The following is a 229,606-nucleotide window of genomic DNA, read 5'->3' as shown; positions in this document are numbered from 1 at the left end:
CCATCAGCCCGGTCATACCTTTATGCGCACCTGGTTGAATCCAACGCGTTATGCCAACGGGTGAATCACCACCCACATTGGGCCTTGTCCTACCGCGTAACGCGCCAGCGGGTTGAGCAGGCCGCGTTCCTGAATCTTATACACTTCGATGTGGTGCGATTTCTGTCCCGCCGCCACCAGATATTGACCGCTGTGATCAATGTTGAAGCCGCGCGGCTGGGTTTCTGTCGGCTGGAAGCCTTCAATCGCCAGCACCGAACCATCTTCACTGATGCTGAACACCGTAATGGTGCTGCTGGTGCGGTCGCAAGCATAGAGGAAACGGCCATCCGGCGTGATGTGGATGTCCGCCGCCCAGCGCGTGTCGCTGAAATCTTTCGGCATCATGTCGAGGCTCTGCACGCGCTCAACCTGGCCGTGCACATTATTCAGCGCCCAGACATCGACGCTGCTATCCAGCTCGTTCACCACGTAGCCATACGCGCCGTTCGGATGGAAGGCCATGTGACGCGGACCGGCACCTTCAACGGTGGTGACCTGCGCTTGTTCGCGCGGAGCCAGGGTTCCGTCTGCGTTCAGCTGGTACAGGCAGATGCGATCCTGCTTCAGTGCCGGTACAAACAGCGTTTGGTTGTTCAGATCGATATTGGCTGAGTGACAGCCGTCTAACCCGCTGATCACCTGACTAGGCGCTTGCGGCAAACCATCGCTGCCAATCGGGCTGATGCTGACGCAGGCATCGTTGTACGAGCCGCAGAACAGATAGTTGCCCTGACGGTCGGTGGAGATGTGCGTTGGGCTGCCCGGCAGCGGCGCTTCACCGGCAAGGCTCAGCGTGCCATCGGCCGCAATGCGGAATGCCAGCACGCGAAAATTCGGACGAACACCTACATAGAGGAAATCTTTCTTCGGGCTCACCACCATCGGCTGCACCTGGCCGGCAACATCCGTTACCTGCAATAACGTCAGTGCGCCATCTTCCTGCAACTGCCAGGCATGAATCTGCTGGCTCTCGGGACTGGCGGTATACACGACTTGTTTCATGCGTTTTCCTTATTCGCTGCCTGATGAAAGGGATAACTGTAGCGCGTTTCATTTTGTCGCGCTGGATTCATTTGTGCCCTGTTTTTTGTCTCAGGGCCGCTGCCGGGTGTAGACTCAATGCTTTGCCAACTCCCGGACGGAAAGTGTAATGAGCTACCGCGTAATCGCCCTTGACCTCGACGGCACCCTGCTGACCCCGAACAAAACCATCTTGCCTGAATCCATCGAAGCGCTGGCCCGCGCGCAACAGGCGGGCGTGAAAGTGTTGATCGTCACCGGTCGCCACCACTGCGCTATCCACCCTTTTTATCAGGCACTTAAGCTGGATACACCCGCAATCTGCTGTAATGGCACCTATTTGTATGATTATCCCGCGAAACAGGTGCTGGCCGCCGATCCGCTGGATAAAAGCAAAGCCGCGCGTGTGATTGAGATGCTGGATGAAGAGAACATCCACGGTCTGCTGTATGTCGATGATGCGATGCTGTACCAAACGCCAACCGGCCATGTAACGCGTACGCTTAACTGGGCACAATCGCTGCCGGAAGCGCAGCGCCCGCTGTTCCTGCAGGTGCCAAGCCTGGCGCAGGCGGCGATTGAGGCTGATTCGATCTGGAAATTCGCCCTGTCGCATCCCGACACGCGCGCGCTGCAGCAATTTGCCGAACGCACCGAAGCCGAACTCGGTCTGGCGTGTGAATGGTCGTGGCACGATCAGGTGGATATCGCCAAAGGCGGCAACAGCAAAGGCAAGCGTCTGGCGCAGTGGGTTGAGAGTCAGGGCTTCAGCATGCAAGACGTGCTGGCGTTTGGCGACAACTACAACGATCTCAGCATGCTGGAACAGGTGGGATTAGGCGTGGCGATGGGCAATGCCGATGACGCCATCAAAGCGCGCGCCAAAAAGGTGATTGGCACCAATCTGGAGCCGGGCATCGCAGAAGTGATTTATCAAGAGGTTCTGTAACCGTAGGATGTAGCGGCGCAATTCATTGCGCGGATTTTTCTCAAACCGCGCAATGAATCAATTTATGCCGCTATCGACACGCTCTTAATCTGCGCATACAACCACTGATCCGGTCGAATGCCCAGCTCATCGCGCGCCCACGGTGAAATGCGCGCCCACAGTTCGCTTATCCCAATGCGCAGCTTCACTTCCACCTGATCGTCAATCTCCAGCAGCTCAACCACCTGCGCCGGCAGAATATTGCGGATCGAGGTGTTGTGCGACGGCTGCAAGGCCAGCGACACATCGGCCGAAGCGATGCGAATACGCAGCGGGGTTTTCAGCGGCTGATTTACCCGGCTCACCCAAATATGCTGATCGCCAAGCGACAGCGCGGTCATCGGGTAATCAGGATGCTGCTCCAGCACCTGCACGCGCAGCACGCTGGTGCGCTCAGCGATCGGCAGCCACGGACGCATCGCCGAACTGCTCCACACTTTCTCCAGCGGACCAAAGGCTTTCACGTGACCGGCATCCAGCACCAGCACGTTATCCGCCAGCTGCAGGATTTCATCGAGGCTGTGCGACACATAAAGAAGTGGAATATCGACCTGCTTCGCCAGCTTTTGCAAATAGGGCATCAGCTCACGTTTGCGCGGCAGATCGAGCGACGCCAGCGGTTCATCCATCAGCAGAATATCGGGCGCCGACAGCAACGCGCGGCCAATCGCCACGCGCTGTTTTTCACCGCCTGAAAGCGACGCAGGATAACGCGTCAGCAGCGATTCCAAACCCAGCAGCGCCACCAGCGTGTTGAACTGCGGCTTCATTGAGGCCGCCATGCCGTATTGCAGATTGCCGCGCACGCGATAGTGCGGGAACAGCCGTGCGTCCTGAAACACATAGCCGATGCGGCGCTTTTCCGGCGGCAAATTCACTCGCGTGGCCGAATCGAACAGCAGGCGATCGTTTAACTCAATGCGCCCGCTCTGTGGCTGGGTTAATCCGCCAATCGCGTTAATTAACGAGGTTTTGCCTGCGCCCGACACACCAAAAATGGCGGTAATGCCGCTGGCGGGAATATTGACGTTAACGTCGAGCAGGTGATCGCCCAACTGCTGAGAAAGTTGCAGATTGAGCATTATGCCGCTCCCAGCCGTTTACGGCCCCAGCGCGCCAGCAGCTCAGACGCCACCAGCGACATCAGCGCTAACGCTATCGCCACCGCACAGAGTCGCGCTGCGGTGCCTTCCGCACCCGGCGTTTCAATCAGGGTAAACATCGCCGACGGAATGGTGCGCGTCTCGCCGGGAATGTTGGAGACAAACGTGATGGTGGCACCAAATTCGCCCAGCGAACGAGCGAAGGCCAGCACCGTGCCAACAATAATGCCCGGCAAGGTGAGCGGAAGCGTGATGGTGAAAAATACGCGCCAGCGCCCGGCACCGAGCGTGCGTGCGGCCAGCTCCAGTTTGGTATCCACCGCTTCCAGCGCCAGACGAATCGCGCGCACCATCAGCGGAAACGCCATCACCGCCGAAGCGATCACCGCACCGCGCCAGCTAAAGGCAAAGGTGAAGCCGAACCAGTCATACAGCCATTCGCCGATAAAACCGCGCCGGCCTAAGGCGATCAGCAGCAGATAGCCGACCACCACCGGCGGCAGCACCAGCGGCAGGTGGACGATGCTGTCCAACAGGGTTTTGCCCGGAAAGCGGCAGCGCGCCAGAATCCAGGCCATCAGGATGCCAAACGGCAAGCTGCATATCACAGCTACACAGGACACTTTCAGGCTGAGAAAAACGGCCTGCCATTCGGGATCGCTCAATATCATTTCTTCGGCGTGAATCCATACTGTTTAAACACAGCAGCGGCATCCGGCCCCTGCAAATAGTTGTAGAAGGCTTCCACCGTTGCGTTCTGATGTTCTTTGACAATCGCCATCGGATATTCCACTGGCTTGTGGCTATCTTCCGGGAATCGTCCTACGACCTGCACTTTTTGGCTGGCCACCGCGTCCGACCCATACACGATGCCATACGGCGTTTCGTTACGCTCAACCAATGCCAGCGCGGCACGCACGTTGTTCGCTGGTGCCAGCTGCGGGGATAAAGCGTCCCACGCACCGAGTTTTTGTAATGCTTCTTTGGCATAAATTCCGGCAGGTACGTGATCCGGATCGCCCACCGCCAGACGCTCACCTTTCAGCAGGCTTTTCCAGTCGGTTTTGCTGTCAATGGTGACCGCTTTAGCCGCGTCGCTTTTCGGTGCAATCAGCACTAAGTCATTGCCGAGCAGCGTATAGCGCGTGCTGTTCACTACGCTGTTTTTGGCCACCACATCGTCCATCCATTGCTGATCGGCAGAGATGAACAGATCGGCCGGTGCGCCCTGATCAATCTGGCGCGCCAGCACCGAAGAGGAGGCAAAAGACGATACCACTTCTACGCCACTTTTCTTCTGATACTGCGTCGCAATCTCCTGCAGCGCATTGGTCAGCGATGCCGCCGCAAACACGGTGATTTTCTCTGCGGCCACGGCCTGACCGGCCAATGAAACGCTTAAAACGGTTGCAGCAGCCCAACGGTAATTGATTGTTCGCATTTGTTGCTCCTTGTTACGTTATATATTTGATAATACAACGTACGCACAAATGCGTCATGAGCTTTATATCGGCAGGATTCTACGGAAGTTCAGAAACAAAACGCCCGCAGGAAGCGGGCGTTGAGAAATTAGTGTTGTGAGCTGTTGGCAGGACGATCGTCGCGGCGGCCAAATTTTGAGATGACGTTGAAAACTTCACCCAGGCCGTAAATCAGACCGAGCATAATAGCCATCACAATCGGCACCATGATGATAGCCACAGCCAGGCTTTTTAACAGTTCCAGCATGGAAACCTCACGCAGAAAATAAAAAAGTGATTGTAACGGTTAGCGAAAAAAACGCACTGCCCTTTTCGTGCTTTTACTTTTAAGCAGTAAACTGGGCTGATTAACCTAAGGAGCTGACATGCAGGCAGAACTTTCTCTCCATATTCGTCTTCAGCAAAAGCTGTTTGCTGATCCGCGCCGCATCGAATTACTGAAACGCGTGCAGCAAACCGGCTCCATCAGCCAGGGCGCGAAACTGGCGGGCATCAGCTATAAAAGTGCCTGGGATGCGATTAATGAGATGAATCAGCTGGCCGACCAAACGCTGGTGGATCGCGCCACCGGCGGTAAAGGCGGCGGCGGCGCGCAGCTGACGCGTTATGGCGAGCGGCTGATTCAGCTGTTCCAGTTGATGGAGCAGATCCAACAAAAGGCCTTCGACGTGCTGCAAAACGACAGTTTACCGCTCGACAGTTTGCTGGCGGCGATTGCGCGTTTCTCGCTGCAAACCAGCGCGCGCAATCAGCTGTTTGGTACGGTGCTTGCCAGCGATCATCAGCAGGTGCAACAGCATATCGAAGTGCTGCTCGCCGATGGCGTAACGCGCTTGCAGGTGGCGATCACCGCCCGCAGTGCCGAGCGATTGCAGCTCGACAGCGGCAAAGAGGTGCTGGTGCTGATTAAAGCACCGTGGATTCACGTCAGTCACGCCGCCGACAGCAGCGACAATCAACTGGCTGCGCAGATCAGCGCGATTGAACCCGGCGATCAGGTTAGCGAAGTATTGATGGCGTTGCCGAGCGGCGAAACGCTGTGCGCGACCGTCACCAATGACGCGGTGAAACAGCAGAATCTGCAGGTTGGTGCCAGCGTTACCGCCAGTTTTAATGCCGAACACGCCATCATCGCCACACTGCTCTGAAATCCACGCCATGATTTGACTTCGCCTGCATCGCTGGCTAAAACTGAGCAACACGATGCATAAAACGGAATAGATCATGGCTTCATTGCAAATTTCGCAAGGCACGTTTCACCTTAGCGACACCCGAGCACTGTCCCTCAACGATTTAACTCTCAACAGCGGCGAAAGCTGGGCGTTCGTCGGCGCCAACGGCAGCGGCAAGTCATCGCTGGCGCGCGCCCTTTCCGGCGAGTTGCTGCCCGGCAAAGGCAGCGTGCAGCAGAATTTTCAGCGCCGCACGCGCCTGTCGCTGGAGCAGCTGCAAAAACTGGTCAGCGATGAGTGGGAACGCAATAACACCGATCTGCTGAGTGAAGGCGAAGACGATACCGGCCGCACCGCCGCGCAGATCATCCAGGATGAAGTGCAAGATGCGGCGCGCTGTCAGGCGCTGGCGCAGCAGTTTGGCATCACTTATCTGCTCGATCGTCGGTTCAAATATCTCTCCACCGGCGAGACGCGTAAGACGCTGTTGTGCCAGGCGCTGATGGCGCAGCCGGATCTGCTGATCCTCGATGAACCTTTCGATGGGCTGGATGTGGCGTCGCGCGCCAGCCTGGCGCAAACCCTCAACGATCTGCATCAAAGCGGTTTTAGCGTGGTGCTGGTGCTCAATCGCTTTGATGATATACCCGATTTTGTCGAGAAAGTCGGCGTGTTAGCCGAATGCACGTTAACCCACGTGGGCGAACGGCGCGCGATTCTGGCCGAAGCGCTGGTGGCGCAGCTGGCACATAGCGAGAAGCTGGACGGCATGGCGCTGCCGGAAGCGGATCAGCCGGATCAACTGCCGCAGCTGGCCGAAGATGCGCCGCGCGTGATACTGCGCAACGGCGTGGTATCGTACAACGACAAAGCGGTGATTGATGGCCTGAACTGGCAGGTTAATCCTGGTGAACACTGGCAGATTGTGGGGCCGAACGGCGCGGGTAAATCCACCCTGCTCAGTTTAGTGACCGGCGATCATCCGCAGGGTTACAGCAATGATTTGACGCTGTTCGGCATCCGACGCGGCAGCGGTGAAACCATCTGGGACATCAAGCAGCACATCGGTTATGTCAGTAGCAGCCTGCACCTCGATTATCGCGTCAGCTGCAATGTGCGCACCGTGGTGCTCTCCGGCTTCTTTGATTCGATTGGTTTGTATCAGGCGGTGTCCGATCGGCAAAAAGCGCTGGCGCGTCAGTGGCTGGCGCTGCTCGGTATGGATAATCAGCTGGCCGATGCGCCGTTCCACGGTTTGTCGTGGGGCCAGCAGCGACTGGTGCTGATTGCGCGCGCGCTGGTGAAGCATCCGACGCTGCTGATCCTCGATGAACCGCTGCAAGGGCTCGATCCGATTAACCGCCAGTTGGTGCGCCGCTTTGTCGATGTGCTGATTGGCGAAGGCCGCACGCAACTGCTGTTTGTTTCCCACCACGCCGAAGATGCCCCGCAGTGCATCACCCACCGCCTGAGTTTTGTCGCGCAGGAACAGGGTTACGGTTTCCTGCAAGAGTCGCTGCGGTAATTAGCGGTCGCCATTAATGGCGACCCTACGAATGTAAGCGTTACCATTTCATCGCCTGGTAAGTAAGCAAATAGCACTGATAACCCCACAAAATGAGAATCGTCACCTTGTGTAAACGATACCATTTATCCAGACTGGATCACGCTTTCACGCTGGTCTTTGTGCTACTTTGATCAAAATCATTTTTATCTGTTTGCCGTTTACCAGGACTCATCATGGAAAAATTTAACCCGGTCGATCATCCGCATCGCCGTTATAACCCATTGATCGATCAATGGGTGCTGGTCTCACCCCATCGCGCTAAGCGTCCGTGGCAAGGTGCGCAGGAAACCCCGGCGCTAGAACAACTGCCAGCGCACGATCCTGACTGCTTCCTCTGTGCCGGAAACACCCGCATTACTGGTGACAAAAACCCTAACTATAAAAGTACTTACGTGTTCACCAATGACTTTGCCGCGCTGATGACCAATACGCCAGACGCACCGCAAAGCGACGATCTGTTGATGCGCTGCGAAAGTGCACGCGGTACCAGCCGGGTGATCTGCTTCTCGCCGGATCACAGCAAAACGCTGCCGGAACTGCCGCTGAGCGGGCTGGAAGATATCGTGCGGACCTGGCAGGAACAAACCGCCGATCTTGGTCAGCACTATCCGTGGGTTCAGGTGTTTGAAAACAAAGGTGCGGCGATGGGCTGCTCCAACCCGCATCCGCACGGCCAGATTTGGGCCAACAGCTTCCTGCCGAACGAAGCGCAGAAAGAAGATGACAACCAGCGTCACTATTTTGCCGAGAAAGGCACGCCGCTGCTGGTCGATTACGCTGCGCGCGAGTTGAAGGATGGCAGCCGCACGGTGGTGGAAACCGAACACTGGCTGGCCGTGGTGCCATGGTGGGCGGCGTGGCCGTTTGAAACCTTGCTGCTGCCGAAAGCCCATGTGAAACGCATCACCGATCTCACCGAGCCGCAGCGCACCGATCTGGCGCTGGCACTCAAGCAGCTTACCAGCCGCTACGACAACCTGTTCCAGTGTTCATTCCCCTATTCGATGGGCTGGCACGGCGCGCCGTTCAACGGCGAAGCCAACGATCACTGGCAGCTGCATGCGCACTTCTATCCGCCGCTGCTGCGTTCAGCCACGGTACGCAAATTTATGGTTGGCTATGAAATGCTGGCCGAAACCCAACGTGATTTAACGGCGGAACAGGCAGCTGAACGTCTGCGTTCTGTCAGCGATGTCCATTTCCGCGAGGCGCAATAAATGTCATTAAAATCCCTTACTCAACAGGTTTTCGCTGACACTTTCGGCTATCAGGCGACACACAGCATTCAGGCGCCGGGCCGTGTCAATCTGATTGGCGAACACACCGACTACAACGATGGCTTCGTGCTGCCGTGCGCCATCGATTATCAAACCGTGATCGCCTGTGCCAAACGCGACGATCGTCAGGTGCGCGTGATTGCCGTCGATTACAACAATCAGCAGGATAGCTTCTCGCTGGATGCGCCCATTGAGCCGCTGAAAGAGCCAATGTGGGCCAACTACGTGCGCGGCGTGGTGAAACATCTGCAGAAACGCGATGCCAGCTTTGGCGGCGTGGATATGGTGATCAGCGGTAACGTGCCACAAGGCGCGGGCCTGAGTTCTTCGGCGTCACTGGAAGTGGCGGTCGGTACCGTATTCCAGCAGCTGTATGCTTTGAACCTCGACGGTGCAGCGATTGCGGTGAACGGTCAGGAAGCGGAAAACCAGTTCGTCGGCTGCAACTGCGGCATCATGGATCAGCTGATTTCCGCTCTCGGTCAGCCGGATCACGCCATGTTGCTGGATTGCCGTACGCTCGGCACGCGCGCGGTATCAATGCCGGAAGATGTCGCGGTGGTGATCATCAACTCCAACTTCCGTCGCAGCCTGGTGGGCAGCGAATACAATACGCGTCGTGAACAGTGTGAAACCGGCGCGCGCTTCTTTAATAAGCCGGCGCTGCGCGATGTCACGCTGGAAGAGTTCGAAGCCTCGGCCGGTCAACTGGATGCGTTAGTGGCAAAACGCGTACGTCACGTGATTAGCGAGAATGCGCGCACGCTGGAAGCAGCCGATGCGTTAAGCGCGGGCGATCTGAAACGTATGGGCGAACTGATGGCCGAATCGCACGCCTCAATGCGTGACGATTTCGAAATCACCGTGCCGCAAATCGATCAGCTGGTTGAGATTGTGAAAGCCGAAATCGGCCCGCGCGGCGGCGTGCGTATGACCGGCGGCGGTTTCGGTGGCTGCATCGTGGCGCTGATGCCGACCGATCTGGTCGATGCGGTGAAAGCGGTGGTCGCCGAGAAATATGAAGCGCAAACCGGCATCAAAGAGACTTTCTATGTGTGCAAAGCGTCCGCAGGAGCAGGCCAATGGTAAGTGATGTGAATTCACACGCGCCAGACGGGCAACCGTGGCGCATCACCGTACTGCGCAATCGCAACGGCATGGTCGCCACCTTTATGGATTGGGGCGCGACCTGGCTGTCAGCGCGCGTGCCGATGCGCGATCACAGCGTACGTGAAGCGCTGCTCGGCTGCGCCACGCCATCGGATTATCTGCATCAGGATGCCTATCTTGGCGCAACGATTGGCCGCTACGCTAACCGCATCGCCTCGTCCGAACTCAAGCCGCTCAACCTGCAACTGGCGGCGAATCAGGGCGCACATCAGCTGCACGGCGGGCCGGAAGGCTTCGATAAACGTCGCTGGCAGATCCTTAAGCAGAGCGAAAGCGAGGTGCACTATCGTCTCGATTCGCCGGATGGCGATCAGGGTTATCCCGGCAATTTGATCGCCGATGTCATCTATCAACTTGATGACGATAATTGCCTGTCGATTCGCTACGAAGCGCAAACCGATAAGCCTTGCCCGGTCAATCTGACCAACCATGCTTACTTTAATCTTGATGCGCATCATGGTGATGCGCGCCAGCATCGCTTACAACTGCACGCCGATCGTTACCTGCCGGTGGACAGCGAAGGCATTCCTAACGCACCGCTGAAAGAGGTGGCGGGAAACAGTTTTGATTTCCGCCAGCCGAAGCGCGTCGCCGATGAGTTCCTCGCCGATGACGATCAGAAAGCGGTGAAAGGCTATGACCACGCCTTTTTGCTCAACACCGCTGGCGACAGCAGCCAACCCGCCGCCCATTTGTGGTCAGCTGATGGCAAGCTGGAGCTGAGCGTGTTTACTGCCGCCCCGGCGCTACAGTTCTACAGCGGCAACTATCTGGCAGGAACACGCGCCCGTGAGCAGGACAGCTATACTGCTTTCCAGGGCATCGCTCTGGAGAGCGAATTTTTACCGGATTCGCCCAACCATGCAGAGTGGCCGCAGCCCGATTGCTGGCTGCAACCCGGCGACAGCTGGCAGTCCGTGACGCGTTATCGCTTCACGTCGCACTGAGCCACCGGATGAAAAACGCGCACTGCGCTGCCGACAGGCTTACGCAGTGCGTTGTTTTCCGCTATGGTATGGCGCTATTAGTGAGCCGCTTCTCAGTGGCCGCAGCCGGTTTCAATACTAATCGTAAATCGAGCATTAAGGAGTAAAGCTATGGCCGTAACTAAGCTGGTACTGGTGCGACACGGCGAAAGCCAGTGGAACCAGGAAAACCGCTTCACCGGATGGTACGACGTTGACCTGTCTGACAAAGGTCGCACTGAAGCCAAAGCAGCCGGTCAGCTGCTGAAGAAAGAAGGTTTCGTGTTTGATTTCGCTTACACCTCAGTGCTGAAGCGCGCTATCCACACCCTGTGGAACGTGCTGGATGAGCTGGATCAGGCATGGCTGCCGGTTGAGAAAACCTGGCGTCTGAACGAGCGTCACTACGGTGCGCTGCAAGGTCTGGATAAAGCAGAAACCGCCGCTAAATACGGTGACGAGCAAGTGAAACAGTGGCGTCGTGGCTTTGCCATCACGCCACCAGAACTGGATCGCGCTGATGAGCGTTTCCCAGGCCACGATCCGCGTTACGCTTCACTGACTGACGCGCAGCTGCCAACCACCGAAAGCCTGGCGCTGACTATCGAACGTGTGATCCCATACTGGAACGAAAGCATTCTGCCGCGCATTAAGAGCGGTGAGAAAGTGATCGTTGCTGCACACGGCAACTCACTGCGTGCGCTGGTTAAATACCTCGACAACCTGAGCGAAGACGAGATCCTCGAACTGAACATCCCAACTGGCGTGCCGTTGGTGTATGAGTTCGACGAGAACTTCAAGCCGCTCAAACGTTACTATCTGGGTGATGCTGACGAGATCGCTGCGAAAGCCGCAGCCGTAGCAAACCAGGGTAAAGCGAAGTAAGCGAACGCTGAAACGCAAAAAGGCCAGACGCGAGTCTGGCCTTTTTTATTGCCGCAATGGCTTAGCCGCGGCGCTGTTTGACCGCCTGAGCCAGTTGACGCAACGCTTTCTCAGTGTCTTCCCAGCCGATGCAGGCATCGGTCACGCTCTGGCCGTACACCAGCGGTTTGCCGCTTTCGAGGCTCTGATTACCTTCCACCAGATGACTCTCGATCATCACGCCAGTAATTGCCTGCTCACCACCGGCAATTTGCTGCGCCACGTCGTCGGCAACCACCATCTGACGCTGGAACTGCTTGCTGCTGTTAGCATGGCTGAAGTCGATCATCACCTGCGGACGCAAGCCTGCTTTCTCCAGACCGGTTTTCACGGCCGCCACGTGTTCGGCGCTGTAGTTCGGCTCTTTGCCGCCGCGCAGAATGATGTGGCAATCTTCGTTACCGCTGGTTTCAACAATCGCCGAGTGACCATATTTGGTGACCGACAGGAAGCAGTGTGGCGCGCTGGCCGCACCAATCGCGTCAATCGCCACTTTGATGGTGCCGTCGGTACCGTTTTTGAAGCCCACCGGGCAAGAGAGGCCGGAAGAGAGTTCGCGATGCACCTGCGATTCGGTGGTACGTGCGCCAATCGCGCCCCAGCTCATCAGATCGGCCATATATTGTGGCGTGATCATATCGAGGAACTCACCGGCGGCTGGCAAACCGATATCGTTGATATCCACCAGCAGCTTGCGCGCCAGGCGCAGGCCGTCGTTGATCTGGAAGCTGCCATCCATAAACGGATCGTTGATCAGCCCTTTCCAGCCCACCGTGGTGCGCGGTTTTTCAAAGTAAACGCGCATCACCACTTCGAGATCGTCTTTCAGCTCATCACGCAGTGCCAGCAAGCGCGTCGCATACTCTTGCGCAGCCTGGGTATCGTGAATCGAGCACGGACCGATCACCACCAGCAGACGATCGTCTGCGCCATGCAGAATGCGGTGTATCGCCTGACGTGACTGCGCAACGGTTGCAGCCGCTTTATCGGTGGCGGGGAATTTTTCAAGCAAGGCAACAGGAGGCAGTAACTCTTTGATCTCTCTGATGCGTAAATCGTCGTTCTGGTAATCCATACACAATTCCATTCAAATTTCTGGCCCAACGTCCGTCGGGCGCAACCCGCCCACTTTAGCCCTTCGCGCGGTAGGTGTAAATTACGCACCGTTCTTAAAATGTACATCTCAAATTTGCATTTATATATCCATGCACTAAGCTTTTTAAATGTAAGCACTAAGGAATGATGTGTTTGCAAAATTAAATATTTAAGCGAAGCGTATAAGGTGGAATTTTATTCCATCGCGGCACGCTATTTTCGTCACACAACACCAGCGAGTGTTAGACGGCAACTATCCATTAATTACTGGAGCATAATGATGAATAAGTTTGCAATTATCTTTCTGACGGCAGCGATGACTTTAGGTAGCGGTGCTGTAATGGCTGCGGATAACTCTTCCGATAATAATGGTTCGGCAAATGCCGCAGCGGAAGCGGGTGCAGCAGCGGGCGATGCGAAACAAAATCTGCCACCGAACAACGTTGATAACAGCAAAATCAACAGCGGCAGCACCAATACCAACAGCGCAGCCACGTCAGGCACTGATACAAGCAATATGTCAGCCAGCCAGGTGCACAAAAACAGTATGTGTAAAGACGGCAAATGCCCGGACATGAATAAAAAAGTCGACACTAAAGAAGGTGGCGGCCACGTGAAACATAAAACAGACGGTACCGCGCAATAAGGTTCCCGCTGTTTAATCAAGGGAGAGCTTCGGCTCTCCCTTTTATTTTGCCCCCCGCCCTTTTCCGCTATGCTGAAGCAATGAAATTCACAGGAACTGTTTCATGGCTTCATTGCTGCTTATTGATGATCACCCGTTAGTTGCCGTCGCACTGGAAGCGGCTTGCGTTAACGCTCCCATCACGCTGAACATTCACGCCGCTGGCGACGAAGCACAGGCGCGCCAACTGCTTCAGCAACATCCCATTGATTTAATCGTGCTGGATATTGGTTTACCCGATTGCGACGGACTGGAGCTGCTACGCCGGTTGCGCGTGCGTAATCAGCATTGCCCGGTGTTGATCTACTCCGCGCAGCAGAGCCGCCACACACTGCTCAGCGCCGTATCGCTTGGCGCTGCCGGTTACGTGGTGAAAAGCCAAAGCATGGCGCAACTGCTGAGTGCGATTCTGGCGGTGCTCGGCGGCCAGCAGGCTTTTCCGCCGCTGCCGGAACGGATCGAACTGCCGTTAACCGAGAAAGAGCAGCAGATTGTGGCGCTGCTGGTGCGCGGCCTCTCGAATCTGCAGATTGGCGAGCAGCTGCATATCAGCAATAAAACCGTTAGCACCCACAAGAAAAACATCCTGGAGAAAACCGGCGTACAGTCGGTGGTTGAGCTGGCTGAACTGTGGAAAGCGCAGCAGTGAGGATATGTTTGCTGCTGTGTTCGCTGCTGCTGAGTGTGATGGCGAAAGCCGATCTGCAACCCGCCAGCAGCGTGATGTTACCCGCGATGATGCCGGCCCCGCACGCCGAGCCGTGGCCTGGCGCCACTTTGCGTGTCGCGGTACCGGCACAAAACAGCGCGCCCTGGGCGATGCGTATTGGCGAGCACATCTGGGGCATCGACGCCGATTATCTCAGCGCCCTGAGTCAGTTGACCGGCACCCATTTCACGCTGCAAAGCTATGCCGATCGCGCGCAGCAACTGGCAGCCTTGCAGCGCGGCGAGGTGGATTTGGTGTTGAGTAATCAACATGCCCAGCTCCCGTCCGATATGCTGCTCAGCGACAGCTGGTACAGCAGCCCGATTCGCATCTACCGCAACCGGGATAATCAGCGCGCGGTGATGTTCAACAGCGACACCGCGCAGCTCACCATTGCCGAAGCGACATTAGCGCAGCTGCCTGCCGAATTTGTGCAGCAGCATCGCTGGCACACCTTGCCGGGCGATCTGCAGGCGCTGTATGCGCTGCTCAATCAGCAAAGCGATTATCTGGTCGCTGATGAAGCCAGCGCCGGTTTCCTGCTGGGCCAGCTGCAGCAAGGACAAATCTACCAAATCACCGCCGATCCCGGCGCGGGCGAACTGACGCTACGCGCACTGGCGCGCGATGCCGCACTGATCCACTGGCTTAACAGCCAGCTGCGCCTGCTGCCCGCCGAGTTCAGCAGCCGCGTCCAGCAGCGCTGGAGCCCGCCGCTGCTGCGTTATCAGGACACGCAAACCTTGATGCTCACGGCCAGCGAAAAACAGTGGCTGGCGCAGCATAGCGAGATTCCGTATGCGGTTGAGGCGGATAACGCGCCCTGGAGCTATCGCGACAGCAGCGGCAACGCGCGCGGCTTCGGCATCGATCTGCTGAACGCGCTGAGCCAAAGTACCGGCCTGCGTTTTACCCCGCGCTGGGTCAACAATCCGCAGCAGGCCGCCACGCTACTGCAGCAACAGCAGGTGATGCTCAACCTGTTGCAGCCGCTGTATGGCGACGATCCCGGCAGCAATACTTTGCCGGTATGGCGCGCCATTTGGGGCATTTACACGCTTGCCACGCATCAGCCCATGAACTGGCAATCGTTACAAGGCCAGCGTGTGGGCGTATTGCGCGACGATCTCGCCACGCGTTTGCTGCCGTCGGGTATTACGCCGCAGCCGTTCGACGATCGGGCGCAGCTGTGGCAAGCGCTGAATAACGGCCAGATCGATGCGTTGGTGGATAACGTGCTCTCCGCCCGCTGGCGCATGGCGAGTCACGAAGATAATCGTGTGCATCTGGCGTTTGCCGCCAGCGATATCGCCTGGCCGCTGGCGCCGCAAGTCAGCGCTGAACAGCCTGAGCTGCGCGCCCTGCTCGACCATGCATTGCAGCAAATCCCGCCCGATACGCTTAACCAGATGCGCGTGAGCTGGTCGCAGCCGCCGCAGCCCGGCACGACGATAGCGATGCGCAATATTCCGCTGATGATTTTGATTGCAGCTGGCGTGATTATTCTGTTGCTGCTGGGCTTGCTGGCGCGTCGTTACTGGCAGCAGCGTCGTGACCGATTGCAGCGTGAGCAGGCCGAACGCGCCAATGCCGCCAAGAGCCAGTTTCTCGCCACCGCCAGCCACGAACTGCGCACGCCAATGCAGGCGATTCTCGGTTTGCTGGAGCTGGAACAGCAGCAGCATCCAGGCGAACGGCTGGCGCTGATGCACAGCAGCGCGCGGTCGCTGATGGCGCTGCTGAACGACTTGCAGGATCACGCACGCATTGAGAGCCAAAGCTTCCGCCTGGCGCCGCGCCCGCTCAATCTGACGCTCTGGCTGCAGCAACAGCAGCAGTTTTATCATCCGTTAATGCGTGATGCCGGGCCGAACCTGATTGCCGAAGCGCTGACGCCGCTGCCTGCCAGTGTATTGCTGGATGGCGATCGCCTGCAGCAGGTAGTGAATAATCTAGTGGCCAACGCCCTGAAGTTTACCCGCGAAGGCGAAGTGCGCCTGTCGCTGGCGGTGAGTGAGCATATCCAGCTTACGGTCACCGACACCGGCAGCGGCATCCCGCTTGACGAGCAGGCGCAACTGTTTGAGCCGTGGTATCAGGCGCCGTCCGGCAAAAGTCATGCGGTGCAAGGCAGCGGCTTAGGTTTGTTTATCTGTCGCGAGATTGTGCAACGGATGGGCGGCACGCTAACGCTCACTTCCCAACCGGGCAGCGGCACCACGGTCAGCGTGCAGTTGCCATTAATACTGAGCGAAGAGCCGTTAACCGAGCGCACAGCCAGTTGGCCGGTTTACCCGCAGCTGCGCGTGGCGATTGTGGACGATCACCCGACCAATCTTTTGGTGATGCAGCAGCAGCTGGCGATCTTTGGCGTCGAGGCGCAGGTGTTTGAAGAGGGCAGACCGCTGCTGCGCGCCGATGCTCAGCACGCCTTCGATATTCTGTTTATCGATCAGATGATGCCGCGCCCGGATGGTTTAACGCTGCTGCGTATTCTGCGCCGTCGTCAGCGCCAGCGCGGCAGCACCTCGCTGCGCGTGCTCTGCTCTGCGGATGTTCAGTTGCTGAAAATCGCCTTGCAGGACGATGAGGCTTTACTGCTCAAACCCATTGAGCTCGATCATCTGGCACCGCTGCTGGCACGCGCCGTAAAAGATCCGCTGGATGTATTACCCAACAGCTTACTGATTCTGGCGCAGGATAATCAGGCGTTTATTCCGCGCATCTGCCAAACCTTGCAGCGCACGCTGCAACAGGATCGGGATTCGCTACTTAAAGCGCGCGATACACAGAATTGGTCGGCGCTGGAACAGGCGGCACACCGCATGAAAGGCAGCTGGTTGATGCTGGGGATTGATGAGGTTGCCGAGCGCTGTCAGCAGTTGATTGAGCAGGCTAAACAGCAGCAGTTGCCGCTTGATGATCTCAATTTACTGATATCATTAACAAACAGGTTACTTAAACAACTGGATAATTATGGCACACACGCATTCTCACGGGACCGCTAACGGCAACCGCACGCGATTGGCCGCGGCGTTTGGCGTCACGGCGCTGTTTATGGTGGCCGAAGTGATCGGCGGGCTGGTTTCTGGCTCGCTGGCGCTGCTGGCCGATGCCGGGCATATGTTGACCGATGCCGCCGCACTGCTGATGGCGTTACTTGCGGTGCAGTTTGCCCAGCGTAAACCCAACGCGCGTCATACCTTCGGCTTGCTGCGTCTCACCACCTTAGCGGCGTTCGTCAATGCCATTGCGCTGCTGGTGATTACGGTGCTGATTGTCTGGGAAGCGCTGCGTCGCTTCTATGAACCCCAGCCGATTGCCGGCGGATTGATGCTCGGCATCGCCATTGCCGGTTTGCTGGCCAATCTGCTGTCGTTCTGGCTGCTGCATCGCGGCAGCGAAGAGAAGAATCTCAACGTGCGTGCGGCGGCATTGCATGTGCTGGGCGATTTGCTGGGTTCGGTTGGTGCGATTGTCGCGGCGGTGATCATTATGCTGACCGGCTGGACGCCGATCGATCCGATTCTGTCGCTGCTGGTGTCATTGCTGGTGGTACGCAGCGCCTGGTCGCTGCTGCGCGAGAGCCTGCATGAGTTGCTGGAAGGGGCGCCGGGCCATATCAACGCGGATAAACTGTCGCGCGAGCTGACGCGCAATATCGATGAAGTGCGTAACGTGCATCACGTTCATCTGTGGCAAGTGGGTGAAAAGCCGGTGCTGACGCTGCATGTGCAGGTGATTCCGCCTTACGATCACGACGGCCTGCTTAAGCGCATTCACCACTATCTGCATGAGCACTATCAGATTGCCCACGCCACGGTGCAGATGGAGTATCAGCCGTGCAGCGGGCCGGACTGCGAGTTGTGTTTAGATAACAGCGCCGCGCAGCACGATCACCACGATCATGCTGCGCTGGAAGGTCACGCTCATCATCATCACTGATGGGACAGCGCGCGCGAGCCATGTTCGCGTGCGCTTTGCATCCACAGGCGCGAACCGTTGAGCGCAATCAGCGTCAAAATCGCGTACTCCAGTGACATGGCATAAACGCCCTGACGCGCAAAGATCATCACGCTGATAACGTTGATCACCACCCACAACAGCCAGTTCTCAACGTATTTACGCGTCATCAAAATCATCGCCACAATCGACAACACCATCATGCACGAATCCCAGAACGGGAACGCGTCCGGCTGCAGTTGCGGCATCGCCACGTTAAGCCCCAGACTCTGCATGATGCCGACCGCTGTTTTGGTCAGGAAGGCAAAGACCGGATCGATGTACACCGTCATCAACGCAATCGCCACCACGCACGCCGCGCCCCAGCCCAACGCTTTCGGCAGAGGCAGCCAGCGAATTCTCAGCTCAGTTTCGTTGTTAGAGGTTTGCCGACTCCACGCGTACCAGCCGTAAACGTTGGCGACGAAGAAGAACAGTTGCAGCAATAAGCTGGCGTAGAGCTGAATCTGGAAGAAGATCACCGCGAATAGCGTGACGTTAATCAGCCCGAAAAAGTAGTTAATGATTTTCTCAAGACTGGCGAGCCAGATGCACAGCAGGCCCGCAATGGTGCCAACGGCTTCAATCCACGACAGATCGTAGCCGCCAACGCCAAGTGGAATGTGAACCAGAATATTTTGCGTGCTAAAGAAGTCCATATTAGGTACCTATACCCTAAATAATTCGAGCCCCTCATGGAGCTCGAAGTATGACGGGTAGCGCGTCATGCGTTCCCCTTCACCTTAAGTTTGAGATCTGCTGCAAAGGATAGCATGCGGTTGAGCGGTAGCAACGCGGCCTCACGCAACGCGCTATCCACATGAATCTCATGCTCGCTGCCGCCATGCTCCAGCCCTTCGGCAATCGCTTTCAGGCCGTTCATCGCCATCCACGGACAGTGCGCACAGCTGCGGCAGGTTGCGCCCTCACCTGCCGTGGGCGCTTCCAGCAGCTCTTTGTTCGGCACCGCCTGCTGCATTTTGTAGAAGATGCCGCGATCGGTGGCGACGATCATCTGCGGATGCGGCAAGCTTTGCGCCGCCTGAATCAGCTGACTGGTGGATCCCACCGCATCGGCCAGATCGACAATCGCCTGCGGTGATTCAGGATGCACCAGCACCGCCGCATCCGGATAGAGCGCCTTCATGCGTTGCAAAGCCTGAGTTTTGAATTCGTCATGCACGATACAGGCGCCCTGCCAGCACAGCACATCCGCACCGGATTTTTGCGTGACGTAGCGGCCGAGATGGCGATCCGGTGCCCAGATAATTTTCTCGCCGAGGCTGTCGAGATGCTCAATCAGCTCAACCGCGATGCTTGAGGTAACGACCCAATCCGCACGCGCCTTCACCGCCGCCGAGGTGTTGGCATACACCACCACGGTGCGATCGGGATGCTGATCGCAGAAGCGGTTAAATTCTTCAATTGGGCATCCGAGATCGAGCGAGCATTCCGCCTGCAAGGTGGGCATCAGCACGGTTTTTTCCGGGCTAAGGATTTTTGCGGTTTCACCCATAAAACGCACGCCCGCCACCAGCAAGGTTTTGGCGGGATGGGTGCTGCCGAAACGCGCCATTTCCAGTGAGTCCGATACGCAGCCGCCGGTTTCTTCCGCCAGCGCCTGAATTTCGGGATCGGTGTAGTAATGCGCCACCATCACCGCATCACGTTCTTTCAGCAAGCGTTTGATTTTGTTTTTGTAGTGGGCTTTTTCATCGTCGCTGAGACGTGCCGGTTTCGGCGGGAAAGGATAGATCGCGCTTTCAGGATCGAACATCAGACTCATGACACGGCTCTCGTTTTATCAATTTAACAAAATTGCCCGTTACGGCAATGATGCGGCATCAAAACCGCCATCGTGTTTTATATGCTAAACACGATAGCGGAATTGCGCGAGAGTGTCGTCTCTTTTTTGCGCGCTCTACAGCAACAATGCGCTGCTCAACGTTTTCTGCGGACTTTCCAGCTCCAGCAGGAAGGCTTTAACGGTGAGTCCGCCTGCAAAGCCGGTGAGTTTGCCGTTGCTGCCAATCACGCGATGGCACGGCGCCATAATCGATAGCGGGTTTTTACCGTTCGCTGCGCCCACGGCGCGCACTGCTTTGGGATTGCCGATCTGCTCGGCGATTTGCAGGTAGCTGCGCGTTTCTCCAAACGGGATGGTGAGCAGCGCTTGCCACACTTTTTTCTGGAACTCGGTGCCGACAGTGTCGTACGGCATATCAAACTGCTGACGCTCACCAGCGAAATATTCGCGCAACTGACGTTCAGCCTCACACAGAATCGGATGCTGATCGTTACGGCTAATCGGCTTCAGAGGCACGCGCTGCGCGCCTTCGTTTTCCCACAGAATCGCCGACAATCCTTTATCGCTGGCAACAAGCGTGAGCTCGCCAACGGGCGTCGCGATGATTTTGGCATGATACATGGTGCACCTCCGGCATATTCTCTGCTGGCGATTATCGCATTTCCGCCGCAGGAAACTGGCTGTTTTCGGTCATCAGCATAAACTGGTTAGCTGTCCGAAAGCAGCGAGTTTTCCTGTTCAGCTTGCGCGACCATGCCGTTTATTTGCCGGAGACGATGATGTTTGATGCTGAAATTGCTTACCAGGCGCTGACGTCGCGCGATAGCCGCTTCGACGGGCTGTTTTTTGTTGGCGTGACATCCACCGGCATTTATTGCCGCCCCATTTGTCCGGTGAAAGCGCCGATGCAGAAGAACTGCCTGTTTTTTAGCAGCGCAGAGGCCGCCGAGAAAGCGCACTTCCGCCCCTGTTTACGCTGCCGCCCGGAACTGGCGCCCGGCTCCGCGCCGGTGGATAGCCATCACCGCATTGCCGATCGTTTGATTCGCCGCATCGAAGAGGGCTTATTGGAAGAGCAGGAGACGCTGGCAGAGATCGCTGGCGAGTTTGACCTCAGTGAACGTCAATTGCGTCGCGTGGTGCAGCAAGAGCTCGGCGTATCGCCTTTAGAGCTGCGTCAGACACGTCGTATGCTGCTGGCTAAGCAACTTCTGACAGAAACCTCACTACCGGTAACAGAAATTGCTTACGCCAGCGGCTTTCGCAGTCTGAGGCGTTTTAACGATGTCTTCCAGGCGCGCTATCGCATGACGCCCTCCCGCCTGCGCAAGCAGAATCAACCCGATGCCGTGAAGACCACGCAGGAGAGCGCCGAACTACGCCTGAGTTATCGGCCGCCTTACGATTGGGATGCGATGCTCGATTTCCTGCAACAGCGCGTGATGAAGGAGGTGGAATGGGTGAACGAGGGCATTTATCACCGCACCGTGGCGCTGGGCAACTGTCGCGGCTGGGTGCGCGTGAGCCATCTTGCGGAAAAACAGTCGCTGAAGGTGCAATTTACGACGTCTCTGACGCCAGTGCTGCCCGCTTTGCTGCGTCGTCTGCGCGATCTGTTTGACCTGGATGCGCAGCCACAGCGCATAGCAGAGCATCTAAGCCACGATCCGCTATTAGCCGAGAGCTTGTCGCGCTTTCCTGGTTTACGCGTTCCTGGTGCGTTTGACGGCTTTGAATTGGGTGTGCGCGCGATACTCGGCCAGCAGGTTACCGTGAAAGCCGCAACCACGCTAAGCAGCCGAATGGCACAGCGCTTTGGTGAGCCGCTGGTAACGCCGTGGTCAGAACTTTCGCGTTTGCCGCCGAATGCGGAGTCGCTGGCGGCGGCGAGCATCGATGATATCGCCAGCCTGGGAATTGTCAGTGCGCGTTCACATGCCATTCAGGCATTGGCGCAGGCATGTGCTTCTGGAGCATTACGCTTTAACGGTGCGGTGAATCCAGATGTGGTTCAGCAGCAGTTACTGGCGCTAAAAGGCATTGGGCCGTGGACGGCAAGTTATATCGCGATGCGCGCACTGCGTTGGCCTGATGCGTTTCCCAAAGAGGATATTGCGATTCGTAATAATCTCGGCGGCGTGAGTGCCAAAGTGGCGGAGCAGTTATCGCAGGTTTGGCGACCGTGGCGCAGCTATGCGGTGCTGCATATCTGGAAAAGTCTGACGCCGGTTAAGAAATCCAAATAGTGCGTTTCAGGCGGAAATAAGGGGCGGTTGCGTAAAGTCGCCGTGGATACATCCCTGTAGGCTCTGCCGGCGCATCCATGCGCCGGAAGCTTTACTCCACCGCCCCTTATCCCCGCCTTCATGCAAATATGTGCACTTTTTTTAAAAGCGATAATTTAGCGTATGGGCCAGAAAAGGCGGGAGCGGAAGTAGCGAAGCGTCCGAGCCATGGATGGCGAGGCCGATCCACAGGGATGTGATGTGTCTTCGCGATCCGTCCCGCCTTTTAGAGCCCGGCACCCATCCCAAAGCAACACTGCTAAAATTTTATTAAAATGTAGAAAAGCAAAAAGGCGCCTTTAGGGCGCCTTTCTACATAACTGGTGGGTCGTGCAGGATTCGAACCTGCGACCAATTGATTAAAAGTCAACTGCTCTACCAACTGAGCTAACGACCCGCTGTGGGGCTTACAACCTTTACTTGATGGTGGGTCGTGCAGGATTCGAACCTGCGACCAATTGATTAAAAGTCAACTGCTCTACCAACTGAGCTAACGACCCATCAAGGTTGTGAAGCTTACTGAAGAAATCATCTCACTTACAACGGGTTGAGATGGTGGGTCGTGCAGGATTCGAACCTGCGACCAATTGATTAAAAGTCAACTGCTCTACCAACTGAGCTAACGACCCATCTTCAGTGCTGCCGATACTTGTTAAGATATGTCCCGGCAACGGCGGCATATATTACTGATTTAGCGGGAGGGCGCAACCCTTATTTTCCACTAAATGTCTCAATTGCTTACCTTTCATGCTGTAAGACCAGAAATCACACGAAATCCGGTCTTTTAAGCACAAATTACAACCCGGCAAGACGTTTTTGCGCCTGCTTAGCAGAATCACTATTTGGGAATTGTTTGATCACTTGCTGGAAGACAGCCTTGGCTTTCGCCGTGTCGTTCTTCTCTTGCATGATCACGCCAACCTTAAACAGCGCTTCCGGGGCTTTTGGCGATTTCGCGTAATTTTTTACCACAGTGGCAAAATAATAAGCCGAATCGTCTTTTTTACCCTTGTTGTAATACAGCTGACCCAGCCAGTAATTGGCATTCGGCTGATAGGTAGAATCAGGATATTTCTTCACCCAAGCCTGCAGGGCAGTAATCGCCTGATCGTACTGCTTCTTCTCCAGAATCAGCGCAACGGCAGCATTGTAGTCCGTGTTGGCATCGCCGGTTTGCGCTGGCGCGGCCGCACTGGCGCTATCGCTGCTACCGCTATCTGCAGAGGCCGCAGCGCCCGCTGCAGCGGCGTCAGCACCACCGCTCGCCTGCGCACCGTTATTGCCGGCGCTGAGGCTGTCGATTTGCTGATAGATCTGCTTCTGGCGCTCAATCACCTGATTAAGCTGATAGCTGTTTTGCTGGATTTGCCCGCGCAGCGAATCGATATCGCTTTGGTTGTCGCTCATCTGCTGCTGCAATTGCTGCAGAAGCTGAGCCTGGGCATTAGAGATACGTTCAAGAGTGGTGACGCGGTCTTCGACCGAGCCTGAGCCAACGCTACTGATTGACGCCTGGGCATTAGCGGCCCCCAAAGGGGCCGCTAAACCAACCAGTAACGACAGACTCAACAGATGAAGTCTGAAGTTACTCATCATGATATTTTCTTAGTAAACCAGTACGGCACGACGGTTTTTAGCGTAAGCCGCTTCGTCATGACCGAGTACAGCTGGTTTTTCTTTACCGTAAGAAACGATAGACATCTGGTCAGCAGAAACGCCTTTGCCTTGCAGATACATCTTAACGGCGCTTGCACGACGTTCGCCCAGGGCGATGTTGTATTCTGGAGTACCGCGCTCATCCGCATGACCTTCGATGGTCACTTTGTAAGACGGGTTGCCACGCAGGAATGCAGCGTGCTGATCCAGCATCTGAGCGTAGTCAGACTGCACGTCATACTTGTCCAGACCGAAGTAAACGATGTTGTTCTGCTGCAGCTGCTGCATCTGCAGGCGCGCTTGCTCGTCAGAAGACATGTTACCGCCGTTCTGACCAGCACCGTAAGCACCGTCATTAGCGCCCATACCAGTCTGATCGTTGTTGTTGTTTTTGTGTGAGCTACATGCAGCTACTGCGATAACCGGCAGAGCCAGCATCAAACCCTTCAGCACTTTGTTCAGTTGCATTTCTTTATCCTATTATTTTGTTTGCCATACATTTTAATCCCCCGCCGTGCAGGGGACCTATGCATCACAGATACGGCGACCAGGCAGGGAATTTGACCTGTCCATCAGTTGCCGGAAGACGCGCTTTGAAACGCCCGTCGGTTGAAACCAACTGCAACACGGAACCCATCCCCTGAGTAGAGCTATAGATTACCATTGTGCCGTTAGGAGCCAGACTTGGCGTCTCATCCAGGAACGTGTCCGTTATTGTTTGAACGGCTCCCGTTACCAGATCCTGTTTGGCGACATGCTGAGCGCCACCGGCGCTGCTGATCATCACCATAGTTTTACCGTCGGTTGACACGTCCGCATCCTGGTTTTGCGCACCTTCCCAGGTAATACGTTGTGGCGCACCGCCGTTAACTCCAACTTTATAAATCTGAGGCGCACCGGCCTGATCCGAGGTATAGGCCAAGGTCTGGCTATCCGGGAACCATGTTGGTTCAGTGCTGTTGTAGCGACCATCGGTCACCTGACGCGTCTGACCAGAAGCCAGATCCATCACATACAAGTTCAGGCTGCCGGTTTTTGACAGCGCGAAGGCCAGTTTAGAACCGTCTGGTGAGAAGGCTGGCGCACCGTTGTGACGCGGATAAGAAGCAACCTGACGGATTGCACCGTTAGACAGCGTCTGAACCACCAGCGCAGATTTGCCGCTTTCGAAGGTCACGTAAGCCACTTTGCTGCCATCTGGCGACCAGGCCGGAGACATCAATGGCTGCGGTGACCGGTGAACCACAAACTGGTTGTAGCCATCGTAATCCGACACGCGCAACTCATACGGGAACTGACCGCCATTGGTCTGCACCACATAGGCAATGCGGGTACGGAATGCACCTTTGATGCCGGTCAGCTTCTCGAACACTTCGTCACTGGCGGTGTGCGCTGCATAACGCAGCCACTGCTTAGTCACTTTATAAGAGTTCTGCGCCAGCACGGTGCCTGGCGCGCCGCCGGTATCCACCAGCTGATAGGCAATTTGATAGCTGCCGTCAGCGTTTGGCGTTACCTGACCAACCACGACCGCATCAATACCCAATGCGCTCCATGCGGCAGGTTGAACTTCCTGCGCGCTGGCTGGCTGTTGTGGCAGACGAGAACGATCGAGCGGATTGAATTTACCGCTGTTGCGTAGGTCAGCAGAAACGATCCCGCCGATGTCTTCTGGTGCCGCGCCTGGGCCAGCCCATTGGAACGGAACCACACCAATAGGACGTGCGGTGTTAACGCCCTGCGTAATTTCAATACGGACTTCTGCATGAAGCATTGCTGCCCACAGCAGTACAAAAAAACCTAAGGTTACACGAAGTGCCTGCTTCATCTTTTCTCCCTTACCTGAACCAGAGGTTCATGATAATTCGCACAGTTCCTGAAAAACACGAGTACTCATAGAGTACGGCAAGCTAACCTTAGTTCAACCTGCCGTACGTTACTGCATTATTCTGGTTTGAAACGCATAGGTGCGTTTTTAAACACTTCATACACCGCCTCTGAAGGCGGCTTCGGAATCCGCGCCTGCTTCGCGGCAGCAATTGCCGCCTGACACAAGGCTGGGTCGCCACCTTCCGCAGTGACATCTTTCAGAAAACCATCCGGTGCCAATTTTATACGCAGGTTACACTCTTTACCTTTATACAAATCCGCATCGTAGAAACGGCTCTGAATCGCCCCGACAACCTGGCCCAGATAGGAGTTGATTTCTGCGCCTGACGCACCCGCTTTCTTCTGATTGCCCTGCCCTGCAGCGCCACCTGACGCGGTGCCGCTTTTCGGTGCGTTCTTACCCGAAGACAAACCCCCTAACAGATCGTCAACGGCGTTTTCGTTCTTCGCAGCTTCAGCAGCGGCTTTTTTGGCATCCGCAGCCGCTTTCGCTTTTGCATCCGCTTTTGCCTTAGCAGCCGCATCGGCCTTAGCTTTCGCCTCGGCTGCAGCCTTCTCTTTGGCTTCTGCAGCGGCTTTTTCTTTCGCTTCAGCCGCCGCTTGCTCTTTAGCCTCTTTGGCTTCCTGAGCCGCTTTCGCCTTGGCGTCAGCAGCAGCCTGCGCTTTAGCTTCAGCGTCCGCTTTGGCTTTCGATTCTGCGGCCGCTTTTGCCTGCTGCGCCGCTTTCTCTTTCGCTGCTTCAGCGGCAGCGGCTTTCGCCTGCTCTTCCGCTTTCTTCTTCGCGTCAGCCGCGGCTTGCTTGGCTTCCTCTACCGCTTTGGCTTTGGCGTCGGCGGCTGCTTTTGCCTGCGCATCAGCTTCCGCTTTGGCATCAGCCTTGGCTTTCGCTGCGGCGGCTTCGGCAGTTTTCTGCTGTTCCTGCGCTTGCTTAGCGGCGGATTCAGCGGCTTTCTGCTGCTCGGCCTGCTGCTTCGCCTGCTCTTTGGCTTCCTGCTGTGCCTGCAAGCGCTCTTTTTCCATCTCTTTCAGGCGCTGCTGCTCAGCAGCTTGTTTCTGCTGTAACTCTTCGGCCTGCTGCTGCGACTGTTTCTGACGCTGCTGCTCGGCGCGCTGACTGTCTCGTTGCTGATTCTGCTGGCGGTTATACTGCTCAACCACGGCGCCTGAATCGACCATCACTGCGTCAATATCACTGCCACCGCCACCGCCGCTGGATTCGATTTTTTCGTTAAACGAGCTCCAAATCAGTAAGGCGATCAGCACGATGTGCAGAATCACCGAAACGATTATCGCGCGCTTTAACTTGTCGTTCTGCTCGGTTGCCTTCGACACACTCGGTTCCCAAAAACGGTTCGCTTTAAATCGGCTGCGTCATCAAACCGACAGATTTCACGCCTGCCTGATGTAACAGGTTCAGCGCCTTGATGATTTCGTCGTAAGGGACGTCTTTCGCACCGCCGATCAGGAAGACCGTTTTCGGATTGGCTTCAATCCGGCGCTGCGCTTCGCTCACCACCTGCTCCGGCGGTAACTGCGTCATACGATCGTGATCCACCACCAGGCTGTACTGGCCAACACCAGACACTTCAACAATCACCGGTGGATTATCATCAGTTGAGACGGTTTTTGAATCTGTCGCATCCGGCAGATCCACTTCCACGCTCTGGGTAATAATCGGCGCGGTTGCCATAAAGATGAGCAGCAACACCAACAGCACGTCCAGCAGTGGAACAATGTTGATTTCCGACTTAAGGTCGCGTTTACCGCGACCACGGGTTCTGGCCATCGTAAACCTCGACTTACTTCGTGTTGTCGGTGGAGAAAGCCTGACGATGCAGGATAGCCGTGAACTCTTCCATGAAGTTGTCGTAGCCCTGTTCCAGCTTGTTAACGCGCTGGTTCAGACGGTTGTACGCCATAACGGCTGGAATGGCCGCAAACAGACCGATTGCAGTAGCGATCAACGCTTCGGCAATACCCGGTGCAACCATCTGCAGCGTGGCCTGTTTTACCGCACCGAGGGCGATAAAGGCGTGCATGATCCCCCACACTGTACCAAACAGACCGATATACGGACTGATAGAACCAACGGTGCCAAGGAAAGGAATGTGGTTTTCCAGCGTTTCCAGTTCACGATTGAAGGAGATACGCATCGCACGGCTCGCGCCCTCGACAACCGCTTCTGGCGCATGGTTGTTAGCACGATGCAAACGCGCAAACTCTTTGAAACCCGAATAGAAAATTTGCTCAGATCCGCTCAGTTCATCGCGGCGTCCCTGGCTTTCCTGATACAGGCGTGACAGCTCGATACCCGACCAGAACTTATCTTCAAACGCTTCGGCTTCGCGCCCCGCCGCATTCAAAATGCGCGTACGCTGAATAATGATCGCCCATGAGGCAATAGAAAAGCCGATCAAAATCAACATGATAAGTTTGACCAGAAGGCTCGCCTTCAGGAACAAATCAAGAACATTCATGTCAGTCACTGCTTGAACTCCGCGACAATAGACTTGGGAAGCGCAATTGGCTTCATTAGATGTGGGTTGATGCAGGCAATCAGGACTTCTGCTTCATTTAGCACTTTGCCTTCTGCATTCACGATACGCTGCGAGAACGTCATCGTTGCACGCGTCATTGAGGTCACTTCTGTTTGAATTTCCAAAAGATCGTCCAGACGTGCAGCCGCAACAAAATCGATCGTCATGCGTCGTACCACAAAAGCCACCTGCTCTTCCAACAGGACCTGCTGATTGAAATGGTGCTGGCGCAGCATTTCGGTACGTGCTCGTTCATAGAAAGCAAGATAACTGGCGTGGTAAACCACACCACCGGCATCGGTGTCTTCGTAATAGACACGAACCGGCCAGCGAAACAGCGTTGTACTCACTCTACATCCCGGTCTCATTTTAAACGTTGCTACTATACGCAAGAGAGATCGGCTTGGGAATGGTCCGCTTACGCCGCGAGAAAATAATTATCACAGGTTAACAACTGGAAGGAATTTTAGGATGTTTCTTGACCGGACGCTGACAAAACCTCACGTCAGCGCCTGAAATTGCAGCGTTTTTAAGTCCTGAGCCTGGACTTAATAGTAGAACCAGAAAATTCCTGCGACTAAAACCATCATCGCGGGCAATGGCGAGAACAGCGCTTGCCAGCGCAGGTGCTGCGGGCGGAATCCGGTGCCGTGAATCACGCCAGTGCAAACGGCCCAAATCAGCAGCATTCCGTGCCATATCGCTAAATCACTGGTTCGCGCGGCAAAGCGTGAAGGCTGCCAAATGACACAGCCCGCCAGCCACAACGCGAGGATAAGTGAAAGGGCCCGAAGCGGGCCCTTGTCCATCAGACGATACAGCGTCTGAATCAGTGTGCGCATCAGACTTGTTCGTCCTTCGCGCTGCTCTCTTCAACATGCTCCAGCGCCAGCGCCGTAATCACACCGAACGCACAGGCCAGCAAGGTGCCAAGAATCCAGGCAAAATACCACATGCTCAATCTCCTTAATCAGTACAGGGAGTGCGTATTGCTCTCAATGTGTTCTTTGGTGATACGGCCAAACATCTTGTAATAACACCAGGCGGTGTACGCCAGGATAATCGGTACAAAGATGATGGCGGCAATGGTCATCACTTTCAGCGTCAGCAGGCTAGACGTGGCATCCCACATCGTCAGGCTGATGCCTGGCACGGTGCTGGATGGCATGATGAAGGGGAACATCGCAATCCCGGCCGTCATGATCACGCAAGCTAAGGTCAGTGAAGACGAAATAAACGCCAGAGCGCCCTTCTCGATACGCGAAAAGAGAATGGTCAGCAGCGGCAACACCACGCCCAACAGCGGGAACAGCCACAGCACTGGCATCTGCTCGAAGTTCACCATCCACGCACCGGCTTCACGCACCACATCTTTACCCAACGGGTTGGATGCCGCGTGATGATCGATAACGCTTTTAAGCACATAACCGTCAATGCCGTATTTCACCCACACACCTGCAAGGATGAAGCACACCATCATCACCAGCGCCGAGATTTGCGCGGTGCTGCGGCTGCGGACGTGCAACTCACCAGCAGTACGCATCTGCAGATAGGTTGCGCCCTGCGTCAGGATCATCGCCACACTCACCACGCCCGCCAGCAAGCCAAACGGATTCAACAGCTGGAAGAAGTTGCCGGTATAGAAGAGGCGCAGATATTCGTCAGCATGGAACGGCACACCTTGCAGCAGGTTGCCGAACGCCACACCAATCACCAGCGGCGGCACAAAGCTGCCGATGAAAATGCCCCAATCCCACATGCCACGCCAGCGCATATCTTCAATCTTCGAACGGTAATCAAATCCGACCGGACGGAAGAACAGCGAAGCCAGCACCAGAATCATCGCCACGTAGAAGCCGGAGAACGCAGCGGCATACACCATTGGCCAGGCGGCAAACAGTGCGCCACCGGCGGTGATCAGCCAAACCTGGTTTCCGTCCCAGTGCGGCGCAATGCTGTTAATCATGATGCGACGTTCGGTATCGGTGCGTCCCAGAATGCGGGTTAGCATACCGACGCCCATATCAAAGCCATCGGTGACCGCGAAACCGATCAGCAATACGCCAATCAGCAGCCACCAGACAAAGCGCAATACTTCGTAATCAAACATGGTCGCTCTCCTTATCCACGCGCCGGCTGAGATGATGTCTTCAGCGTTTCATGATGATAGCGGCCGGTTTTCAGGCTGCTTGGACCGAGGCGCGCGAACTTGAACATCAGGTACATTTCCGCCACGAGGAACAAGGTGTAGAGACCGCAAATCAGCGTCATTGAGAACAGCAGATCGCCGACGGTCAATGAAGAGTTAGCGACCGCGGTTGGCAGCACCTCACCAATTGCCCACGGTTGGCGACCATACTCGGCAACAAACCAACCTGCTTCAATCGCAATCCACGGTAACGGAATGCCATACAACGCGGCTTTCAGTAACCAGCGAGACTTACCGATGCGGTTACGAATCACGCTCCAGAAGGAGAGCGCAATAATGCCCAGCATCAGCACACCGCCTAGCACCATGATGCGGAAGGCGAAGTAAAGCGGTGCAACGCGTGGAATGGAGTCTTTCGTCGCTTCCTGGATCTGCGCTTCGGTCGCGTTGGCCACATCCGGCGTATAGCGCTTCAACAGCAGGCCATAACCGAGATCCTGTTTGCTGGCTTCAAACTGGCTGCGCACCTCAGGATCTTTGCTGCCACCGCGCAATTCGTTCAGCAGCGCGTAGGCTTTCATGCCGTTACGAATACGCACTTCATGTTGTGCCAGCAGATCTTTCAAACCGGTGACTGGCGTATCGACTGAACGCGTGGCGATCAGGCCGAGCAGATACGGAATCTGAATCGCATATTTGTTCTCCTGCGTCTCCTGATCCGGAATACCAAACAGTGTAAACGCAGCCGGAGCCGGTTGGGTTTCCCATTCCGCTTCAATTGCCGCCAGTTTGGTTTTCTGCACGTCGCCGATTTCATAACCGGATTCGTCACCCAGCACGATCACCGACAGAATCGCCGCCATACCGAAGCTGGCTGCGATGGCGAAAGAGCGTTTAGCGAAAGCAATGTCGCGCCCTTTCAGCAGATACCATGCGCTGATACCCAGGATGAACATCGCACCCGTGGTGTAACCGGCGGCCACGGTATGCACAAACTTCACCTGCGCAACCGGGTTCAGCACCAGCTCGGAGAAACTCAACATCTCCATACGCATGGTTTCGAAATTGAATTCCGATGCGATCGGGTTTTGCATCCAGCCGTTCGCCACCAGAATCCACAGCGCGGACATGTTCGAACCGAGCGCCACCAGCCAGGTCACCGCAAGGTGTTGCACTTTGCCGAGACGATCCCAGCCAAAGAAGAACAGGCCAACAAAGGTGGATTCGAGGAAGAACGCCATTAAACCTTCAATGGCGAGCGGCGCACCGAAGATATCGCCGACGTAGTGTGAGTAATATGACCAGTTAGTACCGAACTGGAATTCCATGGTCAGGCCGGTAGCCACGCCGAGTGCAAAGTTGATACCAAACAACTTGCCCCAGAACTTGGTCATATCTTTATAAATTTGTTTCCCCGTCAGGACATATACGGTTTCCATGATCGCCAATAAAAACGCCATACCCAGCGTTAATGGCACGAACAGGAAATGGTACATCGCCGTCAGGGCAAACTGTAAACGCGACAGCTCGACAATATCTAACATGATGACTCCTTGCTCCTCGCATGAACTTCCCCTGCGGATGACAACGGCAAACAACAGACATTGACGCGCAGAATAAGATTCAGGAACGACTGATTATTGATTCCAGTTTTGTTACTGATAGAACAGAGAAAGCTGTTGCCCGAAGAGAGCGAGTAACAGTGATAAAAATTCCCCGAAAAACCGATCTTTTCAGTCAATTTAAAGCAGGAGTGAAACGAGGAGGCGGCAGAATTGATATAACAACGCCTGGCACAAACTCCTGATAAATTATGACGAAGACTGAATTGATGCAGCGCAATTTATACCGGTTAGTCGGCGTTTTGCTAGCGGTAAAGTTTCCTATAAGTCGCTATTTATTGATCTGGATTAAGACAATAAATTTCCAGATATGTAGTGTTATAGTGGTTGTTAATTAGATGTCACAACATCATCATATAATTAAGAATATAATTACCTTTTCCGCAATTTTTTAACCTCGTTTTGGAAAGTCGCGTGCTAATTGTTTGACAAAGATCCAGCGCCTTTTCCCTTCTTTACCCTGATGACAGAGTAAGCATAGCCGCAGTTTTTGAAACCGTTGCGCTTTTTGCCCCTCTTTTAGGCGGGTAATTACCAAAAAAAAAGCCACCCGAAGGTGGCTTTTCAATGTCAGTCAATACCGGCTTATTTGATTGGCAGAACTGCTTTAACCGCGTCGCCAATATCTGCCAGGCTGCGTACGGTTTTCACACCGGCCGCTTCCAGCGCAGCAAATTTCTCATCAGCGGTACCTTTACCACCGGCAATGATGGCGCCTGCGTGGCCCATACGCTTGCCTTTCGGTGCAGTAACACCGGCGATATAGCCTACAACCGGCTTGGTCACGTGTGCTTTAATGTACGCCGCTGCTTCTTCTTCCGCGCTACCACCGATCTCACCGATCATCACGATCACTTCAGTCTGTGGATCTTCCTGGAACAATTTCAGGATATCGATGAAGTTAGAGCCTGGGATCGGGTCACCACCGATACCTACGCAGGTTGACTGGCCGTAGCCGATGTCAGTGGTCTGCTTAACGGCTTCATAAGTCAGCGTACCTGAACGCGATACGATACCGACGCGGCCTGGCTGATGAATGTGGCCCGGCATGATACCGATCTTACATTCGCCTGGGGTGATCACGCCTGGGCAGTTCGGGCCGATCATACGCACGCCAGCTTCATCCAGCTTCACTTTCACGGTCAGCATATCCAGCGTTGGGATACCTTCGGTGATGGTGATAATCAGTTTGATGCCCGCATCGATCGCTTCCAGGATACCGTCTTTGCAGAACGGCGCTGGAACGTAGATTACGGTGGCAGTTGCGCCGGTCGCTTCTACGGCTTCACGCACGGTGTTGAACACCGGCAGGCCGAGATGCGTGGTGCCGCCTTTGCCTGGCGTTACACCGCCAACCAGCTGCGTACCGTAGGCCAGCGCCTGCTCAGAGTGAAACGTCCCTTGACCACCGGTGAAACCCTGGCAAATGACTTTGGTGTTTTTGTCGATCAAAATGGACATTATTTACCCTCCGCTGCAGCTACAACACGCTGTGCAGCGTCTGTCAGGCTGGTTGCTGCAATGATGTTCAGACCGCTGTCCGCCAGTTTCTTAGCGCCCAGCTCGGCGTTGTTACCTTCCAGACGAACCACAACTGGCACGTTGACACCCACTTCTGCTACGGCACCGATGATGCCGTCTGCGATCAGGTCGCAACGCACAATGCCGCCGAAGATGTTAACGAACACAGCTTTCACCGCATCGTCAGACAGGATGATTTTGAAGGCTTCGGTAACGCGCTCTTTGGTTGCGCCGCCACCAACGTCCAGGAAGTTGGCTGGCTCACCACCGTGGTGTTTCACGATGTCCATGGTGCCCATCGCCAGACCGGCGCCGTTCACCATACAGCCGATGTTGCCATCCAGCGCAACGTAGTTCAGTTCCCACTGCGTAGCGTGTGCTTCACGTGGATCTTCCTGGCTCGGATCGCGCATTTCACGCAGTTCCGGCTGACGGAACAGTGCGTTACCGTCCGCGCCCAGTTTGCCGTCGAGGCAGATCAGATCGCCCTGCTTGGTGATCACCAGCGGGTTGATCTCAACCATCGCCAGATCGCGCTCGAGGAACATGGTCGCCAGACCCATGAAGATTTTGGTGAACTGGCTAACTTGCTTACCGGTCAGGCCGAGTTTGAACGCCAACTCGCGGCCCTGATACGGCTGTGGACCCGCTAATGGATCCAGCGCCATTTTGTGGATCAAGTGTGGCGTTTCTTCTGCCACTTTCTCAATCTCAACACCGCCTTCTGTCGAAGCCATGAAGATCACGCGACGGGTAGCACGGTCAACAACCGCACCCAGATACAGCTCCTGATCGATATCAGTCGCGGCTTCCACCAGAATCTGGTTTACCGGCTGACCGTGCGCATCAGTTTGATAGGTCACCAGACGTTTGCCCAGCCAATGTTCAGCAAAAGCACGAATGTCTTCTTTGCTGTTAACCACTTTCACGCCGCCCGCTTTACCGCGGCCACCGGCATGAACCTGACATTTCACGACCCACGGACCTGCGCCAATTTTAGACGCGGCTTCTTCAGCTTCACGTGGCGTGGTGCAGGCGTAGCCTGTCGGTGCTGGCATGCCATAGCGTGCAAACAGCTGCTTCGCCTGGTATTCATGTAAATTCATGATGTTCTATCCATTCAGGTATGAGTTTGGGCGCGCCTTCACACCGCGCGCCCGGCGAAATTAGACGTCCAGCAGCAGGCGAGCTGGATCTTCCAGCATCTCTTTCACCGCGACCAGATAGCCAACGGATTCACGACCATCAATTAAACGGTGATCGTAAGAGAGCGCCAGATACATCATTGGCAGAATCACAACCTGACCATTGACCGCCATTGGGCGCTCTTTGATGGCGTGCATGCCGAGAATCGCGCTCTGCGGTGGGTTGATGATTGGCGTAGACATCAGCGAACCAAACACACCACCGTTGGTGATGGTGAAGTTACCGCCGGTCAGCTCTTCAACCGTCAACTTGCCGTCACGGCCTTTCACCGCCAGCTCTTTAATCTTCTTCTCAATGTCAGCCATGCTCAGTGCATCAACATCTTTCAGCACCGGCGTAACCAGACCACGCGGGGTAGAAACCGCAATGCTCACATCGAAATAGTTGTGGTAAACCACATCTTCGCCATCAATTGATGCGTTCACTTCCGGGAAGCGTTTCAGCGCTTCAACCACCGCTTTGATGTAGAAGGACATGAAGCCCAGACGCACGCCGTGACGCTTCTCAAACGCGTCGCCGTACTGCTTGCGCAGATCCATGATTGGCTTCATGTTGATTTCGTTGAACGTGGTCAACATCGCGGTGCTGTTTTTCGCTTCCAGCAGACGCTCGGCAACACGCTTACGCAGACGCGTCATCGGTACGCGTTTTTCGCTGCGGTTTGCCACAGCCGCTTGCGGTGCTGCGGCCGCCGCTGGGGCTGGTGCTGCTTTGCCGCCGTCGGCTTTCTTCGCCAGATGTTTTTCCACATCTTCACGCGTCAAACGACCGCCAACACCGGTGCCTTTGATCTGCGCGGCATCGAGGTTGTTTTCAGCAATCAGACGACGTACCGCTGGGCTGAGCGCATCGTTGCTCTCTTCTTCCAGTGAGGCAGTCTGACGCTGTGCCGGAGTAGACTCGTTGCTTTCCGCTTTCGCTGTGGTCTCTTTCCCGCCGCTGTTGCCTTCTTTCAAGCGGCCCAGAATCTGACGAGAAGTCACGGTAGCGCCTTCATCTTCCAGCACGGCTTCAAGAATGCCGTCCGCTGAAGCAGGCACTTCCAGCACCACTTTGTCAGTTTCAATTTCTACCAGAACTTCATCGCGGCTCACAGAGTCGCCAGGTTTTTTGTGCCAGGTTGCAACCGTTGCGTCCGCTACGGATTCAGGCAAATCGGGAACGAGAATTTCTACGCTACTCATTTTCTTTCCTTTTTATTAACCAAGGTTCAGCGCGTCATTAACCAGGTCTTGCTGCTGTTTTTGATGTACGGACATGTAGCCCACGGCCGGTGAAGCAGAAGCCGGACGGCCTGCATAACGCAGTGACGCACCAAATGGAACCACTTCGCGGAAATGATGCTGACTGCAATACCATGCGCCCTGATTCAGCGGCTCTTCCTGACACCACACGAAATCCTGCACATGAGCATAGTTTTTCAATACGTCCTGCACGACTTTGTGCGGGAACGGATAGAGTTGTTCGATACGCACGATGGCCACGTCGGTCTGCTCGTTTTTACGACGCTGATCCAGCAGATCGTAATAAACCTTGCCCGAACACAGCACAACGCGTTTTACCTGTTGCGGATCGAGATCGTCGATTTCACCAATCGCCGGCTGGAAACTGCCAGTGGCCAACTCTTCCAGGCTGGAAATCGCCAGCGGATGACGCAGCAGTGATTTCGGTGACATGACGATCAGTGGACGGCGCATACCGCGCAGTGCCTGACGACGCAGCATGTGGTAAACCTGCGCAGGCGTGGAAGGCACGCACACCTGCATGTTCTGTTCAGCACAGAGTTGCAGATAACGCTCCAGACGCGCTGAGGAGTGCTCAGGGCCCTGACCTTCATAACCGTGCGGCAGCAACATGACCAGGCCACACATACGGCCCCATTTCTGCTCGCCGGAGCTGATGAACTGGTCGATCACGACCTGCGCACCGTTGGCGAAGTCACCGAACTGCGCTTCCCAGATGGTCAGCACGCGCGGCTCTGCGGTGGCATAACCGTATTCGAAGGCCAGTACGGCCTCTTCAGACAGCACGGAATCCCACACTTTGAACTGACCCTGGCCGTTATGGACATGGTGCAGCGGCGTGTAGGTTGAGCCGTTGGTCTGGTTGTGGATCACCGCATGACGGTGGAAGAAGGTACCGCGACCGGTATCTTCACCGGACAGACGCACCGGAATCCCTTCGTCAACCAGCGTGGCATAGGCGAGGTTTTCTGCACCGCCCCAATCGAACGCTTTGTTGCCTTCGGCCATCTCTTTGCGATCGTTGTAAATCTTGGCAACGCGAGACTGCACTTCTACCGATTCCGGTACGCTGCTGATGCGGCGCGCCAGTTCCTGCAGGCGTTTCAGTTCCACGGTTGCCGGGTAGCTTTCATCCCACTCGTGGTTCAGATACGGCGACCAGGTGAATGAATGCAGGCTCATCGGACGCCACTCTGGTACCACGCATTCGCCTTCATCCAGCGCGTCGCGATACAGATTGACCATCTCGGTGGCATCTTCGCTGGTCGCTACGCCTTCGCTTTCCAGCTGATCGGCATAGAGTTTACGCGGCGTCGGATGCTTTTTGATTTTCTGGTACATCAACGGCTGCGTTGCACTTGGCTCGTCGGCTTCGTTGTGGCCGTGACGGCGATAGCACACCAGGTCGATGAAGACATCACGTTTAAAGGTGTTGCGATAATCCAGCGCCAGGCGAGTCACAAAGGCTACTGCTTCCGGATCGTCCGCGTTAACGTGGAAAATCGGTGCCAGCACCATCTTGCCGATATCGGTACAGTACGGCGTAGAACGCGCATCTTTCGGGTTGGAGGTAGTGAAACCAACCTGGTTGTTGATCACGATGCGAACGGTACCGCCCACTTCGTAGCCACGCGCCTGCGACATGTTCAGGGTTTCCTGCACCACGCCCTGACCGATTACTGCAGCATCACCGTGAATGGTGATTGGCAGAACTTTGTTGCTGCTTGGCTCAGCCAGACGATCCAGGCGCGCACGCACCGAACCCATCACCACCGGGCTAACAATTTCCAGATGCGACGGGTTGAACGCCAGCGCCAGATGCACCAGGCCGCCTTCGGTTTCCACGTCAGACGAGAAGCCCATGTGGTACTTCACGTCGCCGGTGCCAAGGTGTTCTTTGTGCTTACCGGAGAATTCGTCGAACAGATCCTGCGGCTTCTTACCTAATACGTTGATCAGTACGTTCAGACGACCACGGTGCGCCATACCCAGCACCACTTCGCGCGTACCGCTTTTGCCAGCGTGACGAATCATCTCGCGCAGCATCGGCACCAGCGCATCACCGCCTTCCAGCGAGAAGCGCTTCGCGCCAGGGAATTTCGCGCCCAGATATTTTTCCAGGCCTTCTGCCGCGGTCAGCTCTTTCAGGAAACCTTTTTTCTCGTCGCTGCTGAAAGACGCGTGGCCCACCACCGATTCCAGACGCTGCTGAATCCAGCGCTTCTCGTCGGTGTTGTTGATGTGCATGTATTCAGCACCAATCGAGCCACAGTAAGTCTGCTGCAGCGCCGCAAACAGATCGGCCAGCTTCATGGTCTCTTTGCCGATAGCAAAAGAGCCTACGTTAAAGCTTTCCTGAAAATCGGCGTCGGTCAGATCGTGATAAGCCGGATCGAGGTCGGCTACCGTGTCCTGTTTCCACAGGCCAAGCGGATCGAGGTTTGCATGCTGATGGCCGCGGAAGCGGAACGCATTAATCAGCTGCAGCACTTTAACCTGTTTGGAGTTGGTCGCCGGATCGGTCACGGTTGATGTATAACGCGTGGCGTCTTTAGCCAGGCGGCGGAAGTAGTCACGCGTGGTGGAGTGAAATTGCTCAGGTTTCACGCCAGTGCCCGGCAGCTGTTGGAACAGCTCGCGCCACATGTCATCAACTGAGTCAGGATCGGTCAGGAAATCCTCATAGAGTTGCTCTATGTAAGATTGGTTCGCGCCGGCCAGCCAGGAGGAGTCCAGCCAGGGTTTCATCGCGCTGTTCTGCATTGTGATCCCTTAAGCATTAATCTGCTTTTTATGAGGTTTCATTTTTTACCGCTTACGCGGCTTGCCGTAGTGAGTTCAGCGATACGAACCTGTGCGCTACCGGCGCCTGGCTCGTAAGGGAACCTTTATAAGCGTGGTCAGCACCGCGCTTATAGAGGCTTCCGTAAACATCCGGGAACCTCAGTTCCCGGAGAGTGACTTTCTGTTACGCCCCGCGTTGCAGCAGCATCGACTTAATATGGCCGATGGCGCGCGTAGGGTTTAGGCCTTTCGGGCACACGCTCACACAGTTCATGATGCTGTGACAGCGGAAAACACTGAAAGCATCGTTTAGATTGTCGAGACGCGCATTGGTTTCAGTGTCGCGGCTGTCGATCAGGAAACGGTAAGCGGCCAGCAGGCCAGCCGGACCGACAAACTTGTCCGGATTCCACCAGAACGACGGGCACGACGTTGAGCAGCAGGCGCAGAGAATACACTCATACAAACCGTCCAGATGCTCACGCTCGGCTGGGCTCTGTAAATGCTCGCGTGCCGGTGGATTTTCCCCATTATTCAACAGGAAAGGCTTAATCTTCTCATACTGTGCATAGAATTGTCCCATGTCTACCACGAGGTCGCGGATCACCGGCAAACCGGGCAGTGGACGGATAACAATTTTCTTCGAACCGTTGCCCAGCGCAGAGATCGGCGTGATACACGCCAGACCATTTTTACCGTTCATGTTCAGACCATCTGAACCGCACACGCCTTCACGGCAAGAGCGACGGAAAGCCAACGTAGGGTCTTTCTCTTTCAGACGGATCAGCGCATCCAACAGCATCATGTCGCGACCATCTTCCGACTCCAGGGTGTACTCCTGCATGCGCGGCTTGGCATCGACTTCCGGGTTGTAACGATAGATTGAAAATTCGAGTCTCATGATGATCTCCGCAATTAGTAGGTACGCGCTTTCGGCGGGAAGGCCGCACGCAGTTTCGGTTGCATGTTCACCTCACGGCGCGTCATGCTTTCCGTCTGCGGAACATAGAGACTGTGGCACAGCCAGTTTTCATCATCGCGATCCGGGAAGTCGAAGCGGCTATGCGCGCCACGGCTTTCGGTACGGAAGTTGGCGGCAACAGCGGTGGCGTAAGCGGTTTCCATCAGGTTATCCAGCTCAAGGCACTCGATACGCTGTGTGTTGAAGTCTGGCGAACGGTCATCAAGACGCGCCGATTTCAGACGCTCACGAATCACTTTCAGCTCTTCCAGACCTTCACGCATCGCATCGCCATCGCGGAATACCGAGAAGTTGTTCTGCATGCAGCGCTGCAGCGCTTTACGGATTTCGACAGGATCTTCACCGGTGGTGTTATTTTCCCAGCGGTTGAAGCGCGCCATCGCTTCATCAAGATTTTCCTGCGTGGCTTCACGCAGTTCGCCCTGCTCTTCAATACACTCCAGCAGATGCACACCGGCTGCGCGGCCGAACACCACCAGATCGAGCAGCGAGTTGCCGCCGAGGCGGTTAGCGCCGTGTACCGATACGCAGGCGATTTCGCCAACGGCAAACAGACCCGGAATCACCACATCTTCGCCCTGCTCGTTCACGCGCAGCGCCTGGCCAGTCACTTTGGTCGGCACGCCGCCCATCATGTAGTGGCAGGTTGGGATCACCGGAATCGGTTCTTTGATTGGGTCGACGTGGGCAAAGGTACGCGACAGCTCAAGGATACCCGGCAGACGCGACTCCAGCACTTCGGCACCGAGGTGGTCGAGTTTCAGTTTGATGTGCGGACCCCAAGGGCCATCGCAACCGCGACCTTCACGGATTTCCACCATCATCGAACGCGCAACTACATCACGACCCGCCAGATCTTTGGCGTTCGGCGCATAACGCTCCATGAAGCGTTCACCGTGCTTATTCAGCAGGTAACCACCTTCACCACGACAACCTTCGGTGACCAGCACGCCCGCACCGGCAATACCGGTTGGGTGGAACTGCCACATTTCCATATCCTGCACCGGCACGCCGGCGCGCAGCGCCATACCAACGCCGTCACCGGTGTTGATGTGGGCGTTAGTGGTGGATTGGTAAATACGGCCCGCGCCGCCGGTCGCCAGAATGGTGGCCTTGGCTTTGAAATAGACGGTTTCGCCGGTTTCCATGCAGATTGCCGTACAGCCGACAATCGCGCCGTCTTCGTTTTTCACCAGATCCAGCGCATACCATTCGGAGAAGATGGTGGTTTTGTTTTTCAGGTTCTGCTGATACAGCGTATGCAGCAAGGCGTGGCCGGTACGGTCGGCAGCTGCAGCAGTACGCGCCGCCTGCTCACCGCCGAAATTCTTCGACTGACCACCAAACGGACGCTGATAGACGCGGCCATCATCAAGACGGGAGAAAGGCAATCCCATATGTTCCAGTTCCAGAATCGCTTCTGGACCGACATGACACATATATTCGATCGCGTCCTGGTCGCCGATAAAGTCGGAACCTTTGACGGTGTCGTACATGTGCCATTCCCAGTTATCTTCATGGGTGTTACCCAGCGCAACGGTAATACCGCCCTGCGCCGATACGGTATGAGAACGGGTTGGGAAAACTTTGGATAACAGGGCGCACGTTTGGCCCGATTGGGAGATTTGCAAGGCGGCGCGCATACCTGCACCACCCGCGCCGATCACCACGGCATCAAATTCTCTGACTGGCAAACTCATTTACACACCCCACACCACAACGATTCCATAAATAGCGTACGACAACAGCGCAACCACAATCACAAACTGCAGCAGCAAACGGGTTGCTACCGGTTTCACGTAATCGGTTAATACCTGCCACATGCCAATCCAGCCGTGGATCAGAATCGAGAACAGCGTTAACACGGTGAACACTTTAGTGAAGGCGGACGAGAAGAAGCCGTGCCAGACGTCATACGTCAGCGTGCCTGTCATCACGACAAAACCGAGGATGTAGATGATGTAAAGCGTCATTAAGATTGCAGCAGCACGCAGTAACAGCCAGTCATGGATACCGTTGCGTCCTAATGCAGAAGCATTGCTTACCATACGAGGACTCCAGCCAAAATTGAGAGCACGACAGTGATACCAAAAGCCGCTTGCGCGGAACGGGTTCCCACCTGCAAGGTTTCTTCCATAAAGCCAAAATCAGCCAACATATGACGAATACCGCCCACGACGTGATACGCCAGCGCAGTTAAAATGCCCCACATGATGAATTTGGCGAAGAAGCTATCCATGATGGATGCCGCTTGCAGGAAGCCTTCAGGAGAAGAGAGGGAGAGACCCAGTAACCAGAGCAGAATTCCGAGAGCGACAAAGGTGATCACGCCGGAGACGCGGTGGAGAATGGACGATATTGCAGTAACGGGAAACCGGATCGTCGAGAGATCCAAGTTAACAGGTCTTTGTTTTTTCACGGTTTTGCCCACACAGCTCTTTTTTATTTTGCTTCCTCCGGTCCTGAGTTGCATCAGAGACACAGCGTGTGTTCAGACTGCAACCGCCACCAAAATAGCAACATCCAGTGTTAAATAAAGCGGGTAAAACGCTGGGTGGCTCCTGGTGTCAGGGTGTTCCGGAGACCTGGCCGCAGTATAGGAGGATCACATTCTGATTACAATTCCCCTACAATCTCTTTGGTCACATTTAGGCTGAACAGTGATCACCTTCACGAATTTCACAATTTATACATTTTTAATTATCTGATTTGACAAAGAATCAACATTTCAGTTACAAACAATCGCATTAAAGCCCTATGATGCACAAAAGTTATGGGGATACACTTTCCCCTAAGCTCAAGTTATGTAACATTGCCAATACAAGTTATATAAAGCATCAGGTTATTGGTTACCAAGAAGTTATGTCGTGACAGGAACTTTAACATCCTCGATGTGCAGCATGTCATGCCCCGACGCCACCGAATGGCCCAGCTCAGCGTTCACTCTGTAACCCTGCACGACACACGTTACCGCAGAGTGATGCTGTGAAGATTGTGGTTTTACGTAACAACATGGCTATTCTGGTGTCTAAGATCCTTACCTTAAGGCGCTATGGAGACGAAATAATGACAGATAAAAAAGTGACGCTAACCCTACAAGATAATACGTCTGTTGAACTGGACGTGATGCAAGGCACGCTGGGACAAGATGTTGTTGATGTCCGCGCCCTTGGCTCACAAGGCCTGTTCACCTTCGATCCCGGCTTCACCTCTACTGCGTCCTGCGAATCCAAAATCACCTTTATTGATGGTGATGAAGGCATTCTGTTACACCGTGGTTTCCCGATTGATCAGCTTGCGACTCACTCTAACTACCTCGAAGTGTGTTACATCTTGCTGAATGGCGAAGCCCCGACCCAAGCCCAGTTTGAAGAGTTCCGCACTACCGTTACCCGCCACACCATGATCCACGAGCAAATCACCCGACTGTTCCATGGCTTCCGCCGCGATTCGCATCCAATGGCGGTGATGTGTGGTGTGACCGGTGCGCTGGCGGCGTTTTATCACGACTCTTTAGACGTCAACATTGAACGTCACCGTGAAATCGCTGCGTTCCGCCTGCTGTCGAAAATGCCGACCATGGCCGCGATGTGCTACAAATACTCCATCGGCCAGCCGTTTGTTTATCCGCGTAACGATCTCTCTTATGCCGGTAACTTCCTGCATATGATGTTTGCCACGCCGTGCGAAGAGTACAAAGTAAACCCGGTGCTGGAACGCGCCATGGACCGTATTCTGATTCTGCACGCCGACCATGAGCAGAACGCCTCAACCTCTACCGTGCGTACCGCAGGCTCTTCAGGCGCGAACCCGTTTGCCTGTATCGCCGCCGGTATCGCTTCACTGTGGGGACCGGCGCATGGCGGTGCCAACGAAGCGACGCTGCGTATGCTGGAAGAGATCAGCACCGTTGAGCACATCCCTGAGTTTGTGAAACGTGCGAAAGATAAGAACGATTCGTTCCGTCTAATGGGATTCGGCCACCGCGTGTATAAAAACTACGATCCGCGCGCTACCGTAATGCGTGACACTTGCCATGAAGTGCTGAACGAACTGGGCATGAAAGATGATCTGCTGGAAGTGGCGATGGAGCTGGAACACATTGCGCTGAACGACCCGTACTTCATCGAGCGTAAACTCTATCCAAACGTCGATTTCTATTCAGGCATCATCCTGAAAGCGATGGGCATTCCGTCTTCCATGTTTACCGTTATCTTCGCGATGGCGCGTACCGTGGGCTGGATTGCACACTGGAAAGAGATGCACGACGAAGGCATGAAAATCGCCCGTCCGCGTCAGCTGTATACCGGTTACACCGAGCGCCCATTCACCTCGGCGCTGGATAAATAAGAAAAAAGGGCGGGATTATCCCGCCCTTCTCACATCTGGCATCCCGGACACCAGTAAAACGGCCGCGATGACAGCACGCCCTTCTCAATCACCGCGCCACATCGCCGACACTTTTTGCCCTGCCGATGAAACACCTCGAAGCGAAACGCTGCATCTTCATGATACTTCTTCATGCTGCCACGCATCTGATACGACAAACGCGGCACCGCCAGCATCGCCTCACTTAACGCCGTCAGCTGCTGCTCGCTGAGGTCCTGCGCCCGATGCGACGCCAGCAATCCGGCGTGCCACAAAATCTCCACGCGCAGATAATTGCCGAGGCCGGCTAAAAAGGCCTGATCGAGCAGCAAGCCGCTGAACTGGCGACGACGAAAACGCGGCGACAGCAAACGCTCGCGCACCTCTTCCACCGTTAAGCTGGCATCCAGCACATCCGGGCCCACGCGCTGCAAAAACGGATGCGCCGCTAAGGTATCGGCGTTGAGCAGCTCAATATCCGAGGCGCTATACAGCAAAATGGTTTTATCCGCAGTCGCGAGCCGCACGCGCAGCTGACGCGTGGTATTCGGCTGCGTGCCGGTTGGCACCACGCGCCACACGCCGTACAGCTGATTGTGGCTGTAGAGCGTCAAACCGTTAGAGAAGTGGGTGAGCAGCGCTTTACCGCGCGTTTCGAAGGCGTTGATGGTGGCATCTATCAGCGCCGGTTCGTAGGTTTTCAGCTGTGGAAAGGCAAACCACACATCGGTGAGTGGTTTGCCGACCATTGCCTCTGCCAGCTGATCCGCCGCGCGGCGGATCTCCGGTCCCTCAGGCATAACAACTCCTGTTAATGCGTGGCACCACCGACGACGCGGATGTCATTTTCGGTACTCAGGATCACCTGCAGCGAGGTTTCCAGCGCCTGAATCACGCTCGAAGTCGCCATGCTGGCCACGCCGGGATGGTGCGCCGCTTGTTCCGGCATATACGGGATGTGAATAAATCCGCCGCGCGCCTTGCTGTTGGTGGTGTGGATCCAGTGCAGCAGGCTGTACATCACGTGATTACAGGTGAAGGTGCCGGCGGTTTGCGATACCGAAGCCGGCACGCCCACTTCACGCAGCGCGGCAACCATCGCTTTGATCGGCAGCGTGGAGAAATAGGCCGCCGGGCCATCAGCCTCGATGGGTTGATCGATCGGTTGCTGCTGGTTGTTATCCGGAATGCGCGCGTCATCCACGTTGATCGCGACGCGTTCAACGGTAATATCGGCGCGGCCGCCCGCTTGCCCGACGCACAGCACGCGATCGGGTTGAATCTCCTCCAGCGCGCGCGTCAGCACTTCACCGCAGGTGGCAAACACCACCGGCAGCTGGCGAACCACAATGCGTGCACCGGCGATCTCTTTGCCGTCAAAAGTGCGCACCGCTTCCCACGAAGGGTTGATGTTTTCGCCACCAAAGGGCTCAAACGCCGTCATTAACACCGTTTTCATTGCAACCTCACAAGAACATCAGGAAGTAGAGCAGGAAAATATTCACTATCAAAAGTAGCACACCGGTTGGCACCTGAGCCTTGATCACCGCGTTGCGGTCCGGCAGTTCCAGCAGGCGCGCTGGCACGATGTTGAAGTTGGCCGCCATCGGCGTCATCAGCGTGCCGCAATAGCCGGAGAACATCCCAATCGCCGCCATGACCGCCGGATTGCCGCCGTGTTGCAGCACCAGAATCGGAATACCAATCCCGGCGGTGACAATCGGGAAGGCAGCAAACGCATTGCCCATCACCATGGTCAGCAACGCCATGCCACCCGCATACACCGCGACGGCAATCAGGCGATTATCCACCGCCAGATATTGTTCAGTGAGGTGTGAAATCGCCGTGCCGACACCGGCGCTGGTGAACAGCAGGCCAAGCGTGGCCAGAATCTGCGGCAGAATAAACGCCCAACCCACCGCATCCAGCAGGCGACGGGTTTCCTGCATCGACTGCAGCGGCTTTTCATGGGTGATTTTCAACGCAATCAGCCAGCCCAGCAGGCAGCCAATCATCATGGAGAACAGCGTCACCAGCGTGGAGTGATTGCCGGGACCAAACACCCTGTCCTGCAAACCGGGAATATGGTTAAACGCCAGCACGCCAATCACCGTCACCAGTGGAATCGCCAGCGCTGGCAGGAACAGTTTGTTATGCAGACGTTTAGCACTTTCCTGTTTCTGCTCATCGCTGCGCTGATGATAACGACCCAGACGCACGCCGCCGAAACCGGCAATCAGCGCCATCAATACCACGGCCACGCCCACGCCGATATGCAACCAGCGGCGGCCGAGTTCGGCATCGCCCGCCCATTGTCCCATCAGCTGATAAGCACCGTCGCCAATCAGGAAAATCAGGCCATACAGTGCCCAGAACAGACCGGTGGTAAAACGGCGCGGGTTAGCGCTGTCACGCCAGGAAAGTACGGCAACCACCAGCAGGATCACCCCCGCCAGCCACATCAAATATTGTTGCTGGAACATTACTTCGCTCCTTTGGCGTTCAGCGCCTGCTGGTTCAACGCGCCCAATTCACGCGACAACTGGCGATCAAGACGCACCAGACGAGCTGAATGAATGAGGAAAGCACAGAGAGCGGTAGGAATGCCCCACAGCGCGATATGCAGCGGTTCGGTGCTGATACCGGCAGATTCCTGCATAAAGTTATGCATGAAGATAATCGCGCCAAAGGCAACGAAGATATCCTCGCCAAAGAACAGACCGATGTTATCGGTCGCCGCAGACATGGCGCGCAGACGATGGCGCACTTCTGGTGGGACGTCACCGTAGCGGTTCTCCGTGGCACCTTCGGCCATCGGCGCCAGCAGCGGACGCACCATTTGCGGATGGCCGCCCAGGCTGGTTAAGCCCAGCGCGGCGGTGGCTTCACGCACAAACAGGTAGACGATCAGTAAGCGTCCGGCGGTGGCGGTTTTGATCTGCGCGATCCAGCTTTGCGCACGCTCTTTCAGGCCATGACGCTCCAGCAAACCGATAACAGCCAGCGGCAGCAGCAAAATCAGCGGCAGGTTACGCGTATTGAGGAAGCCAGAGCCGAGCTTTTCCAGAATGTCTGCCAGCGGCAGATGCGCCGCCAGCCCGGTGACGAAGCCCGCCACAATCACCACCAGCACCGGGTTAAAGCGCAGCACAAAACCCAGAATGATGGCGGCAATGCCCAGCAGCGGCCAGAGGTTTACCACGTTATCCATGTTGTTCCCTTATGTGAAAAGACAAAGCCCGGCGTGATGCCGGGCAATGAGTAAAACGTTATGCGCTGGTGACTGCAATCTGACTGGTCGCAAATGCCGCGCGCAGCGTGCGGGCGAACTGCAGCGCGTGTGCGCCATCACCGTGTAAACAGACGGTTTCGGCGTTAACCTTGACCCATTCTCCGCTGATGCTCTGCACCTGACGCTGCTGCACCATCGCCAGCGTTTGCGCCAGCGCCTGATCGGCATCTTCAATCATCGCTTGCGGCTGGCTGCGTGGCACTAACGCCCCGCTCGCCAGATAGCCACGATCGGCAAACACCTCTTCGCGGGTGCACAGACCATGATGCGCCGCGGCCGCAATCGACGCGCTGCCCGCTAATCCCACCAGAATCAATCCGCTATCCACGGCTTTTACCGCGCGCGCGATGGCATCCGCCAGTTGCGGATCGCCCGCCGCCTGGTTGTACAGCATGCCGTGCGGCTTGACGTGTACCAGCCGTTCGCCTTCGCTCTCGGCAATGCTTTTCAGCGCACCAATCTGGTAGATCATCTGCGCATACACCGTTTCCGGCGGCAGCTGCATGGCGGTACGGCCAAAGTTTTCCCGATCGGGGAAACTCGGATGCGCGCCAATCGCCACGCCAGACGCTTTCGCCCAGCGCACCGATTGCAGCATGGTTTGCGCATCACCGGCGTGGAAGCCGCAGGCGATATTGGCTGAACTCACCAGCGTCAGTAGTTCCTGATCGCTGGCGCTGCCTTCGCCGAGATCGGCGTTAAGATCAATCTTCATGGGCCAATCCCCAGGCTATTTGGTCGAAGGAACGTTGTTGATGCTGTTTGGCGTGAATCGCGTCTTCCAGCGTGCAGTGGATAAAGTGAATCGGTTCGCCGAGGCGAATTTGCGCCAGATGATAGAGATCGGCTTCGATGATGCAGGCAATGCGCGGATAGCCGCCGGTGGTTTGTGCGTCCGCCATCAACACAATCGGCTGACCATTGGGCGGCACCTGCACCACGCCGGGCACTAAACCGTGCGACAGCAAATCGCGCGTTGCATCGCGATGCAGTTGTCGGCCCTGCAGGCGATAACCCATGCGGTTACTTTGCGGACTGAGCTTCCACGGGCTGCGCCAGAAACCCTGCTGCGCCTCACGCGAGAACTCGTTATATTCCGGACCCGCTAAGGCGCGGATGCGGTTGCCCCACAGCAGTTGACGCACGCCGGCTTTATCTTTGAAGTCACGCGTCGCTTTGCCCAACGGCAGCTCGTCGCCATCCTGCAGTTTACGTCCCTGCCAGCCGCCAAATGCCGCCTTGAGATCGGTACTGACCGAACCGAGCATTTCCGGCACGGCAAAACCACCGTTAACCGCCAGATAACTGCGCATGCCGCGCGTTGGCGTTGCCAGCGTCAGCACCTGCCCTTTTTTCACCGGCAAGCGCCAGCCGGTCCACACCGATTTGCCATCCAGATCGGCATTGCAGCCTGCGCCCGTCAGTGCGAACCAGCCATCGCGCTTAAATTCCACTTTGAACTGGCCGAGCACGATTTCCAATACGGCACTGTGCTCGGGATTGCCCACCAACATGTTGGCGGTACGCATCGCCGGTTGATCGAGCGCGCCGCCCACGCTGATGCCATATTGGCGGAAGCCGGTGCGGCCGTGGTCTTGCAGCGAGGTCATCATGCCCGCGCGGAGAATTTTTAACATACGCCCTCCTGCTGCGGCACAAAACGCACGCTATCGCCGGGACGTAACAGTGTCGGTGGATGCTGAAGCGGGTCGAACAGGCTAAGCGGCGTGTGACCAATCAGTTGCCAGCCGCCGGGCGCGGCTAATGGATAGATGCCGGTTTGGCTGCCGCCGATGCCCACCGAGCCGCTCGGTACCAGCACGCGCGGTTCAGCGCGGCGCGGCGTGTGTAAACGCTCATCCAGGCCGCCGAGATAAGGGAAACCAGGCTGGAAGCCGATGAAATAGACCACGTAATCGATGCTGCTGTGCAGTTCTACCGCTTGCCTGACCGTCATGTTGGCGCGCTCCGCGACCTCCTGCAGATCCGGCCCGCCTGCGCCGCCGTACACGACAGGAATCTCGACGCGGCGCGATTCCGGCAGCTGCGCTTCGCTCTCTTCCCACCAGCGCTGCAAACGCTCAATGGCATCCAACGCATTCAACTGAGGATCGCGCAGCAGCAACGTCAGGTTGTTCATTCCAGGAATCACTTCCTCTACCTGCTCGTTCTGCTGCAGTCGCTGACACAATCCCCAGATACGCTGCTGGCTGGTCAACGAAACCGGCGGTTCCAGTTCCAGCACCACCGCGCGCTCACCTAGCAGATAACAACGTGCTCGTTGCAAAAACAACCTCCTGGTAAAAGTCAAAACATTACGTAGGGTCGTCATTCATGGCGACCGCGTGTCTCGTTTATGCGTAAAGGCAATACGTTATGCGAAAGTGACAGAGATGTGTCAACAGATTTGCGCCCTTAACGCAGGTTAAGGGCGTGAGAGTGGAGAAATCAGGCAGGATTGTCGATGTCGATAAAGGTCACATCAAGGCCATGATGGGCGGCTAACCACTCGCCCAGCGCCTTGATGCCGCCGCGTTCGGTCGCGTGGTGTCCGGCGGCAAAAAAGTGCAAACCTTGTTCGCGCGCGCTGTGGATGGTTTGCTCAGAAACTTCGCCGGTAATAAAGGCATCGACGCCAAAGGCTGCCGCGCTATCGATAAAGCCCTGACCGCCGCCGCTGCACCAGGCAACGCGCTTGATCAATGCCGGCGCGTTATCACCGCAGTGCAGCGGTGTGCGGCCTAAACGCTGGGCAATTTTTTCCGCCAGCGCCGCGCCACTTAGTGGTTCTGCTAACTCGCCCCACGGCACCAGCGGCTGAATCTCGCCTTTCACTTCAATATCAAACAGACGCGCCAGCTGCGCGTTATTACCCAACTCGGGATGCGCGTCCAGCGGCAAATGCCAGCCATACAGGTTGATATCATTGGCCAGCAGCGTGCGCAGACGCTGGCGCTTCATGCCTTTAATTACCGGCGCTTCGCTTTTCCAGAAGTATCCGTGATGCACCAGCACCGCATCGGCGTTGCGTTTCACCGCTTCATCCAGCAGCGCCTGACAAGCGGTTACGCCGGTAATGATGGTTTTCACCTCGGCGCGCCCTTCCACCTGCAAACCGTTCGGCGCATAATCGCTGAAGGCGCTGTTATTCAGCTGCTGGTTAACGATCTGTTCTAACTCGACATTATTCATTACGGCTCCCTGACCGCCTCAAGCCGCGCTGCGAGCGCGCTCAAAGGCGTCTAGTGTCTTTTTACGTGCGTCCTTATGTTCCACGATTGGCGCTGGATAATCGAGTTTCTTGTTATTTTTCTGTGCCCACACCTGCGGCTGATGGATATCGCTGTCAGGCACTTCGCTGAGTTCCGGCAGCCACTGGCGTATAAACTCGCCCTGTTTATCGAAGCGCTCGCCCTGCGTGGTGGGATTGAAGATACGAAAATAGGGCGCGGCATCGGTGCCGGTTGACGCGGCCCATTGCCAACCGCCGTTGTTGGCGGCCAGATCGCCATCGATCAGCTGTTGCATGAAATAACGCTCGCCTTCACGCCAGTCGATCAACAGATCCTTCACCAGGAAACTGGCGGTAATCATGCGCAAGCGATTATGCATCCAGCCGAGCGTGTTGAGCTGGCGCATCGCCGCATCAACAATCGGATAGCCGGTTTTGCCCTGTTGCCAGGCTTTGAGATGTACGTCGTTTTGCTGCCAATCGACGTTGCGCGTCCAGTCGACAAACGGCTGATGCTTACACAGCGCTGGAAACGCCACCATCAGATGACGATAGAACTCGCGCCAGATCAGTTCGTTCAGCCAGGTAAAAGCCTTGCCTTCATTGAGCGCATCAGGATGCTCTTTTAATACGCGATGCAAACACTGACGCGGCGACAGCACGCCAATCGCCAGATAGGCCGATAAACGGCTGGTACCATCGATGGCCGGTAAATCACGCTGATCCGGGTAATGTTGCACCGCCTGTTTGGCGAAGTGGCGCAGCTGTTTCAACGCCGCCTCTTCACCCGCCGGGAACCAGCTGTCATCAAAGGCTTCACAGGGATAATCAAAGGTGGGGATGTTGTTTTCGATGCTGATGGGCGCGCCATCACGCGCTTTCGGTGCGTGATAACACTCCGGCAAGCCCTGATGCAGACGTCGAACAAAGGCTCTGCTAAACGGAGTGAACACCTTGAACATGGTGTTGCTGCCGGTTTGCACACTGCCCGGCGGAAACAGCAGGCTGTCGTCGAATCCCTGACAAATTACGCCCTGCGCATCCAGACGTTTCTCCGCCTGCGCATCGCGTTCACGCTCGTTGATTTCGTACTGGTAGTTGTAGAACAGCGCATCCACCCGCTGCTGCTGGCAAAATTCCGCCAGGTAATCAATCGAAGCGGCAAAATCATCACACTGATGGAAATTCAGAGGAATGCCGCGTTCAGCCAGCGACTGTTGCAACAAGCTGAGATTTTGCTGGATGAACGCCGCCTGCTTTGGCGCCATCTGATGCTGCTGCCACTGCTGCGGTGTGGCGATAAACAGCGCAATCACTTTGGCCTGGCTATCGCGGCAGGCAGCGGCCAGCGCCATGTTGTCATTAATGCGCAGATCGTTACGCAACCAAACTAAATGGGTGGTCATAAAGCCCCGAAATTATTGTCCGTAGCGCAAACGCAGCGCTTCCGGATAAGGATCAAAGTAGCGCTGTTGTGCCAGCCACGGATGCGGATATTCCGCCATGTAGTGTTTCAGCATGGTGATCGGGGCTAACAGCGGCTGCACGCCAAGACGATAGCGATCAATCAGTTGCGCCAGCTCCTGACGCTGCGGCGAGCTCAGCTGTGGACGGAAGTAGCCTTGTACATGCATCAGCACGTTAGTGTGATTGCGTCGTGATGCCTGATGTGACATCAGGTGCATCAGACGATTGCGGTACTCAACGGCGTAATCCTCCAGCGAATCCCACTGATCCATCGCCGCGACAAAACGGCCCATATCGCGGTACTCATCCTGCGCATGAGAAAGCAGCAGCAATTTATAGCGGCTGTGGAAGGCCATCAGCTTGTGGCGCGATAATCCGCTGCGCCACATTTCGTTGAATTCGTGCAGCGCATAGACGCGGCCGATAAAGTTTTCTCGGATAGCGTCATCATGCAGACGACCATCCTCTTCCAGCGGCAGCCACGGCATCTCTTTCTGCAGAAAGGCGGTAAACATGCCGGTGCCCGCTTTGCGATTGTTATTAGTTTCAGGCTCGTAAACGCGGACGCGTTCCAGCCCACAGCTAGGCGATTTAGCACAGAGAATGTAGCCGCACAGATGATGTAGCGACTTCACCCGCTCGGCGGACCAGCGCTGCATCTCTTCCGTCACCTCTTCGCCGCCATCTTTGCTGAAACAGAGATGGATGTTTTCATCGCTCTCTTTTACCAGGCGCAAAGCCGGACGCGGCGTCGGTAAGCCAATCGCCATTTCGGGACAGACAGGTTCAAAGCGCACAAATGGCACGAGTTCGTCCGTGGCGAAAGCAAAACGTTTGTGGCCGCCATCAAATCGGACGTTATCCCCGAGCAGGCAAGCGCTGATACCAACAGGAATTTTCTCGCTCATACTTGTACAACCTCAGAAATCTTGTAGAGGTTTTAAGTGTAGCTGAAATGCGCGGGGATAACAGCGGGAACGCGCGGTGGGCGTGAAAATTATCGATAAAAAAACCCGGCGCTTCACGGGAAGTCGCCGGGTTAATACTGCGCTGAAACTGGTTACCAGTGAATGCCAGCAGCCGCTTCCGACTGCGCCAGCCAGACGGGTTTCGTGCTGGTTTTGCACCACATACGATGCAGGTAACTGTACAAACGCGCGCGATCTGAGCGGAATAACATCACTGGCAGCGCCAGCAAACCGATTGCTACCACCAGCACGCGGCGCAGTACGATTTTATACAGTGGATATGCGCGATCCATCTTTGGCCCCCTTGTGGTAAACATTGCGTTGAAATGTGATCTGGTTCAGATATTACCCGTTGTTGTGTAATTTTACTACTCATCCGACCACTATACTTGCGCTTTTTTTCAGCAATTTGTGTGGTGATGAAAGTTAGTTACAAGATTGTGAATTAAACGATTCCTTCAAGTTAAAAACTTCGTGACGGACGCCGGGCCGCTTTATTGCTAAAGTGATGCGTTAACTTTTTTGCCGCTGGAGGCAGCGTGACGACCATCTTGATAGTGGAAGATGAAAAAGAGATTCGCCGTTTCGTGCGCCTGGCGCTGGAGAGCGAAGGCCTGAAAATTGTGGAAGCGGAGCAACTGCAGCGCGGCCTGATTGAAGCAGCGACGCGTAAGCCCGATCTGGTGATCCTCGATCTTGGCTTGCCGGATGGTGATGGCAATGATTTTATCCGTGAAGTGCGTCAGTGGAGCAGCATGCCGGTGATTGTGCTGTCGGCACGCACCGATGAGCAGGATAAGATTGATGCGCTGGACGCCGGTGCGGATGATTATCTCACTAAGCCGTTTGGCATTGGTGAACTGCTGGCGCGCGTACGCGTGGCGCTGCGTCGCCATCAAAGCAGCCAGCCAGAACCGATAGTGAAATTTGGTGAAGTGAGCGTCGATTTGGCGGCGCGCCGCGTGCTGCGCAACCAACAGGAAGTGCATCTGACGCCAACCGAATTTCGTCTGCTGAGTTTGCTGCTGAATAATGCCGGCAAAGTGCTGACTCAGCGTCAGTTGCTGAATCAGGTTTGGGGGCCAAATGCGGTGGAACACAGCCACTATTTGCGCATCTATATGGGCCACTTGCGGCAAAAGCTGGAAGCGAATCCCACGCAGCCCAGCCATTTACTGACCGAAACCGGTATCGGTTATCGATTTATGCCATAAAAGAGGCGGCCAAAAGGCCGCCTCTGATGATGGGTACGATTACGCGTTTTTCAGTACTTCGCTAACAATCTCAACCGCTTCTTTCTCGATTTGCTGACGATGTTCAGCACCAAGGAAGCTTTCGCAGTAGATTTTGTAAGCGTCTTCGGTACCTGATGGACGCGCGGCAAACCAGCCGTTTTCCGTCATCACTTTCAGACCGCCGATTGACGCACCGTTACCCGGCGCGGCTGTCAGGCGTGCGGTGATCGGATCACCCGCCAGCGTATCAGCGCTTACCATTTCTGGTGACAGCTTAGACAGCGCCGCTTTCTGTGCAGAAGTCGCTTGAGCCTGCAGACGGTTATAGCTTGGCGCACCAAAGCGCTCTGCCAGCTCGTCATAATGCTGCTGCGGGTTCTTGCCGGTTACCGCCGTGATTTCAGCGGCCAGCAGGCACATAATGATGCCGTCTTTATCGGTTGACCAGGCTGAGCCATCGAAGCGCAGGAAGGATGCGCCCGCGCTCTCTTCACCGCCGAAACCGAAGCTGCCATCGAACAGACCATCAACGAACCATTTGAAACCAACCGGTACTTCCACCAGCTTGCGGCCAATGTCGTTGACGACGCGGTCGATCATCGCGCTGGAAACCAGGGTTTTACCCACAGCAACATCTTTGCCCCATTGTGGGCGATGCTGGAACAGGTAGTTGATCGCCACCGCCAGATAGTGGTTCGGATTCATCAGACCCGCAGGCGTGACGATGCCGTGACGGTCGTAATCAGGATCGTTACCAAAGGCCAGGTCGAATTTGTCTTTGTACGCCAGTAAACCGGCCATCGCGCACTCAGATGAGCAGTCCATACGCACCACGCCATCTTTATCCAGATGCATGAAGCGGAAAGTCTGATCGATCGCATCGTTCACGATGGTCAGATCCAGCTGGTAGTGCTCAGCAATGCGCTGCCAGTAAGCAATACCGGAACCGCCTAACGGATCGACGCCAATTTTCAGGCCAGCTTTCTGAATGGCGGCGAAGTCAATCACCTGTGCCAAACCTTCAACGTACGGCTGAATCAGATCCTGCTCAACGATGTGACCGCTCGCCCATGCCTGATCCAGCGGCAGACGTTTCACGTCTTTCAGTTCGCCCTTGATCAGCTGGTTAGCGCGATCTTCCACCACTTTGGTGACGTTGGTATCAGCCGGGCCACCGTTGGGCGGATTGTATTTGATACCGCCATCTTCCGGTGGGTTGTGCGAAGGCGTGATAACGATGCCGTCCGCCTGCGCGCCGCCGCGTTTGTTGTGCTCAAGAATCGCGTTAGAGATGGCAGGCGTTGGCGTATAGCCGTTGTCCTGCTGCACAATCACGTCCACGCCGTTAGCGGCCAGCACTTCCAGCACCGACAGAATCGCCGGCTCTGACAGCGCATGCGTGTCTTTACCGACGTAGCACGGACCGGTGATGCCATTCTTTTTACGTTCTTCAGCAATCGCCTGCGCGATCGCCAAAATGTGCTGTTCATTGAAGCTTTGGCGTCCCGCGCTGCCGCGGTGGCCTGAAGTGCCAAATTTCACCGCATGATCCGGATTCGCCACATCGGGCTTCAGGACGTAATACTGCGAGGTTAATTGTGCAACGTTAATCAAATCGCTCTGCTGGGCAGGCTGCCCGGCACGGGGGTGATTGGCCATTGGCGCTTCTCCCTGACGCTTCAGTTAAATGGTGCCGCGAACTTTCTCTGTCAGTTCCTGTGGGAACTGCATAGCCAGCATGATGTGTTCCACCATGCTGCATTTGCGACCTGTATTGGTGTTCGTGATCACCCAGTACGGCGTGCCGGGAACGTGCTTCGGCTTGGTATGGGTGCCATTTTGCAGCAGCGTGTGCTCGTCGCCCGCAAAGTAGACGCGGGTACGGCCCTGCAGCGAGGCAGTAGCTTCAGCAAACGCAGCCGGATCAAGACGATAGAGCGTTGACAGTACCAACATGAAGCGGTTAACCGCCTTATTCTGCTCGGCATATTCATCGGAAAGCAGCAGCTCACGTACCGCACGGACGCGATCCTGAGGACGCGCTTCACGGCTGGCAGGTTGCGCTTCTTTCACTGATGCACCAGCGGCGGGCGCAGCAGGTGCGCTCTGTCCGGCGGTGAACTTCAACATGCGGCGCAAAATATCTGAGGCGCTTTCACCAATGTGCTGCGTGTGGCTGGCAATATAACGGTAGAGTTCTTCGTCAACTTCAATCGTTTTCATCTTTTTCCGTACGATTCTGGCAAATGACAGAACCACGCATTATTGCAACGGCCTTAGCAAAATCCAGTCGTGCAAAACGTGAGCGGGTTCTAACATAAGGATTATAAAGTTAAATCCGTGGCAGCCGATAGCGTTGGCAACGTTTCGGGGCAAAAGTCGGAATATGCCCTAATGCCCATCGGCCTGACTGCTGGACAGGTGAATCCATGATAACCTAAGCCAAGGTCACAACCGTAAGAACTTTAGCCATGATTTTGAACGCCCGTCTGCAAACTGAACAATCTGCCCCCGATGCCACACCGATTCTGTTAATCCATGGTCTTTTTGGCAGCCTTGATAACCTTGCCGTGCTGGCGCGTGGGGTGCGTGATGCACGTCCGACGCTGCAGGTGGATGTGCGTAACCACGGCTTGTCGGCGCGTAGCGATGAGATGAATTATCACGTAATGGCGCAGGACATCGTCGAAACGCTGGATGCGCACCATATCGATCGCGCGGGTGTGATTGGCCACTCAATGGGCGGCAAAATCGCCATGGCGCTCAGTGCCATCGCGCCGGAACGTATCGAAAAAATGGTGATGATCGATATCGCGCCCGTTGATTACCAAACGCGCCGCCATGACGAAATTTTTGCCGCTATTCGCGCCGTGAGCGCCGCGGGCGTCACGCGCCGCAGCGAAGCCGCTGAAGTGATGCGTCAGCATATTGATCAAGAAGGCGTGATCCAGTTCATCCTCAAGTCTTTCGCAGAGGGCGAATGGCGCTTTAATGTGCCGGTGCTGTGGGATAATTACAGCACCATTTCCGGCTGGGAAGAGATTCCTGCGTGGCCGCATCCGGCACTGTTTATCCGCGGCGGCGATTCGCCTTATCTGGATAATCAGCATCGCGATGCGCTGCTGCGTCAGTTCCCACAGGCGCATGCACATGTGATCAGCGGCGCTGGACATTGGGTGCACGCCGAGAAACCCGATGCGGTGCTACGCGCCGTTCGGCGTTTTTTTAACCTGTAAAAGCAAAAGCTTGCCGCTTGCGCTTTAGGGTTGGCGTCAGGGAAGGCGCTGGAGTATGATGTCGCGCTAAAAATTTGCCACGGATATTTTTTCGCCGTGGTCGGGCCGATAATGTTTTAATCGCGCAGCGCCTTTCCGCCGTTCGCGCCCACTCAGTTTTACAAACCATGGCAAAAGAACAGACAGACCGCACTACGCTTGATCTCTTCGCAGACGAGCGGCGTCCTGGTCGCCCGAAAACCAGCCCGCTGACGCGTGATGAACAGTTACGCATCAACAAACGTAATCAGCTCAAGCGCGATAAAGTGCGTGGGCTGCGTCGTGTTGAGCTGAAGATGTCGAGCGAGGCGGTTGACGCGCTCAGCACGCTGGCCGATCAGCAGAACATCAGTCGCAGCGAATTGATTGAACAAATGCTGCTGGCACAGCTCAAACTGTCGTAACGCGCGAAGACCGCACGCTGGAACACAAAGTCACGGCTTTACAAGTTCCGCACTTTTTACCGGTCTGCTATTATTCGCATAACTGTGCAGTCAACTGACTTACTTTCACAATCAGGATTCAAGAGGTTACCTAACCCATGGCAATCGTAGGCATTTTCTTCGGCAGCGATACCGGCAACACTGAAAACATTGCAAAGATGATCCAGAAACAACTGGGTAAAGATGTCGCCGAAGTGCATGACATTGCTAAGAGCACCAAAGAAGATCTCGATGCGTTCGACATCCTGCTGCTGGGCATTCCAACCTGGTATTACGGCGAAGCGCAGTGTGACTGGGATGATTTCTTCCCGACGCTGGAAGAGATTGATTTCAATGGCAAGCTGGTAGCGCTGTTTGGTTGTGGCGATCAGGAAGATTACGCCGAGTACTTCTGTGACGCGATGGGCACCATCCGTGACATCATCGAACCGAACGGTGCGGTGATCGTTGGTCACTGGCCAACCGAAGGCTATCACTTCGAAGCCTCTAAAGGCCTGGCCGATGACAAAAACTTCCTTGGTCTGGCCATTGACGAAGATCGTCAGCCAGAATTGACCAACGAACGCGTTGAGAAGTGGGTGAAGCAGATCTTCGACGAGCTGCAGCTGAAAGAGATTATTGAAGCTTAATTCCCTGCTCTGCCCGATGTGCACACTGCCTCACATCGGGCAACGGAATTTCCTATAAAAATAATAGCTACGGTTTTTTAACTTTTCCCCGCAAATCTGTAGAATACCCGCAATGGTCATCCGCTTATTCCTCTGGCAGTAGAATGAGGCTGAGTGAAATGGAATCCAAAACCCAAGCGTCTTGAAGACGTTAGTGACGATATCCTTACAACCTTTGGTGATTAAGGACGTTGCCTTGGTTTTCATTTCACTGCTTGAGTTCTATAATGAGACGCAAATGAGAATGCGCGTTGACCTAAACATTCAAGGCCCCTGCGCCGCAAGTGACTAGCAAAGTAACAGGACAATATCCGCATGACTGACAACAACTCCGCATTGAAGAAGGCTGGCCTGAAAGTCACGCTACCCAGACTGAAAATTCTGGAAGTGCTTCAGGGACCCGGCCCCGAGTCCCATCACGTCAGTGCGGAAGATTTGTATAAGCGCCTGATTGATATGGGCGAAGAGATTGGTCTGGCAACGGTGTATCGCGTTCTTAACCAGTTTGACGACGCGGGCATTGTAACCCGTCACAACTTTGAAGGCGGTAAATCTGTCTTCGAACTGACTCAGCAGCATCACCACGATCACTTGATCTGCCTGGATTGTGGCAAAGTTATCGAATTCAGCGATGAATCAATCGAAACGCGTCAGCGTGAAATTGCCACTCGCCACGGTATCAAACTCAGCAACCACAGCCTGTACCTGTATGGTCACTGTGCTCTGGGAGACTGCCGCGAAGACGATACGCTCCACGATAAGTAATTAAGTGTGCTATGCAGTATAAAAAAACCGGCGCTTGAGCCGGTTTTTTTATGCCTGAAATCAGGCAACGAGCGTTTCTTGTAAGTAGCGCCAACGCGGAATGGCGGTGCTGCAATCCAGTACCGCCAGTGAAATACGGCTCTGATTGATGCCGTTCATCATCTGTAATTCACGATACTGAATCGTCACTTCCTCGCTTTGCTGCGAGATGATGGCGTGCTCACTGGTAGCAATGCGCATCCCTTCGCGCTGCCCCTGCAACTGGCGAAACAGCACTTCCATTTCATTGAGATCCAATCGTTTGCCTTGCGGCGTGACCATTTTGAACTCGGGATGAAAGTGCGACAAAAACAGATCAATACTGTCATCGCTGCCTTCTGCCTGATTGAAAATACGTTCGATAAGCTGATGTAAAACCACCACGCTATGCCTGGCTTCCTGGGCGAGACTTGTCATTTTTTTTCCTTAGATAAGCCGCGGAGCAACGTCTGAGAGCGCATAGCCTACCTGAAAAAAAGTTTTTCACACTGGCAAATGGGTTAATTTTTCTAAAGTCAGAATAGTCGCAAATAGGGAATTAAAGGCGGATTGAGGCGGGCAGCATAAAAGGTCGTATCTTGCCAAATAGAGATAATAAAAAAGGGCGATTGCTCGCCCTTTCATGATCTTATCGTGCTAGCGACTAAAACTATTAATCGCCGATTTTTGCCCAGGTATCACGCAAACCCACGGTGCGGTTAAACACCAGTTTGGCTGGCTGTGAATAGACGCTATCAGCACAGAAATAGCCTTCGCGTTCGAACTGGTACGGCGCCATCGGATCCGCTGCACGCAAACCTGGCTCAACGAAGCCCTGTTTGATTTCCAGTGAGTTCGGGTTGATGGTGGTGAGGAAATCCTCAGCCGCGCCCGGATTTGGCACGCTAAACAGACGATCGTAGAGACGAAATTCCGCCGGCAGTGCGTGAATAGCGGAAACCCAGTGGATCACGCCCTTCACTTTACGTCCATCAGCTGGATCTTTGCTCAGCGTATCGACGTCGCAGGTACAGTAAATGCAGGTAATATTACCTTCATCATCCTTTGCCACGCGCTCGGCACGGATCACATAGGCGTTACGCAGACGGACTTCTTTACCCAGCACCAGACGCTTGTATTGCTTATTGGCTTCTTCACGGAAATCTGCGCGATCGATCCACACTTCACGGCTGAATGGCACTTCACGCGTGCCCATCTCCGGATTGTTCGGATGATTTGGCATGGTGATGATCTCTTCATAACCGGCAGGCAGGTTTTCAATCACCACCTTCAACGGTTCCATCACCGCCATCGCACGTGGCGCGTTTTCATTGAGATCGTCACGAATACACGACTCCAGTGAAGCCATCTCTACGATATTGTCCTGCTTAGTCACGCCAATGCGGCGGCAGAATTCACGGATAGAAGCGGCGCTGTAACCACGGCGACGCAGACCCGAAACGGTCAGCATGCGCGGATCGTCCCAGCCTTCTACAACTTTCTCGCTTACCAGCTGAGTCAGTTTACGCTTCGACATCACCGCGTATTCCAGATTCAGGCGTGAGAACTCATACTGACGCGGATGGACCGGAATGGTGATGTTATCCAGCACCCAATCGTACAAACGACGGTTATCCTGGAACTCCAGCGTGCAGAGAGAGTGCGTAATGCCTTCAATCGCATCCGAAATGCAATGGGTGAAGTCGTACATCGGGTAAATGCACCACTTGCTGCCAGTCTGATGATGATCGGCAAACTTAATGCGGTACAGCACCGGATCGCGCATCACGATGAAGCTGGACGCCATGTCGATTTTGGCACGCAGACAGGCTTTGCCCTCTTCGAAACCGCCATCGCGCATCTTCTGGAACAGCGCCAGGTTTTCTTCCACGCTGCGATCGCGATATGGGCTGTGTTTGCCCGGCGCCGTCAGGGAACCGCGATACTCACGGATCTCATCCGCCGACAGCTCATCAACGTAAGCCAGACCTTTATTGATCAGCTCAACCGCATAGTTGAACAGTTGGTCGAAGTAGTCTGAGGAGTAACGAATGTTGCCGCTCCACTCAAAGCCCAGCCATTGCACGTCACGCTTAATGGATTCGACAAACTCCAGATCTTCTTTTACTGGGTTAGTGTCGTCGAAACGCAGATTGCACTGACCTTGGTAGTCTTGCGCGATACCAAAGTTCAGGCAGATAGATTTCGCATGGCCAATATGCAGATAACCATTGGGCTCAGGCGGGAAACGGGTATGCACACTGTTGTGCTTACCGCTCGCCAAATCTTCGTCGATGATCTGACGAATAAAGTTCGTTGGGCGGGCTTCAGCCTCACTCATCTCAAAATCCTCAAAAACTATAACGGGTGATTTGTACCACGAAGTAACGGAGTATGATCCACAAAGCGCAGGAGGGAAACAACCGTTTGTTGGTCGTTTTAAAACAAAAAAGGCAGGAATCGCTTCCTGCCTTCTGGCTCAATCACAAGGACTTAGCCTTTAACCTCGTACAGCGGGGTTTGGCCTGCAACCACTGAACCGGTTGCCAGTAAATTCAGACCAGCGAAATCATCGCTATTGCTGACCACAACTGGACTGATCATCGAGCGGGCGTTGGCATTGAGGAAGTCCAGATCCATTTCCAGGATTGGCTGACCTGCAGTGACCGTTGCGCCCTCTTCAACCAAACGCGTGAAGCCTTTACCTTCCAGCGCCACCGTATCCAGCCCCATGTGAACCACGATCTCGACACCGTTTTCCGCTTCAAGACAGAATGCATGGTTGGTATTAAAGATCTTCACTACGGTTCCGGCGGTTGGCGCAACCACGGTTTTGCCGGTTGGCTTGATGGCCAGACCATCGCCGACTGCTTTGCTGGCGAACGCTTCGTCAGGCACATTTTCCAGCGCAACAATGTCACCGGTTACTGGCGCCAGCAGCGTAGCAATCACGGCTTTTTCGCTGTTCAGCACCGCCTGCGGTTTTACTGCAGCAGCAGGCGCTGGCGCTGGCGTTGATGCCGCGGCAGATGCCGCAACCGGACCTTTGCTCAGCACGGTTTTCATTGCTGTTGCGATGCTTTCGGCCTGAGTACCGACGATAACCTGCACGCTCTGCTTGTTCAGGCGAATCACACCTGAAGCACCGAGACGTTTAGCGACACCTTCATTAACCTGCGCCGAGTCTTTAACGTTCAGACGCAGACGCGTGATACAGGCATCAATGTTGGTCAGGTTTTCTGAGCCACCTACCGCCGCAATGTAACGACGCGCCAGAGATTCAGTTTGGCTTTCACCGTTACCGCTGTTATCGACATTTACGTCATAACCATCGGTTTCATCGCCCGCAGAGAGTTCGCGGCCCGGCGTCATCAGGTTGAATTTCTGGATGGTGAAGCGGAACACCGCGTAGTAGATAACGAAGAACACCAGACCTTGTGGGATCAGCATCCACCAGTGCACTGCCAGCGGGTTACGCGTTGACAGCACCATATCCACCAGACCCGCACTGAAGCCGAAACCGGCAATCCACTGCATACTCGCGGCGATGAACACAGAAAGACCGGTCAGTGCCGCGTGAATCACATACAGCACCGGCGCCACGAACATGAAGGAGAACTCCAGCGGTTCGGTGATACCCGTAAAGAAGGCGGCAAAGGCCGCTGCCAGCATGATACCGCCGACTTTGGCGCGGTTTTCCGGGCGTGCGCAGTGGTAAATTGCCAGCGCTGCGCCTGGAAGACCGAACATCATGATTGGGAAGAAGCCCGCCTGATAACGACCGGTGATACCTGGAATACCTGTACCTTCAGCGATAGACTGCGCGCCGCCGAGGAATTTAGGAATATCGTTGATACCGGCAACGTCGAACCAGAATACTGAGTTCAACGCGTGATGCAGACCAACAGGAATCAGCAGGCGGTTAAAGAAGGCGTAGACGCCCGCACCGATTGAGCCCATTTTCTGGATGTGCTCACCAAAGCTCACCAGTCCACCGAAAATGATCGGCCAGACATACATCAGTACGAAGGCGACGACAATCATCAGGAAGGAGACAAGGATCGGCACCAGACGACGGCCGCTGAAGAACGACAGCGCTTTTGGCAACTCAACATGGCTGAAGCGGTTATAAACCTCAGCAGAGAGAATACCCACCAGGATACCAACAAACTGGTTATTGATTTTACCGAAGGCGGCAGGTACCTGCTCCACCGGTATTTTCTGAATCATCGCGACCGCAGCCGGTGAACAGAGTGTGGTCACCACCAGGAAACCGACGAAGCCGGTTAACGCTGCTGCACCGTCTTTATCTTTTGACATACCGTACGCCACACCAATGGCAAACAGCACGGACATGTTGTCGATGATCGCTGAACCGGATTTGATCAACAGTGCCGCCAGCGCATTGCCTGCGCCCCAGCTATCTGGATCGATCCAATATCCAACGCCCATCAAGATTGCCGCTGCCGGCAGAGTCGCTACCGGCACCATAAGCGCGCGGCCGACCTTTTGCAGATATCCTAGAATACTCACCTTATTCTCCCCCTATGAGACTGGCGTTTTGCCGTGGCGCAGGTTGATTTTATTATCCCGTCGCCCGGTACCTTGATGACACTTTTCACCACGAGGCGCAGTGTAAAGACAAATTAATTCGCCTCGCAAATTAAAACCACTACAACTGTGACTTTAATCACCAAAATGGTGGTTTGATAATGCGAAATGCTAGCCAGCACCACAAACTTATTTTATGATGAAAAATATCGAGTCGCACTTTTCCCGGATGGCTACGCTTAAACGCATTACGCTTAAAGGCAGAAAACTGTCAGAGAAACGGCAACTCCACATTTCCAATCTTAATTGAGGTGAAGACATGAGACTGATCCCTTTGGCCACACCGACCCAAGTGGGTAAATGGGCTGCACGCCACATTGTTAACCGCATTAATGCGTTTAAGCCTAGCGCAGAACGTCCCTTCGTGCTGGGTCTACCAACCGGTGGAACACCACTGGAAGCTTACAAGCACCTGATCGACATGCACAAAGCGGGCCAGGTTAGTTTCAAGCACGTTGTCACCTTCAACATGGATGAGTACGTTGGCCTGCCAAAAGAGCATCCGGAAAGTTACCACAGCTTCATGTACCGTAACTTTTTCGATCATGTTGATATTCAACAGCAAAATATCAATCTTCTGAATGGCAATGCCGAAGATATTGACGCAGAATGTCGTCAATACGAAGAGAAGATCCGCGCTTACGGTAAAATTAACCTGTTTATGGGCGGCGTGGGCAACGATGGTCACATCGCCTTCAACGAACCGGCTTCTTCCCTCTCCTCACGTACCCGCATCAAAACCCTGACGCACGATACGCGCATTGCAAACTCACGTTTCTTTAACGGTGATGTGGATCAGGTGCCGAAATACGCCCTGACGGTTGGTGTCGGTACGCTGCTGGATGCAGAAGAAGTGATGATTCTGGTTACCGGCCATCTGAAAGCGCAAGCGCTGCAGGCTGCGGTTGAAGGTAACGTCAACCACATGTGGACCATCAGCTGCCTGCAGCTGCATGCAAAATCTGTCGTGGTCTGTGACGAACCCGCCACCATGGAACTGAAAGTGAAAACCGTGAAATATTTCCGCGAAATGGAAGCGGAAAATATGAAAGGTGTGTGAAAACACGTTGTAACAAAACCTGCTGCTTTCAGGCAGCAGGCTTAGCCGGGAGAGAGAAACGATGTACGCATTAGTGAACGGCCGGATTTTTACCGGTCATGAAATTCTGGACAATCATGCAGTTGTGATTGCGGATGGCCTGATTGAGCGCGTGTGTCCGCGTGATGCCCTGGACGCGGCAATTGCACAGCAGGATGTGGCTGGTGCGTTTATCGCTCCTGGTTTTATTGATTTGCAGCTCAACGGCTGCGGCGGCGTGCAGTTCAATGATGACATCAATGCGTTAAGCGTTGAGACGCTGGAGATCATGCAGCGCGCCAACGAGAAATCAGGCTGCACCAGCTATTTGCCAACGCTCATTACCAGTACCGATGCGCTGATGAAACGCGCCGTCGAAACCATGCGCGCCTATCTGGCGAAGCATCAGAATCAGGCAATCGGCCTGCATCTGGAAGGTCCGTGGCTGAATAAAGCCAAGAAAGGCACGCACAATCCTGAGTTGATTCGCCTGCCGGATGCCGAGCTGGTGGACTTCCTCTGCGCCAATGCCGACGTCATTACTAAAGTCACGCTGGCACCTGAAAATGCAGGTAGCGAAGTGATTCGCAAGCTGCGTGATGCCGGCATTATCGTGTCAGCCGGTCACTCCAACGCGACCTATGAAGAAGCAAAAATTGGCTTCAGCGCGGGCATCAGTTTTGCTACGCATCTTTATAATGCCATGCCAACCTTCGCTGGACGTGAGCCAGGTCTGATCGGTGCGCTGTTTGATTCGCCTGATGTATACTGCGGCATCATTGCGGATGGTTTACATGTCCATTACGCTAATGTGCGCAATGCAAAACGCATTAAAGGCGACAAACTGGTGTTAGTGACGGATGCCACAGCACCGGCGGGCGCGTCGATTGATCAATTCATTTTTGCAGGCAAAACAATATACTATCGCGATGGCCTGTGCGTTGACGAGAACGGTACGCTCAGCGGTTCTGCCTTGACCATGATTGAAGCAGTGCAGAACAGCGTTGAACATTGCGGTATCGCTCTTGATGAAGCGCTGCGTATGGCGACGCTCTATCCGGCGCAGGCGATGGGTGTGGAGAAGCAGTTAGGCACGGTCGAAGCAGGAAAAGTCGCCAACCTGACTGTCTTTACCCGCGATTATCAAATCACTAAGACGTTCGTCAACGGAGACAACGTCCTCAGCGAGTAAGCATTGAATGACCACTGGCGGCCAGTCTCAAATAGGAAATGTTGATCTTGTTAAACAACTTAATAGTGCAGCCGTTTATCGGCTAATCGATCAACAAGGGCCGATTTCGCGCATTCAGATTGCCGAACACAGTCAGCTTGCGCCCGCCAGTGTCACTAAGATTACCCGCCAGCTCATCGAGCGCGGCCTCATCAAAGAGGTGGAGCAACAAGCCTCCACCGGTGGGCGCCGCGCGATCTCCATCATCACTGAAACCCGTCATTTTCATACTATCGGCGTGCGCTTAGGGCGTAATGACGCGACGTTGACGCTGTTTGATCTGAGCGGGAAATCGCTGGCGCAGGAAGATTATCCGCTGCCCGAGCGCACGCAGGAAACGCTGGAGAATGCGCTGTTCAATGCTATCAGCGCCTTTATCGCCGCGCATCAGCGTAAGATTCATGAGCTGATTGCTATCTCGGTGATTTTGCCCGGTTTGGTTGATCCCATTAACGGCATCATTCGCTACATGCCGCATATCGCGGTAAGTCACTGGCCGCTGGTTTCCAGCCTGAAAAAACGTTTTAACGTCACCAGCTTTGTTGGTCATGATATCCGCAGCCTGGCGCTGGCCGAGCACTACTTCGGTGCAAGTCGCGATTGCGCAGACTCCATTCTGGTGCGTTTGCATCGCGGTACCGGTGCCGGAATCATCGCTAACGGCCATATTTTCCTCGGCAGTAACGGCAACGTTGGCGAGATTGGCCATATTCAGGTTGATCCGTTGGGTGAACGTTGTCACTGCGGCAACTTTGGCTGCCTGGAAACCATTGCGGCTAATGGCGCGATTGAAAACCGCGTGCGTCACCTGCTGAATCAAGGCTATCCCAGCTCATTAACCTTGAATGATTGCCTGATGCCGCAGATTTGCCGCGCCGCTAATCATGGCGACGCGCTGGCGTGCGAAGTGATTGAGTATGTCGGCCGCTATTTAGGCAAGGCGATTGCTATCGCCATCAACTTGTTCAATCCACAAAAAGTGGTGTTGGCCGGTGAAATCACCGAAGCCGATAAAGTGCTGTTTCCTGCCATTGAAGGGTGTATCAATACGCAGACGCTGCCTGCCTTCCGTAAAAATCTGCCGGTGGTGCGTTCCGAGCTCGATCATCGCTCGGCGATTGGCGCCTTTGCGCTGGCAAAACGCGCTATGCTGAATGGCATTTTGCTGCAACATCTGCTGGAAGAGTAATCACCAGCCTGCTGTTAAGCAGGCCCGACCGGATGCAATCTATGACGATTAAAAGCGTAATCTGTGACATCGACGGTGTGTTGATGCACGACAATACCGCCGTTCCCGGCGCGAACGAATTTCTGCAGCGCATTCTGGCGAAGGATATGCCGTTGGTGGTGTTGACCAACTATCCTTCGCAAACCGCGCTGGATCTGGCGAACCGCTTTGCCAACGCTGGCATTGACGTACCGGATTCGGTGTTTTACACCTCGGCGATGGCTACTGCTGACTTCCTGCGCCGCCAGGAAGGCAAAAAAGCCTACGTGATTGGCGAAGGTGCGCTGATTCATGAGCTGTATAAAGCTGGCTTCACCATCACCGACGTCAATCCCGATTTCGTTATCGTCGGTGAAACGCGTTCCTTCAACTGGGAGATGATGCATAAAGCCGCCTTCTTTGTAGCCAATGGCGCCCGCTTTATCGCCACCAACCCTGATACGCACGCGCGCGGCTTTGTTCCGGCCTGCGGTGCGCTCTGCGCCGGCATCGAAACCATCTCCGGCCGTAAACCGTTTTATGTCGGCAAGCCGAGTCCGTACATCATGCGCGCGGCGTTAAACAAAATGCATGCGCATTCGGAAGAGACGGTCATTGTCGGCGATAACCTGCGCACAGACATTCTGGCAGGCTTCCAGGCGGGTCTGGAAACCATTCTGGTGCTGTCTGGCGTATCCACGCTGAGTGATATTGATGCGATGCCTTTCCGCCCGGATTGGATTTATCCATCGGTCGCCGATATCGACCTGTTCTGAATCCAGCCATCACCTCTTCTTATAGCCCTGCTCATGCGGGGCTTTTGTTTTTTCTGTGGTTAAGCCTCTCTTTGCCGCTCGCAATATGCTCACAAAACGAACGATAACACAGTTTCATTAGATGGCATCTAAAATAAACACACATTAATTGAATAATATTCAACATTACTCGCCCATTAACATTCTTTTTATCAAAGAATCGCAATTTTACTTGCACTAACACCACCATTTAGCGCATTTTCTTATACATCACGCAGTCAAGGCTGCCGGACAAACGTAGAAATAACTTCGCCACAAGGTGAGATCAGGAGTCAGTTATGTGTTCAATTTTTGGTGTGCTGGATCTGAAAAGCGATCCTATTGAGCTGCGCAAGAAAGCGCTGGAATCTTCTCGTCTGATGCGTCACCGCGGCCCGGATTGGTCAGGTGTTTATGCGGATGATAAAGCCATTCTGGTGCATGAGCGTCTGTCGATTGTTGACGTTAACAACGGCGCGCAGCCGCTGTATAACGCTGACCACACCCACGTACTGGCTGTTAACGGCGAAATTTACAACCATCAGGCGCTGCGTGCTGAGTTGAGCGATCGTTACGCTTTCCAGACCGGTTCTGACTGTGAAGTGATCCTCGCGCTGTATCAGGAAAAAGGCGTCGATTTCCTCGACGAACTGCAAGGCATGTTCGCCTTCATCCTGTGGGACAGCGTGAAGCAACAATATCTGATTGGTCGCGACCATATCGGCATTATCCCGCTGTATATGGGCAACGACGAGCACGGCAACCTGTATGTCGCTTCTGAGATGAAAGCGCTGGTGCCGGTGTGCCGCAGCATCAAAGAGTTCCCGCCGGGAAGCTACATGTCGAGCGCCGATGGTGAAATCCGTCGTTACTGGCAGCGTGACTGGATGGAATATTCCGCCGTTGAGCACAACACCACGGATGCCGCCGAGCTAAAACATGCGCTGGAAGAGTCAGTAAAAAGTCACCTGATGTCTGACGTGCCTTACGGCGTGCTGCTGTCTGGCGGCCTGGACTCATCCATCATCTCTGCCGTGACCAAACGCTTTGCAGCGAAACGCGTAGAAGATGCGGACAAGAGCGATGCATGGTGGCCGCAACTGCACTCCTTCGCGGTTGGCCTGGAAGGTTCTCCAGACCTGAAAGCAGCGAAATCAGTCGCAGAACACCTTGGCACCGTGCACCACGAAATCCATTTCACCGTGCAGGAAGGCCTGGATGCGATTCGTGACGTGATTTACCACATCGAAACCTATGATGTAACCACCATTCGCGCCTCTACGCCGATGTATTTAATGTCGCGTAAGATCAAAGCGATGGGCATCAAAATGGTGCTGTCCGGTGAAGGTGCGGATGAAGTCTTTGGCGGCTACCTCTATTTCCATAAGGCGCCAAACGCCAAAGAATTCCACGAAGAGAACGTGCGTAAACTGCTGGCTCTGCACATGTTTGACTGTGCTCGCGCCAACAAAGCGATGTCCGCATGGGGCGTGGAAGCGCGTGTGCCGTTCCTCGACAAGAAATTCCTCGACGTGGCGATGCGCATCAACCCGGCAGATAAACTGTGCGGCAGCAACGGCAAGATGGAAAAACACATCCTGCGCGAATGCTTCTCTTCTTACCTGCCGGAGAGCGTGGCGTGGCGTCAAAAAGAGCAGTTCTCTGACGGCGTTGGCTACAGCTGGATCGATACGCTGAAAGAAGTGGCGGCGAAGCAAATCACCGACCAACAGCTGTCGACTGCGCACTTCCGCTTCCCGTACAACACGCCGAACTCGAAAGAAGCGTATCTGTATCGCGAGATCTTTGAGGAATTGTTCCCGATCGCCAGCGCCGCAGAGTGTGTGCCAGGCGGTCCATCAGTGGCCTGTTCTTCGGCTAAAGCGATCGAGTGGGATGAAGCCTTTAAATCCATGGATGACCCTTCAGGTCGTGCCGTTGGTGTGCATCAGTCCGCGTATAAATAAGGTTTTTACTCAACAAGATATGGGGCTCATTTGAGCCCCTTTTTTATGCAATCTATCGTACAACCTTTGAAATTTGCCGAATAAATCACCAGCCTGGTTACAAGCCAGACAAACAGGCGTTTTAAGGCGAAAAACGGCAAAAAAATTGTTGACGCTACAAGACTCAATACGCATAATGCGCCCCGCAACGCCGATGAAGGTTACGCGAAAAAGATGGCTACGTAGCTCAGCTGGTTAGAGCACATCACTCATAATGATGGGGTCACAGGTTCAAATCCCGTCGTAGCCACCATCTTTTTGCGGGAGTGGCGAAATTGGTAGACGCACTAGATTTAGGTTCTAGCGCCGCAAGGTGTGCGAGTTCAAGTCTCGCCTCCCGCACCATTTCAGTCTTCGGCAGCCGGATGGGGTATCGCCAAGCGGTAAGGCACTGGTTTTTGATACCAGCATTCCCAGGTTCGAATCCTGGTACCCCAGCCAATCCGGATTATGTTGTGGATACAAAGTCGACGAATGGGATATCGCCAAGCGGTAAGGCACCGGTTTTTGATACCGGCATTCCCTGGTTCGAATCCAGGTATCCCAGCCATCGTCGGACGCAGTAAGCAGTACAAAGGCTACGTAGCTCAGCTGGTTAGAGCACATCACTCATAATGATGGGGTCACAGGTTCAAATCCCGTCGTAGCCACCAAATTATTGGGGTGTCGCCAAGCGGTAAGGCTCTGGTTTCTGATACCAGCATTCCGGGGTTCGAATCCCTGCACCCCAGCCATAAAAAGACAATTTGATAAAACACCTATTGGGGTGTCGCCAAGCGGTAAGGCACTGGTTTCTGATACCAGCATTCCGGGGTTCGAATCCCTGCACCCCAGCCAAATTGCACAATAAAGCCCGCTTATGCGGGCTTTATTGTTTTCTGCGTTTGGCAAAGTGGTGAGCACACTTTTAACCAGGAGCGCGTAAATGCGCTCCCTACAATCACAAACCTAATGCGTAACGCAGCACCTTGCGTTTCAACGCTCCGGCATTCTCCGCCGCATTCAGCGCCAGGTTTCGCGCAAAGCGCAGCGGCGGCAGTTTATTGCTGAAGGCGAAGTAGAACAAATCCATCCCGCCCTGCATCAGTAAATTATCTTTGTAACGCTGACGATGATAACGCTGCAGCACAGCGTCCGATGACCAGAGCTCAGCCTGGTTGCGCGCCTCGACCAGCGTAGTGATCAACGCATCCACATCCCGATAGCCCAAATTAACGCCCTGCCCGGCCAGCGGATTGATGGTGTGCGCCGCATCACCTACCAGCGCCAATCCCGGCATCACATACCGAGTGGCATGACGTCGCACCAGCGGGAAAGAGGCCGCGTTTTTGACCCGAATACGCCCAACGCGTGCCGGGAAGTGAGCATAAATCTCTTTCTCCAGTTGCTGGAGCGGCAAACTTTGCAGCTGACGGATACGCGCGGGTGCGTCGTACCACACCAGCGAAGCGCGACGATCAAACAGCGGCAGGAAAGCGCGCGGCCCTTGCGGCGTAAACTGCTGCCAGGTGGAATCGCCCACCTCCTGTTCGCACTCCACGCTGATTAGCATGCAGGATTGCGCATAGTTCCAGCCACGTACGCCAATGCCCGCTAACTGACGCACACGCGAATTAGCACCATCTGCGCCGACCACTAAACGCGCATCCAGCGTTTGGCCATTATCGAGTTGCACCTGCCAGCCGGCGTTGTGCGGCTGTAAACCCTGCAAGCTCGCCGGGCACATCAGCGTGATGCCCTCTTGCTGCATTTTTTCCCACAGCGCACGCTGCAACACGCTGTTTTCCACCATGAATCCCAGCTCGGGCAGCCCAAGCGACGCCGCATCAAACTTCACATGCGCGTTTTGCCACTCCCAGGTTTCCAGCTGGCGATAGGGCGCACAGCGCATCGCCTGCACACGCTGCCAGACATCCAGTTGCTGCAGCAGCGCCACCGACGACGCACCAATGGCGGAGATACGCACATCCGGCTCGCTGCTGGCATCAAAGCTTGCCGGTTCCGCCCGTTCAATCACCGCCACGCGAAACTGCTGCTGCGCCAGGCCACACGCCAGCGCCGCACCGACCATGCCACCGCCCACGATCACCACATCAAAATGTGAATCCTGCATCGACTTTAATCCTTCTTTTTGCCGTGAGGCCTTACAGCATCACGATGATAGCTAAAGTGTACCGGAAATTAGCCGCGCGATGCGATGCAGATGCGTGAAGCCTGGTAACAACAGCGTCGAAGCATTACAATACGCGCCCTGCACTTCGCTTGAATCAATGGCTAGTTCGATGACCAAAAAACTGCACATCAAAACCTGGGGCTGTCAGATGAATGAATACGATTCATCGAAGATGGCCGATCTGCTGAACAGTACGCACGGCTATACCCTTACCGAGGAAGCTGAAGAGGCGGACGTTCTGCTGCTCAACACCTGCTCTATCCGTGAAAAGGCGCAGGAGAAGGTTTTTGCTCTGCTAGGCCGTTGGAAAAAGCTGAAAGCGACCAATCCCGATCTGATCATCGGCGTGGGTGGCTGCGTTGCCTCACAAGAAGGTGAACGCCTGCGCCAGCGCGCCAGTTACGTCGATATCGTCTTTGGCCCGCAGACGCTGCATCGTCTGCCGGAGATGATCAACACCGTGCGCGGCAGTAAAAGCCCGGTTGTTGACATCAGCTTCCCAGAAATTGAGAAGTTTGATCGCCTGCCAGAACCGCGCGCCGATGGCCCAACCGCCTTTGTGTCGATTATGGAAGGCTGCAACAAATATTGTACTTTCTGCGTGGTGCCTTACACGCGCGGCGAGGAAGTTAGCCGTCCAAGCGACGATATTCTGCTGGAGATCGCCCAGCTTGCCGCTCAGGGCGTGCGTGAAGTCAACCTGCTGGGCCAGAACGTCAACGCCTATCGCGGCGCCACCTTTGATGGCGACATCTGCACTTTTGCTGAGTTGCTGCGCTTAGTGGCGGCGATCGACGGCATTGACCGTATTCGCTTCACCACCAGCCATCCAATTGAATTTACCGATGACATCATCGAGGTTTACCGCGATACGCCAGAGCTGGCGAGTTTCCTGCACCTGCCGGTTCAGAGCGGATCAGATCGCATCCTGACGCTGATGAAGCGCGCGCACACCGCCCTCGAGTACAAAGCGATTATCCGCAAGCTGAAAGCCGCGCGTCCCGACATTCAGCTGAGCTCGGATTTCATCATCGGTTTCCCCGGCGAAACGCAGCAGGATTTTGAGCAGACCATGAAGCTGGTTGGCGAAGTGAATTTCGATGTCAGCTTCAGCTTTATCTACTCGATGCGTCCAGGCACCCCGGCCGCCGATCTGCCCGACGATGTGACAGAAGAGGAGAAAAAGCAGCGTCTTTTCATCCTGCAGGACCGCATCAATCAGCAGGTGATGGCGTGGAGCCGTCGCATGCTGGGCACCACGCAACGCGTGCTGGTGGAAGGCATTTCGCGTAAGAATGTAATGGAACTGACCGGCCGCACCGATAATAACCGTGTGGTGAACTTTGAAGCGCCGGTTGAAATGATCGGTAAGTTTGTTGATGTCGAAATTGTTGATGTGTATGCCAGCTCCCTGCGCGGCGTGCTGGTGCGCACCGAAGATCAAATGGCGCTCCGTGTGGCCGAAAGCCCAGAGTCGGTGATTGCTCGTACCCGCAAAGAGAACGACATCGGCGTCGGACAGTTCCAGCCTTGAAACCTCGAACGTTGAGCGACAGCGCACAAAGCGCTGTCGCCTGTTTCATCCCAAAGCCCTTGCTTTCCACAAGTGCTGCCCAAATATCGACTCTGAAGCTTGCGCCACTGCGCAGCGCCATAAATAATTCCATAAAGATGTTGAGAGATTGCTCTTCAGCATCCGGCACACCTTTTCAACTGGCCCTGAGTGACCTTAAGGATTCATTTGAATATCGAAACGCGTGAAATCGCCCTTGAACCGGCAGATAACCAACGACTGATGAGCTTGTGCGGTCCGATGGATGACAATGTGAAACAGCTGGAGCGCCGTTTGGGCCTTGAAATCAAACGCCGCGACAACCAATTCACGCTCACTGGCCGCTCGCTGTGCGTGGACGCCGCCGTCAATATCCTGCGCACGCTGTATGTTGATACCGCCCCGATGCGCGGTCAGATTAAAGATATTGAACCGGACCAGATTCACCTGGCGATCAAAGAGAGCCGCGTGCTGGAACAGAGCGCTGAAAGCGTGCCGGAATTCGGCAAAGCGGTGAACATCAAGACCAAGCGCGGCGTGATCAAACCGCGTACGCCTAACCAGGCGCAGTACATCGCCAATATCTTCTCCCACGACATTACCTTTGGTATCGGCCCGGCCGGTACCGGTAAAACCTATCTGGCGGTCGCTGCCGCAGTGGATGCGCTGGAGCGTCAGGAGATTCGCCGTATTCTGCTGACGCGTCCGGCGGTTGAAGCGGGTGAGAAGCTCGGCTTCCTGCCCGGCGATCTCAGCCAGAAGGTCGATCCCTATCTGCGTCCGCTGTACGACGCGCTGTTCGAAATGCTCGGCTTTGAGCGTGTAGAGAAGCTGATTGAGCGCAACGTGATTGAAGTGGCTCCGCTGGCCTACATGCGCGGACGTACGCTGAACGACGCCTTTGTGATTCTCGATGAGAGCCAGAACACCACCATCGAACAGATGAAGATGTTCCTGACGCGTATCGGCTTCAATTCGAAAGCGGTCATTACCGGCGACATCACGCAGATTGACTTGCCGCGCAGCACCAAATCCGGCCTGCGCCATGCCATTGAAGTGCTGGCAGAAGTCGATGAGATTAGCTTTAACTTTTTCCACAGCGAAGACGTGGTGCGTCATCCGGTTGTCGCACGCATCGTGAATGCTTATGAAGCCTGGGAAACCGCCGACCAGAAACGCCGTGATCAACAGGCAGAAGAGCGCAAACGCGAAGCTATCGCGGCTCAGCTTGCCAGCCAAACCAGCCCGCAGGAGCGTTCATGAGCGCGGTGATTCTTGATTTACAACTGGCCTGCGCCGATGAAAACCATCTGCCGGCGGAGAGTGATTTTCAACGCTGGCTGGAGGCGGCGGTAACGCCGTTTCAACCAGAAAGCGAAGTCACAATACGTCTGGTGGATGAAGCCGAGAGTAATGAGCTTAATCTGACTTATCGTGGCAAAGATAAGCCGACCAACGTGCTGTCATTCCCGTTTGAAGCACCGCCGGGAATTGAACTGCCGTTGCTCGGCGATCTGATTATTTGCCGTCAGGTTGTTGAGCAAGAGGCTGCTGAACAAGGCAAAACCGTTGAAGCCCACTGGGCGCATATGGTGGTGCACGGTACTCTGCATCTGCTGGGTTACGACCATATCGAAGATGAAGAAGCCGAAGAGATGGAGGCGCTGGAGACCGAGATAATGCTTGCTCTTGGTTATCCTGATCCGTACATTTCGGAGAAAGAAGACGCCTGAGCCGCTGGTTCAGGTTATTGCGTTGCTGGCGCGGATGCCAGCAGCCCCAATCCCTCATTAGAGAGAACTAAATAAAAACGCCATGAGCGACGACCATTCTCAAAACAGCGACGCACCCAGTAGTAAAAAGGGATTTTTCTCCCTGTTAATCAACCAACTGTTTCACGGTGAACCGAAAAACCGTGATGAACTGCTGGGGTTAATCCGCGATTCTGAGCAAAAAGAGCTGATTGATCAGGACACCCGCGACATGCTCGAAGGGGTGCTGGACATTGCCGAACAGCGCGTACGCGACATCATGATCCCCCGCTCGCAGATGATCACCCTGAAACGCAACCAGACTCTGGAAGAGTGCCTTGCGGTGATTATTGAATCCGCACACTCACGCTTCCCGGTGATCAGCGAAGACAAAGACCACGTTGAAGGCATTTTGATGGCCAAAGACCTGCTGCCGTTTATGGCCAGCGCGTCCGAGCCGTTTAGCATGGAAAAAGTGCTGCGCACCGCCGTGGTGGTACCCGAAAGTAAGCGCGTCGATCGCATGCTGAAGGAGTTCCGCTCGCAGCGTTATCACATGGCGATTGTCATTGATGAATTTGGTGGCGTCTCTGGTCTGGTGACCATTGAAGATATTCTTGAGCTGATAGTTGGCGAAATTGAAGATGAGTATGACGATGAAGAAGATCGTGATATCCGCCAGCTCAATCGTTACACCTATACCATGCGCGCCTTAACGCAAATTGAAGATTTTAATGAGGTCTTTGGCACCGATTTCAGCGATGACGAAGTCGATACCATTGGCGGATTGGTCATGCAGGGATTCGGCCACCTTCCCGCTCGCGGCGAAAGTATTGTCATTGATGGCTATCAGTTCAAAGTCGCCATGGCTGACAGCCGCCGTATCATCCAGGTGCATGTAAAAATTCCGGAAGACTCACCACAACCGCAACTGGAAGACGAATAACTTTATGGCTTTAGCCTCTCTTTACTCGCAGCAGCGGGTTCGCCTGCTGCTGGCGTTAATTACGGGTGCCATTGGCACCCTTTCCTTTTCCCCCTACGATTTCTGGCCTGCGGCGTTAATTTCGCTGTGTGGTCTGCAACTGCTGCTGCTGGAACGTCGCACTGCGCAGGCAGCGGCGATCGGCTTCGTTTGGGGCTTTGGGCTGTTTGGCAGCGGCATCAATTGGGTTTACGTCAGCATCGCCACCTTTGGCGGCATGCCCGGCCCGGTGAACATCTTCCTGGTGATTCTGCTGGCGGCTTATCTGTCGCTCTATCCGATGCTGTTTGCCATCCTGCTCAACCGTTTCTGGCCGCGCCCCACAATCTGGCGTTTGGCTTTAGCGGCACCCGCGCTGTGGCAGATTAGCGAATTCCTGCGCGGCTGGGTGCTCACCGGTTTTCCGTGGCTGCAGTTTGGCTACAGCCAGATTGACGGTCCGCTAAAAGGCCTCGCGCCGCTGGCCGGTGTGGAAACCATTACCTTCCTGTTGATGGTGATCGCAGGCTTGCTGGTGCACGCGCTGCATCATCGTACGGTGAAAAGCTTGATTGCCGCCGCGCTCCTGCTGTTACTGCCGTGGCCACTGCGCATGCTGCAGTGGTATCAGCCGCTGCCGGAACGCAGCGTTGATGTTGCGATGGTGCAAGGCAATATTCCGCAATCGATGAAGTGGGATCCGCAGCAACTGCTGAACACGCTGCGCGTTTACACCTCCTACAGCCAGCCGTTTATCGGCAAAGCGCCGATCATCATCTGGCCCGAATCAGCGATTACCGATCTGGAAAGCAACCAGCAGCCGTTCCTGCGGGCGCTGGATGCTGACCTGCGCGCGCGCGGCAGCTCACTGATTACCGGTATCGTCGACTCACGCGTGGAAGGCGATAATCGCTATCACGACTACAACTCGGTGATTGTGCTGGGTGGCGAGCAGCCTTACAGCTATCAAAGCCAGAACCGCTATCAGAAGAATCACCTGGTGCCGTTTGGTGAGTTTGTACCGCTGGAAGCGCTGCTGCGTCCGCTGGCGCCGTTCTTCGATTTGCCGATGTCCTCTTTCAGCCGCGGTGCCTATGTGCAGCCGCAGCTGAAAGTGTCGGGATATAACCTGACCAGCGCCATCTGCTATGAAATCGTGCTGGGTGAGCAAGTGCGCGCCAACTTCCGTCCCGATACCAACTTCCTGCTGACCGTCTCCAACGATGCCTGGTTTGGTCACTCCATCGGACCGTGGCAGCATTTCCAGATGGCGCGCATGCGTGCGCTGGAGCTGGGACGTCCGTTACTGCGCTCCACCAATAACGGTGTTACCGCAGTAGTGAATGCCAACGGTGAGGTGGAGAACGAGCTGCCGCAGTTCACCCGTGATGTGCTGGAAGCCAAAGTAACGCCGACAACGGGCGAAACACCGTATGCCAAAGCGGGCATCTGGCCGGTGTGGCTGCTGACGCTGATTGGCATCGTTGTGGCTATTCTGCGCCGTCGCCACTAGTTCAGGCTGCTATGCAAACAGGCGAAGTGAATACTTCGCCTTTTTTATGCGCTGCTTTCTCTTCCTTCCGTTGTGCTTTCCCCGATTCTCTGCTGGCTTTTTACACTTATTCATCGTGCTGGCACGATCATTGCTATTTATTTCAGTGATTTTCGCAAACATCGGCTTTTGTCAGCGTAGTGCAACCTTTACGCACTAATTTATGGCAATGATGCGCACTCTATTAGCGCATCGGTGAATTTTTGCCTTTTATTGGTGCGGAGCGGCTCGCAAAAAAGAAACTTTTTTGTTTCATTGCGTTAACAATTCGCTATGTTAATCACTATCCTGCGTGCAGTTGCGCTATGGGATAACTAAAAAAGCAGCACGAAATACACACAACATCACAATCTGCGCAGTTTATGTTCTGCGCGACATCCATACGAAGGAGTTGGAACATGCAGATACGCAAAGTGGCATTATCTCTTTTGCTGTTGGGAGCAGCAGCGGGAGTGGCCCAGGCGGAAGATCTCACCGGTACCCTGAAAAAAATCAATGATAGCGGCGTGATCGTCGTTGGGCATCGTGAATCATCAGTTCCCTTTTCTTACTATGACAACCAGCAAAAAGTGGTTGGCTATTCACAGGATTATTCAAACGCCATCATCGCGGCTATCAAAGCCAAACTGAATAAGCCTGATTTGCAGATCAAAATGCTGCCAATTACCTCGCAGAACCGTATTCCGCTGTTGCAGAACGGGACTTACGATTTTGAGTGCGGCTCTACTACCAACAACCTGGAGCGCCAGAAGCAAGCGGCATTCTCTGACACCGTGTTTATCATCGGTACGCGTCTGTTGGTGAAAAAAGGCGGCGACATCAAAGATTTCCCTGATCTGAAGGGTAAAACCGTTGTCGTGACCTCCGGTACCACCTCAGAAGTTCTGCTGCACAAGCTGAACGACGAGCAGAAAATGGATATGCGCATCATCAGCGCGAAAGACCATGGCGATTCTTTCCGTACGCTGGAAACCGGTCGTGCTGTGGCCTTCATGATGGATGACGCGCTGCTGGCAGGTGAACGTGCGAAAGCCAAGAAGCCAGACAACTGGGACATCGTAGGTACGCCGCAATCGAAAGAAGCTTACGGCTGTATGCTGCGCAATCAGGATCCACAGTTCAAACAGCTGATGGATGAAACCATTGCCAAAGCGCAAACCTCCGGCGAAGCATCAAAATGGTTTGAAACCTGGTTCAAACAACCGATTCCACCGAAGAATCTGAACCTGAACTTCGAACTCTCAAGCGATATGCAAGCCCTGTTCAAAGCACCGAACGACAAAGCACTCTGAATTAACAACGACAACAAGGGCAGCCCCGCTGCCCTCTCGATTGCTGAACATGCGGTGCGGACAGACAGACTGTAACAGGCCGTTCCCCTGAAGCAGGATGCAAGACACCGCTCAACAATCTTATGGGTAGCCTCGCTACCCTTTTTTTACCGGAGCTCGTTATGGGTATCGATTGGAACTGGGGCATTTTTCTTGAACAGGCCCCGTTCGGCAATACGACTTACCTCGGCTGGCTGTGGTCCGGTTTTCAGGTCACCATTGCGGTGTCCTGCTGCGCCTGGATTATCGCCTTCCTGGTAGGTTCCTTATTTGGCATTCTGCGTACCGTGCCCAACCGCCTGCTGGCGGCGATTGGCACCTGCTACGTGGAGCTGTTCCGTAATATCCCGCTGATTGTGCAGTTCTTCTTCTGGTATCTGGTGGCGCCAGAACTGGTGGGCGAAAAGCTGGGCATGTGGTTTAAGTCGGAGCTGGATCCCAACATCCAGTTCTTCGTTTCCTCTACGATTTGCCTTGGCTTGTTCACCGCTGCGCGCGTCTGTGAACAGGTGCGCGCGGCGATTCAGTCGCTGCCACGCGGTCAGAAAAACGCCGGCTTAGCGATGGGCCTGACGCTGCCGCAAACCTATCGCTATGTGCTGCTGCCGAATGCCTATCGCGTGATTGTGCCGCCGATGACGTCGGAAATGCTTAACCTGGTGAAGAACTCGGCGATCGCCTCAACCATCGGCCTGGTGGACATGGCGGCGCAGGCCGGCAAGCTGCTGGATTACTCCGCGCATGCCTATGAATCCTTTACCGCCATCACTCTGGCGTACGTCGGCATTAACCTGGTGATCATGCTGATTATGAGTGTGGTAGAACGCAAAATTCGCCTGCCTGGCAATATGGGAGGCAAATAATGTACGAGTTTGACTGGAGTTCGATTGTTCCCAGCCTGCCTTACTTGTGGAATGGGTTGATCATTACCTTCAAGATCACCGCGATTGCCGTGGTGTTTGGCATTATCTGGGGCACGATTTTGGCGGTGATGCGCTTATCGCCGATTGCGCCGGTGCGCTGGTTTGCCAAGCTGTACGTCAACCTGTTCCGCTCCGTACCCTTGGTGATGGTGCTGCTGTGGTTCTATTTGGTGGTGCCCGCGTTCCTGCAACAGGTGCTGGGCTTATCGCCTAAATCGGATATCCGCCTGATTTCCGCCATGGTGGCATTCGCGCTATTTGAGGCTGCGTACTATTCAGAAATCATCCGTGCCGGTATTCAGAGCATCTCACGCGGGCAATCCAATGCTGCGCTGGCGCTCGGCATGACGCACTGGCAATCGATGAAACTGATCGTGCTGCCGCAGGCGTTCCGCGCCATGGTGCCGCTGCTGCTGACGCAGGGCATCGTGCTGTTCCAGGATACCTCGCTGGTGTACGTACTGAGCCTGGCCGATTTCTTCCGTACCGCCTCAACCATTGGTGAGCGTGACGGAACCCAGGTTGAAATGATTTTGTTTGCTGGTCTGGTCTACTTTGTGATCAGCCTGAGCGCTTCGCTGTTGGTTACCTATCTGAAAAGAAAGAGGACGGTTTAAATGATTAGCCTGAAAAATGTTTCAAAGTGGTATGGGCACTTTCAGGTGCTGACCGACTGCTCCACCGAAGTGAAAAAAGGTGAAGTGGTGGTGGTCTGCGGTCCGTCTGGCTCAGGTAAATCAACGCTGATTAAAACCGTGAACGGCCTGGAGCCGATTCAAAAGGGCAGCATTCAGGTGACCGGCACCGAAGTGAACAACAAAAAAACCAACCTTGCTCAACTGCGCAGCAAAGTCGGCATGGTGTTCCAGCACTTCGAGCTGTTCCCGCATCTCAGCATCATCGAGAACCTGACGCTGGCGCAGGTCAAAGTGCTGAAGCGTGATAAAGCGGCCTCGCGTGAAAAAGCGCAGAGCCTGCTGAAACGCGTTGGGCTAACGGCGCACGCGGATAAATTCCCTGGCCAGCTTTCCGGCGGTCAGCAGCAGCGCGTGGCAATCGCGCGTGCGTTGTGCATGGATCCGGTGGCGATGCTGTTTGATGAGCCGACGTCGGCGCTCGATCCTGAAATGATTAACGAAGTGTTGGACGTGATGGTTGAGCTGGCGAATGAAGGCATGACTATGATGGTGGTGACGCATGAAATGGGCTTTGCGCGCAAAGTCGCCAACCGCGTGATCTTTATGGATGAAGGGAAAATTATCGAAGACACCAACAAGGATGACTTCTTTAACAACCCGCAATCCGATCGTGCGAAAGACTTCCTGGCGAAGATCCTGCACTGATTAGCGCAATAAATTGCGCCGCTACGATATGTGCTCGCACCCGTAGCGGCGCGATTCATCGCGCGGGGTTATTCATTCATAAAATCAGGGTTCAAACGGCTGGCGCTGGAACTGATCGTGCCCACACTCCGGGCAGCGCGTTAGGCTCTCTGGCGTATAAATCGCCCGCGTGAAGCTGCACTTCTCACAGACTAAATTCCCCAGCCCCACCACTTCACCGCTCTGGTAGACGCCGTGATGGCGCAAATCCTGAAACACTTCACGCCACTCGAGCTGACTTTTATCGGTGATATCCGCCAGTTCCTTCCACAGGCTTTCACGAATCACGCGCAAAAACACCGAGTCGCCGACCACATCGGAAGACTCCTGATAGCTCAGCGCAAACTCGTGTAAATCGCGGCGCACGGCGCGCATCACTTCATTGACCTCGGCGGGCGACAGCGTTTTTTTCGCCAGCAAACCTTGCCGCGCCTCGGCCACCAGCGCATCCACATCGCGCTCGCCATGATCCAATCGTTGGGATAATACTTCAATCGTTGCACGGTATTCCTGCGCCACGTTATTCATTTTGTTCTCCTTTCCGCTGCGGATACTGCTGTTAAGTTTAGCGGTTTTGTCACAATTGCATGGGCAGCAAGCGGAGAAATCACAAAAGGGTGAAAGCGGCGGCGCATTCGGCAGAAATCCGGCCAGCGAGGGCGTGAAAAGTTGTTGATGCGCAGCCTTATGGGTATGCTATGCGGATCTAAAAGTATGCTTAGCGATTTTCACAAAGGACCACAGGCAGCCATGCAAGAGCAATACCGCCCGGAAGAGATAGAATCCCGCGTCCAACAACACTGGGACGAAAACGAAACCTTTAAAGTGACCGAGCAGGAAGGCAAAGAGAAATATTACTGCCTTTCGATGCTGCCCTATCCTTCTGGCCGCCTGCACATGGGTCACGTGCGTAACTACACCATTGGCGATGTGATTGCGCGCTACCAGCGTATGCTCGGCAAAAACGTCCTGCAGCCAATTGGCTGGGATGCGTTTGGTCTGCCAGCCGAGGGCGCTGCGGTGAAAAACAACACCGCGCCTGCGCCGTGGACGTACGACAACATAGCTTACATGAAGAACCAGCTGAAATTGCTGGGTTTTGGCTACGACTGGAGCCGCGAACTGGCGACCTGCCAGCCAGAATACTATCGCTGGGAACAGTGGTTCTTCACCAAGCTGTATGAAAAAGACATGGTCTATAAAAAGACCTCTGCGGTGAACTGGTGCCCGAACGATCAGACCGTGCTGGCCAACGAGCAGGTTATCGACGGCTGCTGCTGGCGCTGCGACACCAAAGTTGAGCGTAAAGAGATCCCACAGTGGTTCGTCAAAATCACCGCCTATGCGGAAGAGCTGCTCAACGATCTCGATAAGCTGGAAGATTGGCCGGAGCAGGTCAAAACCATGCAGCGCAACTGGATTGGCCGTTCTGAAGGCGTGGAAATCACCTTTGACGTTGCCAACAGCGCCGAGAAGCTGACCGTTTACACCACCCGTCCAGACACCTTTATGGGTGCGACCTATGTGGCGGTTGCTGCAGGTCATCCACTGGCGCAGCAAGCTGCTGCCACTAATCCTGCGCTGGCTGAATTCATCGACGAATGCCGTACCACCAAAGTCGCCGAAGCTGACATGGCGACGATGGAGAAGAAAGGCGTGGCCACCGGCCTGTTCGCTATTCATCCGCTGACCGGTGAAGAGATTCCGGTTTGGGTCGCGAACTTCGTGCTGATGGAATACGGCACCGGCGCGGTAATGGCTGTTCCAGGCCACGATCAGCGTGACTGGGAGTTCGCCACCAAGTACAACCTGAACATCAAGCCAGTGATCCTGAATCTCGACGGTTCAGAACCGGATCTGAGTGCTGCCGCGATGACCGAAAAAGGCGCGCTGTTCAACTCGGGTGAATACAACGGTCTGGATCATCAGGCGGGCTTCAACGCCATCGCCGACGCGCTGGCTGCCAAAGGCGTGGGCGTGCGTAAAGTGAATTACCGTCTGCGCGACTGGGGCGTTTCCCGTCAGCGTTACTGGGGCGCACCAATCCCAATGGTGACGCTGGAAGATGGCACCGTAATGCCAACGCCAGAAGATCAGTTGCCGGTCATCCTGCCAGAAGACGTGGTGATGGACGGTATCACCAGCCCAATCAAAGCCGATCCTGAGTGGGCCAAAACCACCGTTAACGGCCAACCGGCGCTGCGTGAAACCGACACCTTTGACACCTTCATGGAGTCATCCTGGTATTACGCGCGCTATACCTGCGCCAACTATCACGAAGGCATGCTGGATCCGGCGGCGGCGAACTACTGGCTGCCGGTCGATCAGTATGTTGGCGGTATCGAACACGCCATCATGCACCTGATGTATTTCCGCTTCTATCACAAGCTGCTGCGTGATGCTGGCCTGGTGAACTCTGATGAGCCAGCCAAACGCCTGCTGTGTCAGGGCATGGTGCTGGCTGATGCGTTCTACTACCTCGGCGTGAACGGCGAGCGTAATTGGGTTTCTCCGGTTGACGTGACCGTAGAGCGCGACGAGAAAGGCCGCATTACTAAAGCCATCGACAACGAAGGCCGTGAAGTGGTTTACGCCGGCATGAGCAAAATGTCGAAGTCGAAAAACAACGGCATCGATCCACAGCTGATGGTTGAGCGTTACGGTGCAGATACCGTTCGTCTGTTCATGATGTTTGCTTCGCCAGCAGAGATGACGCTGGAGTGGCAGGAATCGGGCGTTGAAGGTGCCAACCGCTTCCTGAAGCGCGTATGGAAACTGGCTTACGAACACATTGCGAAAGGCGCAACCGTGGCGCTGGACGTCAACAGCCTGAATGACGACCAGAAAGCGCTGCGTCGCGATCTGCACAAAACCATCGCCAAAGTGGCTGATGATGTTGGTCGTCGTCAGACGTTCAACACCGCCATCGCTGCCATCATGGAGCTGATGAACAAGCTGATCCGTGCCCCGCAGGAGAGCGAGCAAGATCGTGCGCTGCTGCAGGAAGCGCTGGTCGCGGTGACGCGTCTGCTCTATCCGTTCACCCCGCACGCCAGCTATGTATTGTGGCAAGCGCTGGGCGGCGAAGGCAGCATTGACGAAGCCAGCTGGCCGGTAGCCGATGAAGCAGCCATGGTGGAAGATTCGCTGCTGGTGGTGGTGCAGGTGAATGGCAAAGTGCGCGGCAAGATTACCGTTGCGCCGGATGCCACGCAGGAGCAGGTGCAGGCGCGTGCTGCGCAGGAGCATTTGGTGGCGAAATATCTGGATGGCGTCACCATTCGTAAAGTGATTTATGTCCCTGGCAAACTGCTTAACCTGGTCGTAGGTTAAGTTCAGGAGGAACTGTGCGACAACTGATTATCAGGCTGTTTGTTCTGCTTGCGGTAGTGATTACCGCAGGCTGTGGTTTCCACCCGCGCGGCACCACCTCGGTGCCGAGTGAGATGAAAACCCTTATCGTCCAGAGCGGCGATCCCTATGGCCCACTGTCGCGTGCCGTGCGCCAGCAGCTGCGCATCAACAATGTCACCATCATTGAAGACAGCAAAGCGGCCAGCGCCAAATACCCAACGCTGCGTCTGGGTGCTGAAGGCCAGGGACGTGATACCGCATCGGTGTTTATCAGCGGTACCACCGCGGAATACTCGCTGGTGATGACGGTCACCGCACAGGTTCTGCTGCCGGGTAAAGGTATCTACCCGATTAGCACTACCGTGTATCGCTCTTTCTTCGACAACCCGAACGCCGCACTGGCGAAGGATGCCGAGCAGGATATGATCGTGCAGGAGATGCGTCAGCGCGCGTCCGAGCAGTTAGTACGTAAACTGCTGACCGTGCATGCCGCACAGGAAAGCAACAAAGATACTTTGCCGCAGCCTGAGACGATTGAACCGGGACAGAACTCACCGGAAGTGTCCTCTTCGTCAGCCACCAGTCTGCAATGATCAGGATTTATCCTGAACAACTGAGCGCGCAGCTTCGAGAGGGGCTGCGCGCCTGTTATTTTCTCACCGGTAATGAACCTCTGCTGATTCAGGAAAGCGCGGATGCAATCCGTGCTACCGCCACCGCACAGGGATTTGAAGAGCACTTCAGCGTCACCATCGATGCGCAAACCGATTGGGATGCGATCTTCGTTAGCTGCCAATCGCTCAGCCTGTTTACCCAACGCCAAACCCTGACGCTGCAATTGCCAGAAAACGGCCCCAATGCCGCTATCGCCGAGCAGTTAGTGAAACTCTCCACGCTGCTGCACAGCGATATTTTGCTGGTGCTGCGCATGGCGAAACTGACCAAAGCGCAGGAGAACAGCGCCTGGTTTAAAGCGCTGAGTGCGCAGGCGGTGCTGGTCCCGTGCCAGACGCCTGAACAGGCACAGCTGCCGCGCTGGGTGGCGAGTCGCGCTAAAGCGATGAAACTCAGCGTGGATGATGCGGCGATTCAGCTGCTTTGCTACTGCTACGAAGGGAATCTGCTGGCGCTGTCGCAGGCGCTGGAACGCTTATCGCTGTTGTGGCCGGATGGCAAATTGACGCTGCCGCGCGTTGAAGCCGCCGTCAACGATGCCGCGCACTTTACCCCGTTCCATTGGGTGGATGCGCTGCTGGCGGGGAAAAGTAAACGCGCCCTGCACATCCTGCATCAGCTGGAGAAAGAGGACAGCGAAGCGGTGATTCTGCTGCGCACCCTGCAACGCGATTTGCTCACGCTACTGCACCTGCAACGGAATCAGGCGAAACAAGCGCTGCGCACGCTGATGGATCAGCAACGTATCTGGCAAAACCGCCGCGCGCTGTTTACCGAAGCCTTGCAGCGCCTTGATGCACAGCGTTTACAGCGCGCGGTGCATTTGCTGGCAGAGCTGGAACTCAGCATGAAGCAGGATTACGGACAAAACCTGTGGCCGCAGCTGGAAACGCTGTCGCTGCTGCTGTGTCACCGCGATTTCCCACTGAGCTTTACCGATGTCTAAACTCTACGCCCTGTTTGGCGGCACCTTCGATCCGATTCACTACGGCCATTTGCGCCCGGTTGAAGCGCTGGCACAGCAAGTGGGTTTGAAAAAGGTCACGCTGCTGCCGAACAACGTGCCGCCGCATCGCCCGCAGCCGGAAGCCAGTGCGCAACAGCGCGTGGAGATGCTGCGCTGTGCTATTGCCTATCGCCCGCTGTTTGATATCGATACGCGCGAACTGGATCGTGCAACGCCGTCCTGGACGGTCGCCACGCTGGAAGCACTGCGTGCGGAACGCGGCCCAGAACAGCCCCTCGGGTTTATCATTGGTCAGGATTCTCTGCTAACGTTAGCCAAATGGCATCGCTGGCAGGATCTATTGTCGCTGTGTCATTTGCTGGTGTGTAAGCGTCCAGGATACGCCACGCAGATGGAGACGCCAGAGATGCAGCAGTGGCTTGATGAGCATCTCGCCGATGAGGTGCAGCAGCTCCATCACGCGCCGGCGGGACACATCTGGCTGGCGGATACGCCGCTGCTCGACATTTCCGCCACCGAAATCCGCCAGCGCCGCCATGCAGGCATCTCCTGCGCGGATTTACTGCCAGAGGCAGTGATCGGCTACATCGATAGCGTTGGCTTATATCGCAGCTAAAGGCAGCATGCTATACTGCGCCGCTTCATTTTCGGCTACCTTTCTCGCATCGTTAGCCCGTCCGTAATCACCTGTTTTTAAGGGGAACCTTTTGCAAGGTAAAGCACTCCAAGAGTTCGTTATTGATAAGATTGATGATCTCAAAGGCCAGAACATTATTGCTATCGATGTTCAGGGCAAATCCAGCATCACCGATTGCATGATCATTTGCACCGGCACTTCATCACGTCACGTCGCTTCTATCGCCGATCATGTGGTGCAGGAATCGCGCACTGCGGGTCTTAAGCCGCTGGGTGTTGACAGTAAAACCGCCTCCGATTGGGTGGTCGTTGACCTGGGTGACGTGATTGTGCACGTGATGGAAGCAGAGAGCCGCCAGCTGTACGAGCTGGAAAAACTCTGGAGCTAAGACGTGAAACTGCAGCTTGTGGCCGTCGGCACCAAAATGCCCGACTGGGTTCAGACCGGTTTCATGGAATATCTGCGCCGCTTCCCGAAAGATATGCCGTTTGAACTGATCGAAGTGACTGCCGGCAAACGCGGCAAGAACGCTGACATCAAACGCATTCTGGAAAAAGAAGGTGAAGCGATGCTGGCCGCCGTGGGTAAAGGCAATCGTATTGTCACGCTGGATATCCCCGGACAGCCGTGGGAAACCCCACAGCTGGCGCAGCAGCTTGAACGCTGGAAACTGGATGGCCGCGATGTCAGCCTGTTTATCGGCGGTCCGGAAGGACTGGCGCCCGCGTGCAAGGCCGCTGCTGAACAAAGCTGGTCACTGTCAGCGCTCACGTTGCCACATCCGCTGGTGCGTGTGCTGGTAGCGGAAAGCCTGTATCGTGCGTGGAGCATCACCACGAATCATCCTTATCATCGTGAATAAACGCCTGACAACCCCAGACAATAAATGTAGCGGATGAAATTACAGAGCAACGCCTTTCGCGATTACACTGCCGAACAGAAACTTTTTGTCCGCCGAGCATTGGTGGCTTTTGTTGGCATTCTGCTGCTCTCCAGCATTCTGGTGGTCAATATGTACCACCTGCAAATTCTGCGCTTTGACGACTACAGCACCCGTTCGAACGAAAACCGCATCAAGCTGGTGCCGGTGGCACCGAGCCGCGGCATTATTTTCGATCGTACTGGCGTACCGCTGGCGGTAAACCGCACCATCTATCAGGCCGAACTGATGCCGGAAAAGGTCGAAAACCTTAAGCAGACCTTGCAGGATCTGCGTCCGGTACTGGATCTAACCGACGACGACCTCGATGCGTTTGACAAAGAGCGCAAACGCTCACGCCGCTTTACCTCGATTCCGGTCAAAATCGGTTTAAACGAAGTACAGGTGGCGCGCTTCGCCGTCAATCAATACCGTTTTCCCGGCGTGGAAGTGAAAGGCTATCAGCGCCGCTACTATCCTTACGGCCAGACGCTGACGCATGTAGTGGGCTACGTCTCCAAAATCAACGATCGCGACGTCACGCGCCTCGATCAGGAAGGCAAATGGCCGAACTATGCGGCTACGCATGATATCGGCAAGCTCGGCATCGAAAACTATTACGAAGATGTGCTGCACGGTAAAACCGGTTATGAAGAGGTTGAAGTTAACAACCGTGGCCGCGTTATCCGTCAGCTGCACGAGCAATCTCCGCAGGCTGGACGCGATATCTATCTGACGGTGGACCTCAAGCTGCAGCAGTATATCGAGACCTTGCTGACCGGCAGCCGCGCAGCGGTGGTGGTGACCGATCCGCGCACCGGCGAAATCCTGGCGTTGGTGTCTACGCCCAGCTACGACCCGAACCTGTTTGTCGATGGCATCTCGAGCAAAGATTACAAAGCGCTGTTAAGCGACGAAAACCGTCCGCTGTATAACCGTGCGTTGCAAGCCTCCTATCCACCGGCGTCTACGGTGAAACCTTTCGTGGCCGTGTCGGCGCTGAGCGCAGGCGTGATCAACCGCAATACCAGCCTGTTCGATCCCGGCTGGTGGCAACTGCCAGGCTCAGAAAAGCGCTATCGTGACTGGAAAAAATGGGGCCACGGTCGCCTGAACGTCACCAAATCGCTGGAAGAATCGGCGGATACCTTCTTCTATCAGGTCGCCTACGATATGGGCATCGATCGCCTGTCAGAGTGGATGACCAAGTTTGGCTACGGCCATCGCACCGGCATTGACCTGCCGCAGGAGAGCGCGGGTAACATGCCCACGCGCGAATGGAAGCTGAAGCGTTTTAAAAAGCCGTGGTATCAGGGTGACACCATTCCTGTTGGTATCGGCCAGGGTTACTGGACCGCGACGCCGATTCAGATGAACAAAGCGATGATGATTCTGATCAACGACGGTGTGATCAAAGTGCCGCACTTACTGCGCGCCACCCGTGAAGGCCAGGCCATGGTGCCGTATCGCCAGCCGCCGGATGCACCGATTGGTGATATCCATTCAGGCTACTGGGAAATCGCTAAAGACGGCATGTATGGCGTAGCCAACCGCGCCAACGGTACCGCACACAAAAGCTTTGCCGATGCGCCCTACAAAATCGCCGCCAAATCTGGTACCGCGCAGGTTTACGGACTGAAAGAAAATGAAGTCTATAACGCACACAAGATTGCCGAGCGTCTGCGTGACCATAAATTAATGACCGCCTACGCGCCTTACGATAAACCGCGCGTGGCCGTCACCATGATTCTGGAAAACGGCGGCGCAGGCCCGGCTGTCGGCACCGTGATGCGCCAGATTCTCGACCACATTATGTTAGGCGACAACAATACCGTGCTGCCCGAAGCCGCACCGACGCCACCCGGCTACGAAGGTGAATAACAATGTCCATGAACGATAGTCCGCAGAAAAGATCGATCTGGACGCGCATCCATATCGATCCCCTGTTTATGCTGATCATTCTCAGCTTGCTGACCTACAGCGCCATCGTCATCTGGAGCGCCAGCGGACAGGATCCGGGCATGACCGAGCGTAAGTTCGGGCAAATTGCCATGGGCATCATCGTTATGCTGGTGCTGGCGCAGGTGCCGCCGCGCGTCTATGAAAGCTGGGCGCCCTATCTCTACATTGTCTGCGTGATATTGCTGATAGCGGTAGATGCGTTTGGTCACATCAGTAAAGGCGCACAGCGCTGGCTCGATCTTGGCTTCGTGCGTTTTCAGCCCTCGGAGATCGCCAAGATTGCCGTGCCGCTGATGGTGGCGCGCTTTATTAACCGCGATGTCTGTCCGCCGACGCTGAAAAACACCGGTATCGCGCTGATTCTGATTTTCATGCCAACGCTGCTGGTGGCGGCACAGCCCGATCTCGGCACCTCGATTCTCATCGCCGCTTCCGGCCTGTTTGTGCTGTTCTTATCCGGTATGAGCTGGAAGTTGATTGGTATTGCGGTATTGCTGGTCGCCGCCTTTATCCCGATTTTGTGGTTCTTCCTGATGCATGATTACCAGCGCGCGCGCGTGATGATGCTACTGGACCCGGAAAGCGATCCGCTTGGCGCCGGTTATCACATCATTCAGTCGAAGATTGCTATCGGTTCCGGTGGCCTGCGCGGCAAAGGCTGGCTGCACGGCACCCAATCGCAGCTGGAGTTCCTGCCTGAACGCCATACCGACTTTATTTTTGCCGTGCTGGCGGAAGAACTCGGCCTGGTTGGCGTGTTGTTACTGCTGGTACTCTATTTGTTGCTGATTATGCGCGGACTGATTATCGCTGCGCGCGCGCAAACCACCTTTGGTCGCGTGATGGCAGGCGGTTTGATGCTGATTTTATTCGTTTATGTTTTCGTTAACATTGGCATGGTAAGTGGTATCTTACCGGTGGTTGGCGTACCGCTGCCGCTGGTGAGCTACGGCGGATCGGCATTGATTGTGTTAATGGCTGGATTTGGCATCGTGATGTCGATCCATACTCATCGAAAAATGTTATCTAAAAGCGTTTAAGAGGCTGCACATGCGTAAGGACTGGCTTGGGGTTGCACTGGCATCATTGGTACTGGCTGCCTGTTCCACACCGGAACCGCAGAATAATACTGCGCCACCGCAACCGGCCTATAACGGCCCGGTAGTGGAAATTCCTGGCGTGGAACCACGCTATGAACCGATCAATCCTTCCACCAGCCAGGATTACAGCGTCAACGGTAAAAACTACCGCGTGATCAAAGATCCCTCGAACTACAGCGAAGTGGGTTTAGCCACCTGGTACGGTGACGAAGCGCAGGGGAATCGCACCGCTATCGGTGAATCTTACGATCCGGAAGGCATGACCGCCGCGCATCCTACCTTGCCGCTGCCGAGCTATGTGCGCGTTACTAACCTCGCCAACGGCCGCCAAATCGTGGTGCGCGTCAACGATCGTGGCCCTTATACGCCAGGCCGCATTATCGACCTGTCACGAGCAGCGGGCGATCGCCTGAATATCTCAAACAACACCCGCGTGCGCGTTGATTACATCAAAGTGGCACCGGATGGTTCTGTTTCCGGTCCCGGCACCATCGGTACCACCGTCGCCAAACAGAGTTACGCCCTGCCTGCGCGTCCCGATCTTGGCGGCGGCATGGTGATGATGGGCGGCAGCGCCAATGCAGCGCCAGCGCCTGCATCGCAAGACGTCCGCGCTGTTGATAACAGCACCTTGCAAAGCAATGACAGCATGGGTGCGCCCGTCCAGAGCAGCGGTTTTCTCGGTGCGCCACAGCCGTTAGCCACGGGCGTGCTGGAAGGCAACGAGTCGGTTGCCGCGCCAGCACCAACAACGTCTTCTGCGCCAGCCGCCGCACCTGCTGCCAGCCAGAATGCCCATGCCGGCAGCGGTTATGTGGTTCAGGTTGGCGCGATTAACGATCCGGCGCGTGCGCGTCAGCTGGCCGAAAGCCTGGGTAAACGCTTTGGCGTGCCAGGCGCGGTTGAAGCTAATGGCAACGTCTATCGCATTCAGTTAGGTGGCTATAAAAGCCGTGCCGAAGCCGCCGCCTTGCAGCAGCGTCTGAACACTGAAGCGCAAATGAGCTCATTTATTACCACTGCCCGTCCATCGATGTAACGGACAGTGACATTTCCTGCTGAAACTGATTAGCAAAGCAAGATGTCGCCCGATCGGGCGTTTGCTATAGTTAGGCACTTTTTTCACTCTAAACCCACGGATGTTGTAGTCCTGAACATGAATACGCTGAAACCTTCTCGTTTTCTGAAACGCCTGACAGTGGGATCACTGGTCGCCCTTTCTCTCAGCCATGCCGCTTTTGCGGACGATGTTAATCTTAAGACTATGATTCCGGGCGTACCGGACATTGATGCTGAAGCTTATGTGCTGATCGACTATAACTCCGGCAAAGTGCTGGCCGAAAAGAACGCGGATGCACGCCGCGATCCGGCAAGCCTGACCAAAATGATGACCAGCTACGTGATTGGTCAGGCGGTCAAAGCGGGCAAAATCCATAACGATGACATCGTGACCGTGGGTAAAGATGCCTGGGCAACCGGTAATCCGGTATTCAAAGGTTCATCCTTGATGTTCCTGAAGCCTGGCGATCGTGTACCGGTTTCTCAGCTGACGCGCGGTATCGTGCTGCAATCAGGTAACGACGCGTGTGTGGCGATGGCGGATTACGTTGCCGGCAGCCAGGACGCGTTCGTAAATCTGATGAACAACTACGTTGGCGCGCTGGGTCTGAAAAACACCCACTTCCAGACCGTGCACGGTTTGGATGCCGAAGGCCAATACAGCTCGCCGCGCGATATGGCGTTGATCGGCCAGGCGCTGATCCGTGACGTACCCGATGAGTACGCGGTTTACCGTGAAAAAGATTTCACCTTTAATAACATCAAGCAGACCAACCGTAACGGTTTGCTGTGGGATACCAGCCTGAACGTGGATGGCATCAAAACCGGTCACACAGACGCAGCAGGCTACAACCTGGTCGCCTCGGCAACAGAAGGCCAGATGCGTTTGATCTCAGCGGTGATGGGCGGTCGTACCTACAAAGGCCGTGAAACCGAGAGTAAGAAATTGCTGACGTGGGGCTTCCGTTTCTTCGAAACCGTAGCACCGCTGAAAGCGGGCAAAGAGTTTGCTTCTGAGCCAGTGTGGTTCGGTGACAGCGATCGTGTTCAGCTGGGCGTGGAGAAAGATGCCTTTCTGACTATCCCGCGTGGCCGCATGAAAGACCTCAAAGCCAGCTATGTGCTGAACAATACTGAACTGCACGCACCGCTGCAGAAAAATCAGGTAGTGGGCAGCATCAACTTCCAGCTCGACGGCAAAACGGTTGAACAGCGTCCACTGGTGGTGCTGAACGAAGTGAAAGAAGGTGGTTTCTTCGGTCGCATCATCGATTACATCAAACTGATGTTCCACCACTGGTTCGGCTAAGGCGCGCTTGAAAAAACGCCAATTTGCCCCCAAATAAGTTACTATCTTTGCTCCCGCCTCGGCGGGAGCCTGTTTTTTAAGCACCGGAGTCAATGTATGAAAACCAAATTGAATGAACTGCTCGAATTCCCTACGCCTTTCACTTATAAAGTGATGGGTTTGGCGCAACCGGAGCTGGTTGATCAAGTGGTTGAAGTGGTGCAGCGCCACGCGCCAGGCGATTACAAACCGGACATCAAGCCAAGCAGCAAAGGCAACTATCACTCTGTTTCCATTACCATCATCGCCACCCACATTGAGCAGGTTGAAACCCTGTACGAAGAGCTGGGCAACATCGACATCGTGCGTATGGTGCTGTAATTCTGGCGCTGGCAAAGTCCGCTTTGCCAGCGTTATACTCTGCCTTCCACTCTTTACCGGATCTCTGCTTTGTCAGCTAATACGCTTCTTGTTCGTCAACTCGGCCAGCGCGATTGGCAACCCATCTCCGATGCGATGCATCACTTTACCGATCAACGCGACAGCAGCACTGCCGATGAAATCTGGCTGGTGGAACATCATCCAGTGTTTACCCAAGGCCAGGCAGGCAAAGCCGAACATCTGCTGATGCCGGGCGATATTCCGGTGGTACAAAGCGATCGCGGCGGCCAGGTAACCTATCACGGCCCCGGCCAACAGGTGATGTATGTGCTTATCGACGTGAAACGCCGCAAGATGGGCGTGCGCGAGTTGGTGACGGCGTTAGAAGAAACGGTGATCGCCACGCTGGCCGACTATGACATCAGCGCGCGTGCGCGACCGGATGCGCCAGGCGTGTACGTTGGCGATGACAAGATTTGTTCGCTGGGACTGCGCATTCGTAAAGGTTGCTCGTTTCACGGCCTGGCGCTGAATGTGGCGATGGATCTCGCGCCGTTCCTGCGCATCAATCCGTGCGGTTATGCCGGGATGCAAATGACACAGCTCAGCCAGCTGCAGCCGGGTGTCACGCCGGCAGATGTGCAGCCGCGCCTGGTGCAGCATTTCGCCCGTTTAAGCGGATTTACCCAACTGGAATGGCAAAATGATGCCGCGGTCTGACCTTGACTGTACGTGCCTATTTACAAAATTGTAACTTTTGCACCGGCGAATCGGCTGCTTATGGGCAGACGAGATGATATAATTTTTGCCATATTTTCAAAAAAAGTTGAAAGCCTGGTTCTCAGTTTGAGTGAGGAAGCTTTCAAATCGCAATCCCGACCGGAACCTGCAGATTTATGAGTAAACCAATTCAGATGGAACGTGGCGTCAAGTATCGCGATGCCGACAAAATGGCGCTGATCCCGGTGAAAACCGTGATGGTTGAGCGTGAAGAAATTCTGCGTAAGCCGGAATGGATGAAGATCAAACTGCCTGCGGACTCCAGCCGTATTCAGGGCATCAAAGCTGCGATGCGTAAAAACGGTCTGCACTCGGTGTGTGAAGAAGCTTCCTGCCCTAACCTCGCAGAGTGTTTTAACCACGGTACCGCGACCTTTATGATCCTCGGCGCGATCTGTACCCGTCGCTGCCCATTCTGCGACGTGGCGCACGGCCGTCCGAATATGCCTGACGCTAACGAACCGCTGAAACTGGCACAAACCATCGCCGATATGGCGCTGCGTTATGTGGTCATTACTTCTGTGGACCGCGATGACCTGCGCGACGGCGGTGCTCAGCACTTTGCCGACTGCATCAGCGCGATTCGCGAAAAAAGCCCAACCATCAAAATTGAAACGCTGGTGCCGGACTTCCGTGGTCGTATGGATCGCGCGCTGGAGATCCTTACCGCAACGCCACCGGATGTGTTTAACCACAATCTGGAAAACGTGCCGCGCGTTTACCGTCAGGTTCGTCCGGGCGCCAACTACGATTGGTCACTGAAGCTGCTGGAGCGTTTCAAAGAAGCGCATCCGGATATCCCAACCAAATCGGGTTTGATGGTCGGTCTGGGTGAAACCAACGCGGAAATCGTTGAAGTGATGCGCGATCTGCGTCGCCACGGCGTCACCATGCTGACGCTGGGACAGTATTTGCAGCCGAGTCGTCACCACTTGCCGGTTCAGCGCTACGTTAGCCCGGCCGAGTTTGACGAAATGAAAGAAGAAGCGATGGCGATGGGCTTCACCCATGCCGCCTGTGGCCCGTTTGTACGCTCTTCTTATCACGCCGATATGCAGGCTAAAGGTCTGGAAGTTAAGTAATATTCTTCGCGATTGCGCGCTTATCCGGGCGCAATCGCAAAAATCCCCCGCAGCAGCTTAATCTTTACCGCAAACCTGACGCTTTAACCGCTGAGGCCATAAGAGCCTATTTCGCTTTTTCTCAGTGTATTTTTTTGAAGGTCAGATCATGCAAACTTCCTTTCATAGAGAGGCGCTCGATGTATTACGAGCACCGGATGTGTCAGGTCCATCCTCCGGGGCGCGGCACTATAGCGCTTCAGAAGAGAGCCTGGAGGCGCTAAAAACGCGCACCACGCCGAAAGACATCACCAATCCCTATACGTCATCGCACGCGTCCTGTGCGAATGCGTTTATCGCTACCGCCATCAGCATTGAGCATCGTTACGACGAGATGCATCTGCAACTGCCGCTTTCTGAAAAGGCGTGGGTTAACGCGGAAGCGCCGCTGGCTCAGCCGCCAGCGGCGATCTCGCCAGCCAGCGAGCCGCTCCCACCCCTGCACATGACGCATTCATTGATTGCAGATGATGCAGAAAACCAATGGAACTTCGAGCTGCTGGAAGCGGATTTTGCGATGCCCGTTTCATCAAGCTGGGCAGCAGAATCCAACCCACAACCTGTTGATGTGGCGATACATGAGCTGTTGGCATTGCCTGAACAGCCTGCCAGCCAACCGTCATCGGTGGTCACGATCACGACGATTGCGGCAGCCGAGAGCGAGATAACCATGAATGGCGATACCCAGGATGAAAACGGCACTGCCGTATTCAATGGTGACGCGCCTGCCGGTTCAACGTTGCGTTTTTACATTGACGATGTGCTGGTTGGTAGCCAGGAGATAGCGGATAACGGCCAATGGCAATTTACACTGCCGGCGGATTTACCCGCCGCTCAGCATACCTTCAGTGCCATGCCCATCAGTGTGCAGGGTGTTGCTGGCAGCAAAGTCGATTGGGTATTTATCGTCGAACCCAAACCGAGCATCATTCTGCTGCCAATCGAAGACAGTGCACTGGATATGATTGATGTGGCGTTAATCGACTGGGTCGCTCCAGCGGATGAAACGCCAGTGTCGCTATTGCCGCTGGTCTTAACAGACCTGATGTTCGATGACTGGCAAACCCAGGATGGCATCAGCGTGTATCCCGCAGTGGGTCACACCAACTTGTTTGAATTACACGAACAGGATGTTGCCAGCATTGCCTGGCACTAAGATGCAAAAAAACAAAAACCAGACTGGCAACAGTCTGGTTTTTTATCAACGTAATAAATATTTACACTTATTGACGTTCGGCGCAGAGATTACTCTTTGTGGCTGACACGTTCAGCAGGCACTTCTTCAGCGCTGCTTTTGGATGCGCCGGATTCATCATCTTTCATGGCTTTTTTGAAGCCCTTGATTGCGGAACCCAGATCGCCACCCAGTGAACGTAACTTATTGGTGCCAAAAAGCAGTACGATGAGCGCACCGATGATCAGCAGTTTGGCAATACTGATACCTTCCATAATTTACCTTTCAACCAATGTGAAAAACGGACCTGACTATTAACGCGCAGTTTATAGACGGCCTCAACTGCAATCTGTAACAGAGTGAGACCGCCTGCTCAGATAAAGCGGCTGAGAAACGCCTGCGTGCGCGGATGTTGCGGGTTACCAATCACCTGCTCCGGACTGCCCTGCTCCACTACCACGCCGCCATCCATAAACACTACGCGATCGGCCGCCTCACGTGCGAAACCAATTTCATGGGTGACGACAATCATGGTGAGACCTTGATCGGCTAAGGTGCGCATGGTGGCCAGCACTTCGCCGACTAACTCCGGATCGAGTGCCGAAGTGGGTTCATCGAACAGCATCAGCGCCGGTTTAATCGCCAGCGCACGCGCAATCGCCACACGCTGCTGCTGACCACCAGACAGATGACGCGGCCAGGCATCGGCTTTGTCACTCAATCCCACGGTCGCCAGCAGTTCACGCGCATGCTTGAGCGCGTCATGCCGCGCAAACTTGTGCACACCGATCGGCGCTTCAATGATGTTTTGCAGCACCGTCATGTGCGGATAAAGATTGAACTGCTGAAACACCATGCCGATTTTCTGGCGCTGATGAGCAATTTTACGTGCCGACAGGCGATGCAGAATACCGCGTTTCAGTTCATAACCGATCTGATCGTCACCCACCATAATCGAACCGGCGTTCATGTCTTCCAGATGGTTGATGCAGCGTAAAAAGGTGGATTTACCCGAACCTGATGGCCCGAGAATCACCACTACTTCACCGGGAAACACATCGAGATCGATGCCTTTCAGCACTTCATTGTCGCCATAACTCTTCTGCACATTACGCGCACGCACCAGCGGCTGAACTTCACTCATACATCCTCCTTCAGACGGTGCGCGACGGCTGGCGCGGCTTCGTTAGCGGCAACGCGACGTTTGTTCACCACCGTGCGGGTGGTGCCGCGTGCGTAGTAACGCTCGATGGCGGACTGACCCACGTTGAGAATCGAGGTGATAAGCAGATACCAGATCACCGCGACCATCAGCATCGGGATAATTTCAAAGGTGCGGTTATAAACGGCCTGCACCGAGTACAACAGATCGCCCATAGCGATCACACTCACCAGCGAGGTCGCTTTGATCATGCTGATCAGCTGGTTGCCGGTAGGCGGAATGATCGAACGCATCGCCTGTGGAATGATCACGCGGCGCAGCGCACGACTGCGGCTCATGCCAAACGCCTGGGTGGTTTCGACCTGACCGTTATCCACTGACAGCAAGCCGGCGCGAATGATCTCGGCCATATAGGCGGCTTCATTGAGCGCCAGTCCGGCAATCGCTGCGGTCAGTGGCGTAATCAGATCGTTGGTATTCCAGCTGGCAAAAGTGATATCCGTCCACGGAATAGTGATCGCGATCGTGGGAAACAGCGTCGACAGGTTATACCAAAAGATCAGCTGCACCAGCAGCGGCGTACCACGGAAAAACCAGATGTAGAGCGACGATAAGCCACTGAGCAATTTGTTTTCCGAGAGACGCCACACGCCCAGCAACAGCCCAAGCAGCGTGCCGAGAATCATCGACACCACCGTCAAGCCGAGCGTGACCTGTAAGCCTTTCATCACCGAACCTTCGGTGAACCACTGCAGCACCACGTTCCACTCGAAATTGGGGTTGGTCGCCACCAGCCAGAGGAAGTTCGCGGCAATAACCAGCACCAAAATCCATGAGATCCAGCGCCCATAAGTGGGCGCACTGCGGGCAAAAGCCACATCGCGCTGCTGCACGTCGGCCTTATCCCTGGCTCGCGAATTGTTGGTGACCGGACTCATTTTGCTGCCCCTTGCGCCAGGTTACGTCCCGGTTGCTGCAGCACGTTGCCGTCTAACTTCCACTTCTTCATGATGGCCGCGTAAGTACCGTTACTGAACAGCTCTTTGTACGCATCCAGCACCACGTTGCCGAGTTCAGAACCCTTCGGTACCACGGTGCCCTGGAAAATGTCGCCAAAGCCGTTTTTCTTGCCTTTGCCCGACAGCTCCAATTGACCATTGGCCTGTTCGATGAAGTAAGTCAGCGGCGCCTGCGAGGAGAAGAAGGCATCGGAACGTTTTGAGCGCACGGCTAAGATCGACGATGGCTGATCGGTAAAGGATTGCACCACCACCGCCGGTTTACCCGCCGCGACACAGTCATCGGACTGCTTGCGAATCACCTGTTCCGCCGAACCTGCCGCCATCACCGCAATGCGTTTACCGCAGGTATCTTCCAGACCGTTAATCTTCGAGGGATTGCCTTTCTGCACGCCAAACACCACGAACTCCTGCACGAAGTCGATAAAATCGACCTTCTGCTGCCGGTCCGGATAATCCCCAATCGGCCCAATCGCCATCTGGTAGCGACCAGAATTAATGCCGGTGAGCACGCCCGATAAACCGCTGACGGTGGCATGTTCAATATTCACACCCAGCAACTGTGCCAGCGCTGCGGTGAGATCGGCGGAGGCGCCATCCATTGAGTGCGGACCGTTAACGATCTCATACGGAGGAAAAGAGCCGTTGTTTACCGAGATCATTTTGCCGCTGCTTTTGATTTCTGCTGGCAGACGATCGTGCAGTGCCTGATCCACTTTTTGCGTAGGAATAGCGTCAGCCGCCTGAGCGAAACAGGCCGTCAGGCCCAATGACAGCGCGATGGCGGTAGCAATAGTTTTCATCAGTCAGATTCCCCAGCGATCAAAGTGGTTTAAGTTCGGGACGAGCAAAACAGCGATTTTCCAGCACCGGCAGTACGCTGCGCGCATAGGCGATGCGCTGCGGATCGAGATCGGCAAACACCAGCGCGGCCGATTCCGGCGCTTTGGCAATCGCCACGCCCAGCGGATCGATCACCAGACTGTTGCCGATATTGCGCGGCCCGCATTCGCCCACCGCCACCATGTAGCATGTGTTTTCCAGCGCACGCGCGGTGGTCAGCAATTCCCAGTGCATCTCTTTCAACGGACCTTTCACCCACGCCGCCGGTAGCACCAGCACATCGGCGCCGTCGAGCACTAAGCGACGCGCCAGCTCCGGGAAGCGCACGTCGTAGCAGGTCATTAACCCGACTTTCATGCCCGCCACGTCAACCAGCGCTGGAATCTCGCGCCCCGGATTCACGCGCTGCGACTCCTGCATGGCGAAGGCATCGTAAAGGTGCAGCTTCACGTACTCAGCGATGATTTCGCCGTTGCGAATGGCGATCAGCACGTTGAGTGCCTTCTGCCCTTCTGTTGGCACGTGCACGCTCATCATGGTGGTCAGGTTGTTGCCTTTGCTCACCGCCAGCAGCTGCGTGACGAAAGGACCATCAAGCGGCTGCGCCGCTTTCAGCACCAGATCCGGATCGGCGATATCACGCGCCAGCACGCCTTCCGGCAGCACCAGCAGATCGGCGCCGCCCGCCAATGCCTGGTTCATCAGTCCGATGCAGATATCGGTGTTTTCCTGCCATTCGCGGCTAACGGCAAATTGTCCCATTGCTACTTTCATGGTTATTCTCCTTGCGCCACAGCCGGGAAAATCGCTTCCGGCGTCAGCAATGTTTGGGTTAGGCCTTGCTGGAAAAGCTCATTCGCAAAGTCGGCAATCATCTTTTTGTTAACGGAAAATCCGTTCTGATTCCAGTTGGCGGGTAATTCCTGCGCGGTACGCCGCAAATCGTCCAGCAACCACGGCGTGGTGTCGGCGTATTTCTCGCGCTTCTTCATCCACATCTGGTATGAACGATCGATGATGTCGCTCAGCGCCTGAGGCAGCCACGGATGCGCCTCGGCTAAGGCGGGCTTCATTGCCAGTAAGTGAATGCCCGGCACATAACCGACGCGATTAAAGTAGTCACGCTCGGCAGCGGCAAAATCCACCTGCAGCTGGCGCAGACCCGAATCGGCGAGGAAAAAACCTTCCGGCATAAAAGGGGTAAAGACAGCATCCAGCTCGCCCGCTTTCAGCAGCTCGATCAGTGGACGTTCACCGGGCGCCGGTTCAATACGCCCCGGACGACCAAAACCGGCCAGACGATCGACAATCGGGTGATCCTCGGTCAAACGACCGGCAAACCAGTACGCATCATCAATCTCCACGCCCGCTTCACGCAGCACGGTGCGCGTCCAGGTGTTGCCCGAATCCTGCCAGCCGGTAACGCCGATCTTTTTACCTTTCAGCTGAGCTGGCGTGGTAATCGGACTGTCGCTGCGCGTGATGATGCAGCGCTGGCGGAAACCACGCATCAGGAAGTGTGGCAGGCCCAGCAGCGAAGTGTCACCTTTTGCCCGAGCCTGAGCAAAGCGGCTAAACGACACTTCACCGGCATCGTATTTATCGCTGGTGGCGAGGTTATCCACCAGCGTGCCAACGCGATCGATCTCAAGCGTGAACCCTTCCGGCTTGATATCGCCAAGTGCCAGCGGTGTGAAGTAATCCCAGTCACGTACCGCCAGTCTGATGGTTACCATAGTTTTGCCTTCCCCGTCTGTTCTGCCAGCCCTGCGGCTGTGATTATTTATGCAGCAAATAGTGCTTGAATTTGAGTCTAAATCGCGAATACTAATCTGAACAATCTATTATTTGTTACTGAACAAAGGATTTTCTTATGACGCAAAGTGTGGATTTGGAGTGGCTTAGCCAGCAGATCACGGATGCTTCGGTGAAAGGCATTACGCATGCGGCATCCACGCTGATTCGCGATGGGCAGATTGCGGTGGGCATGCAAATGCCGGCGGTGCGCGAGTTGGCTGAGCGGTTGGGCGTGAGTCCGGCAACCGTTTCCGCAGCCTGGGCGCAACTGAAGAAGCAGAAAGTGCTGGCGGGGAAAGGTCGCAGCGGCGTGTGGGTGAGCGGCAACAGCGTTATGCCGCGTCCGATTCGTTTCGAGAAGATCGGCAATTACGGCGAGAATGTTCAGGCGTCACTGGCGATGGCCGCACCGGATCCAACCTTGTTGCCGGATCTGCGTCAGGCGATGCTGGCTGGCATTGCGTCGCCGCAACTGAATAGCTATCAGCGCGAGGCGATTTCACCGCAATTGCAGGATGCCGTGACGCCGCGCTGGCCCTATCCCGCTGAAGCCTGGCTCGCAACCGACGGCGGCTTCGATGCCATGAACCTGATCGTGCAGACGTTGCTGTCACCGGGTGATCGTGTGGTGATCGAAGATCCTACCGCCACGCGATTACTGGATATTTTAGACAACATAGGCGCTGAAATTCTGCCATTACCGTGCGATGAACAAGGTCCAATTCCCTCGGCGTTGACCACGCTAATGCAGAAATCTCCGGCGATGTTTATCTATCAGCCGCGTACCCATTCCGCCACCGGACATAGCGTGAGCCAGCGTCGCAGTGCAGAGCTGGCGCGCGTGCTGGCGAACAGCAGCACCATCATTGTGGAAGATGATGGCATTGGCGATCTGTCGCGCTGGCCGGTATTCAGCCTCGGCTGCCACTATCCCGAACGCGTGCTGCATGTGCACTCGTTTTCCAAAGCTTATGGGCCGGATTTGCGGCTGGCGGTGTTATCAGGCACCGCGGAAATGGTGAAGCGCCTGCAAGCGTGGCGTAACTTTGGCGTGAGCTGGACCAGCCGTATTTTGCAGGATGCCGTGGCGTGGATGCTCAACGATGAAGAGACTCAGCAGCGGATTCAGCAGGCCAAAGCCACCTATGCGCAGCGGCGTCAGCAGTTACTGGCCGCACTGGCGAAACGCGGTCTGGTGCTTGAAGAGCGCGATGGATTGAGCGTGTGGATTCCGGTCGAATCGGAGCAGTACGCGATGATCACGCTGGCCGCGCGCGGTATCGCCGTGCTGCCCGGTGAACGCTGTAGCATTAGCAGTCGGCAATTCATTCGCGTCAGCGCGGCGCTGCTGCCTGTTGCACAACTCGACAGCATCGCTGATGCCATCGTGATAGCCAGCGGACGCGAGCTCAATCTTAACTCAGAGCTTTAATGTGATAGCGCGGTGATTCCACATAGTCTTCGCGCGCATAGAACTGGTTGGCTTTGAGGCGCGATGAGTGGCAGTGCACTTCCATACGGTCGCAACCGCGTGACCGCGCCAGCTGTTCGGCGTGGTTCAATAACTGCTGCCCGCTGCCTTTGCTACGCTCGCCTTCGGCAATACAGAAGTAGCTGATGCGGGCAAAATCGCCGGCCAATGCCAGCTGCGGAATAAAGTGCAACGAGAGAAAACCCAGCACCTGATTACCATGTTCAGCGACCAACAAAACTTCATCGGGATGATGAATAAGCTGCGCCAAACGCGTGTCGATAAATCCTTCCGTCGCGCTATAACCTAATTCGGTTAGCAAAGCGCTCAACGCAAAACTGTCTTTTGCCTGTGCCTGACGTATGTTCATCCTGCCTCCTCATTTTCCCTGAGCAGTTATATAGCGTTGCCGGACAAAAATCTGCAAGTAAGCATTGTTGTGGCTATGTTACGGAAGTTATCTGTGAGATGTGCCGCAGAATCTGCCTTGTCACGAGAATGTCATAACGGCTTAAGGCTGGCTTAATCTGGCGTTGGCATGCTGAGGGAAATCTATTTCTGAGGCAGGCGAAATGAAGAACCTTATTCCACACACTTTCGATGAGTTAATGGCACTGAGCATCAGCATGCTTGCCGTAGCGAGCTGGATGATTATTTGGTGGCGAGCTTAAAATAGAATAAAAAAAACCCGCCAGAAGGCGGGTTTTCAGAATTCGAACTGTTAAATTACAGTGCGATAACGTTAGCAGCTGATGGGCCTTTAGCACCGTCAGTGATTTCGAACTCAACGCGTTGACCTTCAGCCAGAGTTTTGAAACCGTTGCTGTTGATTGCAGAGAAGTGTACGAATACATCTTTGCTGCCATCTTCTGGAGTAATGAAACCGAAGCCTTTCGACTCATTAAACCACTTTACGTTACCTTTGATCTTAGACATCTATATTACCTTTACATGAAAAAAGGACACTAAACTGTGTCGACGTCTAGTACAGCAATTGCGGTGACATTTGTCCAGTGCGATTTGATGAAAAAGTGATAAATATTGATTTTTTGCATGCCGATCACACTTTCTGCTCGACGCTAACGCTTAAAACTCAAATCTCAGCCAGGCAAAGTAAACGTTGCCGTTATTGTAAGTGCCGGGAATATAAGTCATTTGGAAAGTGGCTGGACCATATCCAATTGATGCTAAAGGCAATATCAGCGGAACCGGAATGTAGCGCCAGTTATCCCTTGCCGTTACGCCCGCCGTATAACCGGCGCCCAAATGAAAGTTCTGATCGCTAAGCGGTCGCCAGGTCGCTTCCCAACCGTAACCGCCAATCGGTTCCCATTTGTTAAAGGAGTCCTTAAACGCCATCAGGTACAAACCGTGCCAGTTACCTTTCTCATCCCAGCGCGAAACGCCCGCACCTGCGCCCCACGGACGCTCATTGTACTTATCGATGTGTTCATCGTCGTAAGTCCAACGGTTGTGCCAGGTAATCGCCGGCAGATAAAAATCATAACTCTGCGGTTGCGACCAGGTTTGCGACACGTTGTCGCTAAAGGTGTTCCAGCCTGATTTGAGGGCTTGTGAAGTTGTTACCGCTGATGCTGAAAACGAGACCGATGAGGTCAAAATGCAGCCTAACAAAGCTGCAGAAAAGTGCCGATTCACAACGTAATTTCCTGTTAAGTCATGCTGAAAAAATGCATTACCCGGAGGCAAATTTTTCAGATTCTTGTACGACGCGTTCCTAAAGTAATTGCCAAAAGGATATTAAAAAGCACGCTTAATATCTCCAGGCTAATTCTTGGTTGCTGGTGAATTTTACCTCATGCTGGAGGCGAAATTGAAACGCCGGATAAACGGAAAGGCATTACCGGGGGATGTACACAAAGTGCAATCATGCTGTGATGATAACGCTAAGCAACAAGATAGCTTTCAGTGACTTAGCGTCAACTATTCACGCATGGAATAAATTAACAAAATTTATCAATTGAACTCATCCGACGAATAAGATAAATCTCGATACTCCAGGACGGAGATGGGGAAAAAACTGACATGACTATTCGTTGTAGCCGCTGCGGTTGCGCTAAATTTTTTTACACCTTATCCGACTGCGAAAAGGTCGATTCGACAAATCATCATGGCGCCTGCTGCGCGCAATGTCAGAAACCGCTCACGCTGCGCGATATCATCCTGCCGATTGCATCTTTTAAAGACAGCGAAAAATCCTATGCTGAATAAAAAATTCAGGCACCCGCAGGTGCCTGTACTTGTCAGAAAATCAGTTTAAAGACGCCGGTAATTGTCAATAATCCAACGATGAAGATGATGGCGATGACCCACAGAATTATTTTCATTGTTCGCTCCTTCAAGTATGAAAAATAACGTGTCTGCTAACCAGTATAGATGATCATTCTGCTTTCGCTGGGCGCTGCGAGAGTGGTCACAACCCTTTGCTATCGTTTCGCTTGATGCAGATTTAATTCTGCGAGACGGGTCGCAGCCTTCGATTTTCCTTCTCCTTGATTCCGCACTCAGCGCCTGTCCGCAGTCTAAACTTACAGCGCCTGAAGAGGCCTCAATTGTTATCAATGCCTACGTAACAAGGAGATTCTTATGAGCACGATTAATACCAGCATGGGGCGTTACAGCCTTAAGGCAAAGGATTACGGCAACCACATCAGCGGCAGTATTGCGATTAACGATGAAGGTGGCACGCAACTCACCATGCAGGAGTTTGAAGAGCACTATCTTGACGATGTCGTCAACAATGTCATTTATCCGATCACCGGCGGAAACCGTGAAATTACCCGCGCGCTGCGCGATCAGATGGTCAAAGCGGGCTTTGAACAGCCGCACTGAGTTTTTGGGCCACACCTTGTGGCCCTTTACTTCCTATCACTGACTTGCGGTTATTACTGGTTTCATCGCAGGATGCATAATTGTTCATGATAAGGAGATTGACCGCGTGAGTACTCTGCATCTTATTGCCCCTTCCCGCCTTCATCAGTTTGTTCAATCCATCTGGTTACATGCTGGCAGCAGCGCCGAAGAAGCGCGCCTGGTCGCCGACCACTTGGTGGCCGCGAATCTGGCGGGCCATGATTCGCACGGCGTTGGCATGATTCCGAGTTACATGAATTCGCTGACGCAGGGTTTTCTACAACTCAACCAACATGCCAGCATTGCAAAAGACGCCGGCGCGGTGCTGACGCTGCACGGAAACAATGGTTTTGGTCAGGTCGCGGCCTTTGAGGCGATGCAGCTCGGCATTGAGCGCGCAGCGAAGTTAGGTATTGCGGCGGTCGGTTTACACCATTCACACCACATTGGTCGCATCGGCCATTGGGCGGAACAGTGCGCAGCCGCCGGTTTTGTCTCGTTCCACTTCGTTAACGTGATGGGCGATCCGATGGTCGCGCCGTTTAACGGTAGCGATCGTCGCTTCGGCACCAATCCTTTCTGCGCCATTTTCCCGCGTCGCAATGCCAAGCCGCTATTGCTTGATTTCGCCACCAGCGGCATCGCCTTTGGTAAAACGCGAGTGGCGTGGAACAAAGACCAGCAGGTCGCGCCAGGTTATCTGATTGATCATCAAGGCCAGCCAACCACCGAACCGGGCGTAATGCATCAGACGCCGTATGGTTCGCTGATGCCGTTTGGTCTCCACAAAGGTTACGCGCTGGCGACCATGTGCGAAATCCTCGGCGGCGCGCTGTCGGGCGGACGCACCACACATGATGAGACGCTGGTCACCAGCCACGATGCCATTTTCAACTGCATGACCACCATCATCGTTAATCCGGATGCGTTTGATGCGCCCGCGATGCAGGAAGAAGCGGAGTCATTTCTGGACTGGGTGAAACAGTCGCCGCAAAGTGGCGATGCACCGATTCAGGTGCCAGGCGAGTGGGAAGAGCAAAACCGCGTGGCACGCCAACGCGACGGCATTCCACTGGACAGCAACAGCTGGGAGCAAATCTGTGACGCGGCGTTGCAGGCGGGAATGCCGCAAGAGGAACTCGCGGCTTTCCGCGCCTTAACGCAGTAAATCGCAAGCGGCTGAGGCGCAGTGCCTCAGCCTTGATGCTTAGATAATGCTGGCGAGCAGTAAACAACCCAGCAAACCGCACACCGAAATGATGGTTTCCAGCGCCGACCATGAGCGGAAAGTTTCGCCGATGGTCAGGTTGAAATACTCCTTAAACAGCCAGAAGCCTGGATCGTTAACGTGAGAGAAAATCACGCTGCCGGAGCCAACTGCAATCACCATCAGTTCCGGACTGGCGCCGCTGGTGATGATCAACGGTGCGACAATCCCGCCTGCCGTAATCGCCGCCACGGTAGCGGAACCCAGCGCAATACGCAGCACCGCAGCAATCGACCACGCCATGAAGATCGGCGACAGATTGGTTTCATGCATCATGCTGGCGATATATTTATCGACGCCGCTGTCCACCAGCACCTGTTTGAACGCCCCGCCACCGCCAATTACTAGCAGCATCATCGCGATGATCTTGATCGAATCGGTGATGGTGCCCATCACTTCATCCATGCTGCGGCCACGGTTCAGACCGAAGGTGAAGATGGCAATCAGTACCGCAATCAAGGTTGCCATGATTGGGTCACCAAAGAACTCGGCATACGGCAACAACACGTGACCTTTCGGCAGCAACATTTCCGCCACTGCACGCAACGCCATCAGCACCACCGGCACCAACGCCGTCCAGACGCTGACGCCAAAGCCAGGCATCTCCGCTTCGGTAAAGGTTTTCGGGTTCCACAAGCCTTCCGGGATCGGCTTATCAATGCCTTTCAGGAAGCGGGCATAAACCGGACCGGCAAGGATAACGGTTGGAATCCCCAGCAGCGTACCGTACAGCAGCGTTTTACCCATATCGGCGTTGAACAGCGTGGCGATCGCAGTTGGGCCCGGATGCGGTGGCAGGAAACCGTGTGTGACGGAGAGCGCGGCCGCCATCGGCACACCCACGTACAGCAGCGGTACGCGCGCGGAGGCAGCGATGCTGAACACCAGCGGCAGCATCAGCACAAAGCCCACTTCATAGAACAACGCAAAGCCGACGGTGAAGCCGGTCAGCACCAGCGCCCACTGAATATGCTTCTCGCCAAATTTAGCAATTAACGTGGTAGCGATTCGCTGCGCCCCGCCGCAATCCGCCAGCAGTTTACCCAGCATCGCGCCGAAGCCCATGATCAGCGCGAGGCTGCCCAACGTGCCGCCGACACCGGTTTTAATCGAAACGATAACTTTGTTGACCGGCATGCCCTGCATCATGCCAACGGCCAGCGCCACCAGAATCAGCGCAATAAATCCGTTCAGTTTGAAGCGAATCATCAGCAACAGCAGTAACGCTACGCCAATCGCCACATAGAGTAATGGCATAATTTTTCTCCACTTTTGCGCACGGTAAGTGACCGGCAGCGGTTTATTTTGGTTATCCCAGAGGACATGAGAATCAACAGCGTGCGCTGCAGGAAACATCCTGCCGAGCAATGTTACGGGTATCATGTTAAGGGTAACATTGCGTACAAAGCACCTGGCGCAGCGGCGGAATTTCTGTTTTGCGAAGGTGATCAACTTTTTGCCTGCGGGTTATCAGAATGTTTGCAGCGGGAAGGTCACGGCTTTTGGTTACACTTAGGTCTTTGAGCCAAATAAGAAGGACATGCAGGTGAGTGAGAATCTGATCGAGTTGTACAGTAATCAACAAACCCTGTTTGGGCGCGGCAGCGTTGACCAGCTGATTCCGCTGCTGGCGGCTAATACCCAGCCGACGCTGCTGTTTTGCGGCCGCTCATTCCTCAATGGTCCGGCCTGGGCGCGTTTAGGTGCCGCGCTCAACGATCACATCATCGGTTACGAGATCGTCAGCCATGAAGCCTCGCCGGATGAGATTGATGGCTGGGTGCGACGCTGGCGCGGCCATGTTGATCGCGTGGTGGCGATTGGTGGCGGCAGCGTGCTGGATGCGGCCAAAGCCTTCAGCGCGATGATGCAGCACCCGCTGAATACCGCACGCTATCTGGAGAAAGTCGGTGATACGCCAGTGCAAGCGGTAACCTTGCCGCTGATTGCCATTCCCACCACGGCCGGCACCGGCAGCGAAGCCACGCAAAATGCGGTGGTGACCGATCAGCAGCACATTCAGGTCAAAGCCTCGTTGCGCCACCCGGTGTTTGTGCCGCAGGTCGCGATTCTCGATCCCGATCTGCTCAAAGGCGCGCCCGACAGCGTGCTGGCCACCTGCGCCATCGATGCCTTCACCCATCTTTTCGAAGCCTATTTGTCCCGCAAAGGCAATCTGTTTACCCAGCAAACCGCGCTTAATGGGCTGCGACTGTTCTTCAAAGCCTGGCCGGATTTAAACCGTGACGACGAACGCGGAGATGCCGCGCGAGAAGCGATGATGATGGCGTCATGGTTGGGTGGCGTGTGTCTGAGCAGCGCCGGATTGGGCGTGATCCATGGCATTGCCGGTGAGCTGGGGGCGATCAAGCCGTTCCATCACGGTGAAGTGTGCGGACGTTTACTGTTCCCGTTCCTCGATGTGCTGGCGGAAACCGAGCATGCTGAACAGCAACGTTTGATGGCGCAGCTCGGCCAACAGCTGCTGCCGGACGATCCCGCGCCGCCCGCGCTGGCGCTGAAAGCATGGATCCAGCAGCAGGCGATCGTGCCGTTCTGGTTAGATGGCCCATCGCTGTCAGCCACCGACGTTGACTGGATTGTGTCGCGCGCCAACAGCAAAAACGGTTGGGTCAGCTACGATGCACCGACGTTAACCGAGATGATCGCCGCCGCCTGGCGCATCGTCTAAATGATAACGGGCAGCCGACGCTGCCCGATTTTTTACTGCTCAGCCACTTTAAACATCGCCATCTCTTGCGCCAGCTGCGCCGCTTCATCACGCAGCGCCTGGGTATTTTCGGCGGTTTGCGTCACCAGCATCAGGTTTTGCTGAATACCGCGCTCCATCTGCGACACCGCCAGCGTCACCTCCGCGATACCTTTACTCTGCTCATCACCGGCCACGCGCATCTCGCTTACTACCTGCTTCACTTTATGCACGTCGGTGACCAGCTGCGAAAGCTGCTGCCCCGCGCCTTCCACCAGTTTACTGCCGGCCAGCACGTTGCTGTCGGAATCGGCAATCAGCGCTTTGATCTCCTGCGCCGCCGTGGCGCTGCGCTGGGCTAAGGCGCGCACTTCAGATGCCACTACCGCAAAACCGCGACCTTGCTCACCGGCGCGTGCCGCTTCCACCGCCGCATTCAGCGCAAGGATGTTGGTTTGAAACGCGATGCTGTCGATCACCGTCAGAATCTCCGCCACGCGGCGCGACGAGGATTGAATAGCGCCCATGGTGCTCACCACTTCGCCCATCACTTCGCTACTGCTGCGGGCAATTTGCGCGGTCTGTTCGGCGGCAGCATCGGCTAGTCGGGTATTTTCGGCATTTTGCTGCACAGTCGCGTTGAGCTGCTCCATCGCCGCCGCACTCTGCTCCAGCGCCGCAGCCTGCTCGGCGATTTTCTCCGACAGCGCCGTGTTGCTGTGCGCCAATCCCGCTGCGTTGGCCGCCACCGTTTCACCGCTTCCCTGCACGCGGGTAATCACGCCAGCGATCTTATCGACAAAGCTGTTGAACGCTCCGGCGATATCCGCCAGCTCATCGCGCCCACTTTTGGTCAGACGGCGGGTTAAATCGCCATCGCCATTGGCAATTTCATCCAGCGCCGCGTGCGTGGCCTTCAGACGTTGGCCAATGCGTTTGGTAAACGCCCAGGTTAACAGCAGCAGCACGATCATCGCCGGAATCAGGAAGGTGAAGATGTCGCGCATCATGGTACGCGCCAGGCCGCTGACGGCACTTTCTGGCGTTACGAGGCCAATCACCCAACCGGTGCCGGGCATGCGGAACAGCGTCACCTGCGCGCTGTTGTGCAAGTAGCCGTCTTCAAAATCCGACAGTTGTAATACATCGCCATCGCCTTTCAACTGGGCGATACGTGCGGCCAGCGGCGCCAGCCAGCTGGATTTTTCCGCCAGGCTGCTCAAGGTGGTGAGCGATTTCATATCCTGGCCTGGGTAATAGAGCAGATTGCCCGCGCTATCGAGGGCAAAGGCGTAACCGCCCGTCACCAGCCCTTTCTGCTGCATAAAGCCCGCGAGATTATCCAGTTGCACATCCAGCGTCGCTACACCGGCAAACCGATCGCCCGCCGCGTACGGCACGCTGCAGGTCACCATTTTCACGCCGGAGACCGGATCCTGATAAACCTCCGACCAGCCGCAACGATCGCGCGCTCCATTGCGCACCGCGCTGTACCAGCTTTCCTGTTGATAGCCGTTGCCCGCAGGCAGGTTGTAGTCATCGGAATAAGCCAGCGAGCCATCACTTTGCCGCGCCCAGAAGAAGCTGCGACGCTGCACACCGGCGCTAAAAGCATCGGGTTCCGGCCACACGCCGCCGCCGGCAATGGTTTTATTGCCGCTGCTATTGATGATTTGTGGGAAACTTTGCTGCCATAGCGTGGCATCGTGCGGCAACACTTCAGCAAGGCGCGCCATGCTGACGGCTTCGCCTTCAATGCGCACCAGCTGCTGATTTAATTGGCTGACCAGATTGCTACCGGCCTGCTCAATCAGCGTATGGCTGGCTTCGATGACGCGCGGCTGACCGCGCAACAACAGAACGGAGAACACCACTGCGGTTGTGACGCACAGTAATAGCAGGCCACCCAGCGTCATGCGGGTAGCCAAACGGGTTGGCAACATAATTTATCCTTTCTAACCGACTGCATTAACGATTGAGATAAGAAGTGCCGCTCAGCGGCGAATTGTGCGTTCCGTCACAATCGAATATCGGCAAAGCAAAGAATAAATTCAGCTATAAATGACGATCAGATGACAAACGGCGGTTTGCCGGCCAGCATCTGCTCAATCACCTGTAAAACGCCCTCGTCGTTATTACTCGGCGCTTCAAAGCGCGCCGCATCTTTGACCTTCTGCGGTGCGTTCGCCATGGCAAAGCTGAAGCCAGATTGCTGCAGCATTTCGAGATCGTTACCGCCGTCGCCAAACACCAGAATTTCACTGCGTTCGATGCCCCAGCGTTTGCCCAGCAGATCGAGGCCGTGACCTTTATGGTTGCCCGGCACAATCAAATCCACCGATCCGTGCCCGCTGGACGTGGCGGCCGCCGCCCCCTGATGCAGACGCTCAATGTCCGCCATCAGCGGTTCCACATAATCATCTGACAGATTCAGCGCGAACTTGAACAGCTTATCGCCCGCCACTTCATCGAGGCTGCGAATAGCCTTCAGGCGATGGCAATAGTGACGCATTTTCACCAGCCACTTTTCATCGAGGCCTTCAAAGTAGTAGGCGCTGTCGCGTCCGCACAGGATGTAGCGCAGTTCGGGATAGTTACCGTTGTGCAGCGTATCCAGCACCGCATCAATATCCTGACGGGAGAACTCGCCGCAGAATAACTCTTCATCACGATCGATGATCCACGCGCCGTTCTCCGCCACGAAGGCAATTTCGCTGGCGATCTCAGGGAAGAAGGATTTGAGTTGGTAATATTGGTTGCCGCTGGCCACCACAAACTTGATGCCGCGCTGCTTCATCTCCTGATAGCAGGCGTCAAAACGCGCGCGATTGTACTGTTTATTGTCGTCGAGAAAGGTGCCGTCTTTATCCACCGCCACTATTTTTACCACGGTCATCATCACTCCTTAACGTATCGAAAGGAAAAACGGGTCGTAGAGAGAATAACCTGGTGAGCGGATAAAGCGGAGAGAAACACGGATGGCCGAAGCCATCCGCGGGGGAGATTAGTTGAACGCGCCGTTTAGCAGAATCGCGGTAATGATGCCGGTTGCTGCGGCCACCAGCACGTAATTACCATCAATGTAAGCCCAATGCTCACCGCGCGGTGGCTCATACAGACCACGGTCGCGCCAGTCATCTACGCGATAGTGCGGACCACGAAACTCCGGCGGTGCCGGATAGCCGCGACGGAAGTCATGGCCGCCCCAGGCGAAGCGGTCGCCGCCACGATGCCCTTCCGGCATACGATGGTCAGCATAACGGTCATGACGATCCGGGCCAGGTCCGCGATCATGATCGTGGCCACGGTCGTGATTATTGCCGCGATCCGGTCCGCGGTCGCCACCATGATCCGGGCCACGTCCGTGGTCCTGATGCTGGTCGCCGCCGTGCGACTGCCAGCGCTGGTCACCTGGGCCGTCTGCCCACGAGACGTTAGAAAACAGTGTGCTGCATGCAATAAATGACGCAATAAGACTTAATGTTGTTTTTTTCATGGTGTTGCCTCCAATGATAACGGCGGTTGCTGTGCCGTTGAGCATTACTATTGATTAAATGGAGACAGAAAAGCATTTCCAAAACTCTTAAAAACCGCATACTTACAGGAAATTACGTCAACTTATCACTTTCTTAACGATTGTGTATTTTCTGACATTAACTGGATCGAAGAGACGCATCAGCGTTTATTACGGAGAGAGTGGTGAAATATAAAGAAAAACCCGATCGCAAGGATCGGGAGGATAATTCAATTTCCATAAATTGCATAAAGGGGTAAACCCTGAAAAAGTGAGGGTAAAACTGAAGCACACAACGCCACATCACTAGCATTGCCGGTAAACAATACCATTTAAAATTGAAAACTTCTTTTGAAAAGGGCTACTTTTCAGAAAAATACGTAAAAATTACTCGACCGAAAGAAATAATATTTTGCGAAACGTTGTTTCAGGATAAATAAGGTCTGTGCTCTGACCAGATTCACCATGACATAAATGCATCTGTCAAAAAGCAACATTTACGCTCTAATAAAAAAGTAAAATAACTTTTAAAATCAATTACCTTAACTCATCACTCGCTTTGCATGCTGCTTTTTACAATCAGACTTCAGTGTTATTCATCATTCGCCCGCCATTATTACGCTAAAATCCGTTTTCTGCCCCATTAATTCACACCAGTGATTAATACCGCGCTTAATATATTCTCTGTTGCGCAACGCGTTAATACTGTGATTTCGACAGCGTCGTTATTTAAGGAAAACGTTTACATGGAAAGAATATTAGTCAGTGCCTGTCTGATGGGATACGCCGTGCGCTATAACGGCAGCGATAAAGCGCTGATCTCAGACATGCTGGCGCGCTGGCGCAGCGAGCAACGTCTCATCATCCATTGTCCCGAACTGGCTGCGGGCTTAAACACGCCGCGTTTACCTGCAGAAATTCACGGTGGCAGCGCAGAACAGGTATTAACCGGCGCGGCGCGTATTCTGGAATCGGATGGCCGCGATGTAACGCAGCATTACGTGCTGGCAGCGTGGTTAGCCCTGCGCGCGGCGCAAGATGCGAACTGTCGCTTTGCCCTGCTCACCGACGGCAGCCCAACCTGCGGCAGCCAGCGCATTTATGATGGCAGCTTTCACGGTCAGCAGCAGCCCGGTCAGGGCGTCGCCGCAGCGTTACTGCGCCAGCACGGCATTGCGGTGTTTGCCGAATCGCAGCTACCTGAACTGATTCAGCGGGTCGCTGACGCCGATAAATGTCGTGTGGTCGATGCCGGATGACGCGCTAACGCCGCAGCTGGACGAATCGGTCGACGAACCAGTTCACCGCTGCAATTCGGGCAGCGCTGCGCCAGGATGCCTTCCGCGCACGCCACACAGTAAGTGCATTCAAATGAACAGATGCGCGCATCAAGTGACTCCGGCGGCAAATCTTTATCGCAGCATTCGCAGTTAGGACGTAGTTCCAGCATGATTTCCTCCGGTAAGTTTCAGCCACCATCATCACCGTAATAACGCCGCTGCACCAGCCAATGAACAGACATCAGGCGGACAAATCGGGACATCGTGTGTCTACTCTCCTTAGGGGCTTAAGCGAACCATCTGCCCTAAAAACATTACATTCCCCGTCAGGCGTTCTATAGTTCATTCGCCCTATCTACTGACGAGACTATGTAATGCGTATTAAAGGACTTAATTTAGGCTTCTTTATCGTTATTTTGGCGATCGTCACCTTCGCCTTTTTTGATGTGCTGACACCGTATTTTTCTGCCATTTTCTGGGCCGCGATTCTGGCGGTGATCTTCCATCCACTGAAGTCACTGCTGCGCCGTAAAATGGGCGATCGTAACGGTCTGGCTTCGTTTGCGACGTTGCTGATTATCTGCCTGATTGTGTTCACGCCGCTGGCGCTGATCACCTCTTCGATGGTGGTTGAAGTCAACACCGTGTACACCAAGCTGCAGAACAACTCCGCGCAGTTCCCAGCGGTGTTTGCCGATCTGCTGCAGCATCTGCCTTCCTGGGCACGCAACTATCTCGCCGATAACAACCTGAACAACGCGCAGGAGATTCAGCAGAAGCTCTCTGGCTTTGCGCTGAAAGGCGGCCAGTACATGGCGGGCAGCGTGTTCCTGATCGGTAAAGGCACGTTCACCTTTACCGTTGGCTTTGGCGTGATGCTCTATCTGCTGTTCTTCCTGTTGAAAGATGGCGCCTGGCTGGTGAATTTGATTCTGGAAGCGCTGCCGCTTTCAACCTACGTGAAACATCACCTGATGATGAAGTTCGCAGCGGTATCGCGCGCCACGGTCAAAGGCACGGTGGTGGTTGCGGTAGTACAAGGTGTGCTGGGCGGTATCGCCTTCTGGATCACCGGCATTGACGGCAGCTTGTTGTGGGGCACCTTGATGGCGTTCCTGTCGCTGATTCCGGCGGTTGGTTCCGCCATTGTTTGGGTACCGGCAACCATCTTCTTCTTCGCCACCAGCGCCATCTGGAAAGCGCTGTTCCTGATTGGCTTCTTCGTGGTGGTGGTTGGGCTGGTGGATAACATCCTGCGTCCGCTGCTGGTTGGTAAAGACACCAAAATGCCGGACTATCTGATCCTGATCTCCACGCTGGGCGGCATGGAAGTGTACGGCATCAACGGCTTTGTGATTGGTCCGCTGATCGCCGCGCTGTTTATTGCCTGCTGGAATCTGCTCTCCGGTCGCGACAATCGTGAGAACTCTGAAGAGATCGACGAAGAGTTTATTGAAGAGGGTAAAACCCGCGAGGAAGAGGGCAAAATCCGCGAGTAAGCGTTTCAAACGGCTACCTTTTATCGGTAGCCGCATTCACGCATGAGAATATCGGCCAGCCATTTGCTATCATCGTGGCATTGATTACGGCTTGCGACAAAAGAGAACAACATGTCCATGGAATCCTCCTTAGCGCGTGAAAATCAGGTTCTGTCAGTCTTCGATTTTGACGGCACGCTGACCATTCACGACAGCTTCATCCCCTTTCTGCGCTTCAGTTTTGGCAAACGCGCGTTCGCACGCAAAATGGCACGACTGGCATTGCCCACGCTGCGCTGCATGCGGAAAAAGCTCACGCGTGATGAGTTAAAAGAAGTGTTAATTCACACCTTTTTAACCGGCGTTGAGGAGAAATGGATTCGCCAGCAGGCGCAACTGTTCTGCGCGGCAAACTGGAACAAGCTAATGCGCCCTGCCGGGCTGTTAGCGGTTGCCGCCGAAGTGAACTCCAGCGCAGAAGTGACCATCTGCTCCGCCTCGCCGGCGATGGTATTAGAACCGTTCGCCGAGCGTCTGGGCATCAATCTGATCGGTACCCAATTAGAAGTGGTAGACGGTATTCTCACCGGAAAAATTACCGGTCATAACTGCCGCTGCGGGCAAAAGGTCAAACGACTGGAAAGCGTCTACGGCCCGCTGCATAACTATCACCTGCGCGCCTGGGGCGATACGCGCGGTGATTTTGAGTTACTGGCCGCCGCGCAGGATCCACACTGGCGTCATTTCCATCCAACGTGGAAAAAACGCCGCGTGCCAATGGAAAAACTGCGCATGCTGCGTCTGGATCCCTAGGCGCACAATTCGGGCTGATCAATAAATCCGGTCAGCCTTTGCCGCATCCAGCCACGGCTTAAACTCCTCCAGCAGCAGATCGTATAAACGGTCTTCCGCCAGGCTGGCAAAGTTGTCGATGGCGAAGAAATGGGTATTGTCGATACGGCGATCGTTGAAGTTATCCAAATCCTGCAAAATGCCATAATTACTGCCGCCAAGGCCGACAAACTTCCAGAAGATGGGATAATTAGCCGAGCGGCGAATCGCCTCCTTGATGGCGCGGGTTTTGCTGATGCCGCCATCGGTAATGAAAACCACATACACCGGCAGATCGCTGTGACGGAAGGTATCAATCAACTCTTCCATTACTGGCGGTTCATTATTAGTGCCGCCCAGCCCAGGTAAAATCTCCCACGCCGATTTCTTGCCGCCACGCTGGATAGTGGCGATGTAGCCATCGAGATTATCCAGGGTTACATCGGGATATTTCGCGTGCTGCTGGCCGAAGCCCCAGACATCCATCGAACCGTCATCATCAAACTGCGCCGCCAGCACCGCAATGCGATCTAATACTGACTGCACGTTGCCCTTACTAAATTGCCCTTTCATCGAACCCGAAGCATCCAGTACAAATGCCACCTTCGCTTTCACCGTTTGCAGTTGGTATTTGCTCAGGCTAACGGTGGCGTTTTTAGCCAGGCTCACTAATCTTGGCGCTTTCTGTTGCAGCTTTTTCTCCAGGCTCACCACCGTTGGTGCAGCTGGCTGAGCAGCAGGCTCGGCGATATCAACGCCATAATTACGAGCCAGTGGTTCGAGGCCGCCGTTGAATCCCTGCCCCAGCGCGCGCAGTTTCCAGCCGCCGTTATGGCGATAAACTTCGGCAATGATCAGCGCCTTCTCACTGCGCCCGAACGTTTCCGGGATGAACTGGGCAATATTTTCGGCGGTTAAGGTCAGGCTGTTGAGCGCACTAATCGCCTCATCGCCGTCAATCACTAAGGTGACGGCAACTTTACTGACGCTGGCGGCAATCTTCGTCAGATCCAGATTGATGGTGCAGCCTTGCGGCGTGCTCTGCATGACCACGCTGCGATTGGCGGTTGCGGGCTGATTGAAGAAGATGAAATCGGCATCGCCACTCACTTTGCCAGCGGCATCGAGCAGAAAAACGCTGGTATCCACATCGCCGCGCAACGTGGGTGAAGCAGCATAGTGCAGGCGCAACGTCAGTTCAGTGGTGTTCAGCGGCAGGTTCTGACCCGGTTGTAACATCATACTTTTAACCTCCTGTTAAAGAATAATATTGCTCAGCTAAGCACTGCATCCACTCTCCGTACATTTCGTAGCGGCACGATTTATCGCCCAGGTGCGCATGAATGCGCACCCTACAAATACGTAGGGTCGCCATTCATGGCGACCGATTAACGCTTCGCCGCTACGAAATATGCACTTTGTGGTTTTGATTTTACCTGCCCTTTAGATACTAAAAAGCCCCGGACCAGCCGGGGCTTTGTAAGCAATGCTTTAAATCAGACGCTCACGCCGTGCTGCGAAGCCAGCGCTGACAGGCCGCCTGCGAAGCCCTGACCAACGGCTTTGAATTTCCACTCAGCACCGTTGCGATACAGCTCACCGAACACCATCGCGGTTTCGGTAGAAGCATCTTCTGACAGGTCGAAACGGGCGATTTCAGCGCCGTTATCATTGTTGAAGATACGCATGAAGCTGTTGCTCACCATGCCGAAGTTCTGCTTACGCGCTTCTGCATCATAAATGGTGACCGCGAAGACCAGCTTCTTCACTTCTGCAGGGATTTTAGACAGCGTGATTTTAACCTGCTCGTCATCGCCATCGCCGGCGCCGGTGCGGTTATCGCCCTGATGCTCAACGGAACCGCAAGCGCTCTGCTTGTTGTTGAAGAAGATGAAGCTGGCATCGTTCAGCACTTTACCGTCGTCACCGACCATAAACACTGACGCATCGAGGTCGAAGTCCTGTCCATCTGTTACACGTGCATCCCAACCCAGACCCGCCATGGCAACATTCATGGTTGGTGCTTCTTTAGTCAGGGAAACGTTACCGCCTTTTACCAGAGAAACTGCCATTTTAAAGCTCCTGCTTTTAATTGGATGATGCGGGCAGCGCGAAGCTGCCCGTGATAATTAAGACGCGTTGATACCGTACTGAGCACAAACCGAAGCGAGGCCGCCGGCATAACCCTGGCCTACCGCGCGGAATTTCCACTCGGCACCGTTACGGTACAGCTCACCAAACAGCATCGCGGTTTCAGTGGAGGCATCTTCGGTCAAATCGTAACGCGCTACTTCACTGCGATCGTCATCGTTAACCAGGCGGATAAACGCGCCGGAAACCTGACCAAAGCTCTGACGACGGGTCTGCGCATCGTGGATGGTGACCACAAACACAATCTTGTCGACGTCAGCCGGAATCAAATCCAGTTTGATCTTCAGCGATTCATCATCGCCATCGCCTGCACCGGTACGGTTGTCGCCAGTATGGGAAACGGAACCGTCGGAAGAGACCAGGTTGTTATAGAAAATAAAGTCAGCATCGCCGCGGACTTTGCCGCTGGCGGACAGCAAGAACGCTGACGCATCAAGGTCAAAGTCCTGACCATCGGTGGAACGTGCATCCCAGCCAAGGCCAACGAGGACGTTTTTCATGGTTGGTGCCGCTTTGCTCAGCGAAACGTTACCGCCTTTAGAAAGAGAAACGCTCATTGTAATTACCTCTTGGTTAATGATTTTTCAGACTCATTACTGGCAGAAGATCAGCTCTCTTCTTTTTCCTCGGGTTTACCGGGGAACATCACGCTGAGCACGATACCGACCGCTAACACGCCGAGTACCACAAACAGGCTGGCGCTAGCAGAGATGCTGTAGCCGTGATGCCAGATATGATCGGTAGCATTCAGACCCAGTTTCACCGCGATGAAGAACAGCAGCACGATAACGGCTTTCTCGAGGTGAACCAGATACTGCTTCAATGCTTCAAGTACGAAGTACAGTGTACGCAAGCCAAGGATGGCGAACATCATGGCGCTATAGACGATCAGCGGTTCACGGCTTACCGCGATAATCGCCGGCACGGAGTCAAAGGCGAACATCACGTCAGAGAGTTCAACCACCGCCACACACAGCATCAACGGCGTGGCATACAGCGCCGCTTTCTTGCCGCGACCAATCGCTACGTCTTTGTTTTCAGGCTTCTGCAGCTCTTCATCAACTTCCTTCTGATTCAGCAGGAAGGCGTTGCCGCGCATTTTTGGCCAGATTGGGAAGAAGCGCTTCACCATGCGATAGGCAAGATGCTGCGAGTAATCTTCGATCTCGTCGCTGTCGTCGCCGCTTTTCAGCATCATCACCGCCGTCCACGCTACGATCAGCGCAAACACGATTTCAACGTACGGACCGAGGCTCAGCAAGCCGGTACCGATCGCCACGAAGATGCCACGGAAAACGATGGCACCGATGATGCCCCAGTAGAGCACGCGGTGACGATAGCGGTCCGGAACGGCAAACCACGAGAAGATCGCCATCATCACGAACAGGTTATCGACGGAGAGTACTTTCTCCAGTGCGTAACCGGTCACGAACAGGCTGGCAACTTCAGCGCCGTGATGGATATAGAGGAAGCCGGCGAAACCCATCGCCACCGCCACCCAGAACACCGACCACAGCGCCGCGCTTTTCAGCGAAATCGGCTTGTCGCCGCGGTGCATGAACAGGTCGATAAAAATAGCTCCCACTGACAGCGCGATGAAAACCGCGACTGTTTCAGCTGGAAAGCCAATGTGCGTAGACACCATGATTAACCCTTAAAAGATAAAAACTTACAGACCAAATATTGCTGGATCAAAGCCCAAAGCGACGGCGATTTCGCGCACCGCTTTCTGCTCGTCAGCATCAAAATCGCCATCACTTTTACCGACAGCAATACCTACGCGGATCGCCAACTGTGCGGCTTCCGGCTGATCTTTCAACGCCATGATGTACTTCATGGTTTCGCCCTTGCCGATTTCCAGATCGAAATCAAAGCTGCTCACCAGCTTGTTGAAGAACTCGATCACTTCATTGGTATCAAAGACTTTCAATTCTTCGGAGGCGCGCAGAAAACCGATCATCTTCTGCTTCTCTTCCGCGCTTACGCTACCGTCTGCCACCGCAATGCGTGCGCAAACCGCTACCGTACCTTGCATAAATTTCTTGTTCTTAAAGCGGCTAACTTGTTTGGTTAATTCATCGCGGCCGGAATTAAATGCGCCTTTAACCTTGTTGAAAAAGCTCATAGTGAATCCTCTGTCTGAAATTATTTGGAACCGGCTCGCCAGTTGAATCCCCAACCGAAAGCTTTGTCCATATCGGAATGCCCGTTAAAGAACTGATTGATACGCTCGACGCGGATACTGCCGTTCTCATTGACCAGGCGAGCAATCGCACACATGTTGCGGCGGTTCTCCCCTTCGGTCATACGCGTTTCAATCGGAGGCTGGTCTGGAATGTGCAGCGTGACTACGCCATCCGTTTTGTCCCAGCTCGCCGCACCTTGATAGATGAAGGCGAAAATTAACACTTCGCGAATCTGACTCCATTCGCGACCGTTGATGTGCAGCCATTCGCCGTCGGTCACTTCGCCGGTACGATCGTCGCCCTGCAAGTGTACGAAAGGTTTGGCATGCATGGCGCCAAAATTGCCGCCCAGCGCCTGGATCACACCGCGCGAACCGTCTTGCAGCTCAACGAAAGCGCCGAGATCGAGATCCACGCCTTTATTGCCGCCGAACAATCCGCGCAACCCGCCGCCACCGCTGTTGGTTTCACGGTGCCAGTTCAGATTGATACGGATCTCACCGAAGTTATCGCGCTTGGTCAGGCTGATGGCTGGCTTCTCTTTGGTAAGAGAAACTTTGCTCAGATTGATTTTTGCCGGCGCGGGTGTCGGTGCTGGAGCCGGTGCCGCCTGCGGTGCAGGTGCAGGCGTTGGTGCAGGCGCGGGTTCAGCCACATCCACACCAAAATGTTCCGCCAGCGGCTGCAAGCCACCGTTGAAACCCTGCGCAATAAAGCGGAATTTCCAGTCATTATTGCGACGATAAAGTTCGCCGAGGATCAACGCCGCTTCCTGACGTCCCACCAGCTCCACGCTGCCGTTCAGCAGCACTTCGCCGCCCTGCTCCACCTGAATCGCCAGGCGTTGCAAACCCGACACGTTGCGGCCGCCGTCACAGGTGACGGTAAAGGCCACTTTCTGCACGTCAGGACGCAGGCGGGTGAGATCGACAGAAAAGGCGGAGTTGTGCCCTTCGCTTTTCAGGCTGATGGTGCGGTCATCGTTATCCGGCTGACCGTAGAACACCATGTCGGCATCGCCATTGACTTTGCCGCTGGCGAACAGACGAAAGGCGGAAGCATCAACGGCGGCGCCAGCGAGCACACGCACCGTCAGCAGATTAGCGGGAACGGGAGCATTGCTCCCCGGCGTCATATTCATTAGCGCACCACTGCGGCAACGATGTCGTTTTGCATCGCGTCGATGGTACGGCCTGAACTTGCGCGGCCATGCGCCGTGAAGTCCCACAGTCCGCCGTTGCGGTGCAGCGAAGCAATCACGATGCCGGTATGGCTGCCTTGCTCAGTCAGCTCATAGCGCGCCAGCTCTTTGCCGTTTTGATCAACCACGCGGCAGAAGGCATTTTCCACTTCGTTGAAGGTTTGGCCCTGGAAGCTGTTCACGGTGAACGCCAGATACTCAACGTTGGCAGGCAAACGTGACAACTCAACGTTGATCACTTCATCGTCGCCATCGCCTTCGCCGGTACGGTTGTCGCCGCTGTGTTTAACCGCACCACATTTGGAGGTTAATGCGCGGAACCAGATGGTATCAATGGCATTACCGGATTGATCCAATAATACGCAGCTGGCATCGAGATCGATGGAATCTCCGCCGCCACCAAATAGCTTGCCTAACAAGCCTTTCTTTTTAATTGGATCCCAGCCTAAGCCGAAATGTAATTTATTCAGCGAAGCGGTTTGTTTGCTGAGTGAGACCGTCTGATTCTTGCTTAATGAAACCATGTCATAATTCCTTCAAACAGGTTTGAAAAGGGTTTTATATTTGCATCAAATTCCATGAGGGCAAAATCATATCATGAGGATATTCATGATCAGCATTAATTTTCACAGCAATTTCATGAAACACAATAAAGCTTTGTATAAGAACAACTTAAGAGAATCCAACTCGAACAGACAACGCACTAAACATGACAATTCTTTACATTAAAATTCATAAGGTTACGTTAGGGTAAAAAATCATATTATGATTGACTCCTTCCGAGGTGATAAATAAACTCGCAAGCCATAACCCAGCCACAAGCCTCTTGCGGAAATAATTAGAAATGTCTCACAAAATTTGGCTAATGGAAGGTTTATCCTCCCAACGCGATATAATTAATGGCATTACATCTACAGCTAAAAAACATAACTACAATGTGTCGGTTTATGCATCACATCGCCAATCGCGTAATGAAATACTTTCTCTGGCGGATCATGCATTAATTGAACCTCATGATAATAATCAGCGCCTCGCATTTATTCTTTCTACCGTTGAAAAATACGCCATTCAGGCGATTCATACTGGCCGCCACGCCCATTGGTTTGAAGCCCATCGCGCGGCCATTGAAGCCAGCGGTGCGCGCTTAACCACCGGCGCTCGCGACGTCGCCATGCTGGATCTGGCTGATGACAAAGTCGCGTTTGCCCACCATATGAAAAGCCTGAATTTGCCGGTGGTGCCTTCACTGCGCGTTGATTCGCCCGTACAGTTGCGCGAGTTGATCGCCCATAAACCCTTTGGCGAACTGCCGCTGTGCGTAAAGCCGGTTACAGGCATTTATGGCATGGGATTCTGGCAGTTTGATGAAAGCGTCTCGCCAATGGCAGTGTTTACCCATCCGGACGCGCGTCGGGTGAAAGCGGAATTCTATCTACAGGCGCTGGAAGCCGCCGACAGCATGGAGCCGCTGGTGCTGATGCCCTATTTGCCGGGCCCGGAATATTCGGTGGATATGCTGGCGGAAAACGGCAAGGTGCTGGCCGCCGTGGCGCGCCGCAAAGAAGGTGCATTGCAGTATCTCGAGAACAGCGGCGAAGCCTTTGAGCTGGCGCAAGCCTGTGCCGCCGCGATGGGCGCAGATGGATTGATCAACGTGCAGACGCGCAATGATGCCAGCGGCAAACCGCTATTACTGGAGATCAATATGCGCCCTTCCGGCGGCATTGGTTACACCCGTTTCAGCGGCGTAAATCTTCCCGGCTTGTTTGCCCTGCGCCAGCTAGGCTTGATCAGTCAGCAGCAGGTGATCGACGACGTCCGCCGCGACTTCACGCCAGCCACCGTCCGCGCGCTGAGCGACGTAGTGGCGTACAACCCCGTCCTGTCCAACCAGGTTCAATGAGGAATAATCCATGACCACACTTTGGAGCAGGACGCTTTCATGCGGCACGCTGAGCGTTACGCCAACCGGTGGCATCAGCGCCATCGACGATCTTTTTGAGATCGCCGAGCGCCGCAATCCCAAGCGCGCTTTTCTGTTCGTTAGTAAAGTGCTTGGCCGCCACATTCCGGTCGCGCCGGAGAAAATGCGCGCCGTTTATCGCCAACTGGCGGAGCAATTCCCGCCGCTTTCTGACGGTCCGGTGCTGTTTATCGGCATGGCGGAAACCGCCGTTGGCCTGGGCGCAGGCGTATTTGATGAAGTGCGCCAGCGCGTGAGCGAACCGGTGTATCTCACCTCAACGCGCCATCCGCAGCAGGCGGATTTGCTGTGCGAGTTTAAAGAGAATCACAGCCACGCCACCGATCATCTGATCTACCTGCCCGGTGATGCACAGCTGCGCCAGCGCGTACTTAACGCGCGCACGCTGGTGATGATTGATGACGAAGCCACCACCGGCAACACCTTCATTAACCTGCTCGAAGCACTGCGCAACGACAGCGGCTTAACGCAGATCGAGCAGGTTATCGCCGTCACGCTCACCGACTGGAGCGGCGATGCGTTACCCGCGCGCTGTCCGGTGCCGGTGCGTACCGTGTCGCTGGTGCAAGGCGACTGGCAATGGCAGCAGGATCCCGACGCCGCGCTGCCGCCGATGCCAGCGATGGTGCTTAACGACGCCGCCACCGTGCCAATCACCGGCAAACAGCGCTGGGGCCGACTTGGTATGGCAGCGCCAGCGGGCGATCTTGGCCGCGCGATTCAGGCGCAGCCGGGAGAGAAAATTCTCGTGCTCGGCAGCAGCGAATTTGTCTGGGAACCCTTCTTGCTGGCCGAACGTCTGGCGACTCAGGGCGCAGAGGTGAAATACAGCTCCACCACGCGCTCGCCGATCGCTACCGGATTTGCCATCGAATCGGCTATCGCCTTCGGCGATAACTACGGTCTCGGCATCGCCAACTTCGTTTACAACGTAGCGCATCAGCAGTTTGACCGCATTTTGCTGTGCATCGAAACGCCGGTCGACAGCGTGGATCCGCTGTTAACCACGGCACTGGCCAAGGTTGCGCCACAGGTGGAAGTGATTAGCTATGAATAAACCGGTAATTTTTTCCGACCTCGACGACACGCTATTTCAGACGCGCCGCAAAATGGTGGACGAGCTGGATCTTGAGCCGTTCCGCACTGGCGCGCTCGATCTCAGCCTGCAGCCGCGCAGCTTTATGACCGAAGAGCAGTCGATGCTGGTTGACTGGATGATCGAGCAAGCCGATTTGATCCCGGTTACCGCGCGCGGCACCGAAGAGATCGCCCGCGTGCAGATCCCTTTCCGTTCGTGGGCGGTGACCACGCACGGCGCAGTGATCCTTAATCCGCAAGGCGAGGAAGATGCCGAATGGCGCGCGCACATGCTGGAAAAACTGACGCCGTACGGCCCAGCGCTGCTCTCGATGCAGCAGGCGATCACCGACCTGATGGCAGAGCGCGACATCAACGGCTGGGCGCGCATCAACTATGAATATGGCGTCACGCCGATCTATCTGGTGATGAAGCACCGCGACAGCACGCGCCTCGAAGAGCTTTACGCCATCGCCGATGAAATCGAGCAACGCTTCCCCACCGCCGGCTATTACATCCATCGCAACAGCAACAACGTCGCCTGGCTGCCGAACGTGGTGGAAAAAGGCTTAGCCGTCAGCTACCTGCTGGATAAACTGCGTCACGAGCGCGGCGTTTTCCCGGTGATTGGCCTCGGCGACAGCCTCAGCGATCACCGCTTTATGAAGCTGTGCAGCTGGTACGGTATTCCGCGTCAGAGCCAGTTTGCCGAACGCATCAACCAGGCAATATTCGGAGAACAATAAGATGGTGAATAATTTGCCTTTCTCTGGATCCTACCAAGCCGGCGACGTCGAATTTCTGCTGAAGCCAGTTGAGATCGACATGACGCCGGTGGATCAAAAAGAGCAGCTGATCCAATCCGGTGCGCGTCACTATTCCGAGATGTTGAGCCAGGAACCGGAACCGACGCGCTGGCACCTTGAGCTGTTTTCCCGCGCGCTTGACGCAGGTGCCGGACGCCTGGCGAAAGAAGTCACCATGCTGGCGCAGACGCTGGCACACCAGTTTGGCGACACGCCGATTGTGCTAGCAAGCCTGGTGCGCGCGGGCGTGCCGCTCGGCGTGATGCTGCAACAGGCGCTGCGCGCGATGGGCCGCGAATCGTACCATTACGGCATCAGCATCATCCGCGATCGCGGTATTGATCAGGCCGCGCTGGGGATCATTGAAGCGCGCCACGGCACCGAGGGCATTGTGTTCGTCGATGGCTGGACCGGCAAAGGCGCCATCACCGGCGAGCTGATCCGCAGCCTCGAACATCGTCCCGGCTATCCGGCGCAACCGCGCTTAGTGGTGCTGGCCGATCCTTGTGGTCGCGCGTGGCTTTCGGCCAGCGATGATGACTGGCTGATCCCGTTTGGCATTATGGGCGCGCCGGTTTCAGGGTTGATCTCGCGCTCATTGTGGTCTGAAGCGGGCTTGCATGGCTGCGTGCAATGCGACCATCTGGCGCAATACGATTGCAGCCAGCAGCTGGTGAACACCGTGGCTGAATACGCGCGATCGCTGGATATCAGCGCCCTGCCCGCTTGCCAGCAGGATCCGCAACATCAACAACAACGTGTGGCGCAAAGTGAAGCGGTGATCGCCATGCTGGCGGCGCGTTATCAGGTGAACAGCATCAACCGCATCAAGCCGGGCATCGCCGAAGCCACGCGCGCCGTGCTGCGTCGCGTGCCGGATCAGGTGCTGGTCCGTTCGGTGGACGATCCTGACGTGGCGCTGCTGGTCTATCTTGCCCAACAAAAAGGGCTGACCATCACAGAAGCGGGTGCCGATCTTGGGCAATACCGCGCCGTGACGATAATCAAAAAGGTGCTGTGATGAACGGCCGTCTCTCTCCGTGGCGTTTGGGCGCAACGCTATATATGCCGGCGGTGCGCAGCGATATCGTCGATGCCATTCTGCACAATAAAATCAGCGGGTTGCGCTCGCTGGTGATCTGCCTGGAAGATGCGGTCAGTGATGCGGATTTGCCGCAGGCGCTGCACAATCTCCAGCAAATCCTAAATGTGTTGAATGCCGAACAGCGCGCCAATGGCAACGCGCAGTGGCCGCTGGTATTTATCCGTCCGCGTAACAGCGAGATGGGCGCGTGGCTGGTGGAAAACCTCAACCTCAGCGCGATAGACGGCTTTGTGCTGCCGAAATTCACCGCCGACTCCTTGCCGCTGTGGTGGCAGATTCTCGCACCGAGCCATCTGTGCATGATGCCGACGCTGGAAACCGAAGAGGTGTTCGACGTGGTGGCGATGCGCGAGCTGGCCCTCACGCTGCAAAACCATGCCTGCCGCGAGCGCGTGATCGCCTTGCGCATTGGCGGTAACGACTTGATGAATGTGCTGTCGCTGCGCCGTTCGCGCCACTTCACGCTGTATGACAGCCCGATGGGTTACACCATCAAAATGCTGGTGGCGGTATTCGCGTCGCGCGATTTTGCACTGACCGCGCCGGTATGCGAGCACATCGACGATCAGCAGATTATGGATCAGGAACTGGCGCTGGATATCGCGCACGGTTTGGTGGGCAAAACCGCCATTCATCCGAGCCAGATCGGCAAGATTCAGGACATGCTGATGGTTTCCGCCAGCGATCAGGCGGATGCCTTCCGCATCCTCAACTCAAGCCAGGCGGTATTTAAATCGCAGGGCGCGATGTGCGAACCGGCAACGCATCGCCGCTGGGCCGCCGCAATCCTGGCCCGCGCGCAGGAATATGGCATAGCACCCGATACTCGCTCGGACGGCGCATTGATGCTGGTAACCTAAATGACAAACCCCGTAGGGTGGGCATTCATGCCCACCTCGTTACCACCGAGCACCCTGTAAAAAACGGTGCCCGTTACCTTCGGATTGATGCCGTTCCACCAGCCCGCACAATCCGTAGCGGCGCGATTCATCGCGCTCCGTTGACCTTTAAACCGGTCCCAACGAACGCTCGGACACCGTAGGGTGGGCATTCATGCCCACCGCTTTACCACCGCGCACCCTGCAACATTGGTGCTCAAAACTTACACAGCTATACGCACCAAACCAGAACACGCAACACTTTTTCGGAACGTATTTACCTGATATTTAGAAACCCTCTGATACTGTCGAAAACCGTTTGCCAGGAGGGCGATACAGACCATTGACCACTAACGCAGGCCTCAATCGACCATGCAACTCAGTACCCGACAGACACGCGTATTTATGCTCGCCTCACTGCTCAGCAGCGGCAAACCGGTAGCATCCAGCCGCATTTTAGCCTCGCTCGACTGCTCCGAACCCACGCTGACGCGCGCGCTAAAAGAGCTGCGTGAATCCTGGTCTGCGGAGATCAAATACAGCCGCCTCACCCACTGCTACCAACTTACTGAACCCGGTAAGCTGGACAAGAAAAGCCTGCGCCATATTAATGAAGCGCTTAAGCTCAATGCCGAACTGCAACAAAGCGAAACCGTCAGCCGGGTATTTCTGGATAAAGAGAAAAAGAAAGCGGTGTCGCTGTCGTTGCGTATGTCGGTTTTAAGGAAAATCGATCAGGTTGTGCGGTTGAGTGAAACGACACGGAGTGATGCGGTGGAGATGCTGGTGGAGAGTGGGCTGGATGAGTTGATTGCGCGATTGCGACAGGTAAAAAAATAAAAAGTGAAGGTTAATCTCACCAAAAAAAAAGTCCTAATATCCGCTGGTAAGCGCCTGAATTAGAGTTAATCAATACTCGTGGCGAGAATAGTAAACGATAAAACCTGTTAAACCCCCAATAATAAACCCTTACTCCATAATTATTAACGCCATTGCAAAAATCAGTCACATTCAAGCAAACATATTAGACTTGAGACAGATGCAATTCGCATTGACTTGATGTATTTAAAAAACGATGGCATGATCAAAATGAACACTAATTAATTGGGAGTTTATAGCATGGATGCGTACATTCAATACCTCGAATAGTTCGACGCGATAATCAAAGTCATTTTAAGCTTACTCACTCTAATAAGCATTTGGAGCTATTTTTACTTCAAGTCAAAATCACTCTTTAGCATTTTAGATAAATTATGGTCACTTTTCGTCGGGTCAAAAGGATTTTCCAATGAGTCAATTAACGCATTCCATAAGGATCGTCATGACTTAGACAAATTCAACGCCATTTATAATTTTAAAGCAACAAGCACCCGCCAAATAGAAAAATTCATCCTTTGGAGTAAAAGAGAAAAATGTGACACTAGAAAAACATCTTCCATCAAAGGATGGTTTGACATTGAAAAACTTGAACCATTGAAGCCCCTTATTTGGGAAAGCTGGATATTATTTTCAATCGTTGTCTTATTTCTTTCTGCGACAACTGCATTTAGTGCATGGGGAATAACTTCAAATGCAATTGTAAAATTAAAGGGAAGCGATCCCTGGTTTTTAATGGATCACAATCGGGCAAAACCTGTTTTTAGCAAATTAATAATAAGAAGGGTTGATTGCCATGATGACACTTTCTCGCGAGAATAATTTTCCTTAAAACGGGGGTTAGTCCTAATTCAGTTGAATCGATTTGCTCCGCTTTTGAGAAACAGTCTGAAATGGATATAGTGGATAAAATAATAAAAACCCAATCAGTTTTCCTCTATTTCGCACTTGTGTTTTTCGTAATACCAACTTATAGCATTACGAATTTTTCAAGAAGAATAAATGCTTATGATTTTTATAGAAAATATCATATAAATAAATAGAAATAACTACTAAGATAAAATTATATTAATCTAGACACATACACTTTTTAGTATACAGCCTGAATATCGACTTCAGGCTTGAAGCTTGCAACTTTATGGCATATTTCTCTTCACACCCAGCCAACAATAAATTCTGAATCGCCATGGATAATCTAGACACTTCCGAGCCGTTGATGAAGCACGGTGATGCACAGCTAATTGAGGAGCATAATTTTAGAAATCACGTTAACACTTACAAAAAAACCTAAATTGCGCAATTAGATGCAATTATGAATGCTTTAGTGTTAGAAAAAAACTCATTGCGTTAATGGCTGACAATGTTAATGATTAAAATTTAAAAAACTTTGGCCGCTTCGATGCATTAAAATAGACGATAAAAAAAGAAAAATCTAAGACTTATTTTAAAAGCAGGACGGTGTAGTGATACCACCATTTAAGCTGAATGTACGTATTGAAAATTTTTTAAAGAAATTCATTTATGCCAAAGGAAATTTTATTATTAATGAAGTTGCGGACAAAACCGATGGCGCGTTTTATTGATAATGAAAAAATCCAGATCCTTATGATTAAAGATTGACTACTCTCTACAGAGAATTTAGTTGTATAGGGCAGTATATAACAAATCTAGCGAGTTGGAGCAATCCGCTAAACTTGGCTAGAATTTCCAGGGAATAGTTAGATCACAGGATGCTATTAAGGATCTAATACCCCCCCCTCAATTGGTGCCGTAAACACCACCACCTTAATTGGCTTCTTAGAAAAGCTTCTCCAAACTATTTACTTCACTGGAAAATCATTGTTTCCAATTTCATTTTTTATGTGACTTTAGCTCCAATAATTAACATAGTAATTTCGGAATGAAATTTATTGGTATATGATGCGCGCCGATAGTCCACACTAACCAAATGGAATTGGCATGAAAATCATCGGCGACAATACTTGCATTACAAGTGTCACACATACATATAAAACTGTGTTGTGTCAGGGAAAGCCTCGCAGATACTGGCTTGAGCTCCAATTCGTTGATGAAAACAATGTACCTGTTTGCGGGTTGAGCGTGAGCCTGGAGTATCATCCCCTCGCTTCGACAACCGACGTAGCAATGTGGAATAAATTCAGTAAAAGCCAATATGACCCGACGCCACCACCAAACCCGCCAGCTCTACTCACTGACAGTCAAGGATTGGTCCGGTTCGAAAATCTCGTTGGTATAGCCGTTGATGTAAAAACGGATGGTTTGAAGCTGGCTGACGTAATGGAGCAGCGTCCGCTTGGCCTCCGCCGAAATCCGAACAGCCAGCCGTTGAGCAATAACATTTTCAAGCCGGAGACTCGTGATCCTTCGTGGCGTTCTGAAGTGCAAATTAAAACTGAAGAGGAAGGACACGCTTACCATTACGTGACCATTGGTCAGTTATGCGACCAGTTGCCACAGATGGAAAATTGGGAGGATCACACCCCACCTCGCTTTCATTTCCCAGATGGAAAAGAGCTCAAGGGAACGGAAATTGCGTGTGATTTACTGGATAAACGGCACGTTATTGAGATCTGCCCGTTTAGAGCGTGGGTACTGGCCCTGCACGTTACACCAGATTATGACCTCGCTAATGCGTTGAATCTCGGAATCATGGCTGATCTTGTTTACGCTAATGAGGCAAAAAATCACACTATCGATCACTTTTTCCGGCAAAAAAGCCTGGATCTATCCTCCATTCCACAGTTTGCCGAATTTCCGTCCTATTTTCATACCTTGGCTGTGGATGTACCGTTTCGCGATCGCTATCTTCCCTCGGTTTATTTAAGTACGAGAGATCAGGATCACCCGGAAGGTGATACCCGACTTTTTATGGTTGAGTGTAAAACTCACATACTTGTGGCTTGGTGCGGAACTGATAGTCTTTTAAACGCCCTAACCGATGCCTCTTTCGGGCCTAAGCGCTGCCTACCAGAACATGCAGGTTCCGGTAACACGCACGGTGGTTTCCTGGAAGCTTATGAGTTAGCAAAACAGAAATTTAATCGTGAATTGAACGCAATCAATCAAGCGTTAGAAGACGGAAAGAAAAAACTTTTTATCTGTGGTCATAGCCTCGGTGGCGCTTTGGCGCTGTTGTATGCTGCCGAGATGAAGTCTACCAACCCTATATTGTATACCTACGGAATGCCGCGCACGTTCACGCGAGCGGCATTACCTTATATCAACAACATTACTCATTACCGTCACGTAAATGACAACGATTCGGTGACTCAAGTCCCTCTGGAATCAGATATGGACAATTTGTTCTATCAGGTACTTGGGCCGTTAGGATCTCAACTCGGTTTTAACTGGCTGGCCGTATCTGTCGCAGGACTATCGGTTTCTCTCTGGCAGAAAAATATGGAGATGAAACTCGGGCTCCGTCTCAAGAGAGACCCTTACTGGCATCATGGGAACACAGTGTTATTTTTCAGGGCGCAGCAGTGCGTAATGAAAGCACGTCACCAGAATGTCCCGTGGATAGGCGGTGGTGGCAAAGATAACCCAGTACCTGGAGAAATCTATTACCGGGAATTTTTGGGAGTTAAACTATTTATAGTGTCTTCATTAAATGATGAGTGCCTGAAAGCTACCGGGGATCATCAAGCTGCATTCATTAAATGTATTACTCCAACCAGCCTGGAAAAAAGTTTGCCCAGAAACCGCAACTCAATTTCTGATGGATGGATTACCCGACCTGGGAACCACTCAATGGCACACCGTTATTTACCTTACATTCATAATCAGGTGCTTGAATTAGCCGAACCTGAGCGGATGATGAGCCGTAAGGAGTATCGTGAGAGATTTCGCATAGCGGTTGAAAAGTACGCTAGTAACAACGAAAACTCCGATGAGATTCAACGCAACCGCTTGTTCCTTGAATTGCATGACATGCTAATCGTGGCATTAAGACGTTTGAAAGAATCTGAAACTGGAATGAATGCTCTAATTCGTTTTGCTGCCATCACGGAGGAAGAAGTTGAATTTTCTAACTAAAGTCTCGTTTATTATATTTGTTACCGTAACTTTTTACAGTTATGAAAACAAAGCAGAACAAACGCTCGCTCCGCCAGAAAACGCCCGTCGCGTTTCAATATCATTTATATTGCCTGTTGGTATCATTCTGATGCCTATGCAAGTGCTATATCGTTCTGAAAAATGTATGACTAAAAGTCATAATTCAAGTTTTGAATCTTATCCAGTGCCGGGATACAACAGTTTTTCACAGCCTTTTATTCAGCAGAAAGAGAGCAATATTTGGCTTACGGACATTACTATAGAAGGTGGAGGCTCATGCCAGTGGGATCTGAATTCTTTAATGGTGACCTTTAAAATTTCTGACAGTAATCCACTGGTTAAAGGGAATGAAGTTATCGAAACAAGTTATATTTTTGACTTTGCTGACTACGGACTCAGTGATGGTTATGGTACAGGTAAAGCGAAAGAAGTCAGTGGCGACCTCACGTTGAAGACGGATTTTTTTCCTGAGACTTTTATAAGTCATTTGTTTAATAAAAAAACCTTGGAGTTATTTGGCGGAGATACACGTAAGGAAAAATTCAGTCGACGTTACAAGCTAAATACCACTCAAAATATTATTATCGAGCCATTAGTTCATTTGGATAAAGTCGTTACTCTTGAAGGGCCTAACCCAGCACCGGGTGTAATAATCGCAACCTATCCAAATGGAAGCAAGGAACCCGCCAAGGATAATAAACCTGACTACATAAAATTGCTCTCGATGAAATAAAAAATGAACTGAACTAAAAAGAGATTCGTTTGAGTCTCTTTGACTCGCTTTTGGGAGGCGACGACACAAATACGACACAGGGGGAAAATCAGGTGGGATTGAAGCTAGCGTAAGTCATTGAATGTATTTGGTACCCCTACAGGATTCAAATTAACACCCTAACCTTTTGACTAAAAACCACAAAATCGTGTTCGAAAAAATTTATACCAACAATTATACCAACATATCGTCTTGCGTGGCTTTGCTGGTTGGATCTACTTAGTAGCCTTTAGACAGGGCAGATGATCTTTAACTGTTAACTTCCACTCAACCAACAAGCCGAGGTAGCTAACTCCTCAGTTCGGTCTGAAACTGAAGAGTTCAGAACGTTAATGGTCGCTACTAACACTGAGCGACCAAATCTTCACTCAGATTTTAGGAAGACGTCCTTAACAACGATAAATCCATTTCGTCATGGATTCGTTTTGCAATACTGGTTATTGATTGTGCAAAGCTACCTTCACCACGTTCAAGCAACAATGCCCAGGCATCTGATTCCAGATTCCAATTGCGTGGGACATTCATGCCAGCATCAACATAGCACCACCAGGGCCACCATCCTTCGCTTTCGATTTTTGCATCGATTTCAGGAAAAACATGTCTCATCGCTTGAGCGATTGCAGAAAAATGATCACCATGCAACTTCTCGTTTGGCTCGATAGTTGAGCAAATCCCGTAAGCCAGATTGCGGTAATCGCTGGTTTCAAACTCCCAGCATAATTTGAAATCATCACCTTCTTTAAATAACACCGAGAACGTTGCGTATTTACTTCCTGTACGCAACTCATCATTCATATCAACCTTGAATCCCAATGGCGATAGTTGCTGACGAAGATATACGATGAAATCTTTCCACAGGCGTTCTTTAACCTGACGCATATTCTGAGCAATTAAAAATGCTGCGCTGAGATTTTGCGGTGAAGCAACCAGTTTTTCTGTGAGTTCATTTTGCAATTCCATAGCTGTTTCTCCATTAATATCTTCGCGAATGAATTTTATTAGAGATTCAACAAAGCATCGCACTGCTGGTGCCTCAATGTGCAATGCACAACGCGAAAGCCAATTTTCCAACTGAAAGAAAGTGATGGGTTTTACATGCCTGTTTATATCGTCAGATGACTGAGAGCGGAAAGTAAACTCACTTATCTCGTTGTTACAGAGGTAAACTAAGGACCATCCGCCGCCTCGTCGTTTCGCTTCCGCTGCTAACCAGTGAGCATAATCATAAAGTTGATCTTTTTGGTCGGCTGCCCAAGGTTTGTTTTCAATACCTGTTAACTCGTTTTGATCCGCAACCAATATGTCAATTCTACGACTATTAGAAATGGTGTATTCAGTTGAAATCTGAGCCTTCATATCAGCTTTGAGCGCTTCTGATTTCTCTATTAAGTGATAAAAACTACTGAGGAAAAGATCACCCTGGGCATGGCTTTCATCAGGTCTGAGAAGGAATGCCAAACATTGAGAAAGGGTATTTTCATTAATATTGAAAAAACGCAACAAACGAAAATCAGGAGCTATCTTACTGGCATAACGTTTCTTTGCTTGATGATAGCCTTCCTGCATTAACACAGTGCTACGCAGCAACTCTCGTATATCTCGCCACTCATCGATCTTTTCCATTATTCAGTCCCTTGTGTGATAAATTTGCCTCTTAAAATACTTAGGCAATTTTGTAGGCAATTGCTGACAAAGATCGCCTGAGTTTGAGGCCAACGTATTCTAATCTTTCGCTATCTTTCAGCCAACATTCCTGGATAGTGTTTAGCAATGATGTCGTTCATTTTATCCACTAAATTTGGGAGCTTGAATGTCAGATGTGCGGTGCCCTTCTGAAAGTAACGGATCGAGAAGTAATTGTCTTCGTAAGCATCCTTGGCCGGATTGTCGCGTATATGCTCCATCAGGCGAATTGAAATGTCACCGCGATTATCGGGTATTACTTTGCCATCCAGTAAAAACAGCATCCGTTCCAGATCTGCCAACTGATCACGACGAAATCCCCACGTCAGGCTAAAGCCCCAGCGGTTGTGCGTCACTAGATTATTGATGATGATCTTCTTTCCGAAGAAGCACGGGCTGTTAGTTTTGTAATCCCATGAAAGTCCTTTAAACACATTGATAATGCCGCGCTCAAACACTTCCGCTTTACTCTGATGCAACTGCTCGAAAGTGCTGAGAATGTTTGCTTCACTGATGGCCGGTAGGTCGCCATCTTCGAGGTTCTGATACCATTGAGAACGCGCCTGTGCGTCCATCATCGAAAGCATGCCGGATTTCAGCATCAGGTCGCGCCACATGCTGCGATCAATGTTGCGGGTAATCACTGGCATCGCTTTATCTGTCTTTTCCACCAGCCAGCAGTCACAGCGATGCCCTTGCTTCATCGCCCAGTCGGCAGCGTTGCCGCCACCAATATCGGCAGTGAGCTGAGAAATGGCGATGAGCTGCTGAATCACCTGTTCAATCTTCGCTAGCCCCGGCGAGGATTTCCAGTGCCGCTGCCTGTCACTTCCTTACGTAGCGTGGGAATAAACCATGACATGGAAACGAACACCGCAGGGGTACGTAATCACCACTGCGACAATAACCCGCGCCGGTCCGATTGAATATTACGGACACGAAATCGGGTTAACGCGATCGTCAGATGCGATTGTCGAAGCTGCAGCGTTCTTAGCGATTTTCACCTTAAGAAAACGTCGGTACTCGTTATCGCCAAGTTGATAGTCGCCGTATGCTGGTGAGAACTTGCTATAAAAGGGAGCGCCTATAAACGAAACATTCGACTTGCTACTAAATCCAGCAGAATTAGTGTGCCCCTCAAATCCGAAGAACATCTTTGCGATTACAGCCGGCACACTGCGTGGAAGACCAACAATGCGGCCTATTACATCGAGGCGGTATCGCCACCATCACCGGCGAAGAGGTGCAGAAGATTGTCAGCAAGATGATCGACCGCAACCACCGGAGGAAATGGGAAATACAGCGCGATGCCGCGATAAGGGATGGGAAGCCGGTGCCGGCATACAAAGAGAAGCAGGTCAGCACCGGAACCAAGAGCCATTACCTTTCATTCATGCGCTCTTTGCTTCGTGCTGCTGCTAATGAATGGGGATGGATTAAAGCTGCGCCCATCATTAAAACTAAGAAGCCGATCAGCAAGCGTATTCGCTGGCTGACGCGCGAGGAAGCAAACCGGCTGATTGAATGCATGCCGGAGAGCATCAAGCCCGTTGCGATATTCGCGCTATCCACAGGCTTACGTCGTTCGAACATTCTGGATCTGGAATGGACACAGGTTGATATGCAAAGGAAGGTCGCCTGGATAAATCCAGAAAACGCCAAAGCGGGCAAGGCTATTGGCGTGGCTTTGAATGATACGGCGTGCAAAGTGCTGAAGAGTCAAATCGGGAAGCATTCTCGCTGGGTGTTTGTTCACACCAAGCCCAAGCATCGCAGCGATGGGACGATCGCACCTGCTGGCAGGAAAATGCGCAGTGATGATAACACGGCGTGGAATATCGGTCTAAAGCATGCAGGCATAGAGGATTTCAGATTTCACGATCTGCGACACACCTGGGCAAGCTGGTTAATCCAGTCTGGTGTTCCGCTGTCAGCTCTGCAGGAAATGGGGGGATGGGAAAGCATTGAGATGGTGCGTCGATACGCTCACTTGGCGCCGAATCATTTAACGGAGCATGCGCGCAAAATTGACTCACTTTTGGGAGGTGACGACACAAATACGACACAAGGGGAAAATCAGGTGGGATTGAAGCTGGCGTAAGTCATTGAAAGTATTTGGTACCCTACAGGATTCGAACACACACAATAAAACCATTGTTATTAAAGAATTTTTCTCTGTTCTAAAAACGCCGGAGCCCCCAATTAGGCCCCCAATCGTATTTCGCTAAAAACATCTGCGATTTCGAGCCCGGTGATTGTAACGATGAACTACCGCGCTGCCAACATCCCCGGATAGTGCTTTGCGATGATGTCGTTCATCTTTTCTATGAGCTCCGGACGCTTGAATGTCAGATGTGCAGTTCCTTTCTGAAAGTAACGAATGCTGAAGAAATCATCTTCGTACGACTTCACACCCGGATGATCGCGAATATGTTCCATTAGCCGGGTCGTGACATCACCGCGATTATCAGGAATAGGCTTGCCATCCAGCAGGAAGAGCATCCGCTCCAGATCCGTCAGTTGGTCACGACGCCAGCCCCAGTTCAGGCTAAAGCCCCAGCGATTGTGAGTGACCAGGTTATTAATGATGATCTTTTTTCCAAAGCTGCATGGGCTGTTAGTTTTGTAATCCCATGAAAGTCCCTTGAATACGTTGATCACCCCACGCTCGAACACTTCCCCCTTGCTGTGGTGCAATTGCTCAAAGGTACTGAGTATGTTGGCTTCGCTGATGGCAGGAAGATTGTCTCCCTCAAGGTTTCTGTACCATTGGTCACGCGCCTGGGCATCCATCAAACTGAGCATGCCGGAGCGCTTCATCAGATCCCGCCATATATCGCGATCAAGATTGCAGGTGATAACTGGCATGGCCGTTTCTGCTTTTTCCATCAGCCAGCAACCGCAGCGAAAATCTTGTCGCATGGCCCAATCTCTTGCTATTCCTCCTCCGATGCTGTTAGTGATGGCCGAGATATCTTCAAGCTGGTGAATAAGGGCTTCAATCTGCGCCAGAGCGGCATTACGTCCAGACACAACGCGTTCGATGCTGGTGGAACAAATCACCTTTGTATGGTCAGTTAAAACCTCGGGTTCAGTCTGCATACTTCTTTCTCCATAAACGCAAACACCCGCCGGTTTAAGGACGGGTGTTGGGTAGTGATAGTATTAAAAAACATTGTGGGCTGTACTGCACTGGATGTGGGTTATCAGCATGCCAGCAGTAATCCGGACAGGCTCATGTCTGCTTTTCGCCCCGGATAACTGAGGTGATGGTCTGGTAACCCAGACGGGTCATCAGGCCGGTGGCTCGACGAGCACGGAGAATATCGATAGCCGTGATAAAGGGAGAATGTGCCTGGCAGGAGAACCCCCGGCGATCGATGCGAACCAAGTCGAACTTTTCCACCGTAAAATTTAGCGCATCAGCCAGAGAGATACCGGCATCAATATGTTCGTGGATCACCGCGTCATCACTGAACTCGGTATCGTTAAGCGCCAATCCGTAATGCTGTTCCAGCAGATACGTGAGCATGGATTGCCAGACAACAACGGGTGATGGGCAAGCGTAAGTCGCCCCTTTCGGGGTGACAGGTAAGGTCTGCATGTGGGTTATCTCGTAGTTAGCTAGCTGAAAGGAGAAAATCGATAGGTATAAAAGGCGAAGATTTATGCAGTTGATTGGGGTGTAGGATAAATGGCGAGATACACATAACCGTGTGATCCCAGGCTATCGGCTTCGCAGGTTAGTCCCTTGTGGTAGAGCGTGACACAGTGCTGATGGCAGGGATTGAGCTCGCCAGAAAGCAGCATCAGTTCCAGGTGGTTGATGAACTGCGGGAAAGCGTTATCTAAATCACGTACCTGTGCTTCGCTGAAGGTCCCGCTGATATCGGCACGGTCTGCCAGAAATGCAGTCGTGCGCCTTTCTGTACCAGGCGGGCACCCAACTGCGGAGTGACGTTGCGTTTGAGCCCCCAGGCTGGGGTAGTGATTGATGACATCGTATCTCCCCCTATAACAAGCCGTGTTCAGCAAACGAATACACCGTCATGCCACCGACAATACAGTGATCCAGCATCCTGACATCAATCAGTGCCAGTGCATCTTTAATCTTGCCGGTGATTTGGCGGTCGGCAACACTGGGCTCAGCGTGGCCAGAGGGATGGCAATGCGCCAGAAGTACCGCAGCAGCATTGTGTTGCAGTGCCGCTTTCACGATTTCGCGGGGGTGGACCTCGGTACTGTTGATACTGCCGGTGAACAACGTTTCGTGGGCCAACAGCCGGTGTTGATTGTCCAGCCAGAGCACCATAAAGACTTCTCGCTCCAATCTAGCCATTCGCAACCGCAACCAATCGCTGACAGTACCAAGTGACGTGAATGAGGTTCCCGGTTCACGCAGATGTGTCTCCAGCAAGAACAGAGCACGTTTGATAGTACGCTGCGTACTTAATGGCAATTCAGTGACTGCCGGGGATAAAGTTAAATTCATGAGGTTATTCCCATTGTTTTCAGTCGTTCATATGCATGATGGCACTGCATTTGGGGTTCATTGAGCGGTATCGCAGGAGACTGTTTGAAATGGATCATCTGACTCCTTCAAAACAAAAAGCCCCATCGCGTTCAGCGACAGGGCTCTAAGTGAGTAATAAACTGATAGCGGCAATAAATCAGCTATTGATGATCAACCAGACGCTTGAGTGGTGATAGCCGGCTATTGCCTGATTTGATGTCGCATGATGTGGTTTTGGCATTAACCAATGCCTTCCCCAGGGCTGGGGCCAGCAATTTCGCAGGGTATTGGAAGCTGTACGCCAGAGGGACATGATCGAAGCTGCTGTCATTATGGTAGAAATGAAAAACAAAGGTTCCAGTCTTGTGATCCAGCATTTTTGAAACAGCCTGTGCCAAATTGGCTGTCAGCAGACTATCCATCAGCGTATCAGGATGATCGATACTGATATTCATTTGATGAGCCCCTGCCGGGTAATACTGCAGGGTCATACCAGTTCCCCCCTCCGCCTTGCCGCCATAGATATCTTTCAGGTAATACAGGATATTCAAACGCGCTTCATCAGCGTTGCAGGTGAGCCTAAATTTCTCCGTAATCCCCCCTTTCCTGCCGGTGATGATAAATTCATCAACGCCATCCATAATACGGTCATGCTCAACCTGTACGTTGTCAGCCACCACATTCCGGTATTCTATCGGCTTGGGATCATAAGCCGCTGCGCATACAGCCTGGCTCAACAGAGCGCTGACCAACAGGGTAAACATCATTATCATTTTTTTCATGTTCATCGTCTCCTTGATAAAAATCACTTATTCCGAGTCTGTGAGCGTGACGTAAATATTCCTGCCAGAGCGTACTTCTATCGTAAGCGGCTCTTTAGAGCCAGTATTCAGCAAAGCCTGAGCCTGATAAAAACGCCCTGCCTCCTCCTCCCTGATATCTGTGATACGGATACAGTGCTCCTCGATACCCTGACGCTGCAGGATTTTAGTGACCAGCGGGCAAGCACTTTGTGCCAGTCGCTCGGTATTAGATTGCGTTTTAAAATGATTACCAGCCACGGCTGACAACACCGTGCAAATCAGCCATACCTGCAACAAACGCCAGGGCTTACCCTGACGCTCGTCACGTTGACGGAGATAAACCATCGGTAGCAAGAACCATCCCATTGAAGGGGGTGTGATCTCCTGTTTCATCAGGTTGAGTCGGTCGAGCAACACCCAAATAAGGGAGAGCACCATATACAAGCCAAGGCCAATCTCTTTTGGAAAGAAAATGGCGAAGGGTATCCAGATAACTGGAAGGCCAATGGATAAAAACCAAGCGTAGGTGTCTTGCTTGAGAAATGGGTAAGGTTTCAGCATAAAACATTCCATTATTAACAATTGATTAGAAAGTATTGGGATTAAATGACCTCCCCAGCCAGGGATCGTATCGGGATATAAAGAGGAGGGATAATCGTTAGTGGAGATCAATAAACAGAAATTGATCGTTGAAATCTATCGATAAAAACGATCATTAACGTATAATTGATAGCTAAAAACTATTTAGTTTCAATATTCGATCGGCGAAACAGATCGAACGGGTAGCTGGTTTTAGCTAAGACTTAAAAGAAGCGATGCCAGAATAATCTGGCCAAAGAGAGTAGCCGACTACGGACTTGTTTTAACCACGTTCTTATTGTGTGTGACTCCAGCAGGGCATCCACGCTTTCGTCGAAGATATCGCCTACAACTCGGGCAAAACTTTCTTGTGCGGTGGTGGTAACCTTCTCCGTCCGATACTCAGGCTCGAGCTGACGTGTAACCGCACTGCTGGCTTTATCGGGCAAAATGGTGACTAGAGTTTCGACCCACCGGGGTATATTGAAACCTTCCGAGGCAGAAACAGCCAGAACAGGATGAATTGGAGAAAAGGCGGCATACACCTGGGTCACCTTTTCCTGCAGATTCTGCTGCTGCCGTATAGAAGGTTGGCGGCTTTCTATATCCCATTCCCGGCAAGGCTCTATTTTATCAGCCTGGTTAAGGACGAACAGAAACCGGGCGGGTTCTGCCCCCTGAGAAACCAGTTGCCTATAACACCGGATATCATCATTCCAGGCACGGTCATCAGCTTTCAACACCCAGACAATCAGGTCCAATTGGTTCAGCCAGTGTTGATATAACCGTGTATAAATGCGGTCAAGTTCTGGCGTTTCACCTATTCCCGGAAAGTCCACAATGAGCAGGGAATGCGGAGAAAGGCTCATTTGATAATGCTGTACCTGCCGGGTGCAGCCTTTGACTGCGCTGACGTTGGCTGGTGGTGGAGTAAATAGGGTATTGCAGAGGCTGGATTTTCCCACGCCGCTTTTACCCATAATGCCAATCGTTGGTTCGTAATGAATGCAATGACGTATATGTTTGAGAATGGCACAGGTGAGGTATTCAGGGATAAGGGAAAGTGGTTGTGTCAAAGCAGATATGCCTTGTTCGGTTTTATCTGGCACATTAACCTCCGTGAGTTGAAATTATACAACGGTAGCGTAATCTGCAACCGTTCTCATGGTGATAATAAAGGCCTAAAAATATTTACAGCTAAACCCCAGGCATTGACTTATCCGAAATATTTTTTCTTTTGAGTGTCATTCATTGGTTTAAGTCTCACTCTGTCTTTATTGAAGTTAATATCAACGCCTTTGAGCAAAGGGGTAGAAAACTTGTCTAATGGAAAATCTTTAGAGGTTGTTCGTACGGGGATGAAAAATGCACCAACCGTATCCAGTGGATTTATTTCTGCCAGTTGACAAAATCCCATACCCTTTCTTACTTTAAGTCTCGAGAGGTCTCTGAACTTTATATATTGGATATTTTCAAAATCATATTTACCCCCAAACCTAACCCATTCAGATTGAGTAACATGAACGACGCTACAATTTGCTAGAAAATTTCCCTCGCAATATCCAACCTCAGAGATAGTGCTATTATAGTAACAGGTAACGTCTGTTTTAATCACAACAAGGAAACTCCCATCATGGTTAAAATAATTGCTAGGATTATTGTCCTTCGAAGAGAGATGTTGATGGACCTTATCATCAATTTCCTTCATCAAATTTTTGTGATCAAGTCTCTTTTGAGTTGATTTACTCTCTAGTAAAAATGCAGGCAGAGCTGTAAAGGAAATCAGTCCGCTAACCTCAATCCTTCTTGAACGGGTGTACTCAGGATAAATTCGAACCACATCCACTTCTTCCTGATTTAGTTCAACAGAGGCTGCGTTTTCTCTTTCACGTGTTACCAGTGAATAAAGATAGTGTGAAGCACTTTTCTTTCCATTTGGTTTTGCGGCTTTTTCCTTCAGAAACTCATTGGTTTCGTCATCAGAGTAGTACATCGTAGCCTTGTATTTATAGCCCATCTTCCCCGTCTCCTATCATGACCACCGCTTCAAAAGTATAACCACCTGATAGTTGGTTCCCGGCACTCAGCCATCCATCGCACACGCATGGCAGAGATGGCATCAATACGCAATTGCAACCTACTTACAAATATCATTAAAAATTAAAGTAAGCTATAAAAGTGACCTACTTTTTGTTTATTTAATGTTTATCATCATGCTATGAAAACACATGTAAATTCTGAATCCTGCATAAATCCTGTTCTTCCTGTAGCCCGCGGACTGACGCAACCAAAAAAAAATAAAAAAACGGGAAGATTTATCTTCAGAAACAGCCGGTCATCTCCTCATTGAGAGGGCTGGCAACCAGAGGGAGTAAGAGGTGAGAATGGGGCAACTGAAAGGCGATGTCCCTGCCCTGAACGGCAACGCCCCGGGTTCGCTCTATGTCATCTGTTCTGTCTGTTTTCCACTTCAGCCCAGCCTTCCCTCCCTCTCCGAATGAGGCTGAACCGACAGGATAAACATAGCCTAATCATTATTTTTTTACACGACCGTCCATCCCCTGAGGAAAGCTGCAAATCAACGCTGAGAACAGTCATTCCTCCTTTTATTTTCACGTAAAGGGGATCCCACCATGAACACATCACCTGCTCTGCTGAATGACCAGCTTGTCGATATGGCATTCATTACTGCTTACACCCACTGCAGTGATAAATGGTTCTACAAACTCATAAGCGAAGGACGGTTTCCGAAACCGATCAAACTGGGGCGCAGCTCCCGCTGGCTTAAGAGCGAAGTGGAAGCCTGGATACAGCAACGTATAACTGACTCGCGGGGTAACTGAGTAGGTCTGCCAAAAAGAAAGGCTGTACCATCACCAGTAAGGTCTGACAGAAGTCCAAAATGGACTGAGCGGGAGTGGTTTAATGAGCTAAACCTGTTCTCAGGAAAACAAAGCTTTTTTTATGTCCTAATGGATAACCCTGGAGTAAAAATTAAGTATGATAAATATCATCCAGCCACAACCTGCAAGGTGCCGCAAGGTAATTTACGGTGATTTTAATACAGTATATATTATATATAAGGGTGTGTGATTTATATTATAACATAGGCATGTGCAATCTGAGAAATATACAGATAAGGGGGTGTAATAACTATACGGTAAGTTATATTTATAGGGGTTAACAGATACTAATAATTCAACCAGTGAAGGGGGGGGGGTGAAATGAAATTCAGTCATGTGTATTCCTCATGACGGGACTATTTACCGCACCCGGAAAAGGACGCCGCGGGGATATGATAAATAAAAACACACGTATCCCTGATAGCAGCAGTATCATTTTCATACCCTGACTTCCATTAAGCCATGATAATCACCCATCACCGTTCAGTATCCATTAAATAACAACTAGCAAGAGCATTCATTGTCACACCTCACATGAGCGGCAGCTGATACCTACCCTGCAGCATCATGTCTTTCCACCTTATGACACACAACCCTCATTCGTTCCCACATCGCTGTCATTTGCTCTGGCAGGGTCTGCACACGTCTGAAATATACCCACAGGAGCAATCGTCATGATAAGCAGTAAATTTGGCCCCCTGAACCAGAACTATATGAAACGGATGAGTGACATCATCAGCAAAGCAACAAAAGCCCATGCCAGAACCGCTGTTTTCACTTTCATACTCAGACTGCCTGAATACTGCGATATAGGCGACAGCATTGCCAGTAACCCTAATCTGAGTTCCGGATTAATGGAACGCTTCATCGGGGCGCTGAGGTCGCGCATAGCCGCCCATCAGCAACGGCGTAAGCGGGAAAAGTCTCAGGTATGTCCCACGGAGCTGAGATACTTATGGGTACGCGAGGTGGGTGAAACCAGCGGCAAAGATCACTATCACGTAGCGATATTCGTTAACAAAGATACCTTTAGAGGCTTAGGGAATTATTCTAAGGAAGAACATAACCTGGGGAGCTACATCAGCGCAGCCTGGCTAAGTGCATTAGATCTAATCGATTTCCCGGAGTACAGAACGCTGGTTACCTTCAGCAATATGCCACACTATCTGGAGATCCTTCATGTGGACTGCCAAGGGCAACAGCACCTGGCCTTATGGAGACACTTGAGCTACTTTGCCAAAGAACACACCAAGGCCTACAGCAAGGAGGACCGTTCATTTGGGGGGAGTGTAAGATAAGCCAACAGAGCGTAGGGAGTGAGGGTACATTCTGCCGTGCTGGAGATCGGTGGGGAATGTGGGTAGCGGTGAATGATGGATTATGTCACCAAAAAACAAATTATGTGACTGGTTCACAAGAAAAACCTGTTGCGTCATTTCCACTAGGTCTGTACAGACATTCCCCGCAAAAATGGTTAGTCGGTGATTTCTGCTGGAGCAGCGGTGTGCAGCTTTACTTGCAACGATGAATTTGACGCAGAGGCTGCGCCGGTGCCACCACCGAAAAGTAAGCCTTGGAAGTTTTTATCCCGCCCGCCTGATGTGCAAACGCACGCCAATGCTGATAGAGGTCCTTGATATTGAGATGAACACCTCAAATATGAACCGGCCGGAATATGTCCTACGTTTAGAGCAACTTGCGGGCAATTTAAGCGTCGCTTCATCCCTTTAGCTATGCGGTGCCCTGCGAAGGGTACTGGTCTGTTGCAATGACACATTGAATCATCTGGACACGCGCTGCTTAATTATTCCGAAGAACATCCCCCAAAGATGATCTGACATACCTTCGTTTGTCAGCAGCTGTTCTCGTGAGTTGCTACTACTATGTCCACCCATCAAGGCACGAAAACCAAGAGTCTGACCGTTATCAGCAAGGCTCAAGCTTTCGTTAAAGCTATTTCGAATAACATTCTCTTGGCTATAGCAGATGTCCCCCATTCCATGATGTTGATTGCCACGCCAGATACCACATTGACCAACCTTGCTACCGTTGATATACACCGCGCAAGTGAATGAATTCGCATCAAGCCGATGGAAATCGACGTCTAATCCAGCATGGCGTTTCTTGAGTTCATCCAGCGAGTTCTCAAAATAACGGGCTACATACTCAAAACCTTCACGTCGGGCTCTATCCTTATCAAGGTCGGTAAAGGTCTTTGGTAGAGAAAGATTGCTGGAACGTGGAGTAAGAACCGTCTCTGTTGGCTGATACACCGGATTCCCCGGAGCTGGAGAAGAGACATGCACACTCTGTTGTGGTTTTTTCGCTTCCATACTGGCAATAGCGCGAGAGACGGCATCAAAGACCTGAACATAACCTTCATCGTGGCTGGCAAATTTGGTGATGGGCTTACCGTCGATTGTCGCCGCCATAATGCTACCGAACGGTAACTGGTGCCAAGCGCATTCTCTTAAGATTACCGGAATGACCACTGCCTCAGCCCGCTTGTGACGTTCCATCGCGTTGGTCATTTCAACCTGATAGCAATAATCGGAAGCGATGAAATCGCTACTAATGAGCAATAGAATAATATCGGCTTCGGAAAAATAATGATCAATCTGGCTTTCAAATTCCAGCCCAGGATTGATACGGCGATCGTGCCATGTAGTGATCTTCCCCATCCGCTTGAGGGGCGAAAGATGTTTCTCGAGCTCATTGCGTAGTGCTTCATCTACATGGGAATAAGAAAAAACAAGGCTAGTCATAACGGTGAAGACTCCTGAGGCGCAGCAATTAACTAATTCTATTCTGCGTCAGATATGGGCAAAGGTCACTTTTATCACTATTTTTAGGGTTATTGCTTCCTCGAATCTTTTGCTGTTCAAGCACTTTAATGGCTAAGTGAACAACACCCTTCCACTGGCATTGTATCCAGTAATTTTCTTGTTTTCAGGCCTCAAATGAGGTATAAAAAACAGAAAATTCATAAGAGGCACTGCCAATGTACTCTCATAATCTCGCAAAAACTGTCGTGCTGGCTGACCCTGATGACGTCGAGTCCTATTTGCAGCCTATGGATCTAAGCCAAAGTGATCTTGGTCGTATCCTCGAACGAGGTTTATCAGGCCGTTACTCAACGACCCAAAACCACCCTGCAATTTCACGTGGGCAGTATTTTTACGGTGAGGGGGTTAGCGGCGCTCGTGAGATTCTTGCGCCAAAAGGGTACAAACGGCTATCTATCCGGAATGTTGAATTGACCGTTAGCGATAATGTTGCAATTTACCTATGTCGTGGCTGCGAGCAAACTGGGCTTCTTCATGGATACCCTGAGTCTCGCCTGAAGAAAGGTGACTTTACTTGCGATCTGATGGGGTTGATTCACAACAATACTCCAGGGCAAGGAGAGCTCAAGCTCGACGATAACCAACTTAAGTTGGATCTTGATCTACCCGAAGGCGATGTTGTCCCTCTCCTGCCGAATAAAATCGGAATGGACTTATGGTTTTTACTCTACGATTTTTATGAAATCGATGACTTTCACCGTGTAGGTATCCGTGCAGAGCTTTCTCGACCTATCTCGTACAACGATAGAAATGTAGTTAACAGCTTTTCTACGCGTTTGATACTTGATATTCACGGACCTGAGCCGATTATCCAGAGTAATGATGCACCACTATTTACGCCGGATATCGACCTCGACATTATAAAAGCAGGCTAAGTATGTACCATGTTTAATTCAGAGCGTTTGCGTATAGCAAGAGAACGAAGAGGCCTGACACAAAGAGCTTTAGCTGAAACAGCTGAATTGACCAGCAGAACGATCTCGAACTATGAGAAGGCAGGTATCTTTGACGCTGTAGCTAGTGACAGTATGGAGAAAATCTCTGCTGTTCTTGGCTATCCTGTTGAGTTTTTCCTCGACAGAGACGTCCCTTCTCTTTCTCCTGAGTCGGTTAGTTTTCGAGCAATGACTAAGCTAAGCGCACAGAAGAGAGATTCCGCGCTTGGTGCAGGGAAACTTGCCCAAGAGTTATCGATCTGGATTGAAGAACAATTTAAACTACCGAAACCCAATATTCCTGATTGTAGTTTCGATGGTTATTCGGAACCTGGTCGTGCCGCACGAGCAGTGAGAGAACACTGGGGAGTTGGTGAATTATCGATTTCAAACTTAATTCACCTTCTGGAAGCTAATGGTGTACGTGTGTTCTCGCTCGCTGAAAATTGCATTGAAGTTGATGCTTTTTCGTTTTGGATTGACGAAAAACCATTTGTTCTTCTGAACACAATGAAAACACCGGAGCGTAGCCGCTTCGATGCAGCTCATGAATTAGGTCATTTAGTTCTTCACAAACATTCGAGCAATAATGGCAGACAAGCTGAGCTAGATGCTGACCGCTTTGCATCAGCTTTTTTGATGCCTGAACGCAGTGTTTTGGCGACAGTCCCAAGAATGCCATCGCTGGATCTACTTATCTCAATGAAAAAAAATTGGAAAGTATCGCTCGCAGCTTTAGTCCGTCGCACATTCGATGTGGGTTTATCTACCGAATGGCATTATCGTCAGTTATCAATTGAGTTAGCTCGACGAGGGTATCGGACCAGCGAACCACAAGGCATGGACGATCGTGAGAGATCTCTTGTATTGGAAAAGGTGTTTTCAGCACTGCGTTCAAGTGGGGTAAAGCGTAGTACGATCCTTGAACAACTACGGTTCCCTGCAGATGAAGTAAGTGCTCTTACTTTCAGCAATAGCTTCTTTATGGGTTCCATCAATGGAGAAGGCTTATCTGAGCAAACGTCAGGTAAACGACCTCCAAATTTGAGTTTGGTTAAGTAGATTTGAATGAATATGGCAAGTTGATGCTATATTCATTCATAGCAGCTACAAATGGCCCCTGAACATTGAAAACCGCGCATACCATCAATAAACGTATGAATCACGCTACGCACATGTTCCAAAATTTTTTGGTTTCTAGTTGAGGATATCGGCAACCTGATCTTCTCGCGAGAGCCGTATATTATCGAAACTGCTATCAGGGGGAAAAAGAACAACGGAGCGACAGCATAAAAACTCTCCCCTAAACGGGAGGCATTGCCCAAAGCTCTTCAAGGTTTACATCATCACTGCTGGGCCGATGTTGCTTCAGCAGCGGGTCAATTTTCAGGATCATTGGCAGATCAAATGCCGTCCCTGTAACTACGCAACAGCCTTTAGCTAGAGTCGGGATGAGAGCCTTGGAACTGGAGTCCAAGGTACTGATAGTGTTGTCCAGTAGCATGAGGTCGCGATCGTTCACCAACCGGTGTATGAAGAAATTGTGAATCTGGGAAACAATGGTGGGTGAAATGTCGGCTGGCCGCTGACTGGAGAGAGTGAGGTAGACACCATACTTGCGCCCTTCCTTGATAATTTCTTCAAAGAGTTCAAGTCGGTAGTCTTTCCATATTTCATGCTCACGAGTGGACTGATCTGACAAGATGTTGTGGGCTTCATCAATGATAAGGTGAAGGGTTCTGCTCGGCGGACTCTTAAGGTTCTCTGCGTCTTTATGATTCGTGTAGAAATTTTTGGCGATAAGCAATGGCAAGATCTTCTTGATCTCATTCTTGCATTTCTTCAAAGAGATGACATGTAAGAGATGCGGTGGTGGTGGCACATCAACAATTTCAAGGACATTGCGAAGAGCCGAGGTAGATGATTTAGCCCTGGCAAGCACTGGCTGAATATGTTCGTATTGGGCATAGCCGAACACGATATCTGAACAAAGTTGAAGGTAACACCTCAAGATGAGTTCGTCGAACGGATCGATGCTATCTAAATTAACATGCTCATTAATGATGGGCTTAATGTTTAAGTCAAAACCATTGCCATTTGAGTTGTAGTAAGTGCCGTTGCTATGCTTGAAATACTTATCTTTATTGTAATAAATGACTCCCTTAAGATGATTCTGCAACGACTCGCAGTCAATCATCCGCGCAATTTCACGGCTCAGGTCTAACGCATCTGATTTAGCCTCACCAGTACTAAAAACTTTCTCAAAAACCTTTTCAACATACTTTTTGAGCTGCACATCTTTAAATTTATTCTTGCCAGACAGGACGCGGCGCAAGAACGGCTGCTGTGTATTGGTAGTAGCTTGGAACAGTAGACTCAGGGTTTCTACATCCCAAAAGTGAACGGCTTCAATCTTGAATTTATGCTTGGCTTTTTTAGAGTCCAGCACAGTTATCCGCTTGTCTTTGGCCAACAGAATCTGGTCTTCGGTATATTCGCCATTGAAATCAATGATAACAAACAGACTCTTGAGCTTGAGTGCTGGTAGCCTCTCGTTGAAGAGGGTCGTATAGAGTTTCGCTAGCGTATTAGACTTACCACTTCCGGTATTGCCGAAGATACCCAGATGACTATTGAATAACCGTGTCCATGGTAAGTTGATGGGCACGTTTTCTTTGAGCATAGACCCAATGGAGAAATCAGTTTTACCCTCGGACCCATAGATTTTCCCCACCATGAGCTCGCTGAGAAGGGATGCCTTATCTCTGATCATCGGCATGTATTTCACGCCTTCAAAAAACTTGTCATCCACGATGTAGCCGATGGGTCGAACATCCACCTTTCGGATGTAATGGATCTTCTCAGCTTCAGCCTCAAGCCTTTTCTCATCCAGAAACTCGCCTTCAACAAGGCAGACAATATCTATGAAGCCTCGCTGAATGGAGACGTGTTCCCTGAGTGAAACTCCCCGATATTTAATGCCTTTGTAGAAGATGGTCTCATGGTTGGAGTCTTCAAAAATGCGAAGAGAGATACGTACCCCACTGACTGCGATCACTTCACCTACTACGATATTCATAGTGTATCCTCGTCTGCAGCCGGGACCGGTGGTTCGTACTTCTCTGGCTTGAGAGAGAAGACGTGCCTGTTGAAGTTGGTGAAGTCCAACTTCATACCCTCCGGGGGTCCAATAACCTGGACGTTTTTCCATAGCTTGAATTCTTCGCGTATGCTGTTCGCGCTGTCGTCGCTATAGCAACAAATGAAGGTATGAAGTTGCGGATTGGAGAGGGAGCGTTGGATAAGCCTGAGAATGTGCTCATCTGCAAACGAAAAACCAAATGTGATGAGTATGGAGTTTGGCTTCTCAAGCTCATAGCTTAATAGTCTGAGCATTTGGTAGTAATGCTCTTCAAAGACAGTCTCGTAAAACTTCCACTTAGTGGGGTTCACGATAGGGAGCTTGTTGTATTCATCCCAGAAGGTGTCCATCTGCTCTTTGTTGAAGGACAAGTCGGGTATATCTTCAGTCTGGTTATCTTTGGTACCAAGAAACGCCGAATAATTATTTAGATTTTCGATTGTCTGTTTTGTCAAAAGGTTATTGAAATTATTGCGGTAATTGACTTCAATCTTCTCACCGCTTTTGGACCAGTAGACAGAACCATGAAGGTGAATGATGTTAAGCTGTGGGATGCCGTAGTTGCTTCGCTCAAATATTCCAGTTTGACATTGGAACGTACTGAAGTTCTTGGAATGCAAATGCTTCCTGTGAAAACCTGAGGTGCCATCGTTCACAACAAAATCATGCGAGCCCTTCATGAGAATACTATCAGCTGTATGGGTCAGGCATCCATCATAGTTAGTAGTGAAAATATTGATCTTGCGGTTGAGATCTTTCCTTCTGTCCAGAAGTCCTAAAAGAGTTGTCAAGAAAATATCATAATTCTTGAGATTTTCGTTTCCATCATCTGAGGTGATCGAACCTGGATTGAAGGTCTGAACTGGAAAAATGCACGTGTTATAGTAGTGCATAAACAAGGCGGTTCGCTTCTCAGGCCAGTTTTCAAACTTCGTGGCGAGTGTTTCAATCGTTTCCCTGCCCCCCTGAGCGTCTTTAAGGGCGAGAGCAAGAGTCGGGAACAAGTCAGCTGAAGCGCCTGAGCCAATCAGTATATTGATATTCTTATTATATACGTCCAGTGGCTCAATCGACTCAAACATACTTGCCTCTCTTATTTCGCTTCGTAGAAAATAGCATCACAGCATGGGCATGCCAAACTTTGGACTCGCTCTGTTGCTTTAGCTCAAGCGAATGCAGTGAAATTGCTCACCAACCGCCTTATTAATGATTCACATCTCTCTTAGCTACAATTTTCCCAGTAGTATTATCCATCCGGTATTGCGAGATAGTACCGTCAAGAATGTATTTAATCACAGTGAGCACTGTCGCTAAAGGTGCATGGAACCATTCTCGTGGATGATAAACGTGCCCATCTAAGCTCCGCAGTGTGAGATTGAGACGTTGCTTCCCTAAAAAACCATGAATAAGCGCTTCAAGTTTTTGGGTGTTGATATTGAAGCATTGTGTGGTCATGACAATCCGCACCGGTGCTTCAAGAAAGGTTTTATCCTTTTCCGCGTGCTTGATGCGCTCTTCGACCGTTCCTTCGGTAAAGCCAATTTTATACAAATCAGATTTATAACGTTGAAGAGCAGGTTGATTGCTATGCGTGGCAAGTACATAGACAAATCCCGTCGGAACTGGTGTCTCATCAGGTCGGATCGCATGTCCATTCAGCACAACTTTACGGCCTTCCGTATCACGAACAAGACCATGTGTAAGTGAGAGGAAAAGCATATTCAACTCAGTCCCGTTTTCGAATACCAGATGCAAACGGGCATTCCAGGGACCATATTCCTCTAACCGCTCACCAACTTTATCTACATACCCCATAACTCCATTGAGAACAAAAAAATCACCTTCATAAATTTTTAACTCATGGCGGAAGCGTACAAATGAAAATGCTCCCGTTTTCAGGCCATTTTGGACTGTATCAAACAGTGGAGCGAAGCGATGGAAATCTGGGCAAGGTTGCCGTTTTGCAATCTCATCCGGCTGTGTTTTCTTTTCATTAGGAACATGTTTTAAAGTGAAAATATCGGGTGCAGAAAATGAGAGCAACCCATCATCGTCATCTGCAAAGATATCTTCCAGTGAGGTGACCAGCTCAGATTTATCAATCACAACCGGGGGAACTGGTAATGATTCTGATGGTTCAAGGATATTCCCGGTGTTTTCACCCGAAAGCAAGCCGTGGATATCAAACGGCTGCAACACCTCATGGCATTGTTTGTTATCCCTGAGAGCTCTCAGACGTTGAGCAAGTAACGTTTCTTTAAATTCCTCCGAATCGGTTAGAGGAGGATGGCCGTGAACCACATAAAAGGCATTAATCTCTTCTAATCGACTGACAGACAGGTTAGCGGTAGGTGAATACATTTTCAGTGGTTCAACTACTAGCAAGCCCAGATCATCAGCTTCAGAAAAAATATCGTCAATGGTCGTCTTTTGACGAGGTTGAACAGGAGAAAGCCTGAGCATAAGTTACAGCTCCTGTCGCACAGCGCGCTGTTGTTTCATTTTTCGGATATAGGCCAATGCTTCAGCATAACGAACCTCTATCGCATCACTGGCATTCAGTGATGGCTCCCGCTGATGTTCATTGGCAAAGGCTTTAATTCTGGGCCAAAGCATCACTGCCTCTTCCTCAGATACCTGTGCCTGATTCGCTCTGACAGCTTCCTGAATGGTTTTTAGCATTGTCGCGGTGACTGATTTTGACAAAATCTCGTAGGCACCATGGAAAGGATTCACCGCATCAATCAAGTCAATATTCAGATTCTCAATGTTGATGAATTTATTGCCTATTTTTAAAAACTGATGGTTAACATTTAATGAGTCATTTGAATTGCCGGTTCGCTGACCTGGACTGTTATCGATAATCGCATCCGGCGGTAAATCAGCTTCATCAATAAGACCACCGCATTGACCCACAAAAAGACTCTGCAAAATACCACTGCGCACTTGTTCCAGTTCGTATTCAGTCAGGTCAGGGTGAAGCGTTTGTATCACAGATGGTAACACTACCTGAGTGATCACCTCAGGCGGTGTTGACTCGGTAATAGCCTCTTTAACAACCTGCTCGTTCGCCATTAGCGCTGCAAGGATCTCGTTTTTTCCGCCGTTAAGGATTGTCAGCACCTTGTCTGATACCGGTAATGCATGATCATCAACCAGAACTGTATTGGCAGGTAACGGCTCACCAGTCCATTGAGATCGTGGCTTAAATTGAATATTTGGAGCCATGATTTGCTCCATCAGCAACGAGGTGGTGATGGCTTTAAGCATGTTGTTTACCGATACTTTAACATCATCATCTTGAGCATCAGGCTGAGCAATAAGGTTGGTAAACTGTGCGTGAGTTTTACCTTCACAGTCTCGTGTAGCACGCCCAATAATTTGCACAATCTCTGTCATCGAGCTGCGATAACCAATGGTTAGCACATGTTCACAGAAAGGCCAGTCAAACCCCTCTTTCGCCATACCTAACGCAATAATGATATCCATATCGTCAGCAGAGTGGATATTACGCAGATACGCCTGTACTTTCGGTCTTTCCGCCGGGTTATCATCAACCAGATTCGCTACGCGCAACAATTTGCCATCGCTTTTGCGTTTCACTCGATATATACCGGTATCTGGCTCTTGCTGTTGCACCTCACCCAGCGCATCCAAGATGGCATCAACCTCGGCATGTTTATCTTTTGTGGATTCGCCGGAATTAACATTGGGAATATGGATGATAGTTTTCTTGCTAGCATCCAGAACTGAAGGTAGTGCCTTGATGTACGGACCCTGATAAAAATGGTAGCCAATGCCTAAAGATTTTAAATACTGGTATCCATTGAGCTGTTCGTAGTAGGTATAGGTCACTTTCGTGAACTGTGCTTCATCTTCGGGTTGCAGGATAGGTACGGTATCACCTCGGAAGTAAGAACCAGTCATTGCAACAATATGTGCATTAGAACCTTTCATCAGAGCATCAATCAGATTACCCAGACGGTTGTTTTCATCTGCAGAGACATGATGGAACTCATCAATAGCAATCAGGCAGTCATTAAACGATTCAACATTCAGCATATCGAAAGCAAAACGCAGGGTAGCATGAGTACAGACCAGAATGTCGTCAGGACTCGCCATAAATCGTTTAAAGGCTTTAACCTTCCCAGTCTCTCCACCACCAATACACAGATTATTTTCAGGTTTTACTTTCCAGTCAGCAAAGAAACCATACTTCGTGAGCGCTGTATCTTTAAACGAACCACCGATGGACATTTCAGGGACCGCGACAATAGCTTTGCGTAAGCCCTGATTAACAAGCTTATCCAGAGCAAGGAACATTAATGCTCTTGATTTACCCGACGCAGGTGGAGCTTTGATAAGCAGATAAGGGTTGTTCCGTTGTTCAAACGCTCGAGCCTGCATTTCCCGCATACCAAACTCATTTAGACGCGCACTTTGCCCAGTCTGCCCGTAGGTCACCTGTAAAATATTTTCCACAATGCAATCCTCTATATGCTCTGGTTGGCAGAGCGATACCTTATGCTTTAGTCAGTGATTCATAACGCTCTAACAAGCAGCTTAAACGCTCAGTGGCGTCATTGAACAGTTTGTCCCGATAGAGACGATCAACGGCCATATCCAACGCCTGATGAGCCTCAAAAAGATCAGTAGGCATCTTAAGCGGATCATATAACTCCGCCAGCGTGTTTTCAGGATAATTCTCACGCGTCAACAGCACAGTCTTTGCCAGCGCAATAATAGATTTACGCTGCGCATCGTTCGCCTCAGGCCACGGGAAGGTGTTGTAAACCACTTTTGCCGAATAACGATAATCGCTTTTTAAACGTCCTGCGACCTGTCGCATCCAGTCGTTATGCATTAATGAAGTTAGAATGGCAAACTCGTATAGGGTACCGTTGGGAAGAATATAGTTTGCATTAGTTGAAATTACATTGGCATCATAAAAGCCTATAGGAATGTAAGTTCTACGCTCTGATGAGACTCCCGGCATCAGAATGTAATCACCAGTTTTTGGTTGGCTAATCTGCATAAATAGGTGTGGCTTCTCAGCCATTTTGAGGGCTGCTGGGTGCCCTGCTTTGATTCGTAGCGATCGAATTTTTTCAATACGCTTGTGAACTTCGGGCATTTGCTGAATGTCATTTTGTGTGGCATCTAACAACCACAAACACCAACGTTCTTTGCTATTGAGGAATTCATCTGCCCCTAAAACTTTTTTAATCCAACATGAAGCTTTTGGTTCTTTTTCGAGTAAAGCATCACGTTCAGTTCTGTCCAGCAGCAAATGACCACCATCAGTAGGTTTATTGCCAAATAACAAGGTTGGAACACCGTTTACCAGCGGTTTAGTTTGCGCTACCACAGCAATATTACTTCCCTCTACTAGATAGGGGCTAATATTGCTCACATGCTTATTGTGCCATTGGCCACCAATTCTGTGGAAAAGTTGGCGAACCTTACTTCTACCTGATAGACCAACAATAACTACATGTACCGCCGCTTTGTCGCGAGCATTATTTGCCCATGTAAAGGTGGGGTAAGCGATATGAATACTCAGTCCTAGCCCGAATATGGATGGCCAAAGCGTTGCTACCTGCTCGCCCTGGCAGAGAGAGTTGGTAGCTACCAAAGCAAGCTCGGCACGGCTGTTCTGAATATACTGCCCCCCTTTCCAAAACCAACAAGCAACAAAATCCAAATAACCCAAAGATTTGAAACCACTAAACACAGCGTGCATATCAGCACGTTGTTCATCTGAACGCCCAGTTGTTCCTAAAAACGGCGGGTTACCAATCACATAAACTTCATCATCAACATCCTTTGGACATATTGTCTGCCAATCAATTTTCAGGCTGTTCCCGCTCCAAATTTTACCAGATGAACGCAGCGGTAATGCTGGTGGTGCTGAACCAATGTGTTCTTCCCACTGTTTATTTAGCTGATGCTCCGCAAGCCAGAGAGATAAACGTGCTATCTCACAGGCAAAATCATCAATCTCAATGCCGTAGAACTGGTCGAGATGGATACCGCTCATAAAAATGGATTGTGGGTCACACTGCAAAAGAGCCTGGATAACATCCATCTCCAAAAGACGCAGTTCTTTATAGGCAACAATCAAAAAGTTTCCTGAACCGCAGGCAGGATCAAATACCTTCATTTTCCCTAGGCGGAGAAGTAACCGTTTAAGGCCATTCGTATTTGTGCGTTGTTTTTCCAGCTCCGTACGCAGTGGGTCAAGAAATAGTGGCTGTATAACCTTCATTATATTGCTGTATGAAGTGTAATGCTGACCTAAACGGCTACGCTGCTCCACATCAATCACGGCCTGGAACATACTCCCAAAGATATCAGGATTAATCGCACTCCAATCCATTGCACTACATTCAAGTAATATACGCCTGCCTTTCAATCCCAACTCTGGAATAGGCTCATCGCTCGCGAACAAACCACCATTAACATATGGGAATGCAGTTAAATGAATAGGAAGTGACTGTCGTAATCCACTATTCGGTTTACTATTCATAACTGCAAACAGGTCTGTTAGAAACTGATCTAAATCGCTACCATCCTTGGTGGTGTAGTTTTTAACTGCCGAGGTGAATTGACCTTTTTCAAAGATTCCTGTGTCTTCAGCAAAAAAGCAAAACAACAAACGAGTAAGAAAAACATTAAGTGCATGAATATCTTCTGCTTTGCTTAAATCATTACGTGCCTTGATAAGGTCAAATAACTTTCCCATTTTCTCAGCGGCTTTCACATCTGCCGGATTTTCGCTATTGAGAATAGCCTTCTCCAATCCGACCAGAGGTAAGAAAAAACCGTAGTTGCGTGGCAACTCTTCAAACTCAATATCGAGACGTTCCTGTGTCAGTGTATCCCAGGCTAAAAAGCGAACAAAATTTGTCATCAGAACATAGCGGATCTTATTTTTTGCAACAGCCGTGTCGGCAATACGTTTCTCAAAAGCAGATTCGATATCATCGCTATCAGCCACTGGCTGATAGTAGAGCTTATTTTTTAATCCAACGTGTCCTGGCTCTTTCGCAACATTACGTGCCCCATCTTGCCGAATCAGGCTCAGGGTCGCTTTAGGGAACTCAAAGGCGGTTAAAAAGCCGTAGATAAATTCATTTTGCTCAGGAGTTGCTACAAGTTGCTCGAGATGTTCAAAAATCTTCGCCTGATTAACAGCCATTGTTATTCCTTAAAAAACTACAATATCCACAGAGGATGATGCACTCATTCTACTCGAAGAAACTATTATCAAGTAGTTCCAATGCGTTACCTCGGTTGCATCAAAAAATAAAAAACTTTAGCCGCCTGCCTCCACAAGTTGACAGGCTTTAATCGAAGTACTTAAGCCTGCAGCGCAAATTTAAGCATAAGACAGCCAGTTAAGACCTCGAAGACTCCAATTTCCCAAAATCAAATGGACTCCCCCTTCTGCAGATTTGCATCTAAATAGCTGCGCGGAATAGTAAATCACTTTGAGGGAACTCAGTCCGGATTGTGCGATCTGATCAATCGCTAAACATCACAAATCACCAACCGGACTGAGCAATGCCGATCATAGCACCCATTCCCCGCGACGAGCGACGGCTGATGCAGAAAGCTATCCATAAAACGCGCGATAAAAATCATGCACGCAGACTCACCGCCATACTGATGTTGCACCGGGGAGACCGTGTCAGCGATGTCGCCAGAACGCTCTGCTGCGCACGTTCATCCGTCGGACGCTGGATTAACTGGTTTACGTTGTCGGGTGTCGAAGGCCTTCAATCCTTACCCGCAGGACGTTCCCGTCGCTGGCCGTTTGAGCATATATGCGCATTGTTACGTGAGCTGATAAAACACTCTCCCGGCGATTTTGGCTACCAGCGTTCACGCTGGAGTACAGAATTACTGGCAATAAAAATCAATGAGATAACCGGCTGTCAGTTACATGCGGGAACGATTCGCCGCTGGCTGCCGTCAGCCGGGCTTGTATGGCGCAGGGCAGCACCAACCCTGCGTATCCGTGACCCGCATAAAGATGAAAAGATGGCAGCCATTCATAAAGCGCTGGACGAGTGCAGTGCAGAACATCCGGTATTTTATGAAGATGAAGTGGATATCCACCTCAATCCCAAAATCGGCGCAGACTGGCAGTTACGGGGACAACAAAAGCGAGTTGTTACGCCGGGGCAGAATGAAAAATACTACCTGGCCGGGGCTCTGCACAGCGGTACGGGCAAAGTCAGTTACGTTGGTGGCAACAGCAAGAGTTCGGCGCTGTTCATCGGCCTGCTGAATCACCTGAAAGCCAGATACAGACGGGCAAAAACCATCACACTTATCGTGGATAACTACATCATCCACAAGAGCCGTGAAACACAGCGCTGGCTGAAAGGTAACCCGAAGTTCAGAGTGATTTATCAGCCGGTCTACTCGCCGTGGGTGAACCACGTTGAGCGCCTATGGCAGGCGCTTCACGACACGATAACCCGCAACCATCAGTGCCGCTCGATGTGGCAGTTGCTGAGAAAGGTTCACCATTTTATGAAAACCGTCAGTCCATTCCCGGGAGGTAAGCATGGTCTCGCGAAAGTGTAGCGGTATTAGGCGCAGCTATTTAGGTATCATAGTCCATCACACGTACTACTTTTTTGACGGTGTTCGTGATCATCGGTTCCGGCCTGATTACGGTCACCACCCCAGCACAAACCTTCCATTATCTCACCGAAACAAAAAAACAAGTGGCTGCTGAAACCAACAGTGCCAGAACTTTCGCTCTAGCACTGTTGATCTAATTAAGAAAAATCACGTTAACTTAGACTCGGCTACCAAACTTCCCATGAACCACATCCCCACCGAATTCTAAGTTATCCACATAGTCCCCGTACCACTGCAGCATCTCCCTACGCTGCTCCAGATACTGCGCATGGTTGTAAGTGCCACGAATGGTGTTCTTATCCACATGCGCAAGCTGTAACTCGATCCACGCCGTGTTATAGCCCTGTTCATGCAGGATAGTACTCATCGTGTGTCGGAAACCGTGCCCCGTAGCCTTCCCATGATAACCAATCCTTTTCAGTACTTGGTTGATACTCGCTTCACTCATCGGTTTCGTAATGTCGTTACGGCCTGGGAAAACCAGGTTGTAACGGCCCGTCACTGCCTGGATCTCTCGCAGTGCTGCCACAACTTGATCGGATAGAGGGACCAGGTGCGGACGACGCATCTTCATCCTTTCGACCGGAACTTCCCAAACACGTTTATCGAAATCAAACTCTTTCCATTCAGCCTGGCGGAGTTCGACGGTGCGAACTCCGGTCAACATCAGAATACGAGTAGCCAGTCGGGTGATCGGGCTACCAGAATACGCGGCAAGAGCCTGTAAGAAATCAGGGAGTTCATCAGCTAACAGATGGGGATAATGGGTGGATTTAGGTGCAGTTAAAGCACTTGCCAGTTCAGAGGCCGGGTTAGTTTCAGCTCTGCCGGTGACTATGGCATAACGGAATACTTGATTGCAGGCCTGACGGATCTTACGCAGTTTATCGAGCACACCCCGCTTTTCGAGTTTACGCAGTGAGCTGAGCACTTCGAGCGGTTTGATCTCAGCAATGGGACGCTTACCAATATCAGGAAAGATGTCGTTCTCGAATGCTTCCATCAGATCTTCGGCATAGCCTTTCGACCAGTTAGGCCGCTTGTACTCATGCCATTCCAGCGCGATAGCCTTGAAAGTATTTTCGACATTGGCCTTTTGAGCCAATTTTCCTGCTTTCTTTTCCTCTCCAGGGTCACCGCCTAAAGCAATGATTTTCCGTGCTTCCTCTCGCTTCAAACGAGCATCAGCCAGAGAGATATCAGGGTAAACACCGATAGAAAGCTTCTTCTCCTTACCCAAAAAACGATACTTCAAGCGCCAGTATCTCGCGCCGTTAGGCTTCACCAACAGATACAGACCCCCGCCATCAGTGAGCTTGTATTCTTTTTCTTTAGGTTTTGCAGTATCAATCTGTCGTGCATTTAGTGGCATAAAGGGGCCCCTAATTTCCATTGAACGAGATGAGCCCCCTCAAAGGCCCCCAGATACCACTTGATTTGGGTATAACTGAGTTGACCTCGATAGAGTTCGTTACAGAAAAATTCAGTAATTTCAGGGAGTATAAGGGATAAAAAGCGAATTCAGTAGAAGTGTGTTGACTTGAAAATGGTACGCCCTACAGGATTCGAACCTGTGACCTACGGCTTAGAAGGCCGGTGCTCTATCCAACTGAGCTAAGGGCGCATAGTGATTGGGTCGGATTATACGTCCAGCGGCTCGCGCGTCAACGTTTTTGCCTCCCACGAGCAACGGAGTGCTGCCAGATTAACCAAAACCCCTTAATGCCGCTTACGCCATTCGCTTAACGACACCAGATTCCCGCCCTGTTCCGTTTCGCCTTCCAGCTCAATCCCTTGCTGTGTGAAGTGCGCATTGTACTGGTCGCGCAGCGCGTGCAGTTCCTGGCTGTCTGGCTCCAGCTGGCGCAAGAACCCCAACGCCAGCAACAGCTGCTGCCTCGAAATCAACGCTGAAAACCCAGCCCGGCTCAAAATCCCATGCCAGCGCTGAATATTTTCGTCGCTGCCATCGACAATCAGTACCTGCCAAATCAGCAGCACCGCAGCGCCATTGTGCAGATGCGTGTCGTTATCGCCCGCGATGTAGTCGGTAAACTCTTTTGCCGCCTCTTTGCCCATCAGCGACAACATCGATTCGATATGCACCGGCGGCAGTTGCAACCGTTTATTGAGCGCCTGCACCGCATGGCGCGAGCTGGCCGTCAGCAGCTGAAAACCTACCACGAACACCACCGCCAGCGTGGCGAGAATTAACCAAATCATCACGTCATCCATCTCATTCACTGCCGGGCATCATAAGCGCTAACGCGGGCGGGCGCCACGGCGAAAAATCGGGAAAGCGGCGTTGATGGCGAATCTCTACCTGACAGCCGCACGCGCTTCTGACAGAATAGGCGCCATCCCCGATCTAACCCTCTACAGATGGATTTCCTCTCTGATGGCAGCAAAAATTATTGACGGTAAAACGATTGCGCAGCAGGTGCGCCTTGAGGTTGCCGAAAAAGTACAGCAGCGTCTGGCGGCCGGTAAACGTGCGCCCGGTTTGGCAGTTGTGCTGGTGGGTGAAAACCCGGCTTCGCAGATCTATGTCGCCAGCAAACGTCGTGCTTGTGATGAAGTGGGCTTCATCTCCCGCTCATACGATCTGCCCGCTACCACCAGCGAAGCCGAGCTGCTGGAGCTGATTGATAAGCTGAATAACGACAACGAGATCGATGGCATTTTGGTGCAACTGCCGCTGCCAGCCGGCATCGATAACGTCAAAGTGCTGGAGCGCATCGTGCCGGACAAAGATGTGGATGGTTTCCATCCGTACAACGTCGGTCGTCTGTGCCAGCGCGCACCGAAGCTGCGTCCGTGTACGCCGCGCGGCATCGTCACCTTGCTGGAGCGCTACAATATCGATACTTACGGCCTGAACGCCGTGGTGGTTGGCGCATCGAATATCGTTGGCCGTCCAATGAGCATGGAGCTGCTGCTCGCCGGTTGCACCACCACCGTGACGCACCGTTTCACCAAAGATCTTCGTCATCACGTTGAGCACGCCGATCTGCTGGTGGTGGCGGTCGGCAAGCCGGGCTTTATTCCGGGCGACTGGATCAAGCCGGGCGCGGTGGTGATTGATGTGGGTATCAACCGTCTCGACAGCGGCAAAGTGGTGGGTGATGTGGAGTTCGAAGCGGCTGCTGAGCGCGCCTCGTACATCACGCCCGTTCCAGGCGGCGTCGGTCCAATGACGGTTGCTACACTGATCCAAAACACGCTGACGGCGTGTGAAGAATTTCACGACATTGAGGAGGCATAATGGCCAGTTTTTCTCTCGGTAAACATGCCCACGTAGATTTGTGCGACCTGCTGAAACTCGAAGGTTGGGTGCAAAGCGGTGCGCAGGCGAAAGCCGTGATCGCGGAAGGCGAAGTGCGCGTCGATGGCACAGTTGAAACGCGTAAGCGCTGCAAGATTGTTGAAGGCCAGAAGGTTGAGTTTGCAGGTTTTAAGATTACGGTTGTAGCGTAGTCATCCGGAAGGTCGCCATAAATGGCGACCCTACAAGACGCGAGTTTCCCCTTCAATTTGCTCCAGCTCAATGTGATTCACCGCCGTATGCTGCGCAATCAGCGTCGCCAGTTTCGGTGAATGGCTGGTGATCCACAGTTGGCTGAACTGGCTGGCTTCGGCAATCAGGCGCGCCAGTGCCGGCAGCAGATCTTCATGCAAACTGTTCTCCGGTTCATTTAGCGCCATAAACGCCGGCGGACGCGGGCTGAGCAGCGCCACCACTAAGCAGAGAAAGCGCAGCGTGCCATCAGAGAACTCAGCGCTCTCCAGCGGACGCAAAATTCCACGCCGTGACATCAGCATTTGGAAACGCCCATTCTGCACATCCACGTGAAATTCCGTGTCTGGGAAGGCTTCGGCCATCACTTCCAACAGTAATTCCGAATGACCACGTTCAACGATAGTGGCCCAAGCCGCCGCCAGATTGCTGCCATCGTGGCTCAGCACCGGCGCGCGTACGCCAATCTGCGGCACGCGAATCGGCGAACCGGGCCACACAGCAAATTCATGATAGAAACGCCACTGACGCAGCCTTTCGCGCACCTGCGAAAGCTCAGGATAAAGATGCGGTTCGCCCAGTTGCCCAAACAGCGACTCTTCGGGATGCAGCACCGCCGGATAGGTTACGCGCTCGCCTTGCACGTTATGCAAAAAGGCGGTCTGATTTTGCCGCTGCATGATGCAGGAGGAAGGACGCCGCCGTTGGCCGCTCATCCATAAACGCTCCTCTTTCACCAGCGGATCGAGATTGAACATGCTGGTGACGAGCGGCTCAGGAAAACCGATATCGAGCTGATAATCCATATCGTCCATCACTACCGCCAACGCCAGACGTTTGGGATCGTGCCGACGATCGCCGCGCCGCAATCCGCCCGCCCACATCGCTTTCTGGATGCCGCCCTCTTCCGCCAGCGCCAGCGCTAAGCGTCCGCTAGCCGCTTCGTGCAGCAATCGCACCGCTTTATACAGGTTGGATTTGCCGCAGCCGTTCGGGCCGCTCACCACGTTAAGCTGCTGCAACGGCAGCGTCAGGTCGCGTACCGAGCGGAAGCCGTGAATATGAATCTGTTCAATCGCCATAATAAAAAAGGGCGATTTCTCGCCCTCTCCGGTTATTTGCGTCGCCAGCTGGAACCTTGCGGCCCATCCTCAACGATCACGCCCAACTCATTGAGCTTGTCGCGCGCCACATCCGCCTGCGCCCAATCTTTGGCTGCACGCGCATCGGAACGGGCTTTCACCCAATGCTCGATTTCCGCCACTTCATCGTCATTTACCTGCGCACCGCTTTGCAGGAACTGCTCGGGATCCTGCTGCAAAATGCCCAGCACGTTAGCGATTTGGCGCAGTTTGGCGGCCAGCGCATCAGCGGAGGCTTTGTCTTCGGTCTTCAGACGATTCACTTCACGCGCCATGTCGAACAGCACTGAATAGGCTTCCGGCGTGTTGAAGTCGTCATCCATCGCGGTACGGAAACGCGCTTCAAACTCTTCGCCACCCGCCGCTGTGGCGTTGGCATCGGTGTGACGCAGCGCGGTGTACAAGCGCTCCAGCGCCGCACGCGCCTGATTGAGGTTATCTTCGCCGTAGTTGAGTTGGCTGCGATAGTGGCCCGACATCAGGAAGTAACGCACGGTTTCGGCATCGTAGTGCTGCAACACATCGCGCACGGTGAAGAAGTTATCCAGCGATTTCGACATCTTCTCGCGATCAACCATCACCATGCCGGAGTGCATCCAGTAATTCACATACGGACCATCGTGCGCACAGGTGGATTGCGCCACTTCATTTTCATGGTGCGGGAACATCAGATCCGAACCGCCGCCGTGAATGTCGAAATGGGTGCCGAGCTGTTTGCAGTTCATCGCCGAACATTCGATGTGCCAGCCTGGACGGCCGTTGCCCCACGGCGAGTTCCACGCCGGTTCGTCCGCTTTAGACATCTTCCACAGCACGAAGTCCATGGGATTACGCTTCACATCGGCCACTTCTACGCGCGCCCCGGCTTGCAGCTGATCGAGATCCTGACGCGACAGCACGCCGTAAGCTTTGTCGCTCAGCACGTCGAACATCACGTCGCCGTTGTCCGCTACGTACGCGTGCTTACGTTCAATCAGCGTGCCGACCAGCTCGATGATCTCATCGATATGGCGCGTCGCGCGCGGTTCCAGATCCGGCGGCAGAATACCGAGCGCAGCGAAATCGTTGTGCATTTCGGCGATCATGCGGTTGGTCAGCGTTTCGATGCTTTCACCGTTTTGATTGGCACGTTTGATGATTTTGTCATCGATATCAGTGATGTTACGCACATACTTCAGCTGATAGCCCACGTAACGCAGATAGCGCGCCACCACGTCGAATGCCACAAAAGTACGCCCATGGCCGATATGACAGAGGTCGTAAACCGTGATACCACACACGTACATACCGATTTGACCGGCATGGATGGGTTTGAATTCCTCTTTCTGTCGACTCAAGGTGTTATAAATCTTTAGCATTGAACGGTTCCGTTTATTTACGTGTGCGGGAATAGAACTATCAAAAATCTTGCTGTTTATTGCGTCAAGCCAACCAGTTATCACTGTATTCAATGACTGCACATTCCGTAGCGGCGCGATTTATCGCGCAATAAATTGCGCCGCTACGGAATGCGCGCGCTGTGAGAACGGTTTTCATCTCTTAACTGACAAACATCAAGCCGGTTATTGTGCCGTATTTTTCTGACTTGTGCATCGCTCGCTTGCCAACTGCCGTCCGGTTACTGACGCGTTATTGGAAATTGTGATATAAGAAGCGTCTACAAAAATGCCTCGCCGCCTTGCAGGCGCGGCAACTGATACTGACGACAACCTTGACAGGAAGAAAATAATGGTCACTTTCCAGACGAACCATGGCGATATCGTAATTAAAACTTTCGATGACAAAGCGCCGGCTACCGTGAAGAACTTCCTGGAATACTGCGCAGAAGGTTTTTACGATAACACTATCTTCCATCGCGTAATCAACGGTTTCATGATTCAGGGCGGCGGTTTTGAGCCTGGCATGAAGCAGAAAGACACCAAAGCAGACATCCGCAACGAAGCGAACAACGGCCTGAAGAACACCAAAGGCACCCTGGCGATGGCGCGTACTCAGGCTCCACACTCTGCAACTGCCCAGTTCTTCATCAACGTGGCAGACAACGACTTCCTGAACTTCCGTGATGAAAGCCTGCAAGGCTGGGGTTACTGCGTGTTCGCTGAAGTGGTTGAAGGCCTGGACGTGGTTGAGAAAATCAAAGCGGTGAAAACGGGCCGCAGCGGCATGCATCAGGACGTTCCGGTTGAAGATGTTGTCATCCAGAAAGTGACTGTTAGCGAGTAATGTCGCGCACGCTGTTTATCGCAGATCTGCATCTGTGTCATGAAGAACCGGCAATTACTGCCGGTTTTCTGCATTTTTTGCAGGGAGAAGCGCGTTCCTGCGATGCGCTTTACATCCTCGGCGATCTGTTTGAAGCCTGGATCGGCGACGACGATCCTAATCCGCTGCATCAGCAAATCGCTGCGGCGCTCAAAGCCTTGCCGGTACCGAAATTCTTCATCCACGGTAATCGCGACTTCCTGCTCGGCCAGCGTTTTGCCGCTGCTTCAGGCATGACGCTGCTGCCGGAAGAAAAGGTGCTCGATCTCTACGGACATCGCGTGTTGATCATGCACGGCGATACCTTGTGCACCGACGATGAAGGCTATCAGCGATTCCGCGCCAAAGTGCATCAGCGCTGGCTGCAGCGTCTGTTCCTCGCGTTGCCGCTGCGTCTGCGCATGCGCATTGCCGCACGCATGCGCAATGGCAGCAAGCAGGCGAATCAGCACAAGTCGGTCAGCATCATGGACGTCAATCAGTCCGCGGTGGAAGCCGCGATGACGCGCCAGCAGGTGCCGATTCTGGTTCACGGCCACACGCATCGTCCCGCCATTCACGCCTTCCCGCTGCACGGCGAAAACGCCCAGCGCGCGGTGCTGGGTGCCTGGCATGAGAACGGATCGATGATTCAGCTTGATACCAGCGGCGTAAGCCTGATCGAATTCCCCTTCTGAAATCCGGGCATCAATGCCCGTTTTCCGCCTACGCAACCGTTTTCCTTGCTGCCATCTCATGCTATTCTCTGTGCCCTTCTTCGCCTGCCCGCCCGGCCAGGTTCGTTTGCATATTCACAGGAGTTGACCGCATGTCATCCAACGCCGCCCCGGCCCGTATCGCCATTGTCATGGGTTCCAAAAGTGACTGGGCTACCATGCAGTTCGCCGAGGAAATTCTTAACAGCCTGGATGTTCCCTTCCACGTTGAAGTGGTCTCAGCTCACCGTACGCCCGACAAACTGTTTAGCTTCGCGGAAACCGCAGCCGACAACGGTTTTCAGGTGATCATCGCCGGTGCAGGCGGTGCTGCCCATTTGCCGGGCATGCTGGCCGCGAAAACGCTGGTGCCGGTGCTGGGCGTGCCAGTGCAAAGCGCGGCGCTGAGCGGCGTCGATAGCCTCTACTCCATCGTGCAGATGCCGCGCGGCATTCCGGTGGGTACGCTGGCGATTGGTAAAGCGGGTGCTGCCAACGCCGCCCTGCTGGCGGCACAGATTCTGGCGATCCACGACAGCGCGCTGTCAACGCGCATCGCCAACTGGCGTCAAACGCAAACTGATGAAGTGCTGAACAACCCGGATCCGCGGGAGGACGCATGAAGCCGGTTTGCGTATTAGGAAATGGTCAGTTAGGCCGCATGCTGCGCCAGGCGGGTGAACCGCTCGGCATCGCGGTGTATCCGGTGGGCCTGGATGCGGAACCTTCTGCGCTGCCGATCGCCGAAAGCGTGATCACCGCTGAGATTGAGCGCTGGCCGGAAACCGCGTTAACCCGCGAACTGGCGAGCCATCCGGCATTTGTGAATCGCGATATCTTCCCGCGTCTGGCCGATCGCCTGACGCAAAAACAGCTGCTGGATCAGCTGAACCTCGCTACCGCGCCGTGGCAGCTGCTGGCCGATAAAGCCGAGTGGCCAAACGTGTTCAGCACCTTGGGCGAACTGGCGATTGTGAAGCGTCGTACCGGCGGCTATGACGGCCGCGGTCAGTGGCGTTTGCGCGCCAACGAAACCGATGCGCTGCCCGATGAGTGCTACGGCGAATGCATCGTTGAGCAAGGCATTAATTTCAGCGGCGAAGTGTCGCTGGTCGGTGCGCGCGGACACGATGGCAGCACGGTGTTTTATCCGCTGACGCATAATCTGCATCAGGACGGCATTCTGCGCACCAGCGTGGCGTTCCCGCAGGCCGATGCCGCACAGCAACAGCAGGCTGAAGCGATGCTCAGCGCCATCATGCATGAGCTGAAGTATGTTGGTGTGATGGCGATGGAGTGTTTCATTACGCCAGAAGGTTTGCTGATCAATGAGCTGGCACCGCGCGTGCACAACAGCGGCCACTGGACGCAGAATGGCGCGTCAATCAGCCAGTTCGAGCTGCATCTGCGTGCGGTACTGGGTCTGGCGCTGCCGCAACCGGTGGTGTTTGCGCCGTCGGTGATGGTGAATCTGATTGGTACTGATGTGAATCTGGCGTGGCTGCAGCAGCCGCTGGTACATCTGCATTGGTACGACAAAGAGGTACGCGCCGGCCGCAAGGTTGGGCATCTTAATCTGACCGATAGCGATCACGCGCGTCTGGTATCAGCCTTGAATGCGCTGGTGCCGCTGCTGCCGGAAACGTATGCAAGCGGGATTGCGTGGGCGGTTGAGAAGCTCTGATTAACCAGGTCGCCATAAATGGCGACCCTACGTGGTTTGGTGTGATTTTCGTAGGGTGCGCATTCATGCGCACCGGGTTACCCCACCATCTTCATCGCCACATGGCTCCAGCGATTCAGATGCGTAATCTGGAAACCATGCGCCTTAAACAGCGCATCCAGCGACGCTTCAGAATGAATCGTAATATGCCCATTACGCGGCGCGATATACCAATCATTCATTCCCAAATGGCTCACTTCATCCGTGGTGCCGGTACTAAAGAAAAACACCCCGCCCTTTTTCAAAAATCCTGACACTTCTGCCAGCGTTTTATGCGGATCGGGTGTGTGCTCAAACACTTCAAAACTGGTCATAAATTCATACGAATTCAGTTCCGGATACTCGCCCGGCACAAACGGATCCCACGCCACCATATCAATGCCCACTTCCTGCATTAAACGCGCCAGCGTCCCGGTGCCGCCGCCGTAATCCAGCATCTTTTTGCCGTGATAGCGTTTAAATAAAGCCAATATCAAATCACGGTTTTTGCTAGGACGATCAATCTCATAGGCGGGATCAAACTCAGCATATCCTTCGTTATACACATGCTGCGCATAATCCGCTGGCGTCCAGTCATCAAACGCATGGGTATACACCAAACCGCAGCTTTGGCACTGATGGTAATAAATCGGCACGCCGGTTAGCGGAAACACGTAGCGACTGGCATTTTGCGCATAGCAGGCAGTATTGAAATCGGTCACGCCATACAGCGTGGCTTCGCCCTGGCAGACTTTACAGCAGCCGATTTCAACAACGGATTTGACGATAAGTGGAGATGACATGTTGAGCCTTAAATAAGTCTGGTCTGCTTTCATGAGTCGACTCACACAGACCAGAACTTAAATTTAAGACAAAACCGTTTTGCTTATCCGGCGCTAAAGCTTCTGAACAGTGCCTTCTGTTTTAACAACCGAATCCCCAGCCAGGCACCGCACAGCGATAACAGCAGCGCGCCGCCGATCGGCAAGGCGATCCACAACGTCCAGTCTGGCTGCCACGGGAAATCGAAGATCTTGCGCTGCAAGCCCCACAGCGCCGCTTCCGCGCCCAGCGCCGCCGCAATCCCCGACACCACGCCAAGCAGCGCAAACTCACACCATAAGGTGCCGCGCAACAGGCGCTTGCTGGCACCGAGCGTACGATAGACCACCAGCTCCTGCCGACGCTGACGCATGCCAACCTGGATCTGCGCCAGCAGCAGCAGCACGCCGCACACCGTTACCAGCACCACCATCACTTCCAGCGCCTGGCTCACCTGCGTCAGCACCTGGCCGATTTGGCGCATCATGCTGCCGATATCCAGCAGGCTCAGCGTCGGGAATGCGCGATTAAGCTGCGCCAGCAGCGCCGGATTGCTCTCCATGCGGAAGCTGGTCAGCCAGGTTTGCGGCTGTTGATCGAGCGCGCCCGGCGGGAAGATAAAGAAGAAGTTCGGCCGCAGACTCTCCCAATCCACCTTGCGCAAGCTGGTGATTTTGGCGCTGAACTGCTGCGTATCGCCGCTGAAGGTTAAGCTATCGCCGAGCTTCACGCCCAGACGATCCGCCAGCTCCACTTCCATCGACACTTCACCGGCTTGCGGCGGCCAGTTACCGGATATCAGCGGATTGTGATCCGGACGCTCCGCTTGCCACGTCAGATTCAGTTCACGATTCAGTGCGTTATCCAGCTTGGGATCGGCCTCTTTGCCGTTCAGCTCGGTGAGACGCGCACGCACAATCGGGTAGAAGGTTTCCGGCTTCAGCTGATGTCCGGTCAGGAAGTCGCGCACCTGCGGCACCTGCTCTTTGGTGATGTTCAGCAGGAAATAGTTCGGACTGTCCGGTGGCAGTTGCTGTTGCCAGCGATCCAGCAGATCGCCGCGCATCACCAGCAGCAGTGCCAGCAGCATAAATGACAGCGAAAACGCCGCCAGTTGGCTGAGCGTCATCGCCGGTTGACGCAGCAGACGGTTAATCGCCAGGCGCAGCGCCAGATTGCGCACCACCAGCCGACGCAGCAGCAGCAAGGTGCCCCAGCCAAGTAACGCCAGCAGCAGCGCCAGCATCACCACGCCCGCCAGCAGCGCCCACAGCATTTTGCTGCCGCCCATCAGCAGCGCCAGTAAGCCAATCACCACCAGCGCCATTGCCGGCAGATAGATTCGCAGCGGCCAGACGTTCGCCACCGCATCCCGCCGCAGTACGCGCAGCGGTTGCGTCGCCATCAGCAAGCGATATGGACGCAAACCCACCAGCAGCGAAATCACAAACATCGCGCCAATCGCCCACAGCCACGGCCAGAAACTCGCCGCTGGCAGCGCGCCCGGCAGCACCGGTTTCAGCATCAGCAGCAGGATCACTTCAATGCCCTGCCCCAAGGCGCTACCGACTATCGCCGCCAGCAGCAGCACCGCCAGCCATTGACCGATGATCAGCCGCTGCAGCGCCTTGCGCGTTGCGCCCAGCGTTTTCAGCACCGCCACCAAATCGTAGCGGCTGCGGCAGTAATGACTCATCGCCACCGCCACCGCAGCAATCGCCAGCATCAGCGTCAGCAAGGCCGAAAGCAGTAAAAATTGCTGCGCGCGCTGCATTGAGCGGCCCAGCGCATCTTCCGAATTATCCACGCTGATCCAGCGCTGATCGGCTTTCAGCTGCGGCTCGATCCAGCTGTCATAGCGCGCCAGCGGTGCCGGATCGCCGGAGAATTTATAGCGCCAGCTCAGGCGACTGCCCGGCTGCACCGCGCCGGTTTTCTCTACGTCTGCCAGATTCATCAGCAGACGCGGCGCGGTCTGGAACGGATTAAAGCCGCCATCCGGCTCCTGAATCACTTCCCCGGCAATGCGCAGCGTGGTGTCGCCGACATCCACGCTGTCGCCCACTTTCAGATTCAGCAGCGCCAGCAAACGCGGCGCAGCTAACACCGTGCCCGCTTGTGGACGTAAGCCCGGCGGATCGGTTTGCAACGTGCCGAACATCGGATAGGCGTTATCCACCGCTTTAACGTCCGCCAGCTGCGGCGTCTCTTGCGCGAAAGTCATGGTCATAAAGTGCAGCTGGCTGCTGACCGAGAGACCTTCGTCACGCGCTTTGTTAAGCCACGCTTCCGGCGCTGGCGCGGTGGTACGCAGGGTGCGATCGCCCGCCATAAAGTCGCGGCTCTGCTGGCTCAAGCCTTTTTCCATGCGATCGCTGATCGAGCCAAGCGCCAGCACGCAGGCCACCGCCAGCGTGAGCGCCAGCCAGACAATCAGCAGCGAGGGCGAACGCCACTCGCGCCAGAACCAGCGCCAAATCATGATTCCTCCCACAACTTGCCGTCGCGCAGCCGTAAGCGACGGTCGCAGCGCGCCGCCAGTTGTTCATCGTGCGTCACCAGAATCAGCGTGGTGGCAAAATCGCGGTTGAGGGAGAACAGCAGATCGGCGATGCGATCGCCGGTTTTACGGTCGAGGTTGCCGGTGGGTTCATCAGCAAACAGCAAACCGGGACGACCGCTAAAGGCACGCGCCAACGCCACACGCTGCTGCTCGCCGCCCGAAAGTTGGGCCGGCAGATGGTGCAGACGATCTTTCAAACCCAGCACCGTCAGCAGTTCCACCGCCTGGCTGCGACTTTCGCGATCGCTGTCGCCACGCAGCAACGCCGGAAGCTGCACGTTTTCCAGCGCGTTCAGCGTCGGCACCAGCATAAAGGATTGAAACACAAAGCCCACTTCGCGCGCGCGCAGCGCCGCACGCTGCTCTTCATTCATGCTGTGCAGCGGCTGGCCAAGCAGATGCACTTCGCCGCTGCTGCCATCGTCCAGTCCGGCCAGAATGCCCAGCAGTGTGGATTTGCCAGAGCCGGACTCGCCAATCAGGGCGATGGTCTCAGCTGGTTTGACAACCAGCTCAACTCCGGTAAGGATGGTCAGCTGATGCTCTCCCTGACCGACGGACTTAGTAAGATGATGAACTGCAACAATGTTTTCCGCTGGCATTATCCCTTCCTGTTGTTATTGCTTCTGCTTGTGTCCCGACTCGCCGCCGCCGATACCTTACTGGTGTTGGGCGACAGCCTGAGCGCCGGGTATCGCATGTCAGCCACGGCGGCCTGGCCCAGCCTGCTGAATAAAGAGTGGCAACAGCAGCCCAAAGTGGTCAACGCCAGCATCAGCGGAGATACCGCAGGACAAGGGCTGGCGCGTTTACCGGGCCTATTAAAACAGCATCAACCCCGCTGGGTGTTAATCGAATTGGGCGGTAACGATGGCCTGCGTGGTTTCCCGCCGCAGAATATCGCCGCGGATCTGACCAAAGTGATCGACGAAGTGAAAGCCGCTAAAGCGCAGCCGCTGCTGATGCAGATTCGTCTGCCGGCTAATTATGGACGTCGTTATACGGAAGCGTTTAGCGCGATCTATCCGCGCCTGGCACAGCAGTACGACATTCCTCTGGTGCCCTTCTTTATGGAGCAGGTCTACCTGAAGCCGGAGTGGATGCAGCAGGATGGAATTCACCCCAATCCGGATGCTCAGCCGTTTATCGCCAACCTGATGGCGACCGAACTGGCCCCGCTAGTAAAGCATGATTAATGCAGGCGTGTGATTTTTAACGGGTAAAGAAATGCAAAAAACAATTCTCATCACCGGCTGCTCCAGCGGCATTGGTTTGGTCGCCGCGAACGATCTTTTGTCACGCGGCTATCGCGTGCTGGCCGCCTGTCGCCGCGCCGACGATGTGGCGCGCATGGAAGCGCTGGGATTTACTGGCGTGCAGCTGGATTTGGATGATGCCGCCAGCGTCGATGCCGCCGCCGACCGCGTGCTGGAACTCACCGATCATCGCCTGCACGCGCTGTTTAACAACGGCGGTTTTGGTCAATATGGGCCGCTCAGCAGCGTCTCGCGTCAGCAGCTCGAGAAGCAATTTTCCACCAACCTGTTTGGCACTCATCAACTGACCATGCGCCTGCTGCCCGCGCTGCAAGCCAGCGGCAACGGGCGCATCGTCAATACCAGCTCGGTGCTGGGACTGATCTCCACGCCGGGGCGCGGCGCCTATGCCGCCAGCAAATGGGCGCTGGAAGCCTGGAGTGATGCGCTGCGTCTCGAAGTGCGCGACTCTGGCGTGCGCGTCAGCTTGATTGAGCCCGGCCCGATTAGTACCCGTTTCACCGATAACGTGCATCAGGGCCAGCAGGATAAACCGGTGCGCAATCCGGGCATCGCCGCGCGTTTCACTCTGCCGCCGGAAGCGATTTTACCGAAGCTGCGCCACGCGTTAGAGAGCAAACATCCGCGTCTGCGCTATCCGGTGACGCTGGTGGCCTGGGCGATGAGCCTGCTGAAACGCCTGCTGCCAGGTTGGATACTGGATCGCATTTTGCGCAGCAACTAAGCTGCAACGCAGAATCAAACTTGAACCGGGGCAGCTTGCCCCCATATCCTCAACACACTTTCTGACAAGAGACGTATTCATGTCACACGCTTTGATTATCGACATCAACGAATCCAACCTGCAGCAGACCTTAGAACAGTCGATGCAGCTGCCGGTGCTGTTTTATTTCTGGTCCGAACGCAGTCAGCACTGTCTGGAACTGACGCCGGTGCTGGATCGCCTGGCGCAGGAGTATGCCGGTCAGTTTATTTTGGCGAAGCTGGATTGCGATAAAGAGCAGATGGTGGCATCGCAGTTTGGCCTGCGCTCGATCCCAACCGTTTATCTGTTCCAGAACGGTCAGCCGGTTGACGGCTTCCAGGGACCGCAGCCGGAAGAGGCGATTCGCGCTCTGCTGCAAAAAGTGTTGCCGCGTGAAGAAGAAGTTAAAGCGCAGCAGGCGATGCAATTGATGCACGAAGGCAAACCGCTGGAAGCGCTGCCGCTGCTGAAAGACGCCTGGCAGCTGAGCAACAAAAACAGCGAAATTGGCTTCCTGCTGGCAGAAGTGTTGATCACCCTGAGCCGCAGCGACGAAGCAGAAACCGTGCTGGATGCGGTGCCGCTGCAGGATCAGGACACGCGTTATCAGAGCCTGATCTCGCAAATCGACCTGTTAAAGCAGGCCGCCGATACGCCCGAAATTCAGCTGTTGCAGGAGCAGTTAGCCAGCGATCCGACCAATGCCGAGCTGGCTGCTAAACTGTCGTTACAGCTGCATCAGGTTGGCCGCAACGAGGAAGCGCTGGAGTTGTTGTTCAGCTTCCTGAAAAGCGATCTCAGCGTCGGTGACGGCCAGGTGCGTAAAATGTTCCAGGAGATTTTGGCCGCACTCGGCACCGGCGACACCCTCGCCACGCGCTATCGCCGCCAGCTTTACTCGCTGCTGTACTGATCGGTACCGCGCGTTAAACGGGCCGAACGATTCGGCCCGACAATCTGACAGCCAGGAGGTTATATGTTAACGGTTATTCCCGTCATCATTGTGCTCGCACTCGTTACCGTGTGGGCCGGTGTAAAAATTGTTCCACAGGGCTATCAGTGGACGGTGGAGCGCTTTGGCCGCTACACCAAAACGCTGGCGCCCGGCCTCAATTTGCTTGTACCGTTCATGGATCGCGTTGGTCGCAAAATCAATATGATGGAACAGGTGCTCGATATCCCTTCGCAGGAAATCATCTCCAAAGACAACGCCAACGTCACCATTGATGCGGTGTGCTTTATCCAGGTTGTCGATCCAGCGCGCGCCGCCTATGAAGTCAGCAATCTTGAACTCTCGATCCTGAATCTGACCATGACCAATATCCGCACCGTGCTCGGCAGCATGGAGCTGGATGAGATGCTGTCGCAGCGCGACAACATCAACACGCGTCTGCTGCATATCGTCGATGAAGCCACCAATCCGTGGGGCGTGAAAATCACCCGTATCGAAATCCGTGATGTGCGCCCGCCGCAGGAATTGATTGCCGCGATGAACGCGCAGATGAAGGCGGAACGTACCAAACGCGCCGACATCCTTGCCGCCGAAGGGGTACGTCAGGCGGCGATTTTGCGCGCCGAAGGTGACAAGCAGTCGCAGATCCTCAAAGCGGAAGGCGAACGTACCTCGGCCTTCCTGCAAGCCGAAGCGCGCGAGCGTCAGGCGGAAGCGGAAGCCACGGCGACGCGCATGGTCTCCGAGGCGATAGCTGCCGGTGATATTCAGGCGGTGAACTACTTCGTGGCGCAGAAATACACCGACGCGCTGCAAAAAATCGGCGAAGCCAACAACAGTAAAGTGGTGATGATGCCGCTGGACGCCAGCAGCCTGCTCGGTTCAATTGCCGGTATCAGTGAGTTGCTGAAGGAGAGCCGGACGGAGCGCAGACCATGATCCTGATGGAGCTGATTGCGCATCCACACTGGTTCTGGCTGACGTTGGGCGGCCTGCTGTTGGCCGCCGAAATGCTCGGCACCAGCGGTTATCTGCTGTGGAGTGGCTTAGCCGCCGTCGCGGTGGCGCTGATTGAATGGCTGTTTCCCATCTCATGGACCAGTCAGGGCATTGTATTTGCGGTGATGACGCTGCTGAGCGCGTTCTTCTGGCATCGCTGGATGCGCTATCGCGAATCGTCGCAGGTCGCCAACACGCTTAACCAGCGCGGCAACCAGTTAATGGGCATGCAGCTGACGCTGGATAACGCGCTGAAAAACGGCCTTGGTCATGTGCGCATTGGCGACAGCAGCTGGCGCGTGCAAGCAGATAGCGATCTGCCGGCGGGCACGCCAGTTATAGTCACCGGCGTGGTCGGCATTACGCTGATGATTCAGCCGCGCTTTCCATCGGCGTGATGGCAGCAACCGGCCAGGTGATTGATGATCGGGCACTCTGCGCTGTCATCGCCGGGGCAAGCCTCCGCCAGTTCCAGCAAGCGCGCGCGCATCGCATGTAACTCTTCGATGTGCGCAGCAATCTCGTCGGCTTTCTGCAAGGTGCGCGCTTTAACATCGGCGCTGTGGCGCGCGGGATCGTTGAACAGCGTCACCAATTCCCGGCACTCTTCCAGCGTAAAACCTACCTGACGCGCCTGACGCAGCAGATTCAGCTCATCAATATGATGCGCCGCGTAATGGCGATAGCCATTGTCACCGCGCGACGGCGGCGTCACCACGCCCTTCTCTTCGTAGAAGCGAATCGCTTTGCTGGTGAGCCCGGTTTTTTTTGCCACATCGCTGATGTTCATCTTTCCCCCTTGACCTTCCATTCAGGGGAAGGTTTAGGCTGTAGTTCTAATGCAAATTTTGCATGCAGTCAAAATCATTAGCCTGAGGAGTACACCATGTCACATACCCAACTGCTGGCGCTGGACGGCTTGTCCTGCGGCCACTGTGTTAAACGCGTCAAAGAAGCGCTGGAGCAGCGCAGCGATGTTGAACAGGCGGACGTCACGCAGCAAGAAGCGCGCGTGACCGGTGCGGCGAGCGCCAGCGATCTGATCGCTACGGTTGAACAAGCCGGTTATCACGCGGTGCTGAAAGACGGCGCAACCAGCCCAAAGCCTGATCCGTTGACAGCTACAGAGCCGCCGCCGGAGGCGCTGACAACGGAGTCGCAACCGGCACCATCCACTGAAGCTGAGCTTCCTGTGCATCATTTACTGATTGGCGGCATGAGCTGCGCCAGCTGCGTGAGCCGCGTGGAACAGGCGCTGCAAAAGGTGCCGGGCGTCAGTCAGGCACGCGTCAATCTCGGTGAGCGCAGCGCGCTGATATTGGGCGATGCAAACGCCGAAGCGCTGGTGAGCGCGGTCGATCAGGCCGGTTATTCCGCCGAAGTGATCGAGGATGAACAAACCCGACGCGAACGCCAGCAGGTCAGCGCGCAGCAAGCCATGCGCCGTTTTAGCTGGCAATCGGCGCTGGCATTGCTGCTCGGCGTGCCGATGATGATTTGGGGCATGCTCGGCGACAACATGATGCTGAGCGCAGATAACCAAACGCTGTGGCGCACGCTCGGCATGATTACCTTGCTGGTGATGGTGATGGCCGGTGGGCACTTCTATCGCAGCGCGTGGCGCAGTTTACGTCACGGCACCGCCACCATGGACACGCTGGTGGCGCTGGGAACCGGCGCGGCGTGGCTCTATTCGATGAGCGTCGCCCTTTGGCCCGAATTCTTCCCGCATCAGGCACGTCATCTCTATTTCGAAGCCAGCGTGATGATCGTTGGCCTGATCAATCTCGGCCATGCGCTGGAGCAGCGCGCACGCCAGCGCGCCTCGAAGGCGCTGGAACGATTACTGGATTTAACCCCAGCGCAGGCGCGGGTGATCAGCGATCAGGGTGAAATGCTGCTGCCGCTCAGCGAGGTTCAGTCCGGCATGACGCTGAAGCTGGTCACCGGCGATCGCGTACCGGTGGACGGTGAGGTCGCCAGCGGTGAAGCCTGGCTGGATGAAGCGATGCTGACAGGCGAGGCAGTGCCGCAGGCCAAACAGCCGGGCGATAAAATCTTTGCGGGTACGCTGGTGCAAGACGGCACGCTGCACTTTGTGGCGCGCGCCACCGGCAGCCACACCACGTTGGCGCGCATCATCAATCTGGTGCGGCAGGCGCAAAGCAGCAAACCGGATATTGGCCGGCTGGCGGATCGCATCTCCGCGGTATTTGTGCCGGTGGTAGTGGCGATTGCGCTGCTGAGCGGGGTGATTTGGTATCTGGCGGGTCCGCAGCCACAGCTGGCTTACACGCTGGTGATTGTGACCACGGTGCTGATCATCGCCTGCCCTTGCGCTTTGGGTTTAGCCACGCCGATGTCGGTGATTGCGGGCGTCGGGCGCGCCGCAGAGTTGGGCGTGCTGGTGCGTGACGCCGATGCGCTGCAGCGGGCCAGCGAAGTCGATACCATTGTGTTTGATAAAACCGGCACCCTGACGCGCGGCACGCCGCAGGTCAGCGATGTGGTGCTATATGGCGAGTGGAATCGCGAGCAGGTGCTCAGCGCGGCGGCGCAGATGGAGCAAGGCTCGAGCCATCCGCTCGCCAAAGCGATTCTTGAGGCTGCGCCTGCGGTGAGCACCGAAGCGGTTAAGCAATTTCGTACAATACGCGGCAAAGGCATCAGCGCTACAGTTGCCGACAGAATGCTGCTGCTGGGAAATCAGGCGCTGCTGGATGAGCAGCAAATTGATTATCGCGCCGCGCAGGATGATATCGCGCGCTTCGCCGCACAAGGCGCAACGCCGGTGCTGCTGGCCGACAATCAGCAGCTGCTGGGATTGATCGCACTGCGTGACAGCTTGCGTCCCGAGAGCAAAGCGGCGCTGCAGCGTCTGCATCAGCAAGGTTATCGCCTGATTATGCTGACCGGCGATCACCAAAAAACCGCGCAGGCCATTGCCGGTGAAGCGGGCATTGATGAAGTGATTGCTGGCGTGTTGCCGGATGGTAAAGCGCAGGCGATTATCCAGCTACAGCAGCAAGGCCGCAAAGTGGTGATGGTCGGCGACGGCATCAATGATGCGCCCGCGCTGGCGCAAGCCGATGTCGGCATTGCGATGGGCGGCGGCAGCGATGTGGCGGTAGAAACCGCCGCCATGACGCTGATGCGCAACGATCTACACTGCGTCGCCGATGCGCTGTCGATCTCCAGCGCCACGCTGCGCAATATGCGCCAAAACCTGTTGGGTGCCTTTATTTACAACAGCCTGGGGATTCCGATTGCAGCGGGCGTGCTCTATCCGTTTACCGACATGCTGCTGAGCCCGATTGTCGCGGGCGCGGCGATGGCGCTGTCATCCATTACCGTGGTGAGCAACGCTAACCGTTTGTTGCGCTTCAAGCCCGCGCAACGGCAATAGCCATTACAGCCCTGTTTTTCATCGGATGAAATCGCTAGCATGGTTTTTTGCCTTAAAAAGGACAGGGAATGAGACACGGTCTGTGGCACTGCATCCAACAACGGATCGCGACCCTTTTTCCGGCCAGTTACAGCTGGCCGGCCATGGATATCCAGCTGGGCGATCGTCGTTTGCATCTGGCGGGCAGCATTCACATGGGCACGCGCGATATGCAACCGCTACCTGCCGGGCTATTACGCCAGCTGCATAAAGCCGACGCGCTGATTGTCGAAGCCGATATCACGCAGGGCGGATCGCCGTTCAGCAATGATGATGAACATCCGCCGCTGGCAATGCGACTCGACGACGACGTGCTGCAGCGCCTGCAAGCCTTGTGCGATGAGCTTTCGTTGTCACTAAGCCTGTTCGATACGCTGCCGTTCTGGCAGATTGCGCTGATGTTGCAAGCGCAACAGGCGCAGCGGCTGGGATTACGTCCACAGTTTGGTATCGATTATCAGCTGTTGCAGGCGGCCAAAGCGGCCAACAAACGCATTATCGAGCTGGAAGGTCCGGAAACGCAGATCGCCCTGCTGAAATCGCTGCCGCAGGATGGTTTGCCGCTGTTACTGGATACGCTGGAACACTGGCACACCAACGCGCGCCTGCTGCAAACCATGATCAGCTGGTGGCTGGATGCGCCGCCCACTCAGCAACCGGTCGCGCTGCCGACCACCTTTAGCAGCGAGCTCAACGACACGCTGATGCGCAATCGCAATCAGCACTGGCGCGAGTTGCTGCTGGCGTTACCGAAAGGGCGTTATGTGGTGGCGGTGGGCGCGCTGCATCTATATGGCGATGATAATTTGCCAGGACTGCTGAAGAGCTGATTCATGCACATTTCGTAGCGGCGCAATTTATTGCGCGATAAATCGCGCCGCTACGGGCTTGTGCGGTTTATTAATTTTGCGTTCGGCAAAAAAAAAGAAGGCCAATAATAATATTGGCCCGTCAAAGAGGAATTTGTTTATGATTTTGGTTATCACCAACAATCTCTTGCTGGCGCGGGCCAATTCTCGCGCAAAGTTCAGAATTTCGCCACTGTTTTTCCATCAAAACTGAAATAAGAATTTTCCTAACAAGGACCGATCATGACGCCCGCGGTAAAACTTCTGGAAAAACAAAAAGTCACCTTTACCCTGCATCCCTACGACCACGATAGCCATGAAACCAACTTTGGCGACGAAGCGGTGCGTAAGCTTAATCTGGATGCGCGTCAGGTGTTCAAAACCTTGCTGGTGTCGCTCAACGGCGATGCCAAAGCGCTGGCGGTTGCGGTGACGCCTGTCTCAACCCAGCTGGATCTAAAAAAGGTCGCCAAAGCGTTGGGCGCGAAGAAAGCGGATATGGCCGATCCGCAGCTGGCACAGCGCGTGACCGGTTATCTGGTAGGCGGGATTAGCCCGCTGGGTCAGAAAAAACGCCTGCCAACGGTGATCGATCGGCAAGCGGCGGAGTTTGCCACCATCTTTATCTCTGGCGGCAAACGCGGGCTGGATATCGAACTGGCCGCGCAAGATTTGTCTCGCCTGCTGGATGCACCGCTGGCCGACGTCGCACGGCGCGATTAATCGGGCTGCTGGGCGCAGAGTTGATCGATCATCCAGCGCCCGGCCGGTCCCGGCGGATTACGCCGTGACCACACCACATCAACCGCGATATGCTGCGGCCAGCCCGGCACCGGCAACTCCTTCAGCACCTGATGCCCAAACTGCTCCACCAGCCAGCGCGGCAATATACTCCAGCCAAAACCTTGCTCCGCCATCTCTAACAGCAACAAATAAGATGGCGCCGACCACACGCGTCCGGCGGGCAAGGGATCGCGATTTTGCACCCAGGTGTTGAGCCGCAGATGCCGCAACTCACCCAACTGCCCTTCACTCACCTGCTGAAGCTGCGACAGCGCATGATCCTGATGCAGGTAGATCGCCATCTGCGCCCCCACTTGCAAGCGCGCCACCGCCAAATCCGGTGGTAATTGCGGCTGCGCCCGCACCACGCCAAGATGCACGCGTCCGGCTTGTATCAAATCTAATGCATCAGCATCCTCGGCGATCATGCACTCAAAATCGATATCCGGATAACGCACTTCAAACCGGTTAAGCAGATTTTCATGATGATCGGCTTGCCAGAAATCGGAGATCGCCAGGCTCAGGCGCGGCTCTACGCCCTGCGACAAGCGCACTGCCAGTTCATCCAGCCGCTGGCTGGCGGCCAGGATCTGCTGCACCTGCGCAAAGGCGCGCTGGCCATGCTCGGTCAATACCGGATTACGTCCGCTGCGATCAAACAGCGTGAAGCCCAGATCGTCTTCCAGATTAGCGATTGCGTTACTGATGGTGGACTGGCTTTTAGACAACACGCGCGCCGCCGCCGAAAAGGATCCGCTGGCCACGGTTTGCACAAACGCCTCAAGGGATTCCGGGGAATACTTCATGGTGAACCATCGCTTTTATCGATAGGTGATCATTTTATCTTAGCATCACACAGTGCGAAAATGCGGGTTATCACCAATGAGGAGGTTTATATGCGTACCCGTTCGCTGAAAGAACGTTTTTGTCATGCCGCAGGCTTTGAAGGGTTGGCACTTATCACTGTTGCGCCGCTGGCTGCCTGGATCATGGAGAAACCGCTATTTCAAATGGGCGCGCTGGCGATTATGCTGTCGACCGTCGCCATGCTGTGGAACATGATCTATAACACCGGTTTTGATCGCATCTGGCCGCCGCAGGTTAAACGCGGATTCGGTTTGCGCGCCATGCATGCGCTGGGCTTTGAAGGCGGTTTTATCCTGATTGGCTTGCCGATTGCCGCCTGGATGCTGAATATTTCGCTGCTGGAAGCTTTTGTGCTGGAAGTGGCGTTCTTCCTGTTCTTCCTGCCCTACACCATGGTTTACAACTGGGTGTGGGATAAGATGCGCCACCGTTGGGTGACGCAGAAATCCTGTCAGGCGTGATTCGTATTTGAAAAGCGGTCGCCATGAATGGCGTAATGCCGATCAGTTAAGCGCCGTATCAAATCACCGCACTTTCCGTAGCGGCGCGATTTATCGCGCAATGAATTGCGCCGCTACAATGTGTGCTCTCGGTAATTAGGGGTTTTCATGTCCTAACTGACGAGCATTACGCCATGAATGGCGACCCTACGTGCGCAACGTTCAATGTTGCGCGGCGCGCGGCCAGATCCACGCCAGAATCATTTGCGGATAGCTTGGCTTGCGTTGCTTCTCCAGCGCTTTGTTGCGCTCTTCAATTTGTGCTGCCGTCAGATGCACAATCCCGCCAGGTTGATAATCCGCTACCTTCAGCGGTGAATGCTGGCTGACATAATCACGCAGCACATCCGCATCGCGCTGCCCGCTGTTGCTGAAGCCAGCATGGGTTTCAATGTTCGGATAACCATCGCCGCCGCTGGCGTTAAAGCTGTTAGTCGCCATGCGGTAGGTTTTATCCTTTTGCAGCGGTTCGCCATTAATCTTCACGTCGCTGACGCCTTTACCATCCGCCACCAGACTGATGTTGCTGAACTGCGCGAAGCCGCCGGAATCCACTTTGATATTGGCAACCGTCGCCAGATAGCTCAGCAATTCATTACCACTCAGCGTCACTGACACCACCTGATTGCCAAACGGCTGCACCTGCAACAAATCGCGCCAGCTGAGATTGCCCTGCGCCAGTGAAGTGCGAATGCCGCCGCCGCTCATCACCGCCAAGTCCGCTTTGGTCGCCGCCATCTGCGCGCGCAAAATCAGCTGCCCAAGATTGGTCTGCTCGAAGCGTACCTTGTCGCGCTCGCCGACAAACACGCCGTCGCTGCTGCCGACGTTGACATCCAGTTTCTTGCCAGCACGCAGCTGATACGGCGTTAACAGCTTCATCATCGCGCTATTTTTCGGGATCTCTTCCTGCCAGGTGAGCCAGGATTCGCTGCCATCAAGATTCTTCACTTTATGTTTGAGGTTGACCGGGATCAGTTGGTAATTCTCCAGCGTCAGCTCGCCATTGCGGAAGGTGAAGTCGCCGCGCCCAACAAATTTTCCCCACTCTTTCGCCTGCATGATCCACACGCCGTTTTGACGATCCGGCTGGCAAGGCTGGCCCGGCTGATAATCTTTTACACTGACGTTCTCTTTCTCCATGCACACCGCATCCTGCGAATGGCCGCCAATGATCACGTTGATGGTGCCCGGCGGCAGGCTGCGCGCCAGCTCGACGTCGCCCGGCGCATTGCTGCCGTGCTGGCCGTCGTCGTAATGGCCCATGTGCGTCAGCGCGATGATGACATCAGGCTTTTCGCTGGCGCGTAATTCCGCCACCGCTTTTTCGGTCTCTTTCACCGGATCGCGAATATCAATCGTCGCAATGTTTTCCGGATTGGAGATGCGCAGCGTGTCGGTGGTGGTCAGGCCGATCACCGCAATTTTCAGCCCCATGCGGTTAAAGGTCGCCCACGGCTTAAATAAGCGCGTGTCGGTGCCTTTTTGATAGATGTTGGCTGAAAGGAACGGAAACTTGGCCCACTTCTGCTGCTTTTGCAGCACGCTAAGTGGTTTGTCGAATTCGTGGTTGCCCAGCGCCATGGCGTCATAGCCCACCAGGTTCATGCCGCGAATGTCAGGTTCAGCATCCAGCATGTCTGACTCTGGTACGCCGGTGTTCACATCGCCCGCCGACAAGATCAGCGCGCCGCCGCCTTTGGCCTGCACATCGTAGCGCTGTTGATCCATCAGGGTTTTCTGTGCGGCGAGGCCATATTCGCCCTGCGCGTTGGGCCAGTAACGACCGTGATGATCGTTGGTGTGCAGAATGCTGAAACGATAACTGCGATCCGTTTGCCACGCCTGCGCCAGCATCGGCAGCAGTAACACTGTCAGCGCCAGCCAGCGCCCCTTTCGCGGTGATAAAAACAAAGCCGATCTCCTTATTCTGCGTTTTTCCACTTAGCGGTGGACTTAATGTGCGTAATCGCCCTTCTGTGTCGCACAGATGGCACTTTAACTCAAGACCAAAGGCTTATAGAGTCATTCAGCAAGTAACAATCTGATAACTAAACCGCCCCTTTTCAGGATTTTTATGGCAAGTGAAATCGCATCACCGGCACGCGCGCCGGGCCGTACCGCGTTTGGCATTTTGGGCGCCATCAGCATTGCGCATCTCCTCAACGATATGCTGCAATCGCTGCTGCTGGCGATCTACCCGATGCTGCAGAAGGATTTCAACCTCAACTTCGTGCAGATCGGTCTGATTACCCTAACCTTCCAGGTTACCGCTTCGCTGCTGCAACCGCTGATTGGACATTACACCGATAAGTATCCCAAACCCTGGTCGCTGCCCGTCGGCATGGGCTTTACGCTGTGCGGGCTGATTCTGCTGACCTTCTCCACCAGCTATACGCAAGTGCTGCTGGCAGCGGCGTTGGTCGGCAGCGGTTCATCGGTGTTCCATCCCGAATCCTCACGCGTAGCGCGTATGGCTTCCGGCGGCCGTCACGGATTGGCGCAATCGCTGTTCCAGGTGGGCGGCAACTTCGGCAGCGCGCTTGGGCCGTTACTCGCGGCGATGATCGTCGCGCCGTACGGCAAAGGGCATCTCGGCTGGTTTGTGCTGGCGGCGCTGCTTGGCATTATCGTGCTGCTGCAGGTCAGCCGCTGGTACAGCCATCAGCAGCGCGCCAGTAAATCCACCGCCACCGCAACGCCGGTGAACCCGCTGCCGCGCAAAAAGGTGGCGCTGGCGATCAGTATTCTGCTGCTGCTGATCTTCTCTAAATACTTCTATCTCACCAGTATCAGCAGCTATTACACCTTCTATTTAATGCAGAAGTTCGGGCTTTCAGTGCAGGCTTCGCAATTCCATCTGTTTGCCTTCCTCGGCGCGGTGGCAGCGGGCACCATTATTGGCGGGCCGATTGGCGATAAGATTGGCCGTAAATACGTGATTTGGGTGTCGATCCTTGGCGTTGCGCCGTTCACGCTGTTATTGCCGCACGCCACATTAATGTGGACCAGCGTGCTAAGCGTGATCATCGGGCTAATCCTCGCCTCGGCGTTTTCCGCCATTCTGGTCTACGCGCAAGAGCTGATGCCCGCACGTATCGGTATGGTTTCTGGGCTGTTTTTCGGTTTCGCCTTCGGGATGGGCGGACTCGGCGCTGCGGTGTTAGGCGTGGTCGCCGACCACACCAGCATCGAATGGGTCTATCAAATCTGTGCCTGGCTGCCACTTATCGGCCTTTTGACCGCTTTCCTGCCTGATAACCGTCACGCCTGAGCCCTTTCGGGGGGCAACTATTTTTCCTCGCCCCCCTTCATTCTGCGTATTTCCAGCCGATATAGTGAGATAACTGACGAAAATGGAGCTTCAGCTGCGTTTTCGTCTCATTTTTTCAATTTAGTGCTCTTTTACCGCTCAAATGTTTAAACGCGGTGAGTGATTGTGCATTACACTAGGTTGTTACAAGCGGATACATTTGCACACAAGGAGACAGGCATGCATCACACCACACCGTTGATCACTACCATTGTCGGGGGACTGGTCCTCGCATTTCTCCTTGGTATGCTGGCAAACCGCCTGCGCATCTCACCGCTGGTTGGTTATCTTCTGGCTGGCGTCTTAGCCGGCCCTTTCACGCCAGGCTTTGTCGCGGATACCAACCTTGCTCCGGAACTGGCCGAACTCGGCGTTATTCTGCTGATGTTCGGCGTCGGTTTGCACTTCTCGCTGAAGGATTTAATGTCGGTAAAGTCCATCGCCATTCCTGGCGCCATCGCGCAAATCGCCGTGGCGACGCTGCTGGGAATGGGACTTTCCTGGACAATGGGCTGGTCGTGGATGACCGGCCTGGTATTTGGTTTGTGTCTTTCCACCGCCAGTACCGTGGTGCTGCTGCGCGCGCTGGAAGAGCGTCAGCTGATTGATAGCCAGCGCGGGCAAATCGCCATTGGCTGGTTGATCGTGGAAGATTTGGTGATGGTGCTGACGCTGGTTCTGCTGCCAGCCATCGCCGGCATGCTGGAACAAGGCAATGCCAGCCCAACGCTGCTGTTGTGGGATCTGCTGCTGACCATCGGTAAAGTCGTCGCCTTTATGGTGCTGATGATGGTGGTGGGCCGTCGCGTGGTGCCGTGGATTCTGGCAAAAAGTGCCGCGACCGGTTCGCGTGAGCTGTTTACTCTTGCGGTGTTAGCGCTGGCGCTCGGTATCGCCTTTGGCGCCGTCGAATTCTTTGATGTCTCCTTCGCCCTCGGCGCCTTCTTTGCCGGCATGGTGCTGAACGAATCTGAACTCAGCCACCGCGCGGCGCACGATACCTTGCCGCTGCGTGATGCCTTCGCCGTCCTGTTTTTTGTGTCCGTCGGCATGCTGTTTGATCCGATGATCCTGATTGAGCAACCGCTGGCGGTGCTTGGCGCGTTGGCGATTATCGTACTGGGTAAATCCATTGCTGCCTGGCTGCTGGTGACGCTGCTTGGCCATTCACGTCGTACCGCGATGACCATTTCGGTGAGCCTGGCACAGATTGGTGAATTCGCCTTTATTCTCGCTGGCCTCGGCATCTCGCTCGGTATGCTGAGCGAGGAAGGCCGCAATCTGGTGCTGGCGGCGGCGATTCTCTCCATTATGCTTAACCCAATTCTGTTTAGCGTGCTGGAACGTTATCTCGACAAAACCGAAACCATCGAAGAGCAGACGCTGGAAGAAGCTATCGAAGAAGAGAAGCAGATTCCGGTGGATATCTGCAATCACGCGGTGCTGGTGGGTTATGGCCGCGTGGGCAGCCTGCTGGGGCAAAAGTTGATGGAAGCGGATGTGCCGCTGGTGGTGGTGGAGAACTCCCGTCCGCGCGTTGAAGCGCTGCGCGAGCAAGGGATCAAAGCGGTGCTGGGCAATGCGGCACGCGTGGATACCATGGAATTAGCGCGCCTCGACTGTGCCCGCTGGCTGCTGCTGACCATTCCCAATGGCTACGAGGCCGGTGAAGTGGTGACAGCGGCGCGCGAGAAGCGTCCGGACATCGAGATTATTGCGCGTGCGCATTATGACGATGAAGTGACCTACATTATGGAGCGCGGCGCGAATCGCGTGGTGATGGGCGAACGTGAGATCGCTAACAGCATGTTGCATGTGTTGGAAGAAGAGATTGCGCAGAACCCGATTGTACGTGAGTGCCCGATTTGAGTTAGTGCGGTCATTGGGAAGGTCGCCATGAATGGCGACCCTACGTTTTATCTGTCCCAGTACGACTCTTCTAAACTGTCTTCCCGCTCCGGCAGGCCGCGCGTCAGGCGCGGTGAATGCTGGTTCAGCACCTGATAACTTACCCGGTTCGCGTATTTACACACCTGTGCCAGTGACGAATAGGTCAGGTAGGCGCGGCCGTGTTTGCTGGAGTTAGGCACTTTTTGGCGGTGGAAGTTGTTGGCGGTGATGTCATGCAGCAGTGCCGCCAGCGCGCCATCGCCCGCGCCGTTGGTGTTCATGATCTTCTCTGGCCCGCCCATATACGGCGCGATGTGCGAGAAGATGCGCAGCGGCTGATCGCAATCCTTGTGGCGCATCGCGCGGCTAAATTCATATTGGTTGAACTCAGCCAGCGCACCCGGCAGCAGCGGATGGTTGGTTTTGCGCTTGTACTCTTCTTCGGTGAAACCGGCCATGTACAAACCGGTTGGCCCGGCGGTGCACAGCACCAAATCCACCCAATCCAGCGCCATATCCGACGCCAGCAGCGGATCCTGCTCGCCGGTTAAGGCAAAGGCCTCTTCTTCGTTCATCGCCACAATCGAGACGTGATCGCGCAGGAAATCGCGCCAAAACTGCGGGTTATCCTGAATCACGTATTTGGTGCCGAGCGTCAATACCACCGGCACGTTGTGTTTTTTGGCGTATTCGATGGCACGCAAGGTGGCTTCCGGCATCGGTTCGCCCGGCTGACAGCGCACCAGATACGAAGTCAGCACCAGCGCCGATGCGCCCGCAATCACCTCTTCCGGAATGCTGTTGGCCTGCAGCTGGTTCATCAAGCCGGGGCTGATGGCGAAGGTACGTTCGCCCTGCTCGCCAATCAGCGTGAAGCAGCGACCAATTGCGCCATCGACGCCCTGCAGGAAGTTAAGATCCATGCGGCTGGAGGTGTTGCACAGGTAGCGATAGGCGTAGCCGCCGATCTGGATGTTATTGCACATCACGCCGAGCAGTACCGAGCGGTCATCCGCCAGCACCGAGTAGTTATGCAGGGTGTTTCCGATGGTGCCACCGGCAAATTGATGGCTGATGAGCTCTTCGCGCATCAGTTCGTTGTAGAGCGCCTCGGCGGTGGCATCGTCGATCACCAGCGAGTGACCGGCGCTTAAACCGTAACGCTGCAGAAAGTCGTCATCGACTTTGGCTTCAATATCCACCAGCGTCTGATCGATACCCACCACCCAACTGCCCTCTTCCTGCTCTTGCTGCGTAGCTTGCAGCAGCGGATCGCGCGCGTTGACGGGGAAATAGTGTTTGGATTTGCGTTTGCCGGGAAATTTCATCGAGAGTGCCGTCAGGGAAAATCAGGCAGAGAATGATATCACACTCTCTGCCACACCCTTAACGGCGCGCGTTGACCAGCTGCACCATCATTTCAATGTGCTCAGCATCGTCGTTGAGCGCAGGAATGTACTCGAACTTTTCGCCGCCAGCATGCAGGAAGATCTCGCAGTTCTCACCGCTAATCTCCTCAAGCGTTTCAAGGCAATCCGCCGCAAAGCCCGGACTCATCACCTGCACGTGCTTGATGCCTTTGGCCGGTAAGCTCTTCATGGTTTCATCGGTGTACGGCGTCAGCCACGGCTCGCGACCAAAGCGCGACTGGAAGGTCATCATGATCTTGTGCGGCGCAATGCCCAACGCCGCGGCCAGCGCATCGGTGGTGTCTTTGCAGCGCAGCGGATAATCATCGCCTTCATTGGCGAAACGCTGCGGAATGCCGTGATAGGACAGCACCAGCAGATCCGGTTCGCCATGCAGCGCAAACGAGCGCTCAACCGAGGCTTTCAGCGCGGCAATGTAAGCCGGATGCTCTGCATAATCGCGGATAAACGCCACTTCCGGCAGCGAGCGCAGCGGTTTAAAACTGGTGGCTAAGCCGTCCCACACGGCGGCAACCGTCGAGCAGGAGAACTGCGGATAGAGCGGCAGCACGATGAGTTTGGTCACGCCCTGATCCAGCAAGCGTTTTAACGCACTGTCGAGGCTTGGCTGGCCGTAACTCATACCGAGTTCAACCGGCATATCGAGGCGCTGCGCCAATGCTTCACGCTGACGCTTGCTGAACACCATCAGCGGCGAGCCTTCATCCATCCACACGGAAGCATAAAGTTTCGATACGCGTGGCGAGCGGAATGGCACGATGATGAAATTGAGAATCGGCCACCACAATAAGCGCGGTGTATCAACCACTCGTGGATCGCCGAGGAATTGTTTCAGATAGCGTTTAACCGCAGGTGTTGTGGGTGCGTCTGGTGTGCCTAAGTTAACCAGCAAAACCCCGGGCTTTTCTTGCCTCATGGTATTTCCTTGATGTCGAAACGAATGGGTCGAATGCAAAATCAGGGGGAAATTGTAGCGGAAATCGAGGGAGGGGAAAGCAATTGCTGCAAAAGGGCCGGACAACCGGCCCCATCAACGCATTAACCGAGAATAGTGGCCAATTGCGTGCTCACTTCAGCGACAGGACGCGTACCGTCGATTTTGTGATATTCGGTGTTGCCGTCTTGCGCTTCTTTGCCATAGTAAGCAATCAGCGGCGCGGTCAGCTGATGGTATTCCACCAGACGCTTACGCACGGTCTCTTCCTGATCATCTTTACGCGTGGTCAGCTCTTCGCCGGTCAGGTCATCTTTACCTTCCACTTTTGGTGGATTATAAGTGACGTGATAAACGCGGCCCGATGGCGTGTGTACACGACGACCAACAATACGATCCACAATCAGCTCGTCCGGTACAGCGAACTCCAGCACGTAATCAACCTTGATGCCCGCTTCTTTCATAGCGTCAGCCTGCGGGATAGTGCGTGGGAAGCCATCGAGCAGGAAACCGTTTTTGCAGTCTTCCTGCGCGATACGCTCTTTAACCAGCGCAATCACCAGCTCGTCAGTCACCAGTTTACCGGCATCCATGATCGCTTTTGCCTGTTGGCCCAGTTCCGTACCTGCTTTTACTGCCGCACGTAACATGTCACCGGTGGAGATTTGCGGAATACCGTATTTCTCCATGATGAATTGAGCCTGAGTGCCTTTACCTGCGCCCGGAGCTCCGAGCAGAATAATACGCATTGCGTAATTCCCCTTGCGAATCGCATTGTTCAATCTGAGAAGGCGAAGAACATACCATTATGGCCCGCGCACCACAAGGAAACGGGCGCGCTCGCCACGAAAGGTCTACTTTGACCTGCTTTGTCAGCAAATACCAGCAGAGTGCCCGTTTTTAGGAATCACAGCTAAGCATTAGCACATCTTTGAGGCGTTTTTTCAGAGTTGGCGTAACGTTCAGCTGTTTGTTGACCCCGCCGCGCACGTCGGCGCGCAAGCGTAAACGCGCCTGTTCTGGCAGCACCTGAATATCCTGCGGCAATTCGCTGGCATTGAGGCCGTTCGGCAGCGGAAAAAGCGCAAAGGGTAAACCCGGTTGCTGAATGGAGTGCAGGATAAAGGGCGAGTCGAGCGCGATATTTTCCACCAGCGCAATATTGAACGGACGCCATTCGCTGTCATCGATCATCGCCAGCGCCTGTTCTGGCGCGTCACCGAGCGCCAATCCTTGCTCAAACAGCCGCAGTTCGCTGCGCACCAGCGTGCTGAAATCGGCGGTGCGTAACGCGATCAACACCAGATCGCCGCATAACGCCGCATGACGATCGAGGCGGGCGACAAACAGTCGCGCATCGCTCACCAGCCGTTTATGCAGCTGCGTGGCAAACGACTCCGACGCATCGGTAACGCCGTGGCTTTGGCATTCGCTTAACGCCCGCACGCGACCTTGCTGCATATCAACATGATCCACCAGCGCAATGTTGCCCGCCGTCATCGGCAAGGTGTGCAGCACGCTGAGTTCGCTGACCGGATGGTGCGAGGCATAGCGCGTTTGATTACGCGATTGCTCCTGACGGAGAAACAGCTGGGAAAGCAGCACCCGCGAGATATGCAGAGAGGGTGCGAAAAAGAGATCGTAATTCTCAAGCCGGTAATAGCGGGAAAGCAAGCCGCGAAGCTTATCGCGCGCCGCCGCCCTGGCAGTAGCAAATTGTGGAGCCATCGCGTGGTATGTCTCTGGTTATTGTGCTGTGTGTGGGAGGTGAAACCTGCGGTGATATTCGGCGTAAAACACAGAGAGCCGGAGCCGTCAACCCGCCAGAATCTGGGGGAAAGGTTAGGCCAATGCGGCTGGACATTAAAATGATATAAACTGACAATCCCTGTTAGGTTTTTACACAGGGGACGAGTATGACCGCGCTTCCATCGTTACGTGCACTGCACTATTTCCACCAGGCGGCACTGTTTAGCAGTTTTAGCGTTGCGGCCGAACGTCTGCATGTGACCCATAGCGCCATTAGCCATCAGGTTCGACAGCTGGAGAGCTGGATGGGGAAGCCGCTGTTTGTGCGTACCAATGGACGCGTCAAATTAACCTCACACGGTGAACGTCTGCTGGTGAGCTGTCAGAAAGCCTTTAGCGAGCTCTCCACCACCTGCGAAAGCATCCGTACCGGCATGCGCCATCATCTCAGCGTCTCCTGCGCGCCCAGTTTTCTCTCGCAATGGCTGATTCCGCGCATCGCCAGCTTTTATCAGCGCTATCCCGATATTGAAGTGCAGTTTCAGCCGCTGGTGGAGATTGACCAGCTGCGCAGCGAGCATACCGACGTGCTGATTCTCAGCGCCGAGCAGTCGCCGGATGACGATATTGATGCCACCTTGATCAGCGATGATTACATCGGCCCGCTGTGCGCCCCGCAGTTTGCTGCCCGCTTTCAGAGCGAGCAGGATCTCGCCGCGCTGCCGCTGCTGCACGCCGATACGCGGCTGCATGCGTGGGCCGAATGGGCGAAAACCAGCGGCGTGCGCGGTAATTACTGGATCGGGAAGCATTTCGATAATTTGACGTTAGGCATTCAGGCGGCGAGAAACGGATTGGGCGTGATTATGGCGCCGCGCTTGCTGGTGCGTCAGGAGTTGAGTGACGGCACCTTGATTGCGCCGCTGGGCTTTGTACGCGTCGATCGCGCGACGTTGATGATGACCAAGACTTCGCGCCAGCACGATGCGGAGATTACGTTGTTTCGCGATTGGTTGCGGGATCAGGCGCAGATTTAACAGCAGATAAAAAAAAGGTCGCCATGAATGGCGACCCTACGGGTTTGGTGCGATTACGCCGTCAGCAACTGGTTCATGCGACGGATAAACTGGTTTGGATCGTCGAGCGTGCCGCGCTCGGCGAGCAGCGCCTGATCCAGCAGCAACTCAACCCACTCGGCAAAGCGCGTTTCGTCCTGGGTATCGGCCACACGTTTCACCAGCGTGTGATCCGGATTGATCTCGAAGATGTACTTCACTTCCGGCACATCCTGACCCGCCGCGGCAAACAGTTTCGCCATCTGCGTGGTCATTTCGTTGGCATCGGTGGTGACGATCGCTGGCGTGTCGGTGAGACGATGCGTCAGACGCACCTCTTTCACGCGCTCGCCCAGCAGCGTTTTCACGCGCTCAACGAACGGCTCCAGCGCCTTCTCCGCTTCTTTCTGCTCTTCGGTCTCTTCGTCGGCCAGTTTGCTCAGCGAATCATCCGCTTTGCTGACTGACTGGAAGGTTTTGCCGTCGAACTCGGTGAGGTAGCTCATCATCCATTCGTCGATACGATCGGAGAGAAGCAGCACCTCGATGCCTTTCTTGCGGAACAGTTCCAGATGCGGGCTGCTCTTCGCGGCGGCATAGCTGTCGGCGGTGATGTAGTAAATTTTGTCCTGACCTTCCACCATGCGCGTCAGGTAGTCGTCGAGCGAAACGTTCTGCTCGGCGCTTTCGCTCTGGCTGGTGGCAAAGCGCAACAGTTTGGCAATTGCCTGCTGGTTAGCGTTATCTTCGGCTGGACCTTCTTTCAGTACCAGACCGAACTCTTTCCAGAACTGCTGATATTTTTCCGCGTCGTCTTTCGCCAGTTTCTCCAGCATCTGCAGGCTACGCTTGGTCAGCGCGGCGCGCAGGCTCTGGGTCACGCGGCTGTCCTGCAGGATTTCACGCGAAACGTTGAGCGGCAGATCGTTGGAATCTATCAAGCCACGCACGAAGCGCAGGTAGTTCGGCATGAACTGCTCGGCATCGTCCATGATGAACACGCGCTGCACGTAGAGTTTCAGGCCGTGCTTGCTGTCGCGATTGAACATGTCAAACGGCGCGCGTGATGGCAGATACAGCAAGCTGGTGTATTCCTGCTTACCTTCCACGCGGTTGTGGCTCCAGATCGCCGGATCGCTGAAATCATGAGCGATGTGTTTGTAGAACTCGTTGTACTCGTCGTCGCTGATCTCTGACTTGTTGCGCGTCCACAGCGCCTGGGCTTTGTTGATCTTTTCCCAGGTGGTGGTGTCGCTCTCTTCGTCTTTGCTTTCAATCTCGACCGGCAGCGCGATGTGATCGGAGTATTTGCTGATCACGTTACGCACGCGCCACGCATCGAGGAAATCGTCTTCGCCTTCACGGAAGTGCAGCGTGATTTCGGTACCGCGATCGGCTTTCTCAATCTCCGCTAGCGTATATTCGCCTTCGCCGGCAGATTCCCAGAACACCGCTTCATCGGCTTTCGCACCGGCGGCGCGGGTGCGCACGGTGACTTTATCCGCCACGATGAACGCAGAGTAGAAGCCTACGCCGAACTGGCCGATCAGCTGGCTGTCTTTCGCCTGGTCGGAGCCCATGGATTCGAGGAAGGATTTGGTACCGGATTTGGCGATGGTGCCGAGGTTCTCAATCACCTCATCACGACGCATACCGATGCCGTTATCGCTGAGCGTCAGCGTGCGGTTTTCCGGGTTGACCGAGATACGTACGCGCAGGTCGCCGTCGCCTTCATACAGATCGGGCGTCGACAGCGCGCGGAAGCGCAGTTTGTCGGCGGCATCTGAAGCGTTGGAAATCAGCTCACGCAGGAAAATCTCTTTATTTGAATAGAGCGAATGGATCATCAGGTGCAGAAGTTGTTTTACCTCTGACTGGAAGCCACGCGTCTCTTGTCCTTTCATGGTCATTGCTACCTCAACTGAATCGGGGTTGATGATACGTTGAGAGAGAAATGGGGATGAAGGAGAGGATTTCAAGCCGATGTCTGTGAAGACATCGGCAAGTGATTAGAAATTAATCTTATGGCGTCCGGCGAGCGAGTGCGACAGCGTGGTGCCATCAACCATTTCCAGCTCACCACCGACCGGCACACCGTGGGCAATGCGGCTGGCATCAACGCCATATTGTCCGCACAGTTCAGCGATGTAGTTGGCCGTGGCTTCACCTTCCACCGTGGGATTGGTGGCGAGGATCACTTCGGTTAAGGTTTCACGTTCCAGACGCTGCTCCAGCCGATCCAGGCCGATATCCTGTGGACCAATGCCATCCAGCGGTGACAAGTGGCCCATCAGCACAAAGTAGCGGCCGCCAAACTGGCCGGTCTGCTCAATGGCGTGGATATCTGCCGGGCTCTCCACCACACAAATCTGGCCGTTTTGCTGACGACGCGGATTGGCGCAGATGGTGCAGATTTCCTGCTCGGTGAAGGTACGGCAATCGGCGCAGTGACCGATTTCCGACATGGCGCGGGTCAATGCCTGCGCCAGACGCATGCCACCGCTACGATCGCGCTGCAACAGCTGAAAAGCCATGCGCTGCGCCGACTTCGGGCCAACGCCCGGCAGGCAGCGCAACGACTCCATCAAAGATTCAAGCAGTGGACTGGTTTGCATCAGAACGGCATCTTGAAGCCAGGTGGCAGCTGCATACCTGAAGAGACGGAAGCCATCTTCTCTTTCTGCGTTTCGTCGATACGGCGTGCCGCATCATTGAAGGCCGCGGCGATCAGATCTTCCAGCATGTCTTTGTCATCTTCCAGCAAGCTAGGATCGACTTCGACACGACGGCAGTTGTGCGCACCGTTGATGGTTACTTTAACCAAGCCAGCGCCTGATTCACCGGTCACTTCGATCGCGGCGATCTCTTCCTGAACTTTGGCCATTTTGTCTTGCATCTGCTGGGCCTGTTTCATCAGGTTGCCCAATCCGCCTTTACCAAACATAGTTTTCTCTCTCTGCTGGGGCTGCGCGCAGTTGACGCGCGGCAGCATGTTCACACCGGTCGAATACTCTCTTCATCCAAATCGGCATCGAAGAATCGACGCAATGTCTGAATATGGGTATCGCTACTGATCGACTGTCGCGCCTGCGACAGCTTCTCTTCATAAATGGCCTGACGCCACTCCAGTGGCGTCAATACCGTAGGATTATCGTCTTCAATAATCGTCAATTCAACCGGCTGACCGGCAGACTGACTCAGCGCTTCCGCCAGCGCCTGCCTGGCAGAGGCTGAATTGAGGTGGCGCTGGCTGCTGCGCAGATGCAGCGTAATACCGGCTTCGCCGACCTCTTTCCACGCATTGAGCGCCACTTGCTGCACCAGTTTCGGCAGCGTCAGCGCGGCGATTTCAGCGGCCCACGCATCGCGCTGCTGGGCTTCTTCCGCCAGACGCAGCGCCAGCTCAGGGGTTTTCTCATGCTCCAGTGCCGAACGCAAGGCTTTTGGCGTCGCCACCGGCTCCGCTTTAACCTCCACCGGCAGCTGTGTTTTCCAGCGATAGGCTTCCGGTTTTGCCGGGGCTTTTACCGTGGGTTCAGACGCACGTTGTTGCACACGTTCAGTGACGCTAGCGAGACGTTCCAGCGCCGGATTCGCCGGCCGCGCGGAACGCGCTGCCGGCTCACTCTTTTTTGCTTTGCCGGCTCCCTGACGCAGCAACTGCGTTCGCGCCTGTAACAACTGGCTGGTGGAGTCAGGTAACGGATCGGGCGCTGGCTGCATGTCTGGATAATCATCCGACATCGGCGGCGCGTCGTGGTTCGGCGGTGCCATCTGCGGCTGCGCAGCCGGTGCGGGCGCGGCTTTCGGTGCGGCTTGTGGCGCAGCGACCTGCGGCGCAGCTTGTGGCGTCAAGGTGGGACGCGCCACCGGCTCGGCAATCGTTGCCTGCGGATGAAACGCCAGCGCACGCAGCAGCGTCATCTCCACGCCTAAGCGCCGATCCGGTGCCAGCGGCAGATCTTTACGTCCCATCAACAGCGTTTGGTAATAGAGCTGCACGTCGGCCGGTGGCAGCACGCGCGCTAACTCGCGCAGGCGATCGGCCTGGCTGAGATCGTCCTCGCTGAGCGAGCTTGGCAGCAGCTGCACCATCGCAATGCGGTGCAGTAAACGCAGCATCTCGACCAGCAGCGCTTCCCACTCAACCCCGCGCGACGCGGCCTGATTCAGCAGCGCCATCACCTGTTCGCCCTGGCCATCCACCAGCGCTTCAATCAGCGCCAGCGGCTGTTCATCGTCGAGCGTGCCGAGCATTTGTGCCACGGTGTCACGCGTTACGCTGCCCTGCCCCATGGCAATCGCCTGGTCGGTCAGACTCAGCGCATCGCGCATGCTGCCATCAGCGGCGCGTGCCAGCAGATGCAGCGCACGCGGTTCGGCTGCAATCTGCTCCTGCTGCAACACATGCGCCAGCTGCTGCTGGATTTGCTCAACGTCGAGCGCTTTGAGATGGAATTGCAGGCAGCGGGACAAAATCGTCACCGGCAGCTTCTGCGGATCGGTGGTCGCCAGCAGGAATTTAACGTGCGATGGCGGCTCTTCCAGCGTTTTAAGCAGCGCGTTGAAGCTGTGGCGCGACAGCATATGCACTTCATCGATCAGGTAGACCTTGAAGCGACCGCGTGCCGGCGCGTACTGCACGTTATCAAGCAGGTCGCGCGTATCTTCAACTTTGGTGCGTGATGCGGCATCGATCTCAATCAGATCGACAAAACGGCCCTGCTCGATTTCGCGGCAGTTATCGCATTGCCCGCACGGTGTTGATGTGATGCCGGTTTCACAGTTAAGGCCCTTCGCCAGCAGACGGGCGATCGAGGTTTTCCCGACGCCGCGCGTGCCAGAAAAGAGATAAGCATGATGGATTCGTCCCAGTGACAACCCGTTGGCCAGCGCAGTCAGCACATGTTCCTGACCGACTACGTCAGCGAAGGCCTGGGGACGCCATTTTCGCGCAAGTACCTGATAGCTCATGTGGATTCAATCACTGGAATTTAGGGAGAAGGGAGAAAATGCAGCTTCGCAAACCCTGTTTATTTTGGCAGTAGTTTAACAGCCACAAGCGGATCAGCAACCACTAACTTTGCAGAGGTGGCGCCCCGCCGTACAGCGGAGCGCGCAGGCCTTAGTGGCCGGGGAAATTCACCAGGCTGAAGCACTCGACGCCCATGGCAGTCAGGCGGGCTTCGCCGGTCAGGTCAAACAGATTAATCACGAATGCGGCGTCTTTCACTTCACCACCGGCGCGGCGGATCAGTTTCACCGTCGCTTCCAGCGTGCCGCCGGTTGCCAGCAGATCGTCCACCACCAGCACCACATCGCCTGGCTTGATGGCATCTTTGTGCAGTTCCAGCGCATCGGTGCCGTACTCCAGCTCGTAGCTTTCGCTGAAGGTGTCACGCGGCAGTTTGCCCGGCTTGCGCACCGGCACAAAACCCACGCCCAAACCCAGCGCCACCGGAGCGCCAAACAGGAAGCCACGCGCTTCCGTTCCCACCACCTTGGTGATGCCTTTGTTACGATAACGCTCCACCAGAATGGCGATCGACGCGGCATACGCCTGCGGATCTTCCATCAAACTGGTCACGTCACGGAACAGAATGCCCGGCTTCGGATAGTCAGGAATGCTTTTAATGCTGTTTTTGATGAGTTCAAGCTGCTGCGCAGTTGCGGTCATAAATGTTACGCCTGGAGAAAATATCTAATACGCGCAGCTTCTCTAGCGCCAAACCCCGGAAACCGGGTTAAGCGAAGTCGTTTATAAGGGAAGCCACGCACGAAGATGCCCAAATCTATGCAAATACCCGCCTAAATGCAACCCTCACGCTACTGTTGTGGCGGGTTGCTATCCTCGGCGATGACCGGAATGCGCCACATAAAAAGCAGCAGCAGACACAGCATCGCGCCTAACAGAATGCGCAACCAAAGCAGATGGACCAGATAAATCGAGACCGAAAAGGTAATCACAATCAGCAACATGGCGCGCCCTTTGGCGCCGGGCGGCATGGCACGATGCTGCTGCCAGTGGCGAATATAGCGGCCAAACGGCGACTTCCACAGTAACCAATGATGGAAACGCGGCGACGAGCGGGCAAAACACCAGGCCGCCAGCAACACAAATGGCGTCGTAGGTAATAAAGGTAATACAATGCCCAGCGTACCTAGCACAATCGCCAGCCAGCCAAGGCTCAGTAGTAAAATGCGCTGCATGCCTGATGCCTGAATAAGTCAAAAACAGCGTTACGTTAACACAGTCGGAAACAGAGTGATGCCCCAACCGCCCGCACAGCAGCGTCTCCACGCCATGTTAGATTTACTGCGCCAGCAGATTGCGCAGCAGCCGGATGGTGCCTGTCGTCAGCCCCGCTTTGATTCTCAACTGTTTCGCACCAGCGGTACGCGTCTGGCAGATTATCTGCGCGAGCTGGAAGGCAACGTGACGCAGTTAACCGCAGCCGATAGCGATGTGGCGCGGCGTCAATGGCTGGCGGAGAAAGTGCTGGATCAGATTGCCGCATTGCAGCGCGAATGCCAGAGCCAGCAGCTGCGCGTCAAGCGCGAGCGGCCTCGCGTCGATGCACGCCAGACCAAGCGTGAAGAGTATCAAGGCTACGAAAAGCGCTTACTGGCGATGATTCAGCAGCGCGAGCAGCATCTGGCGCGCGCCGAAACCCTCAGCGTTCAGCAGCAGTTGATTCGCGAAGTCGATCAGCTGCAGGAGCGCCTGGCACGCTGCCGCGCCGCTATCTACAAACTGGAGTTGCCGTCTATGCCGCGCTAAACGCGGCGCTTTTTCCTCTATACTCATTGCGGTGAGAAAAAGGAGAAAAATCATGACGCTGGTTTTTTGGATTGTGATCGGTTTAGCAGCAGGCTGGCTTAAGCGGGTGATTTTTCCCGGTCGTCCGGGAGGATTTGTGCCGACGCTGATGCTGGCGGTGATTGGCGCGCTGATTGGCGGCTATATCGCCACCTACTTCACCACCGGCGATCTGGCCGCCTTGCATCCAGCCGGTTTTGCCAGCGCGCTGCTGGGCGCACTGTTAATGCTGCTGGTCGCGGCGAAATTACGTATTTAGGAGAAAGAATGTCACTGGAGAGCGCACCAGACGAAATCAAACTTGCCGTCGATCTGATCCAACTGCTTGAAGAGAATAATGTTCCCACCGCCACCGTGCTGGCCGCGCTGGCGATTGTTCAGCGGGATTATGAGCAGAAACAAGCGGCGGAAATTAAGGCCGACTAAGCAGCGTGGGACTCAGGCGCAACATATCAAGAAACGCATCCACCAATTGAGGCGCATCGGCTGCCAGATCAAAGCTTTGCGGGTTAAACAGCCAGCTTTCCATCATGCCGTTGATATAGCCGCGCATCAGTAGCGCCGCCTGACGCGTATTCAGGTTCGCAGGCAATTGACTGGCATCAATACAAAGACGTAGTACGTTTTCAATTCGATCGTAACACTCTTGCAGTAAGCTCTGCTGCATATCCTGTAACGTCGACATTTCGCCAACAAACTCACATTTATGAAAGATAATCTCCATTAATGCGCGTCTTTGCGGATCCTTTGCTGTGGCGTCAAGGATATAGATCAACATAGAACGAACAACAGAAAGTGGATCGCCCGGGTATTTTGTCTGATACTCAAGTTCCACATCGTCCAGCCCAGCGTCACAACGCAGCCAGATTTCATGTAAGAGATCGGCTTTATTTTTGAAATGCCAGTAGATAGCACCGCGCGTGACGCCGGCCGCTGTTGCGATATCCGCCAGAGACGTGGCGGCCACACCATGTTCGGAAAAGAGTGCTAATGCGGCGTCAAGAATTTGATGCCGTGTTTCAAGAGCTTGCGCTTTGGTTTTTCGTGCCATGCTGGGCTTTTTTTACAAACTTGTAAGTTTACATACATTTGTGAATGTATGTACCATAGCACGACCCGTGTTTTAACGCAGCAATGGGTTTATCGGTTTGTGATCCATTGATCATTTGATATCGGACACTAGAGGTTTATTTATGAATAAAAACAGAGGATTAGCGCCTCTGGCGGCCGTCCTGATGCTATCAGGCAGCTTTGTGTTAACAGGATGTGATGATAATAAATCCCAGCAAGCCGCCCAGCAGCAGCCCCCAGAAGTGGGTGTTGTAACGTTAAAAAACGAACCCTTGAAAATCACGACTGAGCTGCCGGGCCGTACCTCGGCTTTCCGCGTTGCGGAAGTGCGCCCTCAGGTGTCAGGAATTATCCTTAAGCGTAATTTTGTTGAAGGTAGTGATGTAAAAGCCGGTCAGTCGCTGTATCAGATTGATCCCGCCACATATCAGGCGGCCTACGACAGCGCTAAAGCTGATCTAGCCCAGGCTGAAGCCAATGCGCGCGTTGCGCAGTTAACCATTACTCGCTACAAGCCGCTGCTGGGTACCAAGTACATCAGTCAGCAAGACTATGACACCGCCGCAGGCACCGCAGCCCAAACTGCTGCAGCCGCTCAGGCTGCGCGTGCCAACGTCGAAACCGCGCGCATCAATCTGGCGTATACCAAAGTGACCTCGCCTATCAGCGGTCGTATTGGTAAATCGTCGGTAACCGAAGGTGCGCTGGTTTCCAATGGGCAAACCACTGCGCTGGCGACCGTGCAACAGCTCGATCCTATGTATGTCGATGTGACCCAATCCAGTGATGATTTCCTGCGTTTGCGCGCAGAGCTGGAATCCGGTCAGTTGAAACAGAACGACGGTAAGGCCAACGTCACCCTGCTGATGCAAAACGGTAGCGCATACCCGCAGACAGGCACATTGGAATTCTCTGATGTGAGCGTGGATGAAACCACCGGCTCGATCACGCTGCGCGCCATCTTCCCGAACCCTGACAACCGCCTGCTGCCAGGCATGTTTGTTCGCGCACGTCTGGATGAAGGCACCAATCCATCGGCACTGCTGGTACCGCAACAGGGCGTAACACGTACCCCAACCGGTCAGGCAACCGCAATGGTGGTTGGCGCAGATAATAAAGTGGAATCCCGTAACATCACCGCTAATCAGGCATTTGGCGACAAATGGCTGGTGACGGAAGGTCTGAAAGAAGGCGATCGGGTGATCACCACCGGTATCCAGCGTGCCAAACCGGGTGCGCAGGTGACGCCACAAGAAGTCTCCGATGATGCCAAAGCTGCGCCAGAATCACCGTCTGCTAAATCATCGTCATAAACAGGAGCCACTGATACATGGCTAAGTTCTTTATTGATCGCCCCATTTTTGCGTGGGTGCTCGCCATCATCATCATGTTGGCCGGTGTGCTATCGATTATCAGCCTGCCGATTGAGCAATATCCCAATGTTGCGCCGCCGGCGGTTGAAATCCAGGCCAGCTATCCGGGTGCTGATGCGAAAACGCTGCAAGATTCGGTGACGCAGGTCATCGAGCAAAACATGAACGGTATCGATGGACTGATGTACATGTCCTCGAGCAGTGACTCGTCGGGTACCTTGACGCTGACGCTGACCTTCCAGTCCGGTACTGACGCCGATATCGCGCAGGTTCAGGTGCAGAACAAACTGCAGCTGGCCACGCCGTTACTGCCGCAGGAAGTACAGCAACAGGGGATTCAGGTTAAGAAATCCTCCAGTAGCTTCCTGATGGTGGCGGGTTTTGTCAGTGATGACGGCAACATGACGCAGAATGATATTTCTGACTATGTTGCTTCAAACATCAAAGATCCGGTCAGCCGTATGCCGGGTGTCGGTGATACCCAGGTGTTTGGTGCGCAGTATGCAATGCGTATCTGGCTGGACCCACACAAGCTGAACAACTATTCACTGACGCCAGTGGATGTGATCAGCGCCCTAAAAGTCCAGAACACCCAGATTGCCGCCGGTCAGTTGGGCGGTACGCCACCAGCTCCGGGCCAACAGCTGAACGCCTCGATCATTGCGCAAACCCGTCTGACCTCGACAGATGAGTTCGGCAATATCCTGCTGAAAGTGAATCAGGATGGTTCGCAGGTACGTCTGCGTGACGTAGCGAAGATTGAACTCGGTGGTGAAAACTACGAGATCATCGCGCGTTATAACGGTAAACCGGCTTCCGGTATCGGTATCAAACTGGCAACCGGCGCTAACGCACTGGACACCGCCGATGCGGTGAAAGCTGAACTGGCGAAACTGCAGCCGTTCTTCCCGGCAGGCATGAAAACGGTTTATCCGTACGACACCACACCGTTCGTTAAAATTTCGATTTTCGAAGTGGTGAAAACGCTGTTCGAAGCGATCGTGCTGGTGTTCCTGGTGATGTATCTGTTCCTGCAGAACTTCCGTGCGACGCTGATTCCAACCATCGCCGTTCCTGTTGTATTGCTCGGCACCTTTGCGATTATCAGTGCCTTTGGCTACTCGATAAACACCCTGACGATGTTCGGGATGGTGCTCGCCATCGGCCTGCTGGTGGATGACGCCATCGTGGTGGTGGAGAACGTCGAGCGTGTAATGGCAGAAGAAGGCCTACCGCCGAAAGAAGCTACCAAACGTTCGATGGAGCAGATTCAGGGCGCGTTGGTCGGTATTGCCTTGGTGCTGTCAGCGGTATTTATTCCGATGGCGTTTTTCGGTGGTTCAACCGGCGTCATTTATCGCCAGTTCTCCATCACCATCGTTTCGGCGATGGCGCTGTCGGTGCTGGTGGCGTTGATTCTGACGCCTGCGCTTTGTGCCACCATGCTGAAGCCGGTGGAGAAAGGCGCTCACGGCAAAACCACCGGTTTCTTCGGCTGGTTTAACCGCCTGTTCGATAAGAGCACCAACCACTACGTTGATAGTGTTGGTCATATTGTTCGCAGCACCGGTCGTTACCTGCTGATTTATCTGGTGATCGTGGTCGGCATGGCGTACTTGTTCCTGAAACTGCCTACCTCATTCCTGCCGGAAGAGGATCAGGGTCTGTTACTGGCGCAGGCGCAATTGCCGGCCGGTGCTACCCAGGAACGTACCCAGAAAGTATTGGATCAGGTGACGGATTACTTCCTGACCAAAGAGAAAGACAGCGTTAATTCCGTGTTTACCGTTAACGGCTTCGGCTTTGCCGGTCGTGGACAGAACACCGGTATTGCGTTCGTCAGCCTCAAGCCGTGGGATGAGCGTGGCGATGCCAACCTGAAAGTGCCTGCGATTGCCGGTCGTGCCATGCAGGCGCTCGGTCAAATCAAAGATGCGATGGTGTTCCCGTTCAACCTGCCAGCGATTATCGAACTGGGTAACGCCACCGGCTTCGACTTCATGCTGACCGATCAGGGCAACCTGGGTCACGAGAAACTCACCGCCGCGCGTAACCAGCTGTTTGGCATGATCGCCCAGCATCCGGATACGCTGGTGGGCGTGCGTCCAAACGGTATGGAAGATACGCCGCAGTACAAACTGATCATCGATCAGGAGAAAGCGCAGGCGCTGGGTGTGTCGCTGTCTGACATCAATACCACGCTGGCTTCAGCATGGGGCGGTTCTTACGTCAACGACTTCATCGACCGCGGTCGTGTGAAGAAGGTGTACGTAATGGGCCAGGCCGATTCACGTATGTTGCCGGACGATATCAGTAAGTGGTTCGTGCGCAACAGCGGCGGCACCATGGTTCCGTTCTCCGCCTTCTCTTCGGCGAAGTGGCAGTACGGTTCACCGCGTCTGGAGCGTTACAACGGCTTGCCATCAATGGAGATTCTGGGCCAGGCTGCGCCAGGTAAGAGCTCCGGTGATGCCATGAACCTGATGGAAGAGTTGGCAGGAAAACTGCCGGCGGGTATCGGTTACGACTGGACCGGCATGTCCTATCAGGAACGTTTGTCAGGTAACCAGGCTCCGGCGCTGTACGCCATCTCACTGATTGTGGTGTTCCTGTGTCTGGCCGCGCTGTATGAGAGCTGGTCGATTCCGTTCTCGGTGATGTTGGTGGTACCGCTGGGTGTTGTCGGCGCTCTGATCTTCACCACACTGCGTGGCTTAAGCAACGACGTCTACTTTGTGGTGGGCTTGTTGACCACCATAGGATTGTCGGCGAAGAACGCCATCCTGATCGTTGAATTCGCTAAGGATTTGATGGAGAAGGAAGGCAAAGGGTTGGTGGAATCCACGCTGGAAGCATCCCGTATGCGTCTGCGTCCGATTCTGATGACCTCACTCGCCTTTATCCTCGGCGTAATGCCGCTGGCGATCAGCACCGGTGCGGGTTCTGGCGCACAGAACGCGGTAGGTACCGGCGTAATGGGCGGGATGGTAACAGCGACCGCGCTGGCTATCTTCTTCGTTCCGGTGTTCTTCGTGGTGGTACGTCGCCGCTTCAGTAAGAACAAAGGTGACCTGGAACAAGGTCATCCGGTAGAGCACAAACACTAAGTTTTACCCTTCCCTAAAAGGCCGCTGATGCGGCCTTTTTTATTGCTGTTTCCCTGCCACGCTTAAATCCCTGTGTTTTCCACGGTTGCAATCAGACATTATCGGGCTCATAATATTGTTATAGTATAACATTGCATAACGAGGTTATTATGAAACCGAATATCCATCCCCTTTATCGCCCAGTGGTGTTCCACGACACCTCGGCCAACGAATACTTCAAAGTCGGCTCCACCATCAAAACCGAGCGCACCATTGAGTATGAAGGTGAAGTGCTGCCGTATATCACGCTGGATGTCTCATCAAAATCCCACGTGTTCTACACCGGCAAGCAGAAAGATTTCGCCAAAGAAGGCAGCACCGCGCGCTTCAACCAGCGTTTCGGCAGCTTCCTGTCGCGCAACAAGTAACGCTGGAGAGAAGAGATGCAGGTATTGAGTTCATTGCGCTCTGCAAAGACGCGCCATAAAGATTGCAAAGTCGTGCGTCGTAAAGGTCGCATCTATGTGATTTGCAAAACTAACCCGCGCTTTAAGGCGGTTCAGGGAAGAAAGAAAAAAAGGTAGGAAAGTGTCGTGATAATTGGCCGGGATGCTCCCCGGCCTTTTTTTTACTTCATGCTATGCAGAATGGCGTCAACATTGTGTTTGAACGCGGCCACATAGGTCGCTGCTGGGCCACTCGCTTCCGACAGCGCTTCAGGATAGAGTTCCCCGCCCGGCTGTGCGCCGTTTTCGCTGGCAATCTGTTTTACCAGACGCGGATCGGTTTGATTCTCCATGAAGTACGTTTTGATGTGCTCGGCCTTCAACTGCTGGATGATCGACGCCACATCGCTGGCGCTGGCTTCCGCTTCGGTAGAGAAGCCCACCGGCGCAAGGAAGCTGACGCCATAACGTTGGCCAAAGTAGCCAAAGGCATCATGGCTGGTCAGCACTTTACGCTTGCTCTTCGGCACTTCAGCAAAGGCAGTTTTCGCCCAGCTATCCAGTTTCTGCAACTGCTGAATATAGCTTTCACCGCTTTTACGAATATCCGCCGCATCTGCTGGATCGGCTTTGATCAGCGCATTCATCACATTGCTGGCGTAGATCACACCGTTTTGCATGCTGTTCCACGCGTGGGGATCGGTGACGCTTTTACCGTCCTCTTCCATCTTGCGCGTGTTGACACCGTTCGACGCTACTACGATGGTGCCTTTATAACCTGACGCGCTGATCAGGCGATCCATCCAACCTTCCATGCCCAAACCGCTAACGAACACCACATCCGCCTTCGCCAGCGCCTGGCTATCCTGCGGCGTCGGTTCGAAGGTGTGCGGATCGCCATTCGGCCCGACCAGCGATTTCACGTTGACGTGATCGCCACCGACCTGTTTAACGATATCCGCCAGCACGGTAAAACTCGCCACAACATCAACGCTTTTCGCCAGCGACAGTGGGCTTACCAGCATGGCGCCAATCGCCAGACTCAGCGGTAACTTTTTCATTCATATCCCCTTATTGGTTTCGTTATCGACGGCGCAACAGGCCGCCACATGGTCCTGTCAAAACAGAAAGTAGAAACAGCACCGCAGCACTCAGCACCACCGCCGGTCCAGCCGGCAGCGAGAAATGCCACGAAAGAATCAGGCCGATAAACGCCGAGACGATCGCCAGCAGCATGGCGATGCCAAGCATGCATGCCAGATGACGACTCCAGAAGCGTGCGCTGGTCGCCGGCAGCATCATCAATCCCACTGACATCAGCGTGCCCAGCACCTGAAAGCCCGCCACCAGATTGAGCACCACTAGCATCAGAAACAGACCATGCACCAGCGGTGCGCTCCATTTGCCCTGCGCGCGCAGGAAATCGGGATCGAAGGCATCGATCACCAGCGGACGGAAGATCACTGCCAGCAGCAGCAAGGTGGTAGCCGCAATGCCGCCGACCAGCACAATCGCCGCGTTATCTACCGCCAGCAGCGATCCAAATAACACGTGCAGCAGATCGACGCTGGAACCGCGCAGCGACACCAGCGTGACGCCGAGCGCAAGAGAGCCGAGGTAGAAGCCGGAAAAACTGGCATCCTCTTTGAGGTGCGTATAACGGCTGACCGCCCCCGAGAGCAGCGCCACCGCCAACCCGGCAATCAGGCCGCCGATACCCATCGCCACCAGCGACAATCCCGACACCAGATAACCAATCGCCGCGCCGGGTAACACAGCATGTGATAAGGCATCGCCGACCAGACTCATGCGGCGCAGAGAAAGGAAAACGCCCAGCGGTGTGGCGCTGATCGCTAATGCAACGCAAGCCACCAACGCACGACGCATGAAACCAAACTCGATAAAGGGTTGAAGTAATGTCACGACGCTACCCTACGCAACGTTGGCGTTTGTGCGGAATCAGCGTCATCGAGCGATAACACATCCTGAAAATAGCGCGCCACCAGCGGACGATCGTGCAGCACGACTAATAATGTGGTGCCCGCCTGCTGCTGCTGTTCGAGGATCGACATCAGCAAGGTAACGGTTTGGCTATCAATGCCATTGAAGGGTTCATCCAGCAGCCAGAGCTGGCTGCGCTGCAGCATTAAGCGCGCAAACAGCACGCGCTGCAGTTGCCCGCCAGATAACGTAGATGGCTGCGCATCGGCATATTCACGCATTTGCACCGCATCCAGCGCGGCATCGATTTCCAGGCGCAAGGCGCGATCAATGCCACCAAACCAACCGCAGCGTGGCCAGCAGCCCATCGCCACCAGTTCATAGGCAGTAAGAGGAAAACGCGTTTCAAGTTCACTGCGTTGCGGTAACCAGCCCAGCGCTTTGCGCGGGATGTGCAATTCGCAGCTGCCGGAAATGGGCGGCAGTAAGCCGGCAATGGTTTTCAATAAGGTCGATTTGCCGGTGCCGTTAGCGCCAATCAGCGCCGTCATGCTGCCCGTTGCCAGCTCTCCGTTAACAATCGGCGTCACCGCACGGCCTTGATAACCTGCTTGTAAGCGGTTGAAATGCATCATTTCTGCATGCCCCAATATAAGGCCAGCGCTAGCAAGGCAATCAGCATCAGCGCCACCAGCAAACGGCCGCCAAGGGAAAGAAGTAAACCGCTGTGATTCATACTCAACAACCAATAATGTTATAACATAACAATTATAATACCCGACTCTTCCTCAATGGCGCCCGAGCAAAAGTGTTTCAAAAGTTGATCGCTCACGAAGATAGCTGCGGTAATTCGCCGTTTCGCCATGATTGAGTTATGAAACCCATCACAACGATTACTCTTTCTGTTTATTAGCGACTTGCAATGTCACTCAATTAGCTCAATGATAGAAACATCATTCTTTTACTGGATACAAAATGCCGTCTATTATTCATTGTGATATTGCTGTGGATGAGGACGATTGCGAAAAGTTGGTCAGAATTATCCAGGGGAATATTCTCAAAATAGCCGAGGCATTAGCCGGTGATTTACAGTGGTATTCTCAAAACGCGCAATTAGTTCCCGATAGCTTCCAGATTATTTCTATTCAACCAACCGACAATAATCGATTTAAAATGCTTTACGATTTCAGCTGGAATTTATTTAATCCTTGCCTGGATTTAAATGAAACGTCTATGCGTCGTGAAGAAGTGTTGTTTCAGGTAAAGCCCGGCGCGCTGGTGTTTGACGTGATTGACAATGAGCGCCCCTCTCCTGCCGATGAATTGTAATATTTGGTAATTGAGGTGAGCAAAGCTAATGATTGTGGATTACATTTAAGGAGTCGCTGAATTCAATTTTATTCGAGATCGCTTCCTGGTAGCTTTTCCTAATCTCGCCGCGCTGCGGTAACTGTGCTAGCTATGGAGGGGAAAAAGATGGACGAATACTCACCGAAACGGCATGATATTGCCCAGCTTAAATACCTGTGTGAGAACTTGTTCGACGAAAGTATGGCGACATTGACTGACAGCCATCATGGTTGGGTTAATGATCCTACTTCGGAAAGCAATTTACAGCTCAACGATTTGATTGAGCATATCGCTTCTTTCACGATGAATTACAAAATTAAGCACGTTGAAGATGAAGCCCTGATTACGCAAATCGATGAATATCTTGACGATACCTTTATGCTGTTCAGCAGCTATGGAATCAATACTCAGGATCTACAACGGTGGCAGCGTTCAGCAAAACGCTTATTTAATCTGTTTGCCGAAGAGTGTGCTTATCTCCAACAACCTAGCCATTCCTTTTAGCACCAGACTGAGACCGGTTTATTTATGAGCAACCAAGCCTTAACCAAAACAGATTATTTGATGCGACTGCGCCGCTGTCGCTCAATCGATACCCTTGAACGGGTTATCGAAAAAAACAAGTATGAATTACCTGATAATGAACTCGCGGTATTCTATTCGGCAGCCGATCATCGTCTGGCTGAACTGACCATGAATAAGCTTTACGATAAAGTACCGGTTTCTGTCTGGAAGTTCGTCCGCTAAGTTTTCCCCCTAACAGCCGATCTGCACCATCATCGTTTTAATCAAGGATTGAATCACAGGCAAAGGATTGCCAGATTTCTCTGTGCGTAAAATTCTGCGGAGTATTGGGCGGGTACAAAATGGTGGGGGCCCTGCCAGCTACATCCCGGCACACGCGTCGCCTGCTGCGGCTGCTTCCTTCCGGATCTGACCGAGTTCACAAGTTAGCATTGCGGGAGAACCAACAGGGCCCCCATTGACAAGCCCTCATTTCGAGAGCGCAGGCATTATCAAGTATGCCCCTGGCAATTGCAAGCGCAGGCCCGACAACCGTTGGTTTCTTGCACAAGCACACAGCAATGCGCTGATGTCTACCCTTCTGCATGCTAAAGTTTGCCCTTTCCTGATGAAAATAGGTGCGCATATGAGCGACCAAAACAATTTCTCTGAGCGCGTCTGGCAGATCATCGCGGCCATTCCGCCGGGAAAGGTCACCACTTACGGGGATGTTGCGCAATTAGCGGGTTCGCCGCGCGCGGCACGTCAGGTGGGCGGCGTATTACGCCGTTTGCCGGAAGGCAGTAAATTACCCTGGTTTCGCGTTATCAATCGCCATGGCCGCATTTCACTACAGGGCGACGACCTGTTTCGTCAGCGAGATGCGCTGGAAGCGGAAGGGATTGAAGTGAGCGATGCTGGGGAAATCGAGTTAGAGAAATATCGATGGGAAATTTAGCGGTGCGATATGTCGCGCCCAAGCCCGCCACCAACCGCACTGAACGTTACACGCTGGAAGGCATCGTTGTGGAGTAAAGCGTCACACGCCATGGATGGCGTGTGCCGAGCGATCAGGGACGAGACAGCGACTTTACGGAACAATGATGACTTCCGGCGCTCTCTCGTCCCATCTTTCGAAATTACAGACTAGTCGGTGCCGGCACCGAAGACGATGGCGTCACCTGCGTAGGTGAAGTCGAAGGCACTGTTGTCGCTGCTCCCGGCTGGGTTTGCATCGCGACGTTAGTCACAGGCACCAACAGCAGTTCGGCTTTTGTTCCGCCCTGATTAATCACCGGTTTCACCGTATCGGTGATAAACGCCAGCTTGCCATCAATCGAAATCGCCGCACTCAACAGAATGCGCGCGTTCGGCTGGATGTCAGCCGGATTGAACGGCAAGACAAACTGGAACGGCGACTGTTTCCCTTCCGTGCGCACCACGCGCTGCGACAGCACTTTCGAAGGCGCATCGGCCAGCGATGCATCTGATAGCGTAACGGTCAGCACAGAATCCGGCGGCAGCGCAATGCGCTGGCGGATATACACCGAACCACTGACATTAGGCTGCGCAATCGCGGCCTGCTGCCCCGCTACCGCTGAGCCGAGTGTAGGTGTGGCTACCGGCTTGCTGTGGTCCGCACAACCGGTAATCGCCGCAGCCAGGGTCATACCACTAATAACTTGCCAGAGTTTCATCGATGTCGTCTCCTTATGAACACTATGATTGTCGGCGGTGGATTCATTGCTTAGCTTTTCAGCCGCCGAATGACCTTAATTCTGGCACAAATATCGGCATTGCGCCTAAACCCTCTGCCAGCCCGCTGAAATCGCGGCAAAATCATTGACGGAAACTGGTCGGATCTTTCACACTGACGCGATGAGTCACGCTGAGGAATTTGCTATGAGCCAGGCACTGCACAACCTGCTTAATTTATTAAATCTGGAAAAACTGGAAGAAGGCCTGTTTCGTGGTCAGAGCGAAGATCTGGGCTTGCGCCAGGTGTTTGGTGGCCAGGTGGTCGGCCAGGCGCTGTATGCCGCGAAACAAACGGTGCCGGAAGAGCGCATCATTCACTCCTTCCACAGCTATTTTCTGCGTCCGGGCGATAGCCAAAAAGCCATCATCTATGATGTTGAAACGCTGCGTGATGGCAAAAGCTTCAGCGCACGCCGCGTTAGCGCGGTACAGAATGGTCAGCCGATCTTCTATATGACGGCTTCGTTCCAGGCACCTGAAAGCGGCTTCGAGCATCAGAATGAAATGCCGCAGGTGCCAGGCCCGGATAATCTGCCATCGGAACAGGATTTGGCGAAAAAGCTGGCCGCGCATCTGCCACTCAAGCTGAAAGAAAAATTCCTCGCTGAGCGTCCACTGGATATTCGTCCGGTGCAAATTCACAACCCGCTGAAAGGCCACGTCGATGAGCCGCTGCGTCAGGTGTGGATCCGTGCTAACGGCGAGTTACCGGCCGATCGTCGTATCCATCAATACCTGCTGGGATATGCCTCGGATCTTAACTTCCTGCCGGTAGCGCTGCAGCCGCACGGTAAAGGCTTCCTCGAAGCCGATATGCAGGTTGCAACCATCGATCACTCAATGTGGTTCCATCGCCCGTTCGACTTGTCTGAATGGCTGCTGTACAGCGTAGTGAGCACCTCGGCCTCCGGCGCGCGCGGTTTTGTGCGTGGCGAGTTTTATACGCAGGATGGCCGACTGGTGGCGACCACGGTGCAGGAAGGCGTGATGCGTCAACGCGACGCATAAAAAAAGGGGCGATATTATCGCCCCTCTGTTTTTTTATAATTTTAGCGCACTGCTCTTCTTTAGCCCGGCTGTTACTGGTTGTAAGCGTTCTCGCCGTGGCTGTTCACATCCAGACCTTCACGTTCCTGATCTTCCGGAACACGCAGGCCAACAATCATATCCGCCAGTTTGAAGCCGATGAAAGCTACAACTGCAGTCCAGACGATGGTCACACCCACGCTGAACAGCTGAATCCAAACCTGATGGCCCATGGTCACGCCTTCTGCGTAGCCTACGCCGCCCAGTGAAGAGGATGCGAACACGCCGGTCAGGATACAACCGAGGATGCCACACACGCCGTGCACACCGAACACATCACATGGGTCATCAACGCGCAGCCATTTCTTCAGGGTTGTTACGCCCCACAGACCGGCTAAACCACCCGCCAGACCGATAATCAGCGCGCCGCCGACACCGACATAACCACAAGCTGGGGTAATCGCCACCAGACCAGCGATGAAGCCAGAGCAAGCACCGAGCAGAGAAGGTTTACCGCGTACCGCCCACTCGCCAAACACCCACGAAAGTACCGCACCCGCTGTAGCCACCACGGTATTCAGGAACGCCAGCGCAGCGATTTCGTTAGCTGAGGAAGCAGAACCGGCGTTGAAGCCGAACCAGCCCACATACAGAATCGCGGTACCGAGGAACACCATCGGCAGGTTGTGTGGTTTGAAGGCTTCTTTGCCGAAACCTGCACGTTTGCCCACCAGGTAAGCACCCACCAGGCCAGCAACCGCGGCGTTGATGTGAACCACGGTGCCGCCCGCGAAGTCGAGCGCGCCGTCTTGCGCCAGCAAGCCACCCGCCCACACCATGTGTGCGATTGGCAGATAAGCCAGCGTCAGCCATACCACCACAAAAATCAGAACCGCAGAGAAGCGAATACGTTCAGCCAGCGCACCGACAATCAGGCCGACGGTGATACAGGCGAAGGAAGCCTGAAACGCAACGTGAATGTACTGATAGAAGCTGCCCATCAGCGCTTTCAGCTCAATATTTTTCAGCATCGCCCACTGGAAGCTACCGAAGAAGGAGTTGCCTTCACTGAACGCCAGCGAGTAGCCGTAAATCACCCACAGCACACAAACCAGTGAGAAGGTCACCGCAACCTGCGTCAGCATCGACAGCACGTTCTTGCCGCGAATCAAACCGCCGTAGAACAGCGCAATGCCGGGAATCGACATAAAAAGTACCAAGGCGGTACAGATCATCATAAAGGCGTTATCGGCTTTATCCGCTACTGCAGGGGCTGCCGCCATCGCCAGAGAAGGTAACAGCGCAAGGCTGGTGAGGCCCAACTTCGTTATCAGTTTATTCATTTCTTTCCATCCCATCACAATTCAGAGCCCCAGTTACAGTGCTGCTTCGTCGGTCTCGCCGGTACGAATACGAATGACGCGCTGCAGTTCTGCGACGAAAATCTTGCCGTCGCCAATTTTGCCGGTATACGCGGCTTTGCTGATGACATCGACCACTTCATCAAGCTGGTCGTCCGCAATAGCGATATCAATTTTTACTTTTGGCAGGAAGTTAACGCTGTACTCGGCACCGCGATAAAGCTCTGCGTGACCTTTCTGGCGACCGAAACCTTTAACCTCGGTAACTGTCAGTCCCTGAATGCCAATAGAGGATAAGGCTTCACGCACGTCCTCCAGCTTAAATGGTTTGATTACCACGGTAACCAGCTTCATACGTTCCCCTCCGGATAAGAAATTGAGTGAGTCTTCGCGGACACGTAGGGATATAAGCAAAGGCTGTGCCATAAATAAAAAAAGGGGAATGTCAGTAGCATAGGCGCGCTGCATCACGCTTCGTTATGTGAAGCACAGCGCAGATTGCGGAGGAGGAAGAGGAAAGGTGTTGCAATATTGCACTTCTTTGGTGCTTTAAGCCTCAAAGAAGTGCATCAATACAGAACATTCCGATAAAACTGTGCAAAAAAGGTGCAATTCACCCTTCAGCTTGTACGGGGATGCTCGCCGCGAGTTCATCGCCGGCCTGCTGCAGCTGATACATCTGCCAGTAACGGCCCTGCTCGGCCAACAGTTCAGCATGCGTACCGCGCTCCACCACCTGACCGCGATGCAGCACTAAAATCTGATCGGCCTCGGTAATGGTGGAAAGGCGATGCGCGATCACCACCAGCGTGCTGTGCTGGCGTAATGCACGTAACGCATGCTGAATCGCCTGTTCCGTGCCGGAATCGATATTCGCCGTGGCTTCGTCGAGGATCAGGATTTGCGGTAAAGACACCAACACGCGCGCCAGCGCCAGCAGCTGTTTCTGCCCAACCGACAGATTATTGCCCTGCTCGCCTAAACGCGTATGGATGCCGTCCGCCATGCTGCGCGCCAGCGGTGCCAGCTGCACCGTCTCCAGCGCCTGCCACACCTGATCTTCCGGGATATCGCGCCCCAAACGCACGTTGGCCAGCAGCGAATCCGCCAGCACCACCGGATCCTGTTGCACCATCGCAACGCTTTGACGTAAAGCGGCATGCGACAGTTGCGGCAGCGGGCGACCATCCAGTTCGATGCTGCCGCGCGTCACCGGGTAATAGCCCATCAGCAGATTCGCCAGCGTGCTTTTCCCGCTGCCGGTATGTCCCACCAGCGCAACAAAATGACGCGCCGGAACTTCAAGATTGATATTGCTGAGCACATCGCGATTATCGCGATAGGCAAAGCTCACATCCCGCAGCGAGATGCTGCCGGAAGCCAGCGGCTGAATATCGTTGCCGTAAGCTTGCTGATCCGCATCCATCAGTTCGAAGATGCGCTCGCCGGACACCACCGCCTGCTGCAGCATCGACTGCTGCGTAGTGAGTTCAATCAGCGGTTCATTGAGGCGGCCAAGATAGGTAATAAAGGCATACAGCACGCCGACTTCAAACACGCCCGGCGTGGCGAAGCTGAACAGCATCAGCAAACCGCACAGAATCATGGCCGAAAACAGACTCAATAACGGGCGCAATAAAAAGCCATCCAGCCGCAGCGTTTCCATGCGCGCCAGATAGTGCGAACGGCTGGCTTCGCCCATGCGTTCACCAAAGCGCGCCTGCTGGCGGAACTGCTGGATCACGCTCATGCCATTGATTACTTCATTGAAGCCGTTGTTGATGTCCGCCAGATAGCTGCGCACGCGACGCGCAATCGGCGTGCTGAAGCGCTGATAAATCAGCATCACCGTCAGCACCAGCGGGAAAATCACGATCGCCACCAGCGCCATGCGCCAGTCGAGGGAGAACATCGCCACCAGCATCGCGCCAATCAACGCAGCGGCGCGCAACACCGTTGCCACCACGGTGACGTAGAGATCTTTGATCACTTCGGTGTCGTTGGTGACGCGCGAGATGATTTGTCCAACCGGCTGGGTATCGAAGGCGCTTAACGGCTGGCGCAACGCCGCGTTCATCACATCCACGCGCAATTGCTGCACCACGCCAATCGCCGCACGGTTAAACAGCAGCGCCTGAAAATAGTGCAAACCGGCGGCCAGCAATTGCAGCAGGATAAAGCCCACCAGCAGGCCAGCGACAATGCCCCACGGCATCTGATGTTTCGCCACCAGATTATCGATGAAATAGCTCACCAGCACCGGTCCGGTCACTTCGGCTGCCGCAGCAATCCATAGCATGCCGACCGCCAGCCACAGCGATTTACGCCACGGTTTGCCATACGCCAGCAGTCGTTTCAGCGTCGGCCATAAACGTTGTGATTTAGCCACGGCTTGCTCCTTCTGCCACTTCATCGTCATCCAGTGCGGCTTCCAGCTGCTGATAACGGTACATATCGCGATACCAACCCTCTTTAGCCGCCAGGGTTTCATGATCGCCACGCTGCGCCACGGCGCCGTGCTGCAGCACCAGAATTTCGCTGGCCTCGGTGAGCGCCGACAGACGGTGCGCGCTGATAATCAAAGTGCGCCCTTTGCCCCACTGACGCAGGTTATGCAGGATGTCATGTTCAGTACGGCCATCAACCGCCGACAGCGCATCATCCAGAATCAGGATTTCGGCATTCAGCAGCAGCGCGCGTGCAATCGCAATGCGCTGCTTCTGTCCGCCCGATAACATCACGCCGCGCTCGCCCACTTCGGTCTCATAACCTTGTGGCAGGCGCAGAATATCGTCGTGCACGCAGGCCATGGTTGCCACGCGCTCCAGCTCTTGCTGCGTCGCATTCGGGCGACCCAGCGCCAGATTGGCGGCAATGGTGTCAGAGAACAGGAAAGGCGTCTGGCTGACTACCGCCAGCCGGCTGCGCCAGCTATCGAGTCGCAACTGCGGCAGCGGCGTATTGTGGTAACGAATATCGCCCTGATCGATGTCGAAGTGGCGCTGAATCAGGCTCAGCAGCGTGCTCTTGCCGCAGCCGGTTGGCCCACATAATCCCAGCATCTGGCCCGGTTTTAGCTGGAAATTAACATGGCTCAGCACCGGGCCAGAACTGGCCGGATAGCGGAACTCACGAATGGCAACCTGCATCACGCCAGGTTCGGGCGGTAACACTTTCTGACCATCTTCAACCGCCGGCGCTTCCGCCAGCAATGAACGGATACGGCTCCACGCCGCACTGCCGCGCTCAACGATGTTGATCATCCACGCCAGCGCCAGCATGGGCCAAATCATCAGGCCGAGGTACATCACAAAGCTGGTGAGCTGCCCGAGCGTCAAACTGCCATTCCACACCATCCAGCCACCACCGGCAATCGCCAGCAGGTTGGAGAAGCCGACAGCGATATAAATGATCGGATCGAATCGCGCATCCACGCGCGCCACATGCAGGTTTTTCTTGCCAGTATCAGCGGCGATGCCGGCAAATTGCTGCGACTGATGATCTTCGAGGCCAAACGCTTTGATCATGCGGATGCTGGTCAGGCTTTCCTGGGTTTGATCGTTCAGGCTGGAGAACGCCGCCTGCGCCACTTTGAAACGCTGATGCAAGCGGGCACCATCTTTCTGAATGGCGAAGGCCATAATTGGCATCGGGATAAGCGCCAGTAACGTCAGCTGCCAGCTGATTTGGGTGCTCATCACAATCAGCACCACCAATCCCATCACCAGTGAATCCACCAGCGTCAGCACGCCTTCACCGGCGGCAAACACCACGCGATCCACATCATTGGTGGCGCGGGCGATCAGATCGCCAGTGCGATGGCGCAGATAAAATGCCGGATGCTGGCGACTGAGCTGACGGTAGAAATCTTCACGCAGCTCAACGGCTAATTGGTAGGATGCGCCAAACAGCAGCACGCGCCAGACGTAGCGCAGCAGATAGACGATTACCGCCGTCACCAGCATCACGCCGATCCACATAAAGATCTGCCCGGCGCTTAAATTATGCTGGGTGACGCCGTCGACAATCACGCCAACCACGTGCGGTGGCAGCAATTGCAGCAAGGCAATAACGATCAGCAAGCTGACGGCGCCCAGATATCGCCGCCACTCGCGCAGGAAATACCAACTTAACTGGCTGAATAATCGCACAAGAGTGTCTCTTTCTGTGCCCGCTAGGGCGCTACCGGCAATGCGGTGGTGTATTTAATCTCTTCCATGGCAAAACTGGAGGTCACATCCATCAGGCCCGGCACGCCGTTCACCAGGCGCTTATAAAAGCTGTCGTAACTCTTCATGTCCGCGACCTGAATGCGCAGCAAATAATCGTACTCGCCCGCCATGCGGTAAAACGCCATCACTTCCGGCATTTGCTGCACCACGGCGACAAATTGCTTAAACCACTCGCTGCTGTGCTGCTGGGTTTTGACAAACATAAAGGCGGTGAGCGACAGACCGATTTTTTCGCCGTCCACCAGCGCCACGCGCGCACGAATAATGCCATCATCTTCCAGTTTTTTCAGGCGTTTCCAGCACGGCGTGGTGGTGAGATTCACCGCATCGGCCAACGTCTGCAGCGACAACGTGCAATCCTGCTGCAGCAATGCCAGCAAAGTGCGGTCAGTTTTATCTAACATTTGCCACTCCCGGAGAAAAATTTTCTCTAAGCGCACCATTATACCGCGATTAAAGCAACCTCTTTTTCCTGCCAGTGCCTTACACTGTGCGCAATAATGATTACGGAAATGCCACATGCAAACGCCCTGGGTTCGCCACGCCATCAATGAAATTAACGCCGATTTTCAGCGCTCTGCGGATACACATCTGATCCGCTTTAAGCTGGATGATTTTCCCGGCATTCACTTCTATCTCAAGGATGAAAGCACCCATCCCAGCGGCAGCTTAAAACATCGTTTGGCGCGTTCCCTGTTTCTCTATGGCCTGGCGAATGGCTGGATCCACGAAAATACGCCGATCATTGAAGCCTCATCCGGCAGTACTGCGGTATCGGAAGCTTACTTCGCTCGCCTGCTCGGTTTGCCCTTTATCGCCGTGATGCCCGCCAGCACCGCGAAACGCAAAATCGAGATGATTGGTTTTTACGGTGGCGAGTGCCATTTCGTCGCCGATCCCTGCCAGCTGTACAGCGAATCCGAGCGTTTAGCGCGTGAACTCAACGGCCACTTTATGGACCAGTTCACCTACGCCGAACGTGCCACCGACTGGCGCGGCAACAACAACATCGCCGAAAGCATTTTCCGCCAGATGTCACACGAACCCTTCCCGGTGCCGCATACGGTGATCATGAGCGCCGGTACCGGCGGCACCTCAGCAACATTGGGCCGCTATATCCGTTATCAGGGCCATGACACGCGCCTGCTGGTGGTCGATCCGCAGCATTCAGTGTTTTTTGATTACTGGCATAGCCGCGAAAAAACGCTGCGCAGCGAACGCGGCAGTCTGATTGAAGGCATTGGCCGCCCGCGTGTGGAACCGTCGTTTTTACCCGACGTTATTGACGAGATGATGAAAGTGCCAGATGGCGCGACTATCGCCGCGATGCTGCAGCTGGAAAAGGTGCTGGGACGTCGTCCTGGCGCCTCAACCGGCACCAACTTCTGGGGCATGATGCAGGTGGCAAAACGCATGCGGGAAAACGGCGAGCAGGGTTCTTTGGTGACGTTGCTGTGTGACAGCGGTGAGCGCTATCCCGACACCTATTACAATCCGCAGTGGGTAGAGCAGAATATCGGCGACATTGCACCCTGGGTGCGTGAGCTGCAATAAAAAACCGGACGTCCTGTCCGGTTCACTGTAAGCCTCAGCATTCGGGGGAATAATCGAGGTGTGGTGTGGTCATCCAGTGATTAAGGTAGTGAGACACCGCCTGTGTCTCGCAATGTCCGATAATCGGTAAATGGGGCAACGACGCTTTCAGTTGATGCATGGCGTTGCCCATAATGAAACCGCTGCCAACGCGCTCCAGCATTTCGCGATCGTTCATGGCATCGCCAAACGCCATACAATCCGCCAGCGACAGCGAAAGGTGCTGGCACAAACGTCCCAACGCCGCGCCTTTATGGCAATCGACCGGTAACACTTCCAGACAATCCCACGCAGAGAAACAAATGTTGGCCCGCTCGCCCAATGCGGCCTGCAATTCACTTCTTAGCGCCTGCAACATTTCATGCGGCGCAATAAAACAGATTTTGGTGACTTCATGCGCCGACATCTGACGCAAATCGCGCAGCTGATACTGGAAGCCACTCATCGCATGCGCTTCCAGCGCGCCGAGCAGCGGTTTATCGGTAAACCAGCCCTCATCGTTGAAAATATGAATCGAGGCTGGCGTTTGCCAATGGGTATGAATCACCTCTTCCGCCACCGATGGCGATAAATCGCAGCCGTATAGTTGGTTGCCTTCCAGATCGTGAATACGCGTGCCGTTGCCGGTAATCAGCCATGCAGGCAAGGTGATTTGTTCGCGTACTCGCTGCATATCCATAAGATGACGCCCGGTGGCAAACGCCAACGTGACGCCGCGCTGATGCAACGCATGCAGGCTTGCCAGCGTTTCATTACCTAACCGGTGCGAAGGCAGCAACAGCGTACCGTCCATATCAAATGCCGCGAGGCGAGCCATGCGAATTCTCCTGTCTGAGTGAGGCAGCTACTATCGCCTGGCAATTACGGAACTAATAGTGAATACTTTTTAAAAACTGTTCCGGGTTTAGCCATGCGCGAACTTCATCGGGTCAATCAATTTCAGCGCCTGTGGCAACTCAGCCACGGCGAAACACAACGCCTCAGCGTCGCTGCGATGGCGCAGCACTGCTTTTGCAGCGAGCGCCATGTGCGCACGCTGCTGCGTCAGTGGCAGGATGCCGGCTGGCTGCAGTGGCGGGGTGAATCCGGGCGTGGCAAACAGGGCGAGCTGACTTTCCTGGTGTCGCCGGAACAGTTGCGCCAGCAGCTATTAACGCAGCAACTCGACGCCGGCGAGGCGGTACAGGCGCTGCAGGTGCTGGATCTGCATCCCGAGCGATTAGTGAAAATGCTGCGGCCGCTGATGGGCGGTCAGTGGCAGAACCAATCGCCGGTGCTGCGCATTCCTTACTACCGCGCGATGGAGCCGTTGCGTCCGCTGCAGCTGACCGGACGCGCCGAGCAACATCTGGCGCGCCAGGTTTTCTCCGGGCTAACGCGCTTTCGCGATAACGATGTTGAAGGCGATATCGCGCATCATTGGCAGCACGATGCCAGCGGCCGTGACTGGTATTTCTGGCTGCGCCCACAGCTCAGCTGGCACAACGATGAACCGCTGCAGGCGGCGCAGTTGGTTGAGCAGCTGCAACAGATCAGGCAATCGCCGCGCGGTTCGCGGCTGCTGGCGGCGATTGAACGGATTGAAGCGCCACATCCGCTAGCGATACATATTCAACTGCGTGAAAGCGATTACTGGCTGCCGCAGCGGCTGGCGCATCAATTCTGTCTGTTACCTCATCCTGAATTCGCCGATATCGGTAGCGGGCCGTGGAAACTCACGCATTTCACCGCTGAGATGGTGCGGCTGGAGAGCCACGCGCGCTGGCATTTGCAGCGCCCGCTGATCCAGCGGATGGAATACTGGATCACGCCGCAGCTGTTTGATCGTGATCTCGGCACCAGTTGCAGCCATCCGGTGCAAATCGCCATTGGCGATCCTGACGAACTCGGCTCGCTGCGTCCGGTTGATCGCAGTATCAGCCTGGGATTTTGCTATCTGGCGCCACGCATCTCGGCGCACTTCAGTGCCGAACAGGCGCAATCGCTGATTGCCCTGATTCAGCGTAGCGGTGTGATTCAACAATTGCCGCTGGATGAAGGTTTAATCACACCGAGCCACGAACTGCTGCCTGGCTGGCCGGTACCGCGCGCCGAAAGAGAGAAGATTGCACTGCCGCCTACGTTAACGCTGCATTACCACTTGCCGGTCGAACTGCATGTGATGGCGCAGGCGTTGATTCCACTGCTGGCGCAACACGGCTGCGCCCTCACCTGCATTTTCCATGACGTAAAAAGCTGGCGTGACGATAGCGATCTCAGTGAAGCCGATGTGGTAATGGGCGATCGGCTGATTGGCGATGCACCGCTGTTTACGCTGGTGAACTGGCTGGAGAACGATCCCGTCTGGCAGCCGCTGCGCGAACAGGTTCTGCAAACGCCGCTGAGTGCTATTGCCCAACAACCTGATGCGTTGCAGCGCGGTGAATTGACTCAGCAACTGTTTCAGCAGCTGATGTGCGATGGCCATTTACTGCCGCTGTTTAACTATCGCTATCAGGTTTTTGCGCCGCCCGGCGTGGAGGGCATCCAGCTTAATAGCCTGGGATGGTTTGATTTCACCCGCGCCTGGATTCCGCCGCCAACCACAGCTAGCGCTGTTCAGCCTGCGTCCGAGCCAGTACCATAAGCGCACTGATTTTTGGGGAAGAAAAAATGAAACGAGCCGTTGTGGTATTCAGTGGCGGACAAGACTCCACCACCTGTTTAATTCAGGCGCTGCAACACTATGATGAAGTGCATTGCGTGACTTTTGATTACGGCCAGCGCCATCGTGAAGAGATCGAGGTTGCGGCTGAGCTGTCGCACAAGCTGGGCGCGCGCGCGCACAAAGTGCTGGACGTTACGCTGCTCAACGAATTAGCCGTCAGCAGCCTGACGCGCGACAACATTCCGGTGCCGACCTACGATCCCAATGCCAGCGGTTTGCCGAGTACCTTTGTACCGGGCCGCAATATTCTGTTCCTGACGCTGGCATCGATTTATGCCTATCAGGTCGAAGCCGAAGCGGTGATCACCGGCGTGTGCGAAACCGATTTCTCCGGCTATCCGGATTGCCGCGATGAGTTTGTTAAAGCACTGAATAACGCCGTCAGCCTGGGCATGGCGCGCAATATTCGTTTTGAGACGCCGCTGATGTGGCTGAATAAAGCTGAAACCTGGGCGCTGGCCGATTATTGGCAGCAGCTGCCGCTGGTCCGCGCTGAAACGCTTACCTGCTACAACGGCGTAAAAGGTGATGGCTGCGGCGAATGCGCGGCCTGCCATTTACGCGCCCGTGGCCTGGCAGATTATCAGGCGAACGCGTCGGCGGTGATGGCAGCGATGAAAGAAAAAAGCGGCCTCAACTGATTCAGGCCGCAGGGTAGACTGGCGTCATCGGCGCCAGTTATTCATTTTCGACCATCAACGACGCCAGACGCTCGCGCAACTCCCCTTCCATCGGCACCGCTTTTTGCGTACGCAGATCAATACAGACAAAGGTCAGCGCTGCATCGGCCACCACCGAATTATCACTCGCCAGCAGGACACGCTGCGCAATGATGCCGCTCTTCCCGCTGAGCTGTGACACTTCACTTTCAATATTCAGTACGTCGCCCAATACCGCCGGACGACGATAGTTGATGTTGATATTCACCACCACAAACGCCAGTTGCTGCTCCATCAGCCAATGAAACGCATCGACATCCTCCAGCCACTGCCAGCGCGCCTCCTCCAGAAATTCCAGATAGCGCGCGTTATTCACGTGCTGATAAACATCCAGATGGTAACCGCGCACTTTAATTGTGGTTTGCATTATTGCTCCTTGTTCAGGCTGAGAATGACAACTGGTAAGACCTGTTGAGCATAGCACAGCCTGAATCCGGGCTTTTTCAATCCTTCAAAGTCGCGAGACGCTTCACAATTTAAGCCGGGCGCTGTTGCGCTCAATCAGGGCGCTACCAATGCCCGGCACCTCCTTGAGCTGTTCTATGGCGGTAAATGGCCCGTATTGTTCGCGATAACTGACAATCGCCTGCGCTTTCTTCAGTCCGATACCGTTCATACCCGCCGCCAGCTGTTCGGCGGTGGCTGAATTGATGCTGACCTGTCCTTCCTGTGGCGTGGAGACTTGCGTCGCCTGCGTTTCACTGGGACTTTCGGCAGCCGCCAGTCCGGTGGTATAAACTGCGCCGCCCAGCGCCAGCGTAATGCATAGGGCTTGAAACGTTGATTTCATCATGCTGTTTTTCTCCTTGTGTTTGACAGCAACAGCAGGGTGTCACAGCTCAATTCAACGCTCAAAAGGGCAATTACAGAAATGGAAAAGGCCGCATAAGCGGCCTTTCGGGTATTGCAGTGGTTTAACTTTTTTTGTGAGGCTTATTGGTTTTGTGCTGCGGCGCCGTACTTAATCTTCGCCTCTTTACGCAGGTTTTCCAGCAGCGCTTCAAAGGCGATTTGCGCGTTATTCTGCGTTACACCTTTTACCATCTCATCGATCTGCGCCTGCGGCATGTTGCCCGCGCTGACTTTATCCAGCGCGATCAGCACCACATTGCCCTGCATATCTTCGCTCACGCCCCACGACGGTTTATTGTCGGCAGGTTGTGGCAGATTGAAGGCCGACTGAGCAACAGGATCCTGCGCATTGCGATCAAACGATTTGCTGGCGCTGAGCGTCAGGCCTGCAGCCTTCAATGCATCCGCGTTACCGGCTTTCAAATCGGCCAGCAGCTTGTCTGCTTGTGCTTTCGCCTGCTGCGTCGCTTTATCATGCTTCAGCGAGTCTACGATCTGCGCTTTTACCTGATCCAGCGGCTTCACCGCTTCCGGTTTGTGCTCGCTGATGCGCAGTACAAAGGCACGATCGCCATCCACAGAGATGATGTCGGAGTTGTTACCCGGCGCACCATTCTGGCCCACTAAACCACCGTTGAAGATCGCCTGTTTAACCTGATCGAAATTCAACTCGTCTGGCAGGTTGTCGCGGGTGATCCAATTGGTTTCTACCACTTTCAAGCCGGAAGCCTGCGCCGCGCCCGCCAACGATTCGTTATCGTTGCTGGCTGCTTCGCTTACTTTCTGCTGAATTTTGTAGAAGGCATCAACCGCTTTCTCTTGTTTCACTTTGTCGGCAACGATGTCATGAACATCGGCCAGCGGCTTAACCTGCTCCGGCTGGATATCATCCAGACGCACCACGAGGAAGCCAACCGACGATTTAATGGCACCGGAAAGTTGGCCTTTCTGCGTCAGATTGGCGTTTTTCAGCTCGTCTGGCGTAGTGCTCGGCTCCAGCCAACCCATGTCACCGCCTTTGCGGGCTGAGATTGGGTCGATAGATTTGCTTTTTGCCAGCGCGGCGAAATCTTCGCCTTTCTTCAGCGCATCAACCACGGCGTTAGCGTCAGCTTCCGTCTTGGTCTGGATCACGCTGTAGCGATTACGCTGCGGCTGTGAGTAATCCGCTTTGTGTTGATCGTACCAGCTCTGAATATCCGCTTCGCTGGCCGTTTCCTGCATGCTAGCGGCATCCATTTTGATGTAGCTCACGCGGAACTGCTCAGGCGCCATGAAGCTATTCTGGTGCTGCTGGTAATACTGGCTGACTTCGTCGTCGCTGACCGTCTGCTTAGCCGCCAGCGCGTTGACATCAATCACCGCCTGACGCACTTCACGCTGCTGCGACACCAGATCCACCAGCTTGCTGGTTTCGCCTTTCAGCATGAAATCGGTGTTAGCAATCGCGTTAATCAGCTGCTGCGTCGCCAGCTGCTTGCGCAGCGCTTCGGCATACTGATCAGCGGTGAAGCCCATGCTGGTGATCAGGCCGCTGTATTTGGCGTTGTCGAATTTACCGTTGGTCTGGAAAGCTTTCTGATTGAAGATCGCCTGTTTCACCTGATCATCGCTGATGCCGATGTGCAGATCTTTGATGTACTGATCAAGTAACGCCTGGTCGATCAACTGCGACAGCGCCTGCTGGCGCATCTGCTGCATGTAGCCTTCGTTGCTGGCTAACTGCGAGAACTGATCGCCCAGCATCTGCTGCTGACGATTGCGCTCGTTGTTATAACCCTGCTCCAGCTCTGCACGGCTGATCTCGTGGCCGTTAACTTTGGCAGCATAATCACCGCCGCCACCGATCAGGTAGTTGCCCACCCCGGTGAGTACGAAAGACAGGATGATCAATCCCAGAATAATCTTGAGCACGACATGATTCGACGCCGCGCGTAAATTGTCCATCATGGTATGACAACACTCCGCTGTAGTGTGAATGTAAAGCTCTAACACGATGTCATCATCGTGCAACTGCTGTTCAGGCTGGCAGTTGGCAACCATGCGGAGACAACAACCAAAGGCTATCGCCGCGCATCAAGAATAAAAAAGGCACATCAAAAATGATGTGCCCGTATGTTACATGAGAACGGCTTTTGCGTCCTCAATCCACGGAAGAAAATGCTTCAATGGATGTATCAGCGGTCATTAATTGACGGAATCTTTCAGTGCTTTACCAGCACGGAAGCCCGGAACTTTACCAGCCGGAATGGTGAGCTCTTTACCCGTTTGTGGGTTACGGCCAGTACGAGCTGCACGCTCACGTACAGAGAAAGTACCGAAACCAACCAGTGCCACTTCATCACCGCCCTTCAGAGCTTCGGTAACGGAGTCCATGAATGCATCTAAAACACGTCCCGCTGCCGCTTTAGAAATGTCAGCATCTGCAGCAATTTTGTCGATCAACTGTGACTTATTCACTCTCTTCATCCCCTCTTTTATTATTCACATCGCACCCGCGCTTCCCGCCCGGTGCGAACGCGCAGCCAGTTATATCAAGCCTGTGGAGCTGAAACAACGGTATTCATCTTAATCGTTGATCCAGCAGCCCACTAAGTTAGCGGCACAAAAAAAAGCTGGCAAGCACCATTTTGCCTGCCAGCTTCGCTTTTTAGCGGTTTATGCCGCTAATCACTATTTTGCGGTCGCAACCTGCATGCCGTAAGGCGCATTTTCCAGTGCCAGGTTCAGCACTTCTTCAATACGCTTCACCGGATGAATCTCCAGATCGGCAATCACGTTCTGGGGAATATCCTCCAGATCGCGCTTGTTTTCGTCCGGGATCAGCACGGTTTTGATACCGCCACGGTGTGCCGCCAGCAACTTCTCTTTCAGGCCACCAATCGGCAGAACCAGACCACGCAGGGTGATTTCACCGGTCATTGCGACATCAGAACGCACCGGGTTGCCGGTTAAGCATGACACCAGCGCGGTGCACATGGCGATACCGGCGCTCGGACCATCTTTCGGCGTCGCACCTTCTGGTACGTGCACGTGGATGTCGCGTTTCTCGTAGAAATCACCGTTGATGCCCAGTTTCTCTGCACGCGCGCGCACTACAGTCAGCGCGGCCTGAATCGATTCCTGCATCACTTCGCCCAGCGAGCCGGTGTACGTCAGCTTACCTTTACCTGGCACGCAGGCGGTTTCAATGGTCAGCAGATCGCCGCCCACTTCCGTCCACGCCAGACCGGTCACCTGACCCACACGGCTTTCACTCTCTGCGCGACCATAATCAAAGCGCTGCACGCCAAGGAAATCCTTGAGGTTGTCGCCATTGATCACGATGTGCTTTTTCGACTTATCCATCAGCAGCGCTTTCACTGCTTTACGGCACAGCTTGGAGAGTTCGCGCTCCAGACTACGCACGCCCGCTTCACGGGTGTAGTAGCGGATGATGCCCACAATCGCGCTGTCGTCGACGGTGATCTCTTTCTCTTTCAGCGCATTACGTTCAATCTGCTTCGGCAGCAAATGTTGCTTCGCGATGTTCAGCTTTTCATCTTCGGTGTAACCGGAGAGACGAATCACTTCCATACGGTCAAGCAACGGTGCCGGGATGTTCATGGAGTTTGAGGTCGCCACGAACATAACGTCCGAGAGATCGTAATCCACTTCCAGATAGTGATCGTTAAACGCGATGTTCTGCTCAGGATCCAGCACCTCAAGCAGCGCTGAAGCCGGATCGCCACGCATGTCAGAAGACATTTTGTCGATCTCATCCAGCAGGAACAGCGGGTTTTTGACGCCCACTTTCGCCATTTTCTGGATCAGCTTGCCTGGCATAGAACCGATGTAGGTACGACGATGTCCACGGATTTCCGCTTCATCACGCACGCCACCCAGCGCCATACGCACGTATTTACGTCCGGTGGCCTTAGCAATCGATTGACCCAGCGAGGTTTTACCTACACCCGGCGGCCCAACGAGGCACAGAATTGGGCCTTTGATTTTGCTCACGCGACTCTGCACCGCAAGATACTCAAGGATGCGATCTTTGACGCGTTCCAAACCGTAATGGTCGATATCCAGCGTTTCCTGCGCTTTACGCAGGTCTTTTTTCACCTTGCTGCGCGCCACCCACGGGACCTGAACCATCCAGTCGATGTAGCCACGCACCACGGTCGCTTCTGCAGACATCGGCGACATCATCTTCAGCTTCTGCAATTCAGCTTCGGCTTTTTCACGCGCTTCGGTCGGCATTTTGGCCGCTTCAATCTTACGTTTCAGC

The 229,606-nt window shown here is 53.9% G+C and carries 217 protein-coding genes, 11 tRNA genes, 1 other RNA gene, 5 pseudogenes and 1 other annotated feature (1 of these 235 only partly in view); of the genes and pseudogenes, 109 read left to right on the top strand and 125 right to left on the bottom strand.

Annotated features, from left to right (window positions below):
- Positions 1-48: 48 nt before the first annotated feature.
- Positions 49-1,044: a 6-phosphogluconolactonase gene (gene pgl, locus HX773_RS10305; RefSeq protein ID WP_176971422.1), complete on the bottom strand. Its 996-nt coding sequence runs from the start codon at positions 1,042-1,044 to the stop codon at positions 49-51.
- 148 nt (positions 1,045-1,192) lie between these two features.
- Between pgl and HX773_RS10300 the strand changes: the two genes are divergently transcribed.
- The gene (locus HX773_RS10300; protein ID WP_176971421.1) at positions 1,193-2,011 is read left to right on the top strand and encodes a pyridoxal phosphatase; all 819 of its coding nucleotides are present in this window, start codon (positions 1,193-1,195) and stop codon (positions 2,009-2,011) included.
- A gap of 62 nt (positions 2,012-2,073) precedes the next feature.
- On the opposite strand, the gene modC is transcribed toward HX773_RS10300, so the two are convergent.
- The 4 genes from modC to HX773_RS10280 form a co-directional block, all read right to left on the bottom strand.
- On the bottom strand, positions 2,074-3,132 hold the full coding sequence (modC, locus tag HX773_RS10295) for a molybdenum ABC transporter ATP-binding protein ModC (RefSeq protein ID WP_176971420.1): 1,059 nt from the start codon (positions 3,130-3,132) through the stop codon (positions 2,074-2,076).
- On the bottom strand, positions 3,132-3,824 hold the full coding sequence (gene modB, locus HX773_RS10290) for a molybdate ABC transporter permease subunit (RefSeq protein WP_176971419.1): 693 nt from the start codon (positions 3,822-3,824) through the stop codon (positions 3,132-3,134). Before modB ends, modC begins: the two co-directional genes overlap by 1 nt.
- Positions 3,821-4,594, bottom strand: coding sequence for a molybdate ABC transporter substrate-binding protein (modA, locus tag HX773_RS10285; RefSeq protein WP_176971418.1), 774 nt, complete (start codon positions 4,592-4,594; stop codon positions 3,821-3,823). Before modA ends, modB begins: the two co-directional genes overlap by 4 nt.
- A 128-nt stretch (positions 4,595-4,722) precedes the next feature.
- Positions 4,723-4,881, bottom strand: coding sequence for an AcrZ family multidrug efflux pump-associated protein (locus HX773_RS10280; protein ID WP_007890616.1), 159 nt, complete (start codon positions 4,879-4,881; stop codon positions 4,723-4,725).
- A 118-nt stretch (positions 4,882-4,999) separates the two neighbouring features.
- Here HX773_RS10280 and modE point away from each other — a divergent pair, with 118 nt between their 5' ends.
- The 6 genes from modE (at position 5,000) to gpmA (ending at position 11,670) form a co-directional block, all read left to right on the top strand.
- Positions 5,000-5,782 carry a molybdenum-dependent transcriptional regulator gene (gene modE / locus HX773_RS10275; protein ID WP_154153307.1) on the top strand — a complete coding sequence of 261 codons (783 nt, stop codon included), beginning with the start codon at positions 5,000-5,002 and terminating at the stop codon, positions 5,780-5,782.
- A gap of 76 nt (positions 5,783-5,858) precedes the next feature.
- Positions 5,859-7,331 carry a molybdate ABC transporter ATP-binding protein ModF gene (modF, locus tag HX773_RS10270; protein ID WP_176971417.1) on the top strand — a complete coding sequence of 491 codons (1,473 nt, stop codon included), beginning with the start codon at positions 5,859-5,861 and terminating at the stop codon, positions 7,329-7,331.
- 215 nt (positions 7,332-7,546) lie between these two features.
- Complete coding sequence (gene galT / locus HX773_RS10265) at positions 7,547-8,590, top strand: galactose-1-phosphate uridylyltransferase (RefSeq protein ID WP_176971416.1); 1,044 nt, start codon at positions 7,547-7,549, stop codon at positions 8,588-8,590.
- Positions 8,591-9,739: a galactokinase gene (gene galK / locus HX773_RS10260; protein WP_176971415.1), complete on the top strand. Its 1,149-nt coding sequence runs from the start codon at positions 8,591-8,593 to the stop codon at positions 9,737-9,739.
- Complete coding sequence (gene galM, locus HX773_RS10255; protein ID WP_176971414.1) at positions 9,733-10,767, top strand: galactose-1-epimerase; 1,035 nt, start codon at positions 9,733-9,735, stop codon at positions 10,765-10,767. The genes galK and galM overlap by 7 nt, the downstream gene beginning before the upstream one ends.
- A 150-nt stretch (positions 10,768-10,917) precedes the next feature.
- The gene (gpmA, locus tag HX773_RS10250) at positions 10,918-11,670 is read left to right on the top strand and encodes a 2,3-diphosphoglycerate-dependent phosphoglycerate mutase (RefSeq protein ID WP_008109047.1); all 753 of its coding nucleotides are present in this window, start codon (positions 10,918-10,920) and stop codon (positions 11,668-11,670) included.
- A 61-nt stretch (positions 11,671-11,731) separates the two neighbouring features.
- Here the strand turns inward: gpmA and aroG are convergent, their stop codons facing one another.
- A complete protein-coding gene (gene aroG / locus HX773_RS10245; RefSeq protein WP_176971413.1) occupies positions 11,732-12,784 on the bottom strand; it encodes a 3-deoxy-7-phosphoheptulonate synthase AroG in 1,053 nt (350 codons plus the stop codon).
- 297 nt (positions 12,785-13,081) lie between these two features.
- On the opposite strand from aroG, the gene HX773_RS10240 reads away from it, so the two are divergent.
- From HX773_RS10240 to zitB, 4 genes are all read left to right on the top strand, one after another.
- Positions 13,082-13,450, top strand: a complete 369-nt coding sequence (locus HX773_RS10240) for a YbgS-like family protein (protein WP_370463598.1) — start codon at positions 13,082-13,084, stop codon at positions 13,448-13,450.
- Between the two features lie 103 nt (positions 13,451-13,553).
- Positions 13,554-14,138, top strand: coding sequence for a response regulator transcription factor (locus tag HX773_RS10235; RefSeq protein ID WP_137385389.1), 585 nt, complete (start codon positions 13,554-13,556; stop codon positions 14,136-14,138).
- Positions 14,120-17,206 carry an ATP-binding protein gene (locus HX773_RS10230; RefSeq protein ID WP_176971412.1) on the top strand — a complete coding sequence of 1,029 codons (3,087 nt, stop codon included), beginning with the start codon at positions 14,120-14,122 and terminating at the stop codon, positions 17,204-17,206. Before HX773_RS10235 ends, HX773_RS10230 begins: the two co-directional genes overlap by 19 nt.
- The gene (gene zitB, locus HX773_RS10225) at positions 17,175-18,143 is read left to right on the top strand and encodes a CDF family zinc transporter ZitB (RefSeq protein WP_176971411.1); all 969 of its coding nucleotides are present in this window, start codon (positions 17,175-17,177) and stop codon (positions 18,141-18,143) included. The genes HX773_RS10230 and zitB overlap by 32 nt, the downstream gene beginning before the upstream one ends.
- Here the strand turns inward: zitB and pnuC are convergent.
- From pnuC to HX773_RS10210, 3 genes are all read right to left on the bottom strand, one after another.
- The gene (gene pnuC / locus HX773_RS10220) at positions 18,137-18,859 is read right to left on the bottom strand and encodes a nicotinamide riboside transporter PnuC (protein WP_176971410.1); all 723 of its coding nucleotides are present in this window, start codon (positions 18,857-18,859) and stop codon (positions 18,137-18,139) included. The two genes, zitB and pnuC, sit on opposite strands and share 7 nt — an antisense overlap.
- Positions 18,860-18,924: 65 nt before the next feature.
- Entirely contained in the window at positions 18,925-19,986 is a 1,062-nt protein-coding gene (gene nadA / locus HX773_RS10215) for a quinolinate synthase NadA (protein WP_176971409.1), read from the bottom strand.
- 135 nt (positions 19,987-20,121) lie between these two features.
- Positions 20,122-20,628, bottom strand: a complete 507-nt coding sequence (locus tag HX773_RS10210) for a methylated-DNA--[protein]-cysteine S-methyltransferase (RefSeq protein WP_176971408.1) — start codon at positions 20,626-20,628, stop codon at positions 20,122-20,124.
- 158 nt (positions 20,629-20,786) lie between these two features.
- On the opposite strand from HX773_RS10210, the gene HX773_RS10205 reads away from it, so the two are divergent.
- Positions 20,787-22,253, top strand: coding sequence for an AlkA N-terminal domain-containing protein (locus HX773_RS10205; protein ID WP_176971407.1), 1,467 nt, complete (start codon positions 20,787-20,789; stop codon positions 22,251-22,253).
- 360 nt (positions 22,254-22,613) lie between these two features.
- Here the strand turns inward: HX773_RS10205 and HX773_RS10200 are convergent.
- From HX773_RS10200 to sdhC, 22 genes are all read right to left on the bottom strand, one after another.
- A tRNA-Lys gene (locus HX773_RS10200) sits at positions 22,614-22,689 on the bottom strand.
- 27 nt (positions 22,690-22,716) lie between these two features.
- Positions 22,717-22,792: transfer RNA gene (locus HX773_RS10195), tRNA-Lys, on the bottom strand.
- 53 nt (positions 22,793-22,845) lie between these two features.
- A tRNA-Lys gene (locus HX773_RS10190) sits at positions 22,846-22,921 on the bottom strand.
- Positions 22,922-23,087: 166 nt separating this feature from the next.
- Positions 23,088-23,888 carry a cell division protein CpoB gene (gene cpoB / locus HX773_RS10185; protein WP_176971406.1) on the bottom strand — a complete coding sequence of 267 codons (801 nt, stop codon included), beginning with the start codon at positions 23,886-23,888 and terminating at the stop codon, positions 23,088-23,090.
- A 9-nt stretch (positions 23,889-23,897) separates the two neighbouring features.
- Positions 23,898-24,416 (bottom strand): peptidoglycan-associated lipoprotein Pal, encoded by a 519-nt coding sequence (gene pal / locus HX773_RS10180; protein ID WP_176971405.1) that lies wholly within the window; start codon positions 24,414-24,416, stop codon positions 23,898-23,900.
- Positions 24,417-24,480: 64 nt separating this feature from the next.
- Positions 24,481-25,776 carry a Tol-Pal system beta propeller repeat protein TolB gene (tolB, locus tag HX773_RS10175; RefSeq protein WP_176971404.1) on the bottom strand — a complete coding sequence of 432 codons (1,296 nt, stop codon included), beginning with the start codon at positions 25,774-25,776 and terminating at the stop codon, positions 24,481-24,483.
- Between the two features lie 116 nt (positions 25,777-25,892).
- Entirely contained in the window at positions 25,893-27,170 is a 1,278-nt protein-coding gene (gene tolA, locus HX773_RS10170; protein WP_176971403.1) for a cell envelope integrity protein TolA, read from the bottom strand.
- A 25-nt stretch (positions 27,171-27,195) separates the two neighbouring features.
- Positions 27,196-27,624 (bottom strand): colicin uptake protein TolR, encoded by a 429-nt coding sequence (gene tolR / locus HX773_RS10165; protein WP_008107389.1) that lies wholly within the window; start codon positions 27,622-27,624, stop codon positions 27,196-27,198.
- Between the two features lie 13 nt (positions 27,625-27,637).
- A complete protein-coding gene (gene tolQ / locus HX773_RS10160; RefSeq protein WP_007890639.1) occupies positions 27,638-28,324 on the bottom strand; it encodes a Tol-Pal system protein TolQ in 687 nt (228 codons plus the stop codon).
- A complete protein-coding gene (gene ybgC, locus HX773_RS10155) occupies positions 28,321-28,725 on the bottom strand; it encodes a tol-pal system-associated acyl-CoA thioesterase (RefSeq protein ID WP_008107385.1) in 405 nt (134 codons plus the stop codon). The genes tolQ and ybgC overlap by 4 nt, the downstream gene beginning before the upstream one ends.
- A 198-nt stretch (positions 28,726-28,923) precedes the next feature.
- Positions 28,924-29,217 carry a cyd operon protein YbgE gene (gene ybgE, locus HX773_RS10150; RefSeq protein WP_176971402.1) on the bottom strand — a complete coding sequence of 98 codons (294 nt, stop codon included), beginning with the start codon at positions 29,215-29,217 and terminating at the stop codon, positions 28,924-28,926.
- A complete protein-coding gene (gene cydX, locus HX773_RS10145) occupies positions 29,217-29,330 on the bottom strand; it encodes a cytochrome bd-I oxidase subunit CydX (RefSeq protein WP_007890642.1) in 114 nt (37 codons plus the stop codon). Before cydX ends, ybgE begins: the two co-directional genes overlap by 1 nt.
- A gap of 15 nt (positions 29,331-29,345) precedes the next feature.
- Complete coding sequence (gene cydB, locus HX773_RS10140) at positions 29,346-30,485, bottom strand: cytochrome d ubiquinol oxidase subunit II (protein ID WP_008107378.1); 1,140 nt, start codon at positions 30,483-30,485, stop codon at positions 29,346-29,348.
- A gap of 11 nt (positions 30,486-30,496) precedes the next feature.
- The gene (gene cydA / locus HX773_RS10135) at positions 30,497-32,068 is read right to left on the bottom strand and encodes a cytochrome ubiquinol oxidase subunit I (RefSeq protein ID WP_176971401.1); all 1,572 of its coding nucleotides are present in this window, start codon (positions 32,066-32,068) and stop codon (positions 30,497-30,499) included.
- Positions 32,069-32,731: 663 nt separating this feature from the next.
- Positions 32,732-33,607, bottom strand: coding sequence for a succinate--CoA ligase subunit alpha (gene sucD / locus HX773_RS10130; protein WP_008107375.1), 876 nt, complete (start codon positions 33,605-33,607; stop codon positions 32,732-32,734).
- Positions 33,607-34,773 (bottom strand): ADP-forming succinate--CoA ligase subunit beta, encoded by a 1,167-nt coding sequence (gene sucC / locus HX773_RS10125; RefSeq protein WP_007890646.1) that lies wholly within the window; start codon positions 34,771-34,773, stop codon positions 33,607-33,609. Before sucC ends, sucD begins: the two co-directional genes overlap by 1 nt.
- A 60-nt stretch (positions 34,774-34,833) precedes the next feature.
- On the bottom strand, positions 34,834-36,057 hold the full coding sequence (gene odhB / locus HX773_RS10120) for a 2-oxoglutarate dehydrogenase complex dihydrolipoyllysine-residue succinyltransferase (protein ID WP_176971400.1): 1,224 nt from the start codon (positions 36,055-36,057) through the stop codon (positions 34,834-34,836).
- 15 nt (positions 36,058-36,072) lie between these two features.
- Positions 36,073-38,880 (bottom strand): 2-oxoglutarate dehydrogenase E1 component, encoded by a 2,808-nt coding sequence (gene sucA / locus HX773_RS10115; protein ID WP_176971399.1) that lies wholly within the window; start codon positions 38,878-38,880, stop codon positions 36,073-36,075.
- A gap of 205 nt (positions 38,881-39,085) precedes the next feature.
- Positions 39,086-39,802, bottom strand: coding sequence for a succinate dehydrogenase iron-sulfur subunit (locus HX773_RS10110; protein ID WP_007890649.1), 717 nt, complete (start codon positions 39,800-39,802; stop codon positions 39,086-39,088).
- A gap of 14 nt (positions 39,803-39,816) precedes the next feature.
- Complete coding sequence (sdhA, locus tag HX773_RS10105; protein ID WP_176971398.1) at positions 39,817-41,583, bottom strand: succinate dehydrogenase flavoprotein subunit; 1,767 nt, start codon at positions 41,581-41,583, stop codon at positions 39,817-39,819.
- Positions 41,584-41,931, bottom strand: a complete 348-nt coding sequence (sdhD, locus tag HX773_RS10100) for a succinate dehydrogenase membrane anchor subunit (RefSeq protein ID WP_176971397.1) — start codon at positions 41,929-41,931, stop codon at positions 41,584-41,586.
- Complete coding sequence (gene sdhC, locus HX773_RS10095; RefSeq protein ID WP_176971396.1) at positions 41,925-42,356, bottom strand: succinate dehydrogenase cytochrome b556 subunit; 432 nt, start codon at positions 42,354-42,356, stop codon at positions 41,925-41,927. The genes sdhD and sdhC overlap by 7 nt, the downstream gene beginning before the upstream one ends.
- A 593-nt stretch (positions 42,357-42,949) precedes the next feature.
- Between sdhC and HX773_RS10090 the strand changes: the two genes are divergently transcribed.
- A complete protein-coding gene (locus tag HX773_RS10090) occupies positions 42,950-44,233 on the top strand; it encodes a citrate synthase (protein WP_176971395.1) in 1,284 nt (427 codons plus the stop codon).
- A 29-nt stretch (positions 44,234-44,262) separates the two neighbouring features.
- On the opposite strand, the gene nei is transcribed toward HX773_RS10090, so the two are convergent.
- The 11 genes from nei to HX773_RS10035 form a co-directional block, all read right to left on the bottom strand.
- Positions 44,263-45,051 (bottom strand): endonuclease VIII, encoded by a 789-nt coding sequence (gene nei / locus HX773_RS10085; RefSeq protein WP_176971394.1) that lies wholly within the window; start codon positions 45,049-45,051, stop codon positions 44,263-44,265.
- 11 nt (positions 45,052-45,062) lie between these two features.
- Positions 45,063-45,710, bottom strand: coding sequence for a pyroglutamyl-peptidase I (pcp, locus tag HX773_RS10080; RefSeq protein ID WP_176971393.1), 648 nt, complete (start codon positions 45,708-45,710; stop codon positions 45,063-45,065).
- 7 nt (positions 45,711-45,717) lie between these two features.
- Complete coding sequence (locus HX773_RS10075; protein ID WP_176971392.1) at positions 45,718-46,734, bottom strand: DUF979 domain-containing protein; 1,017 nt, start codon at positions 46,732-46,734, stop codon at positions 45,718-45,720.
- Positions 46,734-47,462, bottom strand: coding sequence for a DUF969 domain-containing protein (locus HX773_RS10070; protein ID WP_110865738.1), 729 nt, complete (start codon positions 47,460-47,462; stop codon positions 46,734-46,736). The genes HX773_RS10075 and HX773_RS10070 overlap by 1 nt, the downstream gene beginning before the upstream one ends.
- Before the next feature lie 58 nt (positions 47,463-47,520).
- The gene (pxpA, locus tag HX773_RS10065; RefSeq protein WP_176971391.1) at positions 47,521-48,258 is read right to left on the bottom strand and encodes a 5-oxoprolinase subunit PxpA; all 738 of its coding nucleotides are present in this window, start codon (positions 48,256-48,258) and stop codon (positions 47,521-47,523) included.
- Positions 48,248-49,180: a 5-oxoprolinase subunit PxpC gene (gene pxpC / locus HX773_RS10060; protein ID WP_176971390.1), complete on the bottom strand. Its 933-nt coding sequence runs from the start codon at positions 49,178-49,180 to the stop codon at positions 48,248-48,250. The genes pxpA and pxpC overlap by 11 nt, the downstream gene beginning before the upstream one ends.
- On the bottom strand, positions 49,174-49,830 hold the full coding sequence (gene pxpB / locus HX773_RS10055; RefSeq protein ID WP_176971389.1) for a 5-oxoprolinase subunit PxpB: 657 nt from the start codon (positions 49,828-49,830) through the stop codon (positions 49,174-49,176). Before pxpB ends, pxpC begins: the two co-directional genes overlap by 7 nt.
- Before the next feature lie 161 nt (positions 49,831-49,991).
- Positions 49,992-50,735 (bottom strand): type 2 GTP cyclohydrolase I, encoded by a 744-nt coding sequence (locus HX773_RS10050; RefSeq protein WP_176971388.1) that lies wholly within the window; start codon positions 50,733-50,735, stop codon positions 49,992-49,994.
- Positions 50,736-50,753: 18 nt separating this feature from the next.
- A complete protein-coding gene (phrB, locus tag HX773_RS10045) occupies positions 50,754-52,181 on the bottom strand; it encodes a deoxyribodipyrimidine photo-lyase (protein WP_176971387.1) in 1,428 nt (475 codons plus the stop codon).
- A gap of 12 nt (positions 52,182-52,193) precedes the next feature.
- The gene (locus HX773_RS10040) at positions 52,194-53,150 is read right to left on the bottom strand and encodes a 2-thiouracil desulfurase family protein (protein WP_176971386.1); all 957 of its coding nucleotides are present in this window, start codon (positions 53,148-53,150) and stop codon (positions 52,194-52,196) included.
- A 152-nt stretch (positions 53,151-53,302) separates the two neighbouring features.
- On the bottom strand, positions 53,303-53,503 hold the full coding sequence (locus tag HX773_RS10035) for a YbfA family protein (RefSeq protein ID WP_008107019.1): 201 nt from the start codon (positions 53,501-53,503) through the stop codon (positions 53,303-53,305).
- Between the two features lie 246 nt (positions 53,504-53,749).
- Between HX773_RS10035 and kdpE the strand changes: the two genes are divergently transcribed.
- Positions 53,750-54,424 carry a two-component system response regulator KdpE gene (kdpE, locus tag HX773_RS10030; RefSeq protein ID WP_176971385.1) on the top strand — a complete coding sequence of 225 codons (675 nt, stop codon included), beginning with the start codon at positions 53,750-53,752 and terminating at the stop codon, positions 54,422-54,424.
- 39 nt (positions 54,425-54,463) lie between these two features.
- On the opposite strand, the gene pgm is transcribed toward kdpE, so the two are convergent.
- Entirely contained in the window at positions 54,464-56,104 is a 1,641-nt protein-coding gene (gene pgm, locus HX773_RS10025; RefSeq protein ID WP_176971384.1) for a phosphoglucomutase (alpha-D-glucose-1,6-bisphosphate-dependent), read from the bottom strand.
- Positions 56,105-56,128: 24 nt separating this feature from the next.
- Complete coding sequence (gene seqA, locus HX773_RS10020; protein WP_061717375.1) at positions 56,129-56,668, bottom strand: replication initiation negative regulator SeqA; 540 nt, start codon at positions 56,666-56,668, stop codon at positions 56,129-56,131.
- A gap of 248 nt (positions 56,669-56,916) precedes the next feature.
- On the opposite strand from seqA, the gene ybfF reads away from it, so the two are divergent.
- The 4 genes from ybfF to fur all read left to right on the top strand — a co-directional run bounded on the left by ybfF (position 56,917) and on the right by fur (position 59,596).
- Positions 56,917-57,681 (top strand): esterase, encoded by a 765-nt coding sequence (gene ybfF, locus HX773_RS10015; RefSeq protein WP_176971383.1) that lies wholly within the window; start codon positions 56,917-56,919, stop codon positions 57,679-57,681.
- A gap of 167 nt (positions 57,682-57,848) precedes the next feature.
- On the top strand, positions 57,849-58,124 hold the full coding sequence (ybfE, locus tag HX773_RS10010; protein WP_007890670.1) for a LexA regulated protein: 276 nt from the start codon (positions 57,849-57,851) through the stop codon (positions 58,122-58,124).
- 137 nt (positions 58,125-58,261) lie between these two features.
- Positions 58,262-58,792, top strand: coding sequence for a flavodoxin FldA (gene fldA, locus HX773_RS10005; protein WP_008107028.1), 531 nt, complete (start codon positions 58,262-58,264; stop codon positions 58,790-58,792).
- 354 nt (positions 58,793-59,146) lie between these two features.
- On the top strand, positions 59,147-59,596 hold the full coding sequence (gene fur / locus HX773_RS10000; protein ID WP_007890672.1) for a ferric iron uptake transcriptional regulator: 450 nt from the start codon (positions 59,147-59,149) through the stop codon (positions 59,594-59,596).
- A 60-nt stretch (positions 59,597-59,656) separates the two neighbouring features.
- Here fur and HX773_RS09995 read toward each other — a convergent pair whose 3' ends face one another.
- The 3 genes from HX773_RS09995 to nagE form a co-directional block, all read right to left on the bottom strand.
- Positions 59,657-60,052, bottom strand: a complete 396-nt coding sequence (locus tag HX773_RS09995; RefSeq protein ID WP_176971382.1) for a hypothetical protein — start codon at positions 60,050-60,052, stop codon at positions 59,657-59,659.
- A gap of 235 nt (positions 60,053-60,287) precedes the next feature.
- Positions 60,288-61,955, bottom strand: coding sequence for a glutamine--tRNA ligase (glnS, locus tag HX773_RS09990; protein WP_176971381.1), 1,668 nt, complete (start codon positions 61,953-61,955; stop codon positions 60,288-60,290).
- A gap of 152 nt (positions 61,956-62,107) precedes the next feature.
- Positions 62,108-64,141: an N-acetylglucosamine-specific PTS transporter subunit IIBC gene (gene nagE / locus HX773_RS09985; protein ID WP_176971431.1), complete on the bottom strand. Its 2,034-nt coding sequence runs from the start codon at positions 64,139-64,141 to the stop codon at positions 62,108-62,110.
- 343 nt (positions 64,142-64,484) lie between these two features.
- Between nagE and nagB the strand changes: the two genes are divergently transcribed.
- From nagB to HX773_RS09925, 12 genes are all read left to right on the top strand, one after another.
- Complete coding sequence (gene nagB / locus HX773_RS09980) at positions 64,485-65,285, top strand: glucosamine-6-phosphate deaminase (RefSeq protein WP_110865725.1); 801 nt, start codon at positions 64,485-64,487, stop codon at positions 65,283-65,285.
- Between the two features lie 61 nt (positions 65,286-65,346).
- Positions 65,347-66,495, top strand: coding sequence for an N-acetylglucosamine-6-phosphate deacetylase (nagA, locus tag HX773_RS09975; RefSeq protein ID WP_176971380.1), 1,149 nt, complete (start codon positions 65,347-65,349; stop codon positions 66,493-66,495).
- A gap of 7 nt (positions 66,496-66,502) precedes the next feature.
- Positions 66,503-67,723 (top strand): N-acetylglucosamine repressor, encoded by a 1,221-nt coding sequence (locus HX773_RS09970; RefSeq protein WP_176971379.1) that lies wholly within the window; start codon positions 66,503-66,505, stop codon positions 67,721-67,723.
- A gap of 41 nt (positions 67,724-67,764) precedes the next feature.
- Positions 67,765-68,517: an HAD-IIA family hydrolase gene (locus HX773_RS09965; RefSeq protein ID WP_036649098.1), complete on the top strand. Its 753-nt coding sequence runs from the start codon at positions 67,765-67,767 to the stop codon at positions 68,515-68,517.
- Between the two features lie 317 nt (positions 68,518-68,834).
- Positions 68,835-70,502 carry an asparagine synthase B gene (gene asnB, locus HX773_RS09960; RefSeq protein ID WP_008107047.1) on the top strand — a complete coding sequence of 556 codons (1,668 nt, stop codon included), beginning with the start codon at positions 68,835-68,837 and terminating at the stop codon, positions 70,500-70,502.
- A gap of 215 nt (positions 70,503-70,717) precedes the next feature.
- Positions 70,718-70,794, top strand: a tRNA-Met gene (locus HX773_RS09955).
- A 7-nt stretch (positions 70,795-70,801) separates the two neighbouring features.
- Positions 70,802-70,886: transfer RNA gene (locus HX773_RS09950), tRNA-Leu, on the top strand.
- A gap of 21 nt (positions 70,887-70,907) precedes the next feature.
- Positions 70,908-70,982 (top strand) — tRNA-Gln (locus HX773_RS09945).
- 34 nt (positions 70,983-71,016) lie between these two features.
- Positions 71,017-71,091, top strand: a tRNA-Gln gene (locus HX773_RS09940).
- 26 nt (positions 71,092-71,117) lie between these two features.
- A tRNA-Met gene (locus HX773_RS09935) sits at positions 71,118-71,194 on the top strand.
- Between the two features lie 6 nt (positions 71,195-71,200).
- A tRNA-Gln gene (locus tag HX773_RS09930) sits at positions 71,201-71,275 on the top strand.
- A gap of 28 nt (positions 71,276-71,303) precedes the next feature.
- A tRNA-Gln gene (locus HX773_RS09925) sits at positions 71,304-71,378 on the top strand.
- 103 nt (positions 71,379-71,481) lie between these two features.
- Here HX773_RS09925 and ubiF read toward each other — a convergent pair.
- Positions 71,482-72,654 carry a 3-demethoxyubiquinol 3-hydroxylase gene (ubiF, locus tag HX773_RS09920; RefSeq protein WP_176971378.1) on the bottom strand — a complete coding sequence of 391 codons (1,173 nt, stop codon included), beginning with the start codon at positions 72,652-72,654 and terminating at the stop codon, positions 71,482-71,484.
- Positions 72,655-72,823: 169 nt separating this feature from the next.
- Between ubiF and miaB the strand changes: the two genes are divergently transcribed.
- The 9 genes from miaB to HX773_RS09875 all read left to right on the top strand — a co-directional run bounded on the left by miaB (position 72,824) and on the right by HX773_RS09875 (position 82,130).
- Positions 72,824-74,248 (top strand): tRNA (N6-isopentenyl adenosine(37)-C2)-methylthiotransferase MiaB, encoded by a 1,425-nt coding sequence (gene miaB, locus HX773_RS09915; protein ID WP_176971377.1) that lies wholly within the window; start codon positions 72,824-72,826, stop codon positions 74,246-74,248.
- Between the two features lie 207 nt (positions 74,249-74,455).
- Entirely contained in the window at positions 74,456-75,529 is a 1,074-nt protein-coding gene (locus HX773_RS09910) for a PhoH family protein (RefSeq protein WP_176971376.1), read from the top strand.
- A complete protein-coding gene (gene ybeY / locus HX773_RS09905; RefSeq protein ID WP_008103651.1) occupies positions 75,526-75,999 on the top strand; it encodes an rRNA maturation RNase YbeY in 474 nt (157 codons plus the stop codon). Before HX773_RS09910 ends, ybeY begins: the two co-directional genes overlap by 4 nt.
- An 82-nt stretch (positions 76,000-76,081) precedes the next feature.
- Complete coding sequence (gene corC, locus HX773_RS09900) at positions 76,082-76,963, top strand: CNNM family magnesium/cobalt transport protein CorC (RefSeq protein ID WP_176971375.1); 882 nt, start codon at positions 76,082-76,084, stop codon at positions 76,961-76,963.
- 4 nt (positions 76,964-76,967) lie between these two features.
- The gene (gene lnt, locus HX773_RS09895; RefSeq protein ID WP_176971374.1) at positions 76,968-78,494 is read left to right on the top strand and encodes an apolipoprotein N-acyltransferase; all 1,527 of its coding nucleotides are present in this window, start codon (positions 76,968-76,970) and stop codon (positions 78,492-78,494) included.
- Positions 78,495-78,931: 437 nt separating this feature from the next.
- Entirely contained in the window at positions 78,932-79,825 is an 894-nt protein-coding gene (locus tag HX773_RS09890) for a glutamate/aspartate ABC transporter substrate-binding protein (RefSeq protein WP_176971373.1), read from the top strand.
- A 161-nt stretch (positions 79,826-79,986) separates the two neighbouring features.
- The gene (locus HX773_RS09885) at positions 79,987-80,727 is read left to right on the top strand and encodes an amino acid ABC transporter permease (RefSeq protein WP_061717388.1); all 741 of its coding nucleotides are present in this window, start codon (positions 79,987-79,989) and stop codon (positions 80,725-80,727) included.
- Positions 80,727-81,404, top strand: a complete 678-nt coding sequence (gene gltK / locus HX773_RS09880; RefSeq protein WP_007890689.1) for a glutamate/aspartate ABC transporter permease GltK — start codon at positions 80,727-80,729, stop codon at positions 81,402-81,404. Before HX773_RS09885 ends, gltK begins: the two co-directional genes overlap by 1 nt.
- On the top strand, positions 81,405-82,130 hold the full coding sequence (locus HX773_RS09875; RefSeq protein ID WP_061717389.1) for an amino acid ABC transporter ATP-binding protein: 726 nt from the start codon (positions 81,405-81,407) through the stop codon (positions 82,128-82,130).
- An 84-nt stretch (positions 82,131-82,214) separates the two neighbouring features.
- Here the strand turns inward: HX773_RS09875 and HX773_RS09870 are convergent, their stop codons facing one another.
- Positions 82,215-82,697 carry a zinc ribbon-containing protein gene (locus HX773_RS09870; RefSeq protein ID WP_176971372.1) on the bottom strand — a complete coding sequence of 161 codons (483 nt, stop codon included), beginning with the start codon at positions 82,695-82,697 and terminating at the stop codon, positions 82,215-82,217.
- 222 nt (positions 82,698-82,919) lie between these two features.
- Between HX773_RS09870 and leuS the strand changes: the two genes are divergently transcribed.
- The 14 genes from leuS to HX773_RS09800 all read left to right on the top strand — a co-directional run bounded on the left by leuS (position 82,920) and on the right by HX773_RS09800 (position 97,568).
- Positions 82,920-85,502, top strand: coding sequence for a leucine--tRNA ligase (gene leuS, locus HX773_RS09865; protein ID WP_176971371.1), 2,583 nt, complete (start codon positions 82,920-82,922; stop codon positions 85,500-85,502).
- 14 nt (positions 85,503-85,516) lie between these two features.
- Positions 85,517-86,116, top strand: coding sequence for an LPS assembly lipoprotein LptE (gene lptE / locus HX773_RS09860; RefSeq protein ID WP_176971370.1), 600 nt, complete (start codon positions 85,517-85,519; stop codon positions 86,114-86,116).
- Complete coding sequence (gene holA / locus HX773_RS09855) at positions 86,113-87,144, top strand: DNA polymerase III subunit delta (protein WP_176971369.1); 1,032 nt, start codon at positions 86,113-86,115, stop codon at positions 87,142-87,144. The genes lptE and holA overlap by 4 nt, the downstream gene beginning before the upstream one ends.
- A complete protein-coding gene (gene nadD / locus HX773_RS09850; RefSeq protein ID WP_176971368.1) occupies positions 87,137-87,781 on the top strand; it encodes a nicotinate-nucleotide adenylyltransferase in 645 nt (214 codons plus the stop codon). Before holA ends, nadD begins: the two co-directional genes overlap by 8 nt.
- A gap of 91 nt (positions 87,782-87,872) precedes the next feature.
- Entirely contained in the window at positions 87,873-88,190 is a 318-nt protein-coding gene (gene rsfS, locus HX773_RS09845) for a ribosome silencing factor (protein WP_176971367.1), read from the top strand.
- Between the two features lie 3 nt (positions 88,191-88,193).
- A complete protein-coding gene (gene rlmH, locus HX773_RS09840) occupies positions 88,194-88,664 on the top strand; it encodes a 23S rRNA (pseudouridine(1915)-N(3))-methyltransferase RlmH (RefSeq protein WP_176971366.1) in 471 nt (156 codons plus the stop codon).
- A 33-nt stretch (positions 88,665-88,697) separates the two neighbouring features.
- Positions 88,698-90,602, top strand: a complete 1,905-nt coding sequence (gene mrdA, locus HX773_RS09835) for a peptidoglycan DD-transpeptidase MrdA (protein ID WP_176971365.1) — start codon at positions 88,698-88,700, stop codon at positions 90,600-90,602.
- An 8-nt stretch (positions 90,603-90,610) separates the two neighbouring features.
- A complete protein-coding gene (mrdB, locus tag HX773_RS09830; RefSeq protein ID WP_101763316.1) occupies positions 90,611-91,723 on the top strand; it encodes a peptidoglycan glycosyltransferase MrdB in 1,113 nt (370 codons plus the stop codon).
- 10 nt (positions 91,724-91,733) lie between these two features.
- Positions 91,734-92,822 carry an endolytic peptidoglycan transglycosylase RlpA gene (gene rlpA, locus HX773_RS09825; RefSeq protein ID WP_176971364.1) on the top strand — a complete coding sequence of 363 codons (1,089 nt, stop codon included), beginning with the start codon at positions 91,734-91,736 and terminating at the stop codon, positions 92,820-92,822.
- Between the two features lie 117 nt (positions 92,823-92,939).
- Positions 92,940-94,151 carry a D-alanyl-D-alanine carboxypeptidase DacA gene (dacA, locus tag HX773_RS09820; RefSeq protein ID WP_176971363.1) on the top strand — a complete coding sequence of 404 codons (1,212 nt, stop codon included), beginning with the start codon at positions 92,940-92,942 and terminating at the stop codon, positions 94,149-94,151.
- Between the two features lie 96 nt (positions 94,152-94,247).
- Positions 94,248-94,511, top strand: a complete 264-nt coding sequence (gene ybeD / locus HX773_RS09815) for a DUF493 family protein YbeD (RefSeq protein WP_176971362.1) — start codon at positions 94,248-94,250, stop codon at positions 94,509-94,511.
- A 69-nt stretch (positions 94,512-94,580) separates the two neighbouring features.
- A complete protein-coding gene (gene lipB / locus HX773_RS09810) occupies positions 94,581-95,231 on the top strand; it encodes a lipoyl(octanoyl) transferase LipB (protein WP_176971361.1) in 651 nt (216 codons plus the stop codon).
- A gap of 176 nt (positions 95,232-95,407) precedes the next feature.
- Positions 95,408-96,373: a lipoyl synthase gene (gene lipA / locus HX773_RS09805; protein ID WP_008103696.1), complete on the top strand. Its 966-nt coding sequence runs from the start codon at positions 95,408-95,410 to the stop codon at positions 96,371-96,373.
- Positions 96,374-96,521: 148 nt separating this feature from the next.
- A complete protein-coding gene (locus tag HX773_RS09800; protein WP_176971360.1) occupies positions 96,522-97,568 on the top strand; it encodes a hypothetical protein in 1,047 nt (348 codons plus the stop codon).
- 89 nt (positions 97,569-97,657) lie between these two features.
- Here HX773_RS09800 and tatE read toward each other — a convergent pair whose 3' ends face one another.
- From tatE to HX773_RS09770, 6 genes are all read right to left on the bottom strand, one after another.
- Entirely contained in the window at positions 97,658-97,861 is a 204-nt protein-coding gene (tatE, locus tag HX773_RS09795) for a twin-arginine translocase subunit TatE (RefSeq protein ID WP_064740541.1), read from the bottom strand.
- A gap of 98 nt (positions 97,862-97,959) precedes the next feature.
- Positions 97,960-98,730: an amino acid ABC transporter ATP-binding protein gene (locus tag HX773_RS09790; RefSeq protein ID WP_255433196.1), complete on the bottom strand. Its 771-nt coding sequence runs from the start codon at positions 98,728-98,730 to the stop codon at positions 97,960-97,962.
- The gene (locus HX773_RS09785; protein WP_176971359.1) at positions 98,727-99,686 is read right to left on the bottom strand and encodes an amino acid ABC transporter permease; all 960 of its coding nucleotides are present in this window, start codon (positions 99,684-99,686) and stop codon (positions 98,727-98,729) included. The genes HX773_RS09790 and HX773_RS09785 overlap by 4 nt, the downstream gene beginning before the upstream one ends.
- A complete protein-coding gene (locus HX773_RS09780; protein WP_176971358.1) occupies positions 99,683-100,570 on the bottom strand; it encodes an ABC transporter substrate-binding protein in 888 nt (295 codons plus the stop codon). Before HX773_RS09780 ends, HX773_RS09785 begins: the two co-directional genes overlap by 4 nt.
- A 19-nt stretch (positions 100,571-100,589) precedes the next feature.
- Positions 100,590-101,384 (bottom strand): deaminated glutathione amidase, encoded by a 795-nt coding sequence (locus tag HX773_RS09775; RefSeq protein WP_176971357.1) that lies wholly within the window; start codon positions 101,382-101,384, stop codon positions 100,590-100,592.
- A gap of 2 nt (positions 101,385-101,386) precedes the next feature.
- Positions 101,387-102,346 carry an ABC transporter substrate-binding protein gene (locus HX773_RS09770; protein ID WP_176971356.1) on the bottom strand — a complete coding sequence of 320 codons (960 nt, stop codon included), beginning with the start codon at positions 102,344-102,346 and terminating at the stop codon, positions 101,387-101,389.
- A 137-nt stretch (positions 102,347-102,483) separates the two neighbouring features.
- Between HX773_RS09770 and HX773_RS09765 the strand changes: the two genes are divergently transcribed.
- Positions 102,484-103,839 (top strand): PLP-dependent aminotransferase family protein, encoded by a 1,356-nt coding sequence (locus HX773_RS09765; protein ID WP_176971355.1) that lies wholly within the window; start codon positions 102,484-102,486, stop codon positions 103,837-103,839.
- Here the strand turns inward: HX773_RS09765 and HX773_RS09760 are convergent.
- The 3 genes from HX773_RS09760 to pagP form a co-directional block, all read right to left on the bottom strand.
- Positions 103,823-104,248: a GNAT family N-acetyltransferase gene (locus tag HX773_RS09760; RefSeq protein WP_176971354.1), complete on the bottom strand. Its 426-nt coding sequence runs from the start codon at positions 104,246-104,248 to the stop codon at positions 103,823-103,825. The two genes, HX773_RS09765 and HX773_RS09760, sit on opposite strands and share 17 nt — an antisense overlap.
- Before the next feature lie 356 nt (positions 104,249-104,604).
- Positions 104,605-104,814 (bottom strand): transcription antiterminator/RNA stability regulator CspE, encoded by a 210-nt coding sequence (cspE, locus tag HX773_RS09755; RefSeq protein WP_007890714.1) that lies wholly within the window; start codon positions 104,812-104,814, stop codon positions 104,605-104,607.
- Between the two features lie 150 nt (positions 104,815-104,964).
- On the bottom strand, positions 104,965-105,537 hold the full coding sequence (gene pagP, locus HX773_RS09750; RefSeq protein WP_176971353.1) for a lipid IV(A) palmitoyltransferase PagP: 573 nt from the start codon (positions 105,535-105,537) through the stop codon (positions 104,965-104,967).
- Between the two features lie 948 nt (positions 105,538-106,485).
- On the opposite strand from pagP, the gene HX773_RS09745 reads away from it, so the two are divergent.
- Both HX773_RS09745 and HX773_RS09740 read left to right on the top strand, forming a co-directional pair.
- Positions 106,486-106,731 carry a hypothetical protein gene (locus HX773_RS09745; protein WP_007890717.1) on the top strand — a complete coding sequence of 82 codons (246 nt, stop codon included), beginning with the start codon at positions 106,486-106,488 and terminating at the stop codon, positions 106,729-106,731.
- A 106-nt stretch (positions 106,732-106,837) separates the two neighbouring features.
- Positions 106,838-107,920 (top strand): malate/lactate/ureidoglycolate dehydrogenase, encoded by a 1,083-nt coding sequence (locus HX773_RS09740; protein ID WP_176971352.1) that lies wholly within the window; start codon positions 106,838-106,840, stop codon positions 107,918-107,920.
- Positions 107,921-107,959: 39 nt separating this feature from the next.
- On the opposite strand, the gene gntT is transcribed toward HX773_RS09740, so the two are convergent.
- On the bottom strand, positions 107,960-109,276 hold the full coding sequence (gene gntT, locus HX773_RS09735; protein ID WP_176971351.1) for a gluconate transporter: 1,317 nt from the start codon (positions 109,274-109,276) through the stop codon (positions 107,960-107,962).
- A 283-nt stretch (positions 109,277-109,559) separates the two neighbouring features.
- Between gntT and HX773_RS09730 the strand changes: the two genes are divergently transcribed.
- Positions 109,560-110,711 (top strand): iron-containing alcohol dehydrogenase, encoded by a 1,152-nt coding sequence (locus tag HX773_RS09730; protein ID WP_218168199.1) that lies wholly within the window; start codon positions 109,560-109,562, stop codon positions 110,709-110,711.
- 32 nt (positions 110,712-110,743) lie between these two features.
- On the opposite strand, the gene HX773_RS09725 is transcribed toward HX773_RS09730, so the two are convergent.
- From HX773_RS09725 to HX773_RS09715, 3 genes are all read right to left on the bottom strand, one after another.
- Positions 110,744-112,672, bottom strand: coding sequence for a methyl-accepting chemotaxis protein (locus tag HX773_RS09725; RefSeq protein WP_176971349.1), 1,929 nt, complete (start codon positions 112,670-112,672; stop codon positions 110,744-110,746).
- 125 nt (positions 112,673-112,797) lie between these two features.
- On the bottom strand, positions 112,798-113,625 hold the full coding sequence (locus HX773_RS09720) for a Cof-type HAD-IIB family hydrolase (RefSeq protein WP_176971348.1): 828 nt from the start codon (positions 113,623-113,625) through the stop codon (positions 112,798-112,800).
- Between the two features lie 108 nt (positions 113,626-113,733).
- Positions 113,734-114,225, bottom strand: a complete 492-nt coding sequence (locus tag HX773_RS09715) for an RcnB family protein (protein WP_176971347.1) — start codon at positions 114,223-114,225, stop codon at positions 113,734-113,736.
- A gap of 764 nt (positions 114,226-114,989) precedes the next feature.
- On the opposite strand from HX773_RS09715, the gene HX773_RS09710 reads away from it, so the two are divergent.
- Positions 114,990-115,502 carry a DUF523 domain-containing protein gene (locus HX773_RS09710; protein ID WP_176971346.1) on the top strand — a complete coding sequence of 171 codons (513 nt, stop codon included), beginning with the start codon at positions 114,990-114,992 and terminating at the stop codon, positions 115,500-115,502.
- Here HX773_RS09710 and HX773_RS09705 read toward each other — a convergent pair.
- Positions 115,454-115,693, bottom strand: coding sequence for a DUF1272 domain-containing protein (locus tag HX773_RS09705; RefSeq protein ID WP_176971345.1), 240 nt, complete (start codon positions 115,691-115,693; stop codon positions 115,454-115,456). The two genes, HX773_RS09710 and HX773_RS09705, sit on opposite strands and share 49 nt — an antisense overlap.
- Positions 115,694-115,897: 204 nt before the next feature.
- Here HX773_RS09705 and HX773_RS09700 point away from each other — a divergent pair, with 204 nt between their 5' ends.
- Together HX773_RS09700 and HX773_RS09695 are read left to right on the top strand one after the other, a co-directional pair.
- Positions 115,898-117,022: an AI-2E family transporter gene (locus tag HX773_RS09700; RefSeq protein WP_176971344.1), complete on the top strand. Its 1,125-nt coding sequence runs from the start codon at positions 115,898-115,900 to the stop codon at positions 117,020-117,022.
- 111 nt (positions 117,023-117,133) lie between these two features.
- Entirely contained in the window at positions 117,134-117,814 is a 681-nt protein-coding gene (locus HX773_RS09695; RefSeq protein WP_176971343.1) for an HAD family hydrolase, read from the top strand.
- 18 nt (positions 117,815-117,832) lie between these two features.
- On the opposite strand, the gene HX773_RS09690 is transcribed toward HX773_RS09695, so the two are convergent.
- The 7 genes from HX773_RS09690 to HX773_RS09660 form a co-directional block, all read right to left on the bottom strand.
- Positions 117,833-119,074 carry a VWA domain-containing protein gene (locus tag HX773_RS09690; RefSeq protein ID WP_176971342.1) on the bottom strand — a complete coding sequence of 414 codons (1,242 nt, stop codon included), beginning with the start codon at positions 119,072-119,074 and terminating at the stop codon, positions 117,833-117,835.
- A gap of 254 nt (positions 119,075-119,328) precedes the next feature.
- Positions 119,329-119,904 (bottom strand): TerD family protein, encoded by a 576-nt coding sequence (locus tag HX773_RS09685; RefSeq protein WP_176971341.1) that lies wholly within the window; start codon positions 119,902-119,904, stop codon positions 119,329-119,331.
- Between the two features lie 57 nt (positions 119,905-119,961).
- Positions 119,962-120,540: a TerD family protein gene (locus HX773_RS09680; protein ID WP_008103744.1), complete on the bottom strand. Its 579-nt coding sequence runs from the start codon at positions 120,538-120,540 to the stop codon at positions 119,962-119,964.
- 50 nt (positions 120,541-120,590) lie between these two features.
- The gene (locus tag HX773_RS09675; RefSeq protein WP_154191844.1) at positions 120,591-121,628 is read right to left on the bottom strand and encodes a TerC/Alx family metal homeostasis membrane protein; all 1,038 of its coding nucleotides are present in this window, start codon (positions 121,626-121,628) and stop codon (positions 120,591-120,593) included.
- A gap of 24 nt (positions 121,629-121,652) precedes the next feature.
- A complete protein-coding gene (locus tag HX773_RS09670) occupies positions 121,653-122,108 on the bottom strand; it encodes a tellurite resistance TerB family protein (RefSeq protein WP_008103747.1) in 456 nt (151 codons plus the stop codon).
- Between the two features lie 20 nt (positions 122,109-122,128).
- Positions 122,129-123,310, bottom strand: a complete 1,182-nt coding sequence (locus tag HX773_RS09665; RefSeq protein ID WP_176971340.1) for a TerD family protein — start codon at positions 123,308-123,310, stop codon at positions 122,129-122,131.
- Positions 123,310-123,894 (bottom strand): TerD family protein, encoded by a 585-nt coding sequence (locus HX773_RS09660; RefSeq protein ID WP_176971339.1) that lies wholly within the window; start codon positions 123,892-123,894, stop codon positions 123,310-123,312. Before HX773_RS09660 ends, HX773_RS09665 begins: the two co-directional genes overlap by 1 nt.
- 320 nt (positions 123,895-124,214) lie before the next feature.
- On the opposite strand from HX773_RS09660, the gene HX773_RS09655 reads away from it, so the two are divergent.
- The 10 genes and pseudogenes from HX773_RS09655 (at position 124,215) to HX773_RS25915 (ending at position 134,906) form a co-directional block, all read left to right on the top strand.
- The gene (locus tag HX773_RS09655) at positions 124,215-125,273 is read left to right on the top strand and encodes an ATP-grasp domain-containing protein (RefSeq protein WP_176971338.1); all 1,059 of its coding nucleotides are present in this window, start codon (positions 124,215-124,217) and stop codon (positions 125,271-125,273) included.
- Between the two features lie 10 nt (positions 125,274-125,283).
- Positions 125,284-126,411: a phosphoribosyltransferase domain-containing protein gene (locus HX773_RS09650; protein ID WP_176971337.1), complete on the top strand. Its 1,128-nt coding sequence runs from the start codon at positions 125,284-125,286 to the stop codon at positions 126,409-126,411.
- Entirely contained in the window at positions 126,404-127,177 is a 774-nt protein-coding gene (locus HX773_RS09645) for a hypothetical protein (RefSeq protein ID WP_176971336.1), read from the top strand. Before HX773_RS09650 ends, HX773_RS09645 begins: the two co-directional genes overlap by 8 nt.
- A 1-nt stretch (position 127,178) precedes the next feature.
- Positions 127,179-127,965: pseudogene (locus HX773_RS09640) on the top strand (cysteine protease StiP domain-containing protein); the annotation flags it as partial.
- 41 nt (positions 127,966-128,006) lie between these two features.
- Positions 128,007-128,258: pseudogene (locus HX773_RS26150) on the top strand (RNA-binding protein); the annotation flags it as partial.
- Positions 128,258-129,202, top strand: a complete 945-nt coding sequence (locus HX773_RS09635) for an HpcH/HpaI aldolase/citrate lyase family protein (protein ID WP_176971334.1) — start codon at positions 128,258-128,260, stop codon at positions 129,200-129,202. The pseudogene HX773_RS26150 and the gene HX773_RS09635, both read left to right, overlap by 1 nt.
- A gap of 390 nt (positions 129,203-129,592) precedes the next feature.
- Positions 129,593-130,060: a tellurium resistance protein TerW gene (locus tag HX773_RS09630; RefSeq protein WP_176971333.1), complete on the top strand. Its 468-nt coding sequence runs from the start codon at positions 129,593-129,595 to the stop codon at positions 130,058-130,060.
- A 318-nt stretch (positions 130,061-130,378) separates the two neighbouring features.
- Positions 130,379-130,918, top strand: a complete 540-nt coding sequence (locus HX773_RS26145; protein ID WP_370463597.1) for a DUF6216 family protein — start codon at positions 130,379-130,381, stop codon at positions 130,916-130,918.
- 1,137 nt (positions 130,919-132,055) lie between these two features.
- Positions 132,056-134,152 (top strand): lipase family protein, encoded by a 2,097-nt coding sequence (locus HX773_RS09625; RefSeq protein ID WP_176971332.1) that lies wholly within the window; start codon positions 132,056-132,058, stop codon positions 134,150-134,152.
- Positions 134,136-134,906, top strand: a complete 771-nt coding sequence (locus tag HX773_RS25915; protein WP_255433195.1) for a hypothetical protein — start codon at positions 134,136-134,138, stop codon at positions 134,904-134,906. Before HX773_RS09625 ends, HX773_RS25915 begins: the two co-directional genes overlap by 17 nt.
- Before the next feature lie 414 nt (positions 134,907-135,320).
- On the opposite strand, the gene HX773_RS09615 is transcribed toward HX773_RS25915, so the two are convergent.
- The 3 genes and pseudogenes from HX773_RS09615 to HX773_RS25910 form a co-directional block, all read right to left on the bottom strand.
- A complete protein-coding gene (locus HX773_RS09615; protein ID WP_176971331.1) occupies positions 135,321-136,568 on the bottom strand; it encodes a PD-(D/E)XK nuclease family protein in 1,248 nt (415 codons plus the stop codon).
- A 110-nt stretch (positions 136,569-136,678) separates the two neighbouring features.
- Positions 136,679-137,422: pseudogene (locus HX773_RS09610) on the bottom strand (DUF4942 domain-containing protein); the annotation flags it as partial.
- A 135-nt stretch (positions 137,423-137,557) separates the two neighbouring features.
- Positions 137,558-137,803: a DUF2612 domain-containing protein gene (locus HX773_RS25910; RefSeq protein ID WP_370463595.1), complete on the bottom strand. Its 246-nt coding sequence runs from the start codon at positions 137,801-137,803 to the stop codon at positions 137,558-137,560.
- Between the two features lie 44 nt (positions 137,804-137,847).
- Between HX773_RS25910 and HX773_RS09600 the strand changes: the two are divergent.
- Positions 137,848-138,729: pseudogene (locus HX773_RS09600) on the top strand (site-specific integrase); the annotation flags it as partial.
- A 167-nt stretch (positions 138,730-138,896) separates the two neighbouring features.
- Here the strand turns inward: HX773_RS09600 and HX773_RS09595 are convergent.
- The 8 genes and pseudogenes from HX773_RS09595 to HX773_RS09560 all read right to left on the bottom strand — a co-directional run bounded on the left by HX773_RS09595 (position 138,897) and on the right by HX773_RS09560 (position 144,540).
- Positions 138,897-139,730, bottom strand: coding sequence for a DUF4942 domain-containing protein (locus tag HX773_RS09595; protein ID WP_176971330.1), 834 nt, complete (start codon positions 139,728-139,730; stop codon positions 138,897-138,899).
- A 133-nt stretch (positions 139,731-139,863) separates the two neighbouring features.
- Positions 139,864-140,232 (bottom strand): TA system toxin CbtA family protein, encoded by a 369-nt coding sequence (locus HX773_RS09590; RefSeq protein WP_176971329.1) that lies wholly within the window; start codon positions 140,230-140,232, stop codon positions 139,864-139,866.
- Between the two features lie 62 nt (positions 140,233-140,294).
- A pseudogene (locus HX773_RS09585) lies at positions 140,295-140,629 on the bottom strand (type IV toxin-antitoxin system YeeU family antitoxin).
- Positions 140,630-140,640: 11 nt separating this feature from the next.
- Complete coding sequence (gene radC, locus HX773_RS09580) at positions 140,641-141,120, bottom strand: DNA repair protein RadC (RefSeq protein ID WP_176971328.1); 480 nt, start codon at positions 141,118-141,120, stop codon at positions 140,641-140,643.
- Positions 141,121-141,302: 182 nt separating this feature from the next.
- A complete protein-coding gene (locus tag HX773_RS09575; RefSeq protein WP_176971327.1) occupies positions 141,303-141,923 on the bottom strand; it encodes a hypothetical protein in 621 nt (206 codons plus the stop codon).
- A 27-nt stretch (positions 141,924-141,950) separates the two neighbouring features.
- On the bottom strand, positions 141,951-142,505 hold the full coding sequence (locus HX773_RS09570; RefSeq protein ID WP_176971326.1) for a hypothetical protein: 555 nt from the start codon (positions 142,503-142,505) through the stop codon (positions 141,951-141,953).
- Positions 142,506-142,747: 242 nt separating this feature from the next.
- Entirely contained in the window at positions 142,748-143,632 is an 885-nt protein-coding gene (locus HX773_RS09565; RefSeq protein ID WP_176971325.1) for a GTPase family protein, read from the bottom strand.
- Positions 143,633-143,739: 107 nt separating this feature from the next.
- Positions 143,740-144,540, bottom strand: coding sequence for a hypothetical protein (locus tag HX773_RS09560; protein ID WP_176971324.1), 801 nt, complete (start codon positions 144,538-144,540; stop codon positions 143,740-143,742).
- 616 nt (positions 144,541-145,156) lie between these two features.
- Between HX773_RS09560 and HX773_RS09555 the strand changes: the two genes are divergently transcribed.
- Together HX773_RS09555 and HX773_RS09550 are read left to right on the top strand one after the other, a co-directional pair.
- Entirely contained in the window at positions 145,157-145,366 is a 210-nt protein-coding gene (locus HX773_RS09555; RefSeq protein ID WP_176971323.1) for an AlpA family transcriptional regulator, read from the top strand.
- A 734-nt stretch (positions 145,367-146,100) separates the two neighbouring features.
- On the top strand, positions 146,101-146,724 hold the full coding sequence (locus HX773_RS09550) for an inovirus Gp2 family protein (RefSeq protein WP_176971322.1): 624 nt from the start codon (positions 146,101-146,103) through the stop codon (positions 146,722-146,724).
- A gap of 483 nt (positions 146,725-147,207) precedes the next feature.
- On the opposite strand, the gene HX773_RS09545 is transcribed toward HX773_RS09550, so the two are convergent.
- A complete protein-coding gene (locus HX773_RS09545; protein ID WP_176971321.1) occupies positions 147,208-148,191 on the bottom strand; it encodes a toll/interleukin-1 receptor domain-containing protein in 984 nt (327 codons plus the stop codon).
- 236 nt (positions 148,192-148,427) lie between these two features.
- Here HX773_RS09545 and HX773_RS09540 point away from each other — a divergent pair, with 236 nt between their 5' ends.
- Positions 148,428-149,147, top strand: a complete 720-nt coding sequence (locus HX773_RS09540; protein ID WP_176971320.1) for a hypothetical protein — start codon at positions 148,428-148,430, stop codon at positions 149,145-149,147.
- Positions 149,148-149,156: 9 nt separating this feature from the next.
- Entirely contained in the window at positions 149,157-150,269 is a 1,113-nt protein-coding gene (locus tag HX773_RS09535) for an ImmA/IrrE family metallo-endopeptidase (protein ID WP_176971319.1), read from the top strand.
- A 241-nt stretch (positions 150,270-150,510) separates the two neighbouring features.
- On the opposite strand, the gene HX773_RS09530 is transcribed toward HX773_RS09535, so the two are convergent.
- The 5 genes from HX773_RS09530 to HX773_RS09510 form a co-directional block, all read right to left on the bottom strand.
- Positions 150,511-152,286: an ATP-binding protein gene (locus tag HX773_RS09530; RefSeq protein ID WP_176971318.1), complete on the bottom strand. Its 1,776-nt coding sequence runs from the start codon at positions 152,284-152,286 to the stop codon at positions 150,511-150,513.
- A complete protein-coding gene (locus tag HX773_RS09525) occupies positions 152,283-153,431 on the bottom strand; it encodes an SIR2 family protein (protein ID WP_137241179.1) in 1,149 nt (382 codons plus the stop codon). Before HX773_RS09525 ends, HX773_RS09530 begins: the two co-directional genes overlap by 4 nt.
- A 121-nt stretch (positions 153,432-153,552) precedes the next feature.
- Positions 153,553-154,812, bottom strand: coding sequence for a GIY-YIG nuclease family protein (locus tag HX773_RS09520; protein WP_137241178.1), 1,260 nt, complete (start codon positions 154,810-154,812; stop codon positions 153,553-153,555).
- Positions 154,813-154,815: 3 nt separating this feature from the next.
- Positions 154,816-156,831 (bottom strand): DEAD/DEAH box helicase, encoded by a 2,016-nt coding sequence (locus tag HX773_RS26140; protein ID WP_370463594.1) that lies wholly within the window; start codon positions 156,829-156,831, stop codon positions 154,816-154,818.
- A 40-nt stretch (positions 156,832-156,871) separates the two neighbouring features.
- Positions 156,872-159,550 carry a DNA methyltransferase gene (locus HX773_RS09510; protein ID WP_176971317.1) on the bottom strand — a complete coding sequence of 893 codons (2,679 nt, stop codon included), beginning with the start codon at positions 159,548-159,550 and terminating at the stop codon, positions 156,872-156,874.
- Between the two features lie 365 nt (positions 159,551-159,915).
- Between HX773_RS09510 and HX773_RS09505 the strand changes: the two genes are divergently transcribed.
- Positions 159,916-160,947, top strand: a complete 1,032-nt coding sequence (locus HX773_RS09505) for an IS630 family transposase (protein WP_176971316.1) — start codon at positions 159,916-159,918, stop codon at positions 160,945-160,947.
- Positions 160,948-161,164: 217 nt separating this feature from the next.
- Here the strand turns inward: HX773_RS09505 and HX773_RS09500 are convergent, their stop codons facing one another.
- The 3 genes from HX773_RS09500 to HX773_RS09490 form a co-directional block, all read right to left on the bottom strand.
- Complete coding sequence (locus HX773_RS09500; protein ID WP_137241175.1) at positions 161,165-162,379, bottom strand: tyrosine-type recombinase/integrase; 1,215 nt, start codon at positions 162,377-162,379, stop codon at positions 161,165-161,167.
- Positions 162,380-162,554: 175 nt separating this feature from the next.
- A tRNA-Arg gene (locus tag HX773_RS09495) sits at positions 162,555-162,631 on the bottom strand.
- A gap of 95 nt (positions 162,632-162,726) precedes the next feature.
- Positions 162,727-163,230 (bottom strand): DUF1198 family protein, encoded by a 504-nt coding sequence (locus HX773_RS09490; RefSeq protein WP_176971315.1) that lies wholly within the window; start codon positions 163,228-163,230, stop codon positions 162,727-162,729.
- Positions 163,231-163,405: 175 nt separating this feature from the next.
- Between HX773_RS09490 and folD the strand changes: the two genes are divergently transcribed.
- On the top strand, positions 163,406-164,272 hold the full coding sequence (gene folD / locus HX773_RS09485; RefSeq protein WP_176971314.1) for a bifunctional methylenetetrahydrofolate dehydrogenase/methenyltetrahydrofolate cyclohydrolase FolD: 867 nt from the start codon (positions 163,406-163,408) through the stop codon (positions 164,270-164,272).
- Complete coding sequence (gene ybcJ / locus HX773_RS09480) at positions 164,272-164,484, top strand: ribosome-associated protein YbcJ (RefSeq protein WP_176971313.1); 213 nt, start codon at positions 164,272-164,274, stop codon at positions 164,482-164,484. The genes folD and ybcJ overlap by 1 nt, the downstream gene beginning before the upstream one ends.
- 30 nt (positions 164,485-164,514) lie before the next feature.
- Here the strand turns inward: ybcJ and HX773_RS09475 are convergent, their stop codons facing one another.
- Both HX773_RS09475 and cysS read right to left on the bottom strand, forming a co-directional pair.
- Entirely contained in the window at positions 164,515-165,606 is a 1,092-nt protein-coding gene (locus HX773_RS09475; protein WP_176971312.1) for an AAA family ATPase, read from the bottom strand.
- A 32-nt stretch (positions 165,607-165,638) separates the two neighbouring features.
- Positions 165,639-167,024, bottom strand: coding sequence for a cysteine--tRNA ligase (gene cysS / locus HX773_RS09470; RefSeq protein ID WP_176971311.1), 1,386 nt, complete (start codon positions 167,022-167,024; stop codon positions 165,639-165,641).
- A 370-nt stretch (positions 167,025-167,394) separates the two neighbouring features.
- On the opposite strand from cysS, the gene ppiB reads away from it, so the two are divergent.
- The 4 genes from ppiB (at position 167,395) to purK (ending at position 170,307) form a co-directional block, all read left to right on the top strand.
- On the top strand, positions 167,395-167,889 hold the full coding sequence (ppiB, locus tag HX773_RS09465; RefSeq protein ID WP_061717425.1) for a peptidylprolyl isomerase B: 495 nt from the start codon (positions 167,395-167,397) through the stop codon (positions 167,887-167,889).
- Positions 167,889-168,605: a UDP-2,3-diacylglucosamine diphosphatase gene (locus HX773_RS09460; protein WP_176971310.1), complete on the top strand. Its 717-nt coding sequence runs from the start codon at positions 167,889-167,891 to the stop codon at positions 168,603-168,605. Before ppiB ends, HX773_RS09460 begins: the two co-directional genes overlap by 1 nt.
- 131 nt (positions 168,606-168,736) lie before the next feature.
- Positions 168,737-169,246 (top strand): 5-(carboxyamino)imidazole ribonucleotide mutase, encoded by a 510-nt coding sequence (gene purE, locus HX773_RS09455; protein ID WP_008103823.1) that lies wholly within the window; start codon positions 168,737-168,739, stop codon positions 169,244-169,246.
- Entirely contained in the window at positions 169,243-170,307 is a 1,065-nt protein-coding gene (purK, locus tag HX773_RS09450; protein ID WP_176971309.1) for a 5-(carboxyamino)imidazole ribonucleotide synthase, read from the top strand. Before purE ends, purK begins: the two co-directional genes overlap by 4 nt.
- Before the next feature lie 77 nt (positions 170,308-170,384).
- Here the strand turns inward: purK and HX773_RS09445 are convergent, their stop codons facing one another.
- The 3 genes from HX773_RS09445 to ybbA all read right to left on the bottom strand — a co-directional run bounded on the left by HX773_RS09445 (position 170,385) and on the right by ybbA (position 174,312).
- The gene (locus tag HX773_RS09445) at positions 170,385-171,128 is read right to left on the bottom strand and encodes a class I SAM-dependent methyltransferase (protein ID WP_176971308.1); all 744 of its coding nucleotides are present in this window, start codon (positions 171,126-171,128) and stop codon (positions 170,385-170,387) included.
- An 83-nt stretch (positions 171,129-171,211) separates the two neighbouring features.
- Complete coding sequence (gene ybbP / locus HX773_RS09440) at positions 171,212-173,629, bottom strand: putative ABC transporter permease subunit YbbP (protein WP_176971307.1); 2,418 nt, start codon at positions 173,627-173,629, stop codon at positions 171,212-171,214.
- Complete coding sequence (gene ybbA / locus HX773_RS09435; protein ID WP_176971306.1) at positions 173,626-174,312, bottom strand: putative ABC transporter ATP-binding protein YbbA; 687 nt, start codon at positions 174,310-174,312, stop codon at positions 173,626-173,628. Before ybbA ends, ybbP begins: the two co-directional genes overlap by 4 nt.
- Between ybbA and tesA the strand changes: the two genes are divergently transcribed.
- The 5 genes from tesA to HX773_RS09410 all read left to right on the top strand — a co-directional run bounded on the left by tesA (position 174,280) and on the right by HX773_RS09410 (position 178,081).
- Positions 174,280-174,906, top strand: a complete 627-nt coding sequence (gene tesA, locus HX773_RS09430; RefSeq protein WP_176971305.1) for a multifunctional acyl-CoA thioesterase I/protease I/lysophospholipase L1 — start codon at positions 174,280-174,282, stop codon at positions 174,904-174,906. The genes ybbA and tesA overlap by 33 nt on opposite strands.
- Before the next feature lie 31 nt (positions 174,907-174,937).
- On the top strand, positions 174,938-175,711 hold the full coding sequence (locus HX773_RS09425; RefSeq protein WP_176971304.1) for an SDR family oxidoreductase: 774 nt from the start codon (positions 174,938-174,940) through the stop codon (positions 175,709-175,711).
- A gap of 79 nt (positions 175,712-175,790) precedes the next feature.
- Positions 175,791-176,645, top strand: coding sequence for a co-chaperone YbbN (locus tag HX773_RS09420; protein WP_176971303.1), 855 nt, complete (start codon positions 175,791-175,793; stop codon positions 176,643-176,645).
- A gap of 63 nt (positions 176,646-176,708) precedes the next feature.
- Positions 176,709-177,623, top strand: coding sequence for an SPFH domain-containing protein (locus HX773_RS09415; RefSeq protein ID WP_176971302.1), 915 nt, complete (start codon positions 176,709-176,711; stop codon positions 177,621-177,623).
- Positions 177,620-178,081, top strand: a complete 462-nt coding sequence (locus HX773_RS09410; protein ID WP_008103840.1) for an NfeD family protein — start codon at positions 177,620-177,622, stop codon at positions 178,079-178,081. Before HX773_RS09415 ends, HX773_RS09410 begins: the two co-directional genes overlap by 4 nt.
- On the opposite strand, the gene cueR is transcribed toward HX773_RS09410, so the two are convergent.
- On the bottom strand, positions 178,057-178,473 hold the full coding sequence (cueR, locus tag HX773_RS09405) for a Cu(I)-responsive transcriptional regulator (protein ID WP_101762384.1): 417 nt from the start codon (positions 178,471-178,473) through the stop codon (positions 178,057-178,059). The genes HX773_RS09410 and cueR overlap by 25 nt on opposite strands.
- Positions 178,474-178,569: 96 nt before the next feature.
- Here cueR and copA point away from each other — a divergent pair, with 96 nt between their 5' ends.
- The 3 genes from copA (at position 178,570) to ybaK (ending at position 182,699) form a co-directional block, all read left to right on the top strand.
- The gene (copA, locus tag HX773_RS09400; protein ID WP_176971301.1) at positions 178,570-181,089 is read left to right on the top strand and encodes a copper-exporting P-type ATPase CopA; all 2,520 of its coding nucleotides are present in this window, start codon (positions 178,570-178,572) and stop codon (positions 181,087-181,089) included.
- A 68-nt stretch (positions 181,090-181,157) separates the two neighbouring features.
- The gene (locus tag HX773_RS09395) at positions 181,158-181,958 is read left to right on the top strand and encodes a TraB/GumN family protein (protein WP_176971300.1); all 801 of its coding nucleotides are present in this window, start codon (positions 181,158-181,160) and stop codon (positions 181,956-181,958) included.
- Positions 181,959-182,219: 261 nt separating this feature from the next.
- A complete protein-coding gene (gene ybaK / locus HX773_RS09390; RefSeq protein WP_137385298.1) occupies positions 182,220-182,699 on the top strand; it encodes a Cys-tRNA(Pro)/Cys-tRNA(Cys) deacylase YbaK in 480 nt (159 codons plus the stop codon).
- On the opposite strand, the gene HX773_RS09385 is transcribed toward ybaK, so the two are convergent.
- Positions 182,696-183,565 carry a LysR family transcriptional regulator gene (locus tag HX773_RS09385; RefSeq protein ID WP_176971299.1) on the bottom strand — a complete coding sequence of 290 codons (870 nt, stop codon included), beginning with the start codon at positions 183,563-183,565 and terminating at the stop codon, positions 182,696-182,698. The genes ybaK and HX773_RS09385 overlap by 4 nt on opposite strands.
- 90 nt (positions 183,566-183,655) lie before the next feature.
- Here HX773_RS09385 and HX773_RS09380 point away from each other — a divergent pair, with 90 nt between their 5' ends.
- Entirely contained in the window at positions 183,656-184,087 is a 432-nt protein-coding gene (locus HX773_RS09380; RefSeq protein WP_176971298.1) for a multidrug/biocide efflux PACE transporter, read from the top strand.
- 201 nt (positions 184,088-184,288) lie between these two features.
- Here the strand turns inward: HX773_RS09380 and ushA are convergent, their stop codons facing one another.
- Positions 184,289-186,040: a bifunctional UDP-sugar hydrolase/5'-nucleotidase UshA gene (gene ushA, locus HX773_RS09375; RefSeq protein WP_176971297.1), complete on the bottom strand. Its 1,752-nt coding sequence runs from the start codon at positions 186,038-186,040 to the stop codon at positions 184,289-184,291.
- Between the two features lie 163 nt (positions 186,041-186,203).
- Between ushA and HX773_RS09370 the strand changes: the two genes are divergently transcribed.
- Together HX773_RS09370 and ybaL are read left to right on the top strand one after the other, a co-directional pair.
- Complete coding sequence (locus tag HX773_RS09370) at positions 186,204-187,400, top strand: MFS transporter (RefSeq protein WP_176971296.1); 1,197 nt, start codon at positions 186,204-186,206, stop codon at positions 187,398-187,400.
- Between the two features lie 219 nt (positions 187,401-187,619).
- A complete protein-coding gene (gene ybaL, locus HX773_RS09365) occupies positions 187,620-189,308 on the top strand; it encodes a YbaL family putative K(+) efflux transporter (RefSeq protein WP_101762391.1) in 1,689 nt (562 codons plus the stop codon).
- 47 nt (positions 189,309-189,355) lie between these two features.
- Here the strand turns inward: ybaL and HX773_RS09360 are convergent, their stop codons facing one another.
- The 4 genes from HX773_RS09360 to HX773_RS09345 all read right to left on the bottom strand — a co-directional run bounded on the left by HX773_RS09360 (position 189,356) and on the right by HX773_RS09345 (position 193,421).
- Complete coding sequence (locus HX773_RS09360; protein ID WP_176971295.1) at positions 189,356-190,657, bottom strand: inosine/guanosine kinase; 1,302 nt, start codon at positions 190,655-190,657, stop codon at positions 189,356-189,358.
- A gap of 58 nt (positions 190,658-190,715) precedes the next feature.
- Positions 190,716-191,675, bottom strand: a complete 960-nt coding sequence (gene hemH / locus HX773_RS09355; RefSeq protein WP_176971294.1) for a ferrochelatase — start codon at positions 191,673-191,675, stop codon at positions 190,716-190,718.
- 122 nt (positions 191,676-191,797) lie between these two features.
- Positions 191,798-192,442 (bottom strand): adenylate kinase, encoded by a 645-nt coding sequence (gene adk / locus HX773_RS09350; RefSeq protein WP_008103865.1) that lies wholly within the window; start codon positions 192,440-192,442, stop codon positions 191,798-191,800.
- Between the two features lie 151 nt (positions 192,443-192,593).
- Positions 192,594-193,421: a DUF6024 family protein gene (locus HX773_RS09345; protein ID WP_176971293.1), complete on the bottom strand. Its 828-nt coding sequence runs from the start codon at positions 193,419-193,421 to the stop codon at positions 192,594-192,596.
- A gap of 188 nt (positions 193,422-193,609) precedes the next feature.
- On the opposite strand from HX773_RS09345, the gene HX773_RS09340 reads away from it, so the two are divergent.
- Positions 193,610-194,479: a LysR substrate-binding domain-containing protein gene (locus HX773_RS09340; RefSeq protein ID WP_176971292.1), complete on the top strand. Its 870-nt coding sequence runs from the start codon at positions 193,610-193,612 to the stop codon at positions 194,477-194,479.
- 53 nt (positions 194,480-194,532) lie between these two features.
- Here HX773_RS09340 and htpG read toward each other — a convergent pair whose 3' ends face one another.
- The 6 genes from htpG to HX773_RS09310 all read right to left on the bottom strand — a co-directional run bounded on the left by htpG (position 194,533) and on the right by HX773_RS09310 (position 200,707).
- The gene (gene htpG, locus HX773_RS09335) at positions 194,533-196,407 is read right to left on the bottom strand and encodes a molecular chaperone HtpG (RefSeq protein ID WP_176971291.1); all 1,875 of its coding nucleotides are present in this window, start codon (positions 196,405-196,407) and stop codon (positions 194,533-194,535) included.
- Positions 196,408-196,506: 99 nt separating this feature from the next.
- Positions 196,507-197,112: a recombination mediator RecR gene (gene recR / locus HX773_RS09330; protein ID WP_008103873.1), complete on the bottom strand. Its 606-nt coding sequence runs from the start codon at positions 197,110-197,112 to the stop codon at positions 196,507-196,509.
- Positions 197,112-197,441, bottom strand: coding sequence for a YbaB/EbfC family nucleoid-associated protein (locus HX773_RS09325; RefSeq protein ID WP_097097583.1), 330 nt, complete (start codon positions 197,439-197,441; stop codon positions 197,112-197,114). Before HX773_RS09325 ends, recR begins: the two co-directional genes overlap by 1 nt.
- Positions 197,442-197,491: 50 nt before the next feature.
- On the bottom strand, positions 197,492-199,471 hold the full coding sequence (gene dnaX, locus HX773_RS09320; RefSeq protein ID WP_176971290.1) for a DNA polymerase III subunit gamma/tau: 1,980 nt from the start codon (positions 199,469-199,471) through the stop codon (positions 197,492-197,494).
- Positions 198,089-198,150 (bottom strand) — a sequence feature (DnaX frameshifting element). Its footprint overlaps the gene before it by 62 nt.
- A 151-nt stretch (positions 199,472-199,622) precedes the next feature.
- A complete protein-coding gene (gene apt, locus HX773_RS09315; protein ID WP_101762398.1) occupies positions 199,623-200,174 on the bottom strand; it encodes an adenine phosphoribosyltransferase in 552 nt (183 codons plus the stop codon).
- 149 nt (positions 200,175-200,323) lie between these two features.
- The gene (locus HX773_RS09310; RefSeq protein ID WP_176971289.1) at positions 200,324-200,707 is read right to left on the bottom strand and encodes a DUF454 family protein; all 384 of its coding nucleotides are present in this window, start codon (positions 200,705-200,707) and stop codon (positions 200,324-200,326) included.
- 58 nt (positions 200,708-200,765) lie between these two features.
- Here HX773_RS09310 and priC point away from each other — a divergent pair, with 58 nt between their 5' ends.
- The 3 genes from priC to rsmS are packed head-to-tail and all read left to right on the top strand — an operon-like array spanning position 200,766 to position 201,743.
- Positions 200,766-201,278: a primosomal replication protein PriC gene (gene priC, locus HX773_RS09305; protein ID WP_176971288.1), complete on the top strand. Its 513-nt coding sequence runs from the start codon at positions 200,766-200,768 to the stop codon at positions 201,276-201,278.
- A gap of 52 nt (positions 201,279-201,330) precedes the next feature.
- On the top strand, positions 201,331-201,576 hold the full coding sequence (locus tag HX773_RS09300) for a GlsB/YeaQ/YmgE family stress response membrane protein (RefSeq protein ID WP_176971287.1): 246 nt from the start codon (positions 201,331-201,333) through the stop codon (positions 201,574-201,576).
- 8 nt (positions 201,577-201,584) lie between these two features.
- Positions 201,585-201,743, top strand: a complete 159-nt coding sequence (gene rsmS / locus HX773_RS09295; protein ID WP_176971286.1) for a pleiotropic regulatory protein RsmS — start codon at positions 201,585-201,587, stop codon at positions 201,741-201,743.
- Here the strand turns inward: rsmS and acrR are convergent.
- Positions 201,730-202,368: a multidrug efflux transporter transcriptional repressor AcrR gene (acrR, locus tag HX773_RS09290; RefSeq protein WP_176971285.1), complete on the bottom strand. Its 639-nt coding sequence runs from the start codon at positions 202,366-202,368 to the stop codon at positions 201,730-201,732. The genes rsmS and acrR overlap by 14 nt on opposite strands.
- 142 nt (positions 202,369-202,510) lie before the next feature.
- Between acrR and HX773_RS09285 the strand changes: the two genes are divergently transcribed.
- The 4 genes from HX773_RS09285 to ykgO all read left to right on the top strand — a co-directional run bounded on the left by HX773_RS09285 (position 202,511) and on the right by ykgO (position 207,431).
- Positions 202,511-203,701 (top strand): efflux RND transporter periplasmic adaptor subunit, encoded by a 1,191-nt coding sequence (locus tag HX773_RS09285; RefSeq protein ID WP_176971284.1) that lies wholly within the window; start codon positions 202,511-202,513, stop codon positions 203,699-203,701.
- Between the two features lie 17 nt (positions 203,702-203,718).
- Positions 203,719-206,868 carry an efflux RND transporter permease subunit gene (locus HX773_RS09280; protein ID WP_176971283.1) on the top strand — a complete coding sequence of 1,050 codons (3,150 nt, stop codon included), beginning with the start codon at positions 203,719-203,721 and terminating at the stop codon, positions 206,866-206,868.
- Between the two features lie 149 nt (positions 206,869-207,017).
- On the top strand, positions 207,018-207,275 hold the full coding sequence (locus HX773_RS09275) for a type B 50S ribosomal protein L31 (protein WP_176971282.1): 258 nt from the start codon (positions 207,018-207,020) through the stop codon (positions 207,273-207,275).
- Positions 207,276-207,290: 15 nt separating this feature from the next.
- Positions 207,291-207,431 carry a type B 50S ribosomal protein L36 gene (gene ykgO, locus HX773_RS09270; RefSeq protein WP_008103894.1) on the top strand — a complete coding sequence of 47 codons (141 nt, stop codon included), beginning with the start codon at positions 207,291-207,293 and terminating at the stop codon, positions 207,429-207,431.
- Positions 207,432-207,475: 44 nt separating this feature from the next.
- Here the strand turns inward: ykgO and HX773_RS09265 are convergent, their stop codons facing one another.
- Genes HX773_RS09265 through HX773_RS09255 form a run of 3 tightly spaced genes read right to left on the bottom strand, consistent with a single transcriptional unit; the run spans position 207,476 to position 209,869 of the window.
- Positions 207,476-208,354: a metal ABC transporter substrate-binding protein gene (locus tag HX773_RS09265; protein WP_176971281.1), complete on the bottom strand. Its 879-nt coding sequence runs from the start codon at positions 208,352-208,354 to the stop codon at positions 207,476-207,478.
- Positions 208,355-208,376: 22 nt separating this feature from the next.
- Positions 208,377-209,216, bottom strand: a complete 840-nt coding sequence (locus HX773_RS09260) for a metal ABC transporter permease (protein ID WP_176971280.1) — start codon at positions 209,214-209,216, stop codon at positions 208,377-208,379.
- A complete protein-coding gene (locus tag HX773_RS09255; RefSeq protein WP_176971279.1) occupies positions 209,213-209,869 on the bottom strand; it encodes a metal ABC transporter ATP-binding protein in 657 nt (218 codons plus the stop codon). Before HX773_RS09255 ends, HX773_RS09260 begins: the two co-directional genes overlap by 4 nt.
- A 340-nt stretch (positions 209,870-210,209) precedes the next feature.
- Between HX773_RS09255 and HX773_RS09250 the strand changes: the two genes are divergently transcribed.
- The 3 genes from HX773_RS09250 to HX773_RS09240 all read left to right on the top strand — a co-directional run bounded on the left by HX773_RS09250 (position 210,210) and on the right by HX773_RS09240 (position 211,331).
- The gene (locus HX773_RS09250; protein WP_176971278.1) at positions 210,210-210,563 is read left to right on the top strand and encodes a hypothetical protein; all 354 of its coding nucleotides are present in this window, start codon (positions 210,210-210,212) and stop codon (positions 210,561-210,563) included.
- Between the two features lie 147 nt (positions 210,564-210,710).
- Positions 210,711-211,088 carry an Hha toxicity modulator TomB gene (gene tomB, locus HX773_RS09245; RefSeq protein WP_007886936.1) on the top strand — a complete coding sequence of 126 codons (378 nt, stop codon included), beginning with the start codon at positions 210,711-210,713 and terminating at the stop codon, positions 211,086-211,088.
- A 24-nt stretch (positions 211,089-211,112) separates the two neighbouring features.
- Positions 211,113-211,331, top strand: coding sequence for an HHA domain-containing protein (locus HX773_RS09240; protein WP_007886938.1), 219 nt, complete (start codon positions 211,113-211,115; stop codon positions 211,329-211,331).
- Positions 211,332-211,460: 129 nt separating this feature from the next.
- Here HX773_RS09240 and ffs read toward each other — a convergent pair.
- Positions 211,461-211,557, bottom strand: an RNA gene (ffs, locus tag HX773_RS09235) — signal recognition particle sRNA small type.
- Between the two features lie 177 nt (positions 211,558-211,734).
- Here ffs and HX773_RS09230 point away from each other — a divergent pair.
- Positions 211,735-212,046: an MGMT family protein gene (locus HX773_RS09230; protein WP_008103902.1), complete on the top strand. Its 312-nt coding sequence runs from the start codon at positions 211,735-211,737 to the stop codon at positions 212,044-212,046.
- 181 nt (positions 212,047-212,227) lie between these two features.
- Here HX773_RS09230 and HX773_RS09225 read toward each other — a convergent pair whose 3' ends face one another.
- Entirely contained in the window at positions 212,228-212,785 is a 558-nt protein-coding gene (locus HX773_RS09225) for a YbaY family lipoprotein (protein ID WP_176971277.1), read from the bottom strand.
- A 205-nt stretch (positions 212,786-212,990) separates the two neighbouring features.
- Between HX773_RS09225 and tesB the strand changes: the two genes are divergently transcribed.
- Positions 212,991-213,854, top strand: a complete 864-nt coding sequence (gene tesB / locus HX773_RS09220) for an acyl-CoA thioesterase II (protein WP_101762413.1) — start codon at positions 212,991-212,993, stop codon at positions 213,852-213,854.
- A gap of 71 nt (positions 213,855-213,925) precedes the next feature.
- On the opposite strand, the gene amtB is transcribed toward tesB, so the two are convergent.
- The 5 genes from amtB to HX773_RS09195 all read right to left on the bottom strand — a co-directional run bounded on the left by amtB (position 213,926) and on the right by HX773_RS09195 (position 219,869).
- Positions 213,926-215,215: an ammonium transporter AmtB gene (gene amtB, locus HX773_RS09215; RefSeq protein WP_064740463.1), complete on the bottom strand. Its 1,290-nt coding sequence runs from the start codon at positions 215,213-215,215 to the stop codon at positions 213,926-213,928.
- Between the two features lie 33 nt (positions 215,216-215,248).
- Positions 215,249-215,587, bottom strand: a complete 339-nt coding sequence (gene glnK, locus HX773_RS09210) for a P-II family nitrogen regulator (protein ID WP_007886947.1) — start codon at positions 215,585-215,587, stop codon at positions 215,249-215,251.
- Positions 215,588-215,846: 259 nt separating this feature from the next.
- Positions 215,847-217,622, bottom strand: a complete 1,776-nt coding sequence (locus HX773_RS09205; protein WP_176971276.1) for a SmdB family multidrug efflux ABC transporter permease/ATP-binding protein — start codon at positions 217,620-217,622, stop codon at positions 215,847-215,849.
- Positions 217,615-219,384, bottom strand: a complete 1,770-nt coding sequence (locus tag HX773_RS09200; RefSeq protein WP_176971275.1) for a SmdA family multidrug ABC transporter permease/ATP-binding protein — start codon at positions 219,382-219,384, stop codon at positions 217,615-217,617. The genes HX773_RS09205 and HX773_RS09200 overlap by 8 nt, the downstream gene beginning before the upstream one ends.
- Before the next feature lie 23 nt (positions 219,385-219,407).
- Positions 219,408-219,869, bottom strand: coding sequence for an Lrp/AsnC family transcriptional regulator (locus tag HX773_RS09195; RefSeq protein WP_176971274.1), 462 nt, complete (start codon positions 219,867-219,869; stop codon positions 219,408-219,410).
- A gap of 115 nt (positions 219,870-219,984) precedes the next feature.
- Between HX773_RS09195 and HX773_RS09190 the strand changes: the two genes are divergently transcribed.
- A complete protein-coding gene (locus HX773_RS09190) occupies positions 219,985-221,019 on the top strand; it encodes a PLP-dependent cysteine synthase family protein (protein WP_176971273.1) in 1,035 nt (344 codons plus the stop codon).
- Positions 221,020-221,053: 34 nt separating this feature from the next.
- Here the strand turns inward: HX773_RS09190 and cof are convergent, their stop codons facing one another.
- On the bottom strand, positions 221,054-221,875 hold the full coding sequence (gene cof, locus HX773_RS09185; protein ID WP_176971272.1) for an HMP-PP phosphatase: 822 nt from the start codon (positions 221,873-221,875) through the stop codon (positions 221,054-221,056).
- Between the two features lie 93 nt (positions 221,876-221,968).
- On the opposite strand from cof, the gene HX773_RS09180 reads away from it, so the two are divergent.
- Together HX773_RS09180 and queC are read left to right on the top strand one after the other, a co-directional pair.
- Positions 221,969-223,684, top strand: a complete 1,716-nt coding sequence (locus HX773_RS09180) for an SgrR family transcriptional regulator (protein WP_176971271.1) — start codon at positions 221,969-221,971, stop codon at positions 223,682-223,684.
- A gap of 26 nt (positions 223,685-223,710) precedes the next feature.
- On the top strand, positions 223,711-224,406 hold the full coding sequence (gene queC, locus HX773_RS09175) for a 7-cyano-7-deazaguanine synthase QueC (RefSeq protein ID WP_154153596.1): 696 nt from the start codon (positions 223,711-223,713) through the stop codon (positions 224,404-224,406).
- A 37-nt stretch (positions 224,407-224,443) separates the two neighbouring features.
- On the opposite strand, the gene HX773_RS09170 is transcribed toward queC, so the two are convergent.
- From HX773_RS09170 to lon, 5 genes are all read right to left on the bottom strand, one after another.
- Positions 224,444-224,851, bottom strand: a complete 408-nt coding sequence (locus HX773_RS09170; RefSeq protein WP_137385275.1) for a thioesterase family protein — start codon at positions 224,849-224,851, stop codon at positions 224,444-224,446.
- A gap of 102 nt (positions 224,852-224,953) precedes the next feature.
- Positions 224,954-225,277, bottom strand: coding sequence for a ComEA family DNA-binding protein (locus tag HX773_RS09165; protein ID WP_176971270.1), 324 nt, complete (start codon positions 225,275-225,277; stop codon positions 224,954-224,956).
- Between the two features lie 140 nt (positions 225,278-225,417).
- Complete coding sequence (gene ppiD, locus HX773_RS09160) at positions 225,418-227,286, bottom strand: peptidylprolyl isomerase (RefSeq protein WP_176971269.1); 1,869 nt, start codon at positions 227,284-227,286, stop codon at positions 225,418-225,420.
- Between the two features lie 237 nt (positions 227,287-227,523).
- On the bottom strand, positions 227,524-227,796 hold the full coding sequence (gene hupB, locus HX773_RS09155) for a nucleoid-associated protein HU-beta (protein ID WP_036648244.1): 273 nt from the start codon (positions 227,794-227,796) through the stop codon (positions 227,524-227,526).
- A gap of 213 nt (positions 227,797-228,009) precedes the next feature.
- Positions 228,010-229,606 carry the 3' portion of an endopeptidase La gene (lon, locus tag HX773_RS09150; protein WP_101762422.1) on the bottom strand. The gene runs 758 nt beyond the window's last position, so 1,597 of the gene's 2,355 nt are visible here — the last part of the coding sequence; its start codon lies beyond the right edge, outside the window; it ends in the stop codon at positions 228,010-228,012.

Origin of the sequence: Pantoea sp. B9002, from assembly GCF_013385945.1 — a bacterium.
Taxonomy (GTDB): Bacteria; Pseudomonadota; Gammaproteobacteria; order Enterobacterales; family Enterobacteriaceae; genus Pantoea.
Note: the sequence above shows the minus strand (reverse complement) of the source record. Positions and strands in the feature narration are given on the sequence as shown.

Excerpts from the sequence above, each read along its gene's own strand:
- pgl (WP_176971422.1), bottom strand. The coding sequence starts at position 1,044 with ATGAAACAAGTCGTGTATACCGCCAGTCCCGAGAGCCAGCAGATTCAT.
- HX773_RS10300 (WP_176971421.1), top strand. The coding sequence starts at position 1,193 with ATGAGCTACCGCGTAATCGCCCTTGACCTCGACGGCACCCTGCTGACC.
- modC (WP_176971420.1), bottom strand. The coding sequence starts at position 3,132 with ATGCTCAATCTGCAACTTTCTCAGCAGTTGGGCGATCACCTGCTCGAC.
- modB (WP_176971419.1), bottom strand. The coding sequence starts at position 3,824 with ATGATATTGAGCGATCCCGAATGGCAGGCCGTTTTTCTCAGCCTGAAA.
- modA (WP_176971418.1), bottom strand. The coding sequence starts at position 4,594 with ATGCGAACAATCAATTACCGTTGGGCTGCTGCAACCGTTTTAAGCGTT.
- HX773_RS10280 (WP_007890616.1), bottom strand. The coding sequence starts at position 4,881 with ATGCTGGAACTGTTAAAAAGCCTGGCTGTGGCTATCATCATGGTGCCG.
- modE (WP_154153307.1), top strand. The coding sequence starts at position 5,000 with ATGCAGGCAGAACTTTCTCTCCATATTCGTCTTCAGCAAAAGCTGTTT.
- modF (WP_176971417.1), top strand. The coding sequence starts at position 5,859 with ATGGCTTCATTGCAAATTTCGCAAGGCACGTTTCACCTTAGCGACACC.
- galT (WP_176971416.1), top strand. The coding sequence starts at position 7,547 with ATGGAAAAATTTAACCCGGTCGATCATCCGCATCGCCGTTATAACCCA.
- galK (WP_176971415.1), top strand. The coding sequence starts at position 8,591 with ATGTCATTAAAATCCCTTACTCAACAGGTTTTCGCTGACACTTTCGGC.
- galM (WP_176971414.1), top strand. The coding sequence starts at position 9,733 with ATGGTAAGTGATGTGAATTCACACGCGCCAGACGGGCAACCGTGGCGC.
- gpmA (WP_008109047.1), top strand. The coding sequence starts at position 10,918 with ATGGCCGTAACTAAGCTGGTACTGGTGCGACACGGCGAAAGCCAGTGG.
- aroG (WP_176971413.1), bottom strand. The coding sequence starts at position 12,784 with ATGGATTACCAGAACGACGATTTACGCATCAGAGAGATCAAAGAGTTA.
- HX773_RS10240 (WP_370463598.1), top strand. The coding sequence starts at position 13,082 with ATGATGAATAAGTTTGCAATTATCTTTCTGACGGCAGCGATGACTTTA.
- HX773_RS10235 (WP_137385389.1), top strand. The coding sequence starts at position 13,554 with ATGGCTTCATTGCTGCTTATTGATGATCACCCGTTAGTTGCCGTCGCA.
- zitB (WP_176971411.1), top strand. The coding sequence starts at position 17,175 with ATGGCACACACGCATTCTCACGGGACCGCTAACGGCAACCGCACGCGA.
- pnuC (WP_176971410.1), bottom strand. The coding sequence starts at position 18,859 with ATGGACTTCTTTAGCACGCAAAATATTCTGGTTCACATTCCACTTGGC.
- nadA (WP_176971409.1), bottom strand. The coding sequence starts at position 19,986 with ATGAGTCTGATGTTCGATCCTGAAAGCGCGATCTATCCTTTCCCGCCG.
- HX773_RS10210 (WP_176971408.1), bottom strand. The coding sequence starts at position 20,628 with ATGTATCATGCCAAAATCATCGCGACGCCCGTTGGCGAGCTCACGCTT.
- HX773_RS10205 (WP_176971407.1), top strand. The coding sequence starts at position 20,787 with ATGTTTGATGCTGAAATTGCTTACCAGGCGCTGACGTCGCGCGATAGC.
- cpoB (WP_176971406.1), bottom strand. The coding sequence starts at position 23,888 with ATGATGAGTAACTTCAGACTTCATCTGTTGAGTCTGTCGTTACTGGTT.
- pal (WP_176971405.1), bottom strand. The coding sequence starts at position 24,416 with ATGCAACTGAACAAAGTGCTGAAGGGTTTGATGCTGGCTCTGCCGGTT.
- tolB (WP_176971404.1), bottom strand. The coding sequence starts at position 25,776 with ATGAAGCAGGCACTTCGTGTAACCTTAGGTTTTTTTGTACTGCTGTGG.
- tolR (WP_008107389.1), bottom strand. The coding sequence starts at position 27,624 with ATGGCCAGAACCCGTGGTCGCGGTAAACGCGACCTTAAGTCGGAAATC.
- ybgE (WP_176971402.1), bottom strand. The coding sequence starts at position 29,217 with ATGCGCACACTGATTCAGACGCTGTATCGTCTGATGGACAAGGGCCCG.
- cydX (WP_007890642.1), bottom strand. The coding sequence starts at position 29,330 with ATGTGGTATTTTGCCTGGATTCTTGGCACCTTGCTGGCCTGTGCGTTC.
- cydB (WP_008107378.1), bottom strand. The coding sequence starts at position 30,485 with ATGTTTGATTACGAAGTATTGCGCTTTGTCTGGTGGCTGCTGATTGGC.
- cydA (WP_176971401.1), bottom strand. The coding sequence starts at position 32,068 with ATGTTAGATATTGTCGAGCTGTCGCGTTTACAGTTTGCCCTGACGGCG.
- sucD (WP_008107375.1), bottom strand. The coding sequence starts at position 33,607 with ATGTCCATTTTGATCGACAAAAACACCAAAGTCATTTGCCAGGGTTTC.
- sucC (WP_007890646.1), bottom strand. The coding sequence starts at position 34,773 with ATGAATTTACATGAATACCAGGCGAAGCAGCTGTTTGCACGCTATGGC.
- odhB (WP_176971400.1), bottom strand. The coding sequence starts at position 36,057 with ATGAGTAGCGTAGAAATTCTCGTTCCCGATTTGCCTGAATCCGTAGCG.
- sucA (WP_176971399.1), bottom strand. The coding sequence starts at position 38,880 with ATGCAGAACAGCGCGATGAAACCCTGGCTGGACTCCTCCTGGCTGGCC.
- HX773_RS10110 (WP_007890649.1), bottom strand. The coding sequence starts at position 39,802 with ATGAGACTCGAATTTTCAATCTATCGTTACAACCCGGAAGTCGATGCC.
- sdhA (WP_176971398.1), bottom strand. The coding sequence starts at position 41,583 with ATGAGTTTGCCAGTCAGAGAATTTGATGCCGTGGTGATCGGCGCGGGT.
- sdhD (WP_176971397.1), bottom strand. The coding sequence starts at position 41,931 with ATGGTAAGCAATGCTTCTGCATTAGGACGCAACGGTATCCATGACTGG.
- sdhC (WP_176971396.1), bottom strand. The coding sequence starts at position 42,356 with ATGCAACTCAGGACCGGAGGAAGCAAAATAAAAAAGAGCTGTGTGGGC.
- HX773_RS10090 (WP_176971395.1), top strand. The coding sequence starts at position 42,950 with ATGACAGATAAAAAAGTGACGCTAACCCTACAAGATAATACGTCTGTT.
- nei (WP_176971394.1), bottom strand. The coding sequence starts at position 45,051 with ATGCCTGAGGGACCGGAGATCCGCCGCGCGGCGGATCAGCTGGCAGAG.
- pcp (WP_176971393.1), bottom strand. The coding sequence starts at position 45,710 with ATGAAAACGGTGTTAATGACGGCGTTTGAGCCCTTTGGTGGCGAAAAC.
- HX773_RS10075 (WP_176971392.1), bottom strand. The coding sequence starts at position 46,734 with ATGTTCCAGCAACAATATTTGATGTGGCTGGCGGGGGTGATCCTGCTG.
- HX773_RS10070 (WP_110865738.1), bottom strand. The coding sequence starts at position 47,462 with ATGGATAACGTGGTAAACCTCTGGCCGCTGCTGGGCATTGCCGCCATC.
- pxpA (WP_176971391.1), bottom strand. The coding sequence starts at position 48,258 with ATGAAGATTGATCTTAACGCCGATCTCGGCGAAGGCAGCGCCAGCGAT.
- pxpC (WP_176971390.1), bottom strand. The coding sequence starts at position 49,180 with ATGTTAAAAATTCTCCGCGCGGGCATGATGACCTCGCTGCAAGACCAC.
- HX773_RS10050 (WP_176971388.1), bottom strand. The coding sequence starts at position 50,735 with ATGAATAATGTCGAGTTAGAACAGATCGTTAACCAGCAGCTGAATAAC.
- phrB (WP_176971387.1), bottom strand. The coding sequence starts at position 52,181 with ATGACCACCCATTTAGTTTGGTTGCGTAACGATCTGCGCATTAATGAC.
- HX773_RS10040 (WP_176971386.1), bottom strand. The coding sequence starts at position 53,150 with ATGAGCGAGAAAATTCCTGTTGGTATCAGCGCTTGCCTGCTCGGGGAT.
- HX773_RS10035 (WP_008107019.1), bottom strand. The coding sequence starts at position 53,503 with ATGGATCGCGCATATCCACTGTATAAAATCGTACTGCGCCGCGTGCTG.
- pgm (WP_176971384.1), bottom strand. The coding sequence starts at position 56,104 with ATGGCCAATCACCCCCGTGCCGGGCAGCCTGCCCAGCAGAGCGATTTG.
- seqA (WP_061717375.1), bottom strand. The coding sequence starts at position 56,668 with ATGAAAACGATTGAAGTTGACGAAGAACTCTACCGTTATATTGCCAGC.
- ybfF (WP_176971383.1), top strand. The coding sequence starts at position 56,917 with ATGATTTTGAACGCCCGTCTGCAAACTGAACAATCTGCCCCCGATGCC.
- ybfE (WP_007890670.1), top strand. The coding sequence starts at position 57,849 with ATGGCAAAAGAACAGACAGACCGCACTACGCTTGATCTCTTCGCAGAC.
- fldA (WP_008107028.1), top strand. The coding sequence starts at position 58,262 with ATGGCAATCGTAGGCATTTTCTTCGGCAGCGATACCGGCAACACTGAA.
- fur (WP_007890672.1), top strand. The coding sequence starts at position 59,147 with ATGACTGACAACAACTCCGCATTGAAGAAGGCTGGCCTGAAAGTCACG.
- HX773_RS09995 (WP_176971382.1), bottom strand. The coding sequence starts at position 60,052 with ATGACAAGTCTCGCCCAGGAAGCCAGGCATAGCGTGGTGGTTTTACAT.
- glnS (WP_176971381.1), bottom strand. The coding sequence starts at position 61,955 with ATGAGTGAGGCTGAAGCCCGCCCAACGAACTTTATTCGTCAGATCATC.
- nagB (WP_110865725.1), top strand. The coding sequence starts at position 64,485 with ATGAGACTGATCCCTTTGGCCACACCGACCCAAGTGGGTAAATGGGCT.
- nagA (WP_176971380.1), top strand. The coding sequence starts at position 65,347 with ATGTACGCATTAGTGAACGGCCGGATTTTTACCGGTCATGAAATTCTG.
- HX773_RS09970 (WP_176971379.1), top strand. The coding sequence starts at position 66,503 with ATGACCACTGGCGGCCAGTCTCAAATAGGAAATGTTGATCTTGTTAAA.
- HX773_RS09965 (WP_036649098.1), top strand. The coding sequence starts at position 67,765 with ATGACGATTAAAAGCGTAATCTGTGACATCGACGGTGTGTTGATGCAC.
- asnB (WP_008107047.1), top strand. The coding sequence starts at position 68,835 with ATGTGTTCAATTTTTGGTGTGCTGGATCTGAAAAGCGATCCTATTGAG.
- ubiF (WP_176971378.1), bottom strand. The coding sequence starts at position 72,654 with ATGCAGGATTCACATTTTGATGTGGTGATCGTGGGCGGTGGCATGGTC.
- miaB (WP_176971377.1), top strand. The coding sequence starts at position 72,824 with ATGACCAAAAAACTGCACATCAAAACCTGGGGCTGTCAGATGAATGAA.
- ybeY (WP_008103651.1), top strand. The coding sequence starts at position 75,526 with ATGAGCGCGGTGATTCTTGATTTACAACTGGCCTGCGCCGATGAAAAC.
- corC (WP_176971375.1), top strand. The coding sequence starts at position 76,082 with ATGAGCGACGACCATTCTCAAAACAGCGACGCACCCAGTAGTAAAAAG.
- lnt (WP_176971374.1), top strand. The coding sequence starts at position 76,968 with ATGGCTTTAGCCTCTCTTTACTCGCAGCAGCGGGTTCGCCTGCTGCTG.
- HX773_RS09890 (WP_176971373.1), top strand. The coding sequence starts at position 78,932 with ATGCAGATACGCAAAGTGGCATTATCTCTTTTGCTGTTGGGAGCAGCA.
- HX773_RS09885 (WP_061717388.1), top strand. The coding sequence starts at position 79,987 with ATGGGTATCGATTGGAACTGGGGCATTTTTCTTGAACAGGCCCCGTTC.
- gltK (WP_007890689.1), top strand. The coding sequence starts at position 80,727 with ATGTACGAGTTTGACTGGAGTTCGATTGTTCCCAGCCTGCCTTACTTG.
- HX773_RS09875 (WP_061717389.1), top strand. The coding sequence starts at position 81,405 with ATGATTAGCCTGAAAAATGTTTCAAAGTGGTATGGGCACTTTCAGGTG.
- HX773_RS09870 (WP_176971372.1), bottom strand. The coding sequence starts at position 82,697 with ATGAATAACGTGGCGCAGGAATACCGTGCAACGATTGAAGTATTATCC.
- leuS (WP_176971371.1), top strand. The coding sequence starts at position 82,920 with ATGCAAGAGCAATACCGCCCGGAAGAGATAGAATCCCGCGTCCAACAA.
- holA (WP_176971369.1), top strand. The coding sequence starts at position 86,113 with ATGATCAGGATTTATCCTGAACAACTGAGCGCGCAGCTTCGAGAGGGG.
- nadD (WP_176971368.1), top strand. The coding sequence starts at position 87,137 with ATGTCTAAACTCTACGCCCTGTTTGGCGGCACCTTCGATCCGATTCAC.
- mrdA (WP_176971365.1), top strand. The coding sequence starts at position 88,698 with ATGAAATTACAGAGCAACGCCTTTCGCGATTACACTGCCGAACAGAAA.
- mrdB (WP_101763316.1), top strand. The coding sequence starts at position 90,611 with ATGAACGATAGTCCGCAGAAAAGATCGATCTGGACGCGCATCCATATC.
- rlpA (WP_176971364.1), top strand. The coding sequence starts at position 91,734 with ATGCGTAAGGACTGGCTTGGGGTTGCACTGGCATCATTGGTACTGGCT.
- dacA (WP_176971363.1), top strand. The coding sequence starts at position 92,940 with ATGAATACGCTGAAACCTTCTCGTTTTCTGAAACGCCTGACAGTGGGA.
- ybeD (WP_176971362.1), top strand. The coding sequence starts at position 94,248 with ATGAAAACCAAATTGAATGAACTGCTCGAATTCCCTACGCCTTTCACT.
- lipA (WP_008103696.1), top strand. The coding sequence starts at position 95,408 with ATGAGTAAACCAATTCAGATGGAACGTGGCGTCAAGTATCGCGATGCC.
- HX773_RS09800 (WP_176971360.1), top strand. The coding sequence starts at position 96,522 with ATGCAAACTTCCTTTCATAGAGAGGCGCTCGATGTATTACGAGCACCG.
- tatE (WP_064740541.1), bottom strand. The coding sequence starts at position 97,861 with ATGGAAGGTATCAGTATTGCCAAACTGCTGATCATCGGTGCGCTCATC.
- HX773_RS09790 (WP_255433196.1), bottom strand. The coding sequence starts at position 98,730 with ATGAGTGAAGTTCAGCCGCTGGTGCGTGCGCGTAATGTGCAGAAGAGT.
- HX773_RS09785 (WP_176971359.1), bottom strand. The coding sequence starts at position 99,686 with ATGAGTCCGGTCACCAACAATTCGCGAGCCAGGGATAAGGCCGACGTG.
- HX773_RS09780 (WP_176971358.1), bottom strand. The coding sequence starts at position 100,570 with ATGAAAACTATTGCTACCGCCATCGCGCTGTCATTGGGCCTGACGGCC.
- HX773_RS09775 (WP_176971357.1), bottom strand. The coding sequence starts at position 101,384 with ATGAAAGTAGCAATGGGACAATTTGCCGTTAGCCGCGAATGGCAGGAA.
- HX773_RS09770 (WP_176971356.1), bottom strand. The coding sequence starts at position 102,346 with ATGGTAACCATCAGACTGGCGGTACGTGACTGGGATTACTTCACACCG.
- HX773_RS09765 (WP_176971355.1), top strand. The coding sequence starts at position 102,484 with ATGACGCAAAGTGTGGATTTGGAGTGGCTTAGCCAGCAGATCACGGAT.
- HX773_RS09760 (WP_176971354.1), bottom strand. The coding sequence starts at position 104,248 with ATGAACATACGTCAGGCACAGGCAAAAGACAGTTTTGCGTTGAGCGCT.
- cspE (WP_007890714.1), bottom strand. The coding sequence starts at position 104,814 with ATGTCTAAGATCAAAGGTAACGTAAAGTGGTTTAATGAGTCGAAAGGC.
- HX773_RS09745 (WP_007890717.1), top strand. The coding sequence starts at position 106,486 with ATGAGCACGATTAATACCAGCATGGGGCGTTACAGCCTTAAGGCAAAG.
- gntT (WP_176971351.1), bottom strand. The coding sequence starts at position 109,276 with ATGCCATTACTCTATGTGGCGATTGGCGTAGCGTTACTGCTGTTGCTG.
- HX773_RS09730 (WP_218168199.1), top strand. The coding sequence starts at position 109,560 with ATGCAGGTGAGTGAGAATCTGATCGAGTTGTACAGTAATCAACAAACC.
- HX773_RS09725 (WP_176971349.1), bottom strand. The coding sequence starts at position 112,672 with ATGTTGCCAACCCGTTTGGCTACCCGCATGACGCTGGGTGGCCTGCTA.
- HX773_RS09720 (WP_176971348.1), bottom strand. The coding sequence starts at position 113,625 with ATGACCGTGGTAAAAATAGTGGCGGTGGATAAAGACGGCACCTTTCTC.
- HX773_RS09715 (WP_176971347.1), bottom strand. The coding sequence starts at position 114,225 with ATGAAAAAAACAACATTAAGTCTTATTGCGTCATTTATTGCATGCAGC.
- HX773_RS09710 (WP_176971346.1), top strand. The coding sequence starts at position 114,990 with ATGGAAAGAATATTAGTCAGTGCCTGTCTGATGGGATACGCCGTGCGC.
- HX773_RS09705 (WP_176971345.1), bottom strand. The coding sequence starts at position 115,693 with ATGCTGGAACTACGTCCTAACTGCGAATGCTGCGATAAAGATTTGCCG.
- HX773_RS09700 (WP_176971344.1), top strand. The coding sequence starts at position 115,898 with ATGCGTATTAAAGGACTTAATTTAGGCTTCTTTATCGTTATTTTGGCG.
- HX773_RS09695 (WP_176971343.1), top strand. The coding sequence starts at position 117,134 with ATGTCCATGGAATCCTCCTTAGCGCGTGAAAATCAGGTTCTGTCAGTC.
- HX773_RS09690 (WP_176971342.1), bottom strand. The coding sequence starts at position 119,074 with ATGATGTTACAACCGGGTCAGAACCTGCCGCTGAACACCACTGAACTG.
- HX773_RS09685 (WP_176971341.1), bottom strand. The coding sequence starts at position 119,904 with ATGGCAGTTTCTCTGGTAAAAGGCGGTAACGTTTCCCTGACTAAAGAA.
- HX773_RS09680 (WP_008103744.1), bottom strand. The coding sequence starts at position 120,540 with ATGAGCGTTTCTCTTTCTAAAGGCGGTAACGTTTCGCTGAGCAAAGCG.
- HX773_RS09675 (WP_154191844.1), bottom strand. The coding sequence starts at position 121,628 with ATGGTGTCTACGCACATTGGCTTTCCAGCTGAAACAGTCGCGGTTTTC.
- HX773_RS09670 (WP_008103747.1), bottom strand. The coding sequence starts at position 122,108 with ATGAGCTTTTTCAACAAGGTTAAAGGCGCATTTAATTCCGGCCGCGAT.
- HX773_RS09665 (WP_176971340.1), bottom strand. The coding sequence starts at position 123,310 with ATGAATATGACGCCGGGGAGCAATGCTCCCGTTCCCGCTAATCTGCTG.
- HX773_RS09660 (WP_176971339.1), bottom strand. The coding sequence starts at position 123,894 with ATGGTTTCATTAAGCAAGAATCAGACGGTCTCACTCAGCAAACAAACC.
- HX773_RS09655 (WP_176971338.1), top strand. The coding sequence starts at position 124,215 with ATGTCTCACAAAATTTGGCTAATGGAAGGTTTATCCTCCCAACGCGAT.
- HX773_RS09650 (WP_176971337.1), top strand. The coding sequence starts at position 125,284 with ATGACCACACTTTGGAGCAGGACGCTTTCATGCGGCACGCTGAGCGTT.
- HX773_RS09645 (WP_176971336.1), top strand. The coding sequence starts at position 126,404 with ATGAATAAACCGGTAATTTTTTCCGACCTCGACGACACGCTATTTCAG.
- HX773_RS09635 (WP_176971334.1), top strand. The coding sequence starts at position 128,258 with ATGAACGGCCGTCTCTCTCCGTGGCGTTTGGGCGCAACGCTATATATG.
- HX773_RS09630 (WP_176971333.1), top strand. The coding sequence starts at position 129,593 with ATGCAACTCAGTACCCGACAGACACGCGTATTTATGCTCGCCTCACTG.
- HX773_RS09625 (WP_176971332.1), top strand. The coding sequence starts at position 132,056 with ATGAAAATCATCGGCGACAATACTTGCATTACAAGTGTCACACATACA.
- HX773_RS09615 (WP_176971331.1), bottom strand. The coding sequence starts at position 136,568 with ATGGAAAAGATCGATGAGTGGCGAGATATACGAGAGTTGCTGCGTAGC.
- HX773_RS09595 (WP_176971330.1), bottom strand. The coding sequence starts at position 139,730 with ATGCAGACTGAACCCGAGGTTTTAACTGACCATACAAAGGTGATTTGT.
- HX773_RS09590 (WP_176971329.1), bottom strand. The coding sequence starts at position 140,232 with ATGCAGACCTTACCTGTCACCCCGAAAGGGGCGACTTACGCTTGCCCA.
- radC (WP_176971328.1), bottom strand. The coding sequence starts at position 141,120 with ATGAATTTAACTTTATCCCCGGCAGTCACTGAATTGCCATTAAGTACG.
- HX773_RS09575 (WP_176971327.1), bottom strand. The coding sequence starts at position 141,923 with ATGAAAAAAATGATAATGATGTTTACCCTGTTGGTCAGCGCTCTGTTG.
- HX773_RS09570 (WP_176971326.1), bottom strand. The coding sequence starts at position 142,505 with ATGCTGAAACCTTACCCATTTCTCAAGCAAGACACCTACGCTTGGTTT.
- HX773_RS09560 (WP_176971324.1), bottom strand. The coding sequence starts at position 144,540 with ATGGGCTATAAATACAAGGCTACGATGTACTACTCTGATGACGAAACC.
- HX773_RS09555 (WP_176971323.1), top strand. The coding sequence starts at position 145,157 with ATGAACACATCACCTGCTCTGCTGAATGACCAGCTTGTCGATATGGCA.
- HX773_RS09550 (WP_176971322.1), top strand. The coding sequence starts at position 146,101 with ATGATAAGCAGTAAATTTGGCCCCCTGAACCAGAACTATATGAAACGG.
- HX773_RS09545 (WP_176971321.1), bottom strand. The coding sequence starts at position 148,191 with ATGACTAGCCTTGTTTTTTCTTATTCCCATGTAGATGAAGCACTACGC.
- HX773_RS09540 (WP_176971320.1), top strand. The coding sequence starts at position 148,428 with ATGTACTCTCATAATCTCGCAAAAACTGTCGTGCTGGCTGACCCTGAT.
- HX773_RS09535 (WP_176971319.1), top strand. The coding sequence starts at position 149,157 with ATGTTTAATTCAGAGCGTTTGCGTATAGCAAGAGAACGAAGAGGCCTG.
- HX773_RS09530 (WP_176971318.1), bottom strand. The coding sequence starts at position 152,286 with ATGAATATCGTAGTAGGTGAAGTGATCGCAGTCAGTGGGGTACGTATC.
- HX773_RS09525 (WP_137241179.1), bottom strand. The coding sequence starts at position 153,431 with ATGTTTGAGTCGATTGAGCCACTGGACGTATATAATAAGAATATCAAT.
- HX773_RS09520 (WP_137241178.1), bottom strand. The coding sequence starts at position 154,812 with ATGCTCAGGCTTTCTCCTGTTCAACCTCGTCAAAAGACGACCATTGAC.
- HX773_RS09510 (WP_176971317.1), bottom strand. The coding sequence starts at position 159,550 with ATGGCTGTTAATCAGGCGAAGATTTTTGAACATCTCGAGCAACTTGTA.
- HX773_RS09505 (WP_176971316.1), top strand. The coding sequence starts at position 159,916 with ATGCCGATCATAGCACCCATTCCCCGCGACGAGCGACGGCTGATGCAG.
- HX773_RS09500 (WP_137241175.1), bottom strand. The coding sequence starts at position 162,379 with ATGCCACTAAATGCACGACAGATTGATACTGCAAAACCTAAAGAAAAA.
- HX773_RS09490 (WP_176971315.1), bottom strand. The coding sequence starts at position 163,230 with ATGATTTGGTTAATTCTCGCCACGCTGGCGGTGGTGTTCGTGGTAGGT.
- folD (WP_176971314.1), top strand. The coding sequence starts at position 163,406 with ATGGCAGCAAAAATTATTGACGGTAAAACGATTGCGCAGCAGGTGCGC.
- ybcJ (WP_176971313.1), top strand. The coding sequence starts at position 164,272 with ATGGCCAGTTTTTCTCTCGGTAAACATGCCCACGTAGATTTGTGCGAC.
- HX773_RS09475 (WP_176971312.1), bottom strand. The coding sequence starts at position 165,606 with ATGGCGATTGAACAGATTCATATTCACGGCTTCCGCTCGGTACGCGAC.
- cysS (WP_176971311.1), bottom strand. The coding sequence starts at position 167,024 with ATGCTAAAGATTTATAACACCTTGAGTCGACAGAAAGAGGAATTCAAA.
- ppiB (WP_061717425.1), top strand. The coding sequence starts at position 167,395 with ATGGTCACTTTCCAGACGAACCATGGCGATATCGTAATTAAAACTTTC.
- HX773_RS09460 (WP_176971310.1), top strand. The coding sequence starts at position 167,889 with ATGTCGCGCACGCTGTTTATCGCAGATCTGCATCTGTGTCATGAAGAA.
- purE (WP_008103823.1), top strand. The coding sequence starts at position 168,737 with ATGTCATCCAACGCCGCCCCGGCCCGTATCGCCATTGTCATGGGTTCC.
- purK (WP_176971309.1), top strand. The coding sequence starts at position 169,243 with ATGAAGCCGGTTTGCGTATTAGGAAATGGTCAGTTAGGCCGCATGCTG.
- HX773_RS09445 (WP_176971308.1), bottom strand. The coding sequence starts at position 171,128 with ATGTCATCTCCACTTATCGTCAAATCCGTTGTTGAAATCGGCTGCTGT.
- ybbP (WP_176971307.1), bottom strand. The coding sequence starts at position 173,629 with ATGATTTGGCGCTGGTTCTGGCGCGAGTGGCGTTCGCCCTCGCTGCTG.
- tesA (WP_176971305.1), top strand. The coding sequence starts at position 174,280 with ATGATGAACTGCAACAATGTTTTCCGCTGGCATTATCCCTTCCTGTTG.
- ybbA (WP_176971306.1), bottom strand. The coding sequence starts at position 174,312 with ATGCCAGCGGAAAACATTGTTGCAGTTCATCATCTTACTAAGTCCGTC.
- HX773_RS09425 (WP_176971304.1), top strand. The coding sequence starts at position 174,938 with ATGCAAAAAACAATTCTCATCACCGGCTGCTCCAGCGGCATTGGTTTG.
- HX773_RS09420 (WP_176971303.1), top strand. The coding sequence starts at position 175,791 with ATGTCACACGCTTTGATTATCGACATCAACGAATCCAACCTGCAGCAG.
- HX773_RS09415 (WP_176971302.1), top strand. The coding sequence starts at position 176,709 with ATGTTAACGGTTATTCCCGTCATCATTGTGCTCGCACTCGTTACCGTG.
- HX773_RS09410 (WP_008103840.1), top strand. The coding sequence starts at position 177,620 with ATGATCCTGATGGAGCTGATTGCGCATCCACACTGGTTCTGGCTGACG.
- cueR (WP_101762384.1), bottom strand. The coding sequence starts at position 178,473 with ATGAACATCAGCGATGTGGCAAAAAAAACCGGGCTCACCAGCAAAGCG.
- copA (WP_176971301.1), top strand. The coding sequence starts at position 178,570 with ATGTCACATACCCAACTGCTGGCGCTGGACGGCTTGTCCTGCGGCCAC.
- HX773_RS09395 (WP_176971300.1), top strand. The coding sequence starts at position 181,158 with ATGAGACACGGTCTGTGGCACTGCATCCAACAACGGATCGCGACCCTT.
- ybaK (WP_137385298.1), top strand. The coding sequence starts at position 182,220 with ATGACGCCCGCGGTAAAACTTCTGGAAAAACAAAAAGTCACCTTTACC.
- HX773_RS09385 (WP_176971299.1), bottom strand. The coding sequence starts at position 183,565 with ATGAAGTATTCCCCGGAATCCCTTGAGGCGTTTGTGCAAACCGTGGCC.
- HX773_RS09380 (WP_176971298.1), top strand. The coding sequence starts at position 183,656 with ATGCGTACCCGTTCGCTGAAAGAACGTTTTTGTCATGCCGCAGGCTTT.
- HX773_RS09370 (WP_176971296.1), top strand. The coding sequence starts at position 186,204 with ATGGCAAGTGAAATCGCATCACCGGCACGCGCGCCGGGCCGTACCGCG.
- ybaL (WP_101762391.1), top strand. The coding sequence starts at position 187,620 with ATGCATCACACCACACCGTTGATCACTACCATTGTCGGGGGACTGGTC.
- HX773_RS09360 (WP_176971295.1), bottom strand. The coding sequence starts at position 190,657 with ATGAAATTTCCCGGCAAACGCAAATCCAAACACTATTTCCCCGTCAAC.
- hemH (WP_176971294.1), bottom strand. The coding sequence starts at position 191,675 with ATGAGGCAAGAAAAGCCCGGGGTTTTGCTGGTTAACTTAGGCACACCA.
- adk (WP_008103865.1), bottom strand. The coding sequence starts at position 192,442 with ATGCGTATTATTCTGCTCGGAGCTCCGGGCGCAGGTAAAGGCACTCAG.
- HX773_RS09345 (WP_176971293.1), bottom strand. The coding sequence starts at position 193,421 with ATGGCTCCACAATTTGCTACTGCCAGGGCGGCGGCGCGCGATAAGCTT.
- HX773_RS09340 (WP_176971292.1), top strand. The coding sequence starts at position 193,610 with ATGACCGCGCTTCCATCGTTACGTGCACTGCACTATTTCCACCAGGCG.
- htpG (WP_176971291.1), bottom strand. The coding sequence starts at position 196,407 with ATGACCATGAAAGGACAAGAGACGCGTGGCTTCCAGTCAGAGGTAAAA.
- recR (WP_008103873.1), bottom strand. The coding sequence starts at position 197,112 with ATGCAAACCAGTCCACTGCTTGAATCTTTGATGGAGTCGTTGCGCTGC.
- HX773_RS09325 (WP_097097583.1), bottom strand. The coding sequence starts at position 197,441 with ATGTTTGGTAAAGGCGGATTGGGCAACCTGATGAAACAGGCCCAGCAG.
- dnaX (WP_176971290.1), bottom strand. The coding sequence starts at position 199,471 with ATGAGCTATCAGGTACTTGCGCGAAAATGGCGTCCCCAGGCCTTCGCT.
- apt (WP_101762398.1), bottom strand. The coding sequence starts at position 200,174 with ATGACCGCAACTGCGCAGCAGCTTGAACTCATCAAAAACAGCATTAAA.
- HX773_RS09310 (WP_176971289.1), bottom strand. The coding sequence starts at position 200,707 with ATGCAGCGCATTTTACTACTGAGCCTTGGCTGGCTGGCGATTGTGCTA.
- priC (WP_176971288.1), top strand. The coding sequence starts at position 200,766 with ATGCCCCAACCGCCCGCACAGCAGCGTCTCCACGCCATGTTAGATTTA.
- HX773_RS09300 (WP_176971287.1), top strand. The coding sequence starts at position 201,331 with ATGACGCTGGTTTTTTGGATTGTGATCGGTTTAGCAGCAGGCTGGCTT.
- rsmS (WP_176971286.1), top strand. The coding sequence starts at position 201,585 with ATGTCACTGGAGAGCGCACCAGACGAAATCAAACTTGCCGTCGATCTG.
- acrR (WP_176971285.1), bottom strand. The coding sequence starts at position 202,368 with ATGGCACGAAAAACCAAAGCGCAAGCTCTTGAAACACGGCATCAAATT.
- HX773_RS09285 (WP_176971284.1), top strand. The coding sequence starts at position 202,511 with ATGAATAAAAACAGAGGATTAGCGCCTCTGGCGGCCGTCCTGATGCTA.
- HX773_RS09280 (WP_176971283.1), top strand. The coding sequence starts at position 203,719 with ATGGCTAAGTTCTTTATTGATCGCCCCATTTTTGCGTGGGTGCTCGCC.
- HX773_RS09275 (WP_176971282.1), top strand. The coding sequence starts at position 207,018 with ATGAAACCGAATATCCATCCCCTTTATCGCCCAGTGGTGTTCCACGAC.
- ykgO (WP_008103894.1), top strand. The coding sequence starts at position 207,291 with ATGCAGGTATTGAGTTCATTGCGCTCTGCAAAGACGCGCCATAAAGAT.
- HX773_RS09265 (WP_176971281.1), bottom strand. The coding sequence starts at position 208,354 with ATGAAAAAGTTACCGCTGAGTCTGGCGATTGGCGCCATGCTGGTAAGC.
- HX773_RS09255 (WP_176971279.1), bottom strand. The coding sequence starts at position 209,869 with ATGATGCATTTCAACCGCTTACAAGCAGGTTATCAAGGCCGTGCGGTG.
- HX773_RS09250 (WP_176971278.1), top strand. The coding sequence starts at position 210,210 with ATGCCGTCTATTATTCATTGTGATATTGCTGTGGATGAGGACGATTGC.
- tomB (WP_007886936.1), top strand. The coding sequence starts at position 210,711 with ATGGACGAATACTCACCGAAACGGCATGATATTGCCCAGCTTAAATAC.
- HX773_RS09240 (WP_007886938.1), top strand. The coding sequence starts at position 211,113 with ATGAGCAACCAAGCCTTAACCAAAACAGATTATTTGATGCGACTGCGC.
- HX773_RS09230 (WP_008103902.1), top strand. The coding sequence starts at position 211,735 with ATGAGCGACCAAAACAATTTCTCTGAGCGCGTCTGGCAGATCATCGCG.
- HX773_RS09225 (WP_176971277.1), bottom strand. The coding sequence starts at position 212,785 with ATGAAACTCTGGCAAGTTATTAGTGGTATGACCCTGGCTGCGGCGATT.
- tesB (WP_101762413.1), top strand. The coding sequence starts at position 212,991 with ATGAGCCAGGCACTGCACAACCTGCTTAATTTATTAAATCTGGAAAAA.
- amtB (WP_064740463.1), bottom strand. The coding sequence starts at position 215,215 with ATGAATAAACTGATAACGAAGTTGGGCCTCACCAGCCTTGCGCTGTTA.
- glnK (WP_007886947.1), bottom strand. The coding sequence starts at position 215,587 with ATGAAGCTGGTTACCGTGGTAATCAAACCATTTAAGCTGGAGGACGTG.
- HX773_RS09195 (WP_176971274.1), bottom strand. The coding sequence starts at position 219,869 with ATGTTAGATAAAACTGACCGCACTTTGCTGGCATTGCTGCAGCAGGAT.
- HX773_RS09190 (WP_176971273.1), top strand. The coding sequence starts at position 219,985 with ATGCAAACGCCCTGGGTTCGCCACGCCATCAATGAAATTAACGCCGAT.
- cof (WP_176971272.1), bottom strand. The coding sequence starts at position 221,875 with ATGGCTCGCCTCGCGGCATTTGATATGGACGGTACGCTGTTGCTGCCT.
- HX773_RS09180 (WP_176971271.1), top strand. The coding sequence starts at position 221,969 with ATGCGCGAACTTCATCGGGTCAATCAATTTCAGCGCCTGTGGCAACTC.
- queC (WP_154153596.1), top strand. The coding sequence starts at position 223,711 with ATGAAACGAGCCGTTGTGGTATTCAGTGGCGGACAAGACTCCACCACC.
- HX773_RS09170 (WP_137385275.1), bottom strand. The coding sequence starts at position 224,851 with ATGCAAACCACAATTAAAGTGCGCGGTTACCATCTGGATGTTTATCAG.
- HX773_RS09165 (WP_176971270.1), bottom strand. The coding sequence starts at position 225,277 with ATGATGAAATCAACGTTTCAAGCCCTATGCATTACGCTGGCGCTGGGC.
- ppiD (WP_176971269.1), bottom strand. The coding sequence starts at position 227,286 with ATGATGGACAATTTACGCGCGGCGTCGAATCATGTCGTGCTCAAGATT.